The sequence below is a fragment of the Mammaliicoccus sp. C-M13 genome (assembly GCF_022386845.1).
Taxonomy (GTDB): Bacteria; Bacillota; Bacilli; order Staphylococcales; family Staphylococcaceae; genus Mammaliicoccus; species Mammaliicoccus lentus.
In genome coordinates this window covers 1-230,686 of sequence record NZ_JAJNHQ010000003.1, presented here as the reverse complement: position 1 = coordinate 230,686, position 230,686 = coordinate 1, and the positions used below count along the sequence as shown (strand labels likewise).

Genomic DNA, 230,686 nt, shown 5'->3' with positions numbered 1-230,686 from the left:
CAAGTGTTATCGGTTGTCGTGACGATATTATGGTTTATTTAATGTATAATGGGCTAGAACCGTCGCTTGCCTTTAAAATAATGGAGGCAGTGCGTAAAGGTAAAGGGTTAACAGACGAATTCGAAGAAGCTATGAAAGAAAATAATGTGCCTGATTGGTATTTAGACTCATGTAAAAAAATTAAGTACATGTTCCCTAAAGCCCACGCTGCTGCATATGTATTAATGGCTTTAAGAATTGCATACTTTAAAGTGCATTACCCACTTTACTATTACGCTAGTTACTTTACTGTACGTGCAACAGATTTTGATTTAAAAACTATGACTAGGGATAAAGAGTCAATTAAAACAGTAATAAAAGAATACTATAGCCGATTCCATGAATTAGCTAAAAAAGAAAAAGATGTATTGACTGTATTAGAAATCGCAAACGAAATGGCACACCGTGGATTTAGAATACAACCAGTTAGCTTGGAGAAAAGTGATTCATTTGAATTTAAGATTGAAGGAGATACTTTAATTCCTCCATTCATCGCTGTTCCAGGTCTAGGTGAAAACGTTGCGAAAAGAATCGTCGAAACAAGAGAAGAAGGACCGTTTTTAGCAAAAGAAGATTTAAATAAAAAAGCGGGTGTTTCTCAGAAAGTTATTGAGTATTTAGATGAGTTAGGTTCACTGCCAAATATGCCTGATAAAGCTCAGCTTTCTATTTTTGATTTGTAACGTATATCCTTGAGCATGCCTGATTTATGTGATATACTATTATTGCTTAAAATAATACTCTGACGTTAAAAGAGTGGGACCTTTCCCGCTCTTTTCTGTTTGTATTAAGAGGGAGGTCATTATGAGTAAAGTTGCAGCACAAGTTGAGGAAATTATTCAACCAATACTCGAAACGTTAAATTATGAATTAGTAGATGTAGAATACGTTAAAGAAGGGCAAGATTACTATCTACGTATTGCAATTGATAAAGACGGTGGCGTTGATTTAAACGATTGCACAATTGCCTCTGAAAAGATAAGTGAAGTTATGGATAAAGAAGACCCTATTAAAGAGCCGTATTTTATGGATGTATCTTCTCCAGGTGCGGAACGTCCGTTGAAAAAAGAAAAAGACTATCAAAATGCAATTGAGCAACCTGTATTTATCTCTTTATACGAACATGTTGAAGGAGATAAAGAATGGTTAGGCGTTTTAAAAGAAGTAACTGAAGAAACGATAACACTTGAAGTGAAAATTAAAACAAGAACTAAAAATGTCACGTTGCCTCGCAAAAAAATTGCAAAAGCACGTCGATCCGTAATGTTATAATATAAAGGAGGATACATTGTGAAAAGTAATGAATTATTACTTGCAATTGAATACCTTGAAAAGGAAAAAAGAATACCACGAGAGGTGTTAATTGATGCAATAGAAGCGGCTTTAATTACAGCTTATAAGAAAAATTACGATAGTGCCAAAAATGTTAGAATTGAATTAAATTTAGACGAAGGTACTTACAAAGTAATTTCTAGGAAAGATGTTGTTGAAGACGTTGAAGACTATAAAGGTCAAGTAGCTTTAGACACAGCTTTATTATCTAACCCAGCATATGAAATTGGAGATGTATACGAAGAAGACGTTACACCTAGAGATTTCGGTCGTGTCGGTGCACAAGCAGCAAAACAAGCTGTTATGCAACGTTTAAGAGATGCTGAAAGAGGAATTCTTTATGATGAATTTATCGATAAAGAAGATGATATTGTAACAGGTGTAATTGACCGTGTAGATCACCGTTATGTTTATGTTAATTTAGGTCGTACAGAAGCTGTACTTTCAGAAGCTGAAAGAAGTCCTAATGAACAATATTTACCGAACGAACGCATAAAAGTTTATGTAAACAAAGTTGAACAAACTACTAAAGGACCACAAATTTTTGTATCACGCACTCATCCAGGGCTTTTAAAACGTCTATTTGAGCAAGAAGTACCAGAAATATATGATGGTACTGTTATTGTTAAATCAGTAGCAAGAGAAGCTGGTGACCGTTCTAAAATCAGTGTAACATCAGATAATGGTGATATTGATGCTGTTGGTGCATGTGTTGGTGCTAAAGGTGTTCGTGTTGAAGCTGTAGTTAATGAATTAGGTGGAGAAAAAATTGATATTGTAGAATGGGACGAAGATCCAAGAGTGTTCGTAAGAAATGCTTTAAGTCCTTCTCAAGTTGTCGAAGTTTTAGTTGATGAAGAGAACCAATCTACAACAGTTGTTGTACCAGATTATCAATTATCTTTAGCTATTGGTAAAAGAGGGCAAAACGCACGTCTTGCTGCTAAATTAACTGGTTGGAAAATTGATATAAAATCAGAATCAGACGCAAGAGAAGCTGGAATTATTTCAACTGAAGAATCATAAAGTGAGGTGATTTTGTCATGAAAAAGAAAAAAATACCAATGCGCAAATGTATACTTTCAAATGAAATGAAACCTAAAAATGATATGATTCGTGTAGTAAAGAATAAAGAAGGCGAAATCAAAGCTGACGCTACAGGTAAAGCACCTGGACGTGGCGCATATGTTTCAAAAGATTTAGAAATCGTAGAAAAAGCACAAGAACAAGGTAAGTTGGAACGCTATTTTGATAGCAATAAATCAACACTTGAACCTGTGTATAAAGAAATCATTCGATTAATCTATCGAGAGCGTATACCTAAATGAATATAAGTAAAAAAGATCAAATTTTAAACCTTCTTGGACTAGCGACAAGAGCTAGAAAAATTAAGACTGGTGAAGAAATTGTTATAAGCGAAATAAGACGAGGAAATGTAAAACTTGTCATACTTTCAGAAGATGCTGCAGCAAACGTTACAAAAAATATAAAAAATAAATGTGCAACTTATCATGTAACACTTTTAACATTTGCTACACGCTTTGAATTAGGCTACGCAATTGGAAAAGAAAGCAGAGTGGTGTTGGGCATAACTGACATTGGATTTAGCAAGAAGCTAAAAACGATGATTCATGATTTTCATGAGGAGTGAGTATATGAGTAAAAAAAGAATATATGAGTATGCAAAAGAAGTTAACTTAAAGAGTAAAGATATTATAGATGAATTAAAGAAAAACGGTGTAGAAGTATCAAATCACATGCAAGCACTAGAGGAGAACGACATTAAAACATTAAATAAAGCGTTTAAAAAACAAGAGGCAACTAAGCCAGAAACAGCTAAAAAAGAACAAACAAGTACTCACGCAAATTCAAATTCAAATAAACCAAACAATAATCAATCAAATCAAAACAACAAGAACAATAAAAATAACAACAAGCCAAAAAATAAAAAACAACAAAAGAAAAATCAAAAGAATAATAAACAAAGTAACCAACAACAGCCTAAAGAAGTTGTACAAGAAACACCTTCATTAATTACTTATGAAGAAGGTATCACAGTTGGTGAACTATCTGAAAAAATTAATAAAGATGCTTCAGAAATTATTAAAAAATTATTCTTACTTGGTATTGTTGCGAACATTAACCAAGCATTAGACACTGAAACTGTAGAATTGATTTGTGCGGATTATGATATTGAAGCTGAATTAGAAGTACATGTTGATGCAACAGATTTAGAAAATTATTTCGAAGATGAAGAAGCTGATGATGCTCGATTAGTAGAACGTCCAGCAGTTGTAACAATTATGGGACACGTTGACCACGGTAAAACAACATTACTAGATTCAATTCGTCACACTCGTGTTACAGCTGGTGAAGCGGGCGGTATTACTCAACATATCGGTGCTTACCAAATCGAAAACAACGACAAAAAAATCACATTCTTAGATACACCAGGACATGCTGCGTTTACAACTATGCGTGCACGTGGTGCCCAAGTAACTGATATTACTGTATTAGTAGTAGCAGCTGATGATGGTGTAATGCCTCAAACTATTGAAGCGATTAACCATGCTAAAGCAGCAGAAGTACCTATTATTGTTGCAGTAAACAAAGTTGATAAACCAACAGCAAATCCAGACAGAGTAAAACAAGAACTTGGTGAGCATGGATTATTCCCTGAAGACTGGGGTGGCGATACAATATTCGTTCACTTATCTGCTATACAACGTGAAGGAATAGACGAATTGTTAGAAATGATTGGTCTAGTTTCTGAAATTGAAGAATTAAAAGCTAATCCTGACCGTGCAGCAGTTGGTACTGTAATCGAAGCAGAATTAGATAAATCTCGCGGACCTGCCGCTTCTTTATTAGTACAAAATGGTACATTAGAAGTTGGAGATTCACTTGTAGTTGGTAACACATATGGACGTGTACGTGCTATGGTGAGTGACTTAGGTAAGCGTATCAAAACAGCTGGTCCATCTACACCTGTTGAAATTACAGGATTACATGATGTACCACAAGCTGGAGATAGATTTGTAGTATTCAAAAATGAAAAACAAGCTCGTCAAATTGGTGAAAAACGTCAACAAGAAAATATCTTGAAACAACGTCAAGATAGTAAGAGTGTTTCTTTAGATAACTTGTTCGAACAAATGAAACAAGGTGAAATGAAAGACTTAAATATTATTATTAAAGGTGATGTACAAGGTTCAGTAGAAGCTTTAGCAGCATCATTAATGAAAATTGACGTTGACGGTGTAAACGTACGTATTATTCATACAGCAGTAGGTGCAATTAATGCATCTGACGTTACATTGGCAGCAGCATCAAATGGTATTATTATTGGATTTAACGTAAGACCAGATGCAGGCGCTAAACGTGCAGCAGAAGAAGAAAACGTAGATATGAGATTACACCGCATTATCTATAAAGTAATCGAAGAAATCGAATCAGCTATGAAAGGATTATTAGATCCTGAATACGAAGAACAAGTAATTGGACAAGCTGAAGTACGTCAAACGTTCAAAGTATCAAAAGTTGGTACGATTGCAGGTAGTTACGTAACAGATGGTAAAATTACTAGAGATGCAAGCGTACGTATCATTCGTGACGGAATCGTAATCTTTGAAGGTGAATTAGATACATTAAAACGTTACAAAGATGACGCTAAAGAAGTTGCGACTGGATATGAATGTGGTATCACTATTGAAAAATTCAATGACATTAAAGAAGGCGACATTTTTGAAGCGTTCAAGATGGTTGAAATTGAAAGAAAATAATAATTATAAAAGCAGTGAAGAATCTATAAAGATAGATTCTTCACTGCTTTTTTTAGTTAAAAATGAGATGATATTTTTATATAATCTTCAATTTTGTTCGTGAATGCTTGCCTAGGGTATGGTTCGATCTTATAGTCTCTCACACATACTATTCCCTCGGGCGTCAGCATTTTACAAAATCGTGAATTAGGAATTGCCTTAATAGAAATAAATATAAGCAAAAGAGCTAGGGACATAAAACCTAGCTCGTTTTGGATGAGCTTGATCAAAATAAAGAGTTGATATTTTAGTTGGATTTACAATTACGTAAATCCAATTATATGCGCCCTTATTGGATTTTCTACCTCAATAATCCAAGTAGACACACTTTTATTGTATTTTCTACTTCAATAATCCAACTACGCACACTTTTATTGGATATACTAAGACAATAATCCAACTAACCATGCTCTTATTGTATTTTCTACTTCAATAATCCAAGTAGACACACTTTTATTGGATTTTCTATAACAATAATCCAAGTACGCACACTTTTATTGGATTTACTAAGACAATAATCCAACTAACCATACTCTTATTGGATTTACTCCGACAATAATCCAAGTAGACACACTTTTATTGTATTTTCTATAACAATAATCCAACTAAACATGCTCTTATTGTATTTTCTACTTCAATAATCCAAGTAGACACACTTTTATTGGATTTACTCCGACAATAATCCAAGTACACACGCTCTTATTTGATTATGAAAATTGGTATAATAATTTTAGATCCTATTTTTTCAATATAATATTTTACACGTATGGCATTTTAAGAATTTCACGTGGAAGGTGTCTAATTAGCTGTTGAAATATGAAAACTGAAAAAGAATTATGGAGAGGGCAATAGATTTAAAGTATAGATTCCTAAAAAGATGTAAAAAGCGATTTGGATGAAATAGTATAAAAGTAAGGAAGGTGTTCACTATGGGAGAAGTTATTAAAAAAGCTATTCCTGTAAGTCAAGTAGCAAAAGATTATTTGAAGAACAATAAAGCTAGAAATAATTTTGATATCGAAGCAGATGTTGCTAAAGAGCTTTTAAATAATAATGTGGTTAGTCATCAGTCAGATTTTGTTTGTGCAACTGAAGGGTGTACAGCACCTATCACATGCTGTTCGTATAAACGGATGAATAAAAAAGCACCTTATTATAAAAATCATTATGAAAAACAAAATAAGCATGCTGAACATTGTATGTATCATCCTAATAAATATGAATATAGAGAACAAAAAGTTGATGATAAAAATAAAAAGTATATTGATAGAAAGAATAATAAAGTTATATCAAGGTTTTCTTCAAGGAATGGTTTTGAGCCACCTAAATCAAGTAATAAAAAACAAAGTAATGATAGTTCTATATCAAATAGTACTGAAATTGAAAGTAGAACTAGAAGTATTAAAGGATCAAACCAAAAGCGTTATAGAAAGATATCGGAAAATAAAACAAGTTTACAGTATCATGCAGAAATGTTTGAAAGCAATCCTAATATGATGATAGTTAGTTACGATACAGGTAGAGAAATTCCTATAGAATATCTTTTTAAGTCAATACAACGTAATACCTTGTTTGATAAAAATAGTGAGGAGTTAAGCTACATATATTATGGAGATGCTTGGGTTAATGAACAAGACGATACCACATTCAGGATAAACTTTATAGATGAAATAAATATAAATGAGAAACAAATGAAGCCTAGTTTTTTCGTTAAAATAAATGATTTAAAAAGTGTTAATAAAGAAGTGTTAGAAGCATTCAAACAAAAAAGTAACTTAATTTGTAGAGTTTATATTACTTATAAATTTTATATACATTCATCTAAAGGAGTAGAATATTTAAATTTTGCGGAGTTTGTAACAGGAGCAAGATTGTCAGAAAACACAAAACATCTAAAACATAATATATATATGAAAGTAAAAAGAAGAAAATACACTTAGAATTTAAAATTATTTGTTATAGGATGTAAATGTATGAGAGAACTTTATTGTACAATATACTATAAAACGGGTTATTAGAGGTCAATTTAATAGATAAAGAAATTAAGTTGTTTATTGACGATGGATTAGACTGGTGACCTTTATGAAGTGAACCTCAAAAGTTGAACCAACAATAAAGGAGTTTCGTAAATCTTCTCGAGGAAAATGCAAAGTAAAACGCGAATTAGGAATTGTCTTAATGGCAATAAATATAAGAAAAACAGTAGAAATTCAATTTTAATAATGAATTTCTACTGTTTTTGGATTTTTAGGAGATTTATATCTCAGATCCCTCTAAATTATAAACTTTAAAAAATAAGCATTGTAATATACAGTCCTAATAAAGTAATGAATAGCACAGGGATGGTAATGATAATACCTGTTTTAAAGTATGTTCCCCATTTTATTTTGACACCTTTTTGTGTTAAAACGTGTAACCACAATAATGTTGCTAATGACCCAATTGGTGTTATTTTTGGTCCTAAGTCGGAACCTATAACGTTTGCGTATACCATGCTTTCTTTAATTAAGCCTATTGTATTTGATTGATCAATTGCTATAGCATCTATCAAAACTGTTGGCATATTATTCATGACAGAAGAAAGAAATGCTGCGATAAAGCCCATTCCCATAATACTACTAAATAAGCCATAACCGGCAATATAGTTTAATATATCAGCCAGTATTGTAGTAATCCCTACATTTTTTAATCCAAAGACTACTAAGTACATACCAATAGAAAAAATAACAATGTTCCATGGTGCACCTTTAATAACTGATTTAGTATTAACAGCAGGGGATCTTCTTGCAAGAATCAAGAAGATGATAGCTATTATACCCGCTATAATTGAAACAGGTATATTGATAAATTCACTCACTAAATATCCAGCTAAAAGTACAATTAATACAATCCAAGAAATATTAAATAATTTTTTATCTTTAATCGCTTCATGTGGTGCTTTTATATGAGTAGCATCAAATGTTTTAGGTATAGACGTTCTAAAATATAACCACAATACAACTATACTAGCGATTAAAGAAAAGATATTAGGGATAATCATTCGACCTAAATATTCTAAGAAACTTATATTGAAGTAGTCAGCAGATACGATGTTCACTAAGTTACTTACGATTAAAGGTAAAGAAGTTGTATCTGCTATAAATCCACTCGCTATAATAAATGGAAATATAACTTTCTTGTCGAAACCTAAATGACGAACCATCGCTAAGACTATAGGTGTTAAAATTAACGCAGCTCCATCGTTAGCGAAAAACGCAGCTACAATTGAACCTAGTAACATAATGTATACAAACATTTTAATACCATTGCCTTTTGATGCTTTAACCATATGTATAGCAGACCATTCAAAGAAACCAATTTCATCTAGAATAAGAGATATTAAAATAACTGCTACAAATGTTAAAGTAGCATTCCAAACAATACCCGTAACTTCAAAGACATCAGAAAAACTGACAACACCAGTAATGATAGCTACAATAGCGCCAACTAAAGCAGTAATACCAATATCTAGTCCTTTAGGTTGCCAAATTACAAAAATTAAAGTAATAAGAAAAATGGCGATTGCAAGTATAGTCATGAGTTACATTCACCTTTCTTCATATCCTTACAAATACATTGATGATTAGATGTATGAATAAGCTCAATATTAGAGTTAATTTCTGTTAACAATTCATCATTTAATTTATAAAACCGCTTATTACCATCTTTTCTAGTAAAAACTAGATTCTGATCCACTAAAGATTTCATATGATGACTGAGCGTAGGCTGAGAAAATTCAAAATGTTCCAGAATGTCACAAGCACAAAGCTCACCACAAGATAATAAATCGATAATTTCTAATCTACTAGGATCAGCTAAAACTTTTAATAATGATGCTATTTCTTTATAAGACATATTAAATCCTCCTTCTTAACATTATATAGAATATCATCTATATAGATACTTGTATATATTAAGTGGAAGAAAATTTAAAAATAATAAAAGCCAACCATTAAATACATAATGATTGGCTTTTGTTATTTTGGTTTTTAGCTTTAGGACATTTATGACTTAATTCATTGAAATTAGATCGTGATTAAATTTATACGTAAATTATGAAGCGGCATTATTTTGAATGTTTTTGATTCTAGCAGCGCGTTTGAAGTTTTTTATTATTTTCAACGCTCTTTTACGCGTCTTGATGTTTGGACTTCTCAAATTACGACGAGCTGTTTGTATGTCTGTTTTTTCTGCCATATCGAATCCTCCTTTTAATAAAACGTAATTATTACGATTTAATTTTATATCTTTTTCTTTTATTTTGCAATACTTATTTCTAATTATATTGAAAATGAAATGATAATGACTATATTACTATTTTTGGAAAAGTATAAATTGAATTTACATTATTAACATATACTTAATAAAGTTATGATAATCTTTGATAAATGGTTATAAATAGATTTGATGATATAAAGGGGATTTATTATGGAGATTAATTTGAATATATCATAAATAAACTTAGATATATTAGAGTTGATTAAAAGATATTGGACATGAGTTAATCAAAATAAAAAGAGGGGATTACACAATGACTAATTTAGAATTATCTTTAATAGATTACAAAATAGAAAAGATAACAATTAATACTTTAGAAGATTTGAATAGTTTGAGGAATATTCATGAAGAAATTGACATGATTGACTGTACAGTACTTTGTTATGACGTTAATTTACAAAGTATAATTGATATACTCTCACGATACAGTAATAAACATTTTAAAATAAAAATTCTTATAAATGTTTATGAAAACATACATATAAATGAACTTTCAGTTGATGGATTTTTAATTAAAAATATACAAATTGAAGGTCGTTACCTAATATTTAATTTGTATTCTACCGAACTATTAAATGTACAAAAATCCACTAATCAACAAATTTTAGAAAAAATACCTCACATGATAAGTAGAAAAACTAAATTTCGTTAAATTTTAAATAGAAAGTTGGTTAAGTGATGAATGAAACAATAAAATTTGATAAAGGTATTTCTATTATTATTCCGATTCACGAAGGCATGACTTATATAGAGGGGTTAATAAAAAACTTAAATAATTTAATTGTAAAAGAAGCAAAATTCGAAGTGATTTTTGTATTAAATGGTGTATTTAAAGAAATTTATCAATATTTAATTCATCATGTTGACCATATGAATTTTAAACATTTAATTTTAATCAGTGATGAAACGGGAGCTTCTAAAGCAAGAAATTTAGGGATGCAATACGTAAAATATTCACATACAACTTTTCTCGACGTTGATGACTTTATTTCTTCGAATTATATAGAAGAAAGTTTTCAATTACTTAAAGAAGATACAATTTTAGTAACTCAAATTCATGATATGTTAAATGATGGATCAATTGTTAAAAATAATCCAGTGAACTTACCTTTAATAAAGTACAAAGAAACAGGTTATAGTTTATTCAATATACACGCTATTTTAGGCATTACAACATGTAAGTTTATACCTAGTCATTACTTAGAAGCAGTATACTTTAATCCTGCTTTGTTAAGTGGTGAAGACACTGTTTTCTATTGTTATTTATATGCAAAATTCAATCCGAAAATAGAAGTTATCAATCTGGATAAAGAAGTCGTATATTACCGTCTACTGAATGAAAATTCAGTTTCAAGAGGCAAATTTTCTTATGATTTTAATATTGCTCAAAGGTTAGATGTATTAGATACTTTGGATAAATTATTAGAAAGTAATTTACATTCTAGAGTTAAGAAATTTATTTCAACAAAATATAATGCACAAATAGGGTTTATTTCTAAATTTTTAAAAGTATATCCTGAATATAAGAACGAAGTTGTAAACTTATTGAATATGAAAAATTATAATCATTTGAATGAATATTTTGTAAATATAGGTATGGCAAAAGAATTAGTGATAGCATATTGTTTCCCACCATTCATTGATAATAGTGGTATTTTAATGGCAAAAAGGATTTCTAACAACGATAAAATTGTAGATATATTCAGCAATGATATGACATCAAAAAGAGAAAAAGATTTTAAGCTAAAAAGTATATGTATTGATAAAATAGACCAACATAAAGTTTCAAAAAGCTCAGTTAGTTTCTCTGATTTTGGACTGATCTCACAATTTATAGATGAAGCTTTTAGTTTTTATTTAAATAATAAAGAAAAATATGAAACTCTGTACAGTAGCGTGTTATTTCCATCTTCATATTTTTCATCGTTATTTATTAAATTGAATAATCCTAATATTAAATGGGTTGCTGAATTTTCAGATCCTTTATTATATGATATTAAATCAAAAGAAAGATATAGTTCTATAGAAGTATATAATATGCTTTTAGAATCTTTAAAGTTAGAAGAAGATTTCCAACCATTTTTGCCATATGTCGACGAGAGTTTATTTAATTTAGCAGAGCTTATTGGTTTTGCTTTTGCAGACGAATTATTATTTACAAACGAATATCAACTTGAATATATGACGAGCCGCTTTTCTAATAACCTTCAAAATTTTATTAAAAGCAAAAGTAAAATAGACAGGTATCCTATACCTAATAATGATTTATATTATAAAACCGATTACTATTATCCGATGAATGAAAAAGCTGTACAAATAGGTTATTTTGGGAATTTTTACGAGACGAGAAGTTTGAATTTATTTTTAGACATGGTAGATGAATTATTAAGCCAAACTGACTTAATAATTCAATTTCATATATTTACGAACATTAAGCACCTTAGCCATGACGAATTAGAACGTATCAATGACTATTCAAATGTTTATTTAAATGATACTGTGTCGTATTTAGATTGTCTTAACTTAACAACTAAAATGGATATATTAATAATATTAGATGCAAAATCAAAAGAATATAAAAACACGCATCCATATTTACCATCGAAGTTAAGTGATTATTTAGGTGCTAATAAAGCCATTTTGGCAATGGTAGAAGAAAATAGTATATTATCTCAGCAAAATCACAATAATTTATACAAAATAAATTATTCAGATATATATGATGAAAAGTTAAACAAGGTATTCCAATCTATAACAAAAAATCTAAATAAAAAAATAGAAACAATAGACAAATTAAATCAAAATATAACTATAGAAGTAGGTGAATTAAATTTAATTTATTCACTTGATTTAGAAATATTAAGAAAAAAATCACAATATATATTTAAACCGAAATTACCAATAACGTCTCATAAGAACTTTAGCTTAAAATTTGAAAACACTACAAATTCAGTTAAATATTTTAAAATAAAAACATTATATAAAGACCCACAATCGCTATTGAATATTATTAGCAATGTTAAAAAATATAATGAGATAAGTATTAATAGCTTTAATGAAGAAGAAACAATTGAAATACGACCTAATGAAACCATTTCTTTTGAGTTAAAATATAATAAAGATTATGATAAAGATTCTTTTAAAAAAGCAGGAACAGTAATCATAAAAACAATACAAAATCAAAATTATAGTAGCATAGAAGTTTTCTGAATAGTAAAATAAGAATCATATGTTTTTAAAGACGATTCTTATTTTAGGAGGAGGAAATAGTGGCTGCTTTTTTACACGGTTTATTATTAGCGCTTGGTCTAATTTTACCTTTAGGTGCACAAAATGTGTTTATTTTTAATCAAGGCGCTAATCATAAACAAATTAGAAAAACAATACCTGTAATTATTACTGCAGGTCTATGTGACACGCTTTTAATTTTATTAGCAGTATTAGGCGTATCGCTTGTTCTATTATCATTGCCGGTATTACAACTTGTTGTATATATAATAGGATTTATATTTTTAATTTATATGGGGATTGTATTATGGAAGGAAAAACCTCAAAGTTTGGAATATCAGCCTTCTATGTCTGCTAAAAAACAAGTTGGGTTTGCGATATCAGTATCATTATTAAATCCACACGCTATCATGGATACAATTGGTGTAATTGGTACAAGTGCTTCAGTTTATGAAGGATTAGATAAATTTATCTTCACAGCATCCACTATTTTGATTTCATGGCTTTGGTTTATTTTATTAGCGATTTTAGGTAAAACCGTTGGAACAGTTGATAAAACAGGTCAATGGATTATATATTTGAATAAAATTTCAAGTATTGTTATCTTCATCGTTGCCTTAATTATACTAAAAAACATTCTTACTCTTATTTTTTAATAGGTAATATTTGTTATTTTATGAATATTTAAGTATATTTAAGGGAATAAATTTAATATCAATTAATATGGAGTAGATGTACATGAAAACCTGGGCAAAAGGTGTAATTACTATTGGTGCTAGCTTAGTAGCTAGTCAGTATGTTGTTAAAAAATTATCTAAAAGAAGTATGAAAAGTCAAATCGTTGAATGGATGATCGCAGCGCAAAATACATTTCCTAAATATGAAAGTTATGAATCTAAATCTGAGTTTGTAAATGAATTATATGAGGAAAATGAAAAACGATATACCTTACCAAAATTATTTAAACCTAAAACAAAAATAAATGAATATCAAATTGACGAAATGCAAGTATTAACATATAACTCTAACTTAAACTCAAAAGTAGGTATTTTATACTTGCATGGTGGCGCTTATATACACCAACCAACCATTTATCATCATAAATTTATAGACGAACTTGCTAAAACTGTAAATTTAAAAGTGGAAGTACCTATATATCCGAAAGCGCCGAATCAAATATTTATTAGATCATATGAGTTAATCATTGATTTATATAGACGCATGATTGAAGAACACGAGGAAGTTGTTATTATTGGTGATTCTGCAGGTGGCGGATTAGCTGTAGGACTTATGCAATTATTAAAAGAACAACACATTAAGCAACCGCTTCATGCATTTTTACTTTCACCTTGGATAGATATGAATATGGATAACAAAGATATTACAGAAGAACTGCAACAAAGCGATCCAATGCTTGATATTGAAAGTTTACAATTTTGTGGTGATTTATGGTGTGGCCATACGAATAAAAATCATCATTTATTATCACCTATATATGGAGATTTGCAATCACTGCCTCCTATGACTATTTTTGTAGGCACAAGAGAAATATTGTTGCCGGATATTAGATTGTTTAAAGAAAAACTTCAAAAATTTTCAAACGACGTTGCTTATCATGAATATGTGAACCAAAATCATGTATTCCCAATCTTTCCAATTGAAGAAGGGAAAGAAGCTAGAAGTATCATTTATAATAAAATTAATAATTTTTAATAAACTTTTTAAACGTGCAAACGATTATCTTTTTAAGCATTATGGCATGTGTTATAATAAATAATTGTATAGATAGTCGTAATGACTAATAAAGAGGTGAATTTTAATGAGTATTCGTTCTGAACGTGTTGGAGAACAAATGAAAAAAGAACTTATGGATATAATAAATAACAAGCTTAAAGACCCTAGAGTTGGTTTCTTAACAATTACTGATGTTGAACTACCAGGTGATTTATCACATGCTACTGTTTATTTAACAGTATTGGGGTCAGATAAAGAAAAAGAAGAAACATTCGAAGGCTTAGAAAAAGCAAAAGGATTTATTAAATCCGAACTTGGAAGCCGTATGAAATTACGTATCTTACCAGAGTTACACTTTAAATACGATGAATCAATTGACTACGGTAATAAAATCGAACGCATGATTCAAGATTTAAATCGTAACGAATAAAACATTATAATATTTAAAAGAAAAACACCCGATATTTTCACATTTAAAGTGAATTTATTGGGTGTTTTTTCTTTTTAATCAATTTTTAATTTTCCTCTAATTGTTTGTGAACTATGTAAATGTACATTGTAGATAAGTAAAAGATAGCGAAGTACAAATAGAGGAGGAAATTAAAATGAAAATTGTAGTTGTACCTTCAGGGTTTAAAGAGAGCTTAAGTGCCGAAGAAGTTGGAAATTCTATTTCGAGAGGAATAAACAAAGTGAATCCTTATCATGATGTCACTACTATTCCTATGGTAGATGGTGGAGAAGGTTTTGTAGATACGATTACAAAACTAAAAGAAGGCAGAAAAATAAAAACACAAGTGATGGGTCCGGTTGGTAAGCCTATAAAATCTTTCTTTGGTGTTTTTGAGGAAAATGGTATAAAGACAGCTGTAATAGAAATGGCGGCAATTGCAGGGTTGAGACATGTACCACAAAATATGAGAAATCCATTAAACACGACAACTTTTGGGGTAGGTGAAACGATTATTAAAGCATTGGATAATGGTGCAGAACGTATTCTGATTGGATGTGGTGATTCAGGAACATCAGATGGTGGAGTAGGCATGGCTCAGGCGTTAGGCATAAAATTCTTAAATGAAAATGGTGAAGCTGTATTTATAAACGGTGGAGGCGAGATAAATCGGATTTATGGGGTTGATATGAGTTATATGGATGCTAGAGTACATTTAGTAGACATAGATGTAGCAGTTAATTGGACAAATTTATTGTGTGGACAAAAAGGGGTAGCAAGAGTATATGGACCGCAAAAGGGTGCATCTCCTGAAAATGTCGAACTATTGTCTAACAATCTAGAACATCTTGCAAAACTCATAAAAAGTTTAAAAAAAGAGGATGTTTCTTTAATGAATGGTGGAGGTGCATCAGGTGGTTTAGGTGCAGGTTTATATGGATTCCTTAATGCCCGTTTACATCCAAGATTTGAAATCATTATGAAGTATATAGAGATTTCAGATGCAATTCAAAATGCAGATCTAGTTATAACTGCAGAAGGATGTATAGATTTTCAAACACCAAATGGAAAAATTCCATCTGAAGTTGCAAGGATTGCAAAAATGCATAAAAAACCAGTTATTGCTTTTGCTGGTACAATAGGTCATAATGCAAAGATTAATTATCAAAGTGGTATTGATGCATTTAGTAGCATCATTCCAGAACCTACGACGTTAGAAAATTCAATTTTAGACGCAGATAAATGGCTAGAAAATTGTTCTGAAAATGCCTTGAGACATATTACAATAGGCATTAATTTAGGCAATCAAATGGTTGCTGCAAAAGATGTTGTTAAATGACTAATAAGCAAATAGTTTATCTGTGTATATATTTTATATTTTCTATCGTTGTATTCTTATATATTGATTTACCTTATTTAGGTCAACTTAGTTTGATCATCTTTGTATTATCATTAGGTCTATTTTTATTAACGAATATGCCTGCAGGTTTATCTGCATTTATAGCATTAACAATAGGTATACTGTTAGGTATTCCTGAAAAAATATTATTTGAATCAATGGATGAGCATGTTGTTTGGCTCATGATTGGTGCGTTTATTATAGGGGCAGCTGTTGAAATAAGTGGTTTACTAGATAGATTAATTCATTGGATAGATAATAAATGTCATACAGAAAATAAGATGAATATATTTTTATTTATAATCGTTCAAATAATTTCTATATTAGTACCTTCCACATCAGGGAGAGCTGCTTCAATGATTCCAATTTATAAAGCTTTTGCTTCTAGATTTCAATCAAATCAAAAATATTTTTCATTATTGATACCAGTGCTTATTTTAATGGGGGCAAATCTTACTTTAATCGGTGCTGGAAGTCATATCGTGGGTATTGGTTTGTTAAAAGGTCAGACGAATGAAACGATTTCTTATGTAGACTTTATTATATGGGGATTTCCATTTGGTATCATAATGGGTGTTATCAGTTTATTTATTATAAAGAAATTGTTTTTTATTAAAAACGATACAGGTTCAGAATCATCTTTTAAAGAAGTGAAAAGTAAACATAAACCATTAAGTACAAAAGAAAAAAAGACATTGTTATATTTATTTATAACGATTAGTTTATGGATAACTGAATCTCTACATGGGTTTGATATTGCATTTATAACGATTGCTATGAGTGTTGTTATGATGGCACCTAATATCGGTGTCATCTCATGGAAACAAGGTTTGAAAAGCATCTCTTGGAGTTTAATATTTTTTGTTGCAGGTGCGACCGCTCTTGGTGAATTACTTGTATCATATAAGGTTATAGAATATATACAAAAAAATTTATACGGTTATTTATCTCAATTCGAAAATATCAATGAACTAGTTGTATTACTCATAATTGTTATAATAACGGTAACATCACATTTATATGTAACAAGTCACACTACACGAGCCGTCGTTTTTGTTCCGTTATTTTTATTATTTAGTGATATGTTCAATTTAAATCCCATTTCAGTTGTTTTCATGACTTTGATAGGGACAAATTACTGCGTTACCTTTCCAGTGAGTTCAAAAGCGCTACTGCTATTTTATGAACAAGATCGAAAACCATTTAAAAATATAGATTTAGCGAAAGTAAGTGGTATATTGATGCCTATTTACATGTTAATAATGATTGCGTGTTATTATTTCTGGTGGCAATATACTGGATTATCGCTTAGGTAAGGAGAAGAGACATGGAAAAAATCTTAATTGTTGAAGATGAAGTGAAAATTGCTAGAGTCATACAATTGGAATTAGAGTATGCAAATTATGAAATTAGTATAGCGAATACCGGAAGACAGGCTTTAGAACTGTTTGAATCGAATCATTTTGATTTAGTTTTATTGGATGTCATGATTCCTGAATTAAATGGTTTAGAGGTTTTGAGAAGGATTAGGGAAGAGGATAGTAACATTAAAATTATTATGTTAACTGCTAGAGATGCAGTGATGGATAAAGTGAGTGGTTTAGATTCTGGTGCAAATGATTATATGACTAAACCATTTGAAATAGAAGAACTTCTCGCTAGAATTAGAGTTCATTTAAAACAAAACAATGAAACAACTGAAGAGAATCGTAATGAAATTCAATTTAAACATTTAAATATTCATCCATTAAGCCGAGAAGTATATATAAATGAATCACTCGTTAATTTAACTCAAAAAGAATATGATTTATTGTTGTACTTTATTCAGAATAAAAACCAAGCTTTAACAAGAGAACAAATTATTGAAGCGGTGTGGGGATACGAATATTATGGCGACACGAATGTTATTGATGTTTATGTCAGATATTTAAGAAAAAAACTAGATCAAAATGACATATCCTTGATATCTAGCGTTAGAGGTATTGGATATATGATAAAGGATTGAATCTATGAAACTAGGGACGAAAATTCAACTCTATACAACGGTAATGATTGTCATTGTTGTTATTTGTATAAATTTATTTGTTTATTTTGTTTATCAAAAAGTTTCACTCGACTCGGAAGTAACTCAGCTAGAAAGTCGAGGCATTAATATTATGAAAGAGTTGCAAAATACTTCAGATACTGATGTTAATACCGAAGCTGTTTTGCAATCTTATTTACTTTCTGATGGATATATTACAGTAGTTAACCAAAAAAATAAAAGTGTCGTTCAAATTTCAACAGATGTTAAGTATAAAAACTTAGCAGAATCATATAAAAATGAACAATATAAAAAAGTCGTCGAAAAAAGTGGCAATCATTTTGCTATGGTATCCTTACCGATTATTTGGAAAAATGGTGAAGTCAGCAATCTACAAATATTTGAAAATATCGATTTTAAATATGAAACTTTTTCTATTTTAAAATGGATATTAATTGTTTCGACTATCATTATTCTAATCGTTATATTTCTTTTGAATAGAATCATTACGCAAATTATTTTGAAGCCAATTAATGAGCTCATTGAACAAATGAATAAAACGAGAGAAACAAAGCATTACAGTAAAATCGATATAAATGATAACGATACGAAAGAGTTGAAAGAACTTTCGAATACATTTAATGAAATGATGCTCAATTTAAAAGATCATGATGAAAAACAACAAGCATTTATACTCAACGCATCACATGAATTAAAAACACCGATAACAGTTATGAATTCATACAGTGAAATGTTAAAAAGATTTGGTAAAACACGTCCTGATTTATTAGATGAAGGTATTGATACCATTAATGAAGAAGCTAAAAGATTAAAATATTTAACTGAACAAATGCTAGACTTAGCTAAAATAGAACGTACTTTTCATGACATTGAATTGTCAAAAGTTGATATTATTGAACAAGTTTCGAGTTTAACTAAAAAGCTTTCACAAGTTTATCAAAGGAAAATCAATATATATACAACCGAAAATTCATTAGTCGGAAAAATTAATAAAGATAGCTTTAATCAGTTGATGACTATTTTTCTTGATAATGCATATAAATATAGTCAATCAGAAATTGATTTAGAGCTTACAGATAAAGTTCAATATATAGAAATCATAATTAAAGATTATGGACCTGGGATTGTTGAAGAGGATATTGAAAAAATATTTACGAGGTTTTATAGAGTTGATAAAGCAAGATCTCGACAGTCTGGAGGATCTGGGTTAGGTTTATCAATTGCGAAAGAACTTGCATCGAAAAATCAAATCGACATACAAGTTAAAAGTGAAGAAGGTGTCGGATCAGAATTTATATTGAAAGTGAGAAAGGTGTGAAAAAATGAAAAAAGCGATTAAACCTTTGCTTATAGTGGTTATGGCAATTCTTCTAATTGCTTTAATTTCCATTATTTACATCAGGTCAACAGAACAATTGATGGATAAAGACTTAGCTAAAACATTAATATCAGAAAGATATAAAGGTGATATTACTAAATTAACTCAATCTAAAGATAATCGAACTTTTTATGTGAAAATCAAAGATAAAGATAAAAAATACAGTTTAGAAATTGATCGAAGAAAAGAAACGATTAAAAACGTTACGTCACAAACAACACCTAAAAAACAAACTAAAAAAGAAAAACCAAAGACAAAAGAAAAACCAAAAAAAGATGACAAGAAAAAAACGCTTATAACTGAAAAAAGAGCAAAACAAATAGTTATGAATGAAGTGGGAGGTACTTTTGTAGATATTAAGAAAAATGAAGACTCTAAGCCTATGACATATACTGTTACTCAACATGTTGATGATAACGAAGGTGCTGTCGTTTCAGTTAATTCGTTAAATGGAAAAGTTAATTCAGTATCATGGTTTAATATTGAACAACCTCAACCTAGTTATAATGCGGGTAATGAAAATAAAGAACAATATTACTATGAAGATGACGATGACTACGACGATGATGAATACGATGACGATTAACATGGATTGTTAGTTATTTCTTCTTTTTACTTGAGTTTTAATGTAAACTTGTAATGAATAGAAGCATGTTTTGGAGGTCGTAAATTTGGATGGCATATTAGCAATTCATAAAGAAGTAGGCATGACGAGTCACGATGTCGTGTTTAAACTTCGAAAAATATTAAAAACTAAAAAAGTTGGTCATACTGGCACTTTAGATCCAGAAGTAAGTGGTGTTTTACCAATATGCGTAGGTAAAGCTACTCGTGTCAGTGATTATGTTATGGAAAGTGGTAAGACATATATTGCTGAAGTAACAATTGGTAAGAGCACGACTACTGAAGATCAAACTGGAGAAATAGTAGAAGAAAAAGCTGTAACTGAAAATATTTGGTGTACTGATGACATACGTTCAACTTTAAATAAATTAGTGGGTGAAATTGAGCAAATTCCGCCGATGTATTCAGCTGTTAAAGTAAACGGAAAAAAATTATATGAATACGCTCGTCAAAATATTGAAGTTGAAAGACCTGTTCGTAAAGTCTTCATTAACAGTATTGAGCTAACTTCAGACATTTCATATGACAACCAAACTTGTAAATTTGAAATAGAAGTCGAGTGTGGAAAAGGGACATATATAAGAACATTAGCAACTCAGATAGGAGAATTACTTGGTTATCCTGCACATATGTCTCATTTAGTTAGATTGAAAAGTGGTGGATTTTCGTTAAATCAGTCTATTACATTAGATAACTTACGTGAAATAGTTGAGCAAGATAGGTTACAGGAAGTGCTTCTTCCATTAGAATATGGATTGAATGGCTTACAAAAAATAATCGTAGAAGATTCTGGTCTTGTTAAAAGGATACAAAATGGACAGAAGATTATGAAAACCGATTTAAATACTAATATAGACGGTGAATTTGTCCTATGGTATAAAGAACATGCAATAGCGATTATGGAGCCTTATGAAAAAAATAATGATTTATATAAACCAAAAAAAGTTTTTCTTTAAAGGAGTATTCTGATGGAAGTTATAGAAATTTCACACCCAATTAATTCATCACAATTTGTAAATGAGAATATTGCATTAGCAATAGGTTTTTTTGATGGTATACATATTGGCCACCAAAAAGTATTGAAAAAAATGCTTGAAGTAGCAGAACATAACGATTTGAAAAAGGCTGTTATGACTTTTGACCCTCATCCTTCTGTAGTACTTAATCCAGAAAAGAAAAGAACTACATATTTAACACCGATAACGGATAAAGTCGAAGCAATAGAAAAGCTCGGAGTGGATTATTGTTTTGTCGTAAACTTTTCTTCTAGCTTTGCAGATGTTTCTGCAGATGAATTTGTAGAACAATATTTTATTCGTAATCATGTTAAAGCTGTCATTGCGGGATATGATTTTAGCTTTGGTAAATACGGAAAAGGCAATATGGCTTCTTTACAAGAGAATGATTATCCTTTTAGTGTACACGTCGTTTCTAAACAAACTTTAGAAGAAGATATTAAAATATCAACTACAAATATTAGAACTTCACTTGAATTAGGTGAAGTAGAAGCGTGTACTTTAGCTTTAGGTCGTCCATATGTTATAAAAGGCATGGTTGTTCAGGGAGAAAAAAGAGGTAGAACAATAGGCTTTCCAACCGCTAATGTCGAACCAAGTGACGAATATGTATTACCAAGAAATGGTGTATATGCCGTTACATTACTCATTAAGTCTAGAAACAAAGTATATGAAGGTGTCTGTAATGTAGGGGTTAAACCAACTTTTCATGACCCATCAGTTTCACAAGTTAGCATCGAAGTAAATATTTTCGATTTTGAAGAAAGTATTTACGGGGAGAGAGTGGAAGTATTTTGGCATCATTTCATTAGACCAGAACAAAAGTTTAACGGCATTGATGCACTTGTAGAACAAATATCTAAAGATAAAGAAAAAGCAAAATCATTACTTGAACTTGATAAACAATAGTGGTTTATGTATAATAGTTAAAGTGCCTATTCCTTGGCTGATCGACACTCCGACGATTCGCTCAGGTATAAGGTGAATACAAAAATAGGAGGGAAATTGACAATGGCAATTTCACAAGAAAGAAAAAACGAACTAATCGAACAATACCGCGTACATGAAACTGATACTGGTTCTCCAGAAGTACAAATCGCAGTTTTAACAGCAGAAATCACTGCTTTAAACGAACATTTACGTACTCACACGAAGGATCACCATTCACGTCGTGGATTATTAAAAATGGTTGGTCGTCGTAAACACTTATTAACATACTTACGTGATAATGACGTTCAACGTTACCGTGATCTAATTAAATCACTTGGATTACGTCGCTAATCGCAACACCAATCGAAGGGAATCGATCAGATTTCTTTCGATTTTTTTATAAAAAATTATAAAATGAGTACATATTAATGGTATGATATAATTGATTAATTGTAATGAGAGGAGATTCATAAATGTCTCAAGAGAAAAAAGTCTTTAAGACAGAATGGGCAGGAAGTCCATTAATAATAGAAACAGGTCAGTTAGCGAAACAAGCTAACGGTGCAGTGTTAGTAAGATATGGGGATACGGTTGTATTATCAACTGCTACAGCTTCTAGAGAGCCTAGAAACGTAGATTTCTTCCCATTAATGGTAAATTATGAAGAAAAAATGTATGCAGCTGGGAAAATACCAGGCGGTTTTAACAAACGTGAAGGAAGACCAGGGGAAGATGCAACTTTAACGAGTCGTTTAATTGATAGACCAATTAGACCACTATTTCCAAAAGGTTATAGACATGACGTTCAAGTTATTTCTATCGTGATGAGTGTTGACCCAAATTGTTCACCTGAAATGGCGGCAATGATCGGATCGTCAATGGCATTATCTGTTTCAGATATACCATTTGAAAGACCAATTGCAGGTGTTAATGTTGGTTTAGTAGATGGTGAATATGTCATTAACCCTGACGTAGAAGCTAAAGAAGTTTCATTATTAGATTTACAAGTAGCAGGTCATAAAGATGCTATTAACATGGTAGAAGCTGGTGCGAAAGAAGTATCTGAAGAAACGATGTTAGAAGGCATTTTATTTGGTCATAAAGAAATTCAAAGATTAGTAGAATTCCAAGAAGCTATAATTGATGAAATTCAACCTGAGAAATCTCCATTTGAACCTGTTGAAGTTGAGCAATCTCTTGAAGAAGCTGTAATCCAAAAAGCCGAGGCATTAGATTTAAACGGCGCAATTAGAACAGAAGAAAAACAACAACGTGATATCAATATAACTGCTGTTAAAGATGAAGTATTGGCACACTTTACTAACGAAGAAGAGCCTGATAACGAAGAAGTTCTTAAAGATGTTAGTAAAATACTTGATACATTAGTGAAAGACGAAGTACGTCGTTTAATCACTGAAGATAAAGTAAGACCAGACGGACGTAAACCTGAAGAGATTAGACCGTTAGCATCTGAAGTTGGCTTATTACCTAGAGCACATGGTTCAGGTTTATTTACACGTGGCCAAACTCAAGCATTCTCTGTAGCAACATTAGGTGCATTAGGTGAACATCAAATCATAGATGGATTAGGTACTGAAGATCAAAAACGTTATATGCATCATTATAATTTCCCTAATTTCTCTGTAGGTGAAACTGGTCCAGTAAGAGCGCCAGGTCGTCGTGAAATTGGTCACGGTGCACTAGGTGAACGTGCTTTATTACAAGTGATTCCTGATGAAAAAGAATTCCCATATACAATTAGAGTTGTATCTGAAGTATTAGAATCTAATGGTTCATCATCACAAGCATCAATTTGTGGCTCTACACTTGCACTTATGGATGCTGGTGTACCAATTAAAGCGCCAGTTGCTGGTATAGCGATGGGATTAATCACTAAAGATGATAACTATACAATTCTTTCTGACATACAAGGTATGGAAGATGCTTTAGGCGATATGGACTTTAAAGTTGCTGGAACTGAAAAAGGTATTACAGCGATACAAATGGACATTAAAATTGATGGATTAAGTGAACAAATCTTAAAAGAAGCTTTAGAACAAGCTAGAATTGGTAGATTACACATCTTAAATCATATGTTAGAAACATTAGGTCAACCTCGTGAAGATTTAAGCGAGTATGCACCTAAGATTGAAATAATGCATATTAAACCAGATAAAATAAGAGATGTTATTGGACCTGGTGGTAAGAAAATTAATGAAATCATCGATGAAACGGGTGTTAAATTAGATATCGAGCAAGATGGAACGGTATTTATAGGTTCTAAAGATCAAGAAATGATCGATAGAGCACGCAAGATTATCGAAGATATTACTAGAGAAGCAGAAGTTGGCGCAATATACATGGCAACTGTTAAGAGAATTGAAAAATTCGGCGCATTTGTTGAAATATTCCCTGGTAAAGACGCGCTTGTTCATATCTCTCAATTTTCAAATGATCGAGTGAATAAAGTTGAAGATGTAGCTAAAATTGGAGATCAGTTCTTAGTAAAAGTAACTGAAATCGACCGCCAAGGACGTGTCAATGCTTCACGTAAAGTATTATTGAACGAAGATAAAGAGCAAAAATAAAATACAAAGTAATTGAATGGGGACAATGCGTTGTCCCTGTTTTTGTTATGAGGTGAAAAAATGACAGAACAAATAACTTTAGATAACGGAACAGTTATTATTTTTGAAGAGGTACCGAACAGTGAAACTGTGAGTATTGGGGCATATATAAAGACAGGGACTGCAGATGAAGGAGATTATCCCGAAGGTATCGCACACTTTGTAGAACATATGCTATTTAAGGGAAGTAAACATTACACAAGACAACAACTATCGACTGAATTTGATAAAATTGGTGGATATAATAACGCTTATACTACGAAAATGTATACCTGTTATTTTTGTAAAACGTTAAAACGTTTTGAACGGAAAGCGACAGACCTTTTATTAGATATGGTTAAAAATCCTTTATTTATTGAAGAGGAAATTGAGCGCGAGAAAAAAGTTATTTTAGAAGAAATTAAAATGGTAGAAGATACTCCTGAAGAATGGTTAATGGACACGTTAGAATCAGAAGTTTTTGAGAATCAATCTTTAGGAAGAATGATTTTAGGTAAACCTGATAGTGTTAAGTCTATAAATAAATCTATTTTAGAAGATTTTCATAAGAAATATTATCAAAGTAATCGATTAATTGTATCTATTGCAGGAGCGTTCAGTGAAGAATTAAAACAACTTGTAATTGATACATTGAAAGATGATAAGCAAATAGAAATAAAAGACGGAAAAAGAAACACTCAATTTTATGAAAAGAAGAAAACATACTATAAAAATGAGTTAGAGCAAACACATTTCATGAGATGTTATGAAGCCCCTAGTTATAATAATAAGTATTATTATGCGACAAACATTCTTAATACTATTTTAGGAGAAACAATGAGTTCGAAGTTGTTCCAAGTGTTAAGAGAAGAGCATGGGCTCTGTTACAATGTTTACTCAGATTTCCAAAGTTATCATGATAATGGTATATTGACGATTTATGCAGGTACAGATAAAGAAAATGTGAAAGCTTCAAGCGATTTAATAACTGATGTTTTGAAAAAACTGCTAGATGATAGCATTACACAAGAAGAATTAGAAGATGCTAAAAGTCATATTATTACGAGCTTTTTAATGGCTTCAGAATCCAATCAAAATAAAATGACTAGAAATGCTAGATCGTTAATGTTCCACAATGAATTGATAACAAATGAAAAGTTTGAAGAGAACATTAATATGATTGAAATAGAAGATATAAAAGAGGCAACTAAATCATTATTAGCGTCACCTTATTCAGAATTTATTTTAACTGAGAAATAACATATTTATAAATTGATTCCTCAATCGTTTGTGAATTCGTTTAATCAATATTTTATTTATCTATAACTCGATTATAGGTGCTTGTATAAACGATAATATAAATGGTATGATTAAAGAAATATATTATGGACGGGACTACATTTAGGAGGAACAATTTTGAGTTTAATAAAAAAGAAAAATGATAAAATTCGTATCATACCACTTGGTGGTGTTGGAGAAATAGCAAAAAATATGTATATCGTTGAAGTAGACGAAGAAATGTTTATGTTAGACGCTGGCTTAATGTTTCCAGAAGATGAAATGTTAGGTGTAGATGTCGTAATTCCCGATATACAATATGTATTAGAGAATAAAGACAAATTAAAAGGTATCTTCTTATCACATGGCCATGAAGATTCAATTGGTGCGGTAAGCTATATCCTAGAAAAATTAGATGCGCCAGTATATGGGTCAAGATTGACTATAGCTTTAGTTAAAGACCATATGAAAGCAAGAAGAATTAACAAAAAAGTACGCTATTATACAGTAAATAGAGATTCAGTCATGAGATTTAAAAACGTAAACGTTACATTCTTTAATACGACGCACTCTATTCCAGATAGTCTAGGAGTATGTATACATACTTCTTATGGTGCAATCGTTTATACAGGTGAATTTAAATTCGACCAAAGTTTACAAGGTGCTTACGCTCCTGATATCGCTAAAATGACTGAAATTGGTCAAAACGGTGTTTTCGCTTTAATTAGTGATTCAACTGAAGCTGAAAAACCCGGTTATAATGTTCCTGAAAATGTAATCGAAAGTCATATGGTAGATGAATTTGCTAAAGCTAATGGTAGAATTGTTGTGTCTTGTTATGCATCAAACTTTATACGTATTCAACAAGTATTAAATGCAGCAAGCAAATTAAATCGTAAAGTTTCATTCTTAGGACGTTCTTTAGAAAGTTCTTTTAATGTTGCACGTAAATTAGGATATTTCAATATCCCAGAAAACTTATTAGTACCAGTTCATGATGTAAGTAAATATCCTAAAAATGAAATGATAATTATTGCAACAGGTATGCAAGGTGAACCAATCGAAGCATTAGGACAAATGGCTTTACAAAGACATCCTATTTTAAACATACTTGAAGGCGATAATGTGTATATCTCTACAACTGCTTCAGCTAATATGGAAGTTATTATAGGTCAAACTATGAATGAACTTGTTAAAGCTGGCGCTAACATTATGCCAAATAACAAAAAGACACATGCATCAAGTCATGGTTGCATGGAAGAATTAAAGTTAATGCTGAACTTGATGAAACCAGAATATTTCGTCCCAGTTCAAGGTGAATTTAAAATGCAAATTGCTCACGCTAAATTAGCAGCTGAAACTGGTGTGGATCCTGAGAAGATTTTCTTACTAGAAAAAGGCGATGTTGTTAATTTTGATGGCAAGCAAATGATTGCTAATGAAAAAGTAACAGCTGGAAACGTATTAATTGATGGTATTGGTGTAGGTGATGTAGGTAACATCGTCTTACGCGACAGACATTTATTAGCCGAAGATGGTATTTTCATTGCTGTTGTAACATTAGACCCTAAAAACAGAAAAATTGTTGGTGGACCTGAAATCCAATCAAGAGGGTTTGTTTATGTTAGAGAAAGTGAAGAATTATTAAATGAGGCTTCAGATAAAGTACGTGAAATTGTAGAAGAAGGCTTACAACAAAAGAAAATTGAATGGTCAGAAATGAAACAAAATATGCGAGATAAACTTGGCAAATATTTATACGAACAAACGAAACGTCGTCCGATGATTATTCCAATTATTTCTGAAATCTAATATTTTGTTGAAGAATTTTACAGTCAAATAAGCCCAATATTGGGCTTATTTTTTGCATTATTGATAAGGAGGCTATTCGTATAATGGTACAAAAGAAAAAGCCAACAACGCGTAAAAGAAAAACAACGCGAGGTAAAAAGAAGCAAAAAGATAACACGTTAAAGTATGTCATAGAAGTACTCGTGCTGTTTTTAATAGTGTTAGGCGCTTTTCAATTAGGTTTTATCGGGTTGATGGTTGATAGTTTCTTCCACTTTTTATTCGGCTATTCCAAATATTTTACATATATATTAATCGTGATTGTTTCACTATTGATTACATTAAATGATAAAGTGAAGTTTACAAGACGTTTAACTGGCTTATTCATATTTCAAATTGGACTATTGTTGTTATTCCAAATGATTTTATATTTCAAAGATAAGTCATTTGATTCATTTAAAACGTCATTAAGTGAAACATACTCAGCTTTAGAAAGTAATGCCATGTACTTTAATGGTGGTGGTTTCATAGGTTATCACGTATTTAATGTGGTAAGTAAACTCGTTTCAGTATTTGGTTATGGTTTAATTACATTGTTAATTTTAGTATCAAGTATGATTCTTATATTTAACAAAAAACATAGAGATATAACAAAATCATTATTTGAAAATGTACAAAGTAAAACAAAATCAAAAATGGTTAACTTAGAACGTAAAAGAGAAGAAAAATCTCAAATTAAAAAACAAGAAAAAGAAAAACGTAAACAAGAAAAAATCAAAGATGTTTCAGATATGAAAGAAATTAAAATGGATAATCCACCAGAAACAACAAAAGAAGAAACAAAAAATCAAGAAACATCCTATGATGATATTCCAATTTTTGAATCAACTGAAAAACAGCAACTTAAGAAAAAATCAGTTCCTAAATCAGAAATTAAACAAGAAGAACCAGCTGAGGAAACAAATGAATCTACTATAGACGAAACAGAGAATTTAAATTATAAATTACCTCCGCTTAGTATTTTAAATGATCCACCTAAATCTCAAACAGTGTCTAAGAAAACTGTTCAAGAGAAAGGGAAATTACTTGAAGCGACATTAAGAAACTTTAATGTCGATGCTAAAGTTACACAAATAAGAATTGGTCCAGCTGTTACCCAATATGAAGTGCAGCCTGCTCAAGGCGTTAAAGTAAATAAAATTGTGAACTTGAGCAATGATATCGCCCTTAATCTTGCAGCTAAAGATATTAGAATTGAAGCACCTATTCCAGGTAAATCAGCAGTGGGAATAGAAGTGCCAAATGAACATATTTCTATGGTTACATTGAAAGAAGTATTAAATGAGATGAAGTCCACAACTAATAAATTAGAAGTAGCATTGGGTAGGGATATTTCTGGTGAACCTATTACAGCTGAACTTAATAAACTTCCACATTTACTTGTGGCAGGTGCTACAGGTAGTGGTAAATCGGTATGCATTAACGGAATTATAACGAGTATTCTTATGAATGCTAAACCACATGAAGTTAAACTTATGCTAATTGATCCGAAGATGGTTGAGTTAAATGTATATAATGGTGCTCCTCATTTATTAACGCCAGTAGTAACCAACCCTCAAAAGGCAAACCAAGCTCTGCAAAAAGTAGTATCTGAAATGGAAAAACGATATGACTTATTCCAACATGTTGGAGCAAGAAATATAGAGGGTTATAACGAGTACATTGAAAGAAGTAACATGGAGTTAGAAGAGAAACAAGCACAACTACCTTATATAGTAGTGATTGTAGATGAATTAGCTGACTTAATGATGGTGGCAGGTAAAGATGTTGAGTCATCAATCATGAGATTAGCACAACTTGCTAGGGCAGCAGGCATACATTTAATTATTGCAACACAAAGACCTTCTGTTGATGTAATAACAGGTAGTATTAAGGCGAATATACCATCTAGAATTGCATTTGCTGTAAGTTCAGCGACAGATTCTAGAACGATTTTAGATGGTGGTGGTGCTGAAAAATTACTTGGTAAAGGTGATATGCTATTCTTATCAAGAGATTCTTCTAAACCGACAAGAATTCAAGGTGCTTTCCTCTCGGATGGAGAAGTTGAAAATGTTGTTCAACATGTAATTGGTGAGCAAACAGCTAACTACGTTAAAGAGATGGAACCGGACGAACCTAGTGAATCAGGGGAAATGGAAAGCGAAGATGAATTGTATAAAGAAGCTTATTTATTTGTTGTTGAAGAACAAAAAGCAAGTGCTAGTTTATTACAAAGACGATTTAGAATAGGTTACAATAGGGCATCTAGATTAATGGATGATTTAGAAGGAAATGGCGTAATAGGGCCACAATCAGGTAGTAAACCTAGACAAGTTTTGGTCGATATTTATCAAGATGAATAGGGGGATATTATGTCTACAAGTGAAACGACTAATTTTGTGAAAAACTGGCTATTAGATAAAATTCAAAAAGGTGAACTAGAACCGGGAGAAGTTATACCAACGGAATTCGAGTTAAAAAGAACATTAGATATTGAATATGAAGAAATAGAAAAGGCTATTCATGAACTTGTAACAGAGCAAATATTGTCCCAAAAATCTGGAGAAGGTACGATAGTGAAACCAAGACAACCATTTTATTATCCTTTAGATGAACTTGTAAGTATTACCAATATGATAGAGAAAAACGGCCAAAAAGCTGGTACAGAATTCATTAGTCTTGATGAAGAAGTAACGACTATAATTGAAAAAGAAGTATTGAATTTAGATGATGATGCTATCATTTCTGTCATAGAAAGATTGAGGACAGCTGATGGAGAACCAGTTGTATATTGCTTAGATAAAATTTCTGCAGATCTATTTCCATGTAGTGACTATCATTCTAATTTATCTCTATTATCCGCAATAGAGAATAAAATAGAATATAAAATCACTCGTGCTGATACATCGATAGAATCTATTAGCTATGAGCCTTACATTAGCGAAATATTAAATTCTCATCCTGATGATGCTATGATGTTACTTACTCAAATTCATTACGATGAACAAGAAAGACCTGTTCTTTATTCATTAAATTACTTTAAAAGTAGTCTTGTTAAGTTTCGAATCAAACGAAATAGGATATAATCATTATATTACACAGAAACAAAGTAACAATTGTTGCTTTGTTTCTGTATATCTATACATAAAAAAAGAGAGGTATCAAAAATGATAACAACTGAACATATACAATTAGCATCTAACGACGTTTATGTGATACCAACAAAGAAATTTAAAACAACAACAATTGTCTTTAAATTTGTTGCGCCACTAGATAGCGAAACAATCACTTCGAGGTCTATATTAAGTAAATTATTAACTAGAGTAACGAAGAAATATCAAACTGATAAAGAAATGAATAACTTGTTAGCAGATTTATACGGTGCACATTTATTTAGTTATGTGAATAAACAAGCGCACAATCATATCATGACGATAGGTATAGAAATCGTAAATGAAAAGTATTTGAATAGTGAGTCTTCATTATTAGAAAAAGCTGTACAATTATTACATGAAGTTATATTTAATCCATACATAGAAAATAATCAATTTAATGAAAAATATACAGAACAAGAAAAATTTTTACTAAAGAAAAAATTAACTGCGATTGAAGAAAATAAATCTCAACGTGCATTCCTGCAATTTTTAAATCATATGTTTGAAAATGAACCATATAGATTTTTAGCAACGGGCCATTTAGAAGATATAGACAGTATTAATGCACAAAATTTAGTACAAACATATCAAGACTTGCTTGAAGAAAACGCAATTTCAACTTATGTTATTGGGAACGTTGGCTTAGAAGAAGTTAAATCTTTATGCAAAAAATATTTTACTTTTGAACATAATAATAAAATGGAAATTGAAACATCTGCAATAAAACATATTGATCAAGTTAGAGAAATTACTGATTATACTGAAATTGATCAAGCGAAGTTAAACATGGGGTACCGTTTCCCTATTACATTCCATTCTAAAGAATACTATTCTTTCTTAGTATTAAACATGTTATTGGGTGGCGATGCGTCTTCTATATTGTTTAGTGAAGTAAGAGAAAAACAAAGTTTAGCATATTCTATACATTCACAAATTGATGCGAGAAATGGTTTCTTATATATAGTTGGTGGCATATCTAAAGATAAAGTACAAGTGGCTAAAGAAACGATATTAAATATTTATAAAGATTTACAAGAAGGCCACTTTGAAGACAACAAGTTAGAACTAGCCAAGAAAGTTCTTATATCAAATGCACAAGAAATGTTCGATAAACAAAGACAAATGGTTGATTTATTGCATATGCATGCAAGATATCAATCCGTATATGATTATGAAGAATGGATTAAAGAAATAAATTCTATAACTAAAAAAGATATTATGAACATTTCACAACAAGGACAATTAGATACGATATATATACTGACTGAAGGTGAAAAAGATGACGAATAAATACTATGAACAAATAGATGAGACAGTATTTGAAGAAACTTTAGAAAATGGATTAAAAGTAGTCGTTATTCCTAAAAAAGGTTTTTATAAAACTTTTGTTACATATACAACTAAATTTGGTTCGTTAGACCATACTTTTAAACCACATGGAGAAACAGAATATGCAACGGTTCCTGATGGTGTTGCCCATTTTCTAGAACATAAATTATTTGAAAAAGAAGAAGGAGATGTATTTACAAGTTTTGCTGAAAACGACGCACAAGTAAATGCATTTACAACATTTGATCGAACAAGCTATTTATTTAGCGCTACTGACAATGTTCACGACAATATTATTAGATTACTAAAAATGATTGAAAGCCCATATTTTACAGAACAAACTGTAGAAAAAGAAAAAGGTATTATTGCTGAAGAAATCAAAATGTACCAAGAACAACCAAATTATAAGTTGATGTTTCAAACATTAGGCGCTTTGTACCATAAACATCCGGTTCAAATTGATATTGCTGGATCAGTTGAAAGTATATATAAAATAACAGCAGATGATTTATATTTATCTTATGAAACATTTTACCATCCTGCTAATATGGTATTAATTGTTGTGGGTGATGTAGACCCTGAAGAAACAATTGAATTAGTAAGGGAACATGAAGCAACAAGAGAATTAAGTGAAATGCCTCCTATACAACGTCAACCATTTAACGAACCAGAATCAGTACACCAAGAGTATGTAGAAACAAAAATGGAGATTGTTCATGAAAAATCAATGGTTGCATTTAAATTCAAACCTAACAGTATTTCTGATGAAATAAGAGTTAAAAATGATATTGAAATGATGCTCGCTTTAGATTTAATGTTCGGTGAACAAACAGACTTTTATCAAAAACTACTTGAGCAAGATGTGATTGATGATACTTTCGGTTACCAATTTGCTAATGAAGCTACTTATAGTTACTTGATATTAGCTGTTTCTACAGACAAACATGATCAATTTAAGTCAGCAATATTTGAAGAATTACAAAGTTATATAGAAAATGGTTTCGATGTATCAGAATTAAATAGATTAAGAAAACAAACATTAGGTGAAATTGTATCGAGTTTAAATTCACCTGAATATATTGCTAATCAGTATACAAAATTTTATTTTGAAGGGGTAGAACTTTTCAGATTAATAGATATTTTAGAGTCAATCACAGTTGATAGCGTACACCATACATTAAAATCGCTTATTAATTTTGATAATGTCGTAGAAAGTCGTTTGGTGAAAGATAATGGCTAAATCATTAATTATTGGAGGAAGCGGTGATATAGGTCTTTCAATAGTTGATGAATGCCTAGCACGAGGCGATGAAGTTATATTACATTATAATAATGCAGATATAGAAACATTAAAATCGCGCTATAAACATCAACCAGTTTCATTTTTGAAATTAGATCTTACAGAAAAAATAACATTTCGTGAACTGGATGAAATTAATCATATTGACCATTTAATTTATGTTGCTGGTCAATCATTATTTGGCGCCATTCAAGATATGTCTGACGAGGATATTGATGGACAATATTTGATAAATGTTTATAATTTAATAAAAGTTGTACAAGCATTAGTGGATCGTTTAAGGCAAAGTGATAATGGACGCATCATAGTCATCTCATCAATCTGGGGGGAAACAGGTGCTAGCTATGAAACGATTTATTCTACCATGAAAGCTGCGCAACTTGGATTTGTAAAATCTCTTGCAAAAGAATTAGCTTTAACATCCATTACAGTTAACGCTATAACTCCAGGTGTCGTTCATGGTAAAATGACAAATGAACTAGATGAAATGACACAAATACAATTAAAAGAAGATATACCACAAAATCGATTTATCACTACTAAAGAGATTAGTTCATGTGTAGCTTATTTATTGGACCCGTTATCTCAAAGTGTGACAGGACAAGTACTTCGTATTAACGGTGGATGGTATACTTAATATTGGGGTGGATATTATGGGAGAAGTCATTAAAAAAGAATGGTATTTAGAATATGATATTCAAGTAAACAGAGCAGGGTTGTTAGGTGATATTTCTAGTTTACTAGGTATATTAGGCATTAACATTATTACTATTAATGGTGTAGATCAAGGTAGGCGTGGATTACTTATAAAGACAGATGATATGGATAAAGTAAAACGCTTTGAGAACATCGTAAAAGAAATTGATGACATCACAATAAAAAAATTACGAACTCCTGGTTTAAGAGATAGATTAGCAGTAAGGCATGGGCGATATATTAAACGTGATATAGATGATAAAAAAACATTTCGTTTTGAAAGAAAAGATTTAGGTTTGCTAGTTGATTTTATGGCTGAGTTATTTAAAGAAGATAGACATAAATTAATTGGTGTAAGAGGTATGCCACGTGTTGGTAAAACAGAATCAGTTGTTGCAGCAAGTGTGTGTGCACATAAAAAATGGTTGTTTATCAGTTCTACTTTAATCAAACAAACTGTAAGAAGTTCATTGCTTAAAGGTGAATATAGCGATAAAAACGTTTATATTATTGATGGTGCTGTCACTTCGAAACAAACCGACGAAAAACATAAACAACTCGTGAGAGAAGTGATGAGTCTACCGACAATTAAAGTCGTAGAACACCCTGATCTATTTGTACAGCGTTCTGAATATAGTTTAGAAGACTTTGACTATATTATTGAGTTGAGAGAAACTGAAGATCAAGAAATTACATATGAACAATTAAATAAAAATGATTTATTTTCAAATGATAGTATGGGATTTGGTGATGGATTTGGATTCTTTGAATAATCTTGTAGAGGTGGAAAAAGTTTGAAAAATATTGGCGAGATTTTACGAAATAAAAGAGAGCAACTTGGTATGACGTTAGTTGAATTAGAAGAAAAGACCAAAATTCAACGTCAATTTCTAGTCATGATAGAAAAAAATGATTTTGAAAATTTACCAAATCCAGATTATACGAGAGGCTTTATTACAAAATATGCTTCATCTATTAATATGAGTCCTAAAGAATTAATAGATAAACATCAAAGTGAATTACCTAAATCAGCACCATCTGCAAAAGAAGCATTTCGCCAGCTTACACAAGAAAAAAGAAGCCAATCAGAAATATCAGAAAATAATATGGTTTCTAAATTAATCATTCAAATGGTTACATTTTTTGGCCTATTACTTATCTTATGGATATTGTTGATAATAATCGTTTAATTCTCAGTATGATTGATTTATAATAGTATTATTATGGGATTGATAGTAAAGAAGGAGAAAGCATATGAATATTCCTAACCAATTGACGGTATTACGTGTTATATTAATACCTGTTTTTGTACTTTTCTTACTTGTAGATTTTAATATGGGTAAGATGGATTTCTTATTTGGACAAGAAATGAGAATTGAACAATTTATCGCCGCTATTATTTTTATAATAGCATCTGCTACTGATTGGTTTGATGGTTACTTGGCAAGAAAGTGGCAACTCGTTACTAATATGGGGAAATTTTTAGATCCATTAGCTGACAAATTATTAGTCGCAAGTGCATTAATAGCGCTAGTGGAATTAGACAAAGTTTCTTCAGTTATAGCTATTATTATTATAGCAAGAGAATTTGCCGTTACTGGTTTAAGACTTTTACAAATAGAACAAGGATTTGTAAGTGCAGCTGGGCAATTAGGTAAAATCAAAACTGCCGTTACGATGGTGGCACTCGTATTTATTTTATTACAAGAACCATTTTCTATGTTATGGCAAATTAATTTAGGTCAATGGTTATTGTACATAGGAACATTCTTTACAATCTTATCTGGTATTGAATACTTTTACCATGGTAGAGATGTGTTTAAAGGCTCAAAATAGTTATATCTTGTAAAGAGTCCGGGACATATTCAATGTCTCAGGCTCTTTTGTTATATTGGCAGTAGTTAACTGAATTGAAGATTGTTTATGCTAAACTCATTTAATTCTTGTTATCTTTGCTATGATGGGGCAACGAAATCTTATGAGAACAAGAGATTGATGTCCCTTTCACTTTCTTTAGGAGGAATAAAATGAAAGTAAGTATACTTAGTGTAGGAACAGAAATTTTATTAGGTCAGATTGCAAATACTAATGCTCAGTTTATATCAAAAACGTTTAATGAACTTGGTGCTAGTATAATGAGACACGTAGCAGTAGGAGATAACCCTTCTAGGCTTGAGCGTGCAATACAAGAAGAATTGGCGGCACATGACGTGGTCATTTTAACAGGTGGTTTAGGTCCTACAAAAGATGACTTAACGAAACAAACAGTAGCTAATGTGTTAGGAAGAGGTTTAGAAACAAACAAAGAAGCGATGGAATTTATTGAGCAATATTTTAAGAATGAAAATAGACCGATGACACCAAATAATAAACAGCAAGCGCTAGTAATTGAAGGAAGCAAAGTGTTAAAAAATGATGTTGGTATGGCTCCAGGTATGTATGTTGAACATGAAGATAAAAAAATCGTGTTATTACCTGGACCACCTAGAGAATTAAAGCCAATGGTAACACAATATCTTGTACCTTATTTTTTAAATGAGGAACGTGTTATTCATTCTGAATCATTAAAATTTGCTGGTATCGGGGAATCAAGACTTGAAACAGAGTGTATGGACTTAATTGACAACCAAACTAATCCGACAATTGCACCACTAGCTGGTTCACATGAAGTTTCCCTAAGAATTACAGCAAATTCAAATACTAAACAGGAAGCTTTGGAATTAATAAATCCAGTAAAAGAAGAAATTTTAAATCGAATAGGTTCATATTATTACGGTAGTGATGATACTACGATGGAAGAAGCTGTTTTTTCACATACAGATAAGCCCTTTTTAGTATACGATGGTATTACAGATGGTATACTGTTATCAAGGTTGAAATTAAATGATAAAAGTGAAAAATACTTAAAAGGTTATGTCATACAAGAAGAAAGTATTGATCAACTATTAAATATTTCTAAGCAAGATAATTTTGAGAACATTGCTTTTAAATTAAAAGAAAGATTTAATGTAGATACTGTCTTAATATTATTGGAACAAGATGAAGAATCGATGGTCTATATTTCAGATGTGCAAAAACACAAAAAATTTAATTCTAGACTGAGTCAATCTTATGCTGGGAAACGTGATAGAATCAGTAATATAGCGCTTATTGAATTTTTGAATTTTTTAAGAGAATAAGCATAAATTCATAAAAGTGGCACTTATGTTCGCATTTATTAAGAAAACACACATAAAAACACGAACAAATATTCGCTTTATACTTGCATTTTAAGAGAAAAAGATTTATAGTAAATGATAGCTAATTAAACAAGTAAACTCATTTTATATATATAGGAGGTTATCGCGTGAACGAACAACGTCAGAAAGCACTCGATACAGTAATTAAAAATATGGAAAAATCCTTTGGTAAAGGGGCAGTTATGAAACTTGGGGATAACACAAGTAGAGAAGTTTCAGCTGTGTCCAGTGGATCTATTACATTAGATAAAGCTTTAGGAGTAGGTGGATATCCTAAAGGACGTATTATTGAAATATATGGACCAGAAAGTTCTGGTAAGACAACTGTTGCGCTTCATGCTATTGCAGAAGCACAACGTCAAGGAGGCGTAGCTGCATTTATCGATGCTGAGCATGCTTTAGACCCAGTTTATGCTAAGAATTTAGGCGTAGATATAGATAACCTTTATTTATCACAACCTGACCACGGGGAACAAGGACTAGAGATTGCTGAAGCATTCGTAAGAAGTGGTGCTGTTGATATTATTATCGTTGACTCTGTAGCTGCTCTTACACCTAAGGCTGAAATTGAAGGCGAAATGGGCGATACACACGTTGGTTTACAAGCTCGTCTAATGAGCCAAGCTTTACGTAAATTATCAGCTGCAATATCTAAATCAAATACAACTGCAATATTTATCAACCAAATCCGTGAAAAAGTAGGCGTTATGTTCGGTAACCCTGAAGTTACACCTGGTGGTCGTGCACTTAAATTCTATAGTTCTGTTCGTTTAGAAGTGCGTAGAGCCGAACAATTGAAACAAGGTCAAGAAGTTGTAGGTAACCGTACTAAGATTAAAGTTGTTAAGAACAAAGTGGCACCACCATTTAGAGTAGCAGAAGTTGATATTATGTACGGTGAAGGTATTTCACGTGAAGGCGAATTAATCGATTTAGCTGTTGAATATGAAATCGTCGATAAATCAGGTGCTTGGTATTCTTATAATGGTGAAAGAATGGGACAAGGTAAAGAAAATGTTAAAACATACTTGAAAGAAAACCCAGCTATCATTGAAGAAATTGATTCTATTCTTAGAAATGAATTAGGTTTTAATGGTAAACCTAAAGAAGAAGCTAAGAAAGATAAGAAAGATAAAAAAGAAGAAAATCCTGAGCAAGAATCATTGCTAGATCAATAACTTTTATTAGCGTTCTATAAATCACTTGTAATGAGATGATTTATAGAACGCTTTTTTATTGAAATCATATGAAAAATAAAGGTGATGTCCTTGACACTTGTACAAATTTAAACGTACAATTGAGTTGTATGATTCCATAGTTTCATTTAATCATATTTTTGTATATATAAGACGTAAAAACCTAGATAGAAGGAGGTGTTTATGTGGACTTATTAACCCTCTTACTCATTTTGCTAGGAGTTATTCTAGGTGTTGTTGTAGGATACTTTTTCGCACAAAATAGCTTAACGAAAAAGCAAGATCAAGCTCGTCAGTCAGCTCACTATATTTTAAGTGAAGCGAACAAAGAAGCTGAGAGCCTAAAGAAAGAGAAATTGCTAGAAGCAAAAGAAGAAAATCAACAAATTAGAGATCATCTTGATAGTGAAATTCGAGAGAGAAGAAGTGACCTACAAAAACAAGAATCAAGATTACTTCAAAAAGAAGAAAACTTAGAGCGCAAATCTGATCTTTTAGACAAAAAAGATGAAATTCTAGAAAACAAAGAAGCTAAAATTGAAGAGCGACAACAACAGGTAGATGCAAAAGAGAGTAATGTTCAAGACATAATAACGAAACATGAACAAGAACTAGAACGCATCTCCGGATTGACACGCGAAGAAGCTCGTAAAGAGCAATTTTCAAAAGTCGAAGAAGAACTGTCACATGATATTGCCGTACTTGTAAAGGAAAAAGAACGTGAACTTAAATCAAATGTTGATAAGAAAGCAAAAGAACTGTTAGCTACTACAGTACAAAGATTAGCGGCAGATCATACTTCAGAATCAACAGTATCAGTCGTGAATTTACCAAACGATGAAATGAAAGGACGTATCATCGGTCGTGAAGGTCGAAATATACGTACTTTAGAAACATTAACAGGAGTAGATTTGATTATAGACGATACACCAGAAGCAGTAATATTATCTGGTTTTGACCCAATTCGAAGAGAAATTGCTAAGACAGCCTTAACTAATTTAGTATCTGATGGACGTATACATCCAGGTCGAATTGAAGATATGGTTGAAAAAGCAAGAAGAGAAGTAGATGACTTGATGAGAGAATCAGGAGAACAAGCTACCTTTGAATTAGGTATTCATAACTTACATCCAGAATTAGTTAAGATATTAGGAAGAATGAAATATCGTACAAGCTACGGTCAAAGTGTTCTGAAACACTCTATAGAAGTTGCACAACTTTCAGGAATGTTAGCAGCTGAATTAGGTGAAGATGAAACATTAGCGAAACGTGCAGGTTTATTACATGATATTGGTAAAGCTATCGATCATGAAGTTGAAGGCAGCCATGTTGAAATAGGGGTAGAACTTGCTAAGAAATATCATGAACATGATACAGTCATAAATGCAATACACTCACATCATGGGGATGTAGAACCGACATCAGTCATCTCTATACTCGTAGCTGCTGCAGACGCATTAAGCGCTGCTAGACCAGGAGCTAGACGTGAGACATTAGAAAACTATGTTAAACGACTAGAGAGATTAGAAGAAATATCTGAAGACTATGACGGTGTTGAAAAAGCATATGCGATTCAAGCAGGTAGAGAAATTAGAGTAATAGTATCACCTGAAGATATTGATGACTTAAAAGCACATAGAATAGCAAAAGGTATTAAAGACCAAATAGAAAGTGAATTACAATATCCAGGGCATATTAAAGTGACAGTTGTCCGGGAGATGAGAGCAACTGAATACGCGAAATAATTATTATTAAATTAAAAATCCTACAGCCACAATGGTTGTAGGATTATTTTTGTGGTTTATGATGGGAAAACAATTGCGACTTCATTAGCAGATAATAAATTGAATATAACGAGGGTAGATTAAATCGAAATAAATTGACTGAATGAGATATATTCGATATGTCTTGTATTACAACAATTACACAAAACCTACTTGACAGGGTACAGTTCAGAAACTAGGTAGGGTTATTTTGTGTTATAATATTTAATAAGAGTTAAATTATGTCATAAAGTTAAAAATCAACTATTTCAATATTCTAGAATATAGGAGGCCTATAATGATACAATCTATTAATCATATATGTTATTCCGTTAGTAATTTAAATGATTCTATACGTTTTTATAAAGATATTTTATGTGGTAAATTATTAGTAAGTGGAAAAACAACTGCATATTTCGATATTGGTGGCTTATGGGTTGCGTTAAATGAAGAAAGAAATATCCTTCGAAATGAAATTCAATATTCATACACACATACAGCGTTTACTATAGAGGCAAGTGAGTTTATTAATTGGCATCAATGGCTCAAGGAAAATAACGTGAACATATTAGAAGGGCGTACTAGAGATGTAAGAGATAAGCAATCAATTTATTTTACTGATCCTGACGGACACAAGTTAGAGTTACATACTGGCACACTAGAAAATAGATTGAATTATTATAAAGACACAAAACCACATATGGTATTTTACAAATAAGTAGGTGCTTTATGACAATATATACAAGATTATTTGAAGAAAAAGACTTTAACTAAATCGACGATTTACTACAATTATATTATGAGTTGGGGTATCCAACAAAGAGTAAAGAACTTATTCATCGATTAAGTAAGATTAATAATCACAAAGACTATTATATGCTACTACTGTTTGAAGACGAGAAAATTATTGGTTTTAGTGGCATGTGTAAGATGATGTTCTATGAAAATGGTGGAGATTATATGCGTATATTGGCTTTTGTTGTTAATTCAAATTTTAGAGGGAATGGATTGGGATCATTATTATTAAAGGAATCTGAAAGATTGGCTGACAAGTTAAACTGTAAAACAATTACATTGACTAGCGGAATTAGAACAGAAAGAGAAAATGCGCATAAGTTATATATATCTAATGGTTTTGAATGTAAATCCTATGGATTTTTAAAAAATATCAATCAATGATACTTTGTATTAGCGATAATATTTTATTTATTAAATTACTAATAATGTAGTATTTATTAATATATAAGCACTGAAATAGTGCTTCAGTTTCATAATAAAATACTTATTTACTTGCCCTGTTACTTTGTGTGATGGGGTTATATTTGTAGTATATTAAATATAGAATTTTTATTCAATTTTGTACTTTTAGCCTAGTGTCCAGTGCTGCTGGTTCGATTCTAACCTTTAATCTTATTAATTTCTATAATTATATATATAAGATTGGAGGAAATGAGAAATAAATAATGTGAAAGCAAATGGTCGACATTTATATGAAATAGAATTTAAATATGCTGATGGAATAAATATATTTAAAGATTTGGATATTGTTGAACGAGAAATATGGAACAATGAATGTGTTGAAAATAAAATATATTTTGCTAGTCGTGATGAAGCTTTAGCTTATTTAAAAATTAAATACGATATAAATGAATTAGTGGAATTAGTAGAAGGATTGTGATTAAAATAAGATTTTTTATAAAAATATTTTTTGCTGTAATTTTAGGAGTATTAGTAATAGTATTACTTTTGAATAGTATTAAGTTAAATGTTTTAAAACCGTTTGAGAAGCTGGAAGTTATAATAGGTATCACCGGTTTATTTACCACTTTTTTGGGTGCATATATAGGTGCTAAAATAGCAGGAAGTGAATCAAGAAAACTTTTTAAACAACAGATTAAGATGAATGATTTACAAAAAAATATGGATTCCAATATATTTGTATTAGAAAAGTTAGACTCTATTCCTGAATACATCAAGGAAATAAAGATTATGTTGAATAAAACCGATATGTTTCATGCTAATAACCTTGAAGAAATGAAGGAGAAATACAAAGAAATACTAAATGTTTTGAATGATGTTAACGAAAAAGAACTATCTAAATCTTCAGTTATTATATACAGAGATGTAATGAATTTTATTATTACAGTTCAAAGTTCACGAAATTTATTTTTATATCCTATTAACAATGCTGACTGTGAAAAACTTGTAGCTAATACTCTAGACATTGATTTGCCAGAAAGCTTTTTGTGCAGTTGGACATCCAACAATTTTAATGAACACAAAGAATGGATTGTAACCATAAGGAGGGACCCTGATGATTTATATGGAGATGAAAAACTCATACCAATTGAAAAAATAACCAGATGTAATAAAAGGTTTTTTGATCAAAAATTAAAATCATTAAAAGAAAAAATAAATTATTTAGATAAAGAATATGCTAAAATGACTTACAAAAGTACTCACGACCTTATTAGTGATTATTCAAAACTTTATAAAGATTAAAAATACCCACCAATTAAGGTAGGTATTTTTCGTTATATCAGACTCTCTCGTTCTACTTCATTGAATTTATGCATATAAATTAGAAAATCGTGTTCTCCAATCTTTTGAACAGGCGTTTCAATTATGTCTTCATATAGGAAAATCTCTATTATTTTCGAAACGTCTTTGTCATCATAACCATTTTGAAAAACTCTGTCTTTTAAAACTTGTGTACTGGTTATTTCTTCTTTAAAAAATAAGAACTGAATACGCAAAATAATTATTATTAAATTTAAAATGCTACAGCCATAATGGTTGTAGAATTATTTTCAAGGTTTTTATCATAGATTTATATTGTCAAATTATAATATAATGTGGTAATATTTAGTTGTAATAAGGATAGCCATCAAGCCCAAATAACTTGACGCCTATCCATTGAGTAAAGGCTCACAAGTATGGTTGTGATTACCAAACGAACCTTTTTAGGTTAAAGCTAACTATATTGGCGTATAGTTAGCTTATTTTTTTTGCTTTTCTTTAATAGCACGATATAGGGCATATACAATAGTAAATGCTATACTAACTGACCATGTTATTACGACAGTAAAATCAAAGTTGATGTTAATATTAATATCCATGCTACCACCTCATTTCCATACCAATTCAAGGCTCGAGAGGTGTCACGAAAATGTAAGGCTCTTTTACTCAATTAAAATTATAGCATCAACAATACTACATAACATCAATAATATTTTAAATTTTTATAAAATATCGGGTTGACTTTATCGGTAAGTTACAAAATAATTGTTACTCAGTTTCTTTGGAATTATCTGCAAGAGGATTACAGTATTTCACTTTTTAATAGAGGAACTTGCATTTAATAAGGATTGCAAAGAGTAAAAATACAAACAGAATACGAAAAATAATAATTTTTTGTGGTTTGTAATGAAAAAGGGTAGAAAACTTTAAAATACAGAATGCTGTTCTATTTCTGAAAGCTTATAAATCATGTGATTTTTCATTTGACTTGTAACATGACTGTAAATTTAAAGTAGTTTGTACATTGTAGACCAAATGGTTGTTATATACGCAACTTAAATAATCAGTTTAATAATTAGAACTTAAGTTTGGTTTAGTTTGTAATAAAAGCAGACCAGTATTTAGTGGTCTGCTAAGTTGAATTTACTGTGGATCTAAATTATAAATTGCTTTTGTCCCACTGAAATCAGCAAAAGGGCTAAATTCTAATTCAAGTTTTTTAGGATTACCTGTAATAGCAAATCCTGTTTTCCCTTGTATAGACCTGCCTGGAGATAAACCGTCTATTAATTCATCATTAACTGGGTAACTCTCTAATTGTTTACCATCAGCATAAGCTTTTACGTCTGTACCGACTGGGATATCTTCATCTCCATTATTTTTAATTTCCATATCTAGAACTAAAACTTTATCAGCTTCTACTTCTGCAAATTCATTTCTTTCGTCAGTAAAAGATGCATTTACTAATTTGAAATTCACATCTTTGATAGTAACTTCATCACCAACTTCATATCTTTTTTCAGATGTCTTTTTATTTTTAGCCTGTTCTTCCTTAGTTCCATTCATTTCTTCGTCCACACTATTTACGAATACAGCACTACATGCGCCGAAAATTATAGCTAGAACTAAGAAAACACCTAAACATCCTCCACATCCCCATATCCATTTTTTCTTATTGCTTTTATTAGGTAAATCTTGTGGATTGTTAAATTCATGGTTATTCATTTGTATGCTCCTTTATTATATAAAAATTTATTTTTCTAATCTTCAAAATCATTTGGGTCATATTTATATCCATATTTTTCAGCATCTCTCTTTCTAAATTTTTCTTTCTCTGATTCTGAAGCATTATTCCATTCATCTTGGTTATTTACCCAATCTTCATGTGCTTCTTGTTGACTTGGAGTTCTATATATACCATTATTTTCATAATCAAAAGTTTCTTCATCATTATAATCTGGAATATCAGCATATATAGATTTTTCTTTACCGCTTTCTACTCTTAAAGAACTTTCATAAGCAGCGCTTGCCGGTCCTTCCATAACATTACCTTGTGGTATGACTCCATTAGCAACTGCGCTATTGTATGCAATGATTTTATGTTCTTCATTATAGTTACCGTATATTATTTCAATTAATGAATTTCTATCAGTGACATTGTTGTAATCTAATTTTTTATTAACTGTAGATTCTTCATTAGTTTTAATTTTTTCAGTAGACTGTTGTTCGTTAGTTACCGCTTCTTCAGTAGACTGTTTTTCTGTCTCAGAATCTGTTTTTTCCGAGCTAATTTGGTTTGTATCTTTTGTTTTTTCTTTTTTCTCCGTATTCTTGTCATCAGATTTCTTTGTTGTTTCTTCTTTAGGTGATGCATCTTCCTTTTGTCCACATGATCCTAACAATAATGTTCCAGTTAGTGTTACAATCAAAAGTTTCTTCATTTATACATCTCCTTATTTAAATATTAATTAAAATTAATAAAACTACAATTTATGTACTTACTATTAATGATAAAACATTTAATAATTTAATACAATATAATTTTATTTAAAAAATATAATCTAAATAAAATTAGTTTATGTTCTTCTTGCCTCTTACACGTTTATCATTCTCTACATAGTAATTTGTTAGGTTTGAACTTGCTTGCATAATCTCCTTCATTTATTCTTCTGATAAGTTATACCAACCTTCTTTATAAGAAAATATTAATACTTCAGCATCTTTAAGAAGATTAGTAAGTTATTTCTTTTTGTTTAATACTTTTATTTTTACGATACATTTTAATATTGTTTCTAACTAGACCGTTTATGAGTAAGAGCAAACGGTGATATTTATCACATTTAAATACGCAAAATAATAATTATTAAATTAAAAATCCTACAGCCACAATGGTTGTAGGATTATTTTTGTGGTTTGTAATGAAAAAAAGGGTAGTCGTTTTAAAATTAGTGATTACGTAAAATATTTGTTAAAATTTCACCATCAATATTACCGCCAGATATAACTAATGCAATATTTTTTCCTGAAAATTTTTCTGGGTATTCGTTAACTGCAGCGATTGTAGTACAACTACCAGCTTCAGCAATAAACTTTTCTTGTTTAGCCATAAAACTTACCGCTTTAGCAATGCCATTTTCAGATACTATTAAAAATTCATCAACATAATCTTTTGCTAATTTATAACTAAGTTTTCCTATTCCACCTATGAGAGAATCACAAAGAGTATCTGTATTAGGGTATTCTTCATAAAATGTATTGTGTTGGTAGGACTTAATCATTGCAGGACATGCTTCGGTTTGTACACCAATAATCTTAATATCTGGTTTAATATGTTTTGCAGCTACAGCTATACCTGTAATTAAACCGCCACCACCAATAGGTACAACAATTGTATCTATATCAGGGTTTTGTTCCAAAATTTCAATACCTATAGTACCTTGACCACCATATATATATGGGTCATCATAGTAAGCGTCTATATAAGTTAAATTATTTTCTAGTATATAATTCATCCCTAATGAATTTGCTTCATCATAATTTTTGCCCAATAGAATGGCTTCTCCACCAAAGTATTCAATTTTATCAATTTTGCTTTGTGGTGTAGATTCCGGAACAATAATTTTCACGTTTCTTATTCCTAATAATTTTGCTGCATAACTTACTGAGCTTCCATGGTTACCAGAAGAAATTGTTGCTACACCAGACTTTTTTTCTTCATTATTTAAAGTAAGCATCTTATTGAGCGCTCCTCTAATTTTAAAACTCTTTACTTTTTGAAAACTTTCTAATTTAAAAAAATATTTTTTATTATCATCTCCTAAGTAAAAAGACTCTTCTAAAGGTGTTTTTACTGTATAGCTTTTAATACGATTATAGGCATCTTTTGTGTCTTGAAAATTAAATGTCATAAATGTTTCTCTCCTTTATTAAATATTTATTGTTGTCCCAATGTTATTTTGATTGGCTAATTTAAGTGCGTGATAAGCAGTTCCGATATCTAGTAAAGCCATTCCTGTTAGATCAACAACAGTTATATCATCTTGACTTGTTCTCCCTCGTATATTATCTATAATTACTTCTCCGACAGTACCATAAATATTTTTGGCAGTTATTGTACCTTTTTTTATAGCTTTTTCTATTTCACCGGATTTTATGCAATGTTCTAAGTCATCTACATATACCTTAGCGATTTTTAGTATCTGTGGATCAATCTCTTGTTTATCTGGCATATCAGCACCAACGCAACTAATATGAGTACCTTTTTTAATCCACTCTTTTTCTATTAATGGTTCTTTAGATGGTGTGATTGTAATTATTACATCACTACTTTCTACGTTTTCTCTTAAATTAATTACATTGATTATTTCAATATCATCGATAAAAATATTAAAGTTTTCTTTTAAATTCTTTTTTAAATTTGATGTTAAAAGTTTTGTTTTTTCAATATTTCTACTGTATACTCTTATGTTTTTTAAATTAGGTAATACTGTAACAGCTGATGCTATTTGAAATAATGCTTGATTACCTGAACCAATAATTAGTAAATCCTCAGAAGTTTTATTTGCTAAATGCTTTATAGTAACAGCACTTGAAGCACCTGTTCTTATACCAGTTATATATTCAGCGCCAGTAATCCCAATTGGTATACCATTTTTTGCATTATAAATAGTTATTAAACCATTTAGAGTTGGTAATCCATTAACCTCATTTTCTTGAAACCAACTTGCTGTTTTGTGACCAAAAATATTTTCATTTTGAATATATCCAGATTTAATATCCATATCTGCTTTTCCTTTTTGAAATTCATAAAATATAGTTGGCCATGTCATAGTTGAATTGCACGCTTTACTTTTGTATACATTTTCGACAATTTGAATAATGTCATTAATAGATAGTAACAGTTTTAAAGATTCACTATCTAAAGATTTTATTTTTACCAATAGAAACCACTCCTTAAAGTTTTAAATAGAAGTAAATAAAAAGCACCGAAAATTTATTCCTCCTGTAAAACAGGCCCTAATGGAATAAATTTTCGGTGCTTTAAATGCTTTTACCCGGGGATAATAGCAGCACATCTATTTAATTATTAATAGTATAATTGATTATAATAATTTTGTAAATTGCTATGAATTTGTTATTTTATTAAATTTAAGAAATTCACACTTCAAAGAGTCACAGTATTATTTTGGAGGGTGTGATAAAAATTACCATAAAGTCCAGTATTTGACGACTATCAATTGAAGGGTTTCAAATGTCATTGTTATTACCAAACGAACCTTATTAGCTTATTTTTTATTTGAATAAATGATACTATATTAGTTAGATAGACAAATAAAAATGTAGGAGAACAACATGAAGAAATTGATAGGTATTAGTATATTAAATTGTATATTATTAGCAGGTTGTGGGAGTAGTACTTTAGATAAAGATTATTTGAACATAGCTCATAGAGGTGCAAGTGGTTCTAAACCAGAACATACATATGTTGCTTATGATAAAGCAATAAAGCAAAAAGCAGATTATACTGAGTTAGATTTACAAATGACTAAAGATAATAAATTAATTGCTATGCATGATAATAAAGTAGATAGAACAACAAACGGAACTGGCTTAGTTAAGGATAAAACGTTAAAAGAGATTAAAAACTTAGATGCCGGATCTTGGTTTGATAAAAAATATGAAAACCAAAAAGTTCCTGAATTAAATGAAGTATTGGATAAGTATAAAGATAAAACTAATTTTTACATCGAAACTAAACACCCAGATATGTACCCAGGAATGGATAAGAAGTTGATAAAAGACTTAGAAAAGAATGGTTTACTCAAAAAAGATGGTTTGAAAAGCGGGAATTTAATTATTCAATCATTCTCTGAAACTAGTTTACAAAACATACATAAACTAAATGAAAATATACCGTTAATTCATTTAATAGATGATAAAGATGTAAAAGATTTAAACAATAAAGAATTAAAAAGATTATCTAAATTTACATATGGACTAGGTTTTAATAAGGATGTTATAAGTAAAGAATTAGTAGAAAAAGTTCATAAGAATGGATTGAAAGTACATGTCTTTACTTTAAATAATGAAGACGAAGTTAAGGAAATGAAAGAACTGAATGTTGACGGTGCTTTCAATAACAACCCATAATATACTGCATGAAAAAATCCTACAGCCCAAAGGTTGTAGGATTTTTTGGGTTTTATGATAAAAAAGATAACTTATTAATAAATTATTTGAATGAAAAGCGTTTTATTTATATATGATATTTTACGTTATATTAATTGTTTGAAAAGAATTTCAAAAGTTTTTTGAAGGTTTATAAATGAGGGGGACTGTAAGAAATATATTTTAATGTTTACAAATCTATCTTTAAAAAATAAAGGAATTATTAACACGACCTAATACTTATAACCCACCGAATCCGTTAACGATTGAATATAATAGGCCAAATCCATCTATAGACCATCCTATTATATTGTTGAGTGTTTTCTTGTTATTTTCATCCATTTTATCTCTTCCTAGATGTTAGATAAATAACTTTTTGTTAATTATTGATTAACTGGAATAATAGCTATTCTTTAGAAGGAATTAAAAAAGAAATAAACGATCAATACAACCCAAAAACTTTTCCAGCTACACCAGCAATAGCTATCATTGTGCCAATGAACCATTTGAATTGTATATTTTTCATTTCAGAAATTTGATATTTCATATTATTTTCCATGATTTTTGGTAAATCATCTATTTTATCGGATAAATGCCCAAATTTATCATCTATTCTTTTTTCCATTTGTTCAAAAGTTTCTTTAGTAATGTAATCGCTCATATTGATTTCTCCTTTCGTCATTATAATTTATTACTTTTATAACTCTCATAAAAAACACATAATCAATACAACCCAAAAACTTTTCCAGCTACACAAGCAATAGCTATCATTGTCCCAATGAACCATTTGAATTGTATATTTTTCATTTCAGAGATTTGATATTTCACATTACTTTCCATGAGCTTCATATTATTTTCCATAATCTTAGATAAATCATCTATTTTATCGGATAAATGCTCAAATTTATCATCTATTCTTTTTTCCATTTGTTCAAAAGTTTCTTTAGTAATGTAATCGCTCATAGTACTTACTCCTTTCATAGTTTATATATCCATATTTTTACATTTAAGTATATTATACTATAAAACGATATTAATTTACTAAAGTAATCGTTATAGATAAAAATTAAACATAAAGTTTAACTTATTAATATGTACTAGATATCTGTGATAACATTATAAGTGTTACTATATTAGCAATTTAGTTTGATCTAAAACTTTGATAATGCAAGGTTATTTTGCAGGCTTAAAAGGGGAGGGTATCAAGTGGTTTTTGTATACATATTTGTATCGGCTATAGCTTTATACTGTGCGCTACGATACGGTATTAGAGATGCGCTTATTGAAATTGAAGCTAATAAAGAAGATTTAGTTTATTATAGAAAAAGTGCTGATTTATTAGAGGAAATTGGTACAATTTATTCAAGTACTTCAAAAGAGAATACTGATACTGCTAAGGGCATTTATAATGATTCTTTTGATGTTTTTACTTCGGATAAAAATTCAAAAGATAAGTTTGATATTTTGAGTGAAAACAAGAAAAAGATTTTATCTTTAGAAGTTGAACAGTCTGGAACATAAATAATTGTTCCAGACTGTATTTTGTTATGGTAGTAGTTGAATAGACTAAAAACACGCTTATATCAAGCTTATTTCAATACTAGTCGCTATTAGCGGTAGGGCTAAGAAATCTTATTAAATACAACTAGATTTCTGTCCCGCTCCCTTTTATTTCGTTTATATTTAATCCTTCTGAGAGAAGTGGTTCTTCAAAAAAGCTAGATACGTATTCAAACGTTTCTTTTGTATCAAAATTCTTTCTTGAAGGTTCTTCAATACTTCTCTTTTTTATTCTTTCTAAACATTTCTCGTCATCTATATTAAGAAATATTAATTCATGATTTGCCTTAATTTCAGTCGCTATACTGAGTAACCAGCTTCTTTGAGCTTTTGTGTTTCCTGGAAAGTCTAATACTACATTGCTGCCAACTTTTAAAATACGTTGTATGTGTTCTTTTAATAAAGGCTTTATTAATTTTGAATATTTTAAGTAGTCGTCAAATGTTGTTATTTCATTTGGATAAAGTTGAGATAACCAATCATCTTCAGATAATAAAATAGCGTTTTTATTAATTTCTAATTTTTTTGCTGTAGTTGATTTTCCAGCCCCCATTTTACCTGTAAAAAAATACAAAGTTCCTAATTTATTCATCTACATACCTCTTTTCATCATTTGATATTATCAATATTTTAAATTTATACTCTAAAGTGTAGCATAGATTATTTATTTGTATTAAAAGCTATGACAATAGTTGAATAGGGTATTTAAAATTAAGTGTAAAATGTGTGTTTAATTGAACTGTAAAGGGGAGCATTCAGATGTACATACCAAAACATTATCAAATGAAAGATTATCAAGAAATTAAAAATTTTATGACTAAATATAATTTTGCGACTGTAGTTACTGTTGATGAATTAAAACCTATTGCAACACATTTACCAGTAATTATTAATGAGCATGATGGTGCTTTATTTATATCTGGGCATTTTGCTAGAGGCAATAAGCAATGGAGAACAATGGACAATAACGAGGATGTACTCATTATATTCCACGGGCCACATGGATACATATCATCAACATGGTATGAAACTGAGGATGTACCGACATGGGATTATCAAAGCATACATGTTTATGGGAAAAGTGTCTTGTTAAATGAACACCAGTTAAAAGAAGATTTAAAAGTTTTGTTGGATAAGTATGAAAGTGAACATAGAGGTGGGGCAACATGGGAAAATTTATCTGATCAGACAAAAAAACAAATAAAAGGTATAGTGGGTTTCAAAGTAAAAGTAGATAAATTAGAAGCTGCATATAAGTTAAGTCAAAATCGTAGTGAAACGGATAAAGAGAACATTGTCATACATCTTAATAATACTGAAAGTGATCTAGATAAAAATTTAGCAGAAGAAATAGAAAAATATTAAAGAAGTGGGGTAGAAACCGTAATTTTCTATAAGGTTTCGTAGTCCCACTTTCTTAAATCTATTAATTTAATGGATAATCGTCTCCATTTTTAGAAATGTAATAAGTATCTGACAAACCATCTGTATGTAATTTAGCAGGTTGTCTTTTACCTGATATTGTATAATTAAATGGTTTATTATCTTGAAAATCATATAGAATTCTAGAACTGACACCATTTTCTATAACATTAGCATTTAATCTTTTAACTATTCGATAACCTTCTTTATATTCTTTAGTCTTTTTAAACTCTAGTTCAGCAGCTTTTAATAAGTCATTTTCAGTAATTTTATCTCCAACATGATGTTTTTCTTTTAAATTTGTGATTCTTCCTGTATTGATAGGTAATAATATATTTGATTCATTATCGCGTTTTAAAAATTTTACAAAATGCTCTATCGAAACTTCTGTGGATTTACTAAATACTTGATTATTATCAGTTGAAGATTTTTCTTCTAAAACTACGTTAGTAATCAATTTGAAACTAGGATTTTCTATATGCTTAGTTAAATCAGGAATAACAAATCCTTTATCTGTTATAGGAAATATATCAGACTTGTTATTACTATATGATACCTCAATTTTCGAATTAGGCGCTAAATTTACCACTCGATATTCATCTGCAGCCTTTGCATCTATTGCAATTTGAACATAATTTAAAATATCTTTTTTTGTTAATACTTCACCAGGTGTTAAAGGGAATTCTATAAAGCCAGGAACAAGGATTTCGTTACCTTTCTTATCCACCCCAGTAACATTCACCATTAAATGAGTACCTTGAATTTCTTGATAATCTTTTCTACCGCCAACTTTAAATGAAGGTTGCTCCATAGCATCTACATTAGAAGTAATAAAGGGAGTTATAACGATATTGCCAACAACTAGAGAAATCATTACTTTTTTGAAACTTTTCATATAAACACCTCTTTGTTTTTTTAATATAATAACACACTTTTTGTTACAAAACTGTAAATTATTTGTATATTACAAATAATTTACAGTTTTGTAACAAAAAGTGTGTTAATAAATTATTACTATAAGAAAAGGTATTTGAGCTGATAATAAGAATAAGTAATTAAATAAAAAGAAAAAATAAGAACGTTGTATCCTAAGGTGCAACGCTCTTATTATTATACTGGTATATATTTTATTCTTTAGCACTTAAATATTCAGCTAATAGTTTAATAGGAATAAGTATTGAATAACCTATTGTTAACCCGGCAATCGATAATATTAAGAATGAATGATCTGTTTTTAGGTTATAGCCAAAGTAAGATGTAATGGACCCTATTAAAAAAATAAAGACGAAATTAATGATTAAACGTTTTTTGTTATAAACATATTATCTCCTTAGAAATAACTTATCGTTTGAAATGATGTTTAAGCGACTATATAATGAACCTCAATTAGGAGGTTTATTATTATGGGAAAAGAAATTTATTTTTTGATAAACTCACTTGATGTTGGTAGAGGCGGTTTAACTAAAGCTTGTATTCAGCAAGCAAACATGAGTGCTGAATTGGGTTATAAAACAACAATATTAACTTTTAATTATAATAGTGACTATGACATAATAACTGAAAAATTATTTCGATACTATAGTATTAATAGAGATGTTGAAATAAGAAATATGTATGATTTTTATAGAGATGAGAAAAATGTTGAAGTAGATTTAACGAAAGTTAATGATTGTATTTCTTCTGATTTTGCTTATGAAAAAGTAAAAAATAAAAATGGATATAGAATATATGAAAATGGTTTATATAGGTATTATATGACTCATCGTGACGATGAGACTGTAAAAGGTGTAGATTGTTTTAATGATTTTAGATATAGAATTAGAAGTGAAGCATACACGCCTAAAGGATATTTGGGCAAGGTTTCTTATATGGATTTTGAATTAAATAAGCCGAGACAGATGGTTTTTAAAGACAGTAAAGGCAATTGTTATTTATCTAAATGGGTTAATCCCGAAACTGGCAATGCTCATAAAGTTTTATTATTTAATGGTAATGAAATTAAAAAGACATTTAAAAGTGATGAAGCTTTAAAAGCTTATTTTATAGAAAAAGTTGTTGAAAACGATGAATATCCAATTTTAATTTCAGATGCTCGTAATACTGATGATGTGATGACACTAGTCGATGATGAAAAAGCTAAAAAACTTATTAGATTGCATAGTAATCATGTGAAAGAGCCGTTTGATGTTGAAAAATCAGAAATTGTAAGTACTGTAAAATTTGCATTAAATAATTTAGATAAAATAGATTATTTAGTCGCGCTGACAGAGAGGCAGAAAGAAGATATAGTAACTAGAAAAAATCATGATGAAAAGCTACTTGCGCTACCACATGGCATAGAAGTGAAAAATAGCGATGCCCATAATAATTTTAAAAAAGATAAAGCTGTTGTTATTTCTAGATTAGTTTCATTAAAACAAATTCATCATGTAGTAGAAGCTGCAAGTTTACTCGTAGAATACAATCCAAACTTTTTGATAGAAATATATGGCTCTGGTGATCAAGAGAAAAAGCTTAAAGATTTAATTAAATCTAAAGGTTTAACTGAGGACGTTATATTAAAAGGTTATACCGATAATATTGAAAATGTTTATAAAGAAGCGGCTTTTTCGATTGTAACTTCGAAAACAGAAGGCTTTTCGTTATCTATATTAGAAAGTATGGCAAATGGTGTTCCAGTATTGAGTTATAATTTTAACTATGGTCCTGAAGATATTATTACTAACGGTAAAGATGGTTTAATTATTGAAAAAAATAATATAGAACAATTAGCTGAAAATATGAATTATTTATTTAGTAATCCTGAATTAATAAATGAAATGCGTATAAATGCGGCTAAAAGTATAAAAGATAGATTTAGTAGAGATAAAGTTAAACAATATTGGGAAGAGTTATTTAAGTCATTATAACAATTTTATAATTTATACAAATTAAAAAACAGAGGCGATTCTTAAATGAATAAGAAAATCGTCTCTGTTTTATTTAAGCTAGGATAATCTATACCTAGTCTCGTTTTCATTTTTCATGTTTATTTTTAATTCGTTAAGTTCAACTCTAAATCTAAGGCTTCTTTTAATACATTTGAAGTTTCGTGCGAGTTTATCGCGCAATTACCGTATTTTTCAGCTAATTTAAAAGCTGTTACGTATAACTCCAAACTATCCTTGGCAATATCTTCTGCCTCTTCGTGTACGGATGGATTTGCTTTAACCACTAGTTCTGCAAACTTTTCGGGTTCAATATCAATTCCCATGTTTAAATAAACACTCCTATTAATTTTTTGATACGTTACTATATAAATAACGCTCTTGTAACGTATACCCTATATTATAAATTAATAATCATTACTTTTAAAATATTTTGTTTTCCATTAGAATATAAAGAGTAATAGAGAGGATGACTGTAGTGAGAATTTTATTTATAGGTGATATTGTAGGCAAATTAGGTAGAGAACAATTAGAAACATATTTACCTAAAATTAAAGCAACATACAAACCAACACTAACGATTGTTAATGGTGAAAATGCTGCACATGGTAAAGGAATAACTGAAAAAATATATAAAGAAATTTTACGTATGGGCGCAGACTTTATGACGATGGGTAATCATACATACGGTCAGAAGGAAATTTACGAATTTATAGGTCAAGCGAATAGAATGGTAAGACCTGCGAATTTTCCTGATGAGGCACCGGGAATTGGTATGAGAATCATTAAAGTCAACGATAAAGATGTTGCTATTATCAATTTGCAAGGTCGATCATTTATGGCTGCTATCGATTGTCCTTTTAAAAAAGCTGATGAATTAATAGAAGAAGCATCTAAAATAACGCCGTTTATCTTTGTTGATTTTCATGCAGAAACAACTTCTGAGAAAAATGCGATGGCTTGGTATTTAAATGGACGCGTTAGTGCAGTTGTTGGTACGCATACTCATATACAAACTTCTGATGAACGTGTTTTAAATGAAGGTACAGCATATATTACAGATGTTGGAATGACTGGATATTACGACGGTATTCTTGGCATTAATAAAGATGAGGTTATTGAAAGATTTATTACGAGTTTACCTCAACGTCATAACTTGCCAAATGAAGGTCGAAAAGTACTTTCAGGTGTGGTTGTTGATTTAACTCAAGATGGAAAAGCTAAAAAAATTCAAAGAATATTAATAAACGATGATCATCCATTTGAATAGTATCGTCCATTAGGATGATTTTTGTTAAAACCCTTTAATTTCATAGGATTAAAGGGATTTTTTTGGTATGATGTGAATTGAGATATTATATGGGGGAGGCCATAAGATGAAATCACAAATTTCATGGAAAGTTGGCGGACAGCAAGGCGAAGGAATTGAGTCAACAGGTGAAATATTCGCAACTGCTATGAACCGTCAAGGATATTATTTATACGGATACCGTCATTTTTCTAGTAGAATCAAAGGCGGACACACAAACAATAAAATAAGAGTATCATCCACGCCAGTAAGAGCGATTAGTGATGATTTAGATATATTAATAGCATTTGACCAAGAAACAATAGATGTGAACTATCACGAAATGCAAAAAGGCAGTATTATCATTGCCGATGCAAAAGCAAAACCTGAAAATCCAGAAGATAGTAAAGCACAATTAGTGAGCTTACCGTTTACAGGCGTAGCTAAAGAATTAGGAACAGCGTTAATGAAGAACATGGTAGCTGTAGGTTCTACTTGTGCAGTCATGGATTTAGATACAGACGTATTTGAATCATTAATCAGTGATTTATTCAGTCGTAAAGGCGAAAGTGTCGTTAATTTAAACATTCAAGCGTTAAATGAAGGTTATAGATTAATGAAAGAAGAAATGGATTCATTAGAAAGTGAACATACTTTAGAGAAGAATGACTCTGATGGCCATTTATTTATGATAGGTAATGACGCGATTGGTTTAGGGGCAGTAGCAGCTGGAGTTAGATTTATGGCAGCTTATCCTATTACGCCAGCTTCAGAAATTATGGAGTACATGATTGATCGTTTACCAGAATTAGGTGGCGCCGTTATACAGACTGAAGATGAAATTGCTGCATGTACAATGGCAATTGGTTCTAACTATGCTGGTGTACGTTCATTTACATCATCTGCAGGTCCAGGCTTATCATTGATGATGGAATCAATAGGTTTATCAGGAATGACTGAAACACCTTTAGTAATCGTTAATACTCAACGCGGTGGGCCATCAACTGGTTTACCAACTAAACAAGAACAGTCTGACTTAATGCAAATGATTTACGGTACTCATGGCGATATTCCGAAAATTGTAATAGCACCAACAAGCGCAAGCGATGCGTTTTATTTAACGATAGAAGCATTTAACTTAGCTGAAGAATATCAATGTCCAGTTATATTACTTTCAGATTTACAATTATCTTTAGGTAAACAAACCGTTGAATCATTAGACTATGACAAAATTGAAATTCGTAGAGGCGCTCTAATAGAAGAAGACATGGAAACACCTGAAGATAAGGCGTACTTTAAACGTTATGCATTGACTGATTCTGGAATCTCTCCACGTGTTCTTCCTGGTACAAAAGGTGGTATTCACCATGTGACAGGTGTTGAACATAACGAAGAAGGAAAACCTTCTGAAGGTGCTGAAAACAGACAATTACAAATGGATAAACGTATGCGTAAAACAGCTCAATTATTAATCGATGAACCAGTTAAATCTAATGAAAAATATGATGAAGCGGATATTTTATATGTAGGATTCATTTCTACTATAGGAGCAATCGAAGAAGCAATTACAAGATTAGATAAGCAAAATGTAAAAGTTAATCATATTCAAATTAGACAATTACATCCATTCCCTACTGATGCTGTACAAGAAGCCTTTAATAAAGCTAAAAAAGTAGTTGTAGCTGAGCATAATTACCAAGGACAACTATCTAGCATTATCAAAATGAATGTAAATCATCAAGGTAAAATTATTAACCAAACAAAATATGACGGTACACCATTCTTACCGCATGAAATAGAAGATAAAGCTTTAGAAATCGCAAGTAATATGAAGGAGTTGATATAATTGGCAACATTTAAAGATTTTAGAAATAATGTTAAACCAAACTGGTGTCCAGGCTGTGGTGACTTTTCTGTGCAAGCAGCGATTCAAAAAGCAGCAGCAAATGTAGGATTGGAACCAGAAGAAGTTGCCATTATTACAGGTATAGGTTGTTCGGGTCGTTTGAGTGGTTATGTAAACTCATATGGTCTACACTCAATTCACGGACGTTCATTACCTTTAGCACAAGGTGTTAAAATGGCTAATAAAGATTTAACAGTAATTGCTTCAGGCGGCGACGGAGACGGATTTGCTATAGGTATGGGTCACACTATTCATGCTTTAAGAAGAAATATGGATATGACTTATATCATCATGGATAACCAAATTTATGGATTAACTAAAGGGCAAACTTCACCAAGTTCTGCTAAAGGTTTTGTTACAAAAACAACACCTAAAGGTAACATTGAACAAAACGTTGCACCTTTAGAATTAGCATTATCATCAGGTGCTACTTTTGTAGCGCAAAGCTTCTCAAGCGACATCAAAGAATTAACACATATAATTGAAGAAGCAATCAATCACAAAGGATTTTCATTTGTAAACGTATTTTCACCATGTGTAACATACAACAAAATAAATACTTATGATTGGTTTAAAGAGAATTTAACTAAATTAGCTGATATTGAGGACTATGATTTTTCAAATAAAAATCAAGCAATACAAACAGTGATGGATAAAGAATCTATGATTACAGGTATTATATATCAAGATAAAGAAACTCCATCATATGAACAACAATTAGAACAACTTGATGAAACACCACTAGTTAAAAAATCATTGAAGCTTGAAGAAAACCAATTTGAAGAGCTTGTTTCTCAATTTAAATAATTATATAATGAATACACTTTAAGCTCATAGTTTGTCTATGAGCTTTTTTTAATAAAAAGGGGGATTTTCAAATGACAAATACATTAATGAGCATTCAAATTATTCCAGAGCACGAAGATACAGGGGTAATACCTTTAGTTGATGAAGCAATAAGAATAATAGATGATTCTGGTTTAAAGTATCAAGTGAATCCTTTAGAAACTACTATTGAAGGGGATATGAATGCTTGCCTAATTTTAATAGAACAAATTAATGAGCGCATGGTTGAGTTGGAATGTAAAAGCATTATATCTCAAGTGAAGTTTTATCACGTTCCCGAAGGCATCATGATGGATACGTTAACGGATAAATATAGATCTTAATTAAGATAGTTTAATGAATGAACGTTATTTATTATAAATATAAAGGAGAAATGTATTATATTATATCGGTTTAAGGAGTAAAGGGGACGAAAGATATGAGAACTGTATTAAAATATATTAAACCGTATACGGGTCTGTTTATATTAGGTTTAATATTAATGTTAATAGAATTAGCAGTAGAATTAATCCAGCCTATTTTTATATCTGAAATAATAGACAATGGTATTTTAAAGAATGATTTAAACCACGTCTATCTTTATTTAGGCATTATGCTTGTTACAGGTCTTGTAGCTTTAGTGTCTGGGATATGGAATAGTTTTGTAGCTGGCCATGTTAGTCAAACTTTTGCATATGATTTAAGAACTGCACAATTTAGTAAAATTCAAACTTTTTCATTGGCAACATTAGAGAAGTTTAAAACTTCTAGTTTAATTACGAGGCTCACAAGCGATGTTAATAACTGTGATACAGCAGTATATATGTCTATAAGAATCATGTTAAGAGCCCCTTTGATGATTATTGGAAGTATCGTAATGAGCTTTATAGTTGAACCTAGACTAGCGCTTTATTTGGTGATTGGAACGCCATTTATATTTATAATAATATTCTTTATTGCGCGCACGGGTTCTAAATTATTTACAAAGATACAAAGAAAATTTGATGAAATGAATAGATTTTTCCAACAAAATCTTGAAGCTGTTAGATTGATCAAAGCGAGTCAGACATCACACCAAGAAATTAATCAATTTAAAGAAAAAATAAAGGACATTAGACATAATTATACATACGCTTTAAGACTAATGGAATTGATTAATCCATCTTTACTATTTATTATTAATGCGAGTATATTAGCTGTCATTTGGTTTGGGTCCGATATGGTTAATAGTTCAACTCTAGAAGTTGGTAAACTGGTCGCAATCATCAATTATGGTATGAGAATGCAAGGTGGATTTGGTATGTTGGCATTTCTTATCATGACATTAAGTAGAATGAAGGCTTCCAGTGATCGAATAGAAGAAGTGCTTACTACTCCATCAGATGAATGGGTATTAGAAAAGAACGGTCACAAAGTGGAAAATCATGCTTATAGTATTAAATTCAATAATGTTTCATTTACTTATCCAAACGCTAATAAACCGGTACTTCACAATATTTCCTTCGAAGTTGAACCGAGAGAAACCTTCGCTATTATGGGTTCTACAGGTTCAGGAAAATCTACTTTACTGAGTTTAATTCCGAAAATTTATAGAACTAAACAAGGAGAAATTCTTTTAGATGGGAAGAATGTAGAAGACTGGGAAATTGAAGATTTACGAGACGCTATCGGATATGTACCACAAACTGCATTATTATTCTCAGGAACAATATATGAAAACTTGCAATTCGGAGACCCGAATGCTGAATTAGAAACGTTAGAAACTTCTACTCAAAAAGCACAGATACACAATTCTATCGAAGCATTTGATCATCAGTATGAAACGATGATTGGACAACAAGGTGTTACTTTATCTGGTGGTCAGAAACAAAGACTTTCTATTGCTCGAGCGCTTGTAAGGAAACCTGGTGTGTTAATACTTGATGATTCTACTTCTGCATTAGATGTGAAGACGGAATCAGCTTTATGGGATGCACTTGAACATGAAGATACTACTAAACTGATTGTTACTCAAAAAATTTCTACAGCTAAAACAGCAGATCGAATTATGTTATTGGTAGATGGTCATATAGAAGCAATAGGTCATCATGAAGAATTATTAAAATCATCTAAACTTTATAATGAGATTGCTAACAGCCAAGAAAGTGCGGTGAATACATGATGGGCATTAAAAATCCGTACGGACATGAAACGGTTATAACGCCGGATGATATGTCTAAAAATAATACTAAGAAGAAAAAGAGAGCACGAGATACTAAAGGGACTTTATTAAATATTTGGCATTTAATTGATGAAAAACGTGTTCAACTCATCATTGTCATACTCATGATTATATGTTCATCTTCATTGAGTTTAGTAGGGCCATTTTTAATTGGTAGAATAATTGATACAAAAATTATCCCTAAAGACTTAAATGGATTATTAAAATATATCATTATATTGATATCTGTATATACTTTATTATCCATCACTTCTTATATAGGTTCGTATATGATGGTAAATATCGCACAACGAACAGTTTATTTATTAAGGGACAATTTATTTAGTCATTTTCAAAAGTTACCTGTTTCATACTTTGATAAAAAACAACATGGTGAATTAATGAGTAGAATGCAAAATGATATTGAAAATGTGTCACAAGTATTAAACTCCTCATTCATTCAATTTACTTCAAGCGTTGTAACGTTAATAGGAACATTATCTATCATGTTGTATTTAAGTCCACTATTAACTTTATTAACAGTAATCATTATACCTATCATGTTCATAAGTTTACGTTGGATTACAGCTAGAACAAGCGTGTTGTATTCGATGAGGCAAAAACAATTGGGTATTATGAACGGTTATATCGAAGAAATCGTGAATGGTCAAACTGTTGTAAAAGCTTTTTCTCAAGAGCATTATGTGATGGAAACATTTAATGAGAAAGCAGATAATGTTAAAGAATATAGCTTTTGGGCAGTAACATTTGGTGGATTAATACCTAAAGTAATGAATTATTTAAATAATTTAAGTTTTGCTATCGTAGCTGGGATAGGTGGTATATTAGCTTTAAATGAATCTGCCGGTGTAACAGTTGGTGTTATTGTTATTTTTGCAGAGTATGCAAGGCAGTTTACAAGACCGCTATCGGACTTAGCGAACCAATTTAATACGGTACTGTCTGCTATAGCCGGTGCGGAACGTGTATTCGACATTATGAATGAACCTGTAGAACAAGATTCAAAAGATGCTATAGACTTAAACAATATTGAAGGAAATATTAAATTTAACAATGTTAACTTCAGATATGATGAAGAACAAAAAACACCAACAATTAAAGATTTATCCCTTGAAATAAAAAGTGGAGAATCAGCCGCACTTGTAGGAGCTACTGGTGCCGGTAAAACAACAATCGTTCAATTGATTTTACATTATTATGACATAGAATCTGGTGAAATTTTAATCGATGGAAAATCTATTACTGAGATTACACGAGCTTCTTTAAGAAAAGAAATAGGCGTTGTATTACAAGACCCTTACTTATTTGATGGAACGATATTAGATAACATCATGTATGGAACACCTAATGCGACAAAAGAAGAAGCTATAGAAGCGGCCAAAAAAGCAAATGCACATGATTTCATCATTAATTTAGAAAATGGATATAGCACAGTACTAAAAGGTGAATCAGGCTCACTTTCTCAAGGTGAAAGACAGCTTATCTCAATTGCTAGATGTTTATTACAAGATCCAAAAATATTATTGCTAGATGAGGCAACAAGTAGCATCGATACCGTAACAGAAATTAAAATACAAGAAGCATTGGAAACTTTAATGGTAGGTAGAACAAGCATTATCATTGCACATAGATTAAATACAGTTAAGAAAGCAGATTTAGTATTTGTATTATCACATGGAGAAATTCTTGAATCAGGAACACAAGAAGAACTTATTGATAAACAAGGTGTTTACTATCACATGTTAAATGCTGGCGATGAAGAACAAATTCAAGAACTACAGTAAAGGAAGATGTGTATGGAGTTTCGTGAAATTAAAGAAGATATAAAACCTCTATTTAATGAATATATATCTGAGTGGTACGATAATAATGATAAAATAGTTCCTTGGAGTACGGACGTCCGCCATCATGGAGGATTTAATAGCATGTTGGAAATGCAAAAAGAAGCCATAACCCCGCCAAAAAATAGTGATTTTGTTAGAGCCAAAACATTTGTATTAATAGATAGGGGTATCATTGTTGGAGCTGCGAATATTCGATATCAATTGAACGATTGGTTACAGCAAGTTGGTGGTCATGTTGGTTACGGTGTAAGGCGTAGCGAAAGAGGTAAAGGTTATGCAACGACTATATTAAAATACGCTTTAGAGGAATTGAGAAATGATTTTGTTGAATATGCGTTGATTACATGTGATGAAGATAACTTTGGCAGTGCTAAAGTTATTGAACGTAACGGTGGTAAAGAAGATAAACCGTATATTTCAGAGAGTCAAAATGTAACAAAAAGATATTGGATTAAGTTATAAAAATTGTCATTTAAAATTAAATAAAGCGCTTTAACTTTTTTGCACTTTATGTTGAACTCTAATATAATATAAAGATAAATCAATATGGGCAGAAAGGGTTTTGACATTGAATGAAGAACAAAGAAAACAAGGAGCGAATGCGAAGACGAAACCTAATTTAGAAAAAGATTATAGTAAATATTTCGAGCATGTTTATCAACCTCCTAACTTAAAGGACGCTAAGCAAAGAGGTAAATCAGAAGTTCAATATCATGATGATTTCAAAATAGATGAACGACATAGAGGAATGGGGAAAGGTCGTAAATTCTATATTAGAACGTATGGTTGCCAAATGAATGAGCATGATACAGAAGTAATGGCTGGTATTTTTCAAGCATTAGGTTTTGCACCGACTAATTCAGTAGACGATGCTGACGTTATCTTACTAAATACTTGTGCAATTAGAGAAAATGCAGAAAATAGAGTGTTTAGTGAAATCGGCAACTTAAAACATTTAAAACAAGAAAGACCAGATTGTTTAATAGGTGTTTGTGGTTGTATGTCTCAAGAAGAATCTGTAGTGAATAAAATACTAAAATCATACCAAAATGTTGATATGATCTTTGGTACGCATAATATTCACAGATTACCTGAAATTTTAGAAGAAGCTTATATGTCTAAAGCGATGGTTGTTGAAGTTTGGTCTAAAGAAGGCGACGTTATAGAAAACTTACCTAAAGTACGTAACGGTAGAATTAAAGCATGGGTAAATATCATGTACGGGTGCGATAAATTCTGTACATATTGTATCGTTCCATTTACAAGAGGTAAGGAACGTAGTCGTATGCCGGAAGAAATTATCGCCGAAGTGAGAGACTTGGCTAGACAAGGTTATCAGGAAATTTGTTTATTAGGACAAAACGTAAATGCTTACGGTAAAGACATAGAAGGTTTAAATTATGGTTTAGGCGATTTACTGAACGATATGACTAAAATTGATATACCTCGAGTTCGTTTTACAACGAGTCATCCATGGGATTTCGATGATCGATTGATTGAAGTGATAGCAGAAGGTGGAAACATTGTTCCGCATATTCATTTACCTGTTCAATCTGGTAATAATAAAGTCTTGAAAATAATGGGGCGTAAATATACGCGTGAAAGTTATTTAGAGCTTGTAAATAAAATAAAAGAAGCAATACCAGATATAGCATTGACAACTGATATAATAGTTGGATATCCTAATGAAACAGAAGAACAATTTTTAGAAACAATAGATTTATACCACGAAGTTGGATTTGAACATGCATATACTTATGTATATTCTCCAAGAGAAGGAACACCAGCAGCTAAAATGAAAGATAACGTTCCAGAAAAAGAGAAAAAACAAAGATTACAACGTTTAAATAAAGTAGTCGGTGAATATGCTGCTCAATCATTAAAACCTTATGAAGGTCAAGAAGTATATGTACTTTGTGAAGGATCAAGTAAGAGAGATGAAACAGTATTAGCTGGTTACACTGAGAAGAATAAATTAGTAAACTTTAAAGCACCTCAAGATGTGATTGGTAAAATAGTAAAGGTTAAAATTACAGAAGCTAAACAATATTCATTAAATGGTGAATTTGTTGAAGTTGTATCTAAAGAAAAGGTGGTACATTAAATGTATACAAAAGATGATATACTAGACCAAGCACGTAAACTTGGAAAAATGATGTCAGAAACAGAAGAAGTTGAATTTTTTAAGCGTGCGGAAGCACAAATTCACGAAAACCAAACTGTTCGTGAAAAAATGGCAAGTTTAAAATCACTGCAAAAACAAGCTGTTAATTTCCAAAACTACGGTAAAGATAAAGCTTTAGCAATGGTAGAAGAAAAAATAGCTAATATCGAAAAAGAATTAGATGACATGCCGATTGTAAGTGAATTTAAAGAAGCTCAAGGAGAAGTGAATGAACTTCTGCAAATGGTTTCACATTCAATTAGCCATACTGTTACAAATGAAATTATTGAATCAACTGGTGGTAACCAATTAACTGGTGAAACTGGTGCAGCTATGAAAAATGCACCTAATGCTAGTAGCTGTTCACACTAAAACAATAATTTAATAACTAAATTATATATTTACAAGCTTTGGTATAAATCCTTAGCTCAAAATAATTCTCCTAATCTGTTGGACTTTTAATTAACAGATTAGGAGAATTTATTTATATAGGAGTAGGACAGAAATTATATAAAAAGATTTCTTTACCGCCCCAGTCAGCTACTGTCTATATAATAAAATTCGAGATAATTGTTATGTCCCAGTATGATTTATTATATTATAATTAACCATACTCGTGTATTGTTGAAAATTTTGATAAAATAGACGAATCCAAAGTTAAATAAAGGAACGTGAAGAAAGATGTCTAAACCAACGCCAATGATGGCTCAATATTTAAAAATAAAATCTCAATATCAAGATACTTTATTATTTTTCAGATTAGGTGACTTCTATGAAATGTTTTACGATGACGCTATTGAAGCATCTAGAGTACTGGAAATTACTTTGACGAGACGTGATGCTAAAAAAGACCCAATACCTATGTGTGGTGTTCCATATCATTCAGCTTCAGGATACATAGAAAAACTTATTTCTAAAGGTTATAAAGTTGCCATCTGTGAGCAAATGGAAGATCCAACTCAAACAAAAGGTATGGTAAGACGAGAAGTAGTACAAGTTATCACACCTGGAACTGTGATGGAACAAAAAGGTATGGATGAGAAAACGAATAATTATATTCTCAGTTTTATTAAAGAAGATGGTGAATTTCATTTAAGTTATTGTGACGTGACTACAGGAGAATTAAAGACAACATCTTTTGAAGATGAAACAACTTTAATCAATGAAATTACGACAATACATCCGAATGAAATTATCGTGAATAAAGTTTTACAAGATTCTTTATATAAACAAATCCAACTAATTACTGAAACGATTACTGTAGTTGAAAGTTATGAAGAAAGAGAATATGATGTTATAAAAGGAACGTCTAAACCTCAAGCGACTTCGTTAATATATTTATTAAATTATATACATGATAATGGTAAGCGAGAAATGCCTCACATAGAAGACGTTGTCGTATATCGTGCACTAGACTATATGAAGATGGATTTTTATGCAAAAAGAAACTTAGAACTTACTGAAAGCATCCGATTAAAATCTAAAAAAGGTACTTTATTATGGTTAATGGATGACACTAAGACACCAATGGGTGCTAGAAGGTTAAAACAATGGATTGATAGACCTTTAATCAAACAACATGATATAGAACAAAGGTTAAATGCAGTAGAACAATTTGTTAATGGTTTCATAGAAAGAGATGAATTAAGAAGTTATTTAAATATGGTGTATGATATAGAAAGACTAGTAGGTCGAGTAAGTTATGGAAATGTTAATGCGAAAGACCTCGTACAATTAAATTATTCTATAAAACAAATTCCATATATTAAAGAAATTATTGAACGACTAGATTCAACATCTGTTAATCGATTTAAAGCTTTAGAACCTCTCGAAGACTTAGAAGAACTTTTAGAAGAGAGCTTAGTCGAAGATCCGCCATTGTCCGTTAAAGAAGGTGGCTTATTTAAAACTGGGTATAATGCTGAACTTGATAAATTCAAAGAAGCTTCAACGAATGGTAAGCAATGGATTGCTGAATTACAGTTGAAAGAAAGAGAACGTACCGGTGTTAAGTCATTAAAAGTAAGTTTTAATAAAGTATTCGGATATTATATTGAAATTACAAAAGCTAACTTAAATAGTGTAGATACTGATGCATTAGGTTACCAACGTAAACAAACATTATCTAATGCTGAGCGCTTTGTAACTGAAGAATTAAAAGAAAAAGAATCTATCATATTAGGTGCAGAAGATAAAGCAATAGAATTAGAATATCAATTATTCTTAGAATTAAGGCAACGTGTTAAAGCTTATACTGAAAAGTTACAAGCACAAGCGAAATTATTATCAGAAATAGATTGTTTACAAAGTTTTGCTGAAATAGCTCAAAAATACCATTATACAAGACCGTTATTTAGCGAAGATAAAACTTTATCGCTTAAATCATCTCGTCATCCAGTTGTAGAGAGAGTCATGGATCATAATGATTATGTGCCAAATGATTGTTATTTGAACCAAGATGGTTTTATATATTTAATTACAGGACCAAATATGTCTGGTAAAAGTACGTATATGAGGCAAATAGCTATAATTAGCATTATGGCTCAAATGGGAGCTTATGTTCCAGCAGATTATGCGCTATTGCCAATATTTGATCAAATATTTACGAGAATCGGAGCAGCGGATGATTTAGTCTCTGGTAAGAGTACATTTATGGTTGAAATGTTAGAAGCTGAAAAAGCAATGGTAGGAGCAACTGAAGACAGTTTAATTATTTTTGATGAAATTGGTCGAGGAACATCTACATTTGACGGGTTAGCTTTAGCACAATCCATGATTGAATATGTGCATCATAATACTAAAGCTAAAACATTATTCTCTACGCATTATCATGAGTTAACACATTTGGACGAAACTTTATCTGGACTTAAAAATATACATGTAGCTGCACAAGAGTACCAAGGTGAATTAATCTTTCTGCATAAAGTTAAAGAAGGTGCAGTAGATCAAAGTTATGGTATTCATGTAGCAAAACTAACTGATTTACCAGATGAAATTATCGAAAGAGCAAATGTTATTCTAGAAGAACTAGAATCCAATACGCGTGTTGAGCGCAATGAACAAACGTTTGAACAGCCATCTTTCCAATTATTCGAAGAACAAACACCTTCAAAAGTTGAAAAACAAATAAAATCTATGGATTTAATGAATATGACGCCAATTGAAGCTTTAACTAAACTTCAAGAAATTCAAAATCAAATTAAATAGAAAGTGTGAATGCATTGGGAAAAATTAAAGAACTTGAATTATCCTTAGCCAATAAAATAGCAGCTGGAGAAGTGGTTGAAAGACCAGCTTCAGTTGTTAAAGAGTTGTTGGAAAATGCTATAGATGCACAAGCAACACAAATTGACATTACAATTAAAGAATCAGGTATACAATCAATAAGAGTTGTAGATAATGGCACAGGCATAGATGAAGAGGATATCGGTAAAGCTTTTGGTAGACACGCTACAAGTAAAATTGATAACGATTATGATTTATTCCATATTAGAACTTTAGGATTTAGAGGTGAGGCTTTAGCGAGTATATCCTCAGTCAGTAAAGTAACTATGAAAACTTGTACAGATGGTCTATTAGGTCATGAAGTCCATGTTGAAAATGGAGAAATAATTAAACAACAGCCAGCTAAAGCTAAAAAAGGAACTGATATTCTTGTTAGTGAATTGTTCTATAACACACCTGCAAGATTAAAATATGTAAAAAGTTTATATACTGAATTAGGGAAAATTACAGATATCGTTAACCGAATGGCGATGAGTCATCCGCACATAGCGTTTAACTTAGTTTCTGATGAAAAAACAGTCATATCGACAAATGGCTCTGGCCGTACAAATGAAGTAATGGCTGAAATATATGGTATGAAAATCGCGAAAGATTTAGTTGAAATTAAAGGTGAAACTGAAGACTATGTTATGCACGGATTCGTTTGTAAACCAGAACATACAAGAAGCAATAGGCATTATATTTCTATATTCATAAATGGGCGTTATATTAAGAATTTTGTATTGAATAAGGCGATTATTGAAGGTTATCACACACTTTTACCAATTGGTCGATATCCTATCGTTTATTTAAATATTGAAATGGATCCAATTTTAGTTGATGTGAATGTGCATCCAACTAAATTAGAAGTTAGACTTTCAAAAGAACAGTCGTTGTTCGATTTAATTAATCATAAAATTAAAGAAGCATTTAGAGGATTATCTTTAATACCTGGTACTTCGTTAGAGAAGCATCAACAAAAGAAATCTCAGAAAGAAATATTTGAACAACAACGTTTAGATTTTGAAGCAAAAAATCGAACAGAAACATCATCTGAGAATCATTCTCCTACAACACCAAATTTTACAAACTCAATAAATGATCCTAAACCTATTATTTCTGAAACAGAAAAAAGTGAACCATCATCACAATGGCATTTTAAACCGAAAGAGAATAATTCTTATATACAAGAAGAACAAGGCGCTCATCACGTAGAAGATGAAGAACAAGAAAATAAAAATCCGGAAAATGAGTTTAATATTGAAAAAGAAGAACCAATTTTGCGAGAAGAAACAGAACAAACACAATACGATCAAGACACATACGAATTGCCACCTGAACAACATGAAACGCAAGATAAACCTAGAGTTCCTTATATGGAAGTAGTAGGGCAAGTTCACGGCACATATATCATCGCGCAAAATGATACAGGTATGTTTATGATAGATCAACACGCAGCTCAAGAACGTATTAAATATGAGTATTTCAAAGAGAAAATTGGTGAGGTAACAAACGAGACTCAAAGTTTATTATTACCTTTAACTTTTAATTTTTCTAGAGATGAACATATGATTATAGAAAAATACTTTCAACCATTGAAAGAAGCAGGAATATTTTTAGAACCTATTGGTCATCATGATTATATGGTTAGTGAATATCCTGTATGGTTACCTCAAGTTGAAGCAGAAGAAGTCATTAAAGATATGATTGATTATGTATTAAAACATGAGCGTGTAGATATTAAGAAACTTAGAGAAGATGCGGCAATCATGATGAGTTGTAAAAAATCTATAAAAGCGAATCATTATTTAAGAAATCATGAAATGGCTCATTTAATAGACGAGTTAAGAGAAACAACTGATCCATTCACTTGTCCGCATGGTAGACCAATTATTATAGAATTAACGACTTATGAACTAGAAAAGTTATTTAAACGTGTAATGTAGGAGGATAATATGAACGAGCATTTATTACCCGCAATTCGCTCTATGAAAGATATGGAAAAGTTTTTTAAGTTAGATTATAAAAGATGTGTTTTATTAGATACTCATATTGGTCATTTACAAGGTATCTTAAATCAAATGAAGAAAAACGATAAAGAAGTTATGCTGCATATAGATTTAATTAAAGGATTATCAAATGATGAAGCGGCTGTTGAATATATTATTCAGCAATTTAGACCGCATGGCGTTATTTCTACTAAGACAAAAGTTATTAGAAGAGCTAAAAAGTTAAATACACTTACAACTTTAAGAGTATTTATATTGGATAGTACTGCTTTAAGTAGAAGTATAGAATTGATTAAACAAGCTGATCCGGATTTCGTTGAAGTATTACCTGGAGTTGCTGCGAAAGTAATAAAAGAAATTAGTGAAAAGACTGGGAAAAGTATTATAGCTGGTGGTTTAATTAACACTGAAGAAGAAATACAATTAGCTATTGAAAGCGGTGCAAAGTATATAACGACAAGTGATACAGAAATTTGGTAAGTCGATTTGACAACGTTTTCATTAAGTATTATACTCTTAAGTAAGTTAATATATGAGATGAGTAAATGAGACCTCTACGTGGATATCTATGCAATGAATTTGTATAGGTTTGTGTAGGGATCTTTTTATGTATTAGCAAGAATCTATAGGAGGTTGTTTAATATGAGTGAATTTTTGGCAGAATTAGTAGGAACTGCCATATTAACTTTATTTGGTGGCGGTGTTTGTGCTAACGTCAACCTAAAAGGGACTTTAGGTAAAGGTGCTGATTGGATAGTTATTTCATTAGGTTGGGGTTTAGCCGTAATGTTAGGTGTTTATGCAGTAGGTAATGTGTCGGGAGCGCATTTAAACCCTGCAGTAACATTAGGATTTGCAATTGATGGATCATTCCCTTGGTCTAAAGTTATTCCGTTTATTATTGCACAAATGATTGGTGCAATGATTGGTGCAGGTTTCGTTTGGGCTTCTTACTTACCTCACTGGAAAAAAACTGAAGATAAAGGTGCGAAGCTTGGAGTATTCTCTACGGGACCTTCATATCCAAACTATATCGCAAACTTCTTAAGTGAGATTATTGGAACTATGATCTTAGTTATGGGATTATTATTTATAGGAGCTAATAAATTTACAGATGGTTTAAATCCAGTAATAGTTGGTTTATTAATCGTAGCGATTGGTTTAAGTTTAGGGGGAGCTACAGGTTATGCTATTAATCCAGCGCGTGATATCGGTCCTCGTATTATGCATATGTTATTACCTATTCCAGGTAAAGGTGATTCTAACTGGAAATACTCACCGGTACCTATTTTAGGTCCAATCGCTGGTGGTATGTTTGGCGCAGCTTTATATAACATTTTATTTAACGGGATCGTTAATGGATTTATCATTTTCTCAATCATCTTTACTGTCGTTGTAGTGTTATTCGGTATAGTATTGAATAAAGCAATTCTTAAAGATGAAACTTCAGAGATTCTGTAATATACAAAATATTAGGAGTGTTTAATATGGAAAAATATATTTTATCAATTGACCAAGGAACGACAAGTTCAAGAGCGATTTTATTTGATAAAGACGGGACAATTCAATTTGTAAGCCAACGTGAGTTTAAGCAATACTTTCCAAAAGGTGGTTGGGTAGAACATGATGCAAATGAAATTTGGACATCAGTTTTATCCGTTATTGCAAGTGTATTAAACGAGAATAATATTTCCCCTGAACAAATTGAAGGTATCGGAATTACAAACCAAAGGGAAACTGCAGTTGTGTGGGATAAAAATACTGGACGTCCTGTATATCACGCAATTGTATGGCAATCAAGACAAACACAAGACATTTGTGCTGAGTTAAAATCTAAAGATTTAGAGCCAATTTTCAAAGATAAAACTGGTTTACTATTAGATCCATATTTCTCAGGTACGAAAGTAAAATGGATTTTAGATAATGTTGAAGGTGCTAGAGAAAAAGCTGAAAATGGCGATTTATTATTCGGTACAATTGATACATGGCTAATTTGGAAATTCACTGGTGGCACGCACATTACAGACTATTCAAATGCTAGTCGTACTTTAATGTACAATATTTATGATTTAAAATGGGATGAAGAGCTATTAGAATATTTAACTGTACCTTCATCAATGTTACCTGAAGTAAAACCTTCAAGTGAAGTTTACGGCTATACACAAGAACATCATTTCTTCGGTGAAAAAATTCCAATTGCAGGTGTAGCAGGTGACCAACAAGCTGCTTTATTTGGGCAAGCATGTTTCGAAAAAGGTGAAGTTAAAAACACATACGGTACTGGTGGTTTCATGTTAATGAACACTGGTGAAAAAGCAGTTAAATCAGAAAGCGGTTTATTAACAACATTAGCATACGGTTTAGATGGTAAAGTTAATTATGCACTTGAAGGTAGTATATTCGTATCTGGTTCAGCTATCCAATGGTTAAGAGACGGTTTAAGAATGATTAAATCAGCACCAGCTTCTGAAGATTATGCTAAACGTGTTAAATCAACAGAAGGTGTTTATGTAGTACCAGCATTCGTTGGTTTAGGTACACCATATTGGGATGCTGACGCACGCGGTGCAATATTTGGTTTAACTCGAGGTACTGAAAAAGAACATTTCATTAGAGCTACTTTAGAATCATTATGTTATCAAACTCGTGACGTATTAGAAGCAATGGAAAAAGATTCAGGTATTACTGTAGAAACTTTAAGAGTAGATGGTGGAGCTGTTAAGAATGATTTCTTAATGCAATTCCAAGCTGATATTGTAAATACACCTGTTGAAAGACCAGAAGTAAGTGAAACAACAGCATTAGGTGCTGCATACCTTGCAGGTTTAGCAGTTGGCTTCTGGAAATCAAAAGATGAAATACAAGAAAGATGGAAATTAGAAACTGAATTCAAACCAGAACTTGAAGAAGAAGAGAGAGAATCTCTTTATAAAGGTTGGAAAACAGCAGTTAAAGCCACTCAAGCTTTTAAATTAGATTAAGTTGTGTTATCATTAAGGTAAGTTAATATTCCGTAGAGATGTGAGAGGCTTTGTTCATACAATTTAATTTGTAGGGATAAGTCTCTCATTTTTTTACATTTATAGGAGGAAATGGTTATGCAACAATTATCAGCATTAAATCGTAATCAAGTTAAAGATCAACTTAAAAGTAAAGAATATGATGTCGTTATTATAGGTGGAGGTATTACAGGTGCAGGAATCGCACTTGATGCTTCACAACGTGGTATGAAAGTCGCTTTAGTAGAAATGCAAGACTTTGCTCAAGGTACAAGTTCTAGAAGTACTAAATTAGTACATGGTGGTTTACGTTACTTAAAACAACTTCAAGTTGGAGTAGTAGCTGAAACTGGTAAAGAAAGAGCAATTGTATATGAAAATGGACCTCACGTAACAACACCTGAATGGATGTTATTACCGATGCATAAAGGTGGAAGTATGGGACCATTTTCAACTTCTATTGGATTAAAAGTATATGACTTTCTTGCAGGTGTTAAAAAATCAGAACGCCGTTCAATGTTAAATAGAGACGAAACTATCGAAAAAGAACCACTTGTTAAACAAGATGGCCTTAAAGGTGGCGGTTACTATGTTGAATATCGTACTGATGATGCACGTTTAACAATTGAAGTAATGAAACGCGCACGTGAATTTGGAGCAGATATCATCAACTATGCTAAAGCAAATCAATTCTTATATAATAAGAAAAATAAAGTTTCAGGTGTAGAAGTGACAGATTTACTTCACAATGAAATGTTTGAAATTAAAGGTAAAAGAGTTATTAACGCTGCAGGACCTTGGGTAGATGACGTTAGAAGTAAAGACTATTCTACTAATAATAAACAATTAAGACTTACTAAAGGTGTACACATTGTTATTGATCAAAGTGTCTTCCCATTAGGACAAGCAGTATACTTTGATACTGAAAGTGATGGCAGAATGATTTTCGCTATTCCTAGAGAAGGTAAAGCATACGTTGGTACAACTGACACTGTATATGATAACGATAAATCTTCACCTAAAGTTACTGAAGAAGATCGTCAATATTTACTAGATGCAATTCGTTATATGTTCCCTACAGTTAAAGTTGAAGATAGTGATATCGAGTCAACTTGGGCTGGTGTAAGACCTCTTATCTTTGAAAAAGGAAAAGACCCTTCTGAAATTTCTCGTAAAGATGAAATATGGGAAGGCGACTCAGGTCTATTAACAATAGCTGGTGGTAAGTTAACAGGTTACCGTCACATGGCTCAAGATATTGTAGACTTATTAAGTAAACGATTAAAAGAAGAATACAAATTGAAATTCAAACCTTGTGAGACTAAGCATACTTATATTTCTGGTGGTAACGTAGGGGGAAGCAATAACTACGATGCATTTGTTGAAAGTAAAGTAGAAGAAGCTAAAAACTACAATCTTTCTGAAGATGTGGCACGTTACTTAGCTAGAAAATATGGTTCAAACGTAGATGAAGTATTTGAAATTGCACATGCTACGCAAGTTGCCGACTTAGATTTACCTGTTGAAGTTTATGCAGAAGTTATCTATAGTATTCAAAAAGAAATGGTGCATAAACCAACTGACTTCTTAGTACGTCGTTCTGGTAGATTATACTTTGATATCAATTACGTATTAGAATATAAAGATGGTATCTTAGAAGTTATGGCTAAAGTTCTTAACTACGACGCAGATACTAAACGCGTATACAAACAAGAATTAGAAAAAGCAGTTAAAGAAGCGATTAACCCAAATGATCAACCTGCAATTGCTAAATAATTAAAGATTACAAATAACGCACCCAAAAAGTGAGATTTTCTCTTGATTTTTTGGGTGCATTTTTATGTATGAAAGCAATGTATTTTTAAGCAGTATAGAATTTGCTATAATAACGGTTGAGGGAGGCGTACGTATCTTGAGAAGATTTAATCACATGATAACATTATCATCTGGCCAAACATTAGAAGTGACGATTGATAAAACTGATGAAAAACCAATAGGTATCTTACATATTTTACATGGTGTTTCAGAACATAAAGATAGATATGATGGCATAGTAGAGTATTTTTGTAAAAGAGGTTTTCATGTTATTAGGCATAATCATCGTGGCCACGGTAAAAAAATTGAAGAATCTACTAGAGGTCATTTTAATAGTTTAAAAGAATTAGTAGAAGATTTAAAAGAAATTAGAGATACTTTCAAACCTGAATTGAACAATGACTTGCCCTATATTCTGTTAGGTCACTCTATGGGATCTTTAGTAGCAAGAAAATATGTTCATGATTATCCGGATGATGTTAATATATTAATTTTATCCGGCACTGTTGTCTATTCAAATATTCAAGGTAAATTAAATTTATATGGATTAAAATTTGTTAATCTGTTTTTAGGTAATCGTACTAAATCTAAACTTATTAATAACTTAGCCTTTAAGACGCCTAATAGAAAACATAAAGAATTAAATAAAGATAATAATTGGATTAGCGAAAGTGAAGAAAATAAAAAGATTTACGAAGAAGATCCTTATACTGGGTATTCAGTATCTCACAGAGTCTTTTTAGAAACAGTGAAAGCGGCTGAACAATCCAAAAAATCAAGCTATATCAAAAAACAAAACCTCAATATGCCCATATTACTGCTTTCTGGTAAAGAAGATCACTTTGGAGGTTTTGGAACAGGTATTAAAAAGCTTGCCACGTTATATAAAAGAAATGGCGTTAAACATGTCACTGTACAATTATATAAAAATAAAAGACATGAAGTATTATTTGAAACGAACCAATTTGTAGTATATGAACACATCTTTAATTGGTTGATGACGCAAATTAAACAATTAGAAAAAGAGGAACAATAATATGTCGAAAAAACCGTTAATCGCAATAGTAGGTCCAACAGCAGTTGGTAAAACTGAACTTAGTATACGATTAGCTCAAGCTTTAAATGGTGAAGTTATCAATGGTGATGCATTTCAAATTTATAAAGGATTAGATATAGGTACAGCAAAAGTAACAGAACAAGAAAAAGAAGGCATAAAACATCATTTAGTGGATGCATACAATCCAGATGAGCCTTATTCTGTGTACAAGTTTAAAGAAGATGTTTCCAATATAATCGATGATATTCATAATAGAGGAAAACTTCCTATATTAGTAGGTGGGTCTGGTTTATATGTTCAGTCAGTACTGTATGATTATCATTTAGAAAAAGAAGAAATCACAAGTGAAGAATTGGAAAAAATTAATAATAAATTTGATGAATTAACGAATTATACAAATATTGAATTGCACAATTATTTAAAAGAATTTGATCCAGAAACTGCGTCATCAGTGCATCCAAACAATCGTCAAAGAGTAGAAAGAGCCATAGAGTACTACTTGAAGACTAAAAAAACATTAAGTGAAAGAAAGAAAAGCCAGACATTTTCTGGAAAATATGGTACATTATTAATTGGGATAGACATGTCGCGCGAAACTTTATATGAAAGAATTAATATGCGTGTTGACATGATGTTGGAGCGAGGATTATTAAGAGAAGTGTCTAATCTCGTTGATATGGGGTATGAACATTCACAAAGTATGCAAGCAATTGGATACAAAGAGTTAATACCCGTTGTAAAAGGAGAAAAAGACATAGATATTGCAATAGAACAAATCAAGCAGAATTCAAGAAGATACGCCAAACGTCAATTGACATGGTTTAAAAATAAAATGAATGTAACTTGGTTTCGACGGGATGAACAGTCTTTATCAGAAATCGCAGACAACGTAATCCAATTATCCAAGTGAAGGGGAAAGTCATATGGCAGAGAAAGAAAATATTCAAGAAGTATTATTGGAGAAGTTCAAATCTGAAGGTACTGAATTAACAGTCTTCTTATTAAACGGTTTCCAAATGAAAGGCAAAATTGTAGGCTTTGACGAGAATGTTGTATTACTAGATATTCTAGGCACTGAAAATCTTATCTACAAACATGCTATTTCTACTTTTGTCGTAGCACAAGAAGAAGAAAATAAAGAAAATGCGTAATTTTTGTGCTCGTGGCTAAAAAAGCTAAGACAATTTATTTGTCTTAGCTTTTTTATTTTAATAAATAAAGTCCTGTTATATTGCAAGACGATGCTCACGTGAAACATAACAGTCTCTTTATTGACAAGACTACTGGGAAAAGGCAATAAGGCTATCGTTATTGACACGTTTGGCAAGAAAAGACAATAAGGCTATCGTTGTTGACACGTTTGGCAAGAAAAGGCAATAAGGCTATCGTTGTTGACACGTTTGGCAAGAAAAGACAATAAGGCTATCGTTATTGACACGTTTAGTGAGAAAAGGCAATAAGGATAATGCTATAGCCAAGTTTTGAACTACAAAATCCACGTGCAACATAGACATCGAGTCCACTACTGCAAATACATAGAAAGAGCCCGAAACAATGATTAATGTCTCGAACTCTTTCTTTTTATAATACTTCTTCTATAGCATTTCTTAACTGTTCTGGACTTTTTTGTGGTGAGAAGCGATTAACAACTTCTCCATCTTTATTCACTAAAAACTTAGTGAAGTTCCATTTTATGGAGCCGTTTAAAATGCCTTTTTTAGCACTTGTTAAATAGTCATAAAGTGGATGTTGATCAGAACCTTTTACTTTGATCTTTTCGTGCATTGGGAATGTAACACCATAATTTAATTTACAATTTTGATAAGCTTCATATGAATCACCTGGTTCTTGATTACCAAATTGGTTACAAGGGAAACCAAGTACTACAAAGTCTTTATCTTTATAATCTTGATAAAGTTGTTCCAATCCTTCAAACTGTGGAGTGAAACCACATTCACTTGCTGTATTGACAATTAATAGTGCTTTACCTTTATATTCAGATAACGAATAAGTATCTCCATTTGTTTTAGCAACCTCGAAGTCATATATAGACATTCTAATCACTCCTTTTCTTAACTCTATTATAGTAAAGATTTATTCAAAGTCATATTAATATGCATGTCTAATTATATGTTAAAATGAAGTAAAGAGAGCGTGATAAAAATGAAAAATGATTTAATAACAACAGATCATGAAACGGAGAAAGTAATATTATTAGCTTTCCATGATAAACAAGTAGATGAAGATACGTTTCAATCAACAGTTGAAGAACTAAAATCTTTAGCTAAAACAAGCCAATTAGAAGTGATTGAAGTATTTACTCAAAAACGAGATAGACCAGATCAACAATATTACTTTGGTAAAGGTAAAATAGAAGAAGTGATTGAATATATCGATTTAAACGATGTAAAAGTAAATGCTATTATTGCTAACGATGAGTTAACAACTGCACAGTCGAAACAATTAGATGAGTTGTTTGATACTAAAATTATAGATAGAACACAATTAATTTTAGAAATATTTGCGCAACGTGCTTCTAGTAGAGAAGGGCAGTTACAAGTCGAACTTGCACAATTAGATTATTTACTGCCTAGACTGTCTGGCCATGGTAAAAGTCTATCACGTTTAGGTGGCGGAATTGGTACAAGAGGTCCTGGTGAAACTAAACTGGAAACTGATAGAAGACACATTAGAACGCGCATGAACGAAATTAAACATCAACTAGAAACGATTGTATCTCACCGTTCAAGATATAGGGAAAGAAGACAACATAACCAAGCTTATCAAGTCGCGTTAATAGGTTATACTAACGCTGGTAAATCTTCATGGTTTAATCAGTTATCACAAGATGAAACATTTGAACAAGATTTATTATTCGCAACGTTAGACCCTAAATCAAGAGCTGTTTCAATAAACGAAGGATTTAATATTATATTATCTGACACGGTTGGGTTTATTCAAAAATTGCCTACGACACTTATAGCAGCATTTAAATCAACATTAGAAGAAGCAAAATATGCACAACTATTAATACATGTTGTAGATGCTAGTCACCCACATTATATGGAACAGTATGAAACTGTTATGAAACTTGTGAAACAATTAGATATGAATCACATCCCAATGTTAGTTGTGTTCAATAAAAAAGATAAAGTAGATAACATCAATCAACCTGTCTCCGAGAATTCTATATTTGTGTCAGCAAGAGATAAACAAGATCAAGTTGTATTCAAAGACAAGCTAGTAGAAATGATTAAAAATACAATGGAATATTATGAGATGGAATTAGATGCGTCTGATGCTGACCAATTGTATTGGCAAAAAACACATACACTAGTAGAAACGTTAGAGTTTGATGAAACAAATGAAATGTATAAAATAACAGGATATAAACAAAAATAAGAGGTAAAGAAATGGAAGAAAAATTACAATCATTAGTAAAAGAAGTAGAAACAACATTAAGACCATATTTTGATGGAATTGAGCATAATGCATTAATTGCTCAAGAACGCGTATTGGATGCTTTCCATAAAGTGAAAATATCAGAAGCAGATTTAGTCGGTACTACAGGATATGGTTATGATGATATGGGACGAGATCATTTAGAAGAAGTATATACAGAAGTCTTTCGAGCTGAAGATAGTTTAGTTAGACCACAAATTATTTCAGGAACACATGCGATTACAATAGCATTAAATAGTCAATTAAAACACGGTGAAGAATTACTGTATATAACAGGTACACCTTATGACACTTTATTAGAAGTAATCGGTGTTAATGGAAATGGTATCGGGAGTTTTATTGAACAAGGTATTCAATACAATGAAGTTCCTTTAAAAGATAATGATATTGATATTGAAGCTGTATTAAACAAAATAAATGATAAAACAAAAGTAATCGCAATACAACGATCTAAAGGCTATAGTTCTAGACCTTCATTAACAATAAAGCAAATAGGATATGCAATTACTAGAATAAAAGAAGTTTATCCAGAAATTATTATTTTCGTAGATAACTGTTATGGTGAATTCGTAGAGGATAAAGAGCCTATAGAAGTAGGCGCAGATTTAATTGCTGGTTCTTTAATCAAAAACCCAGGCGGTGGATTATCTAAAATAGGTGGATATATTTCAGGTAAACAAGATTTAATAGAGCGTTGTGCATATAGATTAACAGCTCCTGGTATCGGTAAAGAAGCGGGGGCTTCATTAGGTAGTTTACCTGAAATGTATCAAGGGTTCTTTTTAGCGCCACACGTAGTTAGTCAAAGCTTAAAAGGTGCATTGTTTACGTCTTTACTATTGGAGAAATTAAATATGAAGACAACACCACATTACACAGATGAAAGAACTGATTTAATACAATCTGTAACATTTGATACAGCTGAACAAATGATTGCATTTTGTCAGTCTATACAACATGCATCGCCAATCAATGCACATTTCAGCCCGATGCCTAGCTATATGCCGGGCTATGAAGATGATGTCATTATGGCAGCAGGAACTTTTGTACAAGGTTCTTCAATTGAATTAACAGCTGATGGCCCAATTAGAGCACCGTATGAAGCTTATATTCAAGGTGGATTAACATATGAACACGTTAAAATCGCGATAATTAGAGCAGTGGAAACATTAATGAAAAAAGAATTAGTTATGTTATAATTATGTGTGAGGTTTCCTCACACATAATTGTTTTCTGAAAATTTATGTGCTAAATTTATTTTAAGTTCTTAGTAGAAGGAGGCGGTCGTGCTGTCAAGAGATTTAATCAGAAGAAACATGGCCGTGTTTCCAATAGGTGTAGTCATCAAATTAACAGAACTTACAGCAAGACAAATCAGATATTATGAAAGTAATGAGCTGGTTACACCGACAAGAACTGACGGTAATCAGAGGTTGTTTTCATTAAATGACTTAGAGAGATTACTTGAAATTAAAAATCTCATCGAAAAGGGATTCAATATGAAAGGGATTAAACAAATTCTTCTAGAAGAAAAAAATGACCTTTCAGATGAAGAACTACGTATGAGAGAGCGGGTAATTAGAGGTACCTCGAAGACAGAAGGTCCACTCAACCGTGGAGATTTATCAAGATTTTTTAAATAAAATACTGGAGGATCAACACATGGCTAAGCAAACATTTACGAAAGAGGATATTTTTCGCTTTGCAGACGAAGAAAACGTACGTTATTTAAGGTTACAATTTACAGACATTTTAGGAACAATTAAAAATGTAGAGGTACCAATTGCACAATTAGAAAAAGTTTTAAACAATGAAATGATGTTTGACGGTTCTTCAATTGAAGGATTCGTGCGAATTGAAGAATCGGATATGTATCTATGTCCTGACCTGAACACTTGGGTGATTTTCCCATGGACTGCAGGTAAAGGTAAAGTAGCACGATTAATCTGTGACATTTATAGTCCAGACGGTAATCCATTTCCAGGTGACCCACGTACTAACTTGAAACGTGTCTTAAAAGAAATGCAAGAATTAGGATTTACAGATTTCAACTTAGGACCAGAACCAGAATTCTTCTTATTTAAACTAGACGAAAAAGGTGAACCAACATTAGAATTAAATGATAATGGTGGATACTTCGACTTAGCACCAACAGACTTAGGTGAGAATTGTCGTCGTGATATCGTACTAGAATTAGAAGATATGGGCTTTGATATCGAAGCAAGTCACCATGAAGTGGCACCAGGCCAACATGAAATAGACTTTAAATATGCTGACGCAATTACAGCATGTGATAACATTCAAACATTCAAACTCGTTGTTAAAACTATCGCACGTAAACATAATTTACACGCAACATTTATGCCAAAACCATTATTCGGTGTAAACGGAAGCGGAATGCACTTTAACGTATCATTATTCAATGGTAAAGAAAATGCGTTCTTCGATCCAGATGGCGACATGCAACTTACAGATAATGCATTCCACTTTATTGCAGGTATCTTGAAAAATGCAAGAGGATTCACAGCAGTATGTAATCCATTAGTTAACTCATACAAACGACTAGTACCAGGTTACGAAGCACCATGTTATATCGCATGGAGTGGACAGAACCGTTCACCACTAGTAAGAATACCAGTATCAAGAGGCGTGTCAACACGTGTCGAAATCCGTTCAGTAGACCCAGCAGCTAATCCATACTTAGCATTAGCTACAATCTTAGAAGCAGGATTAGACGGTATTAAACACAAATTAACACCACCAGAATCAGTAGACCAAAACATCTATGAAATGAACAGAGAAGAAAGAGAAGCGGTGGGCGTACAAGACTTACCATCAACACTTTACACAGCTGTTAAAGCAATGAAAGAAAACGATGTAGTAAGATCAGCATTAGGTAATCACATTTACAGACAATTTATCCAGTCTAAATCATTAGAGTGGGATTACTACAGAACCCAAGTATCAGAATGGGAAAGAGAACAATATATTAAGCAATATTAATATTGATAGAGGAGCTAGGGATATAAATCCTTAGCTCTTTTTTGGATGGGATTAATCAAAAATGCAAGAGTTGATTTTATTATTGGATTAACTAGGCCGAAAATCCAAGTAGAGTACTTCTAATTGGATTAATTAAGCCGAAAATCCAATTAGAGCACCTTTTATTGGATTAATTAAGCCGAAAATCCAAGTAGAGTACCTTTTGTTGGATTAAGTAAGACAATAATCCAATTAGAGCACCTTTTGTTGGATTAACTAAGATAATAATCCAATTAGAGTACCTTTTGTTGGATTTACTAAGACAATAATCCAAGTAGAGTACCTTTTGTTGGATTAACTAAGACAATAATCCAATTAGAGCACCTTTTGTTGGATTTACTAAGACAATAATCCAAGTAGAGTACTTCTTATTGGATTAACTAAGCCGAAAATCCAATAAGAGCACCTTTTGTTGGATTAACTAAGACAATAATCCAAGTAGAGTACCTTTTGTTGGATTAACTAAGACAAAAATCCAAGTAGAGTACTTCTTATTGGATTAATTAAGCCGAAAATCCAAGTATGAAGTGCACCCCAAAAGTTGAACCAAAAATAAACTTTTAGGGGTGTTCATTTTATGAATAAAAAATATAGCTTAAAATTTAAATTAAAACTAGTTAAAAGATATAGAGAAGGCACTAATAGTGCTACTAGTATAGCTCGTGAATTTGGCATTGGGCGATCATTATTATTTTGCTGGAATTATCAATTTGAATATTTTGGAGAAGCAGGGTTATCTCCTAATAAAATTTCTAGGTATTATACTGACGAAGAAAAACTTCATATCTTACGATATAGAAAAAAATATCAATTATCTTATAGAGAAACAGCGATTCATTTTAAAATAATTAATTATTATTTAATAAGTCAGTGGCAGTCTAAATTTGATAAGTGTGGTATTCTTGGCATAAATAATATGCGTGAAAGTGAGAGACTGCCAATGAATAGAAAAAATAAAAATAAGAAGCTCAACGATAGTGAGAGAGCCGAATTAGAGTATTTACGTGAACAAAATAAGCGATATGAAATACTTATGGCGTACGAAAAAAAGTTAAACACCTTAATTCAAGAGGATCAAAAAAACAAAAAGTTATAGCTATTAATGAATTAAGGTCACAAACAAATTATAAACTGAAAGATATATTAGATGTGGCTCAAATTGCCCGTAGCGTCTATCATTACTGGATAAAGAAGTTAGAGTCTAAAAATGGTGTTTATAATAAATTAGTTAATTTAATTAAAAAAATTGTACATGATAATAAGATGAGATATAGATATAGACGCGTTACGCTAACACTAAAAAAATTAGGTTTCATCATTAATCATAAAAAAGTACTTAGAATTATGAGAGAGAATAATTTATTATGTACAAAATTTACACGTCGCTCACGCTCTTTAAAAACATATAAAGGACAAATTGGAAAAGTAGCTAAGAATATGTTAAATCGTAGATTTAAAACCGATCGCCCATTACAAAAATTAGTGTCAGATGTTACACAATTCAATATAAAAGGCTCAAATGTAAAGCTCTATCTTTCAACTATTCTTGATATATATTCTGGTGAAGTTATTTCATTTTCGATAAGTAAATCGCCTCAATTGTCTTTCGCCATGGAATCGTTAATTACTTGCATTGATAAACTAAAAAATTTGAGCTATCGAACTACTATTCATACAGACCAAGGGTGGCATTATCAACATAATTCCTGGGTTTCTACTTTAAAGGAAAATAATATATTCCAAAGTATGTCCCGTAAGGGAAACTGTTTAGACAATGCGCCAATGGAAAATTTCTTTGGATTACTCAAACAAGAAATGTTTTACGGTATGAAATATGATAGTTACGATGTTTTAAAAAAAGATATAATTCAATATATTAAGTATTACAATCATGATCGTATCAAGACGAAATTAAATGGAATGTCACCTGTAGAATACAGGGAAAATTTCAAAGTAAATATATTATAAAAAAGTCCAACTTTTAGGGTTCACTACAGTAGAGCACCTTTTGTTGGATTAACTAAGACAAAAATCCAAGTAGAGCATCTTTTGTTGGATTTACTTTGATATTAATCCAAGTAGTTGCACTTTTAAAAGTACTTTCGTATATCTTCACGAAAAAATCTAAAGTGAAATATCATTTAAGAGTTGATATAATAGCTGTAAACATAAGAAAAAATGGTAGAACTAAGAAATAACAAAATGAGTCTAGGATACATATATCCCACTCCCATTTTTATCTATTTTGTAATATCTTTTTTTACCTTACTAATATGAATGTCTCGTGTAATAGCGATTAATGGTCTTATAAGCATTTGAATACTACCAATTACAAATAAAACAGTACCAGCAAATGTTGTAGACTCTTTAAAAAATAAAAAACTACCAACGATAAAGAACATTGCTAAGATTATATCGTTAATTTGATAAAGTAATTTATAGAAAGTATCAATCTTAATATCGAAGCCTAAAACGGTGAATTCTAGTTCTTTTTTATCTTCAAATCTCATTTTTACCACCTCAAATTAATGATATCAATATACAATGAATATTCAAGTTAATGATTATATATAAATTATTGTTATAGAAAACAAAATAATATTTTTAGGTGTATGATTAAGATAATTAATCACTATAAAATATATACGATAGAAAAGGGTGTATTTTATGATCGAATACGAATATTTTCACTTGAATTCGGATAATAGAAAAAATGGAAAGTATTTAGATATCCTTCATCCTGAATTTGAAGAATTTGGCCAATCTGGAAAGGTATTTAAAAAAGAAGATTTTATTGAGGTTGATTTAGATTCTAATGAGTATGAAATATTGAATTTTAACGAAGTACAATTATCAAATAATAGTTATTTGTGTAAATATATTTTAGTAAACAAAAGCTCTGGCATGGCTAGTAATAGAAGTTCGATATGGGTTTTATATAAAGATGAATGGAAGTTGATCTTTCATCAAGGAACAAAGGTGAGTATTTGAAATGATATAATAAATAAAAAACAATAGGGTAGTTTTAATAACACCCCATTGTTTTTTATAAAGATTTTAATTTTTTAAATGATCTATTGCATATTGTGCTTCTTCAGCTGTAAAACCTTCTATAGTCGAAGTTAATTGTTGATGAATCGCATCATTAGACATATTCATAGTTTTAGCATATTCTTTAGCTTTTTCTAAAGCATTCTTATTATAGTCTGCTTTTAAATGATCTACCGCATATTGAGCGTCTTCGGGTTTAAATCCTTCCACTGATGACGTAAGTTGATTATAGATACCGTTTTTAGACATATGCATTGTTTTAGAATAAGTTTCTGCTTTTTTCAAAGCAGCTTTTTGTTCTCTTGTTGTTTTAGGGCTATCTTTTTCTTCTTGATTAGTAGATTCATTTTTATTTTTCTCATCATTATTCTTACTTGATTTTTTCTCTTGTTGTTCAGCCTTATCATTTGATGATTTATTATTGTTTCCACCACCTAAAGCTGCAGCACAAGCACTTATTATGATAATTATTATGATTAGACCTAAACAACCAACTAGTAAAGGATTTTTCTTTTTTTCTTTAATAATGACACGTTCTCCTTTCTCATTATATAAAACTTCATCTTTTTTATTTTTTCCCATCGTACTTCTTCTCCTTTATAATTTTTTATTAAACACTTCTTAAAGTGATTAATTAAATTAAAATATAGTTATTCAATAAAAAATATCAAAATAAAAAAGAGAGAAGACTGTATTTTAATAACAAGTTCTTCTCTCTTTTTACTGTTTTATTTATATAATTTTACTGTTTTCTATAAGTATTGAGGATGAATTTTCTTTAAGCTTGCTTATTCCTAACTATATAAGCTCATTTAAATTATATAATTATAATAACCATATTGACAAAAAAAGGCAATAAAAATTTAAAGATAGTTGTCTAATTTTTAAGTGGTTGATTTTAATTCAACATTCAAATAATATTAAAATTCTTTGTATGCATTAATGCTATTTTGAGTTTTTATCATGCTTTTTTTGATTGTGTTTTGAAATTAATATTATATTTATTAATCCGAACGCTACGATTGTTATTATTAAGAATAATATTCCTTGAAACGTTGATTCTCCAGCTTTAGTTGTAAATAAATTTGTTTCCATGAAAAATAATTTATATAATATATAAGCTGACATTAAACTAATTAACCCGGCATCAGTCATATTCTCATCTATAGTTTTTTGGTCGTCATCGTAATTACTATTTTTAATATATAAGTTCATAAGAGTATATAATATTACGGCAAAACCTACAGTAATTATTTCAGTATCTTTATAGAATGCAATAATTATTATTAAGAAAGCTGCGATAAGATAAAAAGCTAAGAGAGCGTTAAATAAAAATTTTTTAAAAAGTTTATTCCGTGATAATCTCTTCTGTTTACTCATAAACTTCACCTCTTAAATGTCATTACATAAACATTATATCATTATTAATAAAATAACGTATTATTATTAAAAACAATTAAATTATAAATATATTTTATTAATTTAAACATACAAATCTAACTCACTAATTCTATTATATATCTCATTACTATTCATGTTATATTTTTTAACAGAAATTTTACTTATGCTTTTTAATTGGTATAATTTAATAAGTTTTAGAGGAGGTCGGGTTATGATTAGATATGCTACTGAAAATGATTTAGTTTATATTTTAGATATTTATAATGACGCTATTGTAAATACTACAACTGTTTATACATATGATGAAACGGATTTGGATGAACGTAAAGTTTGGTTCGAGAATAAAAGAAACGATAGTTTGCCGATAATTGTTTTTGAAAGGGATAACCGTGTTGTTGGTTTTGCTACTTATGGTCCTTTTCGTAATTGGCCTGCATATCAATATACTGTTGAACATTCTATTTATGTTGACCCACGTTATAAGAGGTTAGGTATTGCATCAGCTTTATTAGATGAAGTTATTTCGCTTGCTATTGAAGCAGGGTATAAAACGATGGTAGCTGGTATCGATGATAGTAATGAAGGTAGTGTAGCGTTACATAAGAAGAAAGGGTTCAATCACGTTGGTACGTTAAGTAATGTTGGGTTTAAATTTGATAATTGGTTAACATTAGTGTTTTATCAACTGATGTTAAAATAACTCGAATGTTAATTATAATGAATTATATATAAGTGTTAGAAATGGTATAATAGATATAACTATTTTAAAGAGTCTGGGACATAATTAATTGTCTCAGACTCTCTCATTTTTGTATTTTGAAGTTACATTTAAAGGGGAACTTATGAATATTTCATTATTAATTCTAGTAGTAATTGCTATTTTGTTAGGTGCTTTAGTAAGAAATATATTTGGTTTTGGTGAAGCGCTAGTGACGATGCCATTACTTTCATTATTGAATATTGATTTTAAGTTATCTGTATCTATAGTCGCAATAATTGGTATTCTTGTTGCTTTTCCTGTATTTATTAAAAGTCGAAAAGACATTGATTGGTCGATTATTAAAAGGTTGCTAATTGGTTCTATTATAGGTGCCCCGATTGGAATATTTATTGTTAAATGGACTGATGAAGCTGTAATAGTAAAGTGCTTAGGTATCTTTATATTAGTATATGGTCTAGTTAATCTCATTAATCAATTTGTAAAGGTTTATCAAATAAATAAAAAAATACCAAATCAATTTGATTATATTGCTGGTACTATAGCGGGTCTTTTAGGTAGCGCTTATAATAGTCATGGTGTGCCAATCGTTATTTATGGTACTTTGAAAAAGTGGGATATATTTGATCTTAAAAAGATTTCTCAAGTACACTTTTTTATAACTGGATGCTTTATTGTTACGAGTCATGGTGTTTCTGGATTTTGGTCACCATCATTATGGTATTTGCTCATTATTGTTATTCCTTTACTCGTACTAACGTTGCTATTTGGTAATATGATTAGCAAAAGAATAGATCCAAAATCTTTTATTAAATACGTATATATATTATTAATCGTATTTGGTATATTAATGATCTTTAAGTAAGATAACTATAATTGATTTTGTAAATGATGATGAGAAGTTTCTTTTAAAGCTTTAATGGCATTTTTTAGACTAAATAACATTGTCTCGAATTGATGTTGTGATGACTTTGTATTGTGATAAATATGGAATAATTCAACAAAATATAATTCATAATCGCGTCGTTTGTTGTTTATTAAATTCTTGTTATGTTTTAATAAATGATCTACTCTGTTCATTTCATTATATATGAAAGATTCATTTATAAAGGTAGCTGCTTCATTAGTTGATTCAAAATGGTCTAAAAACGTGATATAAGATTCAAAACGATTAACGATTAAATGTAAGTATTTATCCATTTCAGAACACTCCTTGGAATAGTTAATACTTACATTATACGAACATATGTTCTGTTTTGTAAAGTGAAATATCGATTTTATATAAAAATATGCTAGAACTTTAAAAATGTCCCAGCATAAAATGATATATTATTAAACTCGTGTTAATTTATTTATCAGTCTGTACATATATAATATGTTCTTTAGCTACATTAATAACATGATCTCGTGTTTCGAGTAAAATATGTTGAAACCCATCTTTAAGTAATTCTTCAACTTTAAATAAATTATTATGAACAGTCATAATATATACATTTTTATTGGCTTTTATACCTTTTTTTATTGCCGTGCTAAATTCCATCAAAGTTCACTCCTTTTCTAATTAACGATTATTGTATCATAAAATAAAAATTGCTAATATACTATGATTGAGTTGGTACCAAAAGGGTAAAGTAATATATGAAAGATATTTATAGGAGGTAATTTTCATGGATGATCAAGTATACCAAAAAATATGGACGAAACTTAAAGATGAAATTGATTTAAATATTGTCGAACTTAAACAAACAGAAGTGGAAAAAGAGTCTCCAGGTTTAGAAAAAGCTAGAAAAATGATGGCACATTTAGAAGATGAATTTATAAAAAAATAATATTTATTTAATAACAATCAAAATAAATCAAAAACATTCAAAAACATCAAAATTTGATATTTCATTCTACTAAAAAAATAACGATTTGTATTTAAAAGTGATAATTTACATGATTTGCCTCTAGTATAGGGCTTAGATATTTTGTAGTATTTATATATTAAGTTTTTTTGGAGGCAATTATGTTTTTCGATAAAAAAATATTAGTATTTGAAGATTTAGAGAACAAATACAATGAAGAAGAAGCTCAAAATATATTTTTAAAACATTCAATTGATTATGATTTTATCACAGTTAGTAGTCAGTCTATTATGTTAGGCGGATTGAAATATCAATCTAATGATAGTAGATCTCAATTTATTCGTGAATTTAATCAATATTTAGGTAACTAAATTTAATATTCATTACCAATAGAGAAGATAACACTCTTGGTGATTTTATAGAGGCTGGGACATAAATACATGTCTCAGCCTCTTTAATTATAATGGCAGTAGCTGACTGGATTGAAAATGCGCTTATATCAAGCTTTTTCCAACCCTAGTCATCCTTGCCGGGGTGGGACTACGAAATCTATTTATTAAAATGAGATTTCTGTACCACTCCCTTTTATTTAATCTAACAAAATTGTCACATGATAAGAGATTTTGTTAGGTATAAATAGGGTATTAATAAATAGAATACTTTATAATAATAAGTGTAGTTAAAGGAGGGGTACAATGTTAGTTAATAAATGGATTTATATTGCTTTAGCAATCTTATTAGGAAACTTTGGCGTTCATAAATTTTACGCACAAAAACCAGTTGTAGGATTATTACACTTAGCATTCTGTTGGACGGGAATTCCTCATATCATCGCGTTTATAAGCGCAGTTCTCGCATTATTGAGACCGTCTGATGAACATGGTAATATATACGCATAATAAAATAGAATAGGGCTTAATAGTCCTGTAAAATAAAAAACAGCAAAATTCTTATATAAGAATTTTGCTGTTTTTATTTATATGTTGTTTATTCTTCCATATCCAAATAAAGCAATTTAACACGTTCTTTTAATACTTTGACTTCAATAGGTGTATTATATTGAATTTCTCCATCGATATCTAACCTAGCATCTGGATCTGTTTTGAGATACGCGTCTTTACACGAAATGTGTGTAATACTGTCGCTAATTTCATTCCAATTCATACTATCTTTTACTTTGAAGAAATCATTTATAATACTAAAATTATGATTTTCAAAAACGAATATGTTCATATTGCCATCGTTTGGAGATAAGTCTTCTAATGGAATTCTATTGCCACCTACGTGTTGGCCGTTAGCAATTAATATCATAGATGTTTCACCTCTATATTCTTTTTCATCAGCTATTAGATGATAATCATATATTTGCGGATTAGAAACAGTTTTTAATGTTGAAAATACATAGCTAAATTTACCTAGTAGTTCTTTTTGATTAGATTGTACATTTTCAGCATTTTGAACCATAAGTCCAATACCTGTAAAGTTTAGAGCATACACGCCGTTTACACTTAGAACATCAAAGGATTTAATTTGACTGTTCAATAAGTCTTCAGAAGCTTGCATAGGTTTTTGTGATAAGTTTAATGTCTTAGTGAAATCATTAAATGTACCGCCAGGAAGTACACCTATAGGTAGTTGAATGTTATTTTCAACTACACCATTTACAAGTTCATTTAAAGTACCATCTCCGCCTAAAATAAATAACACATCATAAGGTGTAGCATAATTATTGTTACTTATTTCTTTGCAAAATGATTTAATGTCTCCTTCTTCTTTACTTAATTTAATTGTTAAATCATCACAGAATTTTGTTAAGTTTTCTGTTATTTGACCAAGCTCTTGGTATACATCGCCTTGGCCAGAAGCTTTATGATAAAACAATATTCCCTTATGAAAATGTTGTGTCATATGAGTAATGCCTCCTGAAATATTTTTTATTACCATACCATGTATGAGATAAGATATACAGTTTCAAGTTTTATACTTTTATATGTTAAAATGATAAAAAGAAATAAAAAGGGGAGAATATAAATGGCCTCACAAAATGATTATATCAATTATTCTATGGATAAAAGAGAAAAACCATTATTAGGTGTTGTTGTTCATAATGATGCGAGTGAATTAAATGCTAATGAATGGCGAGAAGTATTAAAAGACGCACCGGAAGATAGATATATTCAAGGTATTGCTCATTATTACATTGATCGTAATTACCAATGGCAAGCAATTGATACAGAAAATATTGCTTGGCATACAGCAAACGAAGTAGGCAATGAACAATATATAGGTTACGAGGTACTGGAATCACTTTCGAGTTCAGATGAAGAATTTTTATTAAATGAGCAAGAAACATTCAGAGTCATAGCAGCAGATATGACTGATTATAATTTAATGCCCAATAGAGATACAGTGAGATTACATTTAGAATTTAGTGAAACTGAGTGCCCTCATCGTTCATTAGAAATGCATACTAACTGGCGTACAACAGTAGATGGCATACCTGATGATTGGATTATTAATGAAATGAAAGACTATTTTATAGAACAAATTAAGCAGTACATGTTGAATTAAATTATATATTTTACTAAAAAAGCGTTAAGTCATCTAAATGACTTAACGCTTTTTTAAAATCCTTATTGTGCATATTGTTGTTGAATTTCTACTAATGCATTATAGAATAATTCAGGTTGTTCAGGTCCATTATAAGTACCTTTTTCTAAAGCATTTAATGAAGCTTTTTCAGGATTAGTTAGACCGCCGTTATATTCTTGTCTCCATTCAGCATTGATAGAATTAAGGTATGGGTTTACACCAGACTCATTATATATTTGCTGAGCTTGTTCTGCACCTAAAGCTGATACAGTTTCGTTATTATTTAAGTTGTTGTTATTCATAGAATTACTTTCATCAGCTTGCTGTTGATTATCGTTCGATTGTGCTGAACTATTTTCATTTGTAGCGTTCTCATTTGCTTCACTGTTAGAAGCTGAGTTAGCACTATTATTTGATTCATTAGATGATGAACTATCTCCAGATGTGTTTGAATCTGAGTTTTCAGCGCTATTAGATGATGAATTAGAATCTTCTGTATTAGAGTCATCTGAATTAGAATCAGAAGATGTAGAAGAGCTATCATCAGAAGAATCTTTATCGCTACTGTTAGCTTTACTATCAGAGCTTTTATCTTCAGAGCCACTTGCTGAATCTTTACTAGAGCCTTTCTCAGAATATTTTTTGTCACTTGATTTAGAGCTATCATCAGATTTTGAACTTGAAGACTCTTTTTCAGATGATGAATCTTCTTTACTATCGCTGCCATTACCGCATGCAGCTAAAAATAGAAAAGAAGATAAAAGTAATATTAAAAATTTCTTCATAAAATACACTCCTTTATTTTGATAATGAGATTGACACTTATGTATCAATATTCTTTAAATACCACAATAATTTTGAATAAAACCCAATTAATTTTAAATTATTTTAAATTTTTCAACATCGTTATTAATATTAGTTAAACAATATTTACAAATAATCAATACAACGAAATATCGACCTATTTAATTTTAAAAATTTTTGATTTTTCTAACAAATCGGTATAATACAAATATGAAGAAGTTATTAAGGAGGAAGATTTATGAGTAGTAAAACAATTGGGTTCGTAGGTACAGGCGTCATGGGAAAATCAATGGCTGGCCATTTAATTGATAAAGGTTATGAAGTGAATGTATATAACAGAACTAAGTCTAAAGCAGATGATTTAGTTGAAAAAGGCGCAACTTGGTGTGACACGATAGCTACGCTTTCTGAAAAAAGTGACATTATAATATCTATAGTAGGATATCCAAAAGATGTTGAGTCAATTTATTTAAGTCAAGATGGTATTTTAAATCATGCCAAAGCAAATAGTATTGTGATTGATATGACGACATCAAGTCCTGCTTTAGCTCACGACATTTATGAAAAAGCAAAAGAACGAAATATTAAAAGTTTAGATGCACCAGTTTCTGGTGGAGATGTAGGCGCAAAAAATGCTGCGTTGACGATTATGGTAGGTGGAGATCAAGAAGCCTATAATCAAGTGGAAGATATATTTAATTTGCTAGGTAAAAATGTAGTATATCAAGGTAAAAGCGGAAATGGTCAACATACGAAATTATCAAATCAAATAGCTATTGCTGCAGGTATGTTAGGAGTAGCAGAAGCAATTATTTATGCTGAAGAAGCAGGATTAGATATTGATAAAGTATTTAATTCCATTGAACATGGAGCAGCAGGAAGTTGGTCTTTATCTAATCTTGGTCCTAGAATGGTAAAAGAAGATTATGCACCAGGCTTTTACGTAAAGCACTTTATTAAAGATATGAAATTAGCAATTGAAGAAAGTGAGAAGATGGGATTATATATGCCAGGTTTGCTAAAAGCAAAAGAAGTTTATGATGCTTTAAGCGAAGCAGGATACGATGATAACGGAACACAGGCAGTAATACAACTATTGAAAAATCATATTAAAAAGAGGTAATTGAAATGGAACTAAATGAATACCAAAAATTATCAAAAAGAACAATGTCAAATATTCATAAGGACCCGACTCAAAGTTTAATTAATGGTGCATTAGGATTAACAGGTGAAGCGGGCGAAGTAGCAGATGTAATCAAAAAACATGTATTCCATGGTCATGAATTAGATAAGACAGCGCTGAAAAAAGAATTAGGCGATGTTATGTGGTACATATCGTGTTGTGCTACAGCACTCAATATTGAAATGGATGAAATAGGGCAGAGTAATATCGAAAAATTACAAAAAAGATATCCAAATGGATTTAGTGAAGAAAATTCACGAAATCGTAAAGAATAAATTATTTCTTACCTATTGGATAAAGATTCCAAATCTGTTAAAATGAAAGTAATTGAAAACGCTTTCTTTGGAGGTTGAAAATGGAATCTAACGAACAATATTTAACATTAGAAGAATTGAAAAATATTATGTCTGACTATCCTTTGCAATATATTGTTTGTGGAGAACTTGCTGTAGATTTATTTTTGAATGAGTGTACACATATAAAAGAAATAATTGGTATCACAATAAGTCGAGAAGAAATGGACGAATTAAATGCTTACTTTAGAAAGCGTAATTATCAATTTGTTGTGAAGACACCATTAAATGAATATGAGCATATCTCAGAAAATGAACTGTCAGATTACAGTAAATACTTTATTTATGATCCGGTAACAAATGCGAGGATAATTAAAGTATACATTTACGAAACAAAAGATGAAAAGTGGCAATTTAGTCATGATCATAATATTGAAATTGATGATTACAAAATATACTTTCATAGCTTAGAATATGACGTGAAATATTTAAGGCCAGAAATACAAATGATGTATAAGTTGTATCATGAATTAAGACAAGATGATATTTATAAATATCAAAAGCTAATACAGCATTTAAGTTATTATCAATTTTTTATGCTCAGAAAAGTTATTGGTGCAGATAAGCTCAATCACATTATATTAGCCGAAACATAGTAAATAATAATGATTCTGGGACATAAATCCCTTATTCAAAAAATACTCCTAACCCATTAATTCTAAATAACAATGGATTAAGAGTATTCATTTATACTCGGACTCTTTTGCGATTTTGAAAGTCGGGGGTATGACTCGAGCCTGTAGTGGACGTTAGCACATTATAAAATGATAGGTGCATTCGTTCTAACATGCTTGTTAGAAAAGTCTAGCACATTAGAAAATGTAACGTGCAAGTGACAAATATCTAGCACGTTAGAAGTTTTAATTACATGTATTTAAAGTAAAATGGCATATAAATCATAGGAAATATAGTTCTAACGTGCATGTTAGAAAAGTTTAGCTCGTTAGAAAATGTAACGTGCAAGTGATAAATATCTAGCACGTTAGAAGTCTTAATTACATGTATTTAAAGTAAAATGACATATAAATCATAGAAAATATAGTTCTAACGTGCTTGTTAAAAAAGTCTAGCTCATTAGAAAATGTAACGTGCAAGTGACAAATATCAAGCACGTTAGAAGTCTTAATCACATGTATTTAAAGTAAAATGACATATAAATCATAGAAAATATAGTTCTAACGTGCTTGTTAGAAAAGTCTAGCTCGTTAGAAAATGTAACGTGCAAGTGATAAATATCTAGCACGTTAGAACTTTTATATTTCTTTCACTGAATATAAAAAATCAAGCTGAGCCAATTTCATTTGGCTTAGCTTGATTGTTAAATAACTTCAGTTGGTTGTTTCGTAAAGTACTCATCATAAATAGCTTGAACGGCTATATCAGAATAATGTTCATCGATACCAAACATCATAGATATTTCTGAAGAACCTTGGTTAATCATGTTTAAGTTTATTTTGTTTTTGCTCAATGCATTTGTTGCACTTGCAGCTGTTCCAATTGCTCGATTCATACCTTCTCCAACTATCATCAATATCGCTAAATCATAGTCGATTGTCAGTTCATCAACTTGAATTTGATTTCTTATTTTATTAAGTACATTTTGTTCTTTACCACTTATTTGTGTTGTTCTCATGATGATACTTAAGTTATCTATGCCTGAAGGAATATGTTCGATAGAGATATTTTCTTCTTCTAATATGCTTAACACACGTCTTGTGAATCCAACTTCTCTGTTCATTAAGTATTTTTTAATATTGATAATCGTAAATCCTTTGTCACAACTTACGCCTGAGACGATTTGTGACAGACTAGATATGTCACGTTCACTTACGATAAATGTTCCTTTGTCATGAGGTTTGTTAGTATTTTTAATCACAACAGGAATTCTATCTTTATATAATGGTTCTAGAGCTTCATCATGGAAAACTCCGAATCCAGCATATGATAGTTCCCGCATTTCTCGATATGTGATTTCAGGTATGATTTCAGGTTGAGATACAACAGTAGGATTAGCTCTAAATATACCGGACACATCTGTAAAGTTTTCATATAAGCTAGCTTCAATGCCTCTCGCTAAAATTGCTCCAGTAATATCTGATCCGCCTCTAGGGAAAGTTACAATATCTCCATTCTCTGAATAGCCAAAGAAACCTGGAACGATAAGTGTTTCTTCATATTCACGTAATTTATGAATTTTTTCGTATGAAGATTCTAATATCATAGCGTTACCGGGTTCATCAGTAACGATAATTCCAGCGTCTTTTGGAGATAAATATCGAGTAGGGAAACCTAAATCATTATTGTATTGTGCGATGATTTGAGCGTTAAAGTCTTCACCACAACTTTTTAATGCGTCTAATAATCGTTTAGGTTTATCTTCGTAAGTATCAATTAAGCAATTTAAGTCATTTTTTAATTGTTCTAAAATGATTTCATCCATTTCTAGTTCTACTACGATTTCTTGATAACGTTCAATGATTTGTTGGAATTTATGTGTGTAGTCTAGCTTATTTATAATTTTTTCATACAAACGTATAAGTAAGTCAGTTGTTTTTACATCTTCTTTAAAACGTTTACCGGGTGCTGATACTACGACAATTTTCCTTTCATCGTCACTATTAATAATGTCTAATACTTTTTTGATTTGTGTGCTATTAGCAACGGAACTTCCGCCGAATTTTGAAACTTTCATTTTATCAGTCCTTTTACTGGGGGTATTGTTATTGTACTACTTTACAAAGCTTGGAATAGTGTTAATATTACTATTAATTCAAATAATTCAAACTTTACAAAAATCTTTAATGAATTTATACTATAATAAAGTTGAGTCTATTTCAAGTAGACATTTGTATTTTTTACAAGAACAATATATTAAGGTGAGTGAGGAAATGAAAGTATTAAATGTAGCAGTATTAGGACTCGGTACGGTAGGTACAGGAGTTGTGAAGATTATTGAAGAAAATAAAGAGCAAATAGAAGACACAATCGGAAAGTCTATACATATTAAACATATACTTGTTAGCTCTATTGGAAAGAAAAGAGCGATTAATACTTCAAGATATCATTTAACTGAAAATATTGATGATATTTTAAACGATGATGAATTAGATATAGTTGTTGAAGTTATGGGTGGCATTGAACCAACTGTAGAATGGCTTAAATCATTCTTATCTAAAGGTATTCATGTTATTACAGCAAATAAAGATTTATTGGCTGTTCACTTAAGAGTATTAGAAGATTTAGCAGAAAAAAATAAAGTAGCGTTAAAATATGAAGCAAGTGTTGCCGGTGGTATCCCAATTGTTAACGCAATTAATAATGGTTTAAACGCGAACAATATTAATCAATTTATGGGTATTTTTAACGGAACATCAAACTTTATCCTTAGCCAAATGACACGAGAAGGTAAATCTTATGAAGAAGCACTACAACTTGCAACAGATTTAGGTTATGCAGAAGCAGATCCTACTGATGATGTTGAAGGCGTAGACGCAGCTCGTAAAGTAGTTATTACGAGCTATTTATCATTTAATAGAGTTATTTCATTAGAAGATGTAGAAAGAATAGGCATTTCGAATGTCGAAATTGAAGACATAAAAGTAGCTGAAAAATTAGGTTATAAAATTAAACTTATAGGCCAAGGTAAATTCGAAGATGGTCAAGTTGTAGCAAGCGTAAAACCGACTTTATTACCGAACAGCCATCAAATGTCTCATGTAGAAGACGAGTATAATGCTATTTACGTTATTGGTGATGCAGTAGGAGATACTATGTTCTATGGTAAAGGTGCAGGCAGTTTAGCAACTGGAAGTGCAGTTGTATCAGACTTATTGAATGTTTCGCTACAGTTTGAATCAGACTTACACACATTGCCACCACACTTTGAACTAAAAACTGAGGCAACTAAAGAGATTGTAGAAGATGATGTCGTGAAATTCCCTCTGAAAAATAGTCACTTTATCATTGTAGAAAGTAATAAAGATGAAGATCAATTAAGAGAAGATATTAAATCAATAATAGATTTCCATAGAAGTGTTAAAGTAGAACAAAGAACTGAAAATACTTATGGCATTGTTATTAGAGGTATAGATGAATTACCAACTGAAAAACTTAAAGAAAATGGGTTAAATATTTTAAAATATTATCCAATCGAAGGAGACCAATAGTATGGGAAGATGGCAAGGACTTATTCATAAATATAAAGAATATTTACCAGTAAATGAAAATACACCAGAATTAACATTAAATGAAGGTAATACACCATTAATTCATTTACCTTATTTATCAGAGCAATTAAACATTAATCTATATGCTAAATTCGAAGGCTTGAATCCAACTGGCTCATTTAAAGACAGAGGTATGGTTATGGCAGTTGCTAAGGCTAAAGAAGAAGGTAAGAAAATTGTTATTTGTGCTTCTACTGGAAATACTTCTGCTTCAGCTGCTGCGTATGCAGCAAGAGCTGGTATGAAAGCGATTGTTGTAATACCTGAAGGCAAAATAGCTTTAGGTAAGCTAGCACAAGCAGTTATGTATGGTGCAGAAATCGTTTCAATTAAAGGAAACTTTGACGAAGCTTTAAATATCGTAAAAAAGGTTGCGGAAAAAGGCGAAATTGCTTTAGTTAACTCGGTTAATCCATATAGAATTGAAGGTCAAAAAACAAGTGCGTTTGAAATCGTAGAACAGTTAGATGGTAAAGCGCCAGATACTTTTGCTATTCCAGTTGGAAACGCGGGAAATATCACTGCATATTGGAAAGGTTTCAAAGAATTTGATAATTTGAATCAATCTGGATTACCGGTAATGTGTGGTTTCCAAGCAGAGGGTGCATCACCGATAGTTCAAGGTAAAGTTGTTAAAAATCCTGAAACTGTCGCTACTGCTATCAGAATTGGAAATCCTGCAAGTTGGAAAATGGCAGAAGAGGCGAGAGATGAGTCAAATGGTTTGATTGATAGTGTTACAGATGAAGAAATTTTAAAAGCTTATAAATTAATGACTAGTAAAGAAGGCGTGTTTAGCGAACCAGCAAGTAACGCATCAATTGCAGGTTTATTGAAATTACATGAACAAGGAAAATTAAAACCAAATCAAACTGTAGTTGCCATATTAACTGGTAATGGATTGAAAGATCCAGATACAGCGATTGATTTATTGGATTCACCAATCACACCACTAGAGAATGACGAACAATCTATTATTGATTATATCGAGAGTGCTTTACGATGAAGAAATTACAACTCAAAGTACCAGCATCAACAGCAAATTTAGGAGTTGGGTTTGATTCTATAGGGATGGCTTTAGATAAATACTTAGAAGTTGAAGCAAGCGTATCAGTAGATCAGCAATGGCACTTTGAGCACATTGGACCTCATTTAACAGGTTTACCTGAAGATGAAACACATTATATTACTCAAATTGCACAACAAGCAGCAAATAAATTCAATCAAAAAGTACCTCCACTTCGATTGAAAATGTATAGTGATATACCATTAGCAAGAGGTTTAGGAAGTTCCGCTTCAGCATTAGTAACAGGTCTCTTTTTGGCGAACCATTTTGCAAACTTAAAACTATCTAAATATGAATTGCTTCAATTGGCAACAGAAATCGAAGGACATCCTGATAATGTTGCACCGACTATATATGGTGGCTTAGTCTTAGGTGTTTATGATCCAGAAGAAAACCAAACCGATGTATCTTATATTGATATCCCAAAAGTGGATGTCATAGCGACGATACCGTCTTATGAATTATCTACCGAAAAAGCTAGAAAAGTATTACCAGAGAATTTAGCATTAAAAGATGCAGTAAAATATAGTGCAATTAGTAATACGATGATTAGTGCTTTAATTCAACATAATTATGAACTAGCTGGAAAAATGATGATGAAAGATGGTTTTCATGAGCCGTATAGACAATATTTAATTCCAGACTTTGAAGATATTAAGACAATAGCATTAGAACACGGCGCTTATGCCACAGTTATTAGTGGGGCGGGCCCAACAGTATTAACACTTATTAAAAAAGAACTCAGTGGTAAATTAGTGCGTACATTACAAGAAAAATTTAAAGATTGTGAGTCAGAGCTTGTAACAATTAATAGATTTGGCGTAAAACAAACAACAATTAATTTATAAAATAAAGATGATGCTTACATTCTTCTTATGGTAGAATGTAAGCATCATTGCATTTAAGGAGATAGTTATGACATATAAATACATAGTTATGGATATGGATGATACATTGTTAACTTCAGAAAATAAAATTAGTGAAGAAACACATGCATATTTATTAAAAAAACAACAAGAAGGCATGAAAATTATACTTGCTTCTGGTAGACCAACAGCAGGTATGACAAAGCATGCAGAATCTTTAAATTTGAAACAAAATGGTGGATATATTGTAAGTTATAATGGTGCAATTATTACAGATGCAGCAACAAATGAAGTTGTCTTTAAACAGACGATAGATAAAGAAAATGCACATAAAATTATAGATTTTTGTAGAGAAAATAATTTCTTCAGTTTAACATATATCAATGATGAAATCGTTTATGATTCTACACATGAATATATGAATATTGAAAGTGAATTAACAGGCTTGCCGATGGTATCGGTATCAGATTTAAAAGAAGTCATTACTGAAGATGTACCTAAAGTTATGGGAATAGATTACGAAGAAAATATCTCAAAAGCTAATCAGTCTCTAAATGGACAATTTAACGATCATATTTCTTCAACTACAAGTAAGCCTTATTTCTTAGAGTTTATGAATAATGAAGTATCTAAAGGAAAATCACTTCAAAAGCTTTTTGATAAAATAGAAGCGGATTTTTCAGAAGTTATTGCATTCGGAGATAGTTTAAATGACTCAGATATGTTAGAGAAAGCAGCTATTGGTGTTGCTATGGGTAACGCTAATGATACGATTAAAGAACTTGCAGACGTTGTAACTGATGACCATGATAATAATGGTATCGTGACAGCTTTAGAAAAATTACTTAAGTCATAAGAATAATTAAAAGCCGTGAAGTAGGATGGAATATCCATACTTCACGGCTTTTTTATGTCTAATAAAGTCTATCCTCGTTAAAAGCAATAGAAGTCATTTCAATAACTAAAATTGATTTTGCACCTAGTATTTTCAACTGTTGAACTAAATCATCTATTTCTGTTTTGTGTCTCAATCTCTCAACTAATACAATGATTTGATCATATTGATCTATTTCTAAGTTATATAAATAATGAGTGATTGATCTCTCTAAAGGAGACATGAAGCTAATTTTTTTGTTTGAATGGTTCAGTGTACTTGAATCAAAATTAAAACGTGTTGTACCTTGAACTTTTACTTCCTTCCCAGGTAAATATCTAGCAATTTGCAGAGGTACATATAGAAATTCTCCAATGCCGATAATCATTTTAGATGAATCATCTAATAAATCACCGAGTAACTCGCCCATACGTTGGAATAATTCTTCAGAAATTTGTTGTTCTCTACCGTTTAAAGTAAATCTACCTGTTGAAATAAAGTATGGATTATCATGGATTGTTCCATTACGTAACATATTTTGAGCTTTAACGATAAAGTAATCATTTATAATATGTCTTAACGAATAATATTGTACTTTTGTTTCATGGTGGTTATTTTTTAATAGTTCATTATGAGTAAGTTGATGCGTAACATTTTGTATATCTTGGACTTCTACATCGAAAGACATTAATGAAATGATATTAATCTTGATATTTAAAGATTTTTCCAAACTAGAAAATGATTCTTTAACACTTTGTGATCTTAAATCGATAGGTGTTAATACCGTAAACATTTGTCTAGATGGATATTTTTTATGAATTTTCATAATTAGATTAATTACTGAATGACCATTTAACAAATGGTTATCTATAATGGCAATCCTCTCATCATTATCAAAAAAGTCTTTATCTTTAGTATAGAAAAACAGTCTTTCTTGTGTATCAACAATATCACTATGATCAAGTAAAGGTGGGTGAGATATCACTTTATCTCTTGTAGAAGCCAAGAACATAACATCATCTTCAAATAAACTAAATATAGAATGTCCGAGATTAACTGCACGCTCACTCAATCCTAAAAATCGAGTAGGTGGGTAATGTCCAAGTTTGTTCGTTTCTACTAAATTTAATGCTTGAATCATCTTACCTCTGTTTTGACTATTAATAGCACTTGCAACAGTCTCCATCCTTTCATCAGTTTCACCGGTTAAGGCTTCATGATATAAAAATCCTAATAATAAACCGACTAATAATGGATGTTCTGGATACAATGCTCTTGAATATCCTAAACAGGGAGATACAGGGATATAAGGAAACTCTGAATGTTCTTCTTGGGTCATGGCTAGCATTTCATCTATTTCGAACTGAAATCGATTATCTATTACTTTAACCTCTACTTGCTTTTCGTTATCTAGAGGGAAAACTTTACTCTGTTGAGACATGAAATAACTCCTTTATTTGCTCGTATGCGTCCATTCACGACTAAATTTTTTTCTTTTTATATGTGCATAAACTTGATCGGCAGCATAATCTTGATTTGTATAAACTGTAATATCATAGAAAACTTGATTTTCTTCAAAAGGTTCATTTAAGTATAAATCTTTTAAATGATCGAATAAGGACTGCATTTGTTCTCTTGTCAAACTCGTATATTCTCTTAAAGTCTTTTTTATGAGTTGAGAATCAGAATCAAATGCACTTTGCACCACAATAACAAAGCGTTCATCTTGTTTAAGTACATCATCAAATAAATTAGTTTGTCCAGTCATTGTTTCACCTTCTTAATGAGTTATTAATTATTTATGTTTATTATACTATATATAATGGAATAAGAAAAAGTTACAATTGTTTTTGTATAAAAAAATACTACCAACAATGTATTTGTATTGTTGGTAGTATTAACTCATTATTTATCATAGTTGTGTTTTGATAAATCGATATCTTCTAATTTAATAACTTTAGTTTTTGTTATGAATTTATGGATGAAATAAACAACAACGCCAAGTATGATAGGTAAGAATGATTCAATTAAAATAGGGATATTTAAATTGATGATACTATCAAATGATTGTCCAATTAGTAAGAATGCAATAACTGAAATAACAATAATAGGGCCTAAAGGATATAAAGGTGCTTTATATTCTAAAGTTTCAGTTTCTGATTTACCTTGTTTTCGTATAGCCATTCTTAAACGAACGTGACTGATGATGCTCATTAACCAAACTAATGTAACAAGTGCACCAAGCATATTTAATAATCTATAGTAACCGTCAGCATTTAACGTTGCATATACGATTGATAAGAATATTAAAACGATTGTGACACATAGTGACACAAATGGCATGTTATGTTTATTTAATTTACTAAATACTTTTGGTGCTTGTTTATGTTTTGATAAAGAATAAAGCAAACGACTTGTAGCATATAATCCTGAATTACCAGCTGATATTAAAGCAGTTAGTATGACAGCATTAATAATAGAAGCGGCAAATGCGATACCAACTCTATCAAATACAATTGTAAAAGGACTTTGTGTTACTGTATTATCTTTGTTTAATAACAATGGATCTGTATAAGGTATTATTGCTGCTATTACTGCAATTGCTAGAATATAGAATAATAATATTCTCCAGAACACTTGTCTAATAGCTTTAGGCATAGATTCTTTAGGATTTTCAGACTCACCAGCAGTAACTGCAACAACTTCAGTACCACCAAAGCTGAATCCAGCAACAAGTAATACGCCTAAGAAACCAGATATACCATTAACAAAAGGTGCTTCTTTGTATGTGTAGTTCGTTAAACCTAAAGGCTCATTACCACCTAAAATACCAAAGATGATTAGCACACCGACAATTAAGAAGATGATTATTGTTGCAACTTTGATAAAACTTAACCAATATTCAGCTTCACCAAATGCTTTAACAGTAAATATATTTAATAAGAACAATATAACTATAAAAATCATACTCCATACAAATGGATCAATACTGTCAAATATATTCCAATATGTAATAATTTTAGCAGCTGTTAATATATCCACACTAGACACTAGTGCCCAAATAATCCAATATAACCAACCAACTGTAAAACCTGCAGAAGGGTCTATGAATCTACTAGAATAAGCACTAAACGATCCTGAAACTGGATAAAATGTAGCAAGCTCTCCAATAGCAGTCATTAAGAAATATAGCATCACACCTATAATTGCATATGCTATTAACGCACCGGCAGGACCAGCTTGTGTAATGACAGCACCACTAGCCATAAATAGACCTGTACCGATAGAACCACCGATAGCTATCATTGAAATGTGTCTAGTCTTTAAACCACGTTTCATTTCTTCCATATAAATCACCATACTTTCTACTTCACTATTAACTTATTTTAAATATAAGTAATATTTTATTATCTATTCAGAAAATAAGCAATGAAAATTTTATTACATAAATGCTTTAAAGCATTAAATTAAAGAAATAATAAAAAAGTCACTCCAAATTAATGAAGTGACTTTTAATGTCGTATATCTTATTATAAATAAGAAATTATTTTGTTTCGCGATGTAAAGTATGACGACCTAATCTTGGACTATATTTTTTTAATTCAATACGTTCTGGATTTGTACGTTTATTTTTAGTAGAAATATAGTTTCTGTCGCCTGTTTCAGTACATGCTAACGTGATATTTACACGCATGTTCATCAGCCTTTCTGTATAGTAATCATTACGTTTTATAATAATATCATAAAATATAATGCTTAGCAATAGAATTACTCTATGAAATAGGGACATCAGATTGTTATAATAAAATAAATATAAATAAGGAGATTTTTATGAAAAATAAATTGAAAATAGCTATAGTATTATGTGTTACTGTCTTATTTCTAGCAGCTTGTGGATCTAAATCAAACAGTAATGATAAATTAAAAATTTATGCGACTAACTTTCCTTACGAGAGTTTTACTAAACAAATAGGTGGAGAATATGTAGATGTTGAGTCTATCTATCCAAGTGGTACTGATTTACATAATTACGAACCCACTCAAAAAGAAATGTTAAATATCGCAAAAAGTGATTTATTTGTATATTCTTCAGATGAGTTGGATCCAGTAGCTAAAAAAATTAGCTCTACTATAAAACAAGGCGACCACAAATTACAAACTATTCCTAATTTAGAGGAAAGTGAAATATTAGAACACCATCATGAAGATGGAGAAGAACATGAGCATGAACATGATGCAACACATAATGAAGAAAATGAACATGACCCGCATATATGGCTTGATCCAATTGCCAATAAAGAAGCGGCTAAATCTATTAAAGATAAATTAGTTAAAATAGATGCATCGCACAAAGAAACTTATGAAAAGAATTACAAGAAGCTAATAACAGATATCGATAAAATCGATAAAGAAATGAAAGAAATCACAAAAGATACGAAGCGAGATACTGTATTTATTTCTCATGACTCTCTTGGATATTTAGCAAATCGTTATCATTTTAAACAAACAGGTGTAACTGGAATGAATAATGAAGAACCTAGTCAAAAAGAACTTCTAAATATCATAAAAGAGATTAATAAATCAAAATCTCCATATATATTATATGAACAAAATGTAAGTTCTAAAGTAACAGATATTATAAAGAAAGATACTGATAGTAAACCACTTAAGTTTCATAATTTAGAAGTATTAACTAAAGAAGAAGCAAAAGATAAAAACATCACATATCAATCTTTAATGGAAGAAAATATCAAGAATTTAGATAAAGCTCTTAATAATTAATAAATATAATCTTATTTCGTTTACTTTTTCATGTTAACCATGTATAGTAACTAATGGATTATTATTAATAGTTTTGAAAGAGGTCATTGATATGAAAATTTTTGATTATGAAGACGTACAATTAATACCAAACAAATGTATAGTAGAAAGTCGCTCTGAATGTGATACTACTGTTAAATTTGGGCCGAAAACATTTAAATTACCAGTTGTACCTGCTAATATGCAAACAGTGATGAATGAAGAACTAGCTGAATGGTTTGCTAGTAATGATTATTTTTATATCATGCATCGCTTTGATGAAAAAGCACGTATTCCATTTATTAAAAAAATGCAAAGTAAAAACTTATTTGCATCTATCTCAGTAGGTGTTAAAAAAGATGAGTATGATTTTATAGAAGAATTAGCAAATGAAAATTTAATTCCTGAATATATGACAATAGATATTGCACACGGTCACTCTGAGCAAGTTATTAGAATGATTAAGCACATTAAACAACATATTCCAGAAACATTTGTAATTGCTGGTAATGTTGGAACGCCAGAAGGTGTTCGTGAACTAGAAAATGCTGGAGCAGATGCAACTAAAGTTGGTATCGGGCCTGGTAGAGTCTGTATAACAAAAATTAAAACTGGATTTGGAACTGGTGGCTGGCAATTAGCTGCTATTAACCATTGTAGTAAAGCTGCAAGAAAACCAATTATTGCTGATGGTGGAATCAGAACAAATGGTGATATTGCAAAATCAATTAGATTTGGTGCTAGTATGGTTATGGTAGGTTCACTATTTGCTGCACACGAAGAATCTCCAGGTGAAACTGTTGAACTTGAAGGCAAATTATACAAAGAATACTTTGGAAGTGCTTCAGAATTCCAAAAAGGTGAGCGTAAAAACGTAGAAGGTAAAAAAATGTTTGTCGAGCATAAAGGATCATTAAAAGATACTTTAATTGAAATCGAACAAGATTTACAAAGTTCTATCTCGTATGCAGGTGGCAAAGACTTACAATCTATCACTAAAGTAGACTATGTGATTGTACGAAATTCAATATTCAACGGTGACCGCGACTAAAAATAGGCGAGGTGGACTACTTGAAAAAAGTATTTTACTTATTCATATTGTTATTGATTATAACCTTAATCAAGCCAGTCCCTGAATCAGATTTATCTAAACAAATTCAACAAAAAGTGATGAATGTTCAACAAGGACTTGAAGATGAACAAACTACTAAGAAAGTTGAACTAAAGACGCCGAAAGAACAAGAATTTGCGATTAATAATATTCAAATCAATCAAACGAAAAGCGAAGTTGAAAAGAAACTTGGCAAACCAAAACGGGTAACCGTTAATGAATATAATGAGAAATGGCATGCATATCATGACCAATACAATGGATTTGTAATGGTCAGTTATGATGATGACAAAGTAACAGGATTATATACAAACCAAGACTTAATAACATCTCAAAAAGGTATAACGAGTAAAATGAAAAAGAATAAAGTTCGTTCAATTCTCGGTGAACCTTTAGATGAGATTCAAAAAGATAAAGTTAAGTTAGTTCAAAATGATCCTGATTATGATGTTTTCAAATTTGATAACATTTATACGACCATATTTTATGATAAGCATCAAGACAATCAAATTAAAGGAATTATGCAAGTAGCTTCGTCAACTGAAGATAAGCGTACAAATCAGTACCATACTGCTTCAGATGAATATAAGCGTGCATTAGAACTTCAAAATTTTGATATAGTCAATGCAGAGCGCGTTCAATTTGATTTACCGACATTATCTTATAATGAAAATGTAAGTCATACTGCTCGTAAGCATAGTACAGATATGGTGGATAACGATTATTTTGATCATACGAATAAACAAGGTTTATCTCCATTTGATAGATTAGACAATGATGGTTTTGATTATGTAACTGCAGGTGAAAACTTAGCATATGGTCAAATAAGCAGTGTTTATGCCCATCATGGACTAATGAACTCATTGGGACACAGAAAGAACATTTTAAATAAAGATTATAAAGAGTTAGGAGTAGGTGTCGATATTGGCGAAGATTTACAGCCTTATTGGACTGAAAACTATATTACTCAACAGTAGAAAATAGATAAGCAAAGTGCATTGTCTAAACAACTTTGATATAATAACGATATAAAAATTATTTCATATTTCCTTAAATGTTTTACACATGTTGTTTCTAATAATTTGATTGGTGGAATAACATATAAAGGGGAAGTTTAACATGGAAAATAAAGAAATAAATAATAAAGATATTGACGTTTTAGATCGTGTCAAAGAATTATTAAATAAAAAAGATGTTTCATAAAAAGATTTTTATAATAAAAATAAAAGCTCAAATAATCAAATAAAGGGAATATGATATAAAAAAAGCTGTGATGCAAGTGCATCACAGCTTTTTTACATTTCTCTAAACAATCCTACTACTTTACCTAAGACACTTACATTGTCTAAGTAAATTGGTTCCATTGTACTGTTCTCAGGTTGAAGTCTATAACGTGATTCTTCTTTGTAGAAGCGTTTAACGGTAGCTTCATCATCTTCAGTCATCGCGACGATGATATCCCCATTCTCAGCAATTGTTTGGCTTCGCACGATTACTTTATCTCCATCAAGAATACCAGCTTCTATCATACTGTCTCCAATAACATCTAATATAAAGATATTGCTATTATGTGTTGATGTAAAGTGAGCAGGTAGCGGGAAATATTCTTCAACGTTCTCAACTGCTGTAATAGGTATACCAGCAGTTACTTTACCTATGACGGGAACATGAATGGTGTTCTCTTGGTTAATGTTCTCTCCTACAGTCTCGGTAATCTCGATTGCACGAGGTTTAGTAGGGTCACGTTTAATATATCCCTTTTCTTCTAATCTAGATAAATGGCCATGTACAGTGGAACTTGAAGCAAGTCCGACAGCTAAACCAATTTCACGAACACTAGGCGGATAACCTTTTGTTTGTACTATATGTTTAATGAATTGATATATTTCAGATTGACGTTTAGTTAATTCTTTCATAGTCGCACGCTCCTAATATTGATATAAATTTATTATAGCACATACGTTTCCTTCGAACAAACATTTGTTCGTATTTTCATTGACTACGAACAGTTGTTCTGTTATTATAAAAATACAAACAAACGTTCTAGGAGGAAGTAGTTATGACAGTAACAATTAAGAAGACAGTTTTAGTATATTTAGCAGTGTTCTTGATGACTCTATTAATAGGATATTTATACTTAGCTCAGTCTAATGCTGTTTATTCAACAGAACAGACGTACGAAATGACTGATCACAAAATCAAACAACAAGATAACCAACAACCAAATAATATAGATGCAGAACCAAATCATATAAGTAAATCTAAAGCTATGGTAGGTTCGATAGATTAATCGTTAAAATATGAGCAAATCCATTTGGATTTGCTCTTTTTTTTTGTTATCTTTTAATTAAATGGAAAGTGGTGATAAAATGTTAAGTAAAGAAAAGATTGAAAGAATTAATGAGCTAGCAAATAAAAAGAAAACAAGTGGACTTTCTGAACAAGAAGCAAAAGAACAAACAAAACTTCGTGCAGAATATTTACAAGCTTTTAGAGGTAACTTTAAAGATACGATTGAAAGCACAAAAGTTATCGATCCAGAAGGTAAAGATGTAACACCTGAAAAATTAAAAGAAATCCAAAAGAAAAATAATATAAGAAATTAGTTAAAATGAGTAATAATAATTAATATTCCGAATATTATGATGTATAATGATAATGGATAACAGAATAAAGGAGACTATAATATATGTTTAATGAAAAAGATCAACTAGCAGTAGATTCAATCCGTGCATTAAGTATCGATGCTATCGAAGCAGCTAACTCAGGACATCCTGGATTACCAATGGGTGCTGCACCAATGGCATATACTTTATGGACAAAGCATTTAAACTTTAATCCACAATCAAAAAACTATTTTAATAGAGACCGCTTTGTATTATCTGCAGGTCACGGTTCAGCGTTACTATATAGTTTATTACATCTTTCTGGTAGCTTAGAACTTGAAGAAGTAAAAAACTTTAGACAATGGGATTCAAAAACACCTGGACACCCAGAGTTTAATCATACAGATGGTGTAGAAGTTACAACTGGACCTCTTGGACAAGGATTTGCAATGAGTGTTGGTATGGCTATGGCTGAAAAACACTTAGCAGGCAAATTCAACCAAGATAATTATGAAGTTGTTGATCACTACACATATGTTTTAGCTAGTGATGGTGACTTAATGGAGGGTATCTCTCACGAGGCAGCTTCATTAGCAGGTCATTTAAACCTTGATAAATTAATCACTTTATACGACTCTAACGATATTTCATTAGATGGTGATTTAGATAAAGCTTTCTCAGAAAATGTTAAAAATAGATTTGAATCTTACGGTTGGAGTTACATCTTAGTTGAAGACGGTAATGACTTAGAAGCTATTGATAAAGCTATAACTGAGGCTAAATCATTAGAAGGTCCTACGTTAATCGAAGTAAAAACTGTAATCGGTTACGGAGCTCCTAACAAAGCAGGTACAAACGGTGCTCACGGTGCGCCACTTGGTGAAGAAGAACGTGAATTGGCATTGAAAGCATACGGTTTAGATCCATCTAAACGTTTCAACGTACCTCAAGAAGTATATGATATTTTCAGCAATACAATGTTAACTCGTGCAAATGAGCATGAAACAAAATGGAATGAATTAGTTGAAGAGTATGCTAAAGCTAACCCAGAATTAGGTGAAGCATTCAAACAAGCAATTTCTAATGAACTTCCAGAAGACTATGCTAAAGATTTACCTGTATATGAAGCTGGAAACAGTAGTGCTACACGTGCTGATTCAGGTGATATCATTCAAGCATTAAGTAAATCTGTACCAGCATTCTTTGGTGGTTCAGCAGATTTAGCGTCATCTAACAAATCAAACGTTAAGGATGAGCCAGACTTTAATGATGAAACACCAGAAGGACGTAACATTTGGTTTGGTGTTCGTGAATTCGGTATGGCAGCAGCAGTAAATGGTATGGCAGCGCATGGCGGTGTTAAACCTTATGGTGCGACATTCTTCGTATTCAGTGACTACTTAAAACCAGCACTTCGTCTATCAGCTATCATGGGTGTTCCTTCAACATTTGTATTTACGCATGATTCAATTGCTGTTGGGGAAGATGGTCCTACACATGAACCAGTTGAACAATTATCAGGTTTAAGAGCTATTCCAAACTTAAATGTTATTCGTCCAGCAGATGGAAATGAAACAAGAGTTGCTTGGAAAATTGCTTTAGAATCTAAATCAACACCTACAGCATTAGTATTAACGCGTCAAAACTTAACAGCTTTAGATGTTAAAGAAGCTGAAGTAGAAGAAGGCGTTCGTAAAGGTGGATATATTGTTTACCGTTCTGAAATAGAACCTGAATATCTATTATTAGCTTCTGGTTCTGAAGTATCTCTAGCAGTAGATGCAGCTAAAGATATTGAAGCTCAAGGTAAAGGCGTTCAAGTTGTATCATTACCAAACTGGCATGCATTTGATCAACAAGACCCTGAATATAAAGCTACTGTTTTACCTCCAACATTAAGAAAACGTGTTGCAATCGAAATGGCATCATCATTAGGTTGGCACAAATATGTTGGCATAGAAGGTAAAGTAATTAGTATTGATAGATTCGGTGCTAGTGCGCCTGGAGACTTAGTAGTTGAAAAATACGGTTTCACTAAAGAAAACGTATTAAACACAGTATTAAGTTTCTAATTTAAACTGAACAGTCCGAGACATATATAAATGTCTTGGACTGTTTTATTCCTAGTCATCTTTGCCGGGGTGGGCTGTGAAATCTTTTTAGCAAAATGAGATTTCTGTCCCGCTCCCTTTTTAATTTTGAAACATTAAGTTTCATCTTGATAAAATCTTTTTAATTTAGTAAACTTTTAGAGGATACAGAAAGTGGGTGAAATAATGGCAACATGGTTAGCAATACTATTAATCATCGTGGCATTAATCGGTGGGATTGCTCTAGGATTCTTCCTTGCGCGTAAATATATGATGGATTACTTGAAAAAGAATCCACCTATCAATGAGGAAATGTTACGAATGATGATGATGCAAATGGGTCAAAAACCATCTCAAAAGAAAATAAACCAAATGATGACAATGATGAACAAAAACATGGATCAAAAAATCAAGTAGTTTATATACATTGATGTTAAAGGGATTGCGACACTTCTTGAAAGTGATGTGGTCCCTTTTTATTTGTTAAACTTAGTATAATTAAACCTTAGTTTTAATAACTTTTCACTTATTGTTCAAAATAAATCGTTTTAATGACGCATAAATTTGATAAAATGGAAATAATAGTGAGGGGGGATATAATGGAATTAACAGTTTTTGTTGCTTTTGGTGCAGGTATATTAAGTTTTGTTTCTCCTTGCGTTCTACCTATATATCCTGCTTTTGTGTCATACATTACAGGTATGAGTTACGATGATTTAAAAAATAAAGGGCTAAGTCGTAATGCAATATTACATACTATTATCTTTTTGTTAGGGTTTAGTTTAATCTATATGATTTTAGGTATGGGCATAGGATACATATCTGGCTTGTTTATAAATTATCAAACATTAATAAGACAAGTAGGAGCAATCATCATTATTGTGTTTGGATTAATCATTTTAGGTGTATTCCAACCACAATTTTTAATGAAAGATAGAAAAATTAATTTTAAAGCAAAGCCTTCAGGTTTTATTGGTACGTTTTTAATTGGTATGGCTTTTGCAGCTGGGTGGACGCCGTGTAACGGGCCGATTATAGCTGCGATTGGAACGTTAGCAGCAACAAATTCATCCCAAGCGATGTTATATATGCTACTGTATGTACTTGGATTTAGCATTCCATTTTTCGTATTAACTTTCTTTATAACAAAATTACAAATAATTAGGAAGTACAATGTTGCTATCATGAAGTTTGGTGGTATAATTATGATAATTATGGGAATTTTATTGTTCTTTGATTTATTAACTGACATAACAATATTTTTCCAATCTTTGGGTTTGGAATAAACACAAATGATATTTAGAACTTAAAGGGGTTTTAATCATGTATTTGCTTTTTTCAGTATTTATAGCAGCTTTAATGAGCTTAGCCGTTATAGTTGTAAGAATGAAAGCACAAAATTATCCAACAAATACTAGAAAGATTATATTACCACCATTTTTTATGGCTACTGGAGCACTTATGTACGTAGTGCCTTATTTCAGACTAACAGGTGCTGAAATAATTGAATCGATCATTGTAGGTCTTTTCTTCTCATTATTTCTCATATTCACGTCCAACTTTGAAATTAAACGTTCTGAAATATATATGAAACGTTCAAAATTATTTCCAGTAATTCTTATTTCTTTATTGATTATAAGAACTGTAGGTAAGTTTGTATTGAGTGATTCAATCGATCCGGGCCAATTAGCTGGTATGTTTTTCTTATTGGCATTTAGTATGATTGTTCCTTGGAGAATATCTATGTACTTTAAATATAAGAAATTACGTAATCAAATAAGTGTTGTAAAATAAAAACAACGCACTACTCATTTATTGAGTGTGCGTTGTTTTTGCATTTGAAATTTCTTCTGCATGATCAAATATAGAAAACTTGTTTTTTTCATCGTCTGCTAATTCGAACAATGGCAAATATGGTGTATAATCGATATTAAGTTCTGTTAGCTTTTTCTTCATAAATTTGTGATCTTTTTTAGGTGTAGCAACGATATATCCCCTCATGATATGATCGAGTTCAATCGAAGTAGCATGTTCTTCTAGCGCGATTTTAGATACACGTCCACCAATTTTCTCTTTAGCAACGTCTCTAAAAAGATCTGGTACTGGAGACACTAATTCGTTTAATAATGATCTTGCTTCATCATTCCATAAAGGCAAGGCTTTGTGAATATAGTAATCTTGCCAATCGAGTTCACTCATGCCATCATCTTTAGGCATGCGCTTTAAGAATTTTCGAAACATAAAGAATCCGCCAATAGCAAGTAACGAAATAAAAACTATGCACCATAAGACAATAAAGAATATAAATACGTTACTCAATGAAATCACTCCTTATGACTAGTATAAATGAAGCAAATAAACCTGTCTAACAAATATTTTGAAAGGTGATAGAATATGAAAATTTTACATACAGCTGATTGGCATATAGGAAAAACTATAAACGGCCAGTCATTATTAGAAGACCAAAAATATGTATTAGAACAATTATACGAAGCAGTAAAAGAACATAAACCGGATGTTGTAATCATAAGTGGGGATTTATATGATTTACATTATCCAAGTAAAGATGCAATGGTCGTGTTGGAAGATGCGTTATCTAAGATTAATTTAGAATTAAATACGCCAATAATCGCTATAAGTGGTAACCATGATGGGAAAGAAAGATTGAATTACGGTGAAAAATGGTTTGCTAAGTCAGGATTAAAGATTATGACAGATTATCATGACATGTTTAAACCAGTAGAAATGAATGATATCCATATATACGTTATGCCGTATTTCACGCCTGCTGATATAAGGCAAGCATTTGGCAATAAAGACATACATACACACCAAGAAGCTACTGATTATATCGTTAAACATATGGAAGAAGTGATGGATAACAGTAAAACGAATATACTCGTAGGACATTTATTCGTAGCTGGAGGAGAATCAAGTGATTCTGAAAGACCACTATCAATAGGGACGATTGAAACAGTTAGCGCTCAAACTTTTAAGTCTTTTGATACTGTTATGCTAGGACATTTGCATCATCCATTTGCGATTCAATCAGATTATATATTTTATTCAGGCTCGTTAATGCAATATTCATTCTCTGAACAGAACCAAGCTAAAGGCTATAGGTTGTTTGAATATAGCGAGAGTAGTTTTGAGCAAAACTTTATACCACTAACACCTAGACGTTCTTTTCATGTTGTTCAAGCGTCTTATGAAGATGTTATACATGAAAATATTACAATTCAAAATCAGGAAGACTATTTTCATTTTAAATTGACGAATATGGATTATGTAACGGATCCACTTATGAAGATACGTGCTATATATCCAAATACATTACAAATATCTAGACAAGATTATGAAGTGAAAGAAGATGAAATTCAATTAGATGTTCATGCTTTAAGTGATATAGAAATCATAAAGTCATTTTATAGTCATGTAACAGATGAGGAGTTATCTGGTATTAAAGAAGAAAAGGTTGTTCAATTACTTGAAAAAGCAATCAATAAAGGAGTTGATGAATAATGAGACCCCTTACTTTAAACATGCAATACTTTGGACCGTTTATTAATGAAACGATAGAGTTTAACCATTTATCAAAATCTCAACTCTTTTTAATAAGTGGTAAAACAGGTTCTGGGAAAACGATGATATTTGATGCTATGGTATATGCTTTGTATGGAGAAACATCGACCCAATCAAGAGATAAAGTGGATTTAAGAAGTCACTTTGCAGATCCTAAATTACCGAGTAAAGTGCAATTTGAATTTAAAATTAAAAATGAATCATATTTAGTGGTTAGAACAATTAAATATATAAAAGAAGGAAATAAGAATCCAACAAATTCGACTGTGGAAGTGTATAAAGAAGTAGACGGCGAATGGTCTTTACAGACGAGTACGATAAATGAAAGTAATCAATATTTGAATGATATATTGCATATGAACGTTAAACAATTTAGACAAATTTTAATATTACCTCAAGGGGAGTTTAAGCAATTTTTAATTTCAAATAGTACAGAGAAGAGAAGTATCTTAAGAACATTATTTGATAGTGATCGTTTCGAAGCATTGCAAGAACAATTAGGAGAAGAGATGAAGAAAGAAATTGCTTTAATAGAAAGTCATTATCAGCAAATTTCTCAATGCTTATCAGATTTACATGACTTCGATCACGAAACATTAAAAGAACTAAAAGATATAGAAGGCCATCGCTATAAGAAAGTGGAAAATGCATTAGTACAGTATGAAGAAATAGGTAAAGAAAAATTAGATTATCAGTTGAAAGAATTAAAAGAACAAGAAACAATCGTTAAAAATTTAGAAAAGAAATATGAAAATAAGAAGGTCATTAAACAAAACTTTGATACATTACAAGAAAAACAACATGAGTTAAATATGCTTAACGAACAAGTTGAACATATTAATAACTTAAGAGAACAATTAAGGTATTTAAAAACAGTACAAAATATTACGCATCAGTATAATCAATTAAAAGAGAAACAAACTAACAAGAAAGAAACTGAGAAGCAACACGAAGAATTAAAAACAGAAAAGCAAGAAGTTCACAGTCAATTTGAATTTTATAACAACAAGTTAAGTGAAAAGCTCGAAAGCCAAGAGGACATTAATAAGAAAAGAGCATTTATTAATAAGACAAATCATATCTATACAAGCATAGAACAGTATTATGATAGTAAAGAACATTTACCTGAAGCGAAAAAACAACTAGAGAAGTTAAAAGAAGAGATAACTCAGAAGACAAATTCGATTACAACATTGCAAGAATCTTTAAAAAATATAGATGCAGATGATGAAGCAGAACAAAATAAATTAAAACAGCAAGAATCTTTAAAACTTGAATTACAGCAATTAGAAAATACACAAAATCAATTTCAAGAAAAGGAAACACTTATTTCAACTCAGAAAGAGATTGAATCAAAACTAGTTGAGTTAGAACAACAACAAAAGAATATTGAACAAAGCATGAAAGAGTCAGATGCATTTGAAGTATTAACAGTAGAAGATGAAATACTGAAAATTCAAAAGCATGTGCATGAAGGTGATGCTTGTCCTATATGTGGTTCCAACATAGAGAACTTAAACGGTGATATAGATTTTGATTCATTAAGAAAAGAAAAAGAAGAACAGCATGAAATTAAACTAATGCATAAAAAAATTTCTAATGATATTGTCGTATATAAGGAAAGACAAAACAATACAGAATCACAGCTTAAGAAATTAAATGATATTGAATCAGTTTCGGATAAAATACAATCTGTAAACGATGATTTAGAAAAAATACAAAAAGAAATTGCGGACTTGAGAGATAGTAGACAACGTAGCCAAAAAATGAAACAAGAAATGCACGATTTAGAAAAAGGCTTATCTCAAGATGAAATAAATAGTAATAGTATTCAAAATGAAATCAAGAATTATGAACATAACATGGATTATTTTAATAAAGAAACTCAATTTGAATTTATAGAAGACTTTAGTAAACAATTTAAATCGTTTGAAAATGAAATTAAAAGTTATGATCAAGAATTAGAAACATTACAGTCTCGAGTAAATGAATATAAAGAGAAGTTGTACCAAATAGAGAACAAACTAAGTTCTATTAGCGAAAGAAGGCAAATGCTTGAAGAACAAGTAGCATCTATTAAGTCATATTTAGAAAGTGAAATGGATAAGCAACAAATAGAGTCATACGAACAATTAGATAAACTTATATTAAGTGTGAATAAAATTGATGAGTATGAAGTTGAAGTAACAGAATTTGATAAGAAATATATTAAGTTAGAAGCGGATGTAAAAGAATTAACTGAAAAAGTTAAAGATTGTGATGTACCAAATTTAGAAGACATCATTTCTCAATTAAATGCTGCTAAAGAATTAGAAGCAGAAATGACGAAATTAAACACACAATTACAATTAAAAGTTGATCAAAATAAAGATAAACGAGACGCTATTCAAAAGATAATAGCCAAAATAGAACGAGATTTACAAGAACAAGAAGAAATGATTGAACTATCTAGAGTGATGAACGGTAAGAATAGTGAGAAATTGTCATTAGAAAACTACGTACTCATTTACTATTTAAACCATATATTAGATAGCGCAAATCAACAATTTGTTAAAATGACAAACAATCGTTATCAACTTGTACGTAAAAAAGAAAAGTCTATGGGGTTAAGCGGATTAGAAATAGAAGTGTTCGATAGATTTTCTAATAGAACGAGACATATAACGTCGTTATCAGGTGGAGAAACGTTCCAAGCGTCACTATCTTTAGCAATAGGATTATCTAATATAGTGCAGCAAGAAGCGGGTGCTGTGCACTTAGAATCAATGTTTATAGATGAAGGATTTGGAACGTTAGATGCAGAAACATTAGAAACAGCGCTGGATACACTCGTAAATATACAAATGTCTGGAAGGTTAGTCGGTATCATTTCCCACGTTTCAGAATTAAAAACTAGAATCCCGACCATTTTAAATGTAAATAAAAATGGATTTTTAAGCACAACCTCTTTTACGGTTAACTAAAAGACACAGCAAAGACATAAATTAATGAAAATATGTGTTTAAGTTGTAAATTTAATTTGATATATTTTAATTAATAGCAAATTTTGGGAGTGTTTAGATGAAAAAGGGAATATTTATTGGCTTACTCGCTACCATAATTTTGATAGTTAGTGCTTGTAGTAACAATGCAATAGAACCCGAGAGTCAGTATGGCAACAAATTGCAATCTTTTAACGTCACTGATCAAAATGGCGATAAATTTTCACAAAAAGATATGAAAGGTAAAGTATACATAGCCGATTTTATATTTACTGATTGTGAAACAGTTTGTCCACCAATGACATATAATATGAGTACAGTAATTGACCAATTAGAAAAAGATGGTGTGAAAGATTATGGCGTAATCAGTTTTAGTGTAGACCCTGATAACGATACACCTAAAAAATTAAAAGATTATATTAAACAATATAATGTACCTGATGGAAAATGGACGCTAGTAACGAATTATGACTTTAAATTTATTAAGCAATATGCAGAAGATAATTTTAAATCAATTGTAGCGCCGCCACCAAAAGGTAGTAACCAAGTAACACACGGTACAAGTTTCTATTTAGTTGATCAGAATGGAAAAATTATTAAAACATATAGTGGTCAAGATGCTGGGGATAAGAAATTCCCTAAATCAGAAATCGTAGCTGATGTTAAGACATTAGTTGAAGAAGGCCCAATTGAAGATTAAAGTTCATATTTAAATAAACCCCTAAATCGTTAGTAATATTAAGATTTAGGGGTTTTTATTTTTGGAATCTATAAATTGAAGGATAGCGTTATTGACACGTTTTGAGAGAAGTGACAACAAGAGTAGTGTTATTGACACGTTTTGTAAGAAAAGGAAATAAAGAAGAGGCTGAGACACAATAAAAATGGTCTCAGCCTCAAATGGTATATGTAAAACTTACTTTTCACGTAAAGCGTCGCGAATTTCTGTAAGTAATACAGTTTGTTCGTCGATTTCTTCCTCTTCTTCACCTTTTCTCATAACAGTATTTGCAATTTTAATAAAGATGAATAAAGCGAATGCCACGATTATAAAATCAATAATCGATTGAATAAATAAACCGTATTTAATACCCATTAATGACCATTTTTCAGCGAAGTCTACTTCACCAAAAATAAGACCAATTAATGGCATGATTACGTTCTCTACTAAAGATGTAACAATTTTGTTAAAGGCTGCACCAATAACAACGGCGATTGCTAAATCTAAAACATTACCTTGTAAAGCAAAATCTTTAAATTCTTTTAATAATGACATATTAAACACCTCCTCGTCGTCATAATAATACCTTAAACACACAAAAATTGAAATAGTGAATTTGATTTAAAACTTGATATTTGGTAAAGTATTGAAGTTGCTGTTTTGTTAAAATTATTTTTTAAATTTATTAGGTTAAAAATAATTTAAACGGGAATAAACAATTATGAGTTTGTATTTGAAAGGAGTAGTGCGATGTCGAACGTACATAAATATCCAAATGGTAGAAAAATATCAAATGTGTTTACATTTAGTGCAATAGTAGTAGGAATTATCGTAGCACTCGGTGCTATTTTTCCAACTCAATTTGGCGGTATAACTGCTGATATCAGTGCTTGGATATCCAAATACTTTGGTTGGTATTATATGATTATTACTATATTGATGGTATTTTTCTGTGTATTTATTATTTTTAGCCCAATAGGTAAACTGAAATTAGGAAAACCACAAGATAAACCTGAATTTAATACAATTTCATGGTTTGCTATGTTATTTAGTGCTGGTATGGGTATCGGTTTAGTATTCTATGGTGCTGCTGAACCTATGTCACACTTTATCTCACCACCAACAGCTAGTCCGGAAAGTAAAGCTGCAATGACAGAATCAATGAGATCTACATTTTTACATTGGGGCTTTCATGCGTGGGCAATTTACGGAGTAGTAGCATTAGCGTTAGCTTATGCTCAGTTTAGAAAAGGTGAGCCAGGTCTATTATCTAAAACGCTTAGACCTTTATTAGGTGACAAAGTAGATGGGCCAATTGGAACATTTATCGATGTGTTATCAGTATTCGCTACAGTAGTAGGGGTTGCTGTTTCACTAGGTATGGGTGCTCTACAAATCAATGGTGGTTTAGAATACTTATTCGGTGTTCCGAATAATATCGTAGTACAAGGTATTATCATTGTTATTGTAACTGTCTTATTCCTTGCAAGTGCATGGAGTGGACTAAGTAAAGGTATTCAATATTTAAGTAATTTGAACCTTATTTTAGCAAGTATATTACTTATTGTTACTTTAATTATCGGTCCTACTATTTTAATTTTAAATATGTTTACATCATCAACTGGAGCTCTATTTGATAGTTTCTTATTTAATGGTTTCGATATTGCACCATTAAATGAGCAAAAGAGTGCGTGGTTAAATGATTGGACACTTTATTATTGGGGTTGGTGGATGAGTTGGAGTCCATTCGTAGGTATATTCATAGCACGTGTATCTCGTGGACGTTCAATTCGTGAATTTATTTTAGGCGTTATGTTAGTACCAACAATCGTCAGCTTCATTTGGTTCAGTGTATTTGGAGTTACAGGTATTGAAGTTGGTAAGAAAACACCTGAAATATTTAAAATGACAACTGAAACACAATTGTTTGGAGTATTTAATGAATTGCCTATGGGCATGCTTTTATCGCTAGTTTCCTTGGCATTAATTTGTATATTCTTTATTACTTCAGCCGATTCAGCTACATTCGTTTTAGGTATGCAAACAACTTATGGTTCATTAGAGCCAGCTGGTAGAATTAAAATTGTTTGGGGTATAGCACAATCATTAATCGCATTTGTGTTGCTATTCTCTGGTGGTGACACTGGGTTAGGCGCATTGCAATCAGCCGCCATAATATCCGCGTTTCCATTTAGTTTCATCATAATTATGATGATTATAGCGTTTTACAAAGATGCTAACCAAGAACGTAAATACCTTGGTTTATCTATTACACCAAATAAACATCGTATGAAAGAATACGTTGAAAAATCAAAACGTGAATACGAACAAGAGTTAAAAGAACAAAGAAGATTAGAAAGAGAATTAGAAGACTAATCAATTAAAAACGCCTATCAAATTTCACATTAGTGATTATTTGGTAGGTGTTTTTTTATTATAAAAATTATATTATTTCTAAAATAAATTTCGTAAAGAGTTGATAATCATTCTCATTTAATAACTAATTTTTATGTATAAACTATTATGCATAAGTAAAACTTATGGTTGCGTATCAAAAACTTGAATGGTAAATATAATGATTTTTAGGGTGAAAGTGTTGTTTTACCTAAGTTTTGATTATACAATTGTATATGAAGCATTTTGATGTACAAATTAAAGGGGGAACAAAAAATGAGCTCAAGTTTAAAAGAACAAGCTAAAAAGTCTTTTGAATTGAACGGTAAAAATTATACGTTCTACAGCTTAAATACATTAGATGAATTAGGTCTTACTAATGTTGATAATTTACCATATTCTATCCGCGTATTATTAGAATCAGTTTTAAGACAGTATGACGGACATGTTATTAAAGAAGAACACATTATGAATTTAGCTAAATGGGGTAAATCAAATGATGCAGATGCTGAAGTACCATTCAAACCATCACGTGTAATCCTTCAAGATTTCACTGGTGTTCCAGCAGTTGTAGATTTAGCTTCTTTACGTAAAGCAATGGATGATGTAGGTGGAGATGTATCTAAAATTAACCCAGAAGTTCCTGTTGATTTAGTTATTGACCACTCAGTTCAAGTAGATAGTTACGCTTTACCATCTTCTTTAGAAATGAACATGAAATTAGAATTTGAACGTAACATTGAACGTTACCAATTCTTACATTGGGCTACTAAATCGTTCGATAACTATCGTGCTGTACCACCTGCAACAGGTATTGTTCACCAAGTAAACTTGGAGTACTTAGCAAGTGTCGTGCACATTAGAGAAGAAGAAAATGAATTAGTGACTTACCCAGATACTTTAGTTGGTACTGACTCTCATACAACTATGATCAATGGTATAGGTGTTCTAGGTTGGGGTGTTGGTGGTATTGAAGCTGAAGCTGGTATGCTTGGTCAACCATCTTACTTCCCGGTACCTGACGTTATAGGTGTTAAATTAACGAACGAACTTCCACAAGGAACAACTGCAACTGACTTAGCATTACGTGTTACTGAAGAGTTACGTAAAAAAGGCGTTGTAGGTAAATTCGTTGAATTCTTTGGTCCTGGTGTAGAAAAATTACCACTAGCAGATAGAGCTACTATCGCAAACATGGCGCCTGAATATGGTGCGACTTGTGGTTTCTTCCCAGTAGATGAAGAATCTCTAAGCTATTTACGTTTGACTGGCCGTACAGAAGAACAAGTTCAAGTAGTAGAAAAATACTTAAAAGAAAATAATATGTTCTTCAAAGCTGAAAAAGTTGATCCAACATATACTGATGTTGTTGACTTAGACTTAGCTACAGTTGAAGCTTCATTATCAGGACCTAAACGTCCTCAAGACTTAATTAAATTAAGCGATATGAAAAAATCATTCGTAGATTCAGTAACTGCTCCAGCAGGTAACCAAGGTCACGGCTTTGATGAATCTGAATTTGATAAAACTGTAGATATCGAATTAGATGATGGTACGAAGACTACTATGACAACTGGTGATTTAGCTATTGCTGCTATCACTTCTTGTACAAACACTTCAAACCCATACGTAATGTTAGGTGCTGGACTTGTTGCTAAAAAAGCAATCGAAAAAGGGTTAAAAGTTCCTCCATACGTTAAGACATCTCTAGCTCCAGGTTCAAAAGTAGTTACTGGATACTTAAGAGATGCTGGTTTACAAGATTATCTGAACGAATTAGGATTTAACCTAGTTGGTTACGGTTGTACGACTTGTATCGGTAACTCTGGTCCTTTATTACCTGAAATTGAAAAAGCAATTGCAGACGAAGATTTACTTGTTACTTCAGTATTATCTGGTAACCGTAACTTCGAAGGACGTATTCATCCGTTAGTTAAAGCAAACTACTTAGCATCACCACAATTAGTAGTAGCTTATGCTTTAGCAGGTACTGTGAATATCGATTTACAACATGATCCAATCGGTAAAGATAAAGATGGTAAAGATGTTTACTTAGAAGAAATCTGGCCATCAATTGAAGAAGTAAGAGATACTGTACTTTCAGTTGTAACACCTGAATTATTCCGTGAAGAATATAAAACAGTATTTGAATCAAACGAAGTATGGAATCAAATTGAAACAACAGATCAACCATTGTATGATTTCGATCCAGAATCAACATATATCCAAAACCCAACATTCTTCGAAGGTTTATCAACTGTACCAGCTGATATTAAACCTCTAAAAGATTTAAGGGTTATGGCTAAATTTGGTGATTCAGTGACAACTGACCATATTTCTCCAGCAGGTGCAATCGGTAAAGATACACCAGCAGGTAAATACCTTCAAGATCATGGTGTAGCAATTAGAGACTTCAACTCATACGGTTCTCGTCGTGGTAACCACGAAGTAATGATGAGAGGTACATTTGCTAACATTCGTATCAAGAACCAATTAGCTCCAGGTACTGAAGGTGGCTTTACAACATATTGGCCAACAGAAGAAATCATGCCTATATATGATGCTTCAATGAAATATCAAGAGAATGGTATCGGCTTATGTGTGTTAGCAGGAAACGACTACGGTATGGGTTCATCACGTGACTGGGCTGCTAAAGGTACTAACTTACTAGGTGTTAAAACAGTTATCGCTCAAAGCTATGAACGTATTCACCGTTCAAACTTAGTTATGATGGGTGTATTACCATTACAATTTAAAGAAGGCGATTCAGCTGATAGCTTAGGTTTAACTGGTAGAGAATCTATTTCAGTAGACTTACACGAAGGTGTAAAACCTCGTGATATCCTGAAAGTAACAGCTACTGATGAAGACGGTAAAGTCACTGAATTTGAAGCGTTAGCTCGTTTCGACTCAGAAGTAGAAATTGACTACTATAGACACGGTGGTATTCTACAAATGGTATTAAGAAATAAATTAGCTTAAACTCAGAAAAACGAGTCTGAGACATTCATTTATGTCTCAGACTCGTTTTATTTATGTTATGATATTAGGGATAGCGATTTAGAAAGAGGGATTATACAAAATGATTTATAGTGAAACACCAATAGATGTACGTTATGCAGAAACAGACAAAATGGGCGTCGTATATCATGCAAATTACGCAATTTGGTTAGAAGTTGCACGTACAGATTATATTTACAAAGCTGGCTTCAGCTATGCAGATATGGAAGAGGCAGGTATCATCTCACCAGTAGTCGATTTAAATATTAAATATAAAAAATCTATTACATATCCTGAGAGAGTTATCATTAAAACGTGGATATCGCATTATTCACCAATTAGGTCAATTTATTCATACGAGATATTGAATGAAGATGGGGAAATTGTGAGTACAGGTTCAACAACGCATGTTTGTTTGAAAAAAGGTACAAATAGACCAATTAGATTAGATAAAAGCTTCCCAGAATGGCATGAAGCTTACTTAAAAATTAAAGAAGAAACAGAACAAGGTATTGATCGAAAATTATAAAAATAAAAGCAGATAAATCGCCTTAAAGCGACGTTTATCTGCTTGTTTTATAGTTTATTTTGAAGTTTTAGCTTCGTATTTAATTTCTTCGTTATCATTTAAATCGATAAGTAAATCATTATCTTCAAAGTACCATAAATCTTTTTCGTCAATAAAGAATGGAAGGTTATCTTTTTCGTCTTTAAACCCAACTTCAGATGAATTTAAAGGTTCTACAGTGAATGCAGGTGAAAAACCTTGCTTGAGTTGAAATTCACCGCCATAACGCACGAATATTCTTAACGCTTGGTCTTCATTGAATTCTAATTCATTTTTAAACCATTCAACTGCTTTATCTGTAATTTCTAAATTCATAGTGCATTCTCCTTTACATCCATTTGATTTTTGGTTCATTCCCTTTAAATATGCGCACGATATTTGAACGATGTCTTACAAATAATATGATGAATATCGCGATTGAAATAACTAAAAATGGTATATCGCCTATTATAATTGCACCTATAACACAAAACGTCGCTGCAACCATACTAGATAATGATACATATTTAGTTAGGAATAATATAGCAAAGAATATAATTGCAAGTACGATGAGTAATATCGGATGAACACCCAATACTGCACCAGCACTTGTTGCTACTGCTTTACCACCACGGAATTTCAAGAACACTGGGAATACGTGACCGACAACGGCACACATTCCTATGAAAATACTAGGAATATCTAAATTAAACCATATTGGGAAGAAAACTACAATGAATCCCTTGAAAATATCTAAAAACATTACGATAAATCCAGCTTTTTTACCTAATACTCTAAAAGTATTAGTAGCACCTAAATTGCCACTTCCAAAATTTCTGATATCTTTTTTATAAAATAATTTACCTAACACGAGGCCACTTGGGAAACATCCAATCAAGTAGCTAAGTATAATAACAACAAATGTCATTATAAAACACTCCTTTGTTAGCAGGTACTAATAGTTTACCATAACTAGAAATAGGTTACTATTTAAAATATGATTTTACCATAAGATATAAAGTGAAATTGTACTACTATTAGTGATAGGACTTGCATTTTCCGGAGATTTATAACAAAATAACTAATGTATAGTAAAAAAACGAACGTACGTTTGTAGGAGGAGAAATATTGAATAAACAAGCAAAAGTTCAATATGGTGAAGATTCAATTCAAGTACTCGAAGGTCTTGAAGCTGTTAGAAAAAGACCTGGTATGTACATCGGTTCAACAGATGTTCGCGGACTTCACCATTTAGTTTATGAAATTGTAGATAACTCTGTTGACGAAATTTTAAATGGGTATGGTACTGAAATAGAAGTAACAATACATAAAGATAATAGTATTTCTGTTTCTGATAACGGTAGAGGTATGCCAACAGGATTGCACAAAACCGGCAAACCAACACCTGAAGTTATTTTCACAGTTTTACACGCTGGTGGTAAATTTGGCCAAGGAGGCTATAAGACATCAGGTGGATTACATGGTGTAGGTGCATCTGTAGTGAACGCACTTAGTGAATGGTTAGAAGTAACGATTCACAGAGAAGGCCATACGTATAAACAAAGATTTGAAAAAGGCGGTAGACCAGTTACAACATTAGAGAAAAAGGGGAAGACGAGAAAAACTGGAACAACTGTACATTTCAAACCAGATCCAACAATATTTAAAAATTCTACTCATTATAATTTTGAAACATTGTGTGAAAGACTACAAGAATCTGCGTTTCTATTAAAAGCGCTCAAAATTAAAATAAAAGACTTAAGAGGCGAAGAGCCTAATGAAGTTTTTTATCATTATGAAGATGGTATTAAAGAGTTTGTTAAATATTTGAATGAAGGCAAAGATGTGCTACATGATGTTGCAATGTTTACTGGCACTTCTAATCAAATTGAAGTGGATATTAGTTTTCAGTTTAACGATCAGTATTCAGAAACTATTTTAAGTTTTGTGAATAATGTTCGTACTAAAGATGGTGGAACACATGAAACGGCACTAAAAGCTTCTTTTACAAGAGTATTTAATGAATATGCTCGAAAAATTGGAGAATTAAAAGCAAAAGATAAAAACTTAGATGGTAGCGATATTCGTGAAGGTTTAACAGCTATTATTTCAGTGCGTATTCCAGAGGATTTACTACAATTTGAAGGACAAACTAAATCTAAATTAGGTACGACTGAAGCAAGAGCTGCCGTAGATTCAGTAATATCTGATCAATTACCTTTCTATTTAGAAGAGAAAGGACAATTATCTAAGTCATTATTAAAGAAAGCTGTAAAAGCCTCTCAAGCGCGTGAAGCTGCACGTAAAGCTAGAGAAGAAGCGAGAAATGGTAAGAAGAATAAAAGAAAAGAAACATTGCTCTCAGGTAAGCTAACGCCTGCTCAAAGTAAAAATACTGAGAAAAATGAACTATACTTAGTAGAGGGTGACTCTGCAGGTGGTTCAGCTAAATTAGGAAGAGATCGTAAATTCCAAGCGATCCTACCTTTAAGAGGTAAAGTTATTAATACTGAAAAAGCTAAACTTGAAGATATATTTAAAAATGAAGAAATCAATACGATTATTCATACTATTGGTGCCGGCGTAGGTGCTGACTTTAGTTTAGAAGACAGTAATTACAAAAAAGTTATCATCATGACAGATGCCGATACAGATGGTGCTCATATTCAAGTATTACTTTTAACATTCTTCTTTAAATATATGAGACCTTTATTAGAAGCAGGTCGCGTGTATATTGCATTACCACCTTTATATAAAGTAGAAAAAGGTAAAGGTAAAAAGAAACAAGTTGAATATGCATGGACAGATGAAGATTTAGAAGTATTAATGAAAAAGCTCGGTAAAGGTTTCACACTGCAAAGATATAAAGGTTTAGGTGAAATGAATGCTGACCAACTATGGGAAACAACTATGGATCCAGAAACAAGAACATTAATTAGAGTAAGCATAGATGACGAAGTACGTTCACAAAGACGTGTGACAACATTAATGGGTGACAAAGTTGAGCCGCGTAGAGAATGGATTGAAAGACACGTCCAATTTGGTATGCAAGAAGATCAAAGCATACTTGAAAGTGATGATATTCAGCTGCTTGATGATGAAATAGAAACAGAGGGGGAAGTTAATTAATGGTTGAACAAATACAAAACCTTCCTTTAGAAGATGTTATAGGGGATAGATTCGGTCGGTATAGTAAATATATTATCCAAGACCGAGCACTTCCTGATGTACGTGATGGTTTGAAGCCAGTACAACGAAGAATTTTATTTGCAATGTACAAAGATGGTAACACTTATGAGCGAAACTTTAGAAAAAGTGCGAAAACAGTAGGTAACGTAATCGGTAATTACCACCCTCATGGTGACTCATCTGTATATTATGCCATGGTTCGTATGAGCCAAGATTGGAAACTAAGACATGTGTTGATTGAAATGCATGGTAACAATGGTAGTATCGATAATGATCCTCCAGCAGCAATGCGTTATACAGAGGCTAAACTTAGTAAATTAGCAGAAATACTGCTTCAAGATATAGATAAAGAAACAGTAGAACATGTTCAAAACTTTGATGATACAGCAATGGAGCCTATGGTTTTACCAGCGAGATATCCGAATTTATTAGTAAATGGTTCTACTGGTATTTCTGCGGGTTATGCGACTGATATTCCACCACATAATTTAGGTGAAGTTATTGATGCGACACTAAAGTTAATAGATAAACCTACTACAACAATAGATGAACTTATTAAGTTTATTAAAGGACCTGATTTCCCTACCGGTGGTATTATTCAAGGTTTAGATGGTATTAAAAAGGCTTACAAAACTGGTAAAGGTAAAATAGTTGTAAGAAGTAAAGTAGAAATAGAACAAATACGTGGCGGAAGAGAACAAATTATCGTTTCAGAAGTTCCTTTTGAAGTGAACAAAGGTAGTTTAGTTAAAAAAATTGATGAACTACGAGCTGACAAAAAAATAGAAGGCATCGTTGAAGTTCGTGATGAAACTGATAGAGAAGGTTTAAGAATAGCAATTGAGCTTAAAAAAGATATAAATAGTGAAGGCGTTCTAAATTATTTATATAAAAATACTGATCTACAAGTTTTATATCATTTCAATATGGTTGCAATTAATAAGAGAAGACCAGAGTTATTAGGACTTAAAGAGATTTTAGAGAGCTATATTGAACATCAAAAAGAAGTTGTTACTAAACGTTCTCAATATGAACTCTCTCAAGCTGAAAAGCGTATGCATATCGTTGAAGGTTTGATAAAAGCTTTATCCATACTTGATGAGGTAATAGAAACGATTAGAGCTTCTAACAATAAACGTGATGCTAAAGAAAACTTAATTGCAAAATATAAATTTACTGAAGAACAAGCAGAAGCAATCGTAATGCTACAATTATATCGTTTAACAAATACAGATATTGTATCTCTAGAAGAAGAATTCGATGAATTAAAGAAAACAATAGAGCGTCTGAAAGATATTTTAAATAATGAAAGTTCATTGTTAAAAGTGATTAAATCAGAATTAAGATCTGTGAAAAAAGAATTTAGTGATGAAAGAAAAACAGACATAGAAGAAAAAATCTCTGAAATTAAAATTGAAAAAGAAATTCTTGTACCTAGTGAAGAAACGATTGTTTCTATGACACGCGATGGATATGTTAAAAGAACTTCAAATAGAAGCTATCAAGCAAGTGGTGTTGAAGAAGTTGGCTTAAAAGATGGAGATTATTTGTTAAAACATCAAAAAGTAAACACACAAGATACGCTAATTGCTTTTACTTCGAAAGGTCATTATTTATTCATTCCTGTACATGAAATAGCCGATTTAAAGTGGAAAGAATTAGGTAAACATGTTTCACAGATGATTCCTATCGGTGACGACGAAAGAATTATAGATATATTCTTTGAAACTGATTTTAAACCAGAATCTAATTATATTATTGCTACAAAAAACGGCATGATTAAGAAATCGACAAATGATAAATTTAAAGCATCTAGAATTACAAGACCGTTAGTTGCAATGAAACTAAAAGATGATGATGAAGTTATTTCAGTATTGAAAATAACAGAAGATGAACTTTTAACAGTGATAACTGAAAAAGGTATGAGCTTAACATATGATACAGATGAACTATCAGACATAGGATTAAAAGCTGCTGGTGTTAAATCCATTAACTTAAAAGATAATGATAATGTGGTCATGACAGAAACTTTACCAAGTAACAAATCAGTATTCATTGTCACAGATCGTGGTTCAGTAAAACATATGAAAGCAGACCAATTTGTTCCCGCGAAAAGATCTCAACGTGGTTTAATGATATTAAAAGAATTAAAATCAAAATCACATAAAATTATAAAAGCTTTAACTCTTTCTGAAAATGAAACTTGTATAATTTTATCTGAAAAAGACGTCATTAAAGTAGACACTAAAGACTTTAATTACAGCGAAAGATATACAAATGGTAGATTTATTGTTGATGAAAGTGAGTTTGGTCAAGTCATAGATGCATACTTCGATGAAAAAGCACTTGAATAAAAAAATATAGTCATATACTAATTGTCATGGTAAAATCATGATAATGATTTATTAGACTAATTTTATTTAGAATTGAGGGATTTGTTTGAAAGACTTTGATAGTTATATCCCAAGTTGGTTTCATGACTTTGTTCAATGGGGTAATGATTTAATTTGGACGCAAAACTTAATTTTCTTACTTTTACTGGCAGGAGTATTCTTCACAATTAGTTCTAGAGTTGTACAACTTAGATGGCTGCCAGAAATGTTTAGAATTATTTTTGAAAAGCCAGAAACACTTGAAGATGGGAAAAAAGGTATATCATCTTTCCAAGCATTTGCAATTAGTGCGGCTTCACGCGTAGGTACTGGTAATATTGCCGGTGTAGCTACAGCTATCGTTCTTGGTGGACCTGGTGCTGTATTCTGGATGTGGGTTATTGCATTTATCGGTGCAGCCAGCGCATTCTTTGAAGCTACTTTAGCTCAAGTATATAAAGTAAAAGATGAAGAGGGCGGTTTTAGAGGCGGCCCAGCATACTACATAGAACGTGGACTTGGTCAAAAATGGCTAGGTGTTATCTTTGCAGTATTAATTACAGTTACTTTTGCATTTGTATTTAATACTGTGCAATCTAATACAATTGCTGCATCTTTAAATGAGCAATATGAATTTTCGAATATTATAACAGGTGTTATTTTAGCTATTATAACTGGGATTGTTATTTTTGGTGGTGTTAGAAGTATTGCAACAGTATCTTCTTTCATCGTTCCAATTATGGCAGTCGGTTACATTATATTAGTAGGCTACATCTTAGCGATGAATGTTGATCAAATTATTCCAATGTTACAAAACATCGTAAAAAGTGCTTTTGGATTACACCCAGCATTTGGTGGTGCAATTGGTTTTGCATTAATGCAAGGTATTAAACGTGGGTTATTCTCAAACGAAGCTGGTATGGGTTCTGCAGCAAACGCCGCAGCAACTGCAGCCGTAAGTCACCCAGTAAAACAAGGTTTAATTCAATCATTAGGTGTATTCTTTGATACATTAATTATTTGTTCAGCTACTGCAATTATGTTATTGCTATATACTGACTTACAATTTGGAGCAGATGCAGAACAAGGTGTAGCAGTTACACAACAAGCTTTAACAACACATGTAGGTGAGTTTGGTGGTATATTCTTAACTATTGCAGTATTTATGTTTGCATTCTCATCTATTATTGGTAACTATTACTATGGACAAGCTAATATTGAATATTTAACGAAAAATAAATTTATAATGTTTATTTTTAGATTATTAGTTGTTGGAATGGTATTCGTTGGTTCAGTTGTACAAGTACAAACTGTTTGGGATACTGCAGATTTATTTATGGGATTAATGGCGGTTATTAATATCGTAGCATTATTCGGTCTAGCTACAGTCGTGTTTGAAGTAGCGAAAGACTATCGAGACCAAAGAAAACGTAAATTAAATCCAGTATTTAAAATAGAAAACTTAAAAGCAAACTTCAGTAATATTGAAGCTTGGGGCAATAACCCATATAGTAGAAATGAAGATACAGCAGTGAAAAAGAAAAATAAGCCAACTGTAGATTCAGAAGAAGAAAATGTTTCAGAAAATAAAGACGAAACTTTAAATGATGATAAGAAAGATCAATAATTATCATTTATAAAAAATGAATGAAAATGTTACTTAGGACTGCCGAGAAAATCGGCAGTCTTTTTTATGTTTTGAATGTAAAAATGAGGCTGAGACATGTATTTATGTCCCAGCCTCATTATTCTGTATATTCACTAAAATTATTTAAATAAATTAGCGATTGAATTAAAGATATCTTTAATTGCGTTGACGATTTTATCCCATAGTCCTTCGTCTTGTAATTTATCTTTAATGTTATTTCCTAAGTCTTCTGCTTTTTTCTTAGCATTTTTGAAATCATCTGACTTAACTATGTCATTAACATAATCTTTAGAGTTCTTAATAAAGTCTTTAGCATTTTCTCCATCGAAAATACCGTCTTTTTGAGCACTATCGATTACATTAACAATTTTGTTAACTTGATTTTCATTAATGATGTTTGTTAATCCATTATCTTCAATTTTTTGATTTACGATATTTGTAATTTCAGTTACTGAAACGTTTCCGGATTTTTCTGCAACTGCTTGTTTAGATTCTGCCACTGTCTTGTTAAGTTGTGATTGAGAGAATCCTTCTTGACCTTTATTCTCTTCAGATATCTCGTTTATTGTAGATAGCTCTTCTTGTGCTACTTGTGTTCTGTTTGAATCTATAGATTCACCTTGTGCTTCGAAGGCTTTATAAACCCCTGCAAGTGCACTTTCTCCTGTAACATCTTCACTTGACGCGATTGTAACGTCAGCATCTTTAATACCAGCTGTCATTAGAGCATTTTTGTAAGTATCTTCTGTAACTTTAGTGATTTGACCTTGATCTTGGTTGATTGTTAAATTCAAGCCACTACCTTTAGAAGTTTTCGTTATACGAATGCTAGATTTGAGTACATCGTTTGATGACTGCATATTCAAGTATTTATTTAAATCTTCAGCATTAACATATGTTGTTTTATCACTGTTTTTTGTACCTAAAAGATTTGAAGTTGTTTCTTTAGATGAAGGATTATTCTCTAAAGCTGCTCCATAAACAGTAACTGCGTTATCCCAAGCTTCTTCAGTTACTGCTTGAGCTTGTTGCTTCGGATAAAAAATAGTAGCAATAACTAAAACGGATAGTATAGAAATAATGTATGTTTTTAAGTTTCTCACATGACTCACGTCCTATAAATTTATTGATATATTATATCTATCATTATATTAGCATCAATTGTATAATATGTAATAGGTCTTCAGAATGAGGTTTTTATATGGGAAAATATATTATCGAAAAAACACTCAATAATAATGTGTTAGTTGCTAACTATTATCAAAAAGAAGTAATTTTAATAGGCAAGGGGATTAGTTTTGGTAAAAAACAAGGTGAAGAAATTGATACAGATTTAATAGAGAAAGTTTACTTATTAGAATCTGAGAGAGATAAAGATAGATATACACAGTTATTAAACGGAACGAGTGAACACGTATTTAATACAATATTAGAAGTAGTAAATGGAATTGATAAACAGTTGGGCGGTAGTGTAAGTGAAAAAACGCTCATTTCATTAACTGATCATATTGTATTTGCAATAAAGCGAATAGAAGAAGGCATTCATGTTCATAATCCATTTTTAAAAGAGACAGAAGTGCTTTATCCAAGGGAATATCAAATTGCTGAAAACGCTGTTAAAGCTTTAAATCAAAAGTTAGATTTACAGTTTATTGAGTCAGAAGCTGGATTTATAGCATTACATATCCATTCAGCTGAAGAAAATCATTCACTTAACGACATAAATAATATAAAACAAATTATACAGAAGTCAATTATTATAATAGAAGAGGGCCTTGAAGTTAATATAGATAAGAATAGTATTAATTATAGTCGTTTTGTAAGACACTTACATTTTGCGATTCAAAGAGTCTTAGCAGATGAAAGAATTCCGGATGCAACTGATATTGAATTGTTATTGAAAGCGCAATATCCACTGTGCTATAATATTGCTGTAAAGATAGTGAAGATGATGCAAACACAGTTAAAGAGGCCAGTTTATGAATCTGAATTAGCATATTTAACAATGCACATCCAACGCTTTAATAATAACTTATAAATTGCGTGTTACTGTTTCGTCAGGCATGAGCAAATAAACATTACCTTATGGTAGGTTTCTTGCTCATGCCTTTTTTTGTGCTGTAATTTATTGAGTTAAACAATGGGAGGGTTTTACAATGTTTAAGAAATTTTTTGGTCAATTACAACGTATTGGGAAAGCTTTAATGTTACCAGTTGCAATATTACCTGCAGCGGGAATTTTACTTGCGTTTGGTAACGCAATGAAAAACGCTCAATTTATTGAAATTGCACCTTGGTTAAAAACAGATATTATTGTAATGATTGCATCTGTTATGGAGTCTTCAGGTCAAATTATATTTGATAATTTACCTTTACTCTTTGCTATTGGTACTGCTTTAGGTTTAGCTGGAGGAGATGGCGTAGCAGGTTTAGCAGCGTTAGTAGGTTATCTTATTATGAATACTACAATGGGTGTTATAAAAAGCATTACAATAGATAACATATACTCTTATAGTAAAGGGGCTGAAACACTTAGCCAAGCTGCTAGAGAGCCATCACATGCATTAGTTCTAGGTATACCAACACTACAAACAGGGGTATTTGGTGGTATTATAATGGGGGCTTTAGCAGCCTGGTGCTATAACAAATATTTCAACATAAATTTACCACCATTTTTAGGGTTTTTCGCAGGTAAACGATTTGTTCCAATTATTACATCTGTAGTAGCCATCGTTACAGGTATTGTTTTGTCATTTGCTTGGCCACCGATACAAGAAGCTTTAAATAACTTATCTACATTTTTATTAGGTAAAAATTTAGCTTTAACGACATTTATATTTGGAATTATTGAGAGATCTTTAATTCCATTTGGACTACATCATATTTTTTATTCGCCGTTTTGGTTTGAATTCGGAAGTTATGTAAATAAAGCTGGAGAATTAGTTCGTGGAGATCAAAGTATATTTATGGCACAAGTTAAAGATAAAGTACCATTTACAGCTGGGGCATTTACTACTGGTAAATATCCATTTATGATGTTTGGTTTACCAGCGGCTGCATATGCTATATATCGTCAAGCTCGTCCAGAACGCAAAAAAGTTGTCGGTGGATTAATGTTGTCTGCGGGGCTTACTTCATTCTTAACGGGTATTACAGAGCCATTAGAATTCTCATTCCTATTCGTTGCACCAGTTTTATATGGAATACATGTTATATTAGCAGGTACTTCATTTTTAGTGATGCATTTATTACATATTCAAATAGGTATGACGTTCTCTGGTGGATTTATTGATTACGTATTATATGGATTATTAAACTGGGATCGCACCAACGCAATATTAGTTATTCCAGTAGGTATCATTTATGCATTAATTTATTATTTCTTATTTACGTTCGCAATTAAGAAATTCAATTTGAAAACACCCGGAAGAGAAGATAAAGAAACAGAATCACGTAATAGTTCAGTATCAGAATTACCATTTGATGTGTTAGAAGCAATGGGTGGTCAAAATAACATCAAACATTTAGATGCTTGTATTACAAGATTACGTGTAGAAGTTTTAGATAAAACGAAAGTTGATAAATCAGAACTTAGAAGTTTAGGTGCTTCAGGTGTACTTGAAGTAGGTAATAATATTCAAGCGATATTTGGGCCTAAGTCCGATCAAATAAAACATGATATGGGACGTATTATTTCAGGTGAAATTACGAAACCTAGTGAAACGACAGTTACGGAAGAAGGAGATAAAGATAGTTTAGCTATTTTAGCTGAAGGCGGTGCAACGATTTATTCTCCTATTAAAGGTGAAATCATAGATATTAGTGAAGTGCCAGATAAAGTGTTTTCCGAGAAAATGATGGGTAATGGCATAGCAATTATTCCAGAAACAGGTGAAGTTGTAGCACCATTTGATGGTAAACTAAAAATGACATTCCCTACTAAACACGCTATTGGACTAGAATCAAAAGAAGGTATTGAGCTGTTAATTCATTTTGGTCTAGAAACTGTTCAGTTAGAAGGTCAAGGATTTGAAATATTAGCAGAAGCTGATACTGATATTATTAAAGGCCAACCTCTAATGAAAGTTGATTTAGATTATATTAAAAAACATGCAGATAGCACAGTCACACCAATTGTCGTGACAAATTTAGAAGGTTCAACGTTGGAGATATTAACTAATGGACACATTGACCAAGGAGATAAAATATTTTTAGTGAAATAAAAAGGATAAAGAAATTTGTCTCAGGAGCCCATACTTTGTTACACGTGTTTTCATAAAAAATATTATTGAAAGCGTAATCTTATCGTGCTATAATAAGTCGGTAGATAAAGTGTAGAAAAATATTCAACACTTAAATAATAACTTATAAATTGCGTGTTACTAATACGATTAGGCATGAGCAAATAAAATGTACCCAAGGGTATGTTTATTTGCTCATGCCTTTTTTAGTGCCATAATTTATAAAGTTCAAAATACAGGAGGGTTTTATAATGTTCAAGAAGTTCTTTGGTCAGTTGCAACGTATTGGTAAAGCATTAATGTTACCAGTTGCGATTTTACCAGCAGCAGGGCTGTTGTTAGCTTTTGGGTCAGCTATGCAAACGCCTAACTTAGTTGAAATAATGCCGTTCTTAACAAATGATACGGTTGTTATGATTTCTGATTTAATGCAGAGTGCTGGTAGTATTATATTTGATAATTTACCTATGCTATTCGCTATGGGTGTAGCAATTGGTTTAGCAGGTGGAGACGGTGTTGCAGCTATAGCAGCATTCGTAGGTTACTTAGTTTTAAATATGACTATGGGTCAATATTTAGGTATCACAGCTGATGATATTAATGCTGAGAACCCTGGTAATGCTTTAGTACTTGGTATCCCAACGTTACAAACAGGGGTATTCGGCGGTATCATCATTGGTGCTTTAGCAGCATGGTGTTATAACAAGTTCTATAACATTACGTTACCATCATACTTAGGTTTCTTTGCTGGTAAGCGTTTCGTACCAATCGTAATGGCTGCATCATCATTCCTATTAGCGTTTTTAATGGCTTGGATTTGGCCACACGTTCAATATGGATTAAACGAATTCTCATCTAGTTTAATCGATGCAAATACTGGATTAGCAGTATTCTTATTCGGATTTATTAAACGTCTGTTAATTCCATTCGGTTTACATCATATTTTCCATGCGCCATTCTGGTTTGAGTTTGGATCATATACTACAGCAGCAGGGAAAGTTGTACACGGAGATTTATCAATTTTCCAAGCGCAAATTGCTGATAATGTAAGTTTAACTGCTGGTAAATTTATGCAAGGTGAATTCCCAGTTATGATGTTCGGGTTACCTGCAGCAGCATTAGCAATTTACCATACAGCTAAACCTGAAAACAAGAAAGTAGTTGCTGGTTTAATGGGTTCAGCAGCACTTACATCATTCTTAACAGGTATTACGGAACCATTAGAATTCTCATTCTTATTTGTAGCACCATTATTATTCTTTATTCACGCAATATTAGACGGATTATCATTCTTAATTTTATATTTATTAGATTTACATCTAGGTTATACATTCTCAGGTGGATTCATTGATTTCTTCACATTTGGAATCTTACAAGGTAAAACAGCATGGTGGCTAGTAATCCCAGTTGGTTTAGTATACGCAGTTATTTACTACTTTGTGTTTAGATTCTTTATTTCAAAATTCAATTACAAAACACCTGGTCGAGATGATGCAGAACAAAAAACAACAACTGTATCTAATAGTGAATTACCGTTCTCAGTTTTAGAAGCAATGGGTGGTCAAGATAACATTAAACATTTAGATGCTTGTATTACCAGGTTACGTGTAGAAGTTCAAGATAAAGACCAAGTTGATAAATCTGAACTGAAAAGTTTAGGTGCTTCAGGTGTACTTGAAGTAGGTAATAATATTCAAGCGATATTTGGACCTAAATCAGATCAAATTAAACATGACATGGCACGTATTATTTCAGGTGAAATTACGAAACCAAGCGAAACAACAGTTACAGAAGAAGGCAATCAAGAAAATGCTGAAATTCTAGCTGAAGGAGATGCAACAATTTATTCTCCTATTAAAGGTGAAATCATTGATATTAGTGAAGTACCAGATAAAGTTTTCTCTGAAAAAATGATGGGTGACGGCATAGCTATCATTCCAGAAACAGGCGAAGTTGTAGCACCATTTGACGGTAAACTAAAAATGACATTCCCTACAAAGCACGCTATTGGTTTAGAATCAACTGAAGGTGTGGAATTACTAATTCATTTCGGTTTAGAAACTGTTAAATTAGAAGGTCAAGGATTTGAAATATTAGCAGAAGCAGAAACTGATATTATTAAAGGACAACCTTTAATGAAAGTAGATTTAGACTATATTAAAGAGCATGCAGATAGCACAGTAACACCGATTGTTGTAACAAACCTTAATGATTCTAAGTTAGAAACATTAGTTAAAGGAAAAGTAGAACAAGGCGATAAAATATTTATTGTTAAATAGAATATATAAAGAGAAGAATCTTCAAATAGATTCTTCTCTTTTTTATTTTTTATGATAAATCATAAAATTATTATGTAAACTATTGATGTAAAATTTTACTGTTAAACTTCGTCGATTAGGGTATAATAGACTATAAATTAATACAAGGAGGGCTATTCTTGGAAAAAGAATCACGAAGTCGAGGTTCGAACGGTAAAGAAACAAGATTTATGAGATTTTTTGGAGGCCGAGATATTTATTTTATTTTAGGTCTGCTTATACTCATTGGTTTAACGGTATTTATATTCCAAAAAGTTTCATTTATTTTCGAACCATTAATCACAGTAACGACAACTTTAATTGGCCCAATTATCGTTGCGTTTATAGCATTTTATTTATTTAATCCAATAGTAAACTTTATGGAAAGGATGAATATTTCACGATTATGGGGAATCCTTATTTTACTACTTATTATCATTGCAGGTATTACGTTTATAGTTACTTTATTGATTCCAGTCGTACAGCATCAAATAGAAAGCTTTTCAAAAAACTTACCTACATATATAGATGAGTTTAGCGATAAAATTAAACAGTTATCCAAAAATTCGTTTATAGCGGATTATTACACTCAAGCTCAAAATTGGTTACAACAAAACTTTAGTGATATTCCTAAAAAAATATCAAATTCAGTAGGTAGTTTCGGAGACAAATTCCAATCATTTGTTTCTACTATTACGCATGTTGTTGTTATTATAGCGACATTCCCATTTGTGTTATTTTTCTTATTGAAAGATGGAGAAAAATTTAGAAACTATTTCATTAGTTTAATGCCTCCTAAATTTAGAAGAGATACACATGATTTAATTGATAAAATGAACCTTCAAGTTGGTTCATATATTCAAGGACAAATGATTGTAGCATTCTGTATTGGTGTATTACTATTTATTGGCTATTCAATCATTGGACTTGATTACGCATTAACATTAGCAAGTATTGCTGCTGTGACAAGTGTAGTGCCTTATTTAGGGCCTATGATAGCTATTTCACCAGCAATAGTATTGGCAGCGATTGATTCACCATTTATGCTACTTAAACTTGCAATCGTTTGGGCAGCAGTACAATTTTTAGAAGGGCATTTTATTTCGCCAAATATTATGGGTAAAACGATGAAAATTCATCCACTTACAATTATATTTGTATTGTTATGTGCAGGTAATTTAGCTGGCATAATAGGTGTTATTCTAGGAATTCCAGCATATGCTATTATTAAAGTAGCTGTAACACACGTATTTACTTTATTTAAACGTAGATATAATAAATATTATAAAGATGATTCAGGACCATATGAAATAGAAGATAATAAGGTAATAAAAGAAAATTAATGATCTTCTATCATAAATCTAATTAAGAAAAAGTAAGACTAGCAGTGAAGAATTCTAATACAATGGAATTCTTCACTGCTTTTTTATATGTAATAGCTTTGAATCTATATATGAATACAAATTTATTGAATTTTATGGTATTATTTGGTAGAAGAAATGATTAAGAGGTCGAAATATGAAATTATTAAATAGTAAGAGCATTATTTCGTTTTTAAAAATTCCATTTATATGTCTAGTGTTTATAGTCGTCATTTATATTCTACATAATGAAATATCTAAAATTAACTTTAAAAAGACATTTGTGTTATTTAGAGAAATGGATACATTTATATTTGTCGGTATTGTTATTTTAGGTGTACTATCTGTCCTAATATTATCTTTATATGACGTTATGTTAAAGCAATCATTAAAAATTAAACTACCGCTACATAAAATTTTATCAATCAGTTTCATCATTAATACTTTTAATAGCATTTTAGGATTTGGCGGATTAATAGGTGCTGGAATTAGAATTTATTCATATAGAAATGAAGTCCAAGATAGAAAGGTGCTCATCAAGAGTGTGTCTTTATTATTACTTTCTATGTTAAGTGGGCTGAGTTTATTATGTTTATTAATTGTTCTGCATTTATTTAAAGTCGATGCATTATTAGATAATATTTCATGGGCTAAAATTGTTTTATACATCGGCAGTGCTTTTTTACCGATATTTATAATTTTTTCAATTTTAAAGCCTTCCACTGAGCAAGATAGATTATTAGGTGTTAAGTTCACAATAGTTTCAGCTTTCGAATGGTTAGCGGCGAGCTTTTTACTATATGTTATTTTACTGGCTCTAAATGTTCATGTAGATTATTCACATTTAGTAGGTATATTCGTTATTGCAGCTTTATCAGGACTAATGAGTATGATTCCAGGTGGATTTGGTGCTTTTGATTTAGTAATATTATTAGGCATTAAATCGTTAGGCGTACCAGAAGAACAAGTTCTATTGGCTTTATTACTGTATAGAATTGTTTATTATTTCTTTCCATTTATTATTGCTCTTGGACTGTCTACATTCGAGTTTGGGAGTATTATTAGAAAGTATATCGAAGAAAGCAAATTCTATACGCCTGCGATGGATACAACTTCATTTATTAAAGCTATTCAAAGAGATTTATTGACGAAAATTCCTTCTATCGCATTAGGATTATTAGTCGGAATAACTGGGTTTGTTTTATATTTTAATCATGTATTTATTTTATATGATGCTATTTATTCTCATCATTATACGTTTTATTCTATTTTACTAGCTTTACATACCGCTGCGACACTGCTTTTACTTATTTGTTCTAAAGGTGTAATGTCCGGGACAATGCGATCCACATTAATGAGTATTATATCAACGCTAGTATTAATGTTCGTGTCGATTTTAACGAACGGTACAATTATTGCATTTTTATGGTTAGCAATATTATTAATATTGTTATTTATAGGTTATAAGAATGCAAATGTCGTTAAAAAAATCGTTACACCTATAAAAATTTTGCTAAGTGGCTTACTCATTCTTGTCATGTTTATTTTCAACAGAATAATCACAGTGAATTATTTAAATTTATATCCACATGAAGTTACAAAATTTGATAAATATGCCGTATTTAGTCTGTTTATAGTTGTACTCGTATTATTATTACTTCTAGGAACAGTCATAACATTTATACTTTCTAAAAATAATCAAAGAAATTTAACTAAAGGTTTTAATTTTAAAACGATTGAAAATATCATTCAAAAATATGAAGGCTCTTACGTGAGTCATCTAGCATTTACAGGCGATAAACAATTTTTTGTAAACGAAGATGAAGATGTATTTATTATGTATCGTCAAACAATGAATGCCGTCATTGTATTAGGTGATCCTATCGGAAATGAAGATAAATTTTCTGAAGTGTTAACTAAATTTTATGATCAAATGTATTTTTTAGGTAGAGATATCATTTTTTATCAAGTACAAACTAAATTACTTTCTTTATACCATGAATATGGAAATGTATTCTTTAAACTTGGTGAAGAAGCACTCATTAACCTAGATACATTTACCTTATCTGGAAAAAAGAAAAGAGGTATGCGCGCAACATATAATAAACTTGAAACTGAAGGTTATCGCTTTGAAATTTTAGAGGCGCCATATAGTGAAGAAGATATTCAAATGATGAAAACTATAAGTGATAATTGGTTAAATGGTAAAAAAGAAATGAACTTTTCAGTAGGCGCTTTTAATTTAAATTATTTAAATAAAGCTCCAATTGCTGTTATACGTCATGAAGCATATGGTATCGTAGGATTTTGTTCATTAATGTATACAAATTATAATCAGTCGATATCGATTGATTTAATTAGATGGAATAAAGATATTGATATAGCAGTGATGGATGCACTATATATTCACATGTTGCTTTGGGCTAAAGAACAAGGCTATAAACAATTTAATATGGGTATGGCTACATTATCAAACGTAGGTTATAACAAATATGCATACTTAAGAGAGAAATTTGCTGCTAAAGTTTTTGAAAATATGAACGGTATATATAGCTTCCAAGGTTTAAGAAATTACAAACAAAAATACCACCCAGATTGGGAACCAAGATTTCTAGTCTATAAAAAGTATAGTTCATTATTATGGAATTTAATAAGAGTGAGTTTAACGATAAATTATAAAATAAAAAATAACGATAACACCAAATAGCGAGGTGTTATCGTTATTTTTTAATCTGCACGTGTTTCTTTTATACGTTTAAACCAACGATATAGAACATATAATACAATAATCGCAATAATGAAGATAAATAATTTAGAATATATACCTGCGAATTCAATTATTTTATGCCAATGACTTCCTAATGTCATGCCTAATACAATCAGTAGTATATTCCACATACCGGTACCGATTGCTGTTAATACAATGAATAAAGGTATATTCATTTTTGTGATTCCTGCAGGTAAAGATATCAAAGTTCTTACTATAGGAATAAATCTTCCGATAAATATAGCCCAATTTCCGTACTTATTTAGCCAAGTAATTGTTTTATCTAAATCTTTAGTTTTAATTCCTATATACTTACCATGCTTATGTATTAAACGATATATACGTTCTTCGCCAATCCAAGCACCGATGCCATATAATACTAACGCGCCAAGCACCGCTCCAACAACTGCTAATATACATACGACGACAATACTTAAATTAGATTGTGTTGTCATAAATCCTGCAAATGTTAATACAATTTCAGAAGGGAAGGGATGTATAATATATTCTAAAAACACGAGTATAAAGATACCTACGTATCCATATTGGGTCATAAAATCAGTAATCCATTGTTCCATAATTAACTCCTTATGTAATGATTCATGTCAAAAATATAATTAACTTTAAACAGAAAAATAACAGTACAGTATACTATTGTACATACTTTACTGCTATTTAACTAAAGGTATATTTATTTTTTAAAACGACTTCTTTCTAATTGCTCTTCTTTATATCTTTCAGGATTTTTCTTATAAAAATCTTGGTGATGATCTTCTGCTTCATAAAATGTTTGATATGGTAATAATTTTGTTACAACTGTTTGATTTTCAGGTAATTTATCGTTTAACTGTGCGATATATTCTTCAGCTAATTTCTTTTGGTCATCATTTGTATAAAAGATAGCTGTTTGATATTGGGAGCCACGATCTTGAAATTGCCCATGAGCATCAGTAGGATCTATAATTGCAAAAAATATTTCTAATAATCTATTGTATGAGAATAATGCAACATCGTATTGGATTTCAACAACTTCGAGATGCCCTGTTTCTCCTGTCTTTACTTCTTCATAAGTTGGATTTTCTGTTGTTCCACCCATGTAACCTGAAGTGACTTTATCAATACCTTCATACTCATCGAATGGTTTAACCATGCACCAAAAGCATCCACCTGCGAAATACGCTTTATTCATATTCATTATAATTTTACCATCCTTTATTCAGTCTCAAGTCTTATTTTCCGATTGTTTCACAATTTTTTCTTGATTTTTAAACCATAAATTGGTTAACTTAGTGTATGATATTAATTATAATATAATTAATATCAATTTTGAAGATAAAAGGTTGGTAACAATGACTTCGCAAAATCAATCAGAAACAGATGACAATCGTCAAACAGATATACCACGAAGAACGAAAAAGCGTAGAATTAAAAAAGGGCCTTTTATTCTTTTAGGTATCATTTTGCTATTAATCGGGTTAGTATTCTATATAACTGCTTCATATAAGTCTGGCTTGAAAGTTTCAACTGAGAATGGTAAGGACCATCAATTACATAAGTTCCATAGTTCTACCAGAAATGATGGTAAGGTTAATGTGCTTGTGTTAGGGGAAGATCGTAAAGTTGATAACTCACAGCCTAGAACCGATTCAATTATGGTTGTTCAATATGATTACTTAAAGAAAGATTTAAAAATCGTTTCGGTCATGAGAGATATTTATTCTGAAATACCTGGTGGTTATCGAAATTACAAAATCAATACTGCATACTCACTTGGTGGACCAGAATTATTGCGTAAAACATTGAAGAAAAACCTTGGTCTTGATCCAGAGTACTATGCCATCATAGACTTTGATGGATTCGAGCAAATGGTTGATGAAATTGCACCAGACGGTGTTCCAATCAATGTTGAAAAGGACATGTCTGAAAAAATTGGTGTTTCTCTGAAAAAAGGTCAACATAACTTAAACGGGAAAGAATTATTAGGTTATGCGCGTTATAGAAATGACGAAGAAGGCGACTTTGGACGAGTAAGAAGACAACAACAAGTTATGACAGGACTGAAATCAGAACTATTAAGTGTAAATTCAGTTCTGAAAGCACCTAAAATTGCAGGTATTGCAAGAGGTTATGTTAATACAAATTTAGATGATCAAACAATTTATAAAACGGGAGCTAGCTTTATAGCTAGAGGCGATAAAGATATTAAGACTTTAACAGTGCCAGTAAAAGGCTCTTATACAAATGAAAATGATATTGAAAATGGTGCTGTTTTAAGTATTGATAAAGAACAAAATAAAAAAGCAATAAAAGAATTTCTTGATGAATAGTAGATGAGTATGGCATATTATCCGTATTCAAAGTGAGAGGGAGCGAGACAGAAATCTTATTTTTAAAGATTTCATAGTCTCGCTCCCTTTTTTTAATATATTTAAAAATTAAGAATCTGATTTACGAACGCCTGCTACACCATAGTGTTCAGGTTTCATTTCTTCAATGATAACGTGTATATTTTCTTTTGGAGCTTTAGCATTCTTATGTACTGCTTCGGTAACATCATTAACTAGACCTCTTAACTGTTCATCTGATCTACCTTCAATTAATTTAACATTTACGATTGGCATTATTTTCTCTCCTCATTATATTGTATATTTGCTGAAGGACCTGTATCACTGCGCCAGTCTTGCTGGCCATCATCTTCAATGAATTCGATATTAACATCCTCAACATGTGATAAGTCTAACAACTTTAATATAATCCGTTTTCTGATATCTGACAACTCTTTTAACGTAAAGTTCTTGTTTAACTCTAATAATGCTTCAATATGCAATGCTTCTCCTTCTTTAATGACAGCTAATCGTTTAATATCGGATACAGCTTTTTCATCTAGAATGATACGTGAAGCATGTATTTCTGATTCGTGATCAGCGATACCAAGAACACCTTGGGCATTTTCAACAAATATAATACCGACAATAATAAACATCATGATACCGATTATGACTGAAGCAATACCTTCAAGCATACCTAAGCCAGTTAATCGAGCAATGATAATGGATAATACAGCGATTATACCGCCACCAGCTGCTACTGTATCTTCCATAAATACAAGTTTTGTAGCGGGCTTTGCTTTGCTGATATTTAAATAACTTTTAGTGAAAGGTGTTAATAAACCTTTGCTAGATTCTCCAGCTTCTTCTAAAATTTCTTTGCCAGCTTTTCTTAACACTGTACCTTCTAAAACAATACCGATAATGAGTACGCCGATATTAATCCAGAAAAATAAAAGTGGGCCATCAGTATCATTAGGATGAATAATATGGTGAAAACCTTCTTTTACTGTTTCGTATGATAGAATCCCAACAATTATAACTGCTATTAAACATACTAGATTAATAAGTCGACCATATCCAAGTGGGAACTTCTCATTAGGACTACGTTTTGAAAAAGCAGAACCGAGAAACACGAATAATTGATTAGCTGCATCCCCAAAGGAATGCATCATTTCAGCAAACATAGCGATGTTGCCTGTGAAAATAAAAGCGAAGAGCTTTAAAAAACCAAGAATGAAGTTAACGATAGCAGCAGATAAAGAAGACATGCTACCTTTTTTAAGTAAATTGAAAAATCTGCTCATAACAAGCTCCTTTGCATATTAAATTTTTATAATGATAACATCTTAATTCCCATAATTTAATATTGCTAATCATTTTAGATACTTATAATTTTATTATGTAAACTATAAGTGTTGTTTGAAATTTCTTAAGACCATTAGCTAGGGAATGTGTTATACTATAAATGTATAACATTTAAATATGTCATACTATTTGATTACTATATTAATGTAGCTTAATACATTAAATGTCTTATTACACCTTATCTATGAGTTGACACTTTTTTAATATAGATATTAGGTTTATAATAGAGTTAATACATAAAATTATGTAAACAAATTTAATAACTGAAATTCTGTATATTTGTTATGGGCATATATAGATGAGTAAATTAATATTGAAAGGGGCTCTGTAGTTAATTATGAATTCAATACATAAGAAAACAGATGTAATATTAATTGGTGGTGGCATAATGAGTGCGACTTTAGGCACAATGCTTAAAGAATTATCACCAAACTTAGAAATTAAATTATTCGAAAAATTATCTAAACCAGCTGAAGAGAGTTCTAATGAATGGAACAACGCAGGTACAGGACATTCTGCTTTATGTGAATTGAATTACACTAAAGAAGAGGCGGATGGTTCCGTTAATATTGATAAAGCAATCCAAATCAATGAACAGTTTCAGTTATCAAAACAATTTTGGACTTATCTTGTAAATCAAGGTAAGTTAGCTGATCCAAAATCATTTATTCGTCCTGTTCCACATATGAGTTTTGTTTATGGAAAGAAAAACATAGAATTTTTGAGAAAACGTTGTGATGCTTTATCGAATAATCCTTTATTCACAGGTATGACATTTACTGATGATTTTGAAACATTAAAACATTGGATGCCATTAATGATGGAGGGACGTCCGACTACTGAAGAAATTGCAGCAACTAAAATAGAATCTGGTACAGATGTAAACTTCGGTAATTTAACACGTTCACTTTTAAGTAATTTAAAAGATGAAGGTGTAGAGTTATATTACAATCATTCTGTTCAGAATATTCGAAGAAATCAAGATAACACATGGCAATTAAAAATTTATAATAGTGAAACGAAGAAAACTGAATATCATAACACTAAATTTGTATTCATTGGTGCTGGTGGCGGCAGTTTACCGCTGTTACAGAAGACAGGTATTAAAGAATCTACAAATATAGGTGGCTTCCCAGTTAGTGGTTTATTCATGGTATGTAATAATGAAGACGTTATTGCTAAACATGAAGCCAAAGTTTATGGTAAAGCTAAAGTCGGCGCGCCACCAATGTCAGTACCACATTTAGATACAAGATACATTGAAGGTAAACGAACATTATTATTTGGACCTTTTGCTGGATTTTCACCTAAGTTCTTGAAAACAGGTTCAAATTTAGATTTAATTGAATCTGTTAAACCTAATAATGTTTTAACAATGCTTTCTGCTGGATTAAAAGAAATGGGATTAACGAAATATTTAGTGGAGCAAGTACTTTTATCTGATGAAAAACGATTAGAAGAGTTAAAAGAATTTATTCCAACTGCAAAATTAGAAGATTGGGACATTGTAATTGCTGGCCAACGTGTGCAAGTAATTAAAGACACAGATGAAGGTGGGAAAGGGACACTTCAATTTGGTACTGAGCTTGTCACAAGTGAAGACGGTTCAATATCAGCTTTACTAGGTGCTTCTCCAGGTGCTTCTACAGCAGTACATGTTATGTTGCAGTTATTAGAAAAAAGTTTCCCAGAACAATTCCCAGAATGGAAACAAAGAATTAAACAAATGATACCTTCATATGAAGTACAATTGTCTGAAAATCCTGAAGTATTTGATGAAATTAATACATCAACTTCAAAAGCATTAGGATTATATAAATAATAGAACTATAAAATTTTGATAGGCTTCTTTCAAAGCACACTCTAAAAAAGTGAAATCTTTGAAGGGAGCTTTTTTTGGTAATATAATGTGAAAGTATCGAAATACATGCACATTAGCGTATAATTTCCATGTATTTATAATCTGTATATTTAATCGTATGTAACAAATTTACAAATTTCTTTAACTCTAAAATAAAAATTGATTTTATTCTCTTTAACTTTTAACCCAATCGCGTTAAACTATTCTTAATGAAGATTAAGGGGGGTTCACTCTATGTTTGAAAAATTACTAACTTCTATTGGTATCGGTAATTTAAAAATTGATACGAGACTAGAAAAATTAACTTTTAATGAAGAAGAACCAATTAAAGGTAAAGTGATTTTTTATGGTGGTTCATGTGACATTAAAGTAGAATATATTATGTTATCTTTAATTGAAAGAGTTAACAACAAAGATGAAGATAGTGATTTTGCTGAATTTGATAATGTATTGCATAAATACAAAGTTAATAAATCTTTCGTTATTAAAAAAGGTGCACAACAAGAATATGAATTTGAATTCAAATTAGAACAGATTGATTTTAAAGGTGAACCTGAAGAAATCTTCTTAAAAACACATGTTCATATTGATCAATCTGTCGGTGCAGATGACGAAGAACGATTAATTATAGTAAGATAGTGTTCACTATTAGTTTATAAAAATATTATTATTTTAGTATTGTAACGTTCATGTCTAAATTCTTAAAAACACACCACAAAAGTAGGGTAATCCTTAGCTTTTGTGGTGTGTTTTATTTTTATTTTGGAATAACAGGGATTAATAAGGGAAACCTTCTTTTGAACATCAACACATATAACGTTTCAGTTGATTAAAAACATTATTTATACAAAAATAAACGTATTAACGTTGAAATAGAACATATGTTCGTATATAATAAAAATATATTCAGTCGATTGAGGGAAGGTGACATTATGTATGATTATCATTTATGTGAGGACCGAGATATCTTATGTATAGATCAGAAAAGCTTCTTTGCGAGTGTGTCTTGTATTATGAAAGGGCTGGATCCGTTAACAACAAAATTAGCAGTAATAGCAGATACTAAACGACAAGGTTCTATCGTGTTAGCAGCTACGGAGCCTTTGAAAAAGTTAGGTGTAAAAACTGGATCAAGATTGTTTGAAATACCTCATAGAAATGACATTTACATTATTAATCCAAGTATGAAACGATATTTAGAATATTCTGTAGCAATTACTAAGATAGCTTTACGTTACGTCGCACCTGAAGATTTTCATCAATATAGTATTGATGAATTTTTTATAGATATTACGGATAGTTACAAACAGTTTAGTTCTACACCAAGAGCATTTGCTCAACGTTTAATGAGAGAAATCAAAGAAGAAACCCAAATTCAGTGCGCAATTGGCATAGGCTCTAATATGTTATTGAGTAAAGTTTCATTGGATATGGAGTCAAAGACAAATGAAGATTTCATTGCTGAGTGGAGATATCAAGATGTACCGACAAAGTTATGGCCCATAAATCCGCTTAGTAAATTTTGGGGGATTAATCATAGAACTGAGAAGAAATTAAATGCTAAAGGTATTTTCACAATTGGAGATTTAGCGCACTATCCACAGCAATATTTAAAGAGAGAGTATGGTGTAATTGGCACGGATTTACATTTGCATGCAAATGGTATAGATTTAAGCAAAATTAAAGAAAAACATCGTATTATGAATCCGACGATATGTAAGAGCCAAATACTGATGAGAGATTACTACTATCATGAAACGAAAGTTGTATTATTAGAATTAGTAGAAGAAGTTGCGATGCGTTTAAGATCAAGAGATTTATTAGTTAAGACGATATCTTTTTCAATGGGATATAGTGGAGAAGGCGGCGTTAATAAACAATATACTTTAAAAGATGGCACGAATTTAACTATGGATATATTTAGAGTGATTTGGAGCTTTGCAGAACAATTGTGCGATAAACAAGCAAAATATCGAACATTAAGCGTCACTTTAAATAACTTTGTGCCAGAAAGAGCAAGACAACTTAATTTATTTATTGATGAATTTGAAAGACAACGAGATGAAGCACTTGAGAAGACAATCGATAAACTTAAAAGAAAATACGGTCCTAATGTTGTATCTAGAGCTGTGTCATATACACCAGCAGCTACAGCAAGAGAAAGAGCAGGACTCATAGCAGGACATAAAAAGTAATTTATATAATAAATCTATAAACATAATATAAATGTGTGTAAAAATATAATATTTGACAAACTATACACACATTTATATACTTAATTTTGACCGATAATCAAATATGGGGAGTGGTGCATGTGATTAAACAAGTTACACCTTATCTTTACTTTAACGGAACTTGCGAAGAAGCATTGGCATTTTATAGTGAAGCGCTAGACGGAAGTGTAAGAGAATCACAAACATATGGAGATGCTGGCATAACAGCAGAAGATCCTAAGAGAATTTTGCATGCACAATTAGAGGTAAATGGTCATATATTAATGTTTTCAGATGTTCCTAATAATGACGAGTCTCTCAATAAGAACCATAATATATATGTTGTTTTAGATTTTGAACAAGAAGAGCAAATTAAAGAAGTTTATGAAATATTTAAAAAAGAAGGTCAAGTACAAGTAGAACTTGATAAAATGTTTTGGGGTCAAACCTATGCTAAAGTTATTGATAAATTTGGAATAGGTTGGGATTTTTCATATACCCATCAAGAATAAATAATATAAAAAAGCACATCGGCTATAAAGTCGGTGTGCTTTTTAGTTATTCCTCTAAAGTCTCAGCTATCTCTTCCCAAGCTCTATTTCTATGTGATTGCATAGCAAATCTAGCCGCATTTTTATCTTTAGCTTCCATACAAGCTATAATAGCACGATGTTCCACAATAGATTGGTAAGGTATAGGGCGGTTATTGATTGTATATAATCTAGCTCTGTATAATTGATCAGAATGTATATTAATTACACTGCTTAGTCTAGTATTTTGTGCAAAACTAATTAAATCAGCATGAAATTGGTCATCTAGAATAGACCAATTATATAAATCATTTCGATCAAGACTTTCTTGTTGGAGAGATACAAGATGTTTTAAATGATTAATGTTTTCTTGAGTTATTTTTGAGGTAGCTAATTCTACTGCTAATCCATCTAAACTTTCAGTAATTTCATAAATCTCTTTTAAATCTTGCTTTTTTATCGGGTTGATAATAAATCCTTTTCTAGGAACGAGTGTGAGTAAACCTTCAGTCTGTAATCTAACTAATGCTTCTCTAACAGGAGTACGACTCATCTCTAGAACTTCAGCAATTTCTCGTTCTAATAATGTTTGACCAGGTTTTAATTTCAATTGTTTTATAGCAATCCGAATAATATGATAAGCACGAATAGGTAAGCGTTGTTCATCAATCTGCTCAGCTATTTGATTTAATGTGACTTTCAATTTTTGATATTCAATTAGTTCGTCGTTTGACATAAAATCTCCTCCAAAATTAAACAATAAAAAAACGTCTATCTCGTATATTAGTTAAGTATATTATACCAGAAAGACGCTTTATCAAATATGAATAGAAGTTATTTATCTAATCTATTATTTTACAATTTTGGAATTTAAATTTTGTATGATAGCATTAGTCATTTCTTCAGTTGTAGTGTCTCCTCCTATATCTTGAGTAAGTGCGCCAGAATCAGTTGCTTTTTTTATAGCGTTATTTAATTGCATTGCTTCATCTTTGAGACCGAAATTATCTAACATTAATGCCGCACTTCCAATAGCACCAATAGGGTTTGCAATTCCCTGTCCAGCAATATCTGGCGCAGAGCCATGAACTGATTCAAACATACTAGGATATCTTCCGTCAGGATTTAAGTTAGCACTAGCTGCAATACCTAAACTACCAGCTAAAGCACTACCTAAATCAGATAAAATATCTGCTAATAAGTTTGATGCTACAACCACTTCTAAATCTTCGGGGTGAAGCACAAAGTTTGCTGCCATAGCATCTACTAACCATTGATCAGTTTCAACATCAGGGTATTCTTTACTTACACGTTCAAAGACTTCATCCCATAGCACCATACCATATTGTTGAGCATTACTTTTAGTTACGCTTGTTACTTTCTTACGCTTTCTCTTTTTAGCAGTTTCAAAAGCAAATCTGATAATACGTTCACAGCCTTTTTCAGTAAATAATGAAGATTGTACTGCTACTTCATTACCGGGACCTCTACCAGTAAAGTTTCTTCCACCAATACCTGAATATTCTCCTTCCGAATTTTCGCGTATTAATACCCAGTTTAATGATTCAACATTGGGGTGATTAAGTTTACTTTTTACTCCAGGTAAAAATTCAACTGGTCGAATGTTTGCCCATTGGTCAAAGCCTTGACAAGTCGCTATGCGAAGCCCCCACAAACTAATATGATCCGGAACATTAGGAAAACCCACTGCTCCAAAATAAATTGCATCATGATTTTTTATTTGTTCTAAACCATCTTCGGCCATCATTTTCTCATGTTCTAAATAATATTCACATCCCCAAGGAAAATAATCATACTCAAATGAAAATTTACCGTTTGATTGTTCTGATAAGTGATTTAAAACACGAATACCTTCATTAATAACTTCTTTACCAATTCCATCGCCAGGTATTACTGCAATCTTAAATGTATTTTTCGTATTCATATTATCTCTCCTTTTCCTTTGTTATAAACTTATTATCAAACAACGTATACATTAAAGTCAAGTTATAATGAATTTAATCGTATATTAAATAAATTAATTGACTTAATGTATACGTTAATGTAAGATTAGAAAAAATGAAAACGCTAACATAAATTTGAAGGGGGATTTTATTTATGGATGCATCAATAATCACGCTAATATTTTTAGTATTTGCAATTATCATGTTTGCTTGGGAGAAAATACCCTTGTCTATTACTGCTATGATTGTTGCAGTAGGTTTAGTTTTAACAGATGTTCTAACAGCAGAAGAGGCGTTTGCAGGATTTGTAGATAGTAATGTACTTTTATTTATGGCGATGTTTATAGTAGGGGGAGCATTTTTTGAAACTGGGATGGCTCAGCAAATAGGAGGCATCGTTACAAAATTCGCCAAAACAGAAAAGCAATTAATTGTAGCAGTAATGTTAATAACAGGTTTAATGTCAGGGGTATTATCTAATACTGGAACAGCAGCAGTGTTGATTCCTGTTGTTATTGGAATTGCAGCTAAAGCTGGATTTTCGCGTTCTACCTTATTACTACCTCTAGTATTCGCAGCAGCGATGGGAGGAAATTTAAGTTTGATTGGTGCTCCAGGTAATATGATTGCTCAGTCGTCATTAAAAAAAATAGGGGAAGGCTTTGGCTTTTTTGAATATGCAAAAGTAGGATTACCAATATTAATAATTGGTATTTTATATTTCGCAATAATTGGTCGTAAGTTACTTCCAAAAAGAGAAGAGACAGATCTGGATGAAGATTCTATATATGCACAACAAGTTGACTATTCAAATGTACCTAAATGGAAGCAAATTGTAGCATTAGGTGTATTAATTTTAACTGTTATTGCAATGATATTTGAAAAACAAATTGGTATACCATTATATATATCAGCATGGATTGGAGCATTAATACTTGTAGCAACGAGAGTTATAACAGAGAAAAAAGCAATGAAAACTATAGATATGAATACAATACTTCTATTTGTTGGATCACTTGCTTTAGCAAAAGGAATAGATGTATCAGGAGCAGGTAAAGAAATAGCTAATGTATTAATAAATACACTTGGTAAAAATCCTTCCCCCTATGTATTGTTATTTGTAATTTTAGTATTATCTGCAGTGATGACAAACTTTATGTCGAATACTGCTACAACAGCTTTGTTAGTACCAATTAGTTTATCTATAGCAAATGGTATGGGAGCAGATCCAAGTGCTGTAGTAAAGGCAACAGTTATTGGTGGATCTTTAGCATTTGCAACACCAATTGGTATGCCAGCAAATACAATGGTGTATGGTCTCGGTGGATTTAAATTTAAAGATTATGCTATCGCAGGTATTCCTTTAATCATATTATCTATTATTATTTCAATGATATTACTGCCAATTTTCTTCCCGTTTTATTAAACAAAGTTACAATTTTAATTATTTTATGTATCATAAGATATAAAGTGAATATAAATGAGGTGCGAAAATGAAAGTTTTAATTTCACCCGATTCTTTTAAGGGAAGTATTGATGCTTTAAATGCTGCTAAAGCAATTGAGTCGGGTATTCATAAAGTTGATTCTACAGTAGAAACTGAATTACTACCTATGGCTGATGGTGGAGAAGGTACTATGATAAACCTTGTGCAAGCAACAAATGGCACAATAAAGACTATTAATAGTAGAGATTCCTTGAATAGAGAAATGAAAGCTGATTATGGTATTACAGGTGATGGGCAAACGGCGATAATTGAATTAGCGACAAGTTCTGGTATTGATTTGCTGTCGGCTGATGAATTAAATCCTTATGTGACAACGACTTACGGTACAGGATTACTCATTAAAGATGCTCTTGAAAAAGGAATAAAGCACTTTATCATATGTTTAGGTGGAAGTGCTACGAATGATGCAGGTGTGGGGATATTACAAGCATTAGGTTATCGATTTTTAGATAAAAACAAACAAGAAATTAAATTTGGAGGCATACATTTAAAAGATATTGAATCGATAGATGAGTCTCAAGTATTAACAAATTTAAAAAATGCACATTTTGATATTGCTTGTGATGTAACGAATGTTTTTGTCGGCAAACAAGGTGCAAGCCATATTTTTGGACCGCAAAAAGGTGCTACATACGAACAAGTAATGGAATTAGATCATGCTTTGAATCATTTTGCTCATGTCATTGAAAAAGATAAAAATATTTTTATTAAAGAAATAGAAGGTGCTGGTGCAGCTGGAGGAACAGCTGGTGGATTAATGGCTTTCTTGAATACAAATATTGAAAGAGGTATCGAACTTGTAATAGATTTTGTGAATTTTCACGACCTTATAAGAACGCAAAACTTTGACTATATATTTACAGGAGAAGGTAAAATTGACGGTCAAACAGCAGGAGGAAAAGTTATTTCAGGAATTTGTAAAGTAGCCTCTGATTATAATATTCCAGTTATTGCAATAGGAGGTTCTGTAGAAAGTGATTTATCAGAATTACATAATCAAGGGTTAACAGCAGCATTCAGTATTACTACAAAACCAGTTAGTTTAGAATATGCTATTAAAAATGCACAAAGTTTAATAGAACAACAGTCAGAACAAATATTCCGACTGATTTATCGTAAGTAATAAAATGAAAATGTTAAATATAAGGATAGTAATAGTTTTTTATTGTAGTTGGATTAATGTCATAGAAAATCCAATAAAAGTGTGGTTAGTTGGATTAATGTCATAGAAAATCCAATAAAGGTATGGTTAGTTGGATTAACGAAGTAGAAAATCCAATAAGAGTGTGGTTAGTTGGATTAACGAAGTAGAAAATCCAATAAGAGTGTGGTTAGTTGGATTAACGAAGTAGAAAATCCAATAAGAGTGTAGTTAGTTGGATTAATGAATTAGAAAATCCAATAAGAAGGTGTGTAGTTGGATTAATGAGTAAGAAAATCCAATAAGAGTGTGGTTAGTTGGATTAACGAAGAAGAAAATCCAATAAGAGTTGAAAGGGTGAGACATCTTTATGTCTCATCCTCTTTTTGTATATAAAAGTGGTCATTTTGACTAATATACTTGTCAAAATGACTATAATAATGTATATTAGATGTCGTAGGTAGGTGGTTTAATGAAGAATAGAGTAAAAGAATTAAGAGCACGTGAGGGTTATAACCAGACGGAGCTTGCTAAAAAAGCAGGTATTTCTAGACAAACTGTTTCATTAATAGAACGTAATAATTTTATGCCATCAATACTGACTGCTGTAAGAATAGCTAGAATACTGAAAGAAAACGTTGAAGAAGTTTTCATATTCGAGGAGGAAGAACTATGAAAAAGAGTAAAATCATGTTATTTGGTAACTTGTTATTATATTTAATAATAGGCGGTATTATAGGTGGATTAACATCGGTTGTACTAAGCAATAATTATGAACTGTTTGAATTTAAATTATCAAAAATGCAAACAGATATAACAAGTGTAGTGTTGGCTATTATATATATTATTCTAGTAATCGCTCTACTTAATGTATATAAAAAAGCACAAAGATTAAGAGAAACAGAAACAAATATTGATAATGAAGATGAAATAGAAATGCAGATTGAGCGAACGTTAATTTTAGCTCCAGTCATTTTAGGTATTAATACTGCAATTGGTTTATCTATTTTAAATATAGCGATAAATGTGGCAGAAGAAGTAAGTATTTTATCTACGTTAATGGTAGTAGTAACACTATTTGTAACAGCACCATTAGCATATATGCACATGTCTGCCATGAGAAAATTATATCCAGAACGTAATTATCCAAAGCCAGGCGATAAAAAGTTGAACGAAAAACTTATAAATATGATGGATAGTGGTGAACAGTATATTACATTGCTAGCATTACAAAAAACATATTCACTGAATCAACAAATTATCATTGTTATTATCGCTTTAGCATCTATATATTCATTGGCTTCACATGATAATCAATTTTTCTCAGTAACACTTATGATTATGCTGTATCTTGTTAATACAATGTATTACACTAAACAAGTTTCACAAACTTTGTAGTGAATAAGAAGAGGACGAATCCTTTAACGAGCAAGAAATTTTAAACAAGCCCGTTAGCGCGATATTTTCTACGAATTTGTAAAGTGCTGATGCCTGAGGGAATAGTATGAGTGAGAGACTATAGGCTCGAACCATACCCTAGGCAAGCATGCACGAACAAAATCGTAGATTGTATAAAAAAATAAGCATATCACTTTCAAACTGAAATAATCAGTTAAGTGATATGCTTATTTATTTTGAGTTAAGATTTGTGTTTTTATTCATAAGTACTCTTCTTCTATATTTAATCGTTCTTCTTTAATGCCTTCTTTACTAAGTGGTTCTAGGTGACCATGAATATATGTTTGATAGTCATATTGTTCTACTGTTTTAATATAATGATAGTATTTTTCTTTGTCGTATCCACCGTCTAATAAGTAGAAATCACCGGTATCGGCATCTCCAGCGAACAATATTTTGTCTTCTTGAACATAAGCAACTACACCGTCTTCTGAATGGGGATTTACAATGCGTTGTACTTCTAGCGTTACATTACCTAAATCAAATGAACAATGATCTTCGAATGTCATATCTGCATTAACTACTTTAATTTCTGAAATATCATCATACTCGATTTTAATATGTGTATCACAGAATTTACATTCTTCACCAGAGTTTAAGCGTTTTGCCATTGCTTCGGGTGTCCATTGCCATTGTTTTAATTTAGTTAATGTTAAATCTGTTTCTTTTTCTGCAATTGTTATACCATTAAATGCATGCATAGCAAAAGTATGGTCCCAATGCCAATGCGTAATTAACGCTACTTTCGGTTGAGGTAAATTAAGTTTTTCTATTTCATTTAGCATTTCTGTCAAATGTGCAGGCGAATTACCTGTATCTATTAACATGCTATATTTTTCTCCATGTATATATCCTAAATTAGGTCTATCTCTATGACTATCAAAAGGTAATATATATACATTCTTACTGATTTGTTTAAGTTTCACAGTCATCTTCCCTTTCAATACAATAGTGATATTATATCATCAAAATTTAATATCGCCCATTACAAAGTATATGTATCGAAAGTATTCAATGCTTCTATAGCTCTATCACGATCATTATTTGATTTAAAACTAAGTCGCAATGCACCCATGATATCTTCTCTAATTTCTAAAATTCTAATGTTCGTAATGGAAATATGCTGTTGACCTAAAATTCTCGTAACTTCACTGATCATACCTGGTTTATCTGGGATATCTACGTATAAATCAAAAGTAGAAGTCAAGGCACCTTGTTCTTTAACAGGCAAGTTGTCACGATATTCTTTTGCAGATTGGAAAAAGTCACGAATTAAACTTGGATTTCCTTCTTCGATAACTTCTTTCGTCTGTTCCATTTGTTCAATCCAATTATTCATTAACGTTACAAGATGGTCTTTATTTTCTAAAGTAATATCTCTCCACATATCCGCATTGCTACTCGCTATGCGAGTAATATCACGAAAACCTCCGGCAGCTAGCGTTTTTACATATTCTGAAACTTGTGTATTTTCTTCATTCATATGAATAAGGCTAGAAGCGATAATATGAGGGAAATGACTAACTACGCCGGTAACATAATCATGCTCTTTTGCAGACATCTTAATAAATTTTGCTTTAGTTGGTTCTAATAAATGTTTAACTTCACTATGAGCCGCTTCATTCTCAACTTGGTCATATATCAAGACATAATAAGCATTTTCAAATAGGTGTTTCTTAGCGTTTACAACACCAGATTTATGACTACCTGCCATAGGATGTCCGCCAATTAAATGAACATCTTTATTTAATAATTTTGATTCAAGTGTACTTAAACCAAGTTTTGTACTGCCTGTATCTGTGACGATAAGGCCAGGTTTCGTATCAATGTTTAATAATCTTTTACTGTACTCTATTGATTGTTGAACGGGTGTTGCCAAAATAATTAAGTCAGCTTCACTTGCAGCTGAATCAAAATCATGTGCAACTTCGTCAATGATGCCCATAGAGTAGGCAATCTCTGAAAATTTATCAAAACAGTCAAAACCTGTTATATGTATGTGTGGATGATGAAATTTAATATTTTGTATTAAACTTCCTCCAATTAAACCTAGTCCTACTATAAATATACGTTGCATAAAATCCCTCCAATACTTTAATAGTTTAAAGCAAGTTAGTGTATGAAAGCAAGTGTTATTGATTTATTTCTATAAAAGTTTAAAATATTAATTAATATGAAATAAGTAGGGAGTGGAGAAAATGACAATCAATGTAAATGATACAATCGTAACAATTAAAGAACTTGTTAATATTAATAGTCCATCAGGTTTTGCAGATCCAGCAATTGAATATTGCCAAAAATTCGCTGAAGCACTTAATTATGAAACAAGTTTAACACATAAAGGTGGATTATTAATTAATGTACCTGGTAAAAATGATGATAAACAACGTGTTATTACTGCACATGTTGATACACTCGGTGCGATTGTAAAAGATATAAAAGAAGACGGCCGATTAAAATTAGATTTAATAGGTGGATTTAGTTGGAATGCTATCGAAGGGGAATATTGTACAATTACGACACAAAGTGGATTAGAAATATCAGGCACAATATGTTTACATGAAACAAGCGTTCACGTTTATAAAAATAATACTGAAATCCCTCGAGATGCTGAGCATATGGAAGTAAGAATAGATGAAAAAGTATTTTCAGCAGATGACACTAGAAATTTAGGGATTGAGATTGGTGATTCTGTTAGCTTTGAACCTCGCTTTGAACATACTGCTTCAGGATTTGTTAAATCTAGACACCTTGATGACAAAGCAAGCGTCGCGATGATTATTCAATTTTTAAAATATTTAAAAGAAGAAAATGTCGAATTACCACATACGACTCAATTTTATATTTCAAATAACGAAGAAATAGGCTATGGTGCAAACTCAAATATTACTGATAAAGTCGTTGAATTAATAGCATTTGATATGGGTGCTCTAGGAGATGGACAAGCTTCAGATGAATATACAGTATCCATTTGTGTAAAAGATGGTTCTGGGCCATATCATGTTGGATTAAGAAATCATTTTGTTGATTTATGCAAAGAAAATGATATTAAATATAAATTAGATATTTATCCATATTATGCATCAGATGCATCAGCAGCTTTACGTGCTGGAGCAGATATTCGTCACGGGTTATTTGGCCCTGGAATAGAGTCTTCTCACGCTTTAGAACGTACACACGAAGATTCTATTTTAGAAAGTGAAAAGTTATTAAGAGCTTATTGCTTATCCGAAATTAACAGTTAATTTAAATATTAAGGGTTGACTTTAAAAAAATTATCTCGTATAGTGTATTTAAATTAATCCGATAAGCAATTGTCGGAATTTGAAAGATAAGTATCTCGTGATGTTAGTAGCAATCAGAAAGCTAATGGTTGATGTAAATTAGCACTGCACACAGTGAGAGAATTGGGCTTTTAAATTATAAAATTTAATGTGATTTTTAAAGTGAACATGAAAATGAATGTTAACTAAGGTGGCACCACGGTAACGCGTCCTTACAGAATGCGTTACTGTGGTGTCTTTTTTGTATAGAAAAATATCAGTGGTCATAAGTATAAATTTAAGAATGTAGTTAAAGAAAGTTAGTGGTTGATGGAAACTAACACACTTAAATTTAGAATTGGGGATCATGTAGTTAAAGCTAAATATAGAATGAGTGAATAAGTGTTAACTTATTAATGAAGGTGGTACCGCGCAAAAGCGTCCTGTTGTATAGGATGTTGTTGCGCGGTTTTTTTATTTAGGAGGTAAAGAGGATGAACATAAAATATAAAAGATTAAATGCTGATGTTACACCAGAAACATTAGGACAAATTGATAAGAAGAAAATGATATTAGAAAGTGCGAGTACGAATCAAATGAAAGGTAGATTTTCAATTGTAGCTTTTGATGCAATCGGTAAAGTGAACCTTTTTGATGAGTATTTTCAAATAAATATAAACGGACAAGAATCGGTTACACATGATGGACCTTATGAAGCATTAGAACAATTTATTAATGAAATGAAAGCAGATAATATTCCAGAACCACTTAAACATTTACCATTTGTTTCAGGAATGATTGGTTATTGTAGCTTCGACTTAATTAGATATCAAAATAAAATTTTAAAAAGTATAGAAGTTTCATCTGAATATCCAGACGCTTCATTTAACCTAGTTGAATCAGTATATGTATTTGATCATTTTAAAGAAGATTTATTTGTTATAACGAGTAACCTTTTCAGTAATGGAAACGAACAAGCATTGAATCAAGAATTAGACAACATGATAGAAGAGCTTCAAAATATTAAACTTTTTGAAAACAAAATTAATCATCATAAAAAAGGTGATTTAGAAACGAATATTTCTGAAGAAGCTTTTATGGAAGAAGTTTCATATTATAAAACGTTAATTAGTAAAGGCGATATGTTCCAAGTTGTTCCTTCTCGTATTTATAAATATAAACACTTTTTTGAAAATGAAAATAAAGACACTTTGAAATTACAGATGTATAAAAATTTAAAACGACAAAATCCAAGTCCTTATATGTATTACATCGATGATGAAGAAAGAACGATTATAGGTTCTTCACCAGAAAGTTTCATAAAAAAAGAAGGAAAAATTATTACAACAAATCCTATTGCAGGCACTAACAAAAGAGGAAAGACAGAAGAAGAAGATTTAGCAAATGAACAAGCTTTAATCAACGATGAAAAAGAATTATCAGAACACCGTATGCTTGTTGATTTAGGTAGAAATGATTTAAACATAATAGCAAAAACTGGTTCAGTCCATATGCCGAAACTTATGACAGTTGAAAGATTTGAGCATGTCATGCACATTGTGACAATAGTTGAAGGAGAAATTAAGGCGGAAGTAACGCCGCTTCAAATGATTACAGCTTTACTCCCAGCTGGCACAGTTTCAGGTGCACCGAAGACGCGAGCTATAACGCGTATATACGAAACGAGAAAACAAAAAAGAGGTATATACGCTGGTGGCGTTGGTTATATAAATTGTAATCATGATTTAGACTTTGCTTTAACAATTCGAACGATGGTTGTTGATTCAGAGTATATCAATGTAGAAGCAGGATGCGGTGTAGTTTATGATTCTGTACCACAAAAAGAATTACAAGAAACGAAGATAAAAGCTAAAAGTTTATTGGAGGTATCGCCATGATATTAGTAATAGATAATTATGATTCATTTACTTATAACTTAGTCAATTTAATAAAGCAATATGATGAAGTTATCATTCATCATCCGGATGAAGCACCATTAGATCTGGAAATAGACGGTTTAGTAATATCACCGGGTCCTGGTCATCCGTTAGATACAAATCATTTAAATAAAATTATTAAAGCATATCATGACGTACCAATACTAGGTATTTGTTTAGGCGCACAAGCATTAACTTGTTACTACGGTGGGGAAGTAATTGTAGGAGAAAAAGTAAAACATGGCAAAGTAGACCAAATTGATTTTGTAGAATCATCCAAACTGTATCAAGGATGTGAAACTGGTTTTAATATTATGAGATATCATTCGCTCATAAGTGATGAAAAATCTTTTCCTAATTGCTTAAAAATAACAGGAAGAACACCCGATGCAATACAGTCGTTTGAACATCAAATTAACCCGCATTTCGGAATACAATATCATCCAGAATCATTTGCATCTGATAATGGAGATAAAATAATTAATACATTTGTAAATATAACAAAGGAAGGTGCACAAAATGAACACATTAAAACAACTCATCCAATATCGTAATTTAGATCAACAAGAAATGAAATCTTTTGTGCAATTAATGATGAATGAAACAGAAGATGTTTCATTGAAAGTTGCTCACTTAGTTGCGCTTAGCATGAAAGGTGAAACATCTGATGAATTATCTTATTTAACAGAAAACCTTATAGCTACAACTTATCAAAATAGACCATATATAGAAGACAGCATTTGTGTTTGTGGCACAGGTGGCGATCATTCAGGTAGTTTCAATATATCGACTACCGCTTCATTTGTTGTAGCTGCAGCTGGATTGAAAGTATTGAAGCACGGTAATAAAAGTATCACATCTAAAACGGGTAGCATTGATATATTATCTGCGTTAAATATTCAAACGACACCAATTAATGAAGCAACTAAAAGAGTTAATGATACAAACTTAGCTTTTTTAAGTGCTACTGAAACATATCCGATTATGAAAACTGTGCAACCAGTAAGAAAAACAATCACAACACCAACTACTTTTAATTTAATTGGTCCAATGATTCATCCTTACAAATTAGATTATCAAGTGATGGGTGTATATGATGAATCAAAATTATCTACTATTGCAGAAGCACTATATAAATTAGGTCGCAAACGTGCAATTGTACTACATGGTGCTGGTGGAATGGATGAAGCAACTTTATCTGGAGATAATATTATTTATGAAATTTCACAAGAAGAAGGCATCAAAAATTATACGATAAACGCAGAAGACTTTGGTTTACAAGCTGCATCAAACGATGCTTTAAAAGGTGGAACAGCTGAAGAAAATAAACATATCACGTTAAATATCTTATCAGGTCAAGACAATGGTCCTAAAAGAGATGTAGTCGTATTAAACGCTGCACTTGCATTATATATTGGTGGAGTAGTTGAAACGATTGAAGAAGGTATAGAAAAATCTCAAAGTATTATCGATAACAAAGAAGCGCTAGCTATACTAGATCAAGTAGGAGGACAAGTATATGACAATATTGGATGAAATCGTTGAATATAAAAAATCATTACTAGCTACAAATTATTATGAAACAAAGATGGAAGAATTAGAAAAAGTAGACGTACAACATAAAACAACATTTTTAAATCGTGTAAAAACAGACGATAGATTGAATATCATTGCAGAATTAAAAGCAAAAAGTCCAACAGTTTCAGACATACCTAAAAGAGATATGGCTACACAAATTAAATTGTATGAACAATATGGTGCCTCAGCAATTTCTATTTTGACAGATGAAAAGTATTTTGATGGCAGTTATGAACGTTTACAAAGCTTAACAACTAAAACAACATTACCAGTATTGTGTAAAGATTTTATAATCGATAAAAGACAAATAGACTTAGCTCATCAAGTAGGTGCTTCTATTATCTTACTAATCGTTAATATATTAACGGAAACACAATTGAAAGATTTATATGAATATGCGACACAAAAAGGTTTAGAAGTATTAGTAGAAGTACATGATAAAGAAGAATTAGCAATTGCTCATAAAACAAATGCCGAGTTAATCGGTGTGAACAATAGAGATTTAAAACGTTTTGTAACGGATGTTAAACATACAAATGAAATATTAACTACGAAGAAACAAGGTGTAACGTATATCTCTGAAAGTGGTATACGCACTGAAGAAGATATAGTAGAAATTACAAAAAGTGGTGTAGACGGCGCACTTATCGGCGAAACTTTAATGAAACATCCAGATTTAGAAACATTTCTACCAAGTATTCGAGTGTTAAAAAGGGGTGAACAGGATGTACATTAAATGTTGTGGCTTTAAAGAGAAATCGGACATCGAAACAGCTGTTAAATATCAAGCTGATGCAATAGGTTTTATCACTTTTCCTAAAAGTAAACGCTATGTAACGGTGGAAGAAATTAGCACTTTAAGTAAAGATATCGATGATAAAGTCGATAAAGTCGCAATTGTTGTGAATCCAATAATTAAAGATATAGAAGCATTAGTAGAAAGTACTTCCATAAACACAATACAATTTCATGGTGATGAAACAGTTGATTTCATTGAAAAAGTGAAAATAAAATATCCAAATATAAAAATTTTTAAAGCATTGCCAGCCAATGATTCTTTAGAAGACAATATTCAATTATTTAAAGAACAAGTTGATTTATTTTTAATTGATACACCTTCGAAAGATTATGGTGGAACAGGAAAATCTTATGATTGGTCTATATTGGAGCATATAGAAGATGTGCCATATTTAATAGCTGGTGGTTTAGATTTAGAAAAGATACAACAAATTGAAAAACGTGAATTATCTAATATAGGGTATGACATATCTAGCGGCATTGAAACAGAAGGTAAAAAAGACAACTCAAAAATTAAAACATTATTAACACAATTGAAGGGATGATAAAAATGGCTGATGAAATACAATTAGAAGCTGACGATTTAGGATTTTTTGGTGAATTTGGTGGGCAATATGTACCAGAAACACTAATGCCAGCAATTCAAGAATTAAATGAAACTTATCAAAAATTAAAAAATGATCCAGAATTTCATAAAACATTGAATGCTTATTTAAAAGATTATGTAGGTCGAGAAACACCTTTAACTTATGCAAAAAGATATACAGAAGCATTAGGTGGCGCAAAAATTTATTTAAAAAGAGAAGATTTAAACCATACTGGTGCTCATAAAATTAATAACGCATTAGGACAAGCTTTAATCGCTCAAAAAATGGGCAAAAGAAAATTAGTTGCAGAAACAGGTGCAGGACAACACGGTGTGGCAAGCGCCACAATCGCTGCTTTGTTTGACATGGAACTTATAGTATTTATGGGTGAAGAAGATATTGAACGCCAAGCGTTAAACGTATTTAGAATGGAACTACTAGGTGCTAAAGTGGTACCTGTTACTGATGGTCAAGGTACTTTATCAGATGCTGTTAACAAAGCTTTACAATATTGGGTTTCAAACGTTGAAGATACACATTATTTACTTGGCTCAGCATTAGGACCACATCCATTTCCTACTATAGTAAGAGACTTACAAAGCGTTATTGGTAAAGAGATTAAAACGCAAATTTTAGAGAAAGAATCTCGTTTACCTGATGCAGTTGTAGCTTGTATAGGGGGAGGTTCAAATGCAATTGGAACATTCTATCCGTTCGTTAATGACGAAGAAGTTAAATTGTATGGTGTAGAAGCTGCAGGTAAAGGTGTCGATACTAAGAAACACGCACTTGCAATCAACAAAGGTAAGCCTGGTGTACTACATGGCTCAAGAATGTATCTCGTACAAGATGAAAATGGACAAATAGAATTAGCGCACTCTATTTCAGCAGGGCTTGATTACCCTGGTGTAGGACCAGAGCATAGTTATTATAACAATATTGGTCGAGTAGAATATCCGAATGCAAGTGATAAAGAAGCGATGGATTCATTGATTAAATTCACTCAACTTGAAGGCATTATTCCAGCAATCGAAAGTGCTCACGCGTTAAGTTACGTGGAAAAACTAGCTCCAACTATGGATAAAGATGAAATTATTGTTGTCACAGTTTCAGGACGTGGTGATAAAGATATGGAAACGATTAGAAAATATATGCAAAATCAAGAGGGTGAACAAAATGAGTAAATTATTTATACCATATATAATGGCTAACAAAGATTTTATTGAAAATGTGAAACTAATGGATAAGTATGGTGCTAACTACATTGAAATAGGATTGCCATTTTCTGATCCTGTAGCAGATGGACCAACAATTATGAAAGCTGGCCAAGAGGCAATTAAACAAGGTATGAATGTAAATAAAATCATCGATGAATTAATCGAACATAAAAACGACATACATACACCATATCTATTTATGACTTATTATAATTTAATTGATGCTTATGGTGTAGAACGTTTCATCGAGCGTATAGATGAAGCTAATGTATATGGATTAATTATTCCAGACTTACCATTTGAATTGGGTCAACGATTCAAAGAAAAATTAGCAAAAACAAATGTGAAATTAATACCTTTAATTGCGATGACATCAAGTGATGAACGAATTAAACAAATTGCAGAACATGCAGAAGGTTTTATTTACACAGTTACGATGAACGCAACTACAGGTGATGGTAGAGGATTCCATGAATCACTTAAAGATAAAATAAAATTTATACAACAACATTCTCAAGTACCTGTTGTTTGTGGATTTGGTATTAAAACAGAGGAACATGTTAAAGAAATTAAATCGTTTAGCGATGGGGTTGTTATAGGTAGTGAAATCGTAAAAAGGTTAGAACAAGATCCAACTACGGATACAATCGAATATATAAAGTCTATTAGAAATGCTTTAGACGAAAAATAAAGTTTACAAACCCTTCAAACAAGAAATAGAAGTTAACATCATGTATAATCGGATGTAACAAAAGAAAAGGAGTGTTTCTAATGAGCAAAAAATTACTTATGGTTGTAACAAATACATCTCAATTTAAAGATGGTAAACCAACTGGATTATGGCTAGAAGAAGCAGCAATTCCTTACAAAGTTTTCATCAAAAATGGAATAGAAGTGGACATCGCATCAGTTAGTGGTGGTAGTGTGCCAATCGATCCAAATTCAACACAAAATGATGAAACGAAAGAATATCATGATGTTTTAGAAAAACTTCAACAAACTTACGGAATTAAAGATATCGTATTTGAAAATTATGATGGCATATTCTTACCAGGTGGTCACGGGACAGTATTTGATTTCCCTAACAATCCTGATTTAGAGAATATGTTAGCTTATTATAAAGAGAAAAATAAGGTGATTGGTTCAGTTTGTCATGGACCAAGCGCATTTATTGGTGCCAAACTACCTGGTGGCGATTATTTAGTTAATGACGTTAAATTAACATCGTTCACAGATAGTGAAGAACAATCAATGGGATTAGAAAAAGACGTTCCATTCTTATTACAAACTGAACTAGAAAAACAAGGTGCAAGATTCGTCAAAGGTAGTGATTTCGACTCACATACAGTAGTAGATCGTAACTTTGTAACCGGACAAAATCCTAATTCAAGTGAAGAAGTAGCAGAAAAAATTGTAAATGTTTTAAAATAATAAAGTGATGGAAAAAGCAGGCTGGGACATACATAAATGTCTCAGCTCTGTTTGTTTTAGAAGATCTCTAACGTGTAAATGTATAAAGTTAAGTTCTACTCCTTTTTATTCATAACCAATTAGTTATACATTTGTGTCATAAAACTCTATAGTGCGAAGTAAAATAATGGTATAGTAATGAGTATTGTTTTAGAATAAAGGTAAAATAATGTATAATTGTATTAAATACATAAATATTAGATTGGGAGTATTGTATAAATGAAATTTACAAATTTAACGACTGGTGAATTTGAAACATTTACTAATAACATGCCATATGCTCATTTTACTCAGACAGTGGGTAACTATGAACTAAAGACATCAGAGGGCACTTCAACACATTTAGTTGGTGTAAAGAATGACCAAGATGAGGTGTTGGCTGCATGTTTGCTTACAAGTGTGCCAGTAATGAAAAAGTTTAATTATTTTTATTCGAATCGAGGGCCAGTAATGGACTTTGATAATAAAGAACTTGTTGACTTCTTTTTTAAAAAAATCGTACCGTATTTAAAAAAGAACAAAGCATTATTCTTTAGAATTGATCCTTATTTACCATATCAATTAAGAGATCATGACGGTAACGTTCTAAAGAGCTTTGAACGTGATAATTTAATTCAGCAATTTGAATCTTTAGGATATGAACATCAAGGTTTTACAACTGGTTTCCACCCAATACATCAAATTAGATGGCATTCTGTACTGGACTTAGAAGGTATGGACGAAAAGTCATTAATTAAAAACATGGATAACTTGAGAAAACGTAACACTAAAAAAGTTCAAAAAAATGGTGTTAAAGTTCGCTTTTTAACTAAAGATGAAATGCCTATATTTAGAAGGTTTATGGAAGATACAACAGAGAAGAAAGATTTCGACGACCGCGGTGACGACTTCTACTACAACAGATTAAAATACTTTGACAATGTTAAAATACCGTTAGCATATATAGATTTCGAAACGTATATACCTCAATTAGAAAAAGACTTTGAGGAACATAATAAAGAAATTGAAAAAGCTGAAAAAGAATTAGAAAAGAAACCAGACAATCAAAAAGCAATCAATAAAATTAATAACTTGAAACAGCAAAGAGAAGCTAACGAAGCTAAATTAGACGAAGCTAAACAATTACAGGCAGAGCACGGTGATACTTTACCAATCGCAGCAGGATTCTTCATCATTAATCCATTCGAAGTTGTTTACTATGCAGGCGGTTCATCAAATGAATATCGTCATTTTGCAGGAAGTTATGCAATACAATGGGAAATGATTAAATACGCATTAGAACACAATATTAATCGCTACAACTTCTATGGAATTAGTGGAGATTTCTCTGAAGATGCACCAGATGCTGGCGTTATTAAATTTAAAAAGGGTTATAATGCAGATGTTTATGAATACATTGGTGACTTTGTGAAACCAATTAATAAACCAGCATATACCGCTTATAAAGTGTTAAAAAAAGTATTAAAAAAATAAACGATTTTCAGTAAGAGAGGAATTTAGATAATATGAAATTTACAGAATTAACCGTTACTGAATACGACGATTTTGTATCTGATAGTCAATATGAATGTCATTATTTCCAAGTGAAAGAAAATATCAAAACAAGAGAAAATGATGGCTTCCAAGTCGTATTATTAGGTGTTAAAGATGAGAGCAACCAAGTTGTTGCAGCAAGTTTGTTCTCTAAAATACCAACATTAGGCAGTTATGTTTATTATTCAAACCGTGGTCCAGTGATGGATTACAGTGATTTACAATTAGTAGAATACTATTTTAAATCGCTTGAAAAATATTTAAAACAACATCAATGTTTATATGTTAAAGTAGACCCTTACTGGATTTATAACATCTATGATAAAGACCTTAATCCAATAAAAGAAGATGGCCCGAACGACCAAATTGTCGACTTAATAAAATCATTAGGATATCAACACCATGGTTTTACTACACAATATGATCCATCAAGCCAAGTAAGATGGATGGGTGTACTAAACTTAAAAGACAAGACTTTAGCAGAAGTTAAAAAAGGGTTCGATAGCCAGAGAAAACGTAACGTTAATAAAGCTCATAACTACGGTGTGAAAGTTCGATTTCTAGAAGAAGACGAATTAGATATATTCTTCAAATTATATAGAGAGACTGAAGAGAGAGCAGGCTTTATATCTAAAACAGACGAATACTTTATGAACTTTATCAATACATACGGTTCTAAAGCATTAGTACCATTAGCGTATATAGATTTAAATGAATATATACAATCTACTCAAGAAAACTTAACTGAATTAGAAACGAAACGCGATCAAATGATGGCTAAAGAAAATAAATCAGAAAAGCAACTTAAGAAAATCGCTGAAACTGATAGACAGATTGACCATGCTCAAAAAGAATTACTAGAAACAAGTGAGTTAATGAAGACAGATGGAGAAGTATTAAATCTCTCTGCAGGTGTATTCTTTGAAAACGCATATGAAATCAACTATTTCTCAGGTGGTTCAAGCGAAAAATACAATCACTTCATGGGGCCATATATGATGCATTGGTATATGATTAACTATTGTTTCGATAATGGCTTCGATAGATATAACTTCTACGGTTTATCAGGAGACTTTACTGAAAACAGTGAAGACTACGGTGTATATCGATTCAAACGAGGATTTAATGTACAAATCGAAGAACTTATAGGTGATTTCTACAAACCAATCAATAAGAAAAAGTATTTCTTATACAATACATTACAAAAAGTACGCTCAAAAATTAAAAGATAGAAAATATATAGAAGCTGGGACATAGATACATGTCTCAGCTTCTTTCATTATAGGTGTAATGTCCTTATTGTCACAACTTGTAAAACGTGTCAACAAGGATAGTCATATTGTCACAACTTGCGAAACGTGTCAACAAGGATAGTCATATTGTCACAACTCGCAAAACGTGTCAACAAGGGTAGCCATATTGTCACAACTCGCAAAACGTGTCAACAAGGATAGTCATATTGTCACAACTCATAAAACGTGTCAATAAGGATAGTCATATTGTCACAACTTGTAAAACGTGTCAATAAGGATAGTTATATTGTCATAACTAGTAAAACGTGTCAATAAGGATAGCCATATTGTCAGAACTTGCGAAACGTGTCAACAAGGATAGTCTTATTGTCACAACTCATAAAACGTGTCAACAAGGGTAGCCATATTGTCACAACTCATAAAACGTGTCAATAAGGATAGCCATATTGTCACAACTCGTAAAACGTGTCAACAAGGGTGACCATATTGTCACAACTCGTAATTTGTCTGAATGTTGCAAGACGAGGTGCACGTGCGACATTCATAGCCTAAATTATATAAAAAACAGGTTGAGGCATAAATAAATGTCTCAACCTGTTTCAATTCTATTTAATAATGTCTATTAATTCTTTTTTCGATGCTGAGCGTGCTGGTATCCAACCGAATACTATTCCGATTAATGTTGATACGCCAACTGCTAAAATTACGGATCCTAGACTGACAACACTTTGTACCATATCAGGTGTTACTGCTTCTACTAGTTTTGATATTAATATACCGAGTATCAATCCTATAATTCCGCCTATGAGACATAATACAATACTTTCAACTAAGAATTGTACTTCTATATCTCTTCCTTTGGCACCAAATGCTCTTCTAATTGCGATTTCTTCTGTTCGTTCTGCTACTGAAATATACATCACATTCATTACACCGATACCTGCAATGAATAGGGAGATACCAGCTACTGCAGCTACGAAGTACGTAATGGCATCGAATACTTGTGTAATGCTTTTCATAACTTCTTCTAAGTCTGTATATTCGTAATTGCCATCGCTACTACCAGAACCGCTTTTATTTAATTGTTTAGCAGCTTTATTCGCTATTTCTTTCTTTTCGCTATCATCGTTTACTTTAATCTCAAGTTCTGGAAACTTTTGATTTAAGTTACCCATGTATTTACTAAATGTTTGGCTAGGCATATGCACTGCTGAATCATTCATTTCATCATTAGCAATGCCGACTATTTTAAAGCCTTGATCATCAATGAATAATGTTTGTCCTATAGCGTCATTATTAAATACTTCTTTCGCTATTGTTTTATCTACCGTGACAACTTTTTCATTTAATTCATTATCTGTTTTCGAAAATCCGTGACCTTCTGTTGTATTTGAAAACTGTTCTTTTTTAATAATGTTAACGTTTTGTTGTTTTTGAGCATTTGTTAATTTCGCTGAATAACTTTGATTTTTGTCTTCTTTAATTTTCACGCTTTTAACGCCTTTAATTTGTCTTACCATATCCATATCTTCTTTATCAAAAGGATTTTTAGTGGCGTTATCTGGATTACTAGGCATATAGCTTATCACTGCTTGGCCTTTACTTGCACCAGTATCTTCGAATTCTTCTGAAGCTGTTTTTTTAAAGCCATTACCTAATGACATGATTGTTATTACTGCAGCGATACCAATAATGATACCAATCATCGTGAAGATATTCCGACGTTTATTTTTCATAATCGATTTAAGAGATATTGATATAATGTTAGGTAAGTTTTTCATTCAACCACCTCTTCTCGTTGAACACGACCATCTAAAATGTGTATGATGCGATCTGCTTGTTCTGCAACTTTGCGGTCATGTGTGACGATAATCATAGTTGTGTTTTTATCACGATTTAACCGTACGAATAAATCCATAATATCTTTAGATGTTTGAGAATCTAGTGCGCCGGTAGGTTCATCGGCAATAATAAATTTCGGTTGGTTTACAATCGAACGTGCTATAGCAACACGTTGTTGTTGCCCACCTGATAATTTACTAGGTACTAAATTCTTTTTATCTTCAATGCCAACTTCTCTTAAAACGGATTCTACATGACGCTTTCTTTCTTTTGTGGACATACCTGAATAAAGTAGGGGGATGCTCACATTTTCTAATATCGTATTATTTTGTATTAATTTAAAGTTTTGAAAGACAAATCCGACTGTTTTATTTCTTACAGCAGCAAGCTTATTATCCGAAACATTTTGGTAGTTTTCTTGATTAAATAAATATTCACCAGTATAGCCTCGATCTATAAAGCCTAAAATATTAATCAATGTACTTTTTCCTGAACCAGAAGGTCCCATTATTGCAATAAACTCACCAGTATCAATCGAAATATTAATATCTTTCAAAATATGGTTTGTTTCTTCGCCATTCTTAAAGTGTCGATTAACATTTACTAAATTAATCATGAGGATACCTCAACTTTATCACCATTATTTAATGATTTTTTAGGTGAAACAATCAGTTTTTCTCCTTTTTTAAGACCTTTTTTAACAAATATTTCACCATTTTGACGTTCGATATTAAGATGACGTTTTTCAACTTTATTATCTTTGTTTAATACGAAAACATCATTATTTCTAGTTAATACACTCTTAGGTAGTTTAATAGCATCTATAGGGATTTCTGCTTCTGTAGAAAAACCACTGCGAATAGGTAAGTCGATTTTTCCTATTGTGACTTGGTATTTTGAGTTGTCCTTATTTAAAGTAGGGTTATTGGACACAGGATTTGAAGCCTGGGAACTTCCTTCTTCGCTATTGCTTTGACTCATACTAGCACCAGTAGCACCTTTTTCTTCATAGTTACTAGGTAGTTCAGATATTTTCGTGATTTTACCATGACCTTTTTCGCCAGTACTATTAACCTTGATGTTAACTGAATCTCCGACTTTTATTTTGTTCACATCGAATTCAGAAACAGAAGATTTAATTTGAGTTTCATTTGCTATCAATTTTAATATAGATTCTCCGCTTGCAGCATCTGTATCATTGTCCATTTCAATTACACCGTCAAATGATGCATAAGTACTATCATTAATTTGTTTAGTATACTGAGATAGTTCTTTTTGCGCTTCATTCAATGCGTTTAAATCTTGATTTAACTTCTTTTGTAAATCGTTGTTGTTCGGTTGCTGATTAATATTTTGATAGTCTTGATTAACTACATTTTGCGCGTCGTTAACCTTACTTGATAAGTCCTGTCTTTTTTGATCGTTGATATTGTAGTTGATTAAAGTATCGCCTTGCTTTACTTTTTCTCCGTCTTCAACCAAAGTACTCACTAAATCACCTAACTGATCATTGTTATTATATGTTTTTATTTTAGATGGGGAAGCTTTCCCAGAAATGTTTAAAGGCGATTCTTCCTTAACTTGATATGTATCATAACCGTCACTTTTCTTGTCATTATCATTACTAGTCTGTTTTACAATATATGCAGTCAAGACTAATAAGAGAATAACGATGATACCGATTATCCAAATGAGTTTCTTCTTCAAAATTTTTCACTCCTATATTAAAAATGTCTACCCCAAAATAATAACATATATTGTAAAAAAATATATGGAATTCGAGGCAAATGGTGATATTATATAAATATAAATTTATTTAAATAGGGGGATTTTAGCTGAAAATTTTTATAAATTTAGAGAAAAACCAAAGTGGCTAGTAAACATGATTTTAAGTATTGTATTAGAATTAATCATAGTATGGATATTGATGTCGACAACATCAGAATCAGGCACATTAACTGAAGAACAAGGTATAAGTGATCCAAATAATGAAATGTTAACAAATTTTGTTAAAGTACTAGAATACATAATTCCGGGATTAAGCGTTATTTTAGGCATTGTAATGTCATCTATTATATTTTTAATCATTTCTAAATTAATGAAATCAGATGTAAAAGTATCAAGCTTGTTTACAGCGACAACACTTATCACATTGCTCTTTACAATCATTGATTTAATTGTAGTAAGCATACAAGCATTATTCAAGCTGGATCCGGAACAATATTCAATAACGAGCTTAGCAGTATTTGACCAAGACAACATTTATCTAGGCGTATTTGATCTCGGAATATTAATAGAAGGATATTTAATAGCAATCTTGTTATATGAAACAAGCAGATTATCAGGAAAAGCATCAATAATTTGGAGTGTCGTAATGGTTGTAATTTCTATAATCATAAGTTTAATAATTGCATGAGTTAAATGAATGAGAATTGATAATATTAAGTATCGAGTTAAAACTATATAAAAACGCAATAAACACAGATATTCATATTAAGAATATGATTTTCTAGTTATTAGTTTACATAATATATATTATAGGAAGTTACGTATATTGTGATTAGGGGACCCTTTTCTATTCGTTTAACGACATACTTATATGTTTAACGTTGTTATATTTATCTATGCTATATAAATCTGGATTTTTTAATGCTTTCCATTCTTCAAATCCAATCTCGTGATTAAAATGATTTAATAGCAATGTCATTATATTACCGTGTGTAACGATTAAGCTGTTATATGATTGATTAATGGATTCATATACGCTTAAAATTCTTTTTTGAGCTTCTGAACTTGATTCGCCATTATGTATACGATAATCAAAGTCTTTAAATGTGTATTTAAGCTCATTTAACCAATTATCTAATGATATGTCGCTTAATTGACGTTCATTGAGCCTTGAATCTGTAATAACATTTACTTGATATTTACTTATATATGGTTTGATTGTTTCATATGTACGCTTCATATTACTAATGTATATTTGATCAATATTAAGGTTTGCTAATACTTGTACTAATTGTTCTGCACATAATTGGCCATCTTCAGTTAAATTTGCATGTTTATCTTGACCGATAGCTTTGCAATGTCTAAGTATGTATATCATTATGATTCTCCTTAAAATTTAATATTAAGCTACAATAACATAAACATAATATAAAACACCAATGGGTTTAAATCGTAATTATTCCGATTAACTCATTGGTGTTTCTCTTATTGATGATTTTCTACATATATATTAATAGCTTCATGCATAAATTGTGCTAATCCATCACCAAATCGGTTTATATTCTTAGTAAAACGTTCGTCAGCTACATACATTTCACCTAAACCTTTAAATATTTCTAATGAATACTCATAATTGATGTTATCATTTAAGAAATCATACCAATTTTGAATAAGTTGTTGTGCTTCTTTTGATGCTGGTGATTTTTCTTTATCATTAACTGAAGCTAGTTCTCTAAATATAGTATTCATTTCATCTTCTTTTTCGAATCTTTCTTGCTTAGGCATATTTGCTAATTGTTCATTAGCTTTATCAACTGTCTTTTCGCCCCACTTTTCTTTAGCTTCTTGTTCATAAGGATTTTGACTAAAATCAAAACCTTCGAATCTTTCTTCTTTTGTCATATTAATCTCTCCTTTTAAATGTAGATTTGTTTTATCAATGGTTTCTATCATTTTGTCTATACGTAATCTTTTTTCTAAAAGCATTTCTTTGTGTAACCTTAATGCTTCTTTTGTATCGAATGATGGATCATTGAGAATTTCTTTTATTTTTTTGAGAGGAAAATTTAGTTCTTTAAAAAATAGAATTTGCTGTAATTTTTCGAGACTTTTATCGTTATATAACCTGTACCCAGCTTCAGTTGTACTATCTGGTTTTAATAAGTTTATTGAGTCGTAATGATGGAGCGTGCGCACGCTTATTCCTACTAAATCTGCAACTTCTTTTACAGTCATTTCCATTTCTCTGACCTCCTCCTACTTATTACTATAAAGTCTAACGTAACGTAAGGGTCAACAACAAATATTAAAAAATATTATTTTTGCTCATATAGATAATGTTATAGTTGATATACTATAGAAATAAGAAAAATTGAATCAGATAGGAGCATTATTATGAGTCACAACATAAAATTTGATTTAAAGCTAGAAACTGATCGTTTATTTTTACTAGCTGGAGAACGTGTTTATACATATAAAGATACTATTAAACAAGGCATGCTTAATTCAGTTGACCGCTTAAAAGAATGGGTTTCCTTTTTTAATCATAATTTTGACGATTTTAAAGTTACAGATTTTATTAATAAAACTACTGATATAAACTTAAATAAACAATTTTTAAGATATTTTATTTTCGATAAAGAAACTGAAACTTTCGTTGGATCAATCGTTTTACAAGATATTAATTTAAGATTACCCTCATGTGAAATTGGCTATTGGATGGTTAATTCTGGTTTAGGAAAAGGATTTGCTACTGAAGCTATAAAATATGTTACAAAATATTTAGTTGAAGAACATGGCTTTGTTAGAATTGAAGCTTATATAGATGTTCAAAACACTAAAAGTATAGAAACTATCGAGCGTTGTGGATATGAATTAGAAGGAACATTAAAGAATTCAGATTTAAGTTCAGATGGTAGTAAGCTAATAAATGAAGTATTATATGCAGTAGCTACACCAGTTTATTTTAAATAATAAAATAAAACATCAACTTGAAATGTAAATTCAGGTCGATGTTTTATTCTATAATATGTTGTTTATCATTATTTTTCTCGTCTTTTTAATTTTTCAAATTGATGCCCGCTATCTATACCTTCTTTTTCGCTTAACTTTTCTAGTCTTCTTTGTCTATTCTTTTTGACTAAATACCATGTTAAAAGACTGAAGCATAAACTAATAATGGCCATAAAGGCAGCGTAACCTAATAATGGTTCGTATGTAATATCATAAAAATTAGGTAAGATAAAAGCAATAATGCCTAATATTATAAATGTTAATATTGCGCTAATAACATATTTTTTTAATATTAATGAAGACAATATTGAGAAAACGACGACAATCACAAATGATATCCATAAGTAATTTGGGAAATCAAATATATTCAAACTATTACGCCTCCTTTACAACTATATCTAATAGTATACCCGATTATTAATATATTAATTAAGTTTTGCAGTATTTTTATAAAAATAATTGAATTTAACAAATGTTTTATAACCTAGCAAATTTGTACTCTAAAATGATTAATATTATAATGAAAATGAGCAATTATGTGAACATTGCAAATATTTTAAAAAGGGATGAGACAATGGGACAAAAATTACGTAGTGAAATACCTACTAACGAAACATGGGACTTATCGAGTTTATACGAAAATAACAACGCTTTTTATTCAACGTTAACTGACTTAGTTCAAAGAGTGACTGATTTTAATGAAAAGTATCTCAATCAATTAAAGGATGTATCGACTATTGAATCAGCTTTACATGAACAAGCTGATCTTATTATTGATGTAATACATTTAAGTACATATGCAGAACTATTGTATTCTACTGATACGACTGACGCTGATAGTCAAAAAGTAGCAGCACAATTTTCTACTACATACGGGAAGATTGCAGGTTTATTATCATTTTTAGAATCGGAAATCTTACAATTAGAAGAGGAAACATTTAATGCTTTAATTAAACAATCAGAATACCCTAAATATTTATCATTACTAAAACGACAAAAACCACATACGTTACATCCTGAAGTTGAAAAAACTTTAGCGACGTTCTCACCTACTTTTAGTGCACCGTTTGAATTGTATGGAATTACGAAAATGTTAGATATTGAGTTTGGTACGTTTGAAGCAAATAACGAAGAAATTGCATTAGATTATGTATCATTCGAAGGAGATTTTGAAGTTCACTCAAATACTGAAGTGAGAAGAAATGCGTTTAAGAAATTCAGCGAAGCATTGCGTCGCTATGAAAATACGACTGCTGCAACATACAACGCTCATGTTCAAAAAGAAAAAATAGAATCCGAACTTCGTGGATATGATTCTGTTATAGATTTCTTACTTGAACCTCAAGATGTTACGAGAGAAATGTACGATAGACAAATAGATGTGATTTCTGAAGAATTAGCACCACATATGAGACGTTATGCTAAATTGCTAAAGCGAACAAATAATTTAGATGAAATACGTTTTGAAGATTTAAGAATTCCGCTAGATCCAACTTATGAACCTGATGTATCAATTGAAGGATCAAAAGAATATATTAAAGACGCATTAAGTGTGCTTGGCGATGATTATATGCAAATGGTAAATGATAGTTATGACAAACGCTGGATTGATTTTCCTCAAAATAAAGGTAAACAAACAGGTGCTTATTGTGCGAGCCCATATGGCGTAAATCCATTTATATTCATTTCATGGACAAGTAAAATGACTGAAGTATTTGTATTAGCCCACGAATTAGGTCATGCTGGTCATTTTAATTTAGCGAATAAATATCAAAATGTATACCAAGCTGATTGTTCTATGTATTTTGTGGAAGCACCATCTACAATGAATGAAATGTTAATGGCAAATAGCTTATTAAAAAAATCAAATGATCCAAAATTCAAACGTTGGGTGATAAGTTCAATTATTTCAAGAACTTATTATCATAATATGGTTACGCACTTATTAGAAGCTAAGTACCAAAGAGAAGTTTATAGAAAAGTAGACGAAGGTGAAGCTTTAACTGCCCCACTGCTTAATGAAATTAAAAAGAAAGTTATTTCAGATTTCTGGGGTGACGAAGTCGAAATAACTGACGGTGCTGAATTAACTTGGATGCGCCAACCTCATTATTATATGGGATTATACCCATATACTTACTCTGCTGGATTAACAATTGGTACAGTAATGAGTCAAAGAATAGAAAATGAAGGACAACCTGCTGTTGATGATTGGTTAAATGTATTGAAATCAGGTGGTTCAAAATCTCCAGTTGAATTAGCAGAGTTAGCTGGAATTGATGTTACTACAGACAAGCCGTTAAAAGAAACAATAGCTTATATCGGTAGTTTGATTGACGAATTAGAAACATTAACAGATGAAATTGAATAATTAAATAAAGGTTCTTTTCGTCATGAATGGCGAAAAGAACCTTTATTATTAGTGCTCTTAATGACTATTCTTATTAAACGTGTCAACAACGCTATCCTTGTTGACTATTCTCATCAAACATGTCAATAACGCTACCCTTGTTGACTATTCTTACCAAACGTGTCAATAACGCTTGCTACTACCATTAACATTCATTCCAAAAATATAAAAGCCGTGGCCCAACTTTTGCGTTAGGTCACGGCTTTTAAAGCAATATACTTAGCTCTTTTAAAGCAATATACGAGATTATGCTTCGTCTTGTTTAACTTGAGCCCAGCCTTTTGTAGTAATCGCAATTTTACCTGTTTCAATAACGATAAGTTTTTGTTTATACAATCTACCTATTGCGCGTTTGAAACTTGCTTTACTCATATTAAATACTTCTTTGATTGCTTCTGGGTCAGATTTATCCCAGAAAGGTAGTTCTCCATCATATTCTACTAGTAAATCAAAAATAATTTGTCCGTCTTCATCAAGACGTTCATGTGCTAATGGTAAGAACGAACCATTTAACTCGCCATTTTCTTTAACGCCAATAATTCTAACGTCCATTTCTTCGCCTAACCTAGGTTCATGTCTACGTTCAGATTCATGTACGAATATTTTGTATCCATCTTCTGACAGTAAAAATGTTCCTACTCTTAACAGGCGGTATGGTCTAGCTGTAACATGTTGATGTAAAACTGTTTCTTCCGCAGCTTTATACATAGTATCAACAATTGTTTCAGTCGCTAATCTTGCGAACATTTGACTATTGCTATCTATTCTTAGCGTACAAAAAATCATGTCGCCATTTTGTGGCCAAAGTTCTTTAACTTTCGGAAGGTCTTCCCAAGGTATTAATACCTCTCTAGGTAGGCCAACATCAACTGCTGCGCCATCTCTATCTACTCTTAAAACTTTTACCCAATCGTAACGGTCTTTTGTAATTGTTGGCATATTTTGTGTGGCAAATAATTCGCCAGAACGGCTTGGATATACAAAGAAACTATAATCTTCGCCTATTTCTAAATCGTCTTCATTATCTACTTCAGATGCATTCATTTTAATATGTTCGCTGTTAGGTCCAAGTAAATGGTACGTTGAACCTTCCAATCTATCCACTTTTAAAAAGTCTATTCGACCTACAAGTGTATCTTTTTCTTGTGCCATATCATTCTCCATTCTTATCTTATTAGTTTCTACATTATAACATGCATTTTGTTTCATGTAACGACAGTTCATTCTCTTGTCCTTTTTTGTTAGATATATGGTATAATTCATCGATAGAAGTATTAATGAAAAGGAGTCATTTAATGTTACAAGTCACTAATGTAAGTTTGCGATTTGGTGATCGTAAACTATTCGAAGATGTAAATATTAAGTTCACACCAGGCAACTGTTACGGACTTATTGGGGCTAATGGCGCTGGAAAATCAACATTTTTAAAAGTGTTATCTGGAGAATTAGACTCACAATCAGGTAACGTTTCATTAGGTAAAGATGAACGTTTAGCTGTATTAAAGCAAGATCACTTTTCTCATGAAGATGAAAAAGTAATTGACGTGGTATTAAAAGGTCACGAAAAATTATGGGAAGTTATGAAAGAAAAAAATGACATTTACATGAAGCCAGACTTCTCTGATGAAGATGGTATGCGTGCTGCTGAACTTGAAGGCGAATTTGCTGAGATGAACGGTTGGAACGCTGAAGCGGATGCTTCTGTATTACTTTCAGGTTTAGGTATTAAAGACGACCTACATGATAAACAAATGTCTGAATTAGAAAATAACCAAAAAGTTAAAGTATTATTAGCTCAAAGTTTATTTGGTGAGCCAGATGTTCTATTACTGGACGAGCCTACAAACGGTTTAGATATTCAAGCAATCGCTTGGTTAGAAGAATTCTTAATAAACTTTGAAAATACAGTAATCGTTGTGTCTCATGATAGACACTTCTTAAACAACGTATGTACACACATCGCTGATTTAGATTACGGAAAAATTAAATTATTTGTTGGTAACTATGATTTCTGGTATCAATCAAGTCAACTAGCTGCACAAATGGCTCAAGATCAAAACAAGAAAAAAGAAGAACGTATTAAAGAATTGCAAGACTTTATTGCTCGATTTAGTGCGAACGCATCTAAATCTAAACAAGCAACAAGTCGTAAGAAGATGTTAGATAAAATCGAGTTAGATGATATTCAACCTTCTTCAAGACGTTACCCATTTGTTAACTTTAATATTGGTCGTGAAATCGGTAACGACTTATTACAAGTTCAAGGTGTTTCAAAAACAATTGATGGTAATAAAGTTTTAAATAATGTTTCATTCACTATGAATCCTAATGATAAAGCTGTATTAATAGGAGAAAGTGAAATCGCTAAAACTACCCTACTTCGTATTTTAGCTGGTGAGATTGAACCAGATGAAGGTACAGTTAAATGGGGCGTTACGACTTCTCGTTCTTATTTACCTAAAGATAACTCAGAATTCTTTGACGGTGTAAATATGAACTTAGTTGATTGGTTAAGACAATATGCACCACCTGAAGAACAAACTGAAACATTCTTAAGAGGTTTCTTAGGACGTATGCTATTTAGTGGTGAAGAAGTTAAGAAAAAAGCAGACGTACTTTCAGGTGGAGAAAAAGTAAGATGTATGTTGAGTAAGATGATGTTATCAAATTCTAACGTACTATTATTAGACGAACCTACTAACCACTTAGACTTAGAAAGTATCACAGCTGTGAACGACGGTCTGAAGAACTTCAAAGGTTCATTAATCTTTACTTCATATGACTTTGAATTTATTAACACAATTGCTAATAGAGTTATTGATATTAAAGAAGATGGCGTAATTTCTAAAGAAATTAGCTATGAAGAATATCTGAAAGATCAAGGTGTATATAGCTAATATATGCTGAGATTATACGAACAGGCTGAGACATTTATATGTCCCAGCCTGTTTTTTTGTTGTATAAGTGCGAGTAGCTTACTGTTTATAATGAATTAGAAGAGAATGTCCCCTCTAACGTGCAAGAAATATAAGACAAGCTCGTTACATTTTCTAACGAGCTAGTGCTAATAAACAAGCACGTTAGCGCTATAAAAAGCTTTGATTTTTATTAATTGCCATTAAATTTTGTGCGAAATCAAAGGCTAACGTGCACGAAACTTCAGACAAGCCCGTTACATTTTCTAACGAGCTAGTGGTAGTAAACAAGCACGTTAGCGCGATGTTCCCTACGATTTTGTAAAGTGCTGACGCCTGAGGGAATATTATGAGTGAGAGACTACAGGCTCGAACCATACCTTAGGCAAGCATGCACGAACAAAATCGTAGATTATTTATTTTGAGTTATAATTTATCTCCCAACCCATTCTTTGTTTCTGCATTAATTTACCCATTTTATTCATTTTAAATTTGTTGAATTGTTGTGACTTTTTGAAATAATCTGTTTTCTCTCTTTACATAAATATTCTTTCTATGTATAATGAATGCATATCAATTGAATATGTTTTTGATGAGGCGCATCAATCATTAGTAACTCCCCTATAGGACTGCAATCTTCAAGGAGTGAAAGGGTGCGATGCCGAAACATAATATTTTTGCAGAACTATTATGTTGGACGTATAGGTTAACAGCTTATTGTCTGTCATTATCTTAATGATAAATGGAGTGCATCACTTGTATATATAAATTAAAACAAGTTCGGATGCCGAACTTGTTTTTTTATTTATATTACGGCGTTGACCTCCCGATTTTAATTGGAGGAATAATCTTGACACAAAGTGTATTGAAATTTGGCGGAACATCCGTAAGTGATTTTAACAAAATTAAAAATATAGCCTATATGTTAAAATCTCGCGTTGATAATGGCGAACAACTAGTAGTTGTTGTAAGTGCTATGGGCAAAACGACTGATACTTTAATGCAAAATATTGATACGTTAACATCGCAACCTAAAGATGAACATTTAGCAATGTTGCTAACTACAGGTGAACAACAAACAATATCTTACCTTTCAATGGTGTTGAATGATATAGGTGTTCAAACGAAGGCGATGACGGGGTATCAAGCTGGTATTAAAACAATTGGTCATCATTTAAAGAGTAAAATAGCTGAAATTGATGCTCCTAGGTTTGAAGAAGCTTTTAAAACAAACGATATTCTAGTAGTAGCTGGCTTCCAAGGTGTTAATGATGAAATGGAAATCACTACTTTAGGACGCGGTGGTTCAGATACAAGCGCTGTAGCAATAGCATCAAGTATAAATTCCACTTGTGAAATATACACTGATGTTGATGGTGTTTATGGAACAGATCCTAGAATTTATAAAGATGCAAAATTACTTTCTGAAGTTTCTTATGAAGAAATGATGGAAATGAGTGCTTTAGGAGCTGGTGTATTAGAATCAAGGAGTGTTGAAATAGCTAGAAATTACAACATACCTCTTTATTTAGGTAGAACATTATCAAACGTGAAAGGAACATGGATTATGCCACAAACAGAAATTTTAGAGAAAAAAGCAGTCACTGGAGTCGCGTTAGATACGCATATGATTCATGTAACATTAACGTATCCAATGCAAAACTTTAAATTACTGCAAAAAATGTTTGATTCTTTAGAACACGAGTCAATGAATGTAGATATGATTTCACAAATTGAAAATCAGAGAGGTCTACAATTGTCATTTACAATAAAAGATTCTGAAGTACAACAAATTGAAAGAATTATAGAAGATTTAATGCTAGATTACCCTCACCTTCGCTACATAATGAAAGAAAATTATGCAAAGCTATCCGTAATTGGAACTGGCATGAGAGACATGTCTGGTATTGCTTCTAAAGCATTCAGAACTTTAATTAGTAACGACATACCTTTTTATCAAACAACAACATCAGAAATTAGTATTTCTTATGTCGTTGATCGAGATTTAGGTGAAGAAGCAGTACGTATTTTGTGTGAAACATTTAATATATAATGAATGATGGAGTGAACAAAATGACAAAATTAGCAGTTGTAGGTGCAACAGGTTTAGTAGGAAAAAAAGTATTAGAAGTATTAGACAGAAAGAATATCCAATTTGATGAATTAGTATTATTTTCATCACCACGTTCAGCAGGTAAAGAAGTAGAATTCCAAGGTAAAACATACACTGTTGAAGCTTTAACAGACGATAAAACAGATGGACAATTTGATTATGTCATCATGAGTGCTGGTGGCAGCACGAGTGAACATTTCGCTCCACTTTTTGAAGAGAATGGCGCAATTGTTATAGATAATTCTAGTCACTGGAGAATGCACGAAGGTATCGATTTAATCGTTCCTGAAGTAAACGAACCAAAATTAAATCGAAAAATTATTGCAAATCCAAACTGTTCTACAATTCAATCTGTAGTTCCTTTGAAACCTTTACAAGATAAGTTCGGCCTTAAGCGTGTAGCTTATACTACTTATCAAGCTGTATCAGGTTCAGGTTTAGCTGGTAAAGAAGACTTATTAAAAGGAGAACAAGGTGAAGAACCAACTAACTACCCTCACCCAATCTATAATAACGTCTTACCACATATCGATTCATTTTTAGAAGATGGTTATACAAAAGAAGAACAAAAAATGATCGACGAAACACGTAAAATCTTAAACGATAACACTTTAAATGTTACAGCAACTTGTGTTCGTGTTCCTGTACAAGACAGCCATAGCGTTCATATGAACGTAACATTAGATAAAGAAGCTACAGTTGAAGATATAAAAAAATTATTCGATGAAGATGACAGAGTTGTACTCGTTGATAATGTAGAAAATAATGAATATCCATTAGCAATTCATTCTACGGGTAAAGATGAAGTATTCGTAGGAAGAATTAGAAAGGATGAATCATTAGATAACACATTCCATATTTGGTGTACTTCTGATAATTTATTAAAAGGCGCAAGTTTAAATGCAGTACAAGTTTTAGAACAAGTTATGAATTTAAATAAATAAAAAAATTGAGGAGTGTTAAGTATGTCACATATATTTACAGGTGTAGGTGTTGCGTTAACGACACCATTCACAGAAGAGAATGTAGACTACGAAGCATTTGAAAACCATATAGAATTTTTAATTGAAAACGGTGTACAAAGTATCGTGATTAACGGTACTACTGCAGAAAATCCAACTTTAACAAACGATGAAAAAAATCAATTATTAGAAATAGGTATAAAAAAAGTAAATGGTCGTGTGCCAGTTATAGCAGGTACAGGTACTAACAACACACAAGCTTCTATTGAAGCATCATTGAAAGCAAAAGAATTAGGTGCCGATGCAATTATGCTTATCACACCATATTATAATAAAACAAGCCAACGTGGTTTAATCGCCCACTTTACTAAAATTGCAAACACAGTTGAATTGCCAGTAGTTCTATATAATGTACCTTCTAGAACAAATATGACAATTGACGTAGAAACAATGATTAAATTAAGTGAAAATCCGTATATTGTAGCATTAAAAGATGCTACTGGAGATTTAGAATATGCACAAACATTAAAAGAGAAATTACCTTCTGATTTTGCTTTATACAGTGGTAATGACGATAATATGTATGATTATTACAAGCTTGGCGGAGAAGGATTAATTTCAGTTGTGGCAAATGCAATACCACAAGAAACTCAAAAATTATTCGACCTTGTTCAAAAAGATGATACGAAAACTGCTGAAAACTTAAGAGATCAAATTCTAAGTTTACTTAATGATTTAGGTGTAGATGTTAACCCTATTCCTATTAAGTTATTAACAAGTGAACTAGGTTTTGGTCAGTATGAAGTAAGGTTACCTTTAGTAACATTAAATGAACAAGAACAACAAACATTAAGCAAAGCATTTGCTAACTTTAAAGATGGTGTAAAACAATGAAAATTTTATTAATTGGTTATGGCGCAATGAACGAACGAGTAGCAAGACTAGCAGAAGAAAATAACAATGAAATTGTAGGTGTTGTTGTTAAAGATCCTTCTAAACAATATCCCTACCCTGCCTTTGATACAATTTCATCGGCACCTGAAGCGGATGTAGCAATCGATTTTTCTAACCCAGAATTGTTAATTCCGCTATTAGAAGAAGACTTTAAACTACCATTAGTTATTGCGACTACAGGTGAAAAAGAAATAATCATTGAAAAGTTAAAAGAAAAATCTAAAGATATGCCGGTATTCTTCAGTGCAAACATGAGTTATGGCGTGCATATTCTAAAAGAAATTATTCAATATGCTGTACCATTACTTGAAGACTTTGATATTGAGATGTTGGAAAAACATCATAATAAAAAAGTGGATGCACCAAGTGGTACGTTAGTACAACTATATGATGCTATTAAAGAAAAGCGTGAAGAAACTGTTCCGGTTTACAATAGACATGAAACTAACACGAAGCGTGAACCTTCTGAAATTGGAATTAGTTCTCAACGTGGTGGTACAATAGTTGGAGAGCACCAAGTATTGTTTGCTGGACATGATGAAACGATTGAAATTACGCATCGTGCACAGTCTAAGGATATATTTGCCAACGGTGCTCTAAGTGTGGCAAATATATTAGTAAATAAAGAAAACGGATATTACACATACAATAATTTAAATGAGGAGAGAATTTAACATGGTTAAAGATTTTACTGCAGAAGAGATTATACAATATATTAGTGAGGCTGAGAAGGTAACACCTTTAAAAGTCTACGTTAACGGTCAATTTGAAAATGTTGAGTTCCCTGAGTCATTTAAAGTTTTTGGTTCAGAAACATCTAAAACAATTTTCTGTGATGCTAAAGATTGGAAAGCATTTAATGAAAAATATGCAGATCAATTTACAGATGTCGAAATAGAAATGGATCGTCGCAATTCAGCGATACCATTAAAAGATTTAACAAATACAAATGCTCGTATTGAGCCTGGTGCTTTCATTAGAGAACATGCAGTTATTGAAGATGGCGCTGTTGTAATGATGGGCGCTACAATTAACATTGGCGCTGTAGTTGGCGAAGGTACAATGGTTGATATGAACGCTTCACTTGGAGGTCGTGCTACTACAGGTAAAAATGTGCACGTTGGTGCAGGTGCAGTATTAGCGGGCGTTATCGAGCCACCTAGTGCTTCTCCAGTAGTTGTTGAAGACGATGTACTAATCGGAGCTAATGCAGTAATACTTGAAGGTGTTCGCATTGGTAAAGGTGCTATAGTTGCTGCTGGTGCAATTGTAACGAAAGATGTTCCTGAAGGAGCAGTTGTTGCTGGTACCCCTGCTAAAGTTATTAAACAATCAGCAGATGTACAAGATGGTAAAAAAGAAATCGTATCTGCTTTACGTAACTTAAACCAATAACTCATCATATAAAAGATTAGGCTGAGACATAAATAAATGCCTCAGCCTAAATTATTAGATTGGCAATATATATCTAGTTTGAAATAGATTATATTAAAATTTTCAATACTATTTATATTTGCTTGGGTGGGACAATGAAATCTTATTAAAAATATTGGATTGATGTCCCACTCTCTTTCTATACATACTATAAAGGGACTGATTTTTAAATGTCTGAATTAAATTTTGTTAAAGAAACAAGAAGATATTTGCATCAACATCCAGAATTAAGCATGCAAGAATTTGAAACAACAACATATATTGAAAATTTTCTTAAATCATTGGAAATACCATATGAACGCCCTATTACTACAGGGATTATTGGTTATTTAGAAGGCAATTCAAATAGGACAATTGCTTATAGAGCAGATATTGATGCCTTACCTATTCATGAAGAAAATGAAGTACCTTATAAAAGTAAAAATGACAATGTAATGCATGCTTGTGGACACGATGGTCATACGACAGCGCTAATGTTATTTACGAAAAGGTGTAAAGCATTATACGACAAAGGCGAATTACCACATAACGTTGTATTCATTTTTCAACCTTCAGAAGAAACGGAAGCGGGCGCAAATCAACTTATAAAATCTAAAGTATTTGATCAATTTCAAATAGAAGAAATTTATGGCGTACATATCATGCCTTTTGAAGATTTAGGTACAGTAGCATTTAAAAATGATGAAATAACTGCAAGTGCTACAGAGTACCGTTTCTATTTAAATGGCTTATCTAGTCATGTAGCGAGTAAAGAAGAAGGAAAAGCTGCATCAGAAGCATTAATGCATGTATTAAGCCAAGTGAGTCAAATTCAACAATTTCATTTAAATGGTCTTAATAGAAACATTGTACACATAGGTCAATTTAATGTTGGAGAAGCAATTAACACGGTCCCACAAAATGGCTATTTAGAAGGTACAATTCGAACTTATGATGTACAAGATTTAGAAACCGTGAAACAACAAATGATAAAAATTGCTCAAAGTGTTGAATTGTTATTTGATGTTGAATGTCGTGTTGATTTTGCTGAGGGATACCCACCTACTACAAATGATTCGACACTATACGAAAATGTAAAGTCAGCATTAAATACAACTGGTGTCGAATTACATGAACTAGAAAAACCATATTTATTCGGCGAAGATTTTAGTTTCTATGGACAATTGGCGCCAAGTTATTTTGTATTTTTCGGAACTAAAAATATTGAAAAAGATTTTGTGTATGGTCTACATACAAACAAATTAAATTTTGATGAAGAAGTGCTTATTTTAGTAGCTGATTATTATATGGCATTGTTAAATCAAGGAAGGGATAAATAATGGTTGCACGTATCACAATATATGAACAAGACTTTATAAATAACGCTAAACAGTTTACAGATGGACAAGAAGTTATGGCTGTTGTGAAAAATGATGCTTATCATTTTGGTTTAGAATTTGCAGTGCAATCATTTATCGCTGCTGGTATACAGACATTTAGTACGACATCTTTACATGAAGCTGTGAGAATTAGAAATTTAAACAGTGATGTAAATATCTTTTTAATGAATCCATCTACAGAGTTTGAAACTTTAAAACAATATAATATCGCAATGACTTTACCCTCTTTAGAATTTTATTATGAATTTAAAGACGCTTTAAGTGGTATTAAGTTGCATTTAGAATTAGAAAACTTGCTACACCGTTCAGGATTGAAAAATGCTCAAGAAATGCAAGAAGTATTAGAATCCAATACTAACCTACCCTACGATGAACAAGCTAAAATAGAAGGAATATGGACGCATTTCGGATACGCAGATGAATTTGGTGGTGATGAGTATGAAATAGAACGAGCAGCTTGGTTAAGTTGTTTAGACGAAATCCTAAGTTTAGGTTATACGTTTAAATTTATTCATGCTCAGAATAGTGCGAGTTTTGTAAGAGAAGATGGCTTGCTTGATCAACATACACATGCGCGATTAGGTATTATTCTATATGGTTCAAGACCTTATAGTAGTCTCCCTACTTCAACTACTCATCAAAATTTTACTGTTACTGCGAATGTGATTCAAGTACGCCCTATTAAACAAGGTGAAACTTGTGGTTATAGTTTCCAATATACAGCAGATAAAGATTGTAACCTTGCAGTAGTTGATATCGGTTATGGAGACGGTATACTTAAAACACGTGCTAAACATGATGCGTTAATCAATGGTAAAAGGTATCCTATACGTGGATTGATGATGAGTCACATGTTTGTAGAAGTGGATGAATCAGTAAAACGTGGAGATATGGTAACAATGTATAGCAATGACATAAGAATAGACGAATTTACATTTAAAGGTGTAGGTGCTAATTCAGAACAAATTAGTGCACTGAACCATCATTCATTAATAAAGGAGATTAAATCATGACTGTTAAATATAATGATCAAGGCGTATTAACGATGGGGAATATCTCATTAAAGACAATTGCAGCTAGTTATGGTACCCCTACTATTGTTTATGATGAAGAACAAATTAGATCACAGTGTAGAAGATTTCATGAAGCATTTAGTAACAGTGGTCTAAAATATAATATTTCATACGCATCTAAAGCCTTTAGTAGCATTCAATTATTTAAACTAATGGCAGAGGAAAATATGGGCTTAGACGTAGTATCTGAAGGAGAACTATTTACAGCTTTAGCGAGTGATTTTGATCCGAGTAAAATACACTTTCACGGTAACAACAAGACGAATGATGAAATAGAATATGCAATTGAAAGTGGCGTTGAGTATTTCGTTATTGATTCATTAGATGAAGTTACACGCATTAACCGAATTGCATCTAAACCAATCAAAGCAGTTTTAAGAGTTAATCCAGGTGTTGAAGCACATACACATGAATTTATACAAACAGGACAAGAAGATAGTAAGTTTGGATTATCGATAAAACATGGTACTGCTTTAGAAGGTGTACGAGCACTACAAGCATCAGACAAAATAGACTTTAAAGGTATCCACTTCCATATTGGATCACAAATTTTTGAAGCGGATGGCACGATTAATACGATACAAATTGTATTTGAATGGTTAAAAGAAAATAATATCGATATTGAAATTCTCAATTTGGGTGGCGGTTTCAGTATTAAATATACAAATGAAGATAAGAGCTATCCAATTGAAGAAAGTATTAAGCGCATTACTGATGCTATTAAAGAAAATAGTAAAAAATATAGCATGGATATACCTGAAATATCTATAGAACCAGGACGCTCTATCGTAGGAGAAGCGGGTGTAACTTTATATAGAGTTGGCACTATTAAAGAAATACCTAATGTTAATACTTACGTTTCAATTGATGGTGGTATGAGTGATCATATTAGAACAGCTTTATATAATGCGAAATATGAGGCACTATTAGTAGATAGACAAGAAGATGATTTACAAGAAGTAACAATAGCAGGTAAATTATGTGAATCAGGTGATTTAATCGGTAAAGATATGAAATTACCTAAATCAACAAAAATTGGTGATTATATAGCTGTATTATCGACAGGAGCGTATCACTACTCTATGAGTTCTAACTATAACCAAATGCCAAAACCGGCAGTGTTATTTGTCAGAGATGGAAAAGCAAGAGAAGTTATTAAGCGACAAACATTAAAACAACTCATTTTGAACGATGTGAAATAAATAATTATTTATTTTTTTGAATAAAAAAGCGCTACCCAATCAGATAGAAATCTGCGGGTAGCGCTTTTAAATAATTAAAGATATCGTTATATAAACTTAAACTTTATTATTATTTAATAGTATTATAGTTTTGCAGAAAGAAACCCTAACATTGTTAGGGTTTCTTTCTAGTCTTTCAAATTCATATATTTTATAGTTTTACAACGTTTGCAGCTTGTGGGCCGCGGTCGCCTTCAACTACTTCGAATTCTACTGCTTGACCTTCTTCTAAAGATTTGTAACCTTCTTGGTTAATTGCTGAGAAATGTACGAATACGTCATTTTCTCCTTCGATTTCGATAAAACCAAATCCTTTTTCTGCATTAAACCATTTTACTGTACCTTGTTTCATAATTGAGAAACCTCCAAGACTAAAATTCAATATGCGATATTCGCATATTACAAAAAACACCAAATATATAATGTCATTTGCAATATGGAATAACGATATTGCTATTACTTATTATACGTCACTAAATATTCAAATGCAATACCAATTCAGATATTTTCAGAATTTATTAATTTGGTAAAGGTGTATAAATAGAATTGTCATTTAATATAAGAATACTATAAAAAATTTGTAAATCTTCTTCACAATCTTCACAAAAAGCAATATCGCAATTATTATAAAAAGCATGAATATTATATTTACCAACTATCTCATTTGCATATTTTTCTTGGTACGATTTCAGTAAGTCATTATAAGTTATTAGCATCTCATCAAAATCATTGCAAATGATTTCATGAATAATATGATCTGTCCAATCATCGAATAGCCACCAGCCCTCATAATCTGCCCGCATAGTAACAACTTTCCACATTTATAACGCCCCTATTCAGAATATTACCTTAAAACAAATTTAAATCTATTTGAAGATGAAATCAAGAAAAGCGCTTAGTATTTATGTTTCTAATTATTAGTTTTTTTGTAAGAAACCCTTTATAATGGATATATGAGGTGATTAATATGAACGGAAAACACATTAAAGTTTATGGACGCGTACAAGGCGTTGGTTTTAGATTTTTCACAGCACAACTGGCTAAGAAATATAATATAGTTGGCTCAGTTGAAAATGTTAACGATTATGTTGAAGTTTATGCTAGCGGGAAAACAGATGACTTAGAAAGTTTTACTAAAGGAATAATTGAAGGTGTTGCACCTGCTTCTCAAGTAGATGATTACAACATAGAAGATGTAACATTAGATGAAAATACAAAGCATTTCAAAACGTTATAATTTAGGAAGATGAAAATGAAATATAATTTATCGTATATATTAGGTGCACTATTAGCTGTACCAATATCGTCTGTTGTTTTTTTATTTAGTGTATTTCAATTAGATTTACATTTCATGTTAGATACTGGTATGTTTATCGGATCATATATATTGAGTTTTATTCCTATTCAATGGTATAGCTCTAGACGTTTTTTAAAGGAAATGGGATTAACACGTAGAGAATATCATTTCATTAGAAAACAATTAAATGATGCGAGCCCAAAACTTAAACGCTTATATAAAAATTATATGCGTGTACGTTCATATAATGAATTTAAAAATTTAAATGAAGTTGCTAAATTAACAAGAACAATTTACAACACTGTTAAACAATCTCCAGAAAAGTTTTATACAGTCGAAAGCTTTTTCTATTCGCATTTAGATAATACAGTTAATTTAATTGATAACTACACTCTATTACAACGCATGCCGAATAAAACTAAAGAAGAAAAAGCTAAATTGAAACAAACTAAACTTACGATTGATGAGAATAAAAGGACTTTAGTTGCTGATTTAAAGCAGTTGAATGAATCGAATTATAATCAATTGGATATTGAGATGGAATTAGCTGACATGGCTAAAAACAGAAATGATTTTACTAAAGAAATACCTGAAACAACTAAAGAAAAAGTAAATTTGAAGACTAATCAAGAAAAATACGAATATGAAACGGAGCGTAATTATGACAGAAACTAATAAAAATTTATTTGATGACTTAATTGATGACCCGTTTAAGGATTCATCGAATGAAATTGCACCACAGGAAGCTCAAGAAAATGAGCAATCTGGTCAATCAGATGTAACTTCAACTTATGAAAAGAATTTCTCAGATGAAGATCAACAAAAAATAAACGAAATAGCTAAACAGATTAAACCGTTAGATAATGATGGTCTGTTACTGTATGGTCAACAAGCTCAAAACAAATTATCACAGTTTTCTCATCAAATGCTCAACCAAGTTCAATCTAAAGATGTCGGGCCAATCGGTTCTTCACTTAGAAACTTGATGAACAAATTAAAAGAAGTAAATCCTGATGAATTACAAAAACAAAATCAATCGCGTTTAAAACGTATTTTTAAGCGTGCTGAGCGCTCAGTTAATGAAATGTTTAGCAAATACCAATCAGTTGGTGCGCAAGTCGACCGCATATCTGTAGAGCTGCAAAAATCACAAAATATGCTGATGAAAGATGTTGGTCTATTAGATCAATTGTATGAAGAAAATAAAGCGTATTTTGATGCTTTAAATATTTATATCGCAGCAGCTGAACAAAAGCGTGATGAACTTAAACAAAATGATTTAGTGGAGCTTGAGAAAAAAGTTAAAGCATCTAATAACCAAATGGATGTACAAGATTTGGCTGATTTACAACAATATATAAACAGATTAGAAAAGCGAATCTATGATTTACAATTATCTCGCCAAATTACTTTACAATCAGCACCACAAATTAGAATGATACAAAATATTAACCAAACATTGGCTGAAAAGATTCAAAGCTCGATTTTAACGAGTATTCCATTATGGAAGAACCAAATGGCTATCGCGTTAACTTTATTGAGGCAACAAGGTGCTTCAGAAGCACAGAAGAAAGTTACAGATACGACAAATGAACTGTTGCTTAAAAACTCAGAAATGTTGAAACAAAATGCGATAAGAACAGCAGAAGAAAATGAACGTGGTATTGTTGATATTGAGACACTTAAGACGACACAAACAAATATCGTGGATACAATTCAAGAAACATTAAGAATACAAGAAGACGGTACACGTAAACGTCAACAAGCTGAACAAGAACTACAATCTTTAGAACAAGATTTAAAAACTAAACTATTACAACTTAAAGATGAACAACAACAACTTAGAAATACATTTAAATCATAAATAAAAAGCACTATCCCCTATTTTAATAAAAGGAGATAGTGCTTTTTTCTACATAAATTGGCTAAGTACATAGAACATTAAAGTGCCAATATAGTTACCAATTACATAACCTAATGTACCTATAATTAGTATAGGACCTACGAGACTTTGCCACCCTTTTGATATAGCTAGCGCAGCGGCAGTTGTCGGACCACCAGCATTAGCATTACTTGCTAACAACATTTCTTCAATATTAAATTTGAATAACTTACCGAATGATAAAGTAACAGCTAAATTAAATATTAATATAATAGCTACAAAAATAAATAATAAAGGCGCAGTTTTAATAATAATCGGTATTGATGCTGGTACACCTATTACAACAAAGAAAATATAAATTAAAAATGTTCCAAGTTCATCAGATGCATTTAACTTTTCAAAGAAATTGCTAAATACTGCAACTACTATTAAAGATAAAGTCGTCAATAATAAGAATTGATCCCCTATAATGCCAACTACAACTTCTAAAAAAGGATTTGATTTCGGAACGGCCGACTGCATCCACTCTGATAGTTTAAAGCTAACTGCTACTAGTGAAAAAGCAATAGCAATTGAATATGCAATATCCTTTAAACTAATTTCATTTCTTTTCCAATATGCTTCTGCATTGTTTTCATTAGATTCAGCATCACTATTATACAACCTTCTAAAATACTTTTTCACAAATTTTAAATTTGGAATTGTAATCAAGACAATAAAATAAAATGCCATAACACTGTTATCAGCAACAACTGTTGCCGATACAAGTTCCCCAGGTGTTTCGAACTTGGTGCTTAATGCAGCAAAGTTTACACCACCACCTATATAGCTTCCAGTCATCATAGCAGCAATTTTATTAAGCTGTGGTATAAATTGATGCAATAGTAAAAAGCTGACAGCAACCCCTACTACTGTCCCTACAGAACTAATTAAAAATATAAATAATAACCTTCTACTTTCGTTCCATATTTTAAAAATATTAGATCTGAATAATAATAATGGTATAGCAAGTGGAATAACGTAATCCCAAACTTGGTCATACACTGGAGATTCAATCGGAATAATGTTTAAATTAGATAAAATCATAGCACCAATTAATGCGATTATAGCGCCAGTAATTTTAGAAGCAAAATCATATTTTTGTTCTAAAAAGATACTTAAAGCAGCTATACTTACTAAAATAGCCCATAAAATCCATGTTTCATCTTTATTAATAAAAGCAAAGACCATCATATTCCCCACCCCTTTAATTATATGTATACTTATTATGACATAAATAAAAAGAGAGTGAGACTGCGAAATCTCTTTTTCTAAAAAGTTTTCGCAGTTCTGCTACGCTGTAAAACGTAACTAGTATTTAAAAAAGGATTATTATAGCGCTAACGTGCTTGTTTTTGAACACTTGCCCGTTAGAAAATGTAACGAGCTTGTTTAAAATTTCTAGCACGTTAGCCGTTGATTTCATATAAAAATTAAGTGGAATTAATGATAATTAAAGTATTTTATAGCGCTAACGTGCTTGTCTGTGAAGTCTTGCCCGCTAGAAAATGTAACGAGATTGTCTATGAAGTCTAGCTCGTTAGCTGTTAAGCCTCACATATAAATTAAAGTATTACATAAGCTCATCTAATATAAAAAATCCGAGACAAGTTTATGTCTCGGATTTTTTTCTTTAACTATATTCAATTGGAGCTTGATTTTTAACTTTACCTATAATAAATCCAATGATATAACCTACTATTGCAAAAGGAATCCATTCCATCTGATATTGAGCTAGAGGCAATTCTTGCATAAATGCGATATTGATAACCCCATTACTATTAAATACAGAAATGAATGAAATAATTGTTACTAAAGCAACAGACAATTGTTGTGCAATTGGTGGTGTCTTAACGTATTTACCTAATAGTATTAATAATACAGATGTAATAGCTATTGGATATAATACTAACAATACTGGTAATGAACCTTGGATAACTGTAGTTAAACCTTGGTTTGAAATAATGAAACTGATTAAAGTGAAAATAGTAACAAACCATTTGTATGAAATTTTTGGTAAAATTTCATGGAAGAATTCACTAACAGATACAATCAATCCTGTAGCTGTTGTTAAACAAGCTAATGCTACAATAATACCAATTAAATACTTACCGAATTCACCAAATGATACTTGAGCGGCAGTTGTTAATAGATACGTACCAATATTTTGACCATTATCATTTAATTCTTTCAATGTTGCATCTGAAATGTTCATATGATTTCCGATCCAACCTAAAGAAATATAGATAAATCCTAGTGCAATTGCAGCAATTACACCTGCCAAAATAGTTTGTTTAAATAATCCTGTTTCTCTTGTAACGCCTTTACTCTTAATTGCTGTAATAACAATCATTGAGAATGCAATAGCAGCGATAGCGTCCATCGTTAAGTAGCCTTCAACGAACCCTTTACCAAAACTAGTAGCACCACTACTGTAAACTTCCATTTCTCCAGGAACGACAGGTTCTCCACCTATGCTGAAGAAAGCTTTAATGATTAGTAAAACAATTGAAATAAGTAGTACTGGTGTTAAAACAGCACCTACTTTATCTACCATTTTACTTGAGTTGAAACTTAAGTAAAATACGATAGCAAAGTAAACTAATGAGAAAATAAATAATGCCATTGAACTATTTGTGTCGAAAATTGGCGTGATACCCATTTCAAAAGATGTTGCTGCTGTACGCGGTATAGCGAACAACGGCCCAATAGTTAACGAAATAGCAACAAGCAATACGACAGCAAATACTGGATGAATTTTACCTAAAGACGCTCTATATCCTTTATCTTCAATAGAACCGGCAATAACACCGATAAGTGGTAAGCCAATCCCTGTAATTACAAATCCAAAAATAGCTGGCCAGAAAAATTGACCGCTCGATAAACCTAGCGCAGGAGGAAAGATTAAATTACCTGCTCCAAAAAATATCGCAAATAACATAAAGCCTACTACAAAAATATTCTTATTCATATGTTAAACTCCTTTTACAACTTACAATAATTTATATTTTATCATTGGAATTAGGTTTCGTCCATATGAAATTTCTGAAAATTATAAATATATTTTAACTTATTACAACGTTTATTAAATAGACTGCAATAGTAATTTTTTTAGTAGTGGTGATAATTGAGCAGGTAAATTCTCAACACCTTCTACAAATAAGCTTTGTCTACCATAAATATTATGAACTGTATTTCTTATACTCTCATCAATAGTGTCTTGATTTAAAAATACATTAAATACGTAAACGCCTTGCTTATCTGCTTCTATAACAGCTTCGTGAGTATCAATAATACCATCCTCTGCATAATCAAATGCAGAAGGTTCACCGTCAGAAAATACAATTAAAAACTTCTGTTCTTCTGATCTTTGTAGTAATTGTTGTGTTGCAACCCGTAAAGCTACCCCATCTCTATTATCATCTTGAGGTTCAAGTGTCATAATTCGTGCATCATTTTGTTTCATTGTAGATTCGTTATATAAAATGATTTCATCAATTGTGTTCGGTTGGTTAAATTTATCTGCTTCGAAAGCATCTTCACTAAAGCCAAGTATTTCATGTTTAATATCTAGATTTTTTAATGTTTCATGGAATAGTACTACACCTTTTTTAGTTTCTTCCATTTTGTCATGCATACTAGCTGAAGCATCAACTAAAAGTGTAAATGTAGCATCTAATTTTCTACTAAATGCATCTTTTTTGAAGAATAATTTGTATTGGTCATCTATAAACCAATTAAGTAAATTCTTTTGTAATCTACCTTTAGTTAAATTTTCTCTAACGTCACTATATTGATGATTCATTGATTTTTGGATAATACTTGTTAAATCTTTAATTTCAAATTGAACACTTTCAACTGCTCTTTTATATGCTTCAACATCTTCAGGAGAAATTTCTGGTTTGTTAAATGTTAATGAGACATTCTTGTTTACACCTTTTAATTGGTAAGGATTATTATTGCCTTGAGACCCACCTTCTTCGTCATCAATCGTATCATTAGATCCTTTACCTTTTTTCTCCATCATATTAGTCATATCATCTGAAGCATCGCCTTCTCGCTCATTATCTGTCAGCACATCGCTATTTTCACCTTCATGAAGCTCCATTTCTAAATAATGATCGCTATCAGATTGACTATCGGCTGTTTTAGTTTCAGCATCTTCAGTTACGATGTCCTCTTCGTCATGCTCAGTTTCGCTACTATCGTCCGTTTGTGCAGCATCTTGACGCTTAATATCCTCAAGTGTCCATTCTTCCTCGTAAGACGCGTATATGCGCTCAGGAAGATGATAGTATTGGTTCAGCATATCTTCTTTTAATAAATAATCAACGAGCACCATTATGCTTACTGCTAAGTCGTAACTGTCTTCTGAAGTTTTTAAATTGAAAATTTGCGTTAAGCGATTGAAAACTTGAACGAGGGCATCATCAAATTCTTCAGTAATACTAATGTTATTAATGAAGTTTTCGTTTAAGATAGCATGTTCAATCGTTAGAAATAGCAAATCAGTATATGTTGTTTTCGTTTGATAAACTTGTATTTGGCTATTGTTTTGTCTTTTCTTAACGTTTAAGCGTTTATTAAATAGCTTTTTAGTAACTGGTCTAGTGTCCATGATGATACTAGATAATCTATATTCTTCAATTAGCATAAATAATTGCTTGAAAAAATCCATATGGTCAAACGTTTCATCTAATACTTCTTGGTAAATAGAGGGGTCTGTATGTTTGAAGCCAATCGTATCTAACATAATATCAGATTTTAATCCTGCATTTGTGATATCTTCTGGTCGATGTAACCAGTTGAAACTCACATTGCATATATTATGAATGGGATCATAATGTTGGAATTTTTGGAATGCAACTTTTACATTTGGATCTTCAAGTAATAATTTTGCTAAGTCAGTTAACATCATGATTTGTTGTGCATCGATTTGTTCATCATTGAATAATATAAAACGATCACTCATGTTATTCTCCTTACTCGAAAATTAATTCTATTGCATTTTGTATTGCTTGTTGTTCTCTTTCGTCATCAATTTTATCTATAATAGCGCGTTTAATCGCTCTTCTAACTGGTATAACGGTAGCTAAGTCTGCAAGGTCTAACAATGCTCTTATACTCGCTGATTCTTCTGAGATTTGTCCTTGGCTTGACATGACTCTCAAATCTTTATTGAATTGGATAATTGAATCGATAAGTTCTTCATCGTTTAATTGACTTTGTTCTTTGATGATAGTCTTAAGTGTTTCTCCATCAATGTAGTCTATATCTAATACGACGAATCTATTTTTTAAAGCTTCGTTCATTGGTAATGTTCCAATATAACCTACGTTAATTGCAGCAATAACAGAAAAACCTTCTTTAGCTACGATAACTTCTCCTGTAAATGGATTAGTTAATGCTCTTCTGAAGTCTAATACTCCGTTTAAAATTGGTAATGTCTCAGGCTTTGCCATATTGATTTCATCAATGTATAATAATTCGCCATTCTTCATTGCTTTAATAACTGGTCCATCAATAAATACAATTTCTTGGTGACCTTGTTCATTTGTTTCGATTGTTTTAAAACCAAGTAAACTTTCAGCATCTAAGTCTACAGAACAGTTTACAGAATGCATCGGTTTATTAATGTCTTGTGCGATTGTTTCAGCTAATTTCGTTTTACCAGAACCTGTTGGCCCTTTTAGTAAAATATTTTTATTTAATTTAATCATTGATAAAGCATCTTCATATATTGTTTCATCATTGTTAATGTATTTGTTTAATTTGCTCATTGTGTACTCCTTTATATACTAATAATAAACTTAAAAAGGGAGTGGAACAGGAATCATCTCATTTTTGAAAGGATTTCATTGTACCACCCCAGCATGGAGGACTAGGATAGAAGCGTGATTTCAATCCTAGTCAACTATTGCTAATATAGTCAATGAGGTTGAGACAATTAAATTGCCCCAACCTCTGGTTTGTTTTTAATTCAATCTTTATAGTTCTTTAAAATAAGTTTTGAAATATCCACCAACATGCCCAGAATTATCTATAATTTGATAATATTCTTCTGTTTCATTCACGACATCATAAACTTTTCCTACTGTTAACATATCGGATACTTTAAATTTTTCAGCATCAGTATGAACGACTTCTACCTTTTTTATAACGTGATTTTCTTTCCAAGTTTCATGTAACATAAATAAACGCTCCTTTAATTCACTGTGTCTAATGTAATTGTATAAATCATGCCTGTTATATCGCGAATAAATAATGAAATCATACCTTCTTCATGTTGTATGATTTGGTGTTGCATATCAATATCTTTAACATGTTCAACTATTTTATCGAAATGTTCGACATTATCAATTGTGATTGCGACTCTATCGACAGGTGGATGTGAAGATTTAAGAGGATGTGGATAATCTATTAAATGTAATTCTCCTCCATTACCACCTGGACCAATTTTGAAGACGATAGCAGATTCATCATCTATTGTCTTGTATTCAGCATATAATTGCAACTCAAAAATACTTTTTAATAATGAGCCTGTTATTTGAGTTTCTGGCGATTTAACCATGATTGGACCGACTCCTTGTATTTGATGAAGAGGACTAATAGGACCATCATCATAAGCAGTACCAAGAGGCACTCCAGCGTTCTTTTCATCTGAAATTAAATAAAATGAATGACCATTATTATCGTAAAACCTAAACATATGTTTACCATTTAGTTGTTGAACCGATTCATATTCTACATTGTGGTCATCAAATTGTTGTTTATATTCATATAACGCAAAGTCTGTAGGAACACGTAAAGCAACACCATAAAAATGCGTGTCCGGCTCTTGATCCTCACCTTTATATTGTTTATAAATAATTCTAGTACCGGGAGCTAAATGTGCATCACCGATATGTAAGATATTCGTTTCTTTGTTTAATAGAGTATTTAAACCTAATATATTTTTATAAAATGATTCAGTCTCTAAAAGATTGTGGGTCCATAATGTCACACTTCTTAATCCATTCATGAATATCTCTCCTATAATTGAATTCCTATAAATTATACCAAATTAATTATAAATATGACAAATTAATCAGTTTGACAGTTCGAATTTAATTTTGGTGAGAGGGTGAGTTGGTCGAATGTTGCAAGACGAGGTGCACGTGCAACATAAAGACCTCGAATGTTGCAAGACGAGACGCACGTGCAACATAAAGCCTCCGAATGTTGCAAGACGAGACGCACGTGCAACATAAAGCCTCCGAATGTTGCAAGACGAGGCGCACGTGCAACATAAAGACCTCGAATGTTGCAAGACGAGGCGCACGTGCAACATAAAGCCGCCGAATGTTGCAAGAGAATGCCTACGTGCAACATTCCACATCCCTCCACTTCAACTAACACAAATGAAAAACCACAACGGCTTCAACAGCCGTTGTGGTCACTATATTATAGTATATTAAGACTCTAATAATAAATCTTCTGGATTTTCAATTAGGTCTTTGATTGTTTTTAGGAAACCTACTGCTTGTTTACCATCGATGATTCTGTGGTCATAACTTAAAGCAATATACATCATTGGTCTGTTTTCCATACGTTCTTTATCAATTGCAATTGGTCTTGTAACAATTGAGTGCATACCTAAAATAGCAGCTTGTGTTCCGTTAATAATCGGTGTTGACATTAATGAACCGAAGACACCACCATTAGTGATTGTGAATGATCCGCCCATCATGTCATCTAATCCTAATTTTTTGTTATTAGCTTTAACTGCTAAGTCATGAATATCTTGTTCGATTTCTGCGAAGTTCTTCTTATCACAGTCTCTAACGTTAGGTACAACTAGACCTTCTTCTGTAGATACAGCAATACCGATATCGTAGTATTGTTTTAATAGTAAATCAGTACCGTCAATTTCAGCGTTCACATCTGGATATTTCTTCAATGCTGCTACTGATGCTTTAGTGAAGAATGACATAAAGCCTAATCTTGTACCGTTATGATCTTCTTGGAATTTATCTTTTTTACGTTTACGTAATTCCATAACGTTAGTCATGTCTACTTCGTTAAACGTTGTTAACATTGCTGTATTATTTGATACTTCTAATAATTTCTTAGCAATTGTTTGACGTCTACGAGATAATTTTTCACGTACAACCGGTTTAGATGGGTTTTCATTTTTCTGTGCTGCTGGTTGACTTTGTTTTTCTTGTTGAGCTGGTTTAGAAGGTTGAGAGGCTTTTTCTACGTCTTCTGGTCTAACAACATCTCCAGCTTGTGTTTTCACTTTGTTTAAATCAATGCCTTTTTCACGTGCAAGTTTACGAGCTGATGGCGTTGCTTGTACGCGGTCGTTTGAACTAGCTTCTTCTTTGCTAGTATCTTCAGTTTGTTTAGTATCTTCAGATTTAGCAGCGCTTTCTTTAGGTGCTTCTGTTTGTTTTTCTTTATCTTTAGAATCTTTAGACTCGCTGTCATCACTTTCTTTTTGTTCACTTGAAGTTGAACCTGATTCACCTTCAGAAACAATCGCGATTACTGATCCAACTTCAACAGTGTCGCCTTCTTCTGCTTTAATTTCAGAAAGTACACCTGATACTTCAGAAATAACTTCAACGTTTACTTTATCTGTTTCAAGTTCAACAATATTTTCACCTTGTTCTACTTGATCTCCAACAGATTTCAACCATTCTGAAATCGTTCCTTCTGAAATTGACTCTGCTAACTCTGGTACTTTTACCTCTGACATTATTTATTTCCCCCTAATTATGTTTTAAAGCTTCTTCGATAACTTTACTTTGTATAAGTTTATAAATTTCTGCATCACCTTCTGCAGTTGCAGAACGAACTTTACGTCCGTGATATTCTAGGTTAACATTTCTATCTTTTAGAATACTTTGCAATTGTAAGCTCACAAAGCTCCAAGCACCTTGGTTTTTAGCTTCTTCTTGTGCCCAGCCTACAGTTTCTAAGTTTCTAAATTCTGAAAGAACATTTTTTATCTCTTCTTTAGGGAATGGATAAAGTTGTTCTAATGCAATTAAACAAAGCTCATCGTTAGGATTTTTTTCTAATTCAGCTTTTAAATCAATGAACATTTTTCCTGAAGCGATAATCACTTTTTTAATTTTAGTTTTTTTGTACGGTTCAACTAAAATAGGTTCGAATTGACCTGTAGTAAATTCATCAATTGGTCTAGAAACAGTTTTGTTTCTTAGTAAACTTTTTGGTGACATTAATACTAACGGTCTCATCTTATCAGTGTTTAAATATTTAGCGTGTCTTCTTAACAAATGATAATAGTTTGAAGAACTAGTTAAATTAGCAATTGTCATATTATTTTCACCAGCTAATTGTAAGAAACGCTCTAATCTCGCTGAAGAGTGTTCTGGACCTTGTCCTTCGTTACTATGTGGTAAGAATAACGCTAAACCACTTTTCTCTCCCCATTTAGCATTACTGTTAGCCATGAAGTTATCAAAAATCATTTGTGCCATATTCGCAAAGTCACCATATTGTGCTTCCCAAATATTAAATGATTCTGGATTATCTACGTTATAACCATATTCGAACCCAACAACAGCTGCTTCTGATAATGGAGAATTATATATATCAAATGATGCTTTACCATTTGGAACATGATGTAAAGGAACAAATAGTTTTCCATCTTTTTCATCATGTAAAACAGCATGTCTTTGAGCGAATGTTCCGCGTTCAGAGTCTTGTCCTGTTAAACGAATTGGCGTACCATTTTGTAAAATTGTTGCAAATGCTAATTGTTCTGCATGAGCCCAATCCACAAGACCATCTTTTTCGAAAGGTTCACGTCTTCTATCTAAGACTTTATTAAGCTTTTTAAATACTGTAAAGTCTTCAGGATAGTCAAACATAGCATCATTTATAGCTTTCAAATCATCATAGCTCGCATTTGTTATTTCATAATCTTGCCCTTGGCTAATCTTATCAGGCATTGTCATTTCTGGATTATCCATTTCAGCATCTTTATCAATTTTATCGTGAGCTGTTCTTAGTCTTTTAGTAACATCATCAAAGATTTCATTCATTTCTTCTTTAGTAATTAAACCTTGATCTACTAATTCTTGCCCATATTTTAATTCGATTGAAGGATGTTCTTTAATAGCTTTGTACATCATTGGATTCGTAATTGAAGGTTCATCCATCTCGTTATGTCCATAACGTCTATAACCAACTAAATCTATGACAAAATCTTTATTAAATCTTTCTCTAAAGTCCATAGCCATTTCAATAGCTTTAACAGTTGCTTCTACGTCATCAGCGTTAACATGGATAATTGGTAAGTCATAACCTTTTGCAACATCAGTAGAATAAGTAGTTGAACGTCCATCTTCAGCTTCTGTTGTAAAACCAATTCTGTTGTTTGTAATAATGTGTAATGAACCACCTGTTGTATATCCATCTAAATTGCTTAAGTTCATGGCTTCAAAGTTAATACCTTGTCCAGGGAACGCAGCATCTCCATGAATTAATACAGCTAGTGATTTATTTAAATCTTGGCTTGGTCTACCAGGATCAGCTGTTGTATCTTGGTTAGAACGCGTCTTACCTAATACGACAGGAGAAACGATTTCTAAGTGACTTGGGTTGTTTGCTAAAGTTATAGTTTGTTCTATTCCATATTTGCTTGTCGTTTTTGTTCCACCAAGATGATATTTTACATCTCCAGTCCAACCTGCTGTGATTTCTAATGATCCATCTTTAGGTAAAAAGATTAAAGGATTTTTATGCATAAATTCAGAAATCATCATTTCATATGGTTTTTCTAGTACATGTGTTAAAACGTTTAATCTACCTCTATGTGCCATCCCAATTTGAATGTTTGGAATTTTAGCAGCATTTGTACGCTTTAAGATACGTTGTAACATAGGTACTAAAGTATCAACGCCCTCAATTGAGAAACGCTTTGCACCTACAAAGTTTTTATGAATATATTTTTCAAAGCCTTCAACTTCTGCTAAGCTTTTAAGTAATTCAATTTTTTCATCTTTAGATATTTCAATAGTGTTTGTTGATTCTATATATCTCTTAAGCCATACACGTTCTTCATTATTATTAATGTGTGTATACTCAAAAGCTATAGGACCTTGGTAACATGAAGTCATATATTCTATTGCTTCATATGCATTATCAAATTCACCATCAAAATGGTCAGATACTATACCAGCTGGTAATTTTTCTAATGTTTCTTTAGATAGCCCAAAGTCTTGATGTGTTAGCTTAGGTACATTTTTTCTTTCTGGACGGTATACTGGATAGATATCAGCAGTTAAATGTCCATATTGTCTGATATTGTCTATTAAACGCATAACACGTTTAACACTTGAATTGTCCACCCCTGTACCTATTTTTTGGCCAGTGCCTGTATTATTACTCGTTATTTCATCGAATAACACTTGCAAGTCTTCTGGGACTGACTCCGGATCATTAACGTAATTATCATACATTTCTAACATTAACCCTAAGTTAGTTCCAAATCTTACAGGTGCTTCGACATGATTATCATTCTTCATGTTCCACCCTCCAAGAAAATTATAAACCGTTTACATTCCCATTTTAGCACTTAACCGATTTATATTAAAGGCTAATTTACCATTTATGGCAGTTTATTTCCTATTTTACTTATTGATGAAAGTATCCTTGAAAATTACTGATATTTTAGTATATTCATCGACTACACTATCAACTTTTACAATACCGTCATACGAGTTGACTAATTTCTTAGCAATAGATAATCCTAAGCCATTTCCACCTTCTTTTCTTGAACGTGATTTATCGACTCTGTAGAAGCGATCAAAAATAAATTCTAGGTCTTTTTTAGGTATACCCATTCCGTGGTCAATTATATCAATTGTGATGGTTCTATTTTTTAAATTTGTTTGTATTTCGATATTTTTATTCTTTTTGTCATATTTCATGGCATTATCCATAAAAATAAGTAACATTTGTTCAAAATGGAATCGATTAATATTCATTCTGATCGCGTCATAATTAGATTTAAAAGCAAAAGAATAGTCAGGATGTAATTTACGTAATGATTTGATTCGTGATTGTATTTCATAATTAATATCCACGATATCATTATCATCACTTGCGCTTGTTCTTGAATCTTTAGATAGTAATAATAATTCTTCCACTAATTTCGTAATTCTTTCCATTTCTTCAATGGAAATATCCAATGATTCTTCTAATACTTCTGGGTTGTTTTTTCCCCATCTTTGAATTAAGTTCAAATGCCCTTGAATAATCTGTAATGGTGTTCTTAATTCATGAGAAGCATCTTCCACAAATTGTTTTTGTTGATCAAATGAAACTTCTAGCTGTTCCATCATGTTATTGAATGTTTGGATCATATCGTCTGTTTCTTCATAATTAGTCGGTACTTCTAATTTTTCTTGGAACCCATCTCGACGAATTTGTTTCATCTTATCTGAAAGTATCGTAATTGGTTTCGTAATTTGTGATGAGAAAATATAACTTATTATTGCGATAAGGAATAAAGCAGTTAATCCAAATATACTGGCTAAAATAATCATGAATTTAATAATGGCGTCATAGCTATCTAAAGGATGAACGATTGCTTCATAGCCATTAAAGTAGCTTGTATTAATTGGACTATAAACGACTAAATAAGATTTGTTATCGACATGCATTTCATATATTTCTACTGATTTAACACGTTTAAATTCAGGAGTATATTTCAATTTGTCATTGTGTGTTTCTTCAAACATTGGCTTACCAAATTTATCAAAAAGTATCATTTTTTGATTGTCTGTTATCGTCGCGTTTATATCAGTTGAAGTAATTTGTCCTAATGTCTTAGATTGAAGCAAATTAACGGTATCTTGCGCGCTTCTCGTTGCAGTTCCAGTTTCTTGGTCTTTTAAATATAAGCTAATAAAATAAATGATAAACATACTAAACAATGCGAAAATGATAAATGTAATCGTGGTTGTAAGCATCATCCATTTTGTCTTTAAAGATTGTTGTTTCATGAACGTATCACGTACCCCACTCCTCTAACCGTTTCGATGATGTTTTCCTTTTTGAACGGTTTCAATTTATTTCTTAAATAACGTATGTAAACATCTACTACATTTGTTTCCACTTCTGACTCATAGCCCCAAACATGATTTAAAATTTGTTCTCTCTGTAATACATAATTTTGATTTTCAGCGAGCAATAATAATAATTCATACTCTGTTTTAGTTAAATCAACTGATTCTCCACCTATATAAACAGAAAAAGCATTTTTATCGATTTTAATATCATTAATTTCAATAGTACTAGTGTCAGATTCTAATGTTACATTTCTACGTATAATAACTCGGATTCTAGCTAACAATTCTTCAATATCAAAAGGTTTAACTATGTAGTCATCAGCACCATAATCTAAACCGATAACTTTATCATAAGTGTCGCCTTTAGCAGTAATCATAATGATAGGCGTATTTTTTTCTCGACGTATACGTCTACATACTTCTAGACCGTTCATTTTAGGCAACATTAAGTCCAATAGTATACAATCATAATCGTCAGTTAAAGCTTGATTTAGCCCGCTCTCACCGTCATAACATATCTCTACTTCATAATCTTCATGTTTTAATTCTAATTCTATAAACCTTGCTAAATTTTGTTCATCTTCAATGATGAGTATCTTTTTCATGATGACACCTCAAATTTTTTAATTTTTTTCACTTTATAATTGACAATCGTTCTCAGTTAGTTATAATAGTAATTGAAAATGATTATCAATGAAAGAGTTCCCCCTCTAGTAAAAGATAACATTTTCAAGTTTCACATGCTCATTATATATGAGCAAAACTATTTTATCATTTAAAATAGTAAAAATTTAAAAAACTAATTGACATTCATTCTCAATTAGTTATAATAGTAATTGAAAATGATTCTCAATCAAATAAAAGAGTTCCCCCTCTAAGTATGGATTGAACATTTTCTATAACCCCCTTTTATGCCCATAAAAGTAAAACGTCCTAGTGATTCTGTCCAAATCACTAGGATGTTTTTTTAATATCTAATTTATTTTTAAGCATTAATTGAGCTAAAAGAATACAAACAATACCACCAATAATACCTGCGATAATATCAGTTGGATAATGAACTCCTAAATAAACTCTAGAAGTAGATATCATTAATATAAAAATGACACATATTCCTGTTAAATAAGGTTTCATTGAACGTTTTGAAGCTCTAAAAACAATGTACATAATCGAGCCGAAAAATGCTGTTGAACCCATTGCATGTCCACTCGGAAAACTAAATCCTGAAATATCAATTAATCTCAGTAATGTTGGACGTTCTCTATCGAAAACATTTTTCAATAGTGGATTTAAAGTACCTGATAGAATCATTGTTAATGCAAAAAATAATGTTTCGATATTTAATCTTTTTAATTTAAGATAACAAATAATTAACAGTGATAAAGCAATCATTGCCCATACTTCTCCAACTTTAGTGAAACCAAGCATAATAGAAGTTGTAATAAAACTTTCTGTAGAATATATAAAGTTATAAACTTCGTTGTCTATCCACTTTCCTAAACGTGATTCATGAAAGAAAGCTATAACCCCGAAAATCAGGCTAAATATTAGTATTAATAACGTTCGATTAGCTTGGCTCATATAATACCTCCAATATTATTGAATATCAGATTCAATTTTGTTGAATAATGATTCTTTTGTATAACTTTCTTTAAATTTAGACATATTTTCAATCAACGTTTCACGTTCATTTTCAAGTTGATCTAAATTTCTAACTAATGTATTTTGATTCACTTCTTTTTCTTGTATAACTTTAGCATAACCATTTTTTTCGAAAATTTTAGCATTATCAATTTGGTCACCACGAGATTGGTCTAATCCTAAAGGAATTAGCAACATAGGTATTTTTAAAGTTGCAAACTCATAAATAGCATTTGCTCCTGCTCGACTGATTACTGTGTCAGAAATAGCGTAAAAATGCATAAGTTCTGATGAGACAAATTCGTATTGAACATAGTGATCATTTTCAATGTTTTCATCTTTATGACCTTTACCTGTTAAATGTATAATTTGATATTTTTTAGTTAAGTAATCTAAATTGTCACGAACAGCTTCGTTTAATATTTTAGAGCCTAAACTACCACCCATAACCAATAAAACAGGTAATTTATCATTAAATCCCGTTATTTTGTATCCTTCTTCTTTCTTACCATCTCTTAAGTCTTCTCTAATAATTGCTCCAATGAAATCTGATTTTTCTTTAGGAACATATTTTAATGTTTCTTCAAATGTTGTATACATTTTATTAGCAAACTTCATTGATATTTTATTAGCTAAACCTGGTGTTACGTCAGATTCATGAATAATAGTTGGTATTTTTAATGATTTAGCAGCGATGATTACCGGCACGCTCACGAAACCACCTTTAGAGAATACTAGATCTGGTTTTTCTTTTTTTAATGCTTTGCGAGCATCTAATACACCTTTTAATACTTTGAATACATCTTTTAAGTTTTCAAATGATAAATATCTTCGCAATTTACCACTAGATATCGGAATATATTTAGTAGTTTTTGCTGAATCAGTTATCATATCTTTTTCAATACCATTCTTTGAACCGATATAAACAGTTTCGATGCCACGTTGTTCAGCTTCTGGAATGAGTGCTAAGTTAACAGCGACGTGTCCAATTGTTCCGCCACCTGTAAATGCTATTTTTTTCATTTTAAATCTCCTTCTAATCTATCAATTTATAATACGCATAAAATGGTGCGTTTTTATCAAATGGAAATTCGTTCGATTCATGTTCTCCAATAAATTTAAAATCAAATCTACTGAATAAATTTTGAGCACGTTTGTTTTTTGAGAATGTATCAGTCAATATAACTTTTACATTATTTTCGTTAGCTACGTCAATAGCAAATTGCATCATTTTATCAGCTACACCTTTAAACTCTGGGTTAGTAGCCATTCTGTGAATGACTACAGCATTATCAATTGGTACAGGCCAGTTAAATTGCTTATACCAATCTGCTTGTGATTGGTTGATACAAACATAACCTACCACTTCATTATTTAGCTCATACAAATATAAATGACCATTTTCTATATCGGTATAGAAATCTTTTTCTAAAGGATATGCTTCATCCCATTGTGGATTATCATCTGACTTCATGATGGATTTTGCCATATTTGTTAGTTCATTAATGATTTCCATATCTGAATGTGTTGCTTTTCTCATTGTTGATCCCTCACTTATTGATGAATGTATTTAATCGTATCATCTAGTTGAATGTCTTCTTTTTGAATTTTATTGCGCATTAAGTCAATAAATTTTTCTGTTGTTTTATCTGTAAATATACCATCATCGTTAAGATTATGATCTTGTTGGAAATTTTTAACTGCGCTTTCTAATTCACTATCATAGTTTTCATTTTCATTGCTTACATTATACCCTAACGCATCTAGCCCAATCTTAATTGATTTCACTTCTTTTGCTTTATCACCGTTTTGGAATGATTTTTTAGGACTTATAATTTCAATTTCTTCATATTTAGGTGCCTTGATTTCTTTATTAGGTTTAATTCCTTTTTTATGAATATAAGACTTATTTGGCGTCAACCATCTCATATTTGTATATTTTAATATAGATGAATCATCGAATGATTGATGACTTTGTCCAATGCCTTTACCGAACGTTGTCGTTCCAACTACATCAGCAATTTTATAATCTTGTAATGCCCCGGCGAATATTTCAGAAGCACTAGCTGAACCTTTATTTACTAATACTGAATAATCCATATCATCGATACCTGACATTTTATCTTTTTCAGTTTTTACTGCTTCAGGTTTGTCTCCTTTTGTCTCTAGATAAATGACTGGTTTGCCTTTATCAACGAAAAGGTTAACACTCGTGATTACTTCATCTAAAAGACCACCAGGATTGTTTCTTAAATCTAATACGACATGTTTAACGTTGTCTTTTTTAGCTTTTTTAATAGCTGATTTAAGTTCTTCTGTTGTCTTTTCCTGGAATTTAGAAATAGAAATGATACCAGTATCATCTTTTTTCTTATAATCTACACTAGTAACATGTATTTTATCTCGTTTAATTTCTACATCAAAAGGTTCTTTACCTTCTCTTTTGATTGTGAGTGTAACTGTTGTGCCTTTTTTACCTCTTACTTGGTTAACAATTTCATTCAACGATTTATTCTTAATAGATTTGTTATTAACTTTAGTGATAACATCTAAAGACTTAATACCAGCTTTTTCAGCAGGAGAATCTTTCATAGGGCTTGTAATACGTACATAATTATTATGAGATTCCATCTCAGCACCTATACCTACAAAGTCTCCAGAAATTTCTTGATTATAACTTTCAGTATCTTCAGCAGATATGTATTCACTGTACGGATCATTTAAAGATTTGACCATTCCATCAATTGCACCTTTAGTCAACTTATCCTCATCAACATCCTTATAATAATCACCTTCAATTTGTTCATATACTTTTTCAATTTTATTAATGTTCTTTTGTTTATCGTTGCCATAATTTAAGCCGAATTTATATGAAGCAAATGTAACAACAGATGTTAAAAATACTGTTATAAATAAAAGTATGAGTAATTTATACAGTGGCATTGTTATTTGCTTATCATTTTTGTCATTTGATAATTTCATGATCTCACAACTTTCTTGTCAAATATAATTTATTTTAACAGTTTATCCAATCAAATAAAAACACTTTGGTGCTCAAAACACCAAAGTGTAAACTTTTAGAACTTTAACCATTCTTCATACGATTCGTATAAATCATCAAATACGCTCATTGGTTGAGTAAACATTACTTCTGTTTCTAAATAGTCTGAGAGTGTATGATAATCATTTGAAAACTTCGGAAAAGATAAATCTTGAAAAATTAAGTCTGCTAATTTTCCCATTTCGCTGTTTTCATTACGTTTTGTTAGTGCGTATTGATAAAATGAATACTGTTTCATTTATTTCATTTTCACATCTATTGCTTTAGTTTCGCCTTTTTGAAGACTAGTTAAAGATTCGATATTAATTTCTTCAGCATCATCAGTATTAGTAATAATAACTGGGCTGATAGTAGATTTTACTTTTGAATCGATCGTATCGATATCAAATTTTAATAATTCTTGTCCTTTTGTAACTTTATCACCAGTATTTACAAGTGCTTCAAATCCTTCTCCACCTAGTTGAACTGTTTCTAATCCAACGTGAACTAAAACTTCAAGTCCATTTGCTGCTTTAACACCTACAGCGTGATTTGAAGGTTTGAATACATTAACAACTTCACCGTCAAAAGGAGCTACTACAATACCTTCTGCAGGTTTGATACCAAACCCTTCACCCATCATTTTTTGAGCGAATACCGGATCAGGTATATCTTCTATTGCTACATACTCACCTGAAATTGGTGCAAATACTTCTACATTTACGTCTTTTGTCTTGTTACCGCCAAATAATTTTTTAAACATGTTAATCGTCTCCCCTGTTATTTAAAATGATGTACTAAATCTCCGTATCCTAATTCTTCTAGCTTTTCATACGGGATAAATTGAACTGCTGCAGAATTGATACAATATCTTAATCCACCAGCTTCTTTAGGTCCATCGTTGAACACGTGACCTAAATGACTGTTAGAATCTTCTGAGCGTACTTCAGTTCTAACCATGCCATGTGTTTTATCCACTAGCTCAATAACTTCTTCGTCATTTAACGCTTTAGAAAAGCTAGGCCAACCGCAATCTGATTCAAATTTTTCTTCAGATGTAAACAATGGTTTTCCGGATAACTTATCTACATATATACCTTTATCAAAATGATTCCAATATTCATTTTGAAAAGGTGGTTCAGTACCATCTTGTTGTGTTACAAGGTATTCCATTTCATTTAATTCGTCTTTTGATTTTTTTAACACTTTAATTCCCCCAATGTTTTTCTATAAAAGCTTTACGACCAGAACCTTGTTGATAACCTTGATAATGAGCCGGGTTCTTCAAATAATAATCTTGATGATGTTCTTCGGCTGGATAGAAATTCTTATAAGGTTTCACTGGTGTAATTACGGGTTTATCAAAAATTTGTCTTTCATTTAGTTCGTCTATTTTATTTAAAGCTACTTTCTTTTGATTTTCATCATGATAGAAAATTACAGGTTCATAACTCTCTCCTCTATCGAAGAATTGCCCTTTATTATCAGTAGGATCAAAAGTTTTGAAATATATATCAAGAATAGCTTCGAAATCAGTTATATTCTCATCATATTCAATTTGAACAGCTTCAACATGTCCAGTTTGATTTGTACATACCTCTTCATAAGTAGGATTTTCAACATGACCACCGCTATAACCAGAAGTCACTTCTTTAATGCCAGGGTATTCGTTGAATGGTTTAACTAAACACCAAAAACATCCACCCGCTAAAGTTGCATATGCCATTGTTGCGCCTCCCTTGTTGGTTTACTTTAACTTAATATCAAAATACCATTTTTTTGCCGAAATATCTAACGTTTGAATTTGGATTGCGTCAACATTATCGATATCTATCTTATCTAAAGATAAATATATAGTTTCTTCTTTTGGATCGATATTTATATATTCTGGTAAATCACTATACTTTTTAATTTGAGATAATACAAAAGGATTTGAAATATTTAATTTACCAATATCTATTGATTGTATTTTAAATTTAATAGTATCTTTATTTACTTTTGTAGGTATTGTATCTAACTTAATGTTAATATCCCTATTTAAAACTTGAGTCGTCGTATTAAAAATTAAGTCATTCTTCGTTATTTCTGTTTCGATGTCATAATCTTTTAAAGTCGCATTTATAAGAGATTGTAATTCTGCATTATTAAAAGAAACAGTGAAATCTTTGGACGTCTGTTCATTTGATTCATTTACAGATTTAGATGAATCAGTTATTGAAGTGAACACATAAATAATCGCTATAAGTATTAGAACAATAAGAATAGTAAAAGCATAAAACCAAAAGCGATTATTCATCCAATTTTTATTTTCCATAATAAAACACGCCTATAGCACCTTCACCTGTATGTGTAGAAACAACTGGTGTCGTAATTGCTGTATCAAAGTTATGAATATCTTTTTTTTCTTTAATTGAATTCATTAATTTATTCACCAAATCTTCTGCATTTGCATCAGCTATACCGACTTTGATGATTTCTTTAGTTTCTAGGAATACATCTAACTCTTTAAGTAAAAATTTAACGACAGCGTTTTGAGTGCGAGCATTATGAATCATTTCTATCTTTCCGTTAATGAGTTCGCCAATAGGTTTAATGTTCATCAATGAACCTAATAAAGCTTTAGCTTTACCTATTCTTCCACCTTTAACTAAATTATCTATATTACCGATAACAACAAATAAACGCATGTTAGATTTCATATTTTCGTGTTCTTTAACAATTTCTTCTGATGAATAGCCTTCGCTAATTAATTTAACAATCTCTTCTACTTGAAATCCATATGCTAAAGAAATGAATTTACTATCGATAACAGTAACTTTTGTTTCTGTCATTTGGCTAGCTTGTTGAGCTGCGCTAAAAGTACCAGATAATTCAGATGTCATATGAATGCTGATGACTTCTGAACCGTCTTCTCCTAATTTATCGTAAGTTTCAACTAACTTACCTATTGCTGGTTGGCTCGTTTTAGGTAAGTTTTCAGCTTCTCTCATTTTCAATAAGAACTCTTCAGAACTGATTTCTGTTTGGTCTTCGTAAGTAACACCGTCAATTACTATATTTAAAGGTACAACACTAATATCGTGTTCTTCTAAATAATCTTTTGGCAAATCCGTAGTTGAATCAATAACTAATTTAATTTTATTCATTGCTTTTCTCCTTTAACGATTGAACAGAAAGGCTAATTTGATCTTGAACAAAGTGACTAACTTCCTGCATCGTTTTATCTTCAAATATTGATGGGTCAATAGGGTCTAGTATATGTACATAGACATCACCAGGCACCATTTTTCTTGATTGATATTTCTCCATTATTTGAGATGTACCGTATATTGCTATTGGCACAATTTTAACTTGAGCAGATTTAGCTAATTTCAATGAACCAGCCTTGAACTCTTGCATCTCTTGGCCTTTACTTCTACTACCTTGAGGAAAAATCAATAAAGAATGTTTTTCTTTTAATTTTTTAATACCATCTTTAATCATTTGTAAACTTGCTCTTCGATTAGAACGATCTAAGTAAATACAATTTAATTCTTCCATCCATGGTTTTAAAAAAGGGATTTTTTCAACTTCTTTTTTTGAAATAAAACCAAAAGGTTGTGGTAATTGATTAATCAAAACGGGGATATCAAAATTACCTTCATGATTCGATACATAAAGCACTGGGTCATCTAGAGGTTCTGTACGACCAGATAAATGTACCTTTACGCCTGCAGATTTTAATATTTTTTGAGACCATCTCTGTGCGTATAGAAATGTCATTTCATCTTGACTTCTAATATCGTCTATTTGGTTTTTCTTTTCTTTAAGTTTAGGTAATTGAGTTGATACAAGTGCAGCATAACCGATAATACAACCAACTGTTCTAGCCATTCTTAACATATTATTTTATCCTTTCCAAGTGCATAAAAGTATGTGGAAGTATGTTTTTTTCATCTAATTCTCCTGCTTCAGATGAAATTACATTCCATTCATTAAAGGTATAAGGTGGAAAGAATGCATCTCCTTGAAATTTATCTTCTATTACAGTTACATACATATCGTCCACACGTGACATCATTTGTTCATATAAACCTTGCCCACCAAATATAAATATATGGTCTTCTAATTGGTCTATTTCATCGATTGAATGAATCACGTCTACACCTTCGTGATAAAAAGATTCATTAGAAGTTAAAACAACATTTCTTCTATTCGGTAATGGTTTACCAATTGATTCGAATGTTTTTCTACCCATCACAATTGTATTACCCGATGTTAAATTTTTCACTCTTTTTAAATCGTTTGGTAAATGCCAAGGCATTTTATTATCTAATCCTATTACTCTATTTTGATCATGACATACAATAATTGATTTCATTTAAATTCTCCTTTAAACCGCTATAGGTGCTTTTATACTTGGATGTGATTGATAATCTTGAATTTCTAAATCTTCATAATCTATATCGAATAGTGATTTTTCTGTATTGATATTTAGTTTAGGTGGATTGTATGAAGACCTTGATAATTGTTCTTCAACAGCATCTATATGATTTTTATAAATATGAGCATCACCGAATGTGTGTACAAATTCTCCTACTTCAAGATTACACTCTTTAGCTATTAAATGTGTTAAAAGACTATAACTTGCTATATTAAAAGGTACACCTAAAAATATATCAGCACTTCTTTGATAAAGTTGGCAACTTAATTTACCATCTTTTACGTAAAATTGGAATAATGTATGACAAGGTGGTAAAGCCATTGTATCTATCTCAGTTGGATTCCATGCTGAGATTATATGCCTTCTAGAATTCGGATTATTTTTAATATTATCAATTAAAGTTTGAAGTTGATCGAAGCTTTGTCCGTTTTGATCTTTCCAATCTCTCCATTGTTTACCGTAAACATTACCTAAATCACCATATTTACGCATAAATTCATCATCATTTAAAATTTTATCCTTAAAGATTGCGAGTTGTTCTTTATATTGTTCATTAAATTCATCATTAACTAATGATCTTCTACCGAAGTCTGTCATATCTGGGCCAGTATATTCATCACTTTCTATCCATTTCTTAAATGCCCACTCGTTCCAGATATTATTCTTATATTGCAATAAATATCTAATATTAGTATCGCCTTTAATAAACCATAATAATTCAGTGGCAATTAATTTGAATGAAACTTTTTTAGTTGTAAGTAGTGGAAACCCTTCTGACAAGTCAAATCTCATTTGATGACCAAATATTGAAATTGTACCTGTACCAGTTCTATCGTCTTTATTTTCGCCTTCATTTAATACTTTGCGGCATAAATCATGATATGCTTCATCAAAGTTATTCATACGAGCACCTCTTTTTAATCTTTATTCTTCTTTTCTATATTAACGAAAATACTTATAATTTACTACTGATATAATATAGAAACTCCTTTGATATTTATGTATAATAGAGATAAATATAATAACCATTACTTTAAAGGGGGCCATCTCAATGAATGAAATATTTGCTACTTTGGGATTATTTTTATTATTATGTTATATGATTAGTATGTGTATCACTGAATAAGTAATGATACGCACGCATATTTAATGTGTCATTTCATTTAAAGTTAAAAAACAGAGAAAATCCTTTATTCATTTTAGGGTTTTCTCTGTTTTTTGCTATAAGGCTTGTTTACTATTGTTTACGCGTAAGCCGTAATGCGTTTTCGAACTTTTTCGTAAGCATTGTATAACATTTAACTCTTTAAATAATAAACTGTCAAAGCGCGCCTTTAAAATTAAGTGTTTATAGTGTTTTATCGGTTTATATTCTTGTATTTTAAGAATATTGTTAGAGAGTTCACCCATTCTATCACTTTCTATTAAAGTTTTTTCGAACATGTGATCTAAATATAATATATCAACTTTTTCTTCATTTAACTTAACCCAATTATTATAATCTTCATTTATAAAATGAATTCTTTTTAATTCGTTATTGTTGAGTTGTAGTTTCATACCTTCAGAAATTACGAAATGAATTAAAGGGTGTTGTTCAATAGCAAATACGTTAGCTTTTGGAAATTGCTTTAATACTAAATAGCTATCTCTACCAAAACCCATTGTTCCATCAACAAAATTAAATGAACTTTCTTTACTCGTTATATGATTTATCATTTCACTTAATATGGGTTGTTGTTGTTGATTTTTTACCATATTTAATTTTACTTTCGCGGTATCTAAATGAAAATAAATTGGTATTTCTGAAGTGAAATATAGTTTTGGACCAGTATTTTCAAATACGATAACTGGTGAGTCATTAGATTTAAAAATCTGTTTTATCGTTAATTTTTTACGTTTTATAATAGAAATGTTTTGTATGTATTTATTTTTATTCAGCAAATGAAATGCATCTTCTACCTGTTTGTAGAGAGATGCATTTGTTTTTACTGAAGTTGTTATGCGTAAATTAGTCACAATATTCATCGAATGCGTCTTTTATATCCATACAAATTTCTTGGATATCTCTTCCTTCAATATGTTCACGTGGCATAAAGTATTTTAGTTCATTTCCTTTAAATAAAGCCATTGAAGGGCTTGAAGGAACTTGCGCAATGTATTCTCTCATTGTTTCTGTTGCTTCTTTATCTTGACCAGCAAATACAGTGGCAGTTCGAGAAGGTTTTTTATCATTTTGTAAAGCGACTGTTACAGCTGCAGGTCTTGCTAATCCAGCAGCACAACCACATACAGAGTTAACAACTACAAATGTTGTTTCATTTTGCTCTGCGTCTTCCATATAACCTTTAACTTGGTCAGGTGTTTCTAAGCTTTCAAACCCTTGCTCAGTCAATTCGCTTCGCATTGGTTGAGCTAATTCTTTCATGTATTGTTCATATGCATTCATATTAATTCTCCTCTCTTTTTCTGTTAGCCATTTGTTTCCAAACAGAACCTAAAGCAGCTTCGCCATTTTCAATTCTTTCAATGGCCATTTGAACTTGTAATTTAACATCAAACGCTGGATCATCTTGTCTATTCTTAAGCGCTGGTAAAGCAGTTTCGTCACCTTCATCAAAAATAAACATCGCTGCACGCCATCTTACGATTTTTTGTGGGTCTTCTAAAGCTTCAATCATAACAGGTAAAGCTTCTTTAAAGCCTAAATCACTAAAGCAATCTCCAGCTGTTCTTCTTACTGCTACATTTTTATCTTTCATAGCTTCATATAAATAAGGTAATGTTTCTTTCGTCTCAATCATACCTAACAATACAACAGCCATACGTCTAATTTGTGGCTTTTCGTCATTAAGTGCGACTTCCAGTAATGGATAGTCATCTTCAGTTGGCGTTGGAAAATCATTTAACATTCTTAGACGTGTTTTCCAATCTTGTTCTTGTTCGAATTCTTCCTTACTAACATGGATGAATTGTTTTTCTGGAATTGTAATATCTTTAGTTAAAGCTTCTTCAACTAAATTTTCAAGAATTGATTCTGGATATAATGCAAGAATTTCTTCTTGTACAGTTTCCATTACATCATCTAATTCGCCATAACGGATACCTAAATCATCCCATTTTCTTAAAAATACAACGTTGTCCTCATCTTTAGTTGCTTTTAACATACTATCAATATAAATCTCAGGTAGCTGTTTTCTTTTTTCTTCATTCTCTGTTGTTAATTTTATTTGATAAGGAATACCTTTAAATCTTAATACTTCAGCTTTAACTTCCCCGTAATGTTCATTGACTTTAGCTTCTTGTTCTTCGTTATCATCTTCTGTACCAGAAATAGCAGCTGTCACGTCTTTTAATAAAGTATCCCAGTTTTCTTTACCTTTTTTGTCGACTGCAATGAAATCCATAACATGAAAGACTGATCTTATACCGTCTAACTGTAAAATACGATTGATAAATTCAGGGTTGTGATCGTTGACTTCTGTATATGTTTGAGAAGTTCTATCCTCTTTCTTGAATGATAATACGATTTTCATCGTGTTTGGACTTGGTGTTGGTTCTACTCTTACGATTTCCATAATATCCTCCTTATTGAAGTTTGTTTCCCAATTGTTTTATGCGTATACCTATAGAACATTCAGATATACAATATTGATGAGCTTGATGTTTGCCTTGCGTCTCTCTATAATGCGTTTTTAATAAACATCCTTTGCAATATGTCTCCATTAATTGATCTATTTTTTTAATAGCTATTTTTTCATCTTCAACTAAAATAAGCGTCACTCCTTACTTAGACCGTAATTATATCATTAGTATTATAAATTGTGGATTATAAAGCTTATTGCATTTTATAACTTTGACCTTTATAATTGTTAAGTTCGAATATCGCGGTTTCTAAACACCCGCTATATCAAAATTTAGGAGGAACAAAGTTATGTATAATGAGTTATTTGGTATTATTACCTTTTTAATCACATTTATATTAATGTTGATTCTATACCGTATATTTGGAAAAACAGGTCTATTTGTTTGGGTTGCCGTAGGTACTATTATAGCAAATATACAAGTTATTAAAACAGTAGAGTTATTTTCAGTGAGCGCAACACTCGGAAATGTAATGTTCGCTTCAATTTATCTTGCAACGGATATTTTAAATGATATATATGGTAGAAAACAAGCTAAGAAAGCAGTTTGGCTAGGTTTTTCTTCCGTCATTGTAATGGTTATATTATTACAATGTTCATTAACATTTATACCAGCACAAGAAGATGTATCACAAGATGCATTAAAAACTATTTTTGGTATCGTGCCAAGAATAGCACTAGGTTCAATTTTCGCATATATTATTGGTCAACATTTAGATGTACTATTATTTAATATCATTAAAAAGAAATTTTCTTCTGACAGTACTTTCTACATAAGAGCATATGGTAGTACAGCTATTAGTTCTATTGTTGACACAGCGATATTCGTGCTAATCGCATTCTATGGCAATATGCCTGGAACTGTATTATTTGAAATATTTATAACTACTTACTTCCTTAAACTACTAACAACAATCACAAATGTGCCTTTTGGTTATATAGCTAAGTCTATGTATCGTAAAGGGAAAATTGTAGAGTAACATTATAAATAGAAGTAAATTAAAATCGCTAATCCTTATAAGGTTTAGCGATTTTTTATTGAAATAAGAAAACAGCCCGGGACATATATAAATGTCTCAGGCTGTTTCTTTATATAGGCAGTGGCTGACTGGATTGAAAATACGCTTATAGTAAGGTTTTTTCAATCCTAGCCACCCTTGCCGGAGGAGCGGGCCTACGAAATCTTTTTAACAAAATGAGATTTCTGTTACACTCCCTTCTCTTATAAATTCAAGCAATAAACTTACTTAAATCATCGAGAATATTATTCTTTATCTTCAGATTTTTTACGTCTGAATAATAATGCTAGGCCACCAAATAATGAAGTGATACCTAATAAACCAGCTTGTTTGCTTTCTTCTTCACCAGTGTTTGGTAATACTTTTGCACCTTTATGGTCTTTATTTGAATCAGATTTAGATGGTTGATCTTTACTATTCATATTGCTAGTTGCATTTTGACCATTAGAACTTGTAGTACCATGTTGTTTCATTGAAGAATTGTGTTTTTCGTGCATTGAACTATCAGCTTTATCGTCAGTATTTACTTTGCTGTTACTGTTGTTATTACTGTTAGTCATACCGTTATCATCTGCTTTATTGCCATCTTTTCCAGCTGGTTTAGTAGTATTGTCTTTACCAGGTTTGTCATCTGCACCAGTGCTTGGCTTGTTAGAGTCATTGTCTTTACCTGGTTTGTCGTCTCCACCAGTACTTGGCTTGTTAGAGTCATTGTCTTTACCTGGTTTATCGTCTCCACCAGTGTTTGGTTTATCAGTACCATCATCTTTACCTGGTTTATCGTCTCCACCAGTATTTGGTTTGTCAGAACCATCATCTTTACCTGGTTTGTCGTTTCCACCAGTGTTTGGCTTATCAGAACCATCGTCTTTACCTGGTTTATCTTCTCCACCAGTATTTGGTTTGTCAGAACCATCGTCTTTACCTGGTTTGTCGTTTCCACCAGTGTTTGGCTTATCAGAACCATCGTCTTTACCTGGTTTGTCGTCTCCGCCAGTACTTGGTTTGTCAGAACCATCGTCTTTACCTGGTTTATCGTCTCCACCAGTGTTTGGTTTATCAGAACCATCGTCTTTACCTGGTTTGTCATCTCCACCAGTATTTGGCTTATCAGAACCATCGTCTTTACCTGGTTTATCATCTCCACCAGTATTTGGTTTATCAGTACCGTTGTTGTTAGAATCTTTAGCTGGCGTTGTGATATCAGGTTTACCATCGTTGTCTTTATCCGTAACAGTTGTGCCATTCGGATCAGACTCATCTTTATTCGGAATACCATCTTTATCAGCGTCTTCGTCGCCATCAGGTGTGCCATTTCCATCAGAATCAGGGTTTGTAGGATCAGTGCCTGCAGCTTCTTCGTCTTTATTGTTCACACCATCACCATCAATATCTGGGTCTTGATTATCCGGTGTACCGTCTCCATCTGTATCTTTCGGTGTTGTGATGTCTGGCTTACCATCGTTATCTTTATCCGTAACAGTTGTGCCATTCGGATCAGACTCATCTTTGTTTGGAATACCATCTTTATCAGCGTCTTCATCACCGTCTGGTGTTCCGTTACCATCAGAATCAGGATTTGTTGGATCAGTACCTGCAGCTTCTTCGTCTTTGTTATTTACGCCATCCCCGTCGATATCTGGATCTTGGTTATCAGGTGTACCATCGCCATCTGTATCTTTCGGCGTTGTGATATCAGGTTTACCATCGTTGTCTTTATCCGTAACAGTTGTGCCGTTTGGATCAGACTCATCTTTATTCGGAATACCATCTTTATCAGCGTCTTCGTCGCCGTCTGGTGTACCATTACCATCAGAATCAGGATTAGTTGGATCAGTACCCGCAGCTTCTTCGTCTTTATTATTTACACCATCCCCGTCGATGTCAGGATCTTGGTTATCCGGTGTACCGTCACCATCTGTATCTTTCGGTGTTGTGATGTCTGGCTTACCATCTTTGTCTTTATCCGTTGGTGCAGTTCCATTCGGATCAGACTCATCTTTATTCGGAATACCATCTTTATCAGCGTCTTCGTCGCCATCAGGTGTTCCGTTACCATCAGAATCAGGATTAGTTGGATCAGTACCTGCAGCTTCCTCGTCTTTGTTGTTTACGCCATCGCCATCAATATCTGGATCTTGGTTATCAGGTGTACCATCGCCATCTGTATCTTTCGGCGTTGTGATATCAGGTTTACCATCTTTGTCTTTATCCGTAACAGTTGTGCCATTCGGATCAGATTCATCTTTGTTCGGAATACCATCTTTATCGGTATCTTCGTCACCATCAGGTGTACCATTACCATCAGAATCAGGATTTGTTGGATCAGTGCCTGCGGCTTCTTCATCTTTGTTGTTCACACCATCACCATCGATGTCTGGGTCTTGGTCATCTGGAATACCATCATTGTCAGTATCCTTAGGATTTGTTACTACAACTGGATCAGAAGGTAACGAAGTATTCGGTGTTTCAGCTTTATCTGTTGCTTTTGCTGTTATTTCACCTTCAGGTAAAGGTTTTGTCGGTGTAATCACGACATTACCTTGATCATCAGCCGTACCTTCACCAATTTTGTTACCGTCTTTATCGAATAATTCGACTTTAGTACCCGGTTCAGCTTTGACTGTTATTGGTTCTTTTGTACCACCTTTACCAGTTAAATCAGTTTCAATCACAGGTTTACCAGGCGGTGTAGTATCTGTTGCCTTCTTCGGATCAGAATGTTCAGAAGGATTTGGTGTTTCAGCTTTATCCGTTGCTTTCGCTGTCACATTACCTTCTGGTATTGGTTTCGTTGGTGTAATGACAGCTTTACCTTGATCATTCGCTGTTCCTTCCCCAATCTTATTACCTTTGTTATCAAATAATTCAACTTTAGAATTAGGCTCGGCATTAACAGTAATTGGTTCTTTCTTAGTAGCTTTACCTGTTAAATCTGTTTCGATAACAGGTTTCGCAGGCGGTGTAGAGTCGATTACTTTATAAATGAATTCTTTAGTTACACTATTACCACTTGGATCTCTATAAGTAACCGTCACAGTGCTTGTACCTTCAGTCGTTGGCGTACCTGTAATTTGTTTTGTTTGGTTATCAAACGTTAAACCTGCCGGTAAGCCCGTTACGCTTGTTGGATTAATTTCGCCACTATTATCTGTCGCGTTTGGAAGTGTAATTGGTCCGATTGCTACACCTTTCTCGCTTCTTTGATTGTTAAGGTTTGGGCCGACTGGAGGTGTACTATCCTCAACTTCTACAACAACTGGTACGTCATCATGACTACCATCTGGATAAGTTACACGAACAGTCGCATTTTTATCACCAGTCGTTCTTGTATCTACTGCTGCTGTATACTCGTAGCGGGTACCAGTAGGCAAGCCAGTTGTATTGATAGACTGTTCAGCGTTAGGAGTATCATTTAACTCAACTGTTTGATTTTTACCAGTTGGGTTAAATCTTTCAGCATCCGTAGGGTTTGTCGCTACCTTCGGAGTAGAAGGGTCAGATGTATTTGGACGAACAGCTGTATCTGTCGCTGTAGCCGTGATTTCACCTGCCGGTATCGCACTCGTAGGTGTAATTGTCACATTACCCTGAGCGTTCGCCGTGCCTTCTCCGATTAATACTTTATTATTTGTGCCAGTATAAATTCGTACTGTTGAACCTGGCTCTGCAGTTACACTAATCGGTGTCGTTGTACCAGCTTTTCCAGTTAAATCAGTTTGGATTACAGGTTTAGGTGGTGCTGTTGTATCTCGAACATAATACTTAACGTTTACATCAATAGTATTGCCACTTGGATCTGTATAAGTAACCGTAACATCGTTTTTAGTTTCAGTAGTTGGTGTACCTGTAATTTCTCTATTTTGACTATTGTATGTTAACCCTGGAGGTAAGCCAGTTACACTTGTTGGTGCAATATCACCACTATTGTCTGTTGCAGTTGGAAGTATAATTGGTTGAATTGTCACACCTTTTTCAAATAATTGATGTCTAACATTCGGAATAGATGGTGCAACTGTATCATTTACCTTTACAACAACTGGTACATCATCATGACTACCATCTGGATAAGTTACACGAACTGTCGCATTTTTATCACCAGTCGTTCTTGTATCAACAGGTGATGTGTACTCGTAACGCGTACCAGTAGGCAAGCCAGTTGTATTGATAGATTGTTCAGCGTTAGGTGTACCTTTTAACTCAACTGTTTGATTTTTACCAGTTGGATTAAATCTTTCAGCATCCGTTAGGTTTGCTGTAGCTACTTTAGGGTCACTAGGTGATAATTCTCTTAATTTAGTTACTATTCTTGCAGTAATATTACCTGATGGAATATTTACTGTAGGTGTGATTCTAGCATTACCGTTTGCGTCAGTAACACCTTCCCCAATTACATTATGTTGCTCATCAAATAATTTTACTGTAAGACCTGAAACACCTTGAACAGTGGATACATCTATAGGTGTTTTCGTATTGGCTTTATTTGTTAAATCCGTATGGATTTCTGTTGGAATATCAACCTTATAAATACCTCTAAATCTTATTACATTATATGAGTTTGACCAAGCACCAGCTGCTATCTGGAAAGCTCTATGTTTTGTTGTTGCATCATCATAGGGCTGTTCGTATGTTGTTAGTAATTTACTAAGTGGTACTCTTACTTCAAAATCAATTGTAAATCTATCAGTAAATCTTCCATCTATTGTTTTAACAGTACTATGGATTGGTGTATGAAAATCGTATGCCAAGCTATCATAGTTACCTGGGTTTCTTTGTTTAAATGTTTGTTCAACCGTACTATCACTCATACTATTCACATTGATAGCTCCACCATTTTTCGTTATGTGTAGGACTTTAATTTCTCCTTCACTAGCCCCAAAGTAGTACCTTGTATGACCTCGTCGAGCAAAACTGCTGTTTTCTCTAGGAGTGTCATTGAATCTCACTTGAAATCTAATAACGGCGATGTTACCTTCATGTGTTACTTGTTGTAAGTCCATACCAGCTACCCAATGGTATTTATCACCAGATGGAAAACCACCACTATCTCTATCACCTAAATTACCATAGTCTTTTTCTTCAGCTATACCTTTTAAAAGCGTCCAACCTGGACCATTACCAAATATTGAATTATCCACACTTCTTAAAGATCTTCGTGTTCTAACGCGTCTTTCTTCTCTTGGTTGTTCTGTTACTACACCAGCTTTATCAGGAGTGTCCGATTTGACTGGTTTCTCTTCAGTCTCTGTAGTTTTGTTTTCAGACTGTGTATTTTCTTTAATTTCTGGTTGTACTACTTCATCTGAAACTTGTTTGTTTTCTGTAGTTGCAGGTTGTTCTACTACTACATCATCTTTATTTGTATTTACTTTTTCTACTGATTTGTCTTCAGATTTTTCTGTTTCTTTTTGAGATTTTTCATCTGGCTTATCTTCAGATTTTACAGTCTCATTTTTTGGTTGTTCTTCTTTAGTTGCAGGATTTTCTGTTTTTGTTTCTTTTTCTGCTACTTCTTTAGTTTTAGGTTTCTCTACTTCTTCAACCTTTTCTTCTTTCACAGTAGATTCTTGTTTATCTGCTGCGTCTTCATTCTTAACTGATTCTTCGGGTTTTACAGTTTCTTCTGTAGCTACCGATTTTTCTACTTCTACTTGTTGCTTATCAGTTTCTTCAGATTTAGGCTGTTCTGTTGTTTCTTCAGTTGTTGGTTGATTAGTTGAAGTTTCTTCATTTTGTTGTTTATTTTCTTCTGAAGATTTATCAGCTTCTTCAACTGTTTTATTAATTTCTTTCTCTTCTTTTTCTTTTGCTGATTCTTCTTGTTTAGCTACATCTAAAGTGTTTTCAGATGCAAAAGCATGGTCTGCTGGTGAGCCTAGGAATATGAGTGTTCCGATTAATATCGAGCATGTTCCAACAGCATACTTTCGAATACTAAACTTTTGTAATCGCCGTTGCTTATCCATTAGCGATCCCCTTTACAAATTATTTTTTGGAGAGCAACTTAACTCATAAGGCGATTCATTTTTACTATTTAGTTTTATTTATTAGTCATGAGTTAATTATCTACTCTTAATTGAATCGTTGTTATATGAGTGAAGTGGCACAAATATATGTGAATTGAATAAATAAAATATAAGTTCTCCTTTCTTTTAAATTATTCACATATAAGATATGGAACAAAATGTAATTTGTTCTAAGTTAGTATACCACTTTTATTATGTATGTAAAATACTATTCTTTTAAAACTCTATAAAATATTTATATAAATTTTGTAAAATGTAATAAAAAAATTTATTTTGAAGAATGAGATTTTTCATTTTAAGAATACATATTTGAGATTGACTATGTACTTAAGAAGTATTAATAAATAGAGTTTATATTTAATTGAATTAAAATAGAGAGTGCACGTGTGCACTCTCCTCTACTTATATATTATTAAGAAGCGTATTATTCTTTGTCTTCAGATTTTTTACGTCTGAATAATAATGCTAATCCACCAAATAATGAAGTGATACCTAATAAACCAGCCAGTTTACTTTCTTCTTCTCCAGTGTCAGGTAATACTTTTGCATCTTCATGGTCAATATTTGAATGAGCTTTGGATGATTGATTATTATTACTCATGTCATTAGTTGCAGTTTGATCGTTTAAATTTGTATTGCTATTCTGTTGACTCATTGTACTACCATTATTTAATTCATAATTAATGTTAGTCACGCCATTACCCTCTGACGAAATGTCGTCTTTAGCAGCTAATTTAATAATATCGTTATTACTATTTAATTTATCATATCCATTGTTAGAAATATTGTTATTATTTTTCATGACATTTTCATCAATGTTTGGTTGTATAGAGCCCTTACTATCGACTGATTTTTCCTCGTCACTAAGCGCACCATTTTCTTTAGTATCAGAGTTCATTGGATTAGTACCTGAGATTTCTTTGTTTATATTGTTTATGCCGTCGCCATCAATATCTGTGTCTTGGTTATCTGGAGTAACTTCATCATCTGTATCTTTAGATTGGTCAGTATTATTTGGATTGTCATCAGTATTAGATTGACCAGAATCATTGTTGTTAGTTGGCGCTGAAGCGTTTGGATTAGATTCATCTTTATTTGAGATATCATCTTTATCAGCATCTTCACCGCCATCTGAAATTCCATTACCGTTAGAGTCTGAATTCGTTGGATCCGTGCTTGTAACATCTTCATCTTTATTATTTACACCGTTACTTTCAATATCTGAGTCTTGGTTATTTGGTGTGCTATCGTTATTTGTATCTTTATGTTGGTCGGTATTATTCGGATTGTTGTTAGAATCTTGCGATGGTTTTGTTACGTCAGATTGACCATTAACGTCTTTGTCAGTTGGTATTGTACTGTTTGAATCAGATTCCTCTTTATTCGAGATACCATCTTTATCAGAATCTTCATCACCGTTTGAAATACCACTGTCATTAGAATTAGATTCCGTTGGATCAGTAGCTTCAGTTTCTTCATCTTTATTATTTACACCGTTACCTTCATTATCTGAGTCTTGGTTATTTGGTGTGTAATTGCTATTTGTATCTTTATGTTGGTCGGTATTATTCGGATTGTTGTTAGAATCTTGCGATGGTTTTGTTACGTCAGATTGACCATTAACGTCTTT

The 230,686-nt window shown here is 31.5% G+C and carries 216 protein-coding genes and 1 riboswitch (1 of these 217 cut by a window edge); of the genes, 139 read left to right on the top strand and 77 right to left on the bottom strand.

Going from position 1 to position 230,686, the window contains the following annotated elements:
* From LQ615_RS04090 to LQ615_RS04060, 7 genes are all read left to right on the top strand, one after another.
* Positions 1 to 722, top strand: the end of a protein-coding gene (locus LQ615_RS04090) for a PolC-type DNA polymerase III (RefSeq protein WP_016998618.1). 3,598 nt of this gene lie to the left of the window's left edge; only the last 722 of its 4,320 coding nucleotides appear in the window; the start codon falls outside the window, past its left edge; its stop codon occupies positions 720 to 722.
* 121 nt (positions 723 to 843) lie between these two features.
* Positions 844 to 1,311 (top strand): ribosome maturation factor RimP, encoded by a 468-nt coding sequence (gene rimP, locus LQ615_RS04085; protein WP_016998619.1) that lies wholly within the window; start codon positions 844 to 846, stop codon positions 1,309 to 1,311.
* Between the two features lie 18 nt (positions 1,312 to 1,329).
* Positions 1,330 to 2,397, top strand: a complete 1,068-nt coding sequence (gene nusA / locus LQ615_RS04080; RefSeq protein WP_016998620.1) for a transcription termination factor NusA — start codon at positions 1,330 to 1,332, stop codon at positions 2,395 to 2,397.
* A 17-nt stretch (positions 2,398 to 2,414) separates the two neighbouring features.
* Positions 2,415 to 2,699 carry an RNase P modulator RnpM gene (rnpM, locus tag LQ615_RS04075; protein WP_064204026.1) on the top strand — a complete coding sequence of 95 codons (285 nt, stop codon included), beginning with the start codon at positions 2,415 to 2,417 and terminating at the stop codon, positions 2,697 to 2,699.
* Positions 2,696 to 3,022 carry a ribosomal L7Ae/L30e/S12e/Gadd45 family protein gene (locus tag LQ615_RS04070; RefSeq protein ID WP_016998622.1) on the top strand — a complete coding sequence of 109 codons (327 nt, stop codon included), beginning with the start codon at positions 2,696 to 2,698 and terminating at the stop codon, positions 3,020 to 3,022. The genes rnpM and LQ615_RS04070 overlap by 4 nt, the downstream gene beginning before the upstream one ends.
* Before the next feature lie 4 nt (positions 3,023 to 3,026).
* Complete coding sequence (gene infB, locus LQ615_RS04065) at positions 3,027 to 5,153, top strand: translation initiation factor IF-2 (protein ID WP_064211581.1); 2,127 nt, start codon at positions 3,027 to 3,029, stop codon at positions 5,151 to 5,153.
* Between the two features lie 968 nt (positions 5,154 to 6,121).
* Positions 6,122 to 7,132: a hypothetical protein gene (locus LQ615_RS04060; protein WP_135020950.1), complete on the top strand. Its 1,011-nt coding sequence runs from the start codon at positions 6,122 to 6,124 to the stop codon at positions 7,130 to 7,132.
* A gap of 347 nt (positions 7,133 to 7,479) precedes the next feature.
* Here the strand turns inward: LQ615_RS04060 and arsB are convergent, their stop codons facing one another.
* The 3 genes from arsB to LQ615_RS04045 form a co-directional block, all read right to left on the bottom strand.
* Positions 7,480 to 8,769 carry an arsenite efflux transporter membrane subunit ArsB gene (gene arsB, locus LQ615_RS04055; RefSeq protein ID WP_135020952.1) on the bottom strand — a complete coding sequence of 430 codons (1,290 nt, stop codon included), beginning with the start codon at positions 8,767 to 8,769 and terminating at the stop codon, positions 7,480 to 7,482.
* Positions 8,766 to 9,086: an ArsR/SmtB family transcription factor gene (locus tag LQ615_RS04050; RefSeq protein ID WP_016998625.1), complete on the bottom strand. Its 321-nt coding sequence runs from the start codon at positions 9,084 to 9,086 to the stop codon at positions 8,766 to 8,768. Before LQ615_RS04050 ends, arsB begins: the two co-directional genes overlap by 4 nt.
* Before the next feature lie 198 nt (positions 9,087 to 9,284).
* Positions 9,285 to 9,428, bottom strand: coding sequence for a putative metal homeostasis protein (locus LQ615_RS04045; protein ID WP_016998626.1), 144 nt, complete (start codon positions 9,426 to 9,428; stop codon positions 9,285 to 9,287).
* Between the two features lie 334 nt (positions 9,429 to 9,762).
* Here LQ615_RS04045 and LQ615_RS04040 point away from each other — a divergent pair, with 334 nt between their 5' ends.
* The 31 genes from LQ615_RS04040 (at position 9,763) to LQ615_RS03890 (ending at position 43,210) form a co-directional block, all read left to right on the top strand.
* On the top strand, positions 9,763 to 10,161 hold the full coding sequence (locus LQ615_RS04040) for a hypothetical protein (protein ID WP_135020954.1): 399 nt from the start codon (positions 9,763 to 9,765) through the stop codon (positions 10,159 to 10,161).
* Positions 10,162 to 10,187: 26 nt separating this feature from the next.
* Positions 10,188 to 12,719, top strand: a complete 2,532-nt coding sequence (locus LQ615_RS04035; RefSeq protein WP_239703972.1) for a glycosyltransferase — start codon at positions 10,188 to 10,190, stop codon at positions 12,717 to 12,719.
* A 56-nt stretch (positions 12,720 to 12,775) separates the two neighbouring features.
* The gene (locus LQ615_RS04030) at positions 12,776 to 13,393 is read left to right on the top strand and encodes a LysE/ArgO family amino acid transporter (protein WP_135020958.1); all 618 of its coding nucleotides are present in this window, start codon (positions 12,776 to 12,778) and stop codon (positions 13,391 to 13,393) included.
* An 82-nt stretch (positions 13,394 to 13,475) separates the two neighbouring features.
* On the top strand, positions 13,476 to 14,450 hold the full coding sequence (locus tag LQ615_RS04025) for an alpha/beta hydrolase fold domain-containing protein (RefSeq protein WP_064204811.1): 975 nt from the start codon (positions 13,476 to 13,478) through the stop codon (positions 14,448 to 14,450).
* Positions 14,451 to 14,556: 106 nt separating this feature from the next.
* Positions 14,557 to 14,901, top strand: a complete 345-nt coding sequence (rbfA, locus tag LQ615_RS04020; protein ID WP_016998635.1) for a 30S ribosome-binding factor RbfA — start codon at positions 14,557 to 14,559, stop codon at positions 14,899 to 14,901.
* A 175-nt stretch (positions 14,902 to 15,076) separates the two neighbouring features.
* Positions 15,077 to 16,261, top strand: coding sequence for a glycerate kinase family protein (locus LQ615_RS04015; RefSeq protein WP_135020960.1), 1,185 nt, complete (start codon positions 15,077 to 15,079; stop codon positions 16,259 to 16,261).
* Positions 16,258 to 17,637 carry an SLC13 family permease gene (locus tag LQ615_RS04010; protein ID WP_135020962.1) on the top strand — a complete coding sequence of 460 codons (1,380 nt, stop codon included), beginning with the start codon at positions 16,258 to 16,260 and terminating at the stop codon, positions 17,635 to 17,637. The genes LQ615_RS04015 and LQ615_RS04010 overlap by 4 nt, the downstream gene beginning before the upstream one ends.
* A gap of 11 nt (positions 17,638 to 17,648) precedes the next feature.
* Positions 17,649 to 18,326 carry a response regulator transcription factor gene (locus LQ615_RS04005; protein ID WP_064204813.1) on the top strand — a complete coding sequence of 226 codons (678 nt, stop codon included), beginning with the start codon at positions 17,649 to 17,651 and terminating at the stop codon, positions 18,324 to 18,326.
* 4 nt (positions 18,327 to 18,330) lie between these two features.
* Positions 18,331 to 19,683 (top strand): sensor histidine kinase, encoded by a 1,353-nt coding sequence (locus LQ615_RS04000; protein ID WP_016998639.1) that lies wholly within the window; start codon positions 18,331 to 18,333, stop codon positions 19,681 to 19,683.
* Positions 19,684 to 19,687: 4 nt separating this feature from the next.
* Positions 19,688 to 20,329, top strand: a complete 642-nt coding sequence (locus tag LQ615_RS03995; protein WP_070045102.1) for a hypothetical protein — start codon at positions 19,688 to 19,690, stop codon at positions 20,327 to 20,329.
* An 85-nt stretch (positions 20,330 to 20,414) separates the two neighbouring features.
* Entirely contained in the window at positions 20,415 to 21,323 is a 909-nt protein-coding gene (gene truB, locus LQ615_RS03990) for a tRNA pseudouridine(55) synthase TruB (RefSeq protein ID WP_082892509.1), read from the top strand.
* Between the two features lie 12 nt (positions 21,324 to 21,335).
* On the top strand, positions 21,336 to 22,292 hold the full coding sequence (locus tag LQ615_RS03985) for a bifunctional riboflavin kinase/FAD synthetase (protein WP_070045101.1): 957 nt from the start codon (positions 21,336 to 21,338) through the stop codon (positions 22,290 to 22,292).
* A gap of 102 nt (positions 22,293 to 22,394) precedes the next feature.
* Entirely contained in the window at positions 22,395 to 22,664 is a 270-nt protein-coding gene (rpsO, locus tag LQ615_RS03980) for a 30S ribosomal protein S15 (RefSeq protein WP_016998644.1), read from the top strand.
* A gap of 122 nt (positions 22,665 to 22,786) precedes the next feature.
* Positions 22,787 to 24,901 carry a polyribonucleotide nucleotidyltransferase gene (gene pnp, locus LQ615_RS03975; protein ID WP_016998645.1) on the top strand — a complete coding sequence of 705 codons (2,115 nt, stop codon included), beginning with the start codon at positions 22,787 to 22,789 and terminating at the stop codon, positions 24,899 to 24,901.
* 60 nt (positions 24,902 to 24,961) lie between these two features.
* Positions 24,962 to 26,179 carry a M16 family metallopeptidase gene (locus LQ615_RS03970; RefSeq protein WP_135020964.1) on the top strand — a complete coding sequence of 406 codons (1,218 nt, stop codon included), beginning with the start codon at positions 24,962 to 24,964 and terminating at the stop codon, positions 26,177 to 26,179.
* Positions 26,180 to 26,335: 156 nt separating this feature from the next.
* A complete protein-coding gene (gene rnjB / locus LQ615_RS03965; RefSeq protein ID WP_016998647.1) occupies positions 26,336 to 28,009 on the top strand; it encodes a ribonuclease J2 in 1,674 nt (557 codons plus the stop codon).
* An 83-nt stretch (positions 28,010 to 28,092) separates the two neighbouring features.
* Positions 28,093 to 30,393 carry a DNA translocase FtsK gene (locus LQ615_RS03960; protein ID WP_016998648.1) on the top strand — a complete coding sequence of 767 codons (2,301 nt, stop codon included), beginning with the start codon at positions 28,093 to 28,095 and terminating at the stop codon, positions 30,391 to 30,393.
* A gap of 9 nt (positions 30,394 to 30,402) precedes the next feature.
* Positions 30,403 to 31,116 carry a GntR family transcriptional regulator gene (locus LQ615_RS03955; RefSeq protein WP_239703971.1) on the top strand — a complete coding sequence of 238 codons (714 nt, stop codon included), beginning with the start codon at positions 30,403 to 30,405 and terminating at the stop codon, positions 31,114 to 31,116.
* An 81-nt stretch (positions 31,117 to 31,197) separates the two neighbouring features.
* Positions 31,198 to 32,475: an EF-P 5-aminopentanol modification-associated protein YfmF gene (gene yfmF / locus LQ615_RS03950; protein WP_135020968.1), complete on the top strand. Its 1,278-nt coding sequence runs from the start codon at positions 31,198 to 31,200 to the stop codon at positions 32,473 to 32,475.
* Positions 32,465 to 33,754: an EF-P 5-aminopentanol modification-associated protein YfmH gene (gene yfmH, locus LQ615_RS03945; RefSeq protein WP_135020970.1), complete on the top strand. Its 1,290-nt coding sequence runs from the start codon at positions 32,465 to 32,467 to the stop codon at positions 33,752 to 33,754. Before yfmF ends, yfmH begins: the two co-directional genes overlap by 11 nt.
* On the top strand, positions 33,747 to 34,451 hold the full coding sequence (ymfI, locus tag LQ615_RS03940; RefSeq protein WP_064210922.1) for an elongation factor P 5-aminopentanone reductase: 705 nt from the start codon (positions 33,747 to 33,749) through the stop codon (positions 34,449 to 34,451). Before yfmH ends, ymfI begins: the two co-directional genes overlap by 8 nt.
* A 16-nt stretch (positions 34,452 to 34,467) precedes the next feature.
* On the top strand, positions 34,468 to 35,283 hold the full coding sequence (locus tag LQ615_RS03935; protein WP_016998653.1) for a YmfK family protein: 816 nt from the start codon (positions 34,468 to 34,470) through the stop codon (positions 35,281 to 35,283).
* A gap of 21 nt (positions 35,284 to 35,304) precedes the next feature.
* Positions 35,305 to 35,700 carry a helix-turn-helix domain-containing protein gene (locus tag LQ615_RS03930; protein ID WP_016998654.1) on the top strand — a complete coding sequence of 132 codons (396 nt, stop codon included), beginning with the start codon at positions 35,305 to 35,307 and terminating at the stop codon, positions 35,698 to 35,700.
* 64 nt (positions 35,701 to 35,764) lie between these two features.
* The gene (gene pgsA / locus LQ615_RS03925) at positions 35,765 to 36,346 is read left to right on the top strand and encodes a CDP-diacylglycerol--glycerol-3-phosphate 3-phosphatidyltransferase (protein WP_064204821.1); all 582 of its coding nucleotides are present in this window, start codon (positions 35,765 to 35,767) and stop codon (positions 36,344 to 36,346) included.
* Positions 36,347 to 36,537: 191 nt separating this feature from the next.
* The gene (locus tag LQ615_RS03920; protein ID WP_064210920.1) at positions 36,538 to 37,689 is read left to right on the top strand and encodes a CinA family nicotinamide mononucleotide deamidase-related protein; all 1,152 of its coding nucleotides are present in this window, start codon (positions 36,538 to 36,540) and stop codon (positions 37,687 to 37,689) included.
* 167 nt (positions 37,690 to 37,856) lie between these two features.
* Positions 37,857 to 38,927 carry a recombinase RecA gene (gene recA / locus LQ615_RS03915; RefSeq protein ID WP_016998657.1) on the top strand — a complete coding sequence of 357 codons (1,071 nt, stop codon included), beginning with the start codon at positions 37,857 to 37,859 and terminating at the stop codon, positions 38,925 to 38,927.
* Between the two features lie 203 nt (positions 38,928 to 39,130).
* On the top strand, positions 39,131 to 40,690 hold the full coding sequence (gene rny / locus LQ615_RS03910; protein ID WP_016998658.1) for a ribonuclease Y: 1,560 nt from the start codon (positions 39,131 to 39,133) through the stop codon (positions 40,688 to 40,690).
* Positions 40,691 to 41,006: 316 nt separating this feature from the next.
* Positions 41,007 to 41,426 carry a FosB/FosD family fosfomycin resistance bacillithiol transferase gene (fosB, locus tag LQ615_RS03905; protein WP_135020972.1) on the top strand — a complete coding sequence of 140 codons (420 nt, stop codon included), beginning with the start codon at positions 41,007 to 41,009 and terminating at the stop codon, positions 41,424 to 41,426.
* A gap of 56 nt (positions 41,427 to 41,482) precedes the next feature.
* The gene (locus tag LQ615_RS03900; RefSeq protein ID WP_235855316.1) at positions 41,483 to 41,887 is read left to right on the top strand and encodes a GNAT family N-acetyltransferase; all 405 of its coding nucleotides are present in this window, start codon (positions 41,483 to 41,485) and stop codon (positions 41,885 to 41,887) included.
* A gap of 286 nt (positions 41,888 to 42,173) precedes the next feature.
* Entirely contained in the window at positions 42,174 to 42,386 is a 213-nt protein-coding gene (locus tag LQ615_RS03895) for a hypothetical protein (RefSeq protein WP_135020974.1), read from the top strand.
* A complete protein-coding gene (locus LQ615_RS03890; RefSeq protein ID WP_135020976.1) occupies positions 42,383 to 43,210 on the top strand; it encodes a hypothetical protein in 828 nt (275 codons plus the stop codon). Before LQ615_RS03895 ends, LQ615_RS03890 begins: the two co-directional genes overlap by 4 nt.
* A 1,161-nt stretch (positions 43,211 to 44,371) precedes the next feature.
* On the opposite strand, the gene LQ615_RS03885 is transcribed toward LQ615_RS03890, so the two are convergent.
* The 4 genes from LQ615_RS03885 to LQ615_RS03870 form a co-directional block, all read right to left on the bottom strand.
* Positions 44,372 to 44,953 carry a DUF4352 domain-containing protein gene (locus LQ615_RS03885; RefSeq protein ID WP_135020978.1) on the bottom strand — a complete coding sequence of 194 codons (582 nt, stop codon included), beginning with the start codon at positions 44,951 to 44,953 and terminating at the stop codon, positions 44,372 to 44,374.
* Between the two features lie 35 nt (positions 44,954 to 44,988).
* A complete protein-coding gene (locus LQ615_RS03880) occupies positions 44,989 to 45,669 on the bottom strand; it encodes a hypothetical protein (protein WP_135020980.1) in 681 nt (226 codons plus the stop codon).
* A 504-nt stretch (positions 45,670 to 46,173) separates the two neighbouring features.
* Positions 46,174 to 47,136, bottom strand: coding sequence for a threonine ammonia-lyase (locus LQ615_RS03875; RefSeq protein ID WP_135020982.1), 963 nt, complete (start codon positions 47,134 to 47,136; stop codon positions 46,174 to 46,176).
* 18 nt (positions 47,137 to 47,154) lie between these two features.
* Positions 47,155 to 48,168 carry an ornithine cyclodeaminase family protein gene (locus LQ615_RS03870; RefSeq protein ID WP_016998743.1) on the bottom strand — a complete coding sequence of 338 codons (1,014 nt, stop codon included), beginning with the start codon at positions 48,166 to 48,168 and terminating at the stop codon, positions 47,155 to 47,157.
* Positions 48,169 to 48,580: 412 nt separating this feature from the next.
* Here LQ615_RS03870 and LQ615_RS03865 point away from each other — a divergent pair, with 412 nt between their 5' ends.
* The gene (locus LQ615_RS03865; RefSeq protein WP_135020984.1) at positions 48,581 to 49,378 is read left to right on the top strand and encodes a glycerophosphodiester phosphodiesterase family protein; all 798 of its coding nucleotides are present in this window, start codon (positions 48,581 to 48,583) and stop codon (positions 49,376 to 49,378) included.
* Between the two features lie 460 nt (positions 49,379 to 49,838).
* Here the strand turns inward: LQ615_RS03865 and LQ615_RS03860 are convergent, their stop codons facing one another.
* The gene (locus LQ615_RS03860; protein WP_070045090.1) at positions 49,839 to 50,057 is read right to left on the bottom strand and encodes a hypothetical protein; all 219 of its coding nucleotides are present in this window, start codon (positions 50,055 to 50,057) and stop codon (positions 49,839 to 49,841) included.
* Positions 50,058 to 50,119: 62 nt separating this feature from the next.
* On the bottom strand, positions 50,120 to 50,359 hold the full coding sequence (locus LQ615_RS03855; RefSeq protein ID WP_135020986.1) for a hypothetical protein: 240 nt from the start codon (positions 50,357 to 50,359) through the stop codon (positions 50,120 to 50,122).
* A gap of 243 nt (positions 50,360 to 50,602) precedes the next feature.
* Between LQ615_RS03855 and LQ615_RS03850 the strand changes: the two genes are divergently transcribed.
* Positions 50,603 to 50,917: a hypothetical protein gene (locus LQ615_RS03850; protein WP_017000481.1), complete on the top strand. Its 315-nt coding sequence runs from the start codon at positions 50,603 to 50,605 to the stop codon at positions 50,915 to 50,917.
* Between the two features lie 124 nt (positions 50,918 to 51,041).
* On the opposite strand, the gene LQ615_RS03845 is transcribed toward LQ615_RS03850, so the two are convergent.
* A complete protein-coding gene (locus LQ615_RS03845) occupies positions 51,042 to 51,548 on the bottom strand; it encodes a P-loop nucleotide/nucleoside kinase family protein (RefSeq protein WP_135020988.1) in 507 nt (168 codons plus the stop codon).
* Positions 51,549 to 51,715: 167 nt separating this feature from the next.
* On the opposite strand from LQ615_RS03845, the gene LQ615_RS03840 reads away from it, so the two are divergent.
* The gene (locus LQ615_RS03840) at positions 51,716 to 52,321 is read left to right on the top strand and encodes an FMN-binding negative transcriptional regulator (RefSeq protein ID WP_135020990.1); all 606 of its coding nucleotides are present in this window, start codon (positions 51,716 to 51,718) and stop codon (positions 52,319 to 52,321) included.
* A 61-nt stretch (positions 52,322 to 52,382) separates the two neighbouring features.
* Here the strand turns inward: LQ615_RS03840 and LQ615_RS13445 are convergent, their stop codons facing one another.
* Complete coding sequence (locus LQ615_RS13445) at positions 52,383 to 53,273, bottom strand: staphylokinase domain-containing protein (protein ID WP_017000478.1); 891 nt, start codon at positions 53,271 to 53,273, stop codon at positions 52,383 to 52,385.
* 508 nt (positions 53,274 to 53,781) lie between these two features.
* Between LQ615_RS13445 and LQ615_RS03830 the strand changes: the two genes are divergently transcribed.
* Positions 53,782 to 55,287, top strand: coding sequence for a glycosyltransferase (locus tag LQ615_RS03830; protein ID WP_135020992.1), 1,506 nt, complete (start codon positions 53,782 to 53,784; stop codon positions 55,285 to 55,287).
* 125 nt (positions 55,288 to 55,412) lie between these two features.
* Here LQ615_RS03830 and LQ615_RS03825 read toward each other — a convergent pair whose 3' ends face one another.
* Positions 55,413 to 55,631, bottom strand: a complete 219-nt coding sequence (locus LQ615_RS03825) for a hypothetical protein (RefSeq protein WP_017000476.1) — start codon at positions 55,629 to 55,631, stop codon at positions 55,413 to 55,415.
* Positions 55,632 to 55,783: 152 nt separating this feature from the next.
* Here LQ615_RS03825 and LQ615_RS03820 point away from each other — a divergent pair, with 152 nt between their 5' ends.
* From LQ615_RS03820 to hfq, 18 genes are all read left to right on the top strand, one after another.
* Positions 55,784 to 56,575 (top strand): TIGR00282 family metallophosphoesterase, encoded by a 792-nt coding sequence (locus LQ615_RS03820; RefSeq protein WP_026023702.1) that lies wholly within the window; start codon positions 55,784 to 55,786, stop codon positions 56,573 to 56,575.
* 106 nt (positions 56,576 to 56,681) lie between these two features.
* Entirely contained in the window at positions 56,682 to 58,439 is a 1,758-nt protein-coding gene (locus LQ615_RS03815) for a 2-oxoacid:acceptor oxidoreductase subunit alpha (RefSeq protein WP_064210912.1), read from the top strand.
* The gene (locus LQ615_RS03810; protein ID WP_017000473.1) at positions 58,440 to 59,306 is read left to right on the top strand and encodes a 2-oxoacid:ferredoxin oxidoreductase subunit beta; all 867 of its coding nucleotides are present in this window, start codon (positions 58,440 to 58,442) and stop codon (positions 59,304 to 59,306) included.
* Positions 59,307 to 59,377: 71 nt separating this feature from the next.
* The gene (locus tag LQ615_RS03805; RefSeq protein ID WP_017000472.1) at positions 59,378 to 59,668 is read left to right on the top strand and encodes a thiamine-binding protein; all 291 of its coding nucleotides are present in this window, start codon (positions 59,378 to 59,380) and stop codon (positions 59,666 to 59,668) included.
* Positions 59,669 to 59,763: 95 nt separating this feature from the next.
* Positions 59,764 to 61,485, top strand: coding sequence for an ABC transporter ATP-binding protein (locus LQ615_RS03800; RefSeq protein ID WP_064210911.1), 1,722 nt, complete (start codon positions 59,764 to 59,766; stop codon positions 61,483 to 61,485).
* The gene (locus LQ615_RS03795) at positions 61,485 to 63,329 is read left to right on the top strand and encodes an ABC transporter ATP-binding protein (protein ID WP_017000470.1); all 1,845 of its coding nucleotides are present in this window, start codon (positions 61,485 to 61,487) and stop codon (positions 63,327 to 63,329) included. Before LQ615_RS03800 ends, LQ615_RS03795 begins: the two co-directional genes overlap by 1 nt.
* 12 nt (positions 63,330 to 63,341) lie before the next feature.
* A complete protein-coding gene (locus LQ615_RS03790) occupies positions 63,342 to 63,851 on the top strand; it encodes a GNAT family N-acetyltransferase (protein ID WP_017000469.1) in 510 nt (169 codons plus the stop codon).
* 106 nt (positions 63,852 to 63,957) lie between these two features.
* Positions 63,958 to 65,493 carry a tRNA (N6-isopentenyl adenosine(37)-C2)-methylthiotransferase MiaB gene (gene miaB, locus LQ615_RS03785; protein WP_017000468.1) on the top strand — a complete coding sequence of 512 codons (1,536 nt, stop codon included), beginning with the start codon at positions 63,958 to 63,960 and terminating at the stop codon, positions 65,491 to 65,493.
* A complete protein-coding gene (locus LQ615_RS03780) occupies positions 65,494 to 65,925 on the top strand; it encodes a YlbF/YmcA family competence regulator (RefSeq protein ID WP_017000467.1) in 432 nt (143 codons plus the stop codon).
* A gap of 309 nt (positions 65,926 to 66,234) precedes the next feature.
* A complete protein-coding gene (gene mutS, locus LQ615_RS03775; protein WP_064204838.1) occupies positions 66,235 to 68,760 on the top strand; it encodes a DNA mismatch repair protein MutS in 2,526 nt (841 codons plus the stop codon).
* Positions 68,761 to 68,774: 14 nt separating this feature from the next.
* A complete protein-coding gene (gene mutL / locus LQ615_RS03770; RefSeq protein WP_064210906.1) occupies positions 68,775 to 70,763 on the top strand; it encodes a DNA mismatch repair endonuclease MutL in 1,989 nt (662 codons plus the stop codon).
* A gap of 9 nt (positions 70,764 to 70,772) precedes the next feature.
* Positions 70,773 to 71,306: a glycerol-3-phosphate responsive antiterminator gene (locus LQ615_RS03765; RefSeq protein WP_017000464.1), complete on the top strand. Its 534-nt coding sequence runs from the start codon at positions 70,773 to 70,775 to the stop codon at positions 71,304 to 71,306.
* 162 nt (positions 71,307 to 71,468) lie between these two features.
* On the top strand, positions 71,469 to 72,287 hold the full coding sequence (locus LQ615_RS03760) for an MIP/aquaporin family protein (RefSeq protein WP_135020994.1): 819 nt from the start codon (positions 71,469 to 71,471) through the stop codon (positions 72,285 to 72,287).
* Between the two features lie 26 nt (positions 72,288 to 72,313).
* The gene (glpK, locus tag LQ615_RS03755) at positions 72,314 to 73,807 is read left to right on the top strand and encodes a glycerol kinase GlpK (protein WP_017000462.1); all 1,494 of its coding nucleotides are present in this window, start codon (positions 72,314 to 72,316) and stop codon (positions 73,805 to 73,807) included.
* Positions 73,808 to 73,924: 117 nt separating this feature from the next.
* Positions 73,925 to 75,601 (top strand): glycerol-3-phosphate dehydrogenase/oxidase, encoded by a 1,677-nt coding sequence (locus tag LQ615_RS03750; RefSeq protein WP_017000461.1) that lies wholly within the window; start codon positions 73,925 to 73,927, stop codon positions 75,599 to 75,601.
* A 136-nt stretch (positions 75,602 to 75,737) separates the two neighbouring features.
* Entirely contained in the window at positions 75,738 to 76,676 is a 939-nt protein-coding gene (locus LQ615_RS03745) for an alpha/beta fold hydrolase (RefSeq protein WP_070045108.1), read from the top strand.
* Position 76,677: 1 nt separating this feature from the next.
* A complete protein-coding gene (gene miaA, locus LQ615_RS03740) occupies positions 76,678 to 77,607 on the top strand; it encodes a tRNA (adenosine(37)-N6)-dimethylallyltransferase MiaA (RefSeq protein ID WP_135020998.1) in 930 nt (309 codons plus the stop codon).
* A 13-nt stretch (positions 77,608 to 77,620) separates the two neighbouring features.
* Positions 77,621 to 77,848: an RNA chaperone Hfq gene (gene hfq / locus LQ615_RS03735; protein WP_017000459.1), complete on the top strand. Its 228-nt coding sequence runs from the start codon at positions 77,621 to 77,623 to the stop codon at positions 77,846 to 77,848.
* 430 nt (positions 77,849 to 78,278) lie between these two features.
* Here hfq and LQ615_RS03730 read toward each other — a convergent pair whose 3' ends face one another.
* On the bottom strand, positions 78,279 to 78,752 hold the full coding sequence (locus LQ615_RS03730; protein WP_017000458.1) for a glutathione peroxidase: 474 nt from the start codon (positions 78,750 to 78,752) through the stop codon (positions 78,279 to 78,281).
* Between the two features lie 108 nt (positions 78,753 to 78,860).
* Between LQ615_RS03730 and hflX the strand changes: the two genes are divergently transcribed.
* The 6 genes from hflX to LQ615_RS03700 all read left to right on the top strand — a co-directional run bounded on the left by hflX (position 78,861) and on the right by LQ615_RS03700 (position 85,169).
* Positions 78,861 to 80,099 carry a GTPase HflX gene (gene hflX, locus LQ615_RS03725; RefSeq protein ID WP_017000457.1) on the top strand — a complete coding sequence of 413 codons (1,239 nt, stop codon included), beginning with the start codon at positions 78,861 to 78,863 and terminating at the stop codon, positions 80,097 to 80,099.
* An 11-nt stretch (positions 80,100 to 80,110) separates the two neighbouring features.
* Positions 80,111 to 81,358 (top strand): methionine gamma-lyase family protein, encoded by a 1,248-nt coding sequence (locus LQ615_RS03720; protein WP_135021000.1) that lies wholly within the window; start codon positions 80,111 to 80,113, stop codon positions 81,356 to 81,358.
* Between the two features lie 87 nt (positions 81,359 to 81,445).
* Positions 81,446 to 81,802, top strand: coding sequence for a MerR family transcriptional regulator (locus LQ615_RS03715; RefSeq protein ID WP_017000455.1), 357 nt, complete (start codon positions 81,446 to 81,448; stop codon positions 81,800 to 81,802).
* Positions 81,803 to 81,821: 19 nt separating this feature from the next.
* Positions 81,822 to 83,162 carry a type I glutamate--ammonia ligase gene (gene glnA / locus LQ615_RS03710; RefSeq protein ID WP_017000454.1) on the top strand — a complete coding sequence of 447 codons (1,341 nt, stop codon included), beginning with the start codon at positions 81,822 to 81,824 and terminating at the stop codon, positions 83,160 to 83,162.
* 616 nt (positions 83,163 to 83,778) lie between these two features.
* A complete protein-coding gene (locus LQ615_RS03705; protein ID WP_070045170.1) occupies positions 83,779 to 84,297 on the top strand; it encodes a transposase in 519 nt (172 codons plus the stop codon).
* On the top strand, positions 84,294 to 85,169 hold the full coding sequence (locus LQ615_RS03700) for an IS3 family transposase (protein WP_345773110.1): 876 nt from the start codon (positions 84,294 to 84,296) through the stop codon (positions 85,167 to 85,169). The genes LQ615_RS03705 and LQ615_RS03700 overlap by 4 nt, the downstream gene beginning before the upstream one ends.
* A gap of 272 nt (positions 85,170 to 85,441) precedes the next feature.
* Here the strand turns inward: LQ615_RS03700 and LQ615_RS03695 are convergent, their stop codons facing one another.
* The gene (locus tag LQ615_RS03695) at positions 85,442 to 85,711 is read right to left on the bottom strand and encodes a YrhK family protein (RefSeq protein WP_017000453.1); all 270 of its coding nucleotides are present in this window, start codon (positions 85,709 to 85,711) and stop codon (positions 85,442 to 85,444) included.
* 157 nt (positions 85,712 to 85,868) lie between these two features.
* On the opposite strand from LQ615_RS03695, the gene LQ615_RS03690 reads away from it, so the two are divergent.
* Complete coding sequence (locus tag LQ615_RS03690) at positions 85,869 to 86,192, top strand: nuclear transport factor 2 family protein (RefSeq protein ID WP_017000452.1); 324 nt, start codon at positions 85,869 to 85,871, stop codon at positions 86,190 to 86,192.
* 66 nt (positions 86,193 to 86,258) lie between these two features.
* Here LQ615_RS03690 and LQ615_RS03685 read toward each other — a convergent pair whose 3' ends face one another.
* The gene (locus LQ615_RS03685; protein WP_017000451.1) at positions 86,259 to 86,834 is read right to left on the bottom strand and encodes an Ltp family lipoprotein; all 576 of its coding nucleotides are present in this window, start codon (positions 86,832 to 86,834) and stop codon (positions 86,259 to 86,261) included.
* A 363-nt stretch (positions 86,835 to 87,197) separates the two neighbouring features.
* Positions 87,198 to 87,632, bottom strand: coding sequence for a hypothetical protein (locus tag LQ615_RS03680; protein WP_017000450.1), 435 nt, complete (start codon positions 87,630 to 87,632; stop codon positions 87,198 to 87,200).
* A gap of 232 nt (positions 87,633 to 87,864) precedes the next feature.
* Here LQ615_RS03680 and LQ615_RS03675 point away from each other — a divergent pair, with 232 nt between their 5' ends.
* Together LQ615_RS03675 and LQ615_RS03670 are read left to right on the top strand one after the other, a co-directional pair.
* Positions 87,865 to 88,353, top strand: a complete 489-nt coding sequence (locus LQ615_RS03675; protein WP_239703997.1) for a GNAT family N-acetyltransferase — start codon at positions 87,865 to 87,867, stop codon at positions 88,351 to 88,353.
* A gap of 142 nt (positions 88,354 to 88,495) precedes the next feature.
* Positions 88,496 to 89,236: a sulfite exporter TauE/SafE family protein gene (locus tag LQ615_RS03670; RefSeq protein ID WP_239703998.1), complete on the top strand. Its 741-nt coding sequence runs from the start codon at positions 88,496 to 88,498 to the stop codon at positions 89,234 to 89,236.
* Between the two features lie 5 nt (positions 89,237 to 89,241).
* Here LQ615_RS03670 and LQ615_RS03665 read toward each other — a convergent pair whose 3' ends face one another.
* Together LQ615_RS03665 and LQ615_RS03660 are read right to left on the bottom strand one after the other, a co-directional pair.
* Positions 89,242 to 89,571 carry a hypothetical protein gene (locus LQ615_RS03665; RefSeq protein ID WP_017000447.1) on the bottom strand — a complete coding sequence of 110 codons (330 nt, stop codon included), beginning with the start codon at positions 89,569 to 89,571 and terminating at the stop codon, positions 89,242 to 89,244.
* A 148-nt stretch (positions 89,572 to 89,719) separates the two neighbouring features.
* Positions 89,720 to 89,911, bottom strand: coding sequence for a hypothetical protein (locus tag LQ615_RS03660; protein ID WP_135020144.1), 192 nt, complete (start codon positions 89,909 to 89,911; stop codon positions 89,720 to 89,722).
* Positions 89,912 to 90,038: 127 nt separating this feature from the next.
* On the opposite strand from LQ615_RS03660, the gene LQ615_RS03655 reads away from it, so the two are divergent.
* The 3 genes from LQ615_RS03655 (at position 90,039) to LQ615_RS03645 (ending at position 91,117) form a co-directional block, all read left to right on the top strand.
* Positions 90,039 to 90,200 (top strand): hypothetical protein, encoded by a 162-nt coding sequence (locus LQ615_RS03655; RefSeq protein ID WP_017000445.1) that lies wholly within the window; start codon positions 90,039 to 90,041, stop codon positions 90,198 to 90,200.
* 179 nt (positions 90,201 to 90,379) lie between these two features.
* Positions 90,380 to 90,589, top strand: coding sequence for a hypothetical protein (locus LQ615_RS03650; protein ID WP_017000444.1), 210 nt, complete (start codon positions 90,380 to 90,382; stop codon positions 90,587 to 90,589).
* Positions 90,590 to 90,913: 324 nt separating this feature from the next.
* On the top strand, positions 90,914 to 91,117 hold the full coding sequence (locus LQ615_RS03645; RefSeq protein ID WP_017001237.1) for a TM2 domain-containing protein: 204 nt from the start codon (positions 90,914 to 90,916) through the stop codon (positions 91,115 to 91,117).
* 88 nt (positions 91,118 to 91,205) lie between these two features.
* Here the strand turns inward: LQ615_RS03645 and LQ615_RS03640 are convergent, their stop codons facing one another.
* A complete protein-coding gene (locus LQ615_RS03640) occupies positions 91,206 to 92,126 on the bottom strand; it encodes a diacylglycerol/lipid kinase family protein (RefSeq protein ID WP_135020146.1) in 921 nt (306 codons plus the stop codon).
* 123 nt (positions 92,127 to 92,249) lie between these two features.
* Between LQ615_RS03640 and LQ615_RS03635 the strand changes: the two genes are divergently transcribed.
* Positions 92,250 to 92,789, top strand: a complete 540-nt coding sequence (locus tag LQ615_RS03635) for an N-acetylmuramoyl-L-alanine amidase (RefSeq protein ID WP_016999615.1) — start codon at positions 92,250 to 92,252, stop codon at positions 92,787 to 92,789.
* A 62-nt stretch (positions 92,790 to 92,851) separates the two neighbouring features.
* Here the strand turns inward: LQ615_RS03635 and LQ615_RS03630 are convergent, their stop codons facing one another.
* The gene (locus LQ615_RS03630; RefSeq protein WP_135020148.1) at positions 92,852 to 93,595 is read right to left on the bottom strand and encodes a hypothetical protein; all 744 of its coding nucleotides are present in this window, start codon (positions 93,593 to 93,595) and stop codon (positions 92,852 to 92,854) included.
* 257 nt (positions 93,596 to 93,852) lie between these two features.
* Between LQ615_RS03630 and LQ615_RS03625 the strand changes: the two genes are divergently transcribed.
* The 3 genes from LQ615_RS03625 (at position 93,853) to LQ615_RS03615 (ending at position 95,746) form a co-directional block, all read left to right on the top strand.
* Complete coding sequence (locus tag LQ615_RS03625) at positions 93,853 to 94,737, top strand: NAD(P)-dependent oxidoreductase (protein WP_064205383.1); 885 nt, start codon at positions 93,853 to 93,855, stop codon at positions 94,735 to 94,737.
* 5 nt (positions 94,738 to 94,742) lie between these two features.
* A complete protein-coding gene (locus LQ615_RS03620; protein ID WP_016999612.1) occupies positions 94,743 to 95,072 on the top strand; it encodes a nucleoside triphosphate pyrophosphohydrolase family protein in 330 nt (109 codons plus the stop codon).
* 80 nt (positions 95,073 to 95,152) lie between these two features.
* On the top strand, positions 95,153 to 95,746 hold the full coding sequence (locus tag LQ615_RS03615) for a hypothetical protein (protein WP_064205385.1): 594 nt from the start codon (positions 95,153 to 95,155) through the stop codon (positions 95,744 to 95,746).
* Positions 95,747 to 96,468: 722 nt separating this feature from the next.
* On the opposite strand, the gene LQ615_RS03610 is transcribed toward LQ615_RS03615, so the two are convergent.
* Positions 96,469 to 97,842 (bottom strand): aspartate kinase, encoded by a 1,374-nt coding sequence (locus LQ615_RS03610; protein ID WP_016999611.1) that lies wholly within the window; start codon positions 97,840 to 97,842, stop codon positions 96,469 to 96,471.
* A gap of 196 nt (positions 97,843 to 98,038) precedes the next feature.
* Here LQ615_RS03610 and LQ615_RS03605 point away from each other — a divergent pair, with 196 nt between their 5' ends.
* From LQ615_RS03605 to LQ615_RS03590, 4 genes are all read left to right on the top strand, one after another.
* Positions 98,039 to 99,316 carry a homoserine dehydrogenase gene (locus LQ615_RS03605; RefSeq protein WP_026023654.1) on the top strand — a complete coding sequence of 426 codons (1,278 nt, stop codon included), beginning with the start codon at positions 98,039 to 98,041 and terminating at the stop codon, positions 99,314 to 99,316.
* 1 nt (position 99,317) lies between these two features.
* Positions 99,318 to 100,382, top strand: a complete 1,065-nt coding sequence (gene thrC / locus LQ615_RS03600; protein ID WP_016999609.1) for a threonine synthase — start codon at positions 99,318 to 99,320, stop codon at positions 100,380 to 100,382.
* Positions 100,379 to 101,290, top strand: coding sequence for a homoserine kinase (thrB, locus tag LQ615_RS03595; RefSeq protein WP_016999608.1), 912 nt, complete (start codon positions 100,379 to 100,381; stop codon positions 101,288 to 101,290). Before thrC ends, thrB begins: the two co-directional genes overlap by 4 nt.
* Positions 101,291 to 101,357: 67 nt before the next feature.
* Complete coding sequence (locus LQ615_RS03590; protein WP_016999607.1) at positions 101,358 to 102,164, top strand: Cof-type HAD-IIB family hydrolase; 807 nt, start codon at positions 101,358 to 101,360, stop codon at positions 102,162 to 102,164.
* 58 nt (positions 102,165 to 102,222) lie between these two features.
* On the opposite strand, the gene LQ615_RS03585 is transcribed toward LQ615_RS03590, so the two are convergent.
* The 4 genes from LQ615_RS03585 to rpmG all read right to left on the bottom strand — a co-directional run bounded on the left by LQ615_RS03585 (position 102,223) and on the right by rpmG (position 105,876).
* Complete coding sequence (locus LQ615_RS03585; RefSeq protein WP_064204998.1) at positions 102,223 to 103,623, bottom strand: phosphoribosyltransferase domain-containing protein; 1,401 nt, start codon at positions 103,621 to 103,623, stop codon at positions 102,223 to 102,225.
* Positions 103,624 to 103,635: 12 nt separating this feature from the next.
* Positions 103,636 to 103,950 (bottom strand): hypothetical protein, encoded by a 315-nt coding sequence (locus tag LQ615_RS03580; RefSeq protein WP_016999604.1) that lies wholly within the window; start codon positions 103,948 to 103,950, stop codon positions 103,636 to 103,638.
* A 137-nt stretch (positions 103,951 to 104,087) separates the two neighbouring features.
* A complete protein-coding gene (locus LQ615_RS03575) occupies positions 104,088 to 105,530 on the bottom strand; it encodes an amino acid permease (protein WP_016999603.1) in 1,443 nt (480 codons plus the stop codon).
* A 196-nt stretch (positions 105,531 to 105,726) separates the two neighbouring features.
* Positions 105,727 to 105,876, bottom strand: coding sequence for a 50S ribosomal protein L33 (rpmG, locus tag LQ615_RS03570; protein WP_026023653.1), 150 nt, complete (start codon positions 105,874 to 105,876; stop codon positions 105,727 to 105,729).
* 137 nt (positions 105,877 to 106,013) lie between these two features.
* Here rpmG and LQ615_RS03565 point away from each other — a divergent pair, with 137 nt between their 5' ends.
* The 3 genes from LQ615_RS03565 to LQ615_RS03555 all read left to right on the top strand — a co-directional run bounded on the left by LQ615_RS03565 (position 106,014) and on the right by LQ615_RS03555 (position 109,070).
* On the top strand, positions 106,014 to 106,964 hold the full coding sequence (locus LQ615_RS03565; protein WP_070045252.1) for a metal ABC transporter solute-binding protein, Zn/Mn family: 951 nt from the start codon (positions 106,014 to 106,016) through the stop codon (positions 106,962 to 106,964).
* Between the two features lie 91 nt (positions 106,965 to 107,055).
* Positions 107,056 to 108,033 carry a GMP reductase gene (guaC, locus tag LQ615_RS03560; RefSeq protein ID WP_064204995.1) on the top strand — a complete coding sequence of 326 codons (978 nt, stop codon included), beginning with the start codon at positions 107,056 to 107,058 and terminating at the stop codon, positions 108,031 to 108,033.
* A gap of 20 nt (positions 108,034 to 108,053) precedes the next feature.
* Complete coding sequence (locus tag LQ615_RS03555) at positions 108,054 to 109,070, top strand: CAP domain-containing protein (protein WP_064204994.1); 1,017 nt, start codon at positions 108,054 to 108,056, stop codon at positions 109,068 to 109,070.
* 318 nt (positions 109,071 to 109,388) lie between these two features.
* Here the strand turns inward: LQ615_RS03555 and lexA are convergent, their stop codons facing one another.
* Complete coding sequence (gene lexA, locus LQ615_RS03550; protein WP_016999600.1) at positions 109,389 to 110,009, bottom strand: transcriptional repressor LexA; 621 nt, start codon at positions 110,007 to 110,009, stop codon at positions 109,389 to 109,391.
* A 143-nt stretch (positions 110,010 to 110,152) separates the two neighbouring features.
* On the opposite strand from lexA, the gene sosA reads away from it, so the two are divergent.
* The 6 genes from sosA (at position 110,153) to LQ615_RS03520 (ending at position 114,583) form a co-directional block, all read left to right on the top strand.
* Positions 110,153 to 110,383 carry a DNA damage-induced cell division inhibitor SosA gene (gene sosA / locus LQ615_RS03545; RefSeq protein ID WP_016999599.1) on the top strand — a complete coding sequence of 77 codons (231 nt, stop codon included), beginning with the start codon at positions 110,153 to 110,155 and terminating at the stop codon, positions 110,381 to 110,383.
* A gap of 79 nt (positions 110,384 to 110,462) precedes the next feature.
* Positions 110,463 to 110,699, top strand: a complete 237-nt coding sequence (locus LQ615_RS03540) for a DUF896 domain-containing protein (RefSeq protein WP_016999598.1) — start codon at positions 110,463 to 110,465, stop codon at positions 110,697 to 110,699.
* Positions 110,700 to 110,782: 83 nt separating this feature from the next.
* Positions 110,783 to 112,771 (top strand): transketolase, encoded by a 1,989-nt coding sequence (gene tkt / locus LQ615_RS03535; RefSeq protein ID WP_064204992.1) that lies wholly within the window; start codon positions 110,783 to 110,785, stop codon positions 112,769 to 112,771.
* 204 nt (positions 112,772 to 112,975) lie between these two features.
* The gene (locus tag LQ615_RS03530) at positions 112,976 to 113,206 is read left to right on the top strand and encodes a YneF family protein (protein ID WP_016999596.1); all 231 of its coding nucleotides are present in this window, start codon (positions 112,976 to 112,978) and stop codon (positions 113,204 to 113,206) included.
* Between the two features lie 182 nt (positions 113,207 to 113,388).
* Entirely contained in the window at positions 113,389 to 114,075 is a 687-nt protein-coding gene (locus tag LQ615_RS03525; protein ID WP_016999595.1) for a cytochrome c biogenesis CcdA family protein, read from the top strand.
* A gap of 34 nt (positions 114,076 to 114,109) precedes the next feature.
* Positions 114,110 to 114,583: a CcdC family protein gene (locus LQ615_RS03520; RefSeq protein ID WP_026023651.1), complete on the top strand. Its 474-nt coding sequence runs from the start codon at positions 114,110 to 114,112 to the stop codon at positions 114,581 to 114,583.
* 18 nt (positions 114,584 to 114,601) lie between these two features.
* Here LQ615_RS03520 and LQ615_RS03515 read toward each other — a convergent pair whose 3' ends face one another.
* A complete protein-coding gene (locus LQ615_RS03515; protein WP_272942373.1) occupies positions 114,602 to 115,114 on the bottom strand; it encodes a DUF2621 family protein in 513 nt (170 codons plus the stop codon).
* 69 nt (positions 115,115 to 115,183) lie between these two features.
* Here LQ615_RS03515 and sbcD point away from each other — a divergent pair, with 69 nt between their 5' ends.
* The 3 genes from sbcD to LQ615_RS03500 all read left to right on the top strand — a co-directional run bounded on the left by sbcD (position 115,184) and on the right by LQ615_RS03500 (position 120,052).
* Positions 115,184 to 116,311, top strand: a complete 1,128-nt coding sequence (gene sbcD, locus LQ615_RS03510) for an exonuclease subunit SbcD (protein WP_239703999.1) — start codon at positions 115,184 to 115,186, stop codon at positions 116,309 to 116,311.
* Complete coding sequence (gene sbcC, locus LQ615_RS03505; protein WP_239704000.1) at positions 116,311 to 119,334, top strand: exonuclease subunit SbcC; 3,024 nt, start codon at positions 116,311 to 116,313, stop codon at positions 119,332 to 119,334. The genes sbcD and sbcC overlap by 1 nt, the downstream gene beginning before the upstream one ends.
* A 97-nt stretch (positions 119,335 to 119,431) precedes the next feature.
* A complete protein-coding gene (locus LQ615_RS03500) occupies positions 119,432 to 120,052 on the top strand; it encodes an SCO family protein (RefSeq protein ID WP_016999590.1) in 621 nt (206 codons plus the stop codon).
* A gap of 216 nt (positions 120,053 to 120,268) precedes the next feature.
* Here LQ615_RS03500 and mscL read toward each other — a convergent pair whose 3' ends face one another.
* Positions 120,269 to 120,628 carry a large conductance mechanosensitive channel protein MscL gene (mscL, locus tag LQ615_RS03495; RefSeq protein WP_016999589.1) on the bottom strand — a complete coding sequence of 120 codons (360 nt, stop codon included), beginning with the start codon at positions 120,626 to 120,628 and terminating at the stop codon, positions 120,269 to 120,271.
* A gap of 195 nt (positions 120,629 to 120,823) precedes the next feature.
* Here mscL and LQ615_RS03490 point away from each other — a divergent pair, with 195 nt between their 5' ends.
* The 3 genes from LQ615_RS03490 (at position 120,824) to menI (ending at position 125,996) form a co-directional block, all read left to right on the top strand.
* Positions 120,824 to 122,449, top strand: coding sequence for a BCCT family transporter (locus tag LQ615_RS03490; RefSeq protein WP_016999588.1), 1,626 nt, complete (start codon positions 120,824 to 120,826; stop codon positions 122,447 to 122,449).
* A gap of 294 nt (positions 122,450 to 122,743) precedes the next feature.
* Complete coding sequence (gene acnA, locus LQ615_RS03485) at positions 122,744 to 125,449, top strand: aconitate hydratase AcnA (RefSeq protein WP_016999587.1); 2,706 nt, start codon at positions 122,744 to 122,746, stop codon at positions 125,447 to 125,449.
* Positions 125,450 to 125,549: 100 nt separating this feature from the next.
* Positions 125,550 to 125,996: a 1,4-dihydroxy-2-naphthoyl-CoA hydrolase MenI gene (gene menI / locus LQ615_RS03480; RefSeq protein WP_016999586.1), complete on the top strand. Its 447-nt coding sequence runs from the start codon at positions 125,550 to 125,552 to the stop codon at positions 125,994 to 125,996.
* A gap of 54 nt (positions 125,997 to 126,050) precedes the next feature.
* On the opposite strand, the gene LQ615_RS03475 is transcribed toward menI, so the two are convergent.
* Complete coding sequence (locus tag LQ615_RS03475) at positions 126,051 to 126,350, bottom strand: HesB/YadR/YfhF family protein (RefSeq protein WP_016999585.1); 300 nt, start codon at positions 126,348 to 126,350, stop codon at positions 126,051 to 126,053.
* A 13-nt stretch (positions 126,351 to 126,363) separates the two neighbouring features.
* The gene (plsY, locus tag LQ615_RS03470; protein ID WP_016999584.1) at positions 126,364 to 126,942 is read right to left on the bottom strand and encodes a glycerol-3-phosphate 1-O-acyltransferase PlsY; all 579 of its coding nucleotides are present in this window, start codon (positions 126,940 to 126,942) and stop codon (positions 126,364 to 126,366) included.
* A 200-nt stretch (positions 126,943 to 127,142) separates the two neighbouring features.
* Between plsY and parE the strand changes: the two genes are divergently transcribed.
* The 3 genes from parE to alsT all read left to right on the top strand — a co-directional run bounded on the left by parE (position 127,143) and on the right by alsT (position 133,202).
* Positions 127,143 to 129,143 carry a DNA topoisomerase IV subunit B gene (gene parE / locus LQ615_RS03465; RefSeq protein ID WP_064204987.1) on the top strand — a complete coding sequence of 667 codons (2,001 nt, stop codon included), beginning with the start codon at positions 127,143 to 127,145 and terminating at the stop codon, positions 129,141 to 129,143.
* Positions 129,143 to 131,557: a DNA topoisomerase IV subunit A gene (gene parC, locus LQ615_RS03460; protein WP_239704001.1), complete on the top strand. Its 2,415-nt coding sequence runs from the start codon at positions 129,143 to 129,145 to the stop codon at positions 131,555 to 131,557. Before parE ends, parC begins: the two co-directional genes overlap by 1 nt.
* Positions 131,558 to 131,642: 85 nt before the next feature.
* Positions 131,643 to 133,202, top strand: a complete 1,560-nt coding sequence (gene alsT, locus LQ615_RS03455) for a glutamine transporter AlsT (RefSeq protein WP_016999581.1) — start codon at positions 131,643 to 131,645, stop codon at positions 133,200 to 133,202.
* Positions 133,203 to 133,342: 140 nt separating this feature from the next.
* Here the strand turns inward: alsT and LQ615_RS03450 are convergent, their stop codons facing one another.
* Positions 133,343 to 134,326 carry a DUF1002 domain-containing protein gene (locus LQ615_RS03450; RefSeq protein ID WP_070045235.1) on the bottom strand — a complete coding sequence of 328 codons (984 nt, stop codon included), beginning with the start codon at positions 134,324 to 134,326 and terminating at the stop codon, positions 133,343 to 133,345.
* A gap of 98 nt (positions 134,327 to 134,424) precedes the next feature.
* Here LQ615_RS03450 and glcT point away from each other — a divergent pair, with 98 nt between their 5' ends.
* The 5 genes from glcT (at position 134,425) to mprF (ending at position 143,829) form a co-directional block, all read left to right on the top strand.
* Entirely contained in the window at positions 134,425 to 135,261 is an 837-nt protein-coding gene (glcT, locus tag LQ615_RS03445) for a glucose PTS transporter transcription antiterminator GlcT (RefSeq protein WP_016999578.1), read from the top strand.
* 118 nt (positions 135,262 to 135,379) lie between these two features.
* Positions 135,380 to 137,446 (top strand): glucose-specific PTS transporter subunit IIBC, encoded by a 2,067-nt coding sequence (gene ptsG / locus LQ615_RS03440; RefSeq protein ID WP_239704002.1) that lies wholly within the window; start codon positions 135,380 to 135,382, stop codon positions 137,444 to 137,446.
* Positions 137,447 to 137,715: 269 nt separating this feature from the next.
* On the top strand, positions 137,716 to 139,743 hold the full coding sequence (ptsG, locus tag LQ615_RS03435; protein ID WP_016999576.1) for a glucose-specific PTS transporter subunit IIBC: 2,028 nt from the start codon (positions 137,716 to 137,718) through the stop codon (positions 139,741 to 139,743).
* A gap of 209 nt (positions 139,744 to 139,952) precedes the next feature.
* A complete protein-coding gene (locus LQ615_RS03430) occupies positions 139,953 to 141,104 on the top strand; it encodes an AI-2E family transporter (protein ID WP_082892512.1) in 1,152 nt (383 codons plus the stop codon).
* A 175-nt stretch (positions 141,105 to 141,279) separates the two neighbouring features.
* Positions 141,280 to 143,829: a bifunctional lysylphosphatidylglycerol flippase/synthetase MprF gene (gene mprF, locus LQ615_RS03425; protein ID WP_070045232.1), complete on the top strand. Its 2,550-nt coding sequence runs from the start codon at positions 141,280 to 141,282 to the stop codon at positions 143,827 to 143,829.
* A gap of 20 nt (positions 143,830 to 143,849) precedes the next feature.
* Here the strand turns inward: mprF and LQ615_RS03420 are convergent, their stop codons facing one another.
* Both LQ615_RS03420 and msrA (LQ615_RS03415) read right to left on the bottom strand, forming a co-directional pair.
* Positions 143,850 to 144,467, bottom strand: coding sequence for a DedA family protein (locus LQ615_RS03420; RefSeq protein WP_016999574.1), 618 nt, complete (start codon positions 144,465 to 144,467; stop codon positions 143,850 to 143,852).
* 113 nt (positions 144,468 to 144,580) lie between these two features.
* On the bottom strand, positions 144,581 to 145,084 hold the full coding sequence (msrA, locus tag LQ615_RS03415; RefSeq protein ID WP_026023649.1) for a peptide-methionine (S)-S-oxide reductase MsrA: 504 nt from the start codon (positions 145,082 to 145,084) through the stop codon (positions 144,581 to 144,583).
* A 154-nt stretch (positions 145,085 to 145,238) separates the two neighbouring features.
* Here msrA (LQ615_RS03415) and LQ615_RS03410 point away from each other — a divergent pair, with 154 nt between their 5' ends.
* Entirely contained in the window at positions 145,239 to 146,216 is a 978-nt protein-coding gene (locus LQ615_RS03410; protein ID WP_016999572.1) for an LCP family protein, read from the top strand.
* Between the two features lie 108 nt (positions 146,217 to 146,324).
* Here LQ615_RS03410 and LQ615_RS03405 read toward each other — a convergent pair whose 3' ends face one another.
* Both LQ615_RS03405 and LQ615_RS03400 read right to left on the bottom strand, forming a co-directional pair.
* Positions 146,325 to 146,510: a 2-hydroxymuconate tautomerase gene (locus LQ615_RS03405; RefSeq protein WP_016999571.1), complete on the bottom strand. Its 186-nt coding sequence runs from the start codon at positions 146,508 to 146,510 to the stop codon at positions 146,325 to 146,327.
* Complete coding sequence (locus LQ615_RS03400; RefSeq protein ID WP_239704003.1) at positions 146,510 to 147,523, bottom strand: cation diffusion facilitator family transporter; 1,014 nt, start codon at positions 147,521 to 147,523, stop codon at positions 146,510 to 146,512. The genes LQ615_RS03405 and LQ615_RS03400 overlap by 1 nt, the downstream gene beginning before the upstream one ends.
* Positions 147,524 to 147,921: 398 nt before the next feature.
* On the opposite strand from LQ615_RS03400, the gene mqo reads away from it, so the two are divergent.
* The 4 genes from mqo (at position 147,922) to LQ615_RS03380 (ending at position 152,170) form a co-directional block, all read left to right on the top strand.
* Positions 147,922 to 149,406, top strand: coding sequence for a malate dehydrogenase (quinone) (mqo, locus tag LQ615_RS03395; RefSeq protein ID WP_016999569.1), 1,485 nt, complete (start codon positions 147,922 to 147,924; stop codon positions 149,404 to 149,406).
* Positions 149,407 to 149,679: 273 nt separating this feature from the next.
* Positions 149,680 to 150,084, top strand: coding sequence for a sporulation protein (locus tag LQ615_RS03390; RefSeq protein ID WP_016999568.1), 405 nt, complete (start codon positions 149,680 to 149,682; stop codon positions 150,082 to 150,084).
* Between the two features lie 293 nt (positions 150,085 to 150,377).
* Complete coding sequence (locus tag LQ615_RS03385) at positions 150,378 to 151,640, top strand: Y-family DNA polymerase (RefSeq protein WP_016999567.1); 1,263 nt, start codon at positions 150,378 to 150,380, stop codon at positions 151,638 to 151,640.
* A 119-nt stretch (positions 151,641 to 151,759) separates the two neighbouring features.
* Positions 151,760 to 152,170, top strand: coding sequence for a VOC family protein (locus LQ615_RS03380; protein ID WP_016999566.1), 411 nt, complete (start codon positions 151,760 to 151,762; stop codon positions 152,168 to 152,170).
* Between the two features lie 46 nt (positions 152,171 to 152,216).
* On the opposite strand, the gene LQ615_RS03375 is transcribed toward LQ615_RS03380, so the two are convergent.
* Positions 152,217 to 152,924 (bottom strand): GntR family transcriptional regulator, encoded by a 708-nt coding sequence (locus tag LQ615_RS03375; RefSeq protein WP_016999565.1) that lies wholly within the window; start codon positions 152,922 to 152,924, stop codon positions 152,217 to 152,219.
* Between the two features lie 114 nt (positions 152,925 to 153,038).
* Positions 153,039 to 154,133, bottom strand: coding sequence for a tartrate dehydrogenase (locus LQ615_RS03370; RefSeq protein ID WP_239704004.1), 1,095 nt, complete (start codon positions 154,131 to 154,133; stop codon positions 153,039 to 153,041).
* Positions 154,134 to 154,306: 173 nt separating this feature from the next.
* Here LQ615_RS03370 and LQ615_RS03365 point away from each other — a divergent pair, with 173 nt between their 5' ends.
* From LQ615_RS03365 to LQ615_RS03350, 4 genes are all read left to right on the top strand, one after another.
* Complete coding sequence (locus tag LQ615_RS03365; RefSeq protein WP_239704005.1) at positions 154,307 to 155,578, top strand: SLC13 family permease; 1,272 nt, start codon at positions 154,307 to 154,309, stop codon at positions 155,576 to 155,578.
* Between the two features lie 67 nt (positions 155,579 to 155,645).
* A complete protein-coding gene (locus LQ615_RS03360; protein WP_239704006.1) occupies positions 155,646 to 156,782 on the top strand; it encodes a glycerate kinase family protein in 1,137 nt (378 codons plus the stop codon).
* Between the two features lie 490 nt (positions 156,783 to 157,272).
* The gene (locus tag LQ615_RS03355; protein WP_016999561.1) at positions 157,273 to 157,476 is read left to right on the top strand and encodes a helix-turn-helix transcriptional regulator; all 204 of its coding nucleotides are present in this window, start codon (positions 157,273 to 157,275) and stop codon (positions 157,474 to 157,476) included.
* Positions 157,473 to 158,198: a DUF3169 family protein gene (locus LQ615_RS03350; protein ID WP_231051228.1), complete on the top strand. Its 726-nt coding sequence runs from the start codon at positions 157,473 to 157,475 to the stop codon at positions 158,196 to 158,198. The genes LQ615_RS03355 and LQ615_RS03350 overlap by 4 nt, the downstream gene beginning before the upstream one ends.
* A 260-nt stretch (positions 158,199 to 158,458) precedes the next feature.
* Here the strand turns inward: LQ615_RS03350 and LQ615_RS03345 are convergent, their stop codons facing one another.
* Positions 158,459 to 159,190: an MBL fold metallo-hydrolase gene (locus tag LQ615_RS03345; protein ID WP_237687905.1), complete on the bottom strand. Its 732-nt coding sequence runs from the start codon at positions 159,188 to 159,190 to the stop codon at positions 158,459 to 158,461.
* Positions 159,191 to 159,243: 53 nt separating this feature from the next.
* Complete coding sequence (locus tag LQ615_RS03340; RefSeq protein ID WP_016999549.1) at positions 159,244 to 160,335, bottom strand: prephenate dehydrogenase; 1,092 nt, start codon at positions 160,333 to 160,335, stop codon at positions 159,244 to 159,246.
* Positions 160,336 to 160,456: 121 nt separating this feature from the next.
* Between LQ615_RS03340 and LQ615_RS03335 the strand changes: the two genes are divergently transcribed.
* The 11 genes from LQ615_RS03335 to LQ615_RS03285 all read left to right on the top strand — a co-directional run bounded on the left by LQ615_RS03335 (position 160,457) and on the right by LQ615_RS03285 (position 171,873).
* Positions 160,457 to 161,503, top strand: coding sequence for a M42 family metallopeptidase (locus LQ615_RS03335; RefSeq protein ID WP_016999550.1), 1,047 nt, complete (start codon positions 160,457 to 160,459; stop codon positions 161,501 to 161,503).
* Between the two features lie 512 nt (positions 161,504 to 162,015).
* A complete protein-coding gene (locus LQ615_RS03330; RefSeq protein WP_239703823.1) occupies positions 162,016 to 163,419 on the top strand; it encodes an anthranilate synthase component I in 1,404 nt (467 codons plus the stop codon).
* On the top strand, positions 163,416 to 164,012 hold the full coding sequence (locus LQ615_RS03325) for an anthranilate synthase component II (RefSeq protein ID WP_016999552.1): 597 nt from the start codon (positions 163,416 to 163,418) through the stop codon (positions 164,010 to 164,012). Before LQ615_RS03330 ends, LQ615_RS03325 begins: the two co-directional genes overlap by 4 nt.
* Positions 163,978 to 164,994, top strand: coding sequence for an anthranilate phosphoribosyltransferase (gene trpD / locus LQ615_RS03320; protein ID WP_016999553.1), 1,017 nt, complete (start codon positions 163,978 to 163,980; stop codon positions 164,992 to 164,994). Before LQ615_RS03325 ends, trpD begins: the two co-directional genes overlap by 35 nt.
* The gene (gene trpC / locus LQ615_RS03315) at positions 164,978 to 165,772 is read left to right on the top strand and encodes an indole-3-glycerol phosphate synthase TrpC (RefSeq protein WP_016999554.1); all 795 of its coding nucleotides are present in this window, start codon (positions 164,978 to 164,980) and stop codon (positions 165,770 to 165,772) included. Before trpD ends, trpC begins: the two co-directional genes overlap by 17 nt.
* Positions 165,762 to 166,379 (top strand): phosphoribosylanthranilate isomerase, encoded by a 618-nt coding sequence (locus LQ615_RS03310; RefSeq protein ID WP_239703824.1) that lies wholly within the window; start codon positions 165,762 to 165,764, stop codon positions 166,377 to 166,379. Before trpC ends, LQ615_RS03310 begins: the two co-directional genes overlap by 11 nt.
* Positions 166,380 to 166,384: 5 nt before the next feature.
* On the top strand, positions 166,385 to 167,605 hold the full coding sequence (trpB, locus tag LQ615_RS03305; protein ID WP_016999556.1) for a tryptophan synthase subunit beta: 1,221 nt from the start codon (positions 166,385 to 166,387) through the stop codon (positions 167,603 to 167,605).
* On the top strand, positions 167,598 to 168,329 hold the full coding sequence (trpA, locus tag LQ615_RS03300; RefSeq protein WP_064205251.1) for a tryptophan synthase subunit alpha: 732 nt from the start codon (positions 167,598 to 167,600) through the stop codon (positions 168,327 to 168,329). Before trpB ends, trpA begins: the two co-directional genes overlap by 8 nt.
* A gap of 80 nt (positions 168,330 to 168,409) precedes the next feature.
* Positions 168,410 to 169,069, top strand: coding sequence for a type 1 glutamine amidotransferase domain-containing protein (locus tag LQ615_RS03295; protein WP_016999558.1), 660 nt, complete (start codon positions 168,410 to 168,412; stop codon positions 169,067 to 169,069).
* 258 nt (positions 169,070 to 169,327) lie between these two features.
* Positions 169,328 to 170,581: an aminoacyltransferase gene (locus LQ615_RS03290; RefSeq protein WP_070045220.1), complete on the top strand. Its 1,254-nt coding sequence runs from the start codon at positions 169,328 to 169,330 to the stop codon at positions 170,579 to 170,581.
* A 32-nt stretch (positions 170,582 to 170,613) separates the two neighbouring features.
* Positions 170,614 to 171,873, top strand: a complete 1,260-nt coding sequence (locus LQ615_RS03285; RefSeq protein WP_239703825.1) for an aminoacyltransferase — start codon at positions 170,614 to 170,616, stop codon at positions 171,871 to 171,873.
* A 626-nt stretch (positions 171,874 to 172,499) separates the two neighbouring features.
* Here LQ615_RS03285 and LQ615_RS03280 read toward each other — a convergent pair.
* Genes LQ615_RS03280 through LQ615_RS03270 form a run of 3 tightly spaced genes read right to left on the bottom strand, consistent with a single transcriptional unit; the run spans position 172,500 to position 175,443 of the window.
* Positions 172,500 to 173,675, bottom strand: coding sequence for an ABC transporter permease (locus LQ615_RS03280; RefSeq protein ID WP_103269479.1), 1,176 nt, complete (start codon positions 173,673 to 173,675; stop codon positions 172,500 to 172,502).
* Complete coding sequence (locus LQ615_RS03275) at positions 173,672 to 174,352, bottom strand: ABC transporter ATP-binding protein (protein WP_017000596.1); 681 nt, start codon at positions 174,350 to 174,352, stop codon at positions 173,672 to 173,674. The genes LQ615_RS03280 and LQ615_RS03275 overlap by 4 nt, the downstream gene beginning before the upstream one ends.
* Positions 174,349 to 175,443 (bottom strand): permuted SH3 domain-containing protein, encoded by a 1,095-nt coding sequence (locus LQ615_RS03270; RefSeq protein ID WP_070045218.1) that lies wholly within the window; start codon positions 175,441 to 175,443, stop codon positions 174,349 to 174,351. The genes LQ615_RS03275 and LQ615_RS03270 overlap by 4 nt, the downstream gene beginning before the upstream one ends.
* Before the next feature lie 175 nt (positions 175,444 to 175,618).
* On the opposite strand from LQ615_RS03270, the gene LQ615_RS03265 reads away from it, so the two are divergent.
* Complete coding sequence (locus tag LQ615_RS03265; RefSeq protein WP_084819070.1) at positions 175,619 to 176,152, top strand: hypothetical protein; 534 nt, start codon at positions 175,619 to 175,621, stop codon at positions 176,150 to 176,152.
* A gap of 159 nt (positions 176,153 to 176,311) precedes the next feature.
* On the opposite strand, the gene LQ615_RS03260 is transcribed toward LQ615_RS03265, so the two are convergent.
* Together LQ615_RS03260 and LQ615_RS03255 are read right to left on the bottom strand one after the other, a co-directional pair.
* Complete coding sequence (locus LQ615_RS03260) at positions 176,312 to 176,842, bottom strand: histidine phosphatase family protein (RefSeq protein ID WP_017000593.1); 531 nt, start codon at positions 176,840 to 176,842, stop codon at positions 176,312 to 176,314.
* A 107-nt stretch (positions 176,843 to 176,949) separates the two neighbouring features.
* Entirely contained in the window at positions 176,950 to 177,705 is a 756-nt protein-coding gene (locus LQ615_RS03255) for a MerR family transcriptional regulator (RefSeq protein ID WP_239703826.1), read from the bottom strand.
* Between the two features lie 153 nt (positions 177,706 to 177,858).
* Between LQ615_RS03255 and LQ615_RS03250 the strand changes: the two genes are divergently transcribed.
* Positions 177,859 to 178,437, top strand: coding sequence for a GNAT family N-acetyltransferase (locus LQ615_RS03250; RefSeq protein WP_017000591.1), 579 nt, complete (start codon positions 177,859 to 177,861; stop codon positions 178,435 to 178,437).
* Between the two features lie 68 nt (positions 178,438 to 178,505).
* Here LQ615_RS03250 and LQ615_RS03245 read toward each other — a convergent pair whose 3' ends face one another.
* Complete coding sequence (locus LQ615_RS03245; protein ID WP_017000590.1) at positions 178,506 to 178,847, bottom strand: hypothetical protein; 342 nt, start codon at positions 178,845 to 178,847, stop codon at positions 178,506 to 178,508.
* Between the two features lie 203 nt (positions 178,848 to 179,050).
* On the opposite strand from LQ615_RS03245, the gene pepF reads away from it, so the two are divergent.
* Positions 179,051 to 180,847 (top strand): oligoendopeptidase F, encoded by a 1,797-nt coding sequence (gene pepF, locus LQ615_RS03240; RefSeq protein ID WP_239703827.1) that lies wholly within the window; start codon positions 179,051 to 179,053, stop codon positions 180,845 to 180,847.
* Between the two features lie 285 nt (positions 180,848 to 181,132).
* Here the strand turns inward: pepF and LQ615_RS03235 are convergent, their stop codons facing one another.
* Entirely contained in the window at positions 181,133 to 182,038 is a 906-nt protein-coding gene (locus tag LQ615_RS03235) for a CvfB family protein (RefSeq protein ID WP_064205259.1), read from the bottom strand.
* A 143-nt stretch (positions 182,039 to 182,181) separates the two neighbouring features.
* Here LQ615_RS03235 and LQ615_RS03230 point away from each other — a divergent pair, with 143 nt between their 5' ends.
* The 9 genes from LQ615_RS03230 (at position 182,182) to lysA (ending at position 192,918) form a co-directional block, all read left to right on the top strand.
* The gene (locus LQ615_RS03230) at positions 182,182 to 183,783 is read left to right on the top strand and encodes an ABC-F family ATP-binding cassette domain-containing protein (RefSeq protein ID WP_239703828.1); all 1,602 of its coding nucleotides are present in this window, start codon (positions 182,182 to 182,184) and stop codon (positions 183,781 to 183,783) included.
* Between the two features lie 602 nt (positions 183,784 to 184,385).
* Positions 184,386 to 184,562: riboswitch (Lysine riboswitch) on the top strand.
* A gap of 89 nt (positions 184,563 to 184,651) precedes the next feature.
* Positions 184,652 to 185,854: an aspartate kinase gene (locus LQ615_RS03225; protein WP_016999773.1), complete on the top strand. Its 1,203-nt coding sequence runs from the start codon at positions 184,652 to 184,654 to the stop codon at positions 185,852 to 185,854.
* A gap of 20 nt (positions 185,855 to 185,874) precedes the next feature.
* A complete protein-coding gene (locus LQ615_RS03220) occupies positions 185,875 to 186,858 on the top strand; it encodes an aspartate-semialdehyde dehydrogenase (RefSeq protein ID WP_239703829.1) in 984 nt (327 codons plus the stop codon).
* Positions 186,859 to 186,879: 21 nt separating this feature from the next.
* The gene (gene dapA / locus LQ615_RS03215) at positions 186,880 to 187,770 is read left to right on the top strand and encodes a 4-hydroxy-tetrahydrodipicolinate synthase (protein ID WP_070045763.1); all 891 of its coding nucleotides are present in this window, start codon (positions 186,880 to 186,882) and stop codon (positions 187,768 to 187,770) included.
* Complete coding sequence (gene dapB, locus LQ615_RS03210; RefSeq protein WP_016999776.1) at positions 187,767 to 188,504, top strand: 4-hydroxy-tetrahydrodipicolinate reductase; 738 nt, start codon at positions 187,767 to 187,769, stop codon at positions 188,502 to 188,504. The genes dapA and dapB overlap by 4 nt, the downstream gene beginning before the upstream one ends.
* Before the next feature lies 1 nt (position 188,505).
* Positions 188,506 to 189,225 (top strand): 2,3,4,5-tetrahydropyridine-2,6-dicarboxylate N-acetyltransferase, encoded by a 720-nt coding sequence (gene dapD / locus LQ615_RS03205; protein ID WP_064205142.1) that lies wholly within the window; start codon positions 188,506 to 188,508, stop codon positions 189,223 to 189,225.
* Positions 189,226 to 189,434: 209 nt separating this feature from the next.
* A complete protein-coding gene (locus LQ615_RS03200; protein ID WP_064205143.1) occupies positions 189,435 to 190,583 on the top strand; it encodes a M20 metallopeptidase family protein in 1,149 nt (382 codons plus the stop codon).
* Entirely contained in the window at positions 190,583 to 191,656 is a 1,074-nt protein-coding gene (gene alr, locus LQ615_RS03195; RefSeq protein ID WP_016999779.1) for an alanine racemase, read from the top strand. The genes LQ615_RS03200 and alr overlap by 1 nt, the downstream gene beginning before the upstream one ends.
* Entirely contained in the window at positions 191,653 to 192,918 is a 1,266-nt protein-coding gene (lysA, locus tag LQ615_RS03190; protein ID WP_239703830.1) for a diaminopimelate decarboxylase, read from the top strand. The genes alr and lysA overlap by 4 nt, the downstream gene beginning before the upstream one ends.
* 190 nt (positions 192,919 to 193,108) lie before the next feature.
* Here lysA and cspA read toward each other — a convergent pair whose 3' ends face one another.
* Entirely contained in the window at positions 193,109 to 193,309 is a 201-nt protein-coding gene (gene cspA / locus LQ615_RS03185; RefSeq protein WP_016912585.1) for a cold shock protein CspA, read from the bottom strand.
* 166 nt (positions 193,310 to 193,475) lie between these two features.
* On the bottom strand, positions 193,476 to 193,778 hold the full coding sequence (locus tag LQ615_RS03180; protein WP_064205146.1) for a DUF1033 family protein: 303 nt from the start codon (positions 193,776 to 193,778) through the stop codon (positions 193,476 to 193,478).
* 146 nt (positions 193,779 to 193,924) lie between these two features.
* Here LQ615_RS03180 and LQ615_RS03175 point away from each other — a divergent pair, with 146 nt between their 5' ends.
* Genes LQ615_RS03175 through LQ615_RS03165 form a run of 3 tightly spaced genes read left to right on the top strand, consistent with a single transcriptional unit; the run spans position 193,925 to position 196,118 of the window.
* Positions 193,925 to 194,194, top strand: coding sequence for an acylphosphatase (locus LQ615_RS03175; RefSeq protein ID WP_070045767.1), 270 nt, complete (start codon positions 193,925 to 193,927; stop codon positions 194,192 to 194,194).
* A 15-nt stretch (positions 194,195 to 194,209) separates the two neighbouring features.
* Positions 194,210 to 194,929: a 5-bromo-4-chloroindolyl phosphate hydrolysis family protein gene (locus LQ615_RS03170; RefSeq protein WP_016999783.1), complete on the top strand. Its 720-nt coding sequence runs from the start codon at positions 194,210 to 194,212 to the stop codon at positions 194,927 to 194,929.
* Complete coding sequence (locus LQ615_RS03165; protein WP_064205147.1) at positions 194,916 to 196,118, top strand: toxic anion resistance protein; 1,203 nt, start codon at positions 194,916 to 194,918, stop codon at positions 196,116 to 196,118. Before LQ615_RS03170 ends, LQ615_RS03165 begins: the two co-directional genes overlap by 14 nt.
* Before the next feature lie 48 nt (positions 196,119 to 196,166).
* Here LQ615_RS03165 and LQ615_RS03160 read toward each other — a convergent pair whose 3' ends face one another.
* The 27 genes from LQ615_RS03160 to LQ615_RS03030 all read right to left on the bottom strand — a co-directional run bounded on the left by LQ615_RS03160 (position 196,167) and on the right by LQ615_RS03030 (position 222,150).
* Positions 196,167 to 197,369 carry a DUF819 family protein gene (locus tag LQ615_RS03160; protein WP_239703831.1) on the bottom strand — a complete coding sequence of 401 codons (1,203 nt, stop codon included), beginning with the start codon at positions 197,367 to 197,369 and terminating at the stop codon, positions 196,167 to 196,169.
* A 439-nt stretch (positions 197,370 to 197,808) separates the two neighbouring features.
* Positions 197,809 to 199,146 carry a branched-chain amino acid transport system II carrier protein gene (gene brnQ, locus LQ615_RS03155; RefSeq protein ID WP_239703832.1) on the bottom strand — a complete coding sequence of 446 codons (1,338 nt, stop codon included), beginning with the start codon at positions 199,144 to 199,146 and terminating at the stop codon, positions 197,809 to 197,811.
* Between the two features lie 114 nt (positions 199,147 to 199,260).
* Complete coding sequence (locus LQ615_RS03150) at positions 199,261 to 201,147, bottom strand: vWA domain-containing protein (protein WP_070045608.1); 1,887 nt, start codon at positions 201,145 to 201,147, stop codon at positions 199,261 to 199,263.
* A gap of 10 nt (positions 201,148 to 201,157) precedes the next feature.
* The gene (locus LQ615_RS03145; protein WP_016999788.1) at positions 201,158 to 201,955 is read right to left on the bottom strand and encodes an ATP-binding protein; all 798 of its coding nucleotides are present in this window, start codon (positions 201,953 to 201,955) and stop codon (positions 201,158 to 201,160) included.
* Positions 201,956 to 202,162: 207 nt separating this feature from the next.
* On the bottom strand, positions 202,163 to 202,366 hold the full coding sequence (locus LQ615_RS03140) for a DUF6501 family protein (RefSeq protein ID WP_016999789.1): 204 nt from the start codon (positions 202,364 to 202,366) through the stop codon (positions 202,163 to 202,165).
* Positions 202,367 to 202,380: 14 nt separating this feature from the next.
* A complete protein-coding gene (locus LQ615_RS03135; RefSeq protein WP_239703833.1) occupies positions 202,381 to 203,196 on the bottom strand; it encodes a VOC family protein in 816 nt (271 codons plus the stop codon).
* Between the two features lie 432 nt (positions 203,197 to 203,628).
* Entirely contained in the window at positions 203,629 to 204,918 is a 1,290-nt protein-coding gene (gene odhB, locus LQ615_RS03130) for a 2-oxoglutarate dehydrogenase complex dihydrolipoyllysine-residue succinyltransferase (protein WP_064205152.1), read from the bottom strand.
* Positions 204,919 to 204,931: 13 nt separating this feature from the next.
* A complete protein-coding gene (locus LQ615_RS03125; RefSeq protein ID WP_064205153.1) occupies positions 204,932 to 207,718 on the bottom strand; it encodes a 2-oxoglutarate dehydrogenase E1 component in 2,787 nt (928 codons plus the stop codon).
* A 105-nt stretch (positions 207,719 to 207,823) separates the two neighbouring features.
* Positions 207,824 to 209,200, bottom strand: a complete 1,377-nt coding sequence (locus LQ615_RS03120; protein WP_017000183.1) for a HAMP domain-containing sensor histidine kinase — start codon at positions 209,198 to 209,200, stop codon at positions 207,824 to 207,826.
* Positions 209,197 to 209,871, bottom strand: a complete 675-nt coding sequence (locus tag LQ615_RS03115) for a response regulator transcription factor (protein ID WP_017000182.1) — start codon at positions 209,869 to 209,871, stop codon at positions 209,197 to 209,199. The genes LQ615_RS03120 and LQ615_RS03115 overlap by 4 nt, the downstream gene beginning before the upstream one ends.
* Before the next feature lie 349 nt (positions 209,872 to 210,220).
* Positions 210,221 to 210,847, bottom strand: a complete 627-nt coding sequence (locus LQ615_RS03110) for a phosphatase PAP2 family protein (RefSeq protein ID WP_017000181.1) — start codon at positions 210,845 to 210,847, stop codon at positions 210,221 to 210,223.
* A gap of 15 nt (positions 210,848 to 210,862) precedes the next feature.
* Positions 210,863 to 211,930, bottom strand: coding sequence for an undecaprenyldiphospho-muramoylpentapeptide beta-N-acetylglucosaminyltransferase (locus LQ615_RS03105; RefSeq protein ID WP_239703834.1), 1,068 nt, complete (start codon positions 211,928 to 211,930; stop codon positions 210,863 to 210,865).
* 13 nt (positions 211,931 to 211,943) lie between these two features.
* Entirely contained in the window at positions 211,944 to 212,447 is a 504-nt protein-coding gene (locus LQ615_RS03100; RefSeq protein ID WP_147641251.1) for a GNAT family N-acetyltransferase, read from the bottom strand.
* A gap of 14 nt (positions 212,448 to 212,461) precedes the next feature.
* Positions 212,462 to 213,889, bottom strand: a complete 1,428-nt coding sequence (locus LQ615_RS03095; RefSeq protein ID WP_239703835.1) for a S41 family peptidase — start codon at positions 213,887 to 213,889, stop codon at positions 212,462 to 212,464.
* 95 nt (positions 213,890 to 213,984) lie between these two features.
* On the bottom strand, positions 213,985 to 214,206 hold the full coding sequence (locus LQ615_RS03090; protein ID WP_017000177.1) for a YozE family protein: 222 nt from the start codon (positions 214,204 to 214,206) through the stop codon (positions 213,985 to 213,987).
* Positions 214,207 to 214,710, bottom strand: a complete 504-nt coding sequence (locus tag LQ615_RS03085) for a PTS sugar transporter subunit IIA (protein WP_017000176.1) — start codon at positions 214,708 to 214,710, stop codon at positions 214,207 to 214,209. It lies immediately after the preceding gene.
* 17 nt (positions 214,711 to 214,727) lie between these two features.
* Entirely contained in the window at positions 214,728 to 215,153 is a 426-nt protein-coding gene (gene msrB, locus LQ615_RS03080; protein WP_017000175.1) for a peptide-methionine (R)-S-oxide reductase MsrB, read from the bottom strand.
* A 1-nt stretch (position 215,154) separates the two neighbouring features.
* Positions 215,155 to 215,673, bottom strand: a complete 519-nt coding sequence (gene msrA, locus LQ615_RS03075; protein ID WP_064205157.1) for a peptide-methionine (S)-S-oxide reductase MsrA — start codon at positions 215,671 to 215,673, stop codon at positions 215,155 to 215,157.
* Between the two features lie 21 nt (positions 215,674 to 215,694).
* A complete protein-coding gene (locus LQ615_RS03070; RefSeq protein ID WP_239703836.1) occupies positions 215,695 to 216,261 on the bottom strand; it encodes a DUF2140 family protein in 567 nt (188 codons plus the stop codon).
* Positions 216,251 to 217,093: a DegV family protein gene (locus tag LQ615_RS03065; RefSeq protein WP_064205159.1), complete on the bottom strand. Its 843-nt coding sequence runs from the start codon at positions 217,091 to 217,093 to the stop codon at positions 216,251 to 216,253. Before LQ615_RS03065 ends, LQ615_RS03070 begins: the two co-directional genes overlap by 11 nt.
* A complete protein-coding gene (locus LQ615_RS03060; RefSeq protein WP_064205160.1) occupies positions 217,086 to 217,829 on the bottom strand; it encodes a lysophospholipid acyltransferase family protein in 744 nt (247 codons plus the stop codon). Before LQ615_RS03060 ends, LQ615_RS03065 begins: the two co-directional genes overlap by 8 nt.
* A gap of 1 nt (position 217,830) precedes the next feature.
* The gene (locus LQ615_RS03055) at positions 217,831 to 218,307 is read right to left on the bottom strand and encodes a dihydrofolate reductase (protein ID WP_239703837.1); all 477 of its coding nucleotides are present in this window, start codon (positions 218,305 to 218,307) and stop codon (positions 217,831 to 217,833) included.
* Positions 218,308 to 218,319: 12 nt separating this feature from the next.
* Positions 218,320 to 219,273 (bottom strand): thymidylate synthase, encoded by a 954-nt coding sequence (locus tag LQ615_RS03050; RefSeq protein ID WP_064205161.1) that lies wholly within the window; start codon positions 219,271 to 219,273, stop codon positions 218,320 to 218,322.
* 318 nt (positions 219,274 to 219,591) lie between these two features.
* A complete protein-coding gene (locus tag LQ615_RS03045; protein ID WP_239703838.1) occupies positions 219,592 to 220,395 on the bottom strand; it encodes a class I SAM-dependent methyltransferase in 804 nt (267 codons plus the stop codon).
* A complete protein-coding gene (locus LQ615_RS03040) occupies positions 220,379 to 220,816 on the bottom strand; it encodes a BrxA/BrxB family bacilliredoxin (RefSeq protein ID WP_017000167.1) in 438 nt (145 codons plus the stop codon). The genes LQ615_RS03045 and LQ615_RS03040 overlap by 17 nt, the downstream gene beginning before the upstream one ends.
* A gap of 1 nt (position 220,817) precedes the next feature.
* Positions 220,818 to 221,945 carry a conserved virulence factor C family protein gene (locus LQ615_RS03035; RefSeq protein ID WP_017000166.1) on the bottom strand — a complete coding sequence of 376 codons (1,128 nt, stop codon included), beginning with the start codon at positions 221,943 to 221,945 and terminating at the stop codon, positions 220,818 to 220,820.
* Between the two features lie 10 nt (positions 221,946 to 221,955).
* Positions 221,956 to 222,150, bottom strand: a complete 195-nt coding sequence (locus LQ615_RS03030) for a zinc-finger domain-containing protein (protein ID WP_081501341.1) — start codon at positions 222,148 to 222,150, stop codon at positions 221,956 to 221,958.
* A gap of 151 nt (positions 222,151 to 222,301) precedes the next feature.
* Here LQ615_RS03030 and LQ615_RS03025 point away from each other — a divergent pair, with 151 nt between their 5' ends.
* Complete coding sequence (locus LQ615_RS03025; protein WP_064205164.1) at positions 222,302 to 222,991, top strand: queuosine precursor transporter; 690 nt, start codon at positions 222,302 to 222,304, stop codon at positions 222,989 to 222,991.
* A gap of 284 nt (positions 222,992 to 223,275) precedes the next feature.
* Here the strand turns inward: LQ615_RS03025 and LQ615_RS03020 are convergent, their stop codons facing one another.
* Both LQ615_RS03020 and LQ615_RS03015 read right to left on the bottom strand, forming a co-directional pair.
* Complete coding sequence (locus LQ615_RS03020) at positions 223,276 to 228,996, bottom strand: Rib/alpha-like domain-containing protein (RefSeq protein WP_239713503.1); 5,721 nt, start codon at positions 228,994 to 228,996, stop codon at positions 223,276 to 223,278.
* Between the two features lie 484 nt (positions 228,997 to 229,480).
* On the bottom strand, positions 229,481 to 230,686 hold a 1,206-nt coding region (locus LQ615_RS03015), incomplete at its 5' end, for an LPXTG cell wall anchor domain-containing protein (protein ID WP_239713492.1).

Coding starts and splice junctions, on each gene's coding strand:
- LQ615_RS03410 (WP_016999572.1), top strand. CDS start 145,239: ATGACTTCGCAAAATCAATCAGAAACAGATGACAATCGTCAAACAGAT.
- plsY (WP_016999584.1), bottom strand. CDS start 126,942: ATGACATTTGTTGTTATTATACTTAGCTACTTGATTGGATGTTTCCCA.
- LQ615_RS03665 (WP_017000447.1), bottom strand. CDS start 89,571: ATGGATAAATACTTACATTTAATCGTTAATCGTTTTGAATCTTATATC.
- LQ615_RS03135 (WP_239703833.1), bottom strand. CDS start 203,196: ATGAATGGATTAAGAAGTGTGACATTATGGACCCACAATCTTTTAGAG.
- trpC (WP_016999554.1), top strand. CDS start 164,978: ATGACAATATTGGATGAAATCGTTGAATATAAAAAATCATTACTAGCT.
- LQ615_RS03105 (WP_239703834.1), bottom strand. CDS start 211,930: ATGAAAAAAATAGCATTTACAGGTGGCGGAACAATTGGACACGTCGCT.
- LQ615_RS03180 (WP_064205146.1), bottom strand. CDS start 193,778: ATGTGGAAAGTTGTTACTATGCGGGCAGATTATGAGGGCTGGTGGCTA.
- fosB (WP_135020972.1), top strand. CDS start 41,007: ATGATACAATCTATTAATCATATATGTTATTCCGTTAGTAATTTAAAT.
- LQ615_RS03310 (WP_239703824.1), top strand. CDS start 165,762: ATGTACATTAAATGTTGTGGCTTTAAAGAGAAATCGGACATCGAAACA.
- LQ615_RS03985 (WP_070045101.1), top strand. CDS start 21,336: ATGGAAGTTATAGAAATTTCACACCCAATTAATTCATCACAATTTGTA.
- LQ615_RS03805 (WP_017000472.1), top strand. CDS start 59,378: ATGACAAATACATTAATGAGCATTCAAATTATTCCAGAGCACGAAGAT.
- LQ615_RS03365 (WP_239704005.1), top strand. CDS start 154,307: ATGGATGCATCAATAATCACGCTAATATTTTTAGTATTTGCAATTATC.
- LQ615_RS03400 (WP_239704003.1), bottom strand. CDS start 147,523: ATGAGCAGATTTTTCAATTTACTTAAAAAAGGTAGCATGTCTTCTTTA.
- LQ615_RS04070 (WP_016998622.1), top strand. CDS start 2,696: ATGAATATAAGTAAAAAAGATCAAATTTTAAACCTTCTTGGACTAGCG.
- LQ615_RS03640 (WP_135020146.1), bottom strand. CDS start 92,126: ATGACACAACATTTTCATAAGGGAATATTGTTTTATCATAAAGCTTCT.
- LQ615_RS03100 (WP_147641251.1), bottom strand. CDS start 212,447: ATGAGAAAAGCAACACATTCAGATATGGAAATCATTAATGAACTAACA.
- LQ615_RS03345 (WP_237687905.1), bottom strand. CDS start 159,190: ATGACTGTGAAACTTAAACAAATCAGTAAGAATGTATATATATTACCT.
- LQ615_RS03645 (WP_017001237.1), top strand. CDS start 90,914: ATGTTAGTTAATAAATGGATTTATATTGCTTTAGCAATCTTATTAGGA.
- LQ615_RS03390 (WP_016999568.1), top strand. CDS start 149,680: ATGTTTGAAAAATTACTAACTTCTATTGGTATCGGTAATTTAAAAATT.
- thrB (WP_016999608.1), top strand. CDS start 100,379: ATGAAGAAATTACAACTCAAAGTACCAGCATCAACAGCAAATTTAGGA.
- LQ615_RS03610 (WP_016999611.1), bottom strand. CDS start 97,842: ATGAAAGTTTCAAAATTCGGCGGAAGTTCCGTTGCTAATAGCACACAA.
- LQ615_RS04000 (WP_016998639.1), top strand. CDS start 18,331: ATGAAACTAGGGACGAAAATTCAACTCTATACAACGGTAATGATTGTC.
- LQ615_RS03165 (WP_064205147.1), top strand. CDS start 194,916: ATGACAGAAACTAATAAAAATTTATTTGATGACTTAATTGATGACCCG.
- LQ615_RS03720 (WP_135021000.1), top strand. CDS start 80,111: ATGGAAGAAAAATTACAATCATTAGTAAAAGAAGTAGAAACAACATTA.
- LQ615_RS03670 (WP_239703998.1), top strand. CDS start 88,496: ATGAATATTTCATTATTAATTCTAGTAGTAATTGCTATTTTGTTAGGT.
- LQ615_RS03120 (WP_017000183.1), bottom strand. CDS start 209,200: ATGAAACAACAATCTTTAAAGACAAAATGGATGATGCTTACAACCACG.
- LQ615_RS03265 (WP_084819070.1), top strand. CDS start 175,619: ATGATTTTAAGTATTGTATTAGAATTAATCATAGTATGGATATTGATG.
- lexA (WP_016999600.1), bottom strand. CDS start 110,009: ATGAAAGAATTAACTAAACGTCAATCTGAAATATATCAATTCATTAAA.
- pepF (WP_239703827.1), top strand. CDS start 179,051: ATGGGACAAAAATTACGTAGTGAAATACCTACTAACGAAACATGGGAC.
- LQ615_RS04050 (WP_016998625.1), bottom strand. CDS start 9,086: ATGTCTTATAAAGAAATAGCATCATTATTAAAAGTTTTAGCTGATCCT.
- LQ615_RS03340 (WP_016999549.1), bottom strand. CDS start 160,335: ATGCAACGTATATTTATAGTAGGACTAGGTTTAATTGGAGGAAGTTTA.
- LQ615_RS03500 (WP_016999590.1), top strand. CDS start 119,432: ATGAAAAAGGGAATATTTATTGGCTTACTCGCTACCATAATTTTGATA.
- LQ615_RS03125 (WP_064205153.1), bottom strand. CDS start 207,718: ATGAAGAATGATAATCATGTCGAAGCACCTGTAAGATTTGGAACTAAC.
- LQ615_RS03625 (WP_064205383.1), top strand. CDS start 93,853: ATGAGTAGTAAAACAATTGGGTTCGTAGGTACAGGCGTCATGGGAAAA.
- LQ615_RS03110 (WP_017000181.1), bottom strand. CDS start 210,847: ATGAGCCAAGCTAATCGAACGTTATTAATACTAATATTTAGCCTGATT.
- LQ615_RS03290 (WP_070045220.1), top strand. CDS start 169,328: ATGAAATTTACAAATTTAACGACTGGTGAATTTGAAACATTTACTAAT.
- yfmH (WP_135020970.1), top strand. CDS start 32,465: ATGACGAATAAATACTATGAACAAATAGATGAGACAGTATTTGAAGAA.
- LQ615_RS03800 (WP_064210911.1), top strand. CDS start 59,764: ATGAGAACTGTATTAAAATATATTAAACCGTATACGGGTCTGTTTATA.
- hfq (WP_017000459.1), top strand. CDS start 77,621: ATGGCAGAGAAAGAAAATATTCAAGAAGTATTATTGGAGAAGTTCAAA.
- sbcD (WP_239703999.1), top strand. CDS start 115,184: ATGAAAATTTTACATACAGCTGATTGGCATATAGGAAAAACTATAAAC.
- LQ615_RS03175 (WP_070045767.1), top strand. CDS start 193,925: ATGAACGGAAAACACATTAAAGTTTATGGACGCGTACAAGGCGTTGGT.
- LQ615_RS03655 (WP_017000445.1), top strand. CDS start 90,039: ATGGATGATCAAGTATACCAAAAAATATGGACGAAACTTAAAGATGAA.
- LQ615_RS03650 (WP_017000444.1), top strand. CDS start 90,380: ATGTTTTTCGATAAAAAAATATTAGTATTTGAAGATTTAGAGAACAAA.
- LQ615_RS03420 (WP_016999574.1), bottom strand. CDS start 144,467: ATGGAACAATGGATTACTGATTTTATGACCCAATATGGATACGTAGGT.
- LQ615_RS03200 (WP_064205143.1), top strand. CDS start 189,435: ATGTCTGAATTAAATTTTGTTAAAGAAACAAGAAGATATTTGCATCAA.
- LQ615_RS03025 (WP_064205164.1), top strand. CDS start 222,302: ATGTATAATGAGTTATTTGGTATTATTACCTTTTTAATCACATTTATA.
- LQ615_RS03685 (WP_017000451.1), bottom strand. CDS start 86,834: ATGGGAAAAAATAAAAAAGATGAAGTTTTATATAATGAGAAAGGAGAA.
- glpK (WP_017000462.1), top strand. CDS start 72,314: ATGGAAAAATATATTTTATCAATTGACCAAGGAACGACAAGTTCAAGA.
- glnA (WP_017000454.1), top strand. CDS start 81,822: ATGGCTAAGCAAACATTTACGAAAGAGGATATTTTTCGCTTTGCAGAC.
- LQ615_RS03615 (WP_064205385.1), top strand. CDS start 95,153: ATGGAATCTAACGAACAATATTTAACATTAGAAGAATTGAAAAATATT.
- LQ615_RS03675 (WP_239703997.1), top strand. CDS start 87,865: ATGATTAGATATGCTACTGAAAATGATTTAGTTTATATTTTAGATATT.
- acnA (WP_016999587.1), top strand. CDS start 122,744: ATGAGCTCAAGTTTAAAAGAACAAGCTAAAAAGTCTTTTGAATTGAAC.
- LQ615_RS03370 (WP_239704004.1), bottom strand. CDS start 154,133: ATGAATACGAAAAATACATTTAAGATTGCAGTAATACCTGGCGATGGA.
- LQ615_RS03285 (WP_239703825.1), top strand. CDS start 170,614: ATGAAATTTACAGAATTAACCGTTACTGAATACGACGATTTTGTATCT.
- sbcC (WP_239704000.1), top strand. CDS start 116,311: ATGAGACCCCTTACTTTAAACATGCAATACTTTGGACCGTTTATTAAT.
- LQ615_RS03295 (WP_016999558.1), top strand. CDS start 168,410: ATGAGCAAAAAATTACTTATGGTTGTAACAAATACATCTCAATTTAAA.
- LQ615_RS13445 (WP_017000478.1), bottom strand. CDS start 53,273: ATGAAAAGTTTCAAAAAAGTAATGATTTCTCTAGTTGTTGGCAATATC.
- LQ615_RS03260 (WP_017000593.1), bottom strand. CDS start 176,842: ATGATATACATACTTAGACATTGCAAAGCTATCGGTCAAGATAAACAT.
- LQ615_RS03830 (WP_135020992.1), top strand. CDS start 53,782: ATGGGAAAAGAAATTTATTTTTTGATAAACTCACTTGATGTTGGTAGA.
- LQ615_RS04045 (WP_016998626.1), bottom strand. CDS start 9,428: ATGGCAGAAAAAACAGACATACAAACAGCTCGTCGTAATTTGAGAAGT.
- LQ615_RS03275 (WP_017000596.1), bottom strand. CDS start 174,352: ATGATTAATTTAGTAAATGTTAATCGACACTTTAAGAATGGCGAAGAA.
- LQ615_RS03575 (WP_016999603.1), bottom strand. CDS start 105,530: ATGGAAGAAATGAAACGTGGTTTAAAGACTAGACACATTTCAATGATA.
- LQ615_RS03235 (WP_064205259.1), bottom strand. CDS start 182,038: ATGGCACAAGAAAAAGATACACTTGTAGGTCGAATAGACTTTTTAAAA.
- LQ615_RS03620 (WP_016999612.1), top strand. CDS start 94,743: ATGGAACTAAATGAATACCAAAAATTATCAAAAAGAACAATGTCAAAT.
- LQ615_RS03405 (WP_016999571.1), bottom strand. CDS start 146,510: ATGCCAATCGTAAATGTTAAATTAATTGAAGGTAGATCAGATGAACAG.
- infB (WP_064211581.1), top strand. CDS start 3,027: ATGAGTAAAAAAAGAATATATGAGTATGCAAAAGAAGTTAACTTAAAG.
- guaC (WP_064204995.1), top strand. CDS start 107,056: ATGAAAATTTTTGATTATGAAGACGTACAATTAATACCAAACAAATGT.
- dapB (WP_016999776.1), top strand. CDS start 187,767: ATGAAAATTTTATTAATTGGTTATGGCGCAATGAACGAACGAGTAGCA.
- parC (WP_239704001.1), top strand. CDS start 129,143: ATGGTTGAACAAATACAAAACCTTCCTTTAGAAGATGTTATAGGGGAT.
- ptsG (WP_016999576.1), top strand. CDS start 137,716: ATGTTCAAGAAGTTCTTTGGTCAGTTGCAACGTATTGGTAAAGCATTA.
- cspA (WP_016912585.1), bottom strand. CDS start 193,309: ATGAAACAAGGTACAGTAAAATGGTTTAATGCAGAAAAAGGATTTGGT.
- LQ615_RS03780 (WP_017000467.1), top strand. CDS start 65,494: ATGTATACAAAAGATGATATACTAGACCAAGCACGTAAACTTGGAAAA.
- LQ615_RS03055 (WP_239703837.1), bottom strand. CDS start 218,307: ATGAAATCAATTATTGTATGTCATGATCAAAATAGAGTAATAGGATTA.
- yfmF (WP_135020968.1), top strand. CDS start 31,198: ATGATAACAACTGAACATATACAATTAGCATCTAACGACGTTTATGTG.
- LQ615_RS03090 (WP_017000177.1), bottom strand. CDS start 214,206: ATGAAACAGTATTCATTTTATCAATACGCACTAACAAAACGTAATGAA.
- glcT (WP_016999578.1), top strand. CDS start 134,425: ATGGGAAAATATATTATCGAAAAAACACTCAATAATAATGTGTTAGTT.
- LQ615_RS03335 (WP_016999550.1), top strand. CDS start 160,457: ATGACAATCAATGTAAATGATACAATCGTAACAATTAAAGAACTTGTT.
- mprF (WP_070045232.1), top strand. CDS start 141,280: ATGAAATTATTAAATAGTAAGAGCATTATTTCGTTTTTAAAAATTCCA.
- LQ615_RS03995 (WP_070045102.1), top strand. CDS start 19,688: ATGAAAAAAGCGATTAAACCTTTGCTTATAGTGGTTATGGCAATTCTT.
- LQ615_RS03040 (WP_017000167.1), bottom strand. CDS start 220,816: ATGAATGCATATGAACAATACATGAAAGAATTAGCTCAACCAATGCGA.
- LQ615_RS03885 (WP_135020978.1), bottom strand. CDS start 44,953: ATGAATAACCATGAATTTAACAATCCACAAGATTTACCTAATAAAAGC.
- ptsG (WP_239704002.1), top strand. CDS start 135,380: ATGTTTAAGAAATTTTTTGGTCAATTACAACGTATTGGGAAAGCTTTA.
- LQ615_RS03475 (WP_016999585.1), bottom strand. CDS start 126,350: ATGAATTTAGAAATTACAGATAAAGCAGTTGAATGGTTTAAAAATGAA.
- LQ615_RS03855 (WP_135020986.1), bottom strand. CDS start 50,359: ATGAGCGATTACATTACTAAAGAAACTTTTGAACAAATGGAAAAAAGA.
- LQ615_RS03360 (WP_239704006.1), top strand. CDS start 155,646: ATGAAAGTTTTAATTTCACCCGATTCTTTTAAGGGAAGTATTGATGCT.
- trpD (WP_016999553.1), top strand. CDS start 163,978: ATGAACACATTAAAACAACTCATCCAATATCGTAATTTAGATCAACAA.
- LQ615_RS03070 (WP_239703836.1), bottom strand. CDS start 216,261: ATGGAAAATAAAAATTGGATGAATAATCGCTTTTGGTTTTATGCTTTT.
- LQ615_RS03635 (WP_016999615.1), top strand. CDS start 92,250: ATGGCCTCACAAAATGATTATATCAATTATTCTATGGATAAAAGAGAA.
- LQ615_RS03150 (WP_070045608.1), bottom strand. CDS start 201,147: ATGAGTGATCGTTTTATATTATTCAATGATGAACAAATCGATGCACAA.
- rnpM (WP_064204026.1), top strand. CDS start 2,415: ATGAAAAAGAAAAAAATACCAATGCGCAAATGTATACTTTCAAATGAA.
- LQ615_RS03525 (WP_016999595.1), top strand. CDS start 113,389: ATGGAATTAACAGTTTTTGTTGCTTTTGGTGCAGGTATATTAAGTTTT.
- LQ615_RS03045 (WP_239703838.1), bottom strand. CDS start 220,395: ATGAATATTGTGACTAATTTACGCATAACAACTTCAGTAAAAACAAAT.
- LQ615_RS03960 (WP_016998648.1), top strand. CDS start 28,093: ATGGTACAAAAGAAAAAGCCAACAACGCGTAAAAGAAAAACAACGCGA.
- pgsA (WP_064204821.1), top strand. CDS start 35,765: ATGAATATTCCTAACCAATTGACGGTATTACGTGTTATATTAATACCT.
- LQ615_RS03020 (WP_239713503.1), bottom strand. CDS start 228,996: ATGGATAAGCAACGGCGATTACAAAAGTTTAGTATTCGAAAGTATGCT.
- LQ615_RS03860 (WP_070045090.1), bottom strand. CDS start 50,057: ATGAGCGATTACATTACTAAAGAAACTTTTGAACAAATGGAAAAAAGA.
- rbfA (WP_016998635.1), top strand. CDS start 14,557: ATGAGTATTCGTTCTGAACGTGTTGGAGAACAAATGAAAAAAGAACTT.
- LQ615_RS03085 (WP_017000176.1), bottom strand. CDS start 214,710: ATGTTTAAAAAATTATTTGGCGGTAACAAGACAAAAGACGTAAATGTA.
- msrA (WP_064205157.1), bottom strand. CDS start 215,673: ATGGCATATGCAACTTTAGCGGGTGGATGTTTTTGGTGTTTAGTTAAA.
- LQ615_RS03955 (WP_239703971.1), top strand. CDS start 30,403: ATGTCTACAAGTGAAACGACTAATTTTGTGAAAAACTGGCTATTAGAT.
- LQ615_RS04010 (WP_135020962.1), top strand. CDS start 16,258: ATGACTAATAAGCAAATAGTTTATCTGTGTATATATTTTATATTTTCT.
- LQ615_RS03585 (WP_064204998.1), bottom strand. CDS start 103,623: ATGTCTCAACAGAGTAAAGTTTTCCCTCTAGATAACGAAAAGCAAGTA.
- LQ615_RS03530 (WP_016999596.1), top strand. CDS start 112,976: ATGGCAACATGGTTAGCAATACTATTAATCATCGTGGCATTAATCGGT.
- LQ615_RS03145 (WP_016999788.1), bottom strand. CDS start 201,955: ATGAGCAAATTAAACAAATACATTAACAATGATGAAACAATATATGAA.
- rimP (WP_016998619.1), top strand. CDS start 844: ATGAGTAAAGTTGCAGCACAAGTTGAGGAAATTATTCAACCAATACTC.
- LQ615_RS03880 (WP_135020980.1), bottom strand. CDS start 45,669: ATGAAGAAACTTTTGATTGTAACACTAACTGGAACATTATTGTTAGGA.
- LQ615_RS03875 (WP_135020982.1), bottom strand. CDS start 47,136: ATGACATTTAATTTTCAAGACACAAAAGATGCCTATAATCGTATTAAA.
- LQ615_RS03355 (WP_016999561.1), top strand. CDS start 157,273: ATGAAGAATAGAGTAAAAGAATTAAGAGCACGTGAGGGTTATAACCAG.
- LQ615_RS03430 (WP_082892512.1), top strand. CDS start 139,953: ATGAGATTTTTTGGAGGCCGAGATATTTATTTTATTTTAGGTCTGCTT.
- miaA (WP_135020998.1), top strand. CDS start 76,678: ATGTCGAAAAAACCGTTAATCGCAATAGTAGGTCCAACAGCAGTTGGT.
- rpsO (WP_016998644.1), top strand. CDS start 22,395: ATGGCAATTTCACAAGAAAGAAAAAACGAACTAATCGAACAATACCGC.
- LQ615_RS04060 (WP_135020950.1), top strand. CDS start 6,122: ATGGGAGAAGTTATTAAAAAAGCTATTCCTGTAAGTCAAGTAGCAAAA.
- LQ615_RS03325 (WP_016999552.1), top strand. CDS start 163,416: ATGATATTAGTAATAGATAATTATGATTCATTTACTTATAACTTAGTC.
- LQ615_RS03840 (WP_135020990.1), top strand. CDS start 51,716: ATGTACATACCAAAACATTATCAAATGAAAGATTATCAAGAAATTAAA.
- LQ615_RS03605 (WP_026023654.1), top strand. CDS start 98,039: ATGAAAGTATTAAATGTAGCAGTATTAGGACTCGGTACGGTAGGTACA.
- LQ615_RS03690 (WP_017000452.1), top strand. CDS start 85,869: ATGATCGAATACGAATATTTTCACTTGAATTCGGATAATAGAAAAAAT.
- LQ615_RS03255 (WP_239703826.1), bottom strand. CDS start 177,705: ATGGAAATGACTGTAAAAGAAGTTGCAGATTTAGTAGGAATAAGCGTG.
- LQ615_RS03065 (WP_064205159.1), bottom strand. CDS start 217,093: ATGAATAAAATTAAATTAGTTATTGATTCAACTACGGATTTGCCAAAA.
- LQ615_RS03590 (WP_016999607.1), top strand. CDS start 101,358: ATGACATATAAATACATAGTTATGGATATGGATGATACATTGTTAACT.
- trpA (WP_064205251.1), top strand. CDS start 167,598: ATGAGTAAATTATTTATACCATATATAATGGCTAACAAAGATTTTATT.
- LQ615_RS04005 (WP_064204813.1), top strand. CDS start 17,649: ATGGAAAAAATCTTAATTGTTGAAGATGAAGTGAAAATTGCTAGAGTC.
- LQ615_RS03050 (WP_064205161.1), bottom strand. CDS start 219,273: ATGAATAACTTTGATGAAGCATATCATGATTTATGCCGCAAAGTATTA.
- mutS (WP_064204838.1), top strand. CDS start 66,235: ATGTCTAAACCAACGCCAATGATGGCTCAATATTTAAAAATAAAATCT.
- thrC (WP_016999609.1), top strand. CDS start 99,318: ATGGGAAGATGGCAAGGACTTATTCATAAATATAAAGAATATTTACCA.
- LQ615_RS03350 (WP_231051228.1), top strand. CDS start 157,473: ATGAAAAAGAGTAAAATCATGTTATTTGGTAACTTGTTATTATATTTA.
- tkt (WP_064204992.1), top strand. CDS start 110,783: ATGTTTAATGAAAAAGATCAACTAGCAGTAGATTCAATCCGTGCATTA.
- lysA (WP_239703830.1), top strand. CDS start 191,653: ATGACTGTTAAATATAATGATCAAGGCGTATTAACGATGGGGAATATC.
- hflX (WP_017000457.1), top strand. CDS start 78,861: ATGAAAAATGATTTAATAACAACAGATCATGAAACGGAGAAAGTAATA.
- LQ615_RS03730 (WP_017000458.1), bottom strand. CDS start 78,752: ATGTCTATATATGACTTCGAGGTTGCTAAAACAAATGGAGATACTTAT.
- LQ615_RS03385 (WP_016999567.1), top strand. CDS start 150,378: ATGTATGATTATCATTTATGTGAGGACCGAGATATCTTATGTATAGAT.
- LQ615_RS04015 (WP_135020960.1), top strand. CDS start 15,077: ATGAAAATTGTAGTTGTACCTTCAGGGTTTAAAGAGAGCTTAAGTGCC.
- odhB (WP_064205152.1), bottom strand. CDS start 204,918: ATGTCAGAGGTAAAAGTACCAGAGTTAGCAGAGTCAATTTCAGAAGGA.
- LQ615_RS03630 (WP_135020148.1), bottom strand. CDS start 93,595: ATGAAGAAATTTTTAATATTACTTTTATCTTCTTTTCTATTTTTAGCT.
- LQ615_RS03330 (WP_239703823.1), top strand. CDS start 162,016: ATGAACATAAAATATAAAAGATTAAATGCTGATGTTACACCAGAAACA.
- LQ615_RS03565 (WP_070045252.1), top strand. CDS start 106,014: ATGAAAAATAAATTGAAAATAGCTATAGTATTATGTGTTACTGTCTTA.
- LQ615_RS03095 (WP_239703835.1), bottom strand. CDS start 213,889: ATGAAATTATCAAATGACAAAAATGATAAGCAAATAACAATGCCACTG.
- arsB (WP_135020952.1), bottom strand. CDS start 8,769: ATGACTATACTTGCAATCGCCATTTTTCTTATTACTTTAATTTTTGTA.
- LQ615_RS03920 (WP_064210920.1), top strand. CDS start 36,538: ATGAAAGTAAGTATACTTAGTGTAGGAACAGAAATTTTATTAGGTCAG.
- LQ615_RS03280 (WP_103269479.1), bottom strand. CDS start 173,675: ATGAAAAACTTACCTAACATTATATCAATATCTCTTAAATCGATTATG.
- LQ615_RS03865 (WP_135020984.1), top strand. CDS start 48,581: ATGAAGAAATTGATAGGTATTAGTATATTAAATTGTATATTATTAGCA.
- dapD (WP_064205142.1), top strand. CDS start 188,506: ATGGTTAAAGATTTTACTGCAGAAGAGATTATACAATATATTAGTGAG.
- LQ615_RS03580 (WP_016999604.1), bottom strand. CDS start 103,950: ATGACTGGACAAACTAATTTATTTGATGATGTACTTAAACAAGATGAA.
- LQ615_RS03035 (WP_017000166.1), bottom strand. CDS start 221,945: ATGGAAATCGTAAGAGTAGAACCAACACCAAGTCCAAACACGATGAAA.
- LQ615_RS03220 (WP_239703829.1), top strand. CDS start 185,875: ATGACAAAATTAGCAGTTGTAGGTGCAACAGGTTTAGTAGGAAAAAAA.
- mscL (WP_016999589.1), bottom strand. CDS start 120,628: ATGTCATTATTAAAAGAATTTAAAGATTTTGCTTTACAAGGTAATGTT.
- LQ615_RS03970 (WP_135020964.1), top strand. CDS start 24,962: ATGACAGAACAAATAACTTTAGATAACGGAACAGTTATTATTTTTGAA.
- LQ615_RS03825 (WP_017000476.1), bottom strand. CDS start 55,631: ATGGGAATTGATATTGAACCCGAAAAGTTTGCAGAACTAGTGGTTAAA.
- sosA (WP_016999599.1), top strand. CDS start 110,153: ATGACAGTAACAATTAAGAAGACAGTTTTAGTATATTTAGCAGTGTTC.
- dapA (WP_070045763.1), top strand. CDS start 186,880: ATGTCACATATATTTACAGGTGTAGGTGTTGCGTTAACGACACCATTC.
- brnQ (WP_239703832.1), bottom strand. CDS start 199,146: ATGAATAAGAATATTTTTGTAGTAGGCTTTATGTTATTTGCGATATTT.
- trpB (WP_016999556.1), top strand. CDS start 166,385: ATGGCTGATGAAATACAATTAGAAGCTGACGATTTAGGATTTTTTGGT.
- LQ615_RS03795 (WP_017000470.1), top strand. CDS start 61,485: ATGGGCATTAAAAATCCGTACGGACATGAAACGGTTATAACGCCGGAT.
- LQ615_RS03060 (WP_064205160.1), bottom strand. CDS start 217,829: ATGTTAAGAATGGCTAGAACAGTTGGTTGTATTATCGGTTATGCTGCA.
- LQ615_RS04040 (WP_135020954.1), top strand. CDS start 9,763: ATGACTAATTTAGAATTATCTTTAATAGATTACAAAATAGAAAAGATA.
- LQ615_RS03760 (WP_135020994.1), top strand. CDS start 71,469: ATGAGTGAATTTTTGGCAGAATTAGTAGGAACTGCCATATTAACTTTA.
- LQ615_RS03680 (WP_017000450.1), bottom strand. CDS start 87,632: ATGAGTAAACAGAAGAGATTATCACGGAATAAACTTTTTAAAAAATTT.
- LQ615_RS03230 (WP_239703828.1), top strand. CDS start 182,182: ATGTTACAAGTCACTAATGTAAGTTTGCGATTTGGTGATCGTAAACTA.
- LQ615_RS03705 (WP_070045170.1), top strand. CDS start 83,779: ATGAATAAAAAATATAGCTTAAAATTTAAATTAAAACTAGTTAAAAGA.
- mqo (WP_016999569.1), top strand. CDS start 147,922: ATGAATTCAATACATAAGAAAACAGATGTAATATTAATTGGTGGTGGC.
- LQ615_RS03160 (WP_239703831.1), bottom strand. CDS start 197,369: ATGATGGTCTTTGCTTTTATTAATAAAGATGAAACATGGATTTTATGG.
- LQ615_RS03660 (WP_135020144.1), bottom strand. CDS start 89,911: ATGGAATTTAGCACGGCAATAAAAAAAGGTATAAAAGCCAATAAAAAT.
- LQ615_RS03490 (WP_016999588.1), top strand. CDS start 120,824: ATGTCGAACGTACATAAATATCCAAATGGTAGAAAAATATCAAATGTG.
- LQ615_RS03170 (WP_016999783.1), top strand. CDS start 194,210: ATGAAATATAATTTATCGTATATATTAGGTGCACTATTAGCTGTACCA.
- LQ615_RS03375 (WP_016999565.1), bottom strand. CDS start 152,924: ATGTCAAACGACGAACTAATTGAATATCAAAAATTGAAAGTCACATTA.
- LQ615_RS04035 (WP_239703972.1), top strand. CDS start 10,188: ATGAATGAAACAATAAAATTTGATAAAGGTATTTCTATTATTATTCCG.
- LQ615_RS03935 (WP_016998653.1), top strand. CDS start 34,468: ATGGGAGAAGTCATTAAAAAAGAATGGTATTTAGAATATGATATTCAA.
- LQ615_RS03765 (WP_017000464.1), top strand. CDS start 70,773: ATGAACGAGCATTTATTACCCGCAATTCGCTCTATGAAAGATATGGAA.
- LQ615_RS03250 (WP_017000591.1), top strand. CDS start 177,859: ATGAGTCACAACATAAAATTTGATTTAAAGCTAGAAACTGATCGTTTA.
- LQ615_RS03750 (WP_017000461.1), top strand. CDS start 73,925: ATGCAACAATTATCAGCATTAAATCGTAATCAAGTTAAAGATCAACTT.
- LQ615_RS03845 (WP_135020988.1), bottom strand. CDS start 51,548: ATGAATAAATTAGGAACTTTGTATTTTTTTACAGGTAAAATGGGGGCT.
- ymfI (WP_064210922.1), top strand. CDS start 33,747: ATGGCTAAATCATTAATTATTGGAGGAAGCGGTGATATAGGTCTTTCA.
- LQ615_RS03140 (WP_016999789.1), bottom strand. CDS start 202,366: ATGTTACATGAAACTTGGAAAGAAAATCACGTTATAAAAAAGGTAGAA.
- rpmG (WP_026023653.1), bottom strand. CDS start 105,876: ATGCGTGTAAATATCACGTTAGCATGTACTGAAACAGGCGACAGAAAC.
- LQ615_RS03790 (WP_017000469.1), top strand. CDS start 63,342: ATGGAGTTTCGTGAAATTAAAGAAGATATAAAACCTCTATTTAATGAA.
- LQ615_RS03695 (WP_017000453.1), bottom strand. CDS start 85,711: ATGAGATTTGAAGATAAAAAAGAACTAGAATTCACCGTTTTAGGCTTC.
- LQ615_RS03115 (WP_017000182.1), bottom strand. CDS start 209,871: ATGAAAAAGATACTCATCATTGAAGATGAACAAAATTTAGCAAGGTTT.
- menI (WP_016999586.1), top strand. CDS start 125,550: ATGATTTATAGTGAAACACCAATAGATGTACGTTATGCAGAAACAGAC.
- LQ615_RS03540 (WP_016999598.1), top strand. CDS start 110,463: ATGTTAAGTAAAGAAAAGATTGAAAGAATTAATGAGCTAGCAAATAAA.
- alr (WP_016999779.1), top strand. CDS start 190,583: ATGGTTGCACGTATCACAATATATGAACAAGACTTTATAAATAACGCT.
- msrA (WP_026023649.1), bottom strand. CDS start 145,084: ATGAATATGAATAAAGCGTATTTCGCAGGTGGATGCTTTTGGTGCATG.
- pnp (WP_016998645.1), top strand. CDS start 22,787: ATGTCTCAAGAGAAAAAAGTCTTTAAGACAGAATGGGCAGGAAGTCCA.
- LQ615_RS04025 (WP_064204811.1), top strand. CDS start 13,476: ATGAAAACCTGGGCAAAAGGTGTAATTACTATTGGTGCTAGCTTAGTA.
- LQ615_RS03815 (WP_064210912.1), top strand. CDS start 56,682: ATGAAATCACAAATTTCATGGAAAGTTGGCGGACAGCAAGGCGAAGGA.